Annotated in this window: 201 protein-coding genes, 3 tRNA genes, 1 other RNA gene and 2 pseudogenes (2 of these 207 running past the window's edge); 136 read left to right on the top strand and 71 right to left on the bottom strand. The window is 61.5% G+C overall.

Going from position 1 to position 230686, the window contains the following annotated elements; all coding sequences use genetic code 11:
- Positions 1-446, bottom strand: partial view of a polyamine aminopropyltransferase gene (speE, locus tag CKW09_RS20590; protein WP_061798614.1) — the 5' portion only. It extends 415 nt beyond the left edge of the window; the window shows 446 of its 861 coding nt (coding positions 1-446); the start codon lies at positions 444-446; the stop codon falls past the left edge of the window.
- A 125-nt stretch (positions 447-571) separates the two neighbouring features.
- Positions 572-919, bottom strand: coding sequence for a YacC family pilotin-like protein (locus CKW09_RS20585; RefSeq protein ID WP_061798704.1), 348 nt, complete (start codon positions 917-919; stop codon positions 572-574).
- 171 nt (positions 920-1090) lie between these two features.
- Between CKW09_RS20585 and cueO the strand changes: the two genes are divergently transcribed.
- Both cueO and hpt read left to right on the top strand, forming a co-directional pair.
- Positions 1091-2719 carry a multicopper oxidase CueO gene (gene cueO, locus CKW09_RS20580; RefSeq protein ID WP_061798616.1) on the top strand — a complete coding sequence of 543 codons (1629 nt, stop codon included), beginning with the start codon at positions 1091-1093 and terminating at the stop codon, positions 2717-2719.
- A gap of 99 nt (positions 2720-2818) precedes the next feature.
- Positions 2819-3355: a hypoxanthine phosphoribosyltransferase gene (hpt, locus tag CKW09_RS20575; RefSeq protein ID WP_071827054.1), complete on the top strand. Its 537-nt coding sequence runs from the start codon at positions 2819-2821 to the stop codon at positions 3353-3355.
- Positions 3356-3392: 37 nt separating this feature from the next.
- On the opposite strand, the gene can is transcribed toward hpt, so the two are convergent.
- Entirely contained in the window at positions 3393-4049 is a 657-nt protein-coding gene (can, locus tag CKW09_RS20570) for a carbonate dehydratase (protein ID WP_061798618.1), read from the bottom strand.
- A 190-nt stretch (positions 4050-4239) separates the two neighbouring features.
- Here can and CKW09_RS20565 point away from each other — a divergent pair, with 190 nt between their 5' ends.
- From CKW09_RS20565 to CKW09_RS20555, 3 genes are all read left to right on the top strand, one after another.
- The gene (locus CKW09_RS20565; RefSeq protein ID WP_061798620.1) at positions 4240-5163 is read left to right on the top strand and encodes an ABC transporter ATP-binding protein; all 924 of its coding nucleotides are present in this window, start codon (positions 4240-4242) and stop codon (positions 5161-5163) included.
- Complete coding sequence (locus CKW09_RS20560; RefSeq protein WP_061798622.1) at positions 5160-5930, top strand: ABC transporter permease; 771 nt, start codon at positions 5160-5162, stop codon at positions 5928-5930. Before CKW09_RS20565 ends, CKW09_RS20560 begins: the two co-directional genes overlap by 4 nt.
- 188 nt (positions 5931-6118) lie before the next feature.
- Positions 6119-7399 (top strand): polysaccharide deacetylase family protein, encoded by a 1281-nt coding sequence (locus CKW09_RS20555; RefSeq protein WP_061798624.1) that lies wholly within the window; start codon positions 6119-6121, stop codon positions 7397-7399.
- Positions 7400-7549: 150 nt separating this feature from the next.
- On the opposite strand, the gene panD is transcribed toward CKW09_RS20555, so the two are convergent.
- From panD to panB, 3 genes are all read right to left on the bottom strand, one after another.
- Positions 7550-7930 (bottom strand): aspartate 1-decarboxylase, encoded by a 381-nt coding sequence (gene panD / locus CKW09_RS20550; protein ID WP_004937544.1) that lies wholly within the window; start codon positions 7928-7930, stop codon positions 7550-7552.
- Between the two features lie 194 nt (positions 7931-8124).
- Positions 8125-8979 carry a pantoate--beta-alanine ligase gene (panC, locus tag CKW09_RS20545; protein WP_061798626.1) on the bottom strand — a complete coding sequence of 285 codons (855 nt, stop codon included), beginning with the start codon at positions 8977-8979 and terminating at the stop codon, positions 8125-8127.
- A 23-nt stretch (positions 8980-9002) separates the two neighbouring features.
- Positions 9003-9797 (bottom strand): 3-methyl-2-oxobutanoate hydroxymethyltransferase, encoded by a 795-nt coding sequence (gene panB / locus CKW09_RS20540; RefSeq protein WP_167387259.1) that lies wholly within the window; start codon positions 9795-9797, stop codon positions 9003-9005.
- 169 nt (positions 9798-9966) lie between these two features.
- Between panB and qseB the strand changes: the two genes are divergently transcribed.
- On the top strand, positions 9967-10629 hold the full coding sequence (gene qseB, locus CKW09_RS20535; RefSeq protein WP_061798629.1) for a quorum sensing response regulator transcription factor QseB: 663 nt from the start codon (positions 9967-9969) through the stop codon (positions 10627-10629).
- On the top strand, positions 10626-11984 hold the full coding sequence (qseC, locus tag CKW09_RS20530; protein ID WP_061798631.1) for a quorum sensing histidine kinase QseC: 1359 nt from the start codon (positions 10626-10628) through the stop codon (positions 11982-11984). Before qseB ends, qseC begins: the two co-directional genes overlap by 4 nt.
- A 15-nt stretch (positions 11985-11999) precedes the next feature.
- On the opposite strand, the gene folK is transcribed toward qseC, so the two are convergent.
- The 6 genes from folK to thpR form a co-directional block, all read right to left on the bottom strand.
- Complete coding sequence (gene folK / locus CKW09_RS20525) at positions 12000-12494, bottom strand: 2-amino-4-hydroxy-6-hydroxymethyldihydropteridine diphosphokinase (RefSeq protein ID WP_061798633.1); 495 nt, start codon at positions 12492-12494, stop codon at positions 12000-12002.
- Positions 12494-13933, bottom strand: coding sequence for a polynucleotide adenylyltransferase PcnB (pcnB, locus tag CKW09_RS20520; RefSeq protein ID WP_370671123.1), 1440 nt, complete (start codon positions 13931-13933; stop codon positions 12494-12496). Before pcnB ends, folK begins: the two co-directional genes overlap by 1 nt.
- 169 nt (positions 13934-14102) lie before the next feature.
- Entirely contained in the window at positions 14103-15014 is a 912-nt protein-coding gene (gluQRS, locus tag CKW09_RS20515; protein WP_061798638.1) for a tRNA glutamyl-Q(34) synthetase GluQRS, read from the bottom strand.
- A gap of 195 nt (positions 15015-15209) precedes the next feature.
- Positions 15210-15665: an RNA polymerase-binding protein DksA gene (dksA, locus tag CKW09_RS20510; RefSeq protein ID WP_061798640.1), complete on the bottom strand. Its 456-nt coding sequence runs from the start codon at positions 15663-15665 to the stop codon at positions 15210-15212.
- Between the two features lie 182 nt (positions 15666-15847).
- Complete coding sequence (gene sfsA, locus CKW09_RS20500) at positions 15848-16555, bottom strand: DNA/RNA nuclease SfsA (protein ID WP_061798641.1); 708 nt, start codon at positions 16553-16555, stop codon at positions 15848-15850.
- Positions 16552-17094, bottom strand: a complete 543-nt coding sequence (thpR, locus tag CKW09_RS20495) for an RNA 2',3'-cyclic phosphodiesterase (protein ID WP_061798642.1) — start codon at positions 17092-17094, stop codon at positions 16552-16554. The genes sfsA and thpR overlap by 4 nt, the downstream gene beginning before the upstream one ends.
- A gap of 180 nt (positions 17095-17274) precedes the next feature.
- Here thpR and hrpB point away from each other — a divergent pair, with 180 nt between their 5' ends.
- The 7 genes from hrpB (at position 17275) to CKW09_RS20460 (ending at position 28969) form a co-directional block, all read left to right on the top strand.
- Entirely contained in the window at positions 17275-19713 is a 2439-nt protein-coding gene (hrpB, locus tag CKW09_RS20490) for an ATP-dependent helicase HrpB (protein ID WP_174524367.1), read from the top strand.
- A 106-nt stretch (positions 19714-19819) separates the two neighbouring features.
- A complete protein-coding gene (mrcB, locus tag CKW09_RS20485) occupies positions 19820-22321 on the top strand; it encodes a bifunctional glycosyl transferase/transpeptidase (protein WP_095099171.1) in 2502 nt (833 codons plus the stop codon).
- Positions 22322-22571: 250 nt separating this feature from the next.
- Positions 22572-24773, top strand: a complete 2202-nt coding sequence (gene fhuA, locus CKW09_RS20480; RefSeq protein WP_061798646.1) for a ferrichrome porin FhuA — start codon at positions 22572-22574, stop codon at positions 24771-24773.
- A 47-nt stretch (positions 24774-24820) separates the two neighbouring features.
- Positions 24821-25618 (top strand): Fe3+-hydroxamate ABC transporter ATP-binding protein FhuC, encoded by a 798-nt coding sequence (gene fhuC, locus CKW09_RS20475; RefSeq protein WP_061798647.1) that lies wholly within the window; start codon positions 24821-24823, stop codon positions 25616-25618.
- Positions 25618-26526, top strand: coding sequence for a Fe(3+)-hydroxamate ABC transporter substrate-binding protein FhuD (fhuD, locus tag CKW09_RS20470; RefSeq protein ID WP_095099169.1), 909 nt, complete (start codon positions 25618-25620; stop codon positions 26524-26526). The genes fhuC and fhuD overlap by 1 nt, the downstream gene beginning before the upstream one ends.
- Complete coding sequence (gene fhuB, locus CKW09_RS20465) at positions 26523-28511, top strand: Fe(3+)-hydroxamate ABC transporter permease FhuB (protein ID WP_095099166.1); 1989 nt, start codon at positions 26523-26525, stop codon at positions 28509-28511. The genes fhuD and fhuB overlap by 4 nt, the downstream gene beginning before the upstream one ends.
- A 305-nt stretch (positions 28512-28816) precedes the next feature.
- Entirely contained in the window at positions 28817-28969 is a 153-nt protein-coding gene (locus tag CKW09_RS20460) for a Hok/Gef family protein (protein ID WP_073970326.1), read from the top strand.
- A 120-nt stretch (positions 28970-29089) separates the two neighbouring features.
- On the opposite strand, the gene metK is transcribed toward CKW09_RS20460, so the two are convergent.
- Positions 29090-30244, bottom strand: a complete 1155-nt coding sequence (gene metK, locus CKW09_RS20455) for a methionine adenosyltransferase (RefSeq protein WP_061798653.1) — start codon at positions 30242-30244, stop codon at positions 29090-29092.
- Positions 30245-31132: 888 nt separating this feature from the next.
- On the opposite strand from metK, the gene speA reads away from it, so the two are divergent.
- The 8 genes from speA to rluF all read left to right on the top strand — a co-directional run bounded on the left by speA (position 31133) and on the right by rluF (position 42015).
- Complete coding sequence (gene speA, locus CKW09_RS20450; protein ID WP_061798655.1) at positions 31133-33109, top strand: biosynthetic arginine decarboxylase; 1977 nt, start codon at positions 31133-31135, stop codon at positions 33107-33109.
- Positions 33110-33771: 662 nt separating this feature from the next.
- Positions 33772-34269, top strand: a complete 498-nt coding sequence (locus CKW09_RS20445) for a fimbrial protein (RefSeq protein ID WP_061798657.1) — start codon at positions 33772-33774, stop codon at positions 34267-34269.
- A gap of 95 nt (positions 34270-34364) precedes the next feature.
- The gene (locus tag CKW09_RS20440; RefSeq protein ID WP_061798659.1) at positions 34365-35039 is read left to right on the top strand and encodes a fimbrial biogenesis chaperone; all 675 of its coding nucleotides are present in this window, start codon (positions 34365-34367) and stop codon (positions 35037-35039) included.
- Positions 35039-37510 carry a fimbria/pilus outer membrane usher protein gene (locus CKW09_RS20435; protein ID WP_095099163.1) on the top strand — a complete coding sequence of 824 codons (2472 nt, stop codon included), beginning with the start codon at positions 35039-35041 and terminating at the stop codon, positions 37508-37510. The genes CKW09_RS20440 and CKW09_RS20435 overlap by 1 nt, the downstream gene beginning before the upstream one ends.
- Before the next feature lie 10 nt (positions 37511-37520).
- On the top strand, positions 37521-38441 hold the full coding sequence (locus CKW09_RS20430; RefSeq protein ID WP_083950379.1) for a fimbrial protein: 921 nt from the start codon (positions 37521-37523) through the stop codon (positions 38439-38441).
- A 207-nt stretch (positions 38442-38648) separates the two neighbouring features.
- On the top strand, positions 38649-39743 hold the full coding sequence (locus CKW09_RS20425; RefSeq protein ID WP_061798665.1) for a Fic family protein: 1095 nt from the start codon (positions 38649-38651) through the stop codon (positions 39741-39743).
- Positions 39744-40007: 264 nt separating this feature from the next.
- Positions 40008-40928 carry an agmatinase gene (gene speB, locus CKW09_RS20415; RefSeq protein ID WP_061798667.1) on the top strand — a complete coding sequence of 307 codons (921 nt, stop codon included), beginning with the start codon at positions 40008-40010 and terminating at the stop codon, positions 40926-40928.
- A 220-nt stretch (positions 40929-41148) separates the two neighbouring features.
- The gene (rluF, locus tag CKW09_RS20410; protein WP_061798669.1) at positions 41149-42015 is read left to right on the top strand and encodes a 23S rRNA pseudouridine(2604) synthase RluF; all 867 of its coding nucleotides are present in this window, start codon (positions 41149-41151) and stop codon (positions 42013-42015) included.
- 33 nt (positions 42016-42048) lie between these two features.
- Here the strand turns inward: rluF and CKW09_RS20405 are convergent, their stop codons facing one another.
- Positions 42049-43284 carry an MFS transporter gene (locus tag CKW09_RS20405; protein ID WP_061798708.1) on the bottom strand — a complete coding sequence of 412 codons (1236 nt, stop codon included), beginning with the start codon at positions 43282-43284 and terminating at the stop codon, positions 42049-42051.
- Positions 43285-43680: 396 nt separating this feature from the next.
- On the opposite strand from CKW09_RS20405, the gene CKW09_RS20400 reads away from it, so the two are divergent.
- From CKW09_RS20400 to CKW09_RS20335, 14 genes are all read left to right on the top strand, one after another.
- Positions 43681-43998: a non-heme iron oxygenase ferredoxin subunit gene (locus CKW09_RS20400; RefSeq protein WP_061798670.1), complete on the top strand. Its 318-nt coding sequence runs from the start codon at positions 43681-43683 to the stop codon at positions 43996-43998.
- 2 nt (positions 43999-44000) lie between these two features.
- Positions 44001-44309 carry a recombinase-like helix-turn-helix domain-containing protein gene (locus tag CKW09_RS20395; protein WP_061798671.1) on the top strand — a complete coding sequence of 103 codons (309 nt, stop codon included), beginning with the start codon at positions 44001-44003 and terminating at the stop codon, positions 44307-44309.
- Between the two features lie 19 nt (positions 44310-44328).
- Complete coding sequence (locus CKW09_RS20390) at positions 44329-45372, top strand: aromatic ring-hydroxylating oxygenase subunit alpha (RefSeq protein WP_095099160.1); 1044 nt, start codon at positions 44329-44331, stop codon at positions 45370-45372.
- Positions 45369-46124: an SDR family oxidoreductase gene (locus CKW09_RS20385; RefSeq protein ID WP_061798675.1), complete on the top strand. Its 756-nt coding sequence runs from the start codon at positions 45369-45371 to the stop codon at positions 46122-46124. The genes CKW09_RS20390 and CKW09_RS20385 overlap by 4 nt, the downstream gene beginning before the upstream one ends.
- 26 nt (positions 46125-46150) lie before the next feature.
- A complete protein-coding gene (locus tag CKW09_RS20380) occupies positions 46151-46945 on the top strand; it encodes an IclR family transcriptional regulator (protein WP_061798677.1) in 795 nt (264 codons plus the stop codon).
- A gap of 110 nt (positions 46946-47055) precedes the next feature.
- Positions 47056-47997 carry a VOC family protein gene (locus tag CKW09_RS20375; protein WP_061798679.1) on the top strand — a complete coding sequence of 314 codons (942 nt, stop codon included), beginning with the start codon at positions 47056-47058 and terminating at the stop codon, positions 47995-47997.
- On the top strand, positions 47994-49205 hold the full coding sequence (locus tag CKW09_RS20370; RefSeq protein ID WP_061798681.1) for an NAD(P)/FAD-dependent oxidoreductase: 1212 nt from the start codon (positions 47994-47996) through the stop codon (positions 49203-49205). The genes CKW09_RS20375 and CKW09_RS20370 overlap by 4 nt, the downstream gene beginning before the upstream one ends.
- A 22-nt stretch (positions 49206-49227) precedes the next feature.
- Positions 49228-50490 carry an MFS transporter gene (locus CKW09_RS20365; RefSeq protein WP_061798683.1) on the top strand — a complete coding sequence of 421 codons (1263 nt, stop codon included), beginning with the start codon at positions 49228-49230 and terminating at the stop codon, positions 50488-50490.
- Between the two features lie 30 nt (positions 50491-50520).
- Positions 50521-51045, top strand: a complete 525-nt coding sequence (locus CKW09_RS20360; RefSeq protein WP_061798684.1) for a cupin domain-containing protein — start codon at positions 50521-50523, stop codon at positions 51043-51045.
- Positions 51045-51863 carry an alpha/beta fold hydrolase gene (locus CKW09_RS20355; RefSeq protein ID WP_095099157.1) on the top strand — a complete coding sequence of 273 codons (819 nt, stop codon included), beginning with the start codon at positions 51045-51047 and terminating at the stop codon, positions 51861-51863. The genes CKW09_RS20360 and CKW09_RS20355 overlap by 1 nt, the downstream gene beginning before the upstream one ends.
- A complete protein-coding gene (locus CKW09_RS20350) occupies positions 51860-52654 on the top strand; it encodes an SDR family oxidoreductase (protein ID WP_061798687.1) in 795 nt (264 codons plus the stop codon). The genes CKW09_RS20355 and CKW09_RS20350 overlap by 4 nt, the downstream gene beginning before the upstream one ends.
- 15 nt (positions 52655-52669) lie before the next feature.
- A complete protein-coding gene (locus CKW09_RS20345) occupies positions 52670-53464 on the top strand; it encodes an aspartate dehydrogenase (protein WP_061798689.1) in 795 nt (264 codons plus the stop codon).
- A 16-nt stretch (positions 53465-53480) separates the two neighbouring features.
- Positions 53481-54950, top strand: a complete 1470-nt coding sequence (locus CKW09_RS20340) for an aldehyde dehydrogenase (RefSeq protein WP_061798690.1) — start codon at positions 53481-53483, stop codon at positions 54948-54950.
- A 50-nt stretch (positions 54951-55000) separates the two neighbouring features.
- Entirely contained in the window at positions 55001-56641 is a 1641-nt protein-coding gene (locus tag CKW09_RS20335) for a thiamine pyrophosphate-binding protein (RefSeq protein WP_061798692.1), read from the top strand.
- Positions 56642-56682: 41 nt separating this feature from the next.
- Here the strand turns inward: CKW09_RS20335 and loiP are convergent, their stop codons facing one another.
- Entirely contained in the window at positions 56683-57435 is a 753-nt protein-coding gene (loiP, locus tag CKW09_RS20330; protein WP_061798694.1) for a metalloprotease LoiP, read from the bottom strand.
- 238 nt (positions 57436-57673) lie between these two features.
- Between loiP and tkt the strand changes: the two genes are divergently transcribed.
- On the top strand, positions 57674-59668 hold the full coding sequence (gene tkt, locus CKW09_RS20325) for a transketolase (RefSeq protein ID WP_095098672.1): 1995 nt from the start codon (positions 57674-57676) through the stop codon (positions 59666-59668).
- A gap of 50 nt (positions 59669-59718) precedes the next feature.
- Here tkt and brnQ read toward each other — a convergent pair.
- From brnQ to CKW09_RS20310, 3 genes and pseudogenes are all read right to left on the bottom strand, one after another.
- A pseudogene (gene brnQ / locus CKW09_RS20320) lies at positions 59719-61022 on the bottom strand (branched-chain amino acid transport system II carrier protein).
- Between the two features lie 226 nt (positions 61023-61248).
- Entirely contained in the window at positions 61249-62130 is an 882-nt protein-coding gene (locus tag CKW09_RS20315; protein WP_095099154.1) for a 2OG-Fe dioxygenase family protein, read from the bottom strand.
- A 36-nt stretch (positions 62131-62166) separates the two neighbouring features.
- On the bottom strand, positions 62167-62499 hold the full coding sequence (locus CKW09_RS20310) for a tRNA-binding protein (protein ID WP_061800748.1): 333 nt from the start codon (positions 62497-62499) through the stop codon (positions 62167-62169).
- Between the two features lie 309 nt (positions 62500-62808).
- On the opposite strand from CKW09_RS20310, the gene CKW09_RS20305 reads away from it, so the two are divergent.
- The 7 genes from CKW09_RS20305 (at position 62809) to fbaA (ending at position 71709) form a co-directional block, all read left to right on the top strand.
- The gene (locus CKW09_RS20305; RefSeq protein ID WP_095099151.1) at positions 62809-63726 is read left to right on the top strand and encodes a DMT family transporter; all 918 of its coding nucleotides are present in this window, start codon (positions 62809-62811) and stop codon (positions 63724-63726) included.
- A 173-nt stretch (positions 63727-63899) separates the two neighbouring features.
- Positions 63900-64988 (top strand): ABC transporter substrate-binding protein, encoded by a 1089-nt coding sequence (locus CKW09_RS20300; RefSeq protein ID WP_061797009.1) that lies wholly within the window; start codon positions 63900-63902, stop codon positions 64986-64988.
- 81 nt (positions 64989-65069) lie between these two features.
- The gene (locus CKW09_RS20295; RefSeq protein WP_095099148.1) at positions 65070-66839 is read left to right on the top strand and encodes an ABC transporter permease; all 1770 of its coding nucleotides are present in this window, start codon (positions 65070-65072) and stop codon (positions 66837-66839) included.
- The gene (locus tag CKW09_RS20290; protein WP_061797007.1) at positions 66832-67902 is read left to right on the top strand and encodes an ABC transporter ATP-binding protein; all 1071 of its coding nucleotides are present in this window, start codon (positions 66832-66834) and stop codon (positions 67900-67902) included. The genes CKW09_RS20295 and CKW09_RS20290 overlap by 8 nt, the downstream gene beginning before the upstream one ends.
- Before the next feature lie 400 nt (positions 67903-68302).
- Entirely contained in the window at positions 68303-69319 is a 1017-nt protein-coding gene (gene epd, locus CKW09_RS20285) for an erythrose-4-phosphate dehydrogenase (protein ID WP_061797005.1), read from the top strand.
- Between the two features lie 31 nt (positions 69320-69350).
- Entirely contained in the window at positions 69351-70514 is a 1164-nt protein-coding gene (pgk, locus tag CKW09_RS20280) for a phosphoglycerate kinase (RefSeq protein ID WP_061797004.1), read from the top strand.
- A 115-nt stretch (positions 70515-70629) separates the two neighbouring features.
- Complete coding sequence (gene fbaA, locus CKW09_RS20275) at positions 70630-71709, top strand: class II fructose-bisphosphate aldolase (RefSeq protein ID WP_061797003.1); 1080 nt, start codon at positions 70630-70632, stop codon at positions 71707-71709.
- A 56-nt stretch (positions 71710-71765) separates the two neighbouring features.
- Here fbaA and CKW09_RS20270 read toward each other — a convergent pair whose 3' ends face one another.
- Positions 71766-72434 carry a DUF1345 domain-containing protein gene (locus CKW09_RS20270; RefSeq protein WP_095099145.1) on the bottom strand — a complete coding sequence of 223 codons (669 nt, stop codon included), beginning with the start codon at positions 72432-72434 and terminating at the stop codon, positions 71766-71768.
- A gap of 203 nt (positions 72435-72637) precedes the next feature.
- On the opposite strand from CKW09_RS20270, the gene mscS reads away from it, so the two are divergent.
- Positions 72638-73504 (top strand): small-conductance mechanosensitive channel MscS, encoded by an 867-nt coding sequence (mscS, locus tag CKW09_RS20265; RefSeq protein ID WP_061797001.1) that lies wholly within the window; start codon positions 72638-72640, stop codon positions 73502-73504.
- 26 nt (positions 73505-73530) lie between these two features.
- Here the strand turns inward: mscS and CKW09_RS20260 are convergent, their stop codons facing one another.
- Positions 73531-74910, bottom strand: a complete 1380-nt coding sequence (locus tag CKW09_RS20260) for an MFS transporter (RefSeq protein WP_095099142.1) — start codon at positions 74908-74910, stop codon at positions 73531-73533.
- Between the two features lie 293 nt (positions 74911-75203).
- Between CKW09_RS20260 and argO the strand changes: the two genes are divergently transcribed.
- Both argO and CKW09_RS20250 read left to right on the top strand, forming a co-directional pair.
- Positions 75204-75821 carry an arginine exporter ArgO gene (gene argO, locus CKW09_RS20255; protein ID WP_095099138.1) on the top strand — a complete coding sequence of 206 codons (618 nt, stop codon included), beginning with the start codon at positions 75204-75206 and terminating at the stop codon, positions 75819-75821.
- 141 nt (positions 75822-75962) lie between these two features.
- Complete coding sequence (locus tag CKW09_RS20250; protein WP_061796997.1) at positions 75963-76673, top strand: oxidative stress defense protein; 711 nt, start codon at positions 75963-75965, stop codon at positions 76671-76673.
- A gap of 49 nt (positions 76674-76722) precedes the next feature.
- On the opposite strand, the gene CKW09_RS20245 is transcribed toward CKW09_RS20250, so the two are convergent.
- The gene (locus CKW09_RS20245) at positions 76723-77616 is read right to left on the bottom strand and encodes a LysR family transcriptional regulator ArgP (protein WP_061796995.1); all 894 of its coding nucleotides are present in this window, start codon (positions 77614-77616) and stop codon (positions 76723-76725) included.
- A gap of 205 nt (positions 77617-77821) precedes the next feature.
- Between CKW09_RS20245 and rpiA the strand changes: the two genes are divergently transcribed.
- Both rpiA and serA read left to right on the top strand, forming a co-directional pair.
- Positions 77822-78478: a ribose-5-phosphate isomerase RpiA gene (gene rpiA / locus CKW09_RS20240; RefSeq protein ID WP_061796994.1), complete on the top strand. Its 657-nt coding sequence runs from the start codon at positions 77822-77824 to the stop codon at positions 78476-78478.
- A gap of 304 nt (positions 78479-78782) precedes the next feature.
- A complete protein-coding gene (gene serA, locus CKW09_RS20235) occupies positions 78783-80021 on the top strand; it encodes a phosphoglycerate dehydrogenase (RefSeq protein WP_061796993.1) in 1239 nt (412 codons plus the stop codon).
- A 52-nt stretch (positions 80022-80073) separates the two neighbouring features.
- Here serA and CKW09_RS20230 read toward each other — a convergent pair whose 3' ends face one another.
- The 3 genes from CKW09_RS20230 to zapA all read right to left on the bottom strand — a co-directional run bounded on the left by CKW09_RS20230 (position 80074) and on the right by zapA (position 81291).
- The gene (locus CKW09_RS20230; protein WP_095099135.1) at positions 80074-80682 is read right to left on the bottom strand and encodes a 5-formyltetrahydrofolate cyclo-ligase; all 609 of its coding nucleotides are present in this window, start codon (positions 80680-80682) and stop codon (positions 80074-80076) included.
- A gap of 54 nt (positions 80683-80736) precedes the next feature.
- Positions 80737-80919, bottom strand: a non-coding RNA gene (gene ssrS / locus CKW09_RS20225) — 6S RNA.
- Between the two features lie 42 nt (positions 80920-80961).
- Entirely contained in the window at positions 80962-81291 is a 330-nt protein-coding gene (zapA, locus tag CKW09_RS20220; RefSeq protein WP_061797030.1) for a cell division protein ZapA, read from the bottom strand.
- 320 nt (positions 81292-81611) lie between these two features.
- Between zapA and CKW09_RS20215 the strand changes: the two genes are divergently transcribed.
- From CKW09_RS20215 to CKW09_RS20180, 8 genes are all read left to right on the top strand, one after another.
- Positions 81612-82190, top strand: a complete 579-nt coding sequence (locus CKW09_RS20215; protein ID WP_061797028.1) for a YecA/YgfB family protein — start codon at positions 81612-81614, stop codon at positions 82188-82190.
- A 58-nt stretch (positions 82191-82248) separates the two neighbouring features.
- The gene (pepP, locus tag CKW09_RS20210; RefSeq protein WP_095099132.1) at positions 82249-83562 is read left to right on the top strand and encodes a Xaa-Pro aminopeptidase; all 1314 of its coding nucleotides are present in this window, start codon (positions 82249-82251) and stop codon (positions 83560-83562) included.
- A 4-nt stretch (positions 83563-83566) separates the two neighbouring features.
- Positions 83567-84745, top strand: coding sequence for a 2-octaprenyl-6-methoxyphenyl hydroxylase (gene ubiH, locus CKW09_RS20205; RefSeq protein ID WP_061796989.1), 1179 nt, complete (start codon positions 83567-83569; stop codon positions 84743-84745).
- Positions 84746-84825: 80 nt separating this feature from the next.
- Positions 84826-86028, top strand: a complete 1203-nt coding sequence (ubiI, locus tag CKW09_RS20200; protein ID WP_095099129.1) for an FAD-dependent 2-octaprenylphenol hydroxylase — start codon at positions 84826-84828, stop codon at positions 86026-86028.
- A gap of 493 nt (positions 86029-86521) precedes the next feature.
- Entirely contained in the window at positions 86522-87619 is a 1098-nt protein-coding gene (gcvT, locus tag CKW09_RS20195; protein ID WP_061796986.1) for a glycine cleavage system aminomethyltransferase GcvT, read from the top strand.
- Positions 87620-87713: 94 nt separating this feature from the next.
- Positions 87714-88100, top strand: a complete 387-nt coding sequence (gene gcvH, locus CKW09_RS20190; RefSeq protein WP_061796985.1) for a glycine cleavage system protein GcvH — start codon at positions 87714-87716, stop codon at positions 88098-88100.
- Positions 88101-88200: 100 nt separating this feature from the next.
- Positions 88201-91080, top strand: a complete 2880-nt coding sequence (gene gcvP / locus CKW09_RS20185) for an aminomethyl-transferring glycine dehydrogenase (protein WP_061796984.1) — start codon at positions 88201-88203, stop codon at positions 91078-91080.
- A 106-nt stretch (positions 91081-91186) separates the two neighbouring features.
- Positions 91187-92152, top strand: coding sequence for a quinone oxidoreductase family protein (locus CKW09_RS20180; RefSeq protein WP_095099126.1), 966 nt, complete (start codon positions 91187-91189; stop codon positions 92150-92152).
- Here CKW09_RS20180 and CKW09_RS20175 read toward each other — a convergent pair.
- Positions 92149-92679: a GNAT family N-acetyltransferase gene (locus CKW09_RS20175; protein ID WP_095099124.1), complete on the bottom strand. Its 531-nt coding sequence runs from the start codon at positions 92677-92679 to the stop codon at positions 92149-92151. The two genes, CKW09_RS20180 and CKW09_RS20175, sit on opposite strands and share 4 nt — an antisense overlap.
- 104 nt (positions 92680-92783) lie before the next feature.
- Here CKW09_RS20175 and CKW09_RS20170 point away from each other — a divergent pair, with 104 nt between their 5' ends.
- From CKW09_RS20170 to CKW09_RS20160, 3 genes are all read left to right on the top strand, one after another.
- A complete protein-coding gene (locus tag CKW09_RS20170; RefSeq protein ID WP_095099121.1) occupies positions 92784-93530 on the top strand; it encodes an SDR family oxidoreductase in 747 nt (248 codons plus the stop codon).
- A gap of 78 nt (positions 93531-93608) precedes the next feature.
- Positions 93609-93932 (top strand): BrnT family toxin, encoded by a 324-nt coding sequence (locus CKW09_RS20165; RefSeq protein ID WP_073970285.1) that lies wholly within the window; start codon positions 93609-93611, stop codon positions 93930-93932.
- A complete protein-coding gene (locus CKW09_RS20160; RefSeq protein WP_095099118.1) occupies positions 93895-94212 on the top strand; it encodes a BrnA antitoxin family protein in 318 nt (105 codons plus the stop codon). The genes CKW09_RS20165 and CKW09_RS20160 overlap by 38 nt, the downstream gene beginning before the upstream one ends.
- Before the next feature lie 75 nt (positions 94213-94287).
- On the opposite strand, the gene CKW09_RS20155 is transcribed toward CKW09_RS20160, so the two are convergent.
- Positions 94288-95022: a GntR family transcriptional regulator gene (locus tag CKW09_RS20155; protein WP_174524351.1), complete on the bottom strand. Its 735-nt coding sequence runs from the start codon at positions 95020-95022 to the stop codon at positions 94288-94290.
- A gap of 72 nt (positions 95023-95094) precedes the next feature.
- Here CKW09_RS20155 and CKW09_RS20150 point away from each other — a divergent pair, with 72 nt between their 5' ends.
- From CKW09_RS20150 to CKW09_RS20135, 4 genes are read left to right on the top strand one after another with little or no spacing between them, the layout of a single operon-like run.
- Entirely contained in the window at positions 95095-95808 is a 714-nt protein-coding gene (locus tag CKW09_RS20150; RefSeq protein WP_095099115.1) for a DUF2848 domain-containing protein, read from the top strand.
- Positions 95808-97157, top strand: a complete 1350-nt coding sequence (locus CKW09_RS20145) for an amidase (protein WP_095099112.1) — start codon at positions 95808-95810, stop codon at positions 97155-97157. Before CKW09_RS20150 ends, CKW09_RS20145 begins: the two co-directional genes overlap by 1 nt.
- Positions 97158-97207: 50 nt before the next feature.
- Positions 97208-97861 (top strand): DUF4286 family protein, encoded by a 654-nt coding sequence (locus CKW09_RS20140; protein ID WP_061796970.1) that lies wholly within the window; start codon positions 97208-97210, stop codon positions 97859-97861.
- Positions 97858-99180 (top strand): MFS transporter, encoded by a 1323-nt coding sequence (locus CKW09_RS20135; protein WP_061796968.1) that lies wholly within the window; start codon positions 97858-97860, stop codon positions 99178-99180. Before CKW09_RS20140 ends, CKW09_RS20135 begins: the two co-directional genes overlap by 4 nt.
- 39 nt (positions 99181-99219) lie before the next feature.
- Here CKW09_RS20135 and CKW09_RS20130 read toward each other — a convergent pair whose 3' ends face one another.
- On the bottom strand, positions 99220-99828 hold the full coding sequence (locus tag CKW09_RS20130; protein ID WP_061796951.1) for an HD domain-containing protein: 609 nt from the start codon (positions 99826-99828) through the stop codon (positions 99220-99222).
- A 183-nt stretch (positions 99829-100011) separates the two neighbouring features.
- On the opposite strand from CKW09_RS20130, the gene trhA reads away from it, so the two are divergent.
- The gene (gene trhA / locus CKW09_RS20125) at positions 100012-100686 is read left to right on the top strand and encodes a PAQR family membrane homeostasis protein TrhA (protein ID WP_061796950.1); all 675 of its coding nucleotides are present in this window, start codon (positions 100012-100014) and stop codon (positions 100684-100686) included.
- Positions 100687-100711: 25 nt separating this feature from the next.
- Positions 100712-100879, top strand: a pseudogene (locus CKW09_RS20120) (DUF2165 family protein); the annotation flags it as partial.
- Between the two features lie 36 nt (positions 100880-100915).
- On the opposite strand, the gene ygfZ reads toward CKW09_RS20120, so the two are convergent.
- Entirely contained in the window at positions 100916-101908 is a 993-nt protein-coding gene (gene ygfZ / locus CKW09_RS20115; protein ID WP_095099109.1) for a tRNA-modifying protein YgfZ, read from the bottom strand.
- A gap of 323 nt (positions 101909-102231) precedes the next feature.
- Here ygfZ and sdhE point away from each other — a divergent pair, with 323 nt between their 5' ends.
- The 5 genes from sdhE (at position 102232) to creD (ending at position 106453) form a co-directional block, all read left to right on the top strand.
- Complete coding sequence (sdhE, locus tag CKW09_RS20110) at positions 102232-102498, top strand: FAD assembly factor SdhE (protein ID WP_061796946.1); 267 nt, start codon at positions 102232-102234, stop codon at positions 102496-102498.
- A complete protein-coding gene (locus CKW09_RS20105; RefSeq protein ID WP_095099106.1) occupies positions 102479-102901 on the top strand; it encodes a protein YgfX in 423 nt (140 codons plus the stop codon). Before sdhE ends, CKW09_RS20105 begins: the two co-directional genes overlap by 20 nt.
- Entirely contained in the window at positions 102901-103596 is a 696-nt protein-coding gene (gene creB, locus CKW09_RS20100) for a two-component system response regulator CreB (RefSeq protein WP_061796942.1), read from the top strand. The genes CKW09_RS20105 and creB overlap by 1 nt, the downstream gene beginning before the upstream one ends.
- Positions 103593-105011: a two-component system sensor histidine kinase CreC gene (gene creC / locus CKW09_RS20095; RefSeq protein WP_095099103.1), complete on the top strand. Its 1419-nt coding sequence runs from the start codon at positions 103593-103595 to the stop codon at positions 105009-105011. Before creB ends, creC begins: the two co-directional genes overlap by 4 nt.
- Positions 105012-105091: 80 nt before the next feature.
- Entirely contained in the window at positions 105092-106453 is a 1362-nt protein-coding gene (gene creD, locus CKW09_RS20090; RefSeq protein WP_095099100.1) for a cell envelope integrity protein CreD, read from the top strand.
- Positions 106454-106490: 37 nt separating this feature from the next.
- Here creD and fldB read toward each other — a convergent pair whose 3' ends face one another.
- Complete coding sequence (gene fldB / locus CKW09_RS20085) at positions 106491-107009, bottom strand: flavodoxin FldB (protein ID WP_061796935.1); 519 nt, start codon at positions 107007-107009, stop codon at positions 106491-106493.
- 106 nt (positions 107010-107115) lie between these two features.
- Here fldB and xerD point away from each other — a divergent pair, with 106 nt between their 5' ends.
- From xerD to recJ, 3 genes are read left to right on the top strand one after another with little or no spacing between them, the layout of a single operon-like run.
- Positions 107116-108015, top strand: coding sequence for a site-specific tyrosine recombinase XerD (xerD, locus tag CKW09_RS20080; RefSeq protein ID WP_095100284.1), 900 nt, complete (start codon positions 107116-107118; stop codon positions 108013-108015).
- A gap of 28 nt (positions 108016-108043) precedes the next feature.
- Complete coding sequence (gene dsbC, locus CKW09_RS20075) at positions 108044-108760, top strand: bifunctional protein-disulfide isomerase/oxidoreductase DsbC (RefSeq protein ID WP_061796933.1); 717 nt, start codon at positions 108044-108046, stop codon at positions 108758-108760.
- 6 nt (positions 108761-108766) lie between these two features.
- A complete protein-coding gene (gene recJ, locus CKW09_RS20070) occupies positions 108767-110500 on the top strand; it encodes a single-stranded-DNA-specific exonuclease RecJ (RefSeq protein ID WP_095099097.1) in 1734 nt (577 codons plus the stop codon).
- 51 nt (positions 110501-110551) lie between these two features.
- Here recJ and CKW09_RS20065 read toward each other — a convergent pair whose 3' ends face one another.
- Together CKW09_RS20065 and CKW09_RS20060 are read right to left on the bottom strand one after the other, a co-directional pair.
- On the bottom strand, positions 110552-110896 hold the full coding sequence (locus CKW09_RS20065) for a helix-turn-helix domain-containing protein (protein ID WP_046899002.1): 345 nt from the start codon (positions 110894-110896) through the stop codon (positions 110552-110554).
- Positions 110889-111275 (bottom strand): type II toxin-antitoxin system RelE/ParE family toxin, encoded by a 387-nt coding sequence (locus CKW09_RS20060; RefSeq protein ID WP_095099094.1) that lies wholly within the window; start codon positions 111273-111275, stop codon positions 110889-110891. Before CKW09_RS20060 ends, CKW09_RS20065 begins: the two co-directional genes overlap by 8 nt.
- A gap of 265 nt (positions 111276-111540) precedes the next feature.
- On the opposite strand from CKW09_RS20060, the gene prfB reads away from it, so the two are divergent.
- The 3 genes from prfB (at position 111541) to CKW09_RS20045 (ending at position 114398) form a co-directional block, all read left to right on the top strand.
- Positions 111541-112639 (top strand): peptide chain release factor 2 gene (prfB, locus tag CKW09_RS20055; protein ID WP_115939790.1). Its coding sequence is split into 2 segments (ribosomal slippage): positions 111541-111615 and positions 111617-112639, totalling 1098 coding nucleotides; the frame shifts between segments, so codons are not numbered across the junction.
- A 9-nt stretch (positions 112640-112648) separates the two neighbouring features.
- Positions 112649-114166, top strand: a complete 1518-nt coding sequence (gene lysS / locus CKW09_RS20050) for a lysine--tRNA ligase (protein ID WP_061796927.1) — start codon at positions 112649-112651, stop codon at positions 114164-114166.
- Positions 114167-114324: 158 nt separating this feature from the next.
- Positions 114325-114398: transfer RNA gene (locus CKW09_RS20045), tRNA-Gly, on the top strand.
- A 20-nt stretch (positions 114399-114418) separates the two neighbouring features.
- Here CKW09_RS20045 and CKW09_RS20040 read toward each other — a convergent pair.
- The 3 genes from CKW09_RS20040 to CKW09_RS20030 form a co-directional block, all read right to left on the bottom strand.
- On the bottom strand, positions 114419-115681 hold the full coding sequence (locus CKW09_RS20040) for a cysteine desulfurase-like protein (RefSeq protein WP_095099091.1): 1263 nt from the start codon (positions 115679-115681) through the stop codon (positions 114419-114421).
- Positions 115678-116292 carry a 2OG-Fe dioxygenase family protein gene (locus CKW09_RS20035; protein WP_231922093.1) on the bottom strand — a complete coding sequence of 205 codons (615 nt, stop codon included), beginning with the start codon at positions 116290-116292 and terminating at the stop codon, positions 115678-115680. The genes CKW09_RS20040 and CKW09_RS20035 overlap by 4 nt, the downstream gene beginning before the upstream one ends.
- 272 nt (positions 116293-116564) lie before the next feature.
- Positions 116565-116969 (bottom strand): winged helix-turn-helix transcriptional regulator, encoded by a 405-nt coding sequence (locus tag CKW09_RS20030; protein ID WP_061796912.1) that lies wholly within the window; start codon positions 116967-116969, stop codon positions 116565-116567.
- Positions 116970-117055: 86 nt separating this feature from the next.
- Here CKW09_RS20030 and CKW09_RS20025 point away from each other — a divergent pair, with 86 nt between their 5' ends.
- From CKW09_RS20025 to CKW09_RS20015, 3 genes are all read left to right on the top strand, one after another.
- Positions 117056-117997: an aromatic alcohol reductase gene (locus tag CKW09_RS20025; RefSeq protein ID WP_095099085.1), complete on the top strand. Its 942-nt coding sequence runs from the start codon at positions 117056-117058 to the stop codon at positions 117995-117997.
- A 175-nt stretch (positions 117998-118172) separates the two neighbouring features.
- Complete coding sequence (locus CKW09_RS20020; RefSeq protein WP_061796907.1) at positions 118173-118643, top strand: hypothetical protein; 471 nt, start codon at positions 118173-118175, stop codon at positions 118641-118643.
- 3 nt (positions 118644-118646) lie between these two features.
- Entirely contained in the window at positions 118647-119255 is a 609-nt protein-coding gene (locus tag CKW09_RS20015; protein WP_095099082.1) for an OmpA family protein, read from the top strand.
- A 24-nt stretch (positions 119256-119279) separates the two neighbouring features.
- On the opposite strand, the gene CKW09_RS20010 is transcribed toward CKW09_RS20015, so the two are convergent.
- The gene (locus tag CKW09_RS20010) at positions 119280-119849 is read right to left on the bottom strand and encodes an HdeD family acid-resistance protein (protein ID WP_061796903.1); all 570 of its coding nucleotides are present in this window, start codon (positions 119847-119849) and stop codon (positions 119280-119282) included.
- Between the two features lie 151 nt (positions 119850-120000).
- On the opposite strand from CKW09_RS20010, the gene actS reads away from it, so the two are divergent.
- Positions 120001-120756, top strand: coding sequence for an amidase activator ActS (gene actS / locus CKW09_RS20005; protein ID WP_095099080.1), 756 nt, complete (start codon positions 120001-120003; stop codon positions 120754-120756).
- 51 nt (positions 120757-120807) lie between these two features.
- Here the strand turns inward: actS and CKW09_RS20000 are convergent, their stop codons facing one another.
- The 3 genes from CKW09_RS20000 to CKW09_RS19990 are packed head-to-tail and all read right to left on the bottom strand — an operon-like array spanning position 120808 to position 124422.
- A complete protein-coding gene (locus tag CKW09_RS20000; RefSeq protein WP_061796899.1) occupies positions 120808-122196 on the bottom strand; it encodes a c-type cytochrome in 1389 nt (462 codons plus the stop codon).
- The gene (locus CKW09_RS19995; RefSeq protein WP_095099077.1) at positions 122193-123848 is read right to left on the bottom strand and encodes a GMC family oxidoreductase; all 1656 of its coding nucleotides are present in this window, start codon (positions 123846-123848) and stop codon (positions 122193-122195) included. Before CKW09_RS19995 ends, CKW09_RS20000 begins: the two co-directional genes overlap by 4 nt.
- A 10-nt stretch (positions 123849-123858) precedes the next feature.
- A complete protein-coding gene (locus tag CKW09_RS19990; protein ID WP_095099074.1) occupies positions 123859-124422 on the bottom strand; it encodes a sorbitol dehydrogenase family protein in 564 nt (187 codons plus the stop codon).
- A 365-nt stretch (positions 124423-124787) separates the two neighbouring features.
- Here CKW09_RS19990 and CKW09_RS19985 point away from each other — a divergent pair, with 365 nt between their 5' ends.
- A complete protein-coding gene (locus tag CKW09_RS19985; protein ID WP_061796892.1) occupies positions 124788-126548 on the top strand; it encodes an ABCB family ABC transporter ATP-binding protein/permease in 1761 nt (586 codons plus the stop codon).
- 37 nt (positions 126549-126585) lie between these two features.
- On the opposite strand, the gene CKW09_RS19980 is transcribed toward CKW09_RS19985, so the two are convergent.
- Positions 126586-126975 carry a tautomerase family protein gene (locus CKW09_RS19980; RefSeq protein ID WP_061796890.1) on the bottom strand — a complete coding sequence of 130 codons (390 nt, stop codon included), beginning with the start codon at positions 126973-126975 and terminating at the stop codon, positions 126586-126588.
- A gap of 127 nt (positions 126976-127102) precedes the next feature.
- Here CKW09_RS19980 and CKW09_RS19975 point away from each other — a divergent pair, with 127 nt between their 5' ends.
- Positions 127103-128041 (top strand): LysR family transcriptional regulator, encoded by a 939-nt coding sequence (locus tag CKW09_RS19975; protein WP_095099071.1) that lies wholly within the window; start codon positions 127103-127105, stop codon positions 128039-128041.
- Here CKW09_RS19975 and betI read toward each other — a convergent pair.
- Positions 127999-128622 carry a transcriptional regulator BetI gene (betI, locus tag CKW09_RS19970; RefSeq protein WP_061796887.1) on the bottom strand — a complete coding sequence of 208 codons (624 nt, stop codon included), beginning with the start codon at positions 128620-128622 and terminating at the stop codon, positions 127999-128001. The two genes, CKW09_RS19975 and betI, sit on opposite strands and share 43 nt — an antisense overlap.
- A gap of 158 nt (positions 128623-128780) precedes the next feature.
- On the opposite strand from betI, the gene CKW09_RS19965 reads away from it, so the two are divergent.
- Positions 128781-130325 (top strand): BCCT family transporter, encoded by a 1545-nt coding sequence (locus CKW09_RS19965; RefSeq protein ID WP_095099068.1) that lies wholly within the window; start codon positions 128781-128783, stop codon positions 130323-130325.
- A gap of 6 nt (positions 130326-130331) precedes the next feature.
- Here the strand turns inward: CKW09_RS19965 and CKW09_RS19960 are convergent, their stop codons facing one another.
- Entirely contained in the window at positions 130332-130763 is a 432-nt protein-coding gene (locus CKW09_RS19960; RefSeq protein WP_061796883.1) for a VOC family protein, read from the bottom strand.
- Between the two features lie 603 nt (positions 130764-131366).
- Between CKW09_RS19960 and CKW09_RS19955 the strand changes: the two genes are divergently transcribed.
- Together CKW09_RS19955 and CKW09_RS19950 are read left to right on the top strand one after the other, a co-directional pair.
- Complete coding sequence (locus CKW09_RS19955; protein WP_061796881.1) at positions 131367-132632, top strand: MFS transporter; 1266 nt, start codon at positions 131367-131369, stop codon at positions 132630-132632.
- A 37-nt stretch (positions 132633-132669) separates the two neighbouring features.
- Positions 132670-133479, top strand: a complete 810-nt coding sequence (locus CKW09_RS19950) for a MoaF C-terminal domain-containing protein (RefSeq protein ID WP_095099065.1) — start codon at positions 132670-132672, stop codon at positions 133477-133479.
- Here CKW09_RS19950 and lldD read toward each other — a convergent pair whose 3' ends face one another.
- The 3 genes from lldD to CKW09_RS19935 form a co-directional block, all read right to left on the bottom strand.
- On the bottom strand, positions 133480-134619 hold the full coding sequence (gene lldD / locus CKW09_RS19945) for an FMN-dependent L-lactate dehydrogenase LldD (RefSeq protein WP_061796875.1): 1140 nt from the start codon (positions 134617-134619) through the stop codon (positions 133480-133482).
- A 33-nt stretch (positions 134620-134652) separates the two neighbouring features.
- Complete coding sequence (locus CKW09_RS19940) at positions 134653-136236, bottom strand: L-lactate permease (protein WP_095099062.1); 1584 nt, start codon at positions 136234-136236, stop codon at positions 134653-134655.
- A gap of 332 nt (positions 136237-136568) precedes the next feature.
- Entirely contained in the window at positions 136569-137489 is a 921-nt protein-coding gene (locus tag CKW09_RS19935; RefSeq protein WP_061797022.1) for a LysR family transcriptional regulator, read from the bottom strand.
- Between the two features lie 437 nt (positions 137490-137926).
- Here CKW09_RS19935 and CKW09_RS19930 point away from each other — a divergent pair, with 437 nt between their 5' ends.
- The 17 genes from CKW09_RS19930 to CKW09_RS19850 all read left to right on the top strand — a co-directional run bounded on the left by CKW09_RS19930 (position 137927) and on the right by CKW09_RS19850 (position 156737).
- The gene (locus CKW09_RS19930) at positions 137927-138133 is read left to right on the top strand and encodes a DUF4762 family protein (RefSeq protein ID WP_061796871.1); all 207 of its coding nucleotides are present in this window, start codon (positions 137927-137929) and stop codon (positions 138131-138133) included.
- 160 nt (positions 138134-138293) lie between these two features.
- The gene (locus CKW09_RS19925; RefSeq protein ID WP_095099059.1) at positions 138294-138959 is read left to right on the top strand and encodes a DsbA family protein; all 666 of its coding nucleotides are present in this window, start codon (positions 138294-138296) and stop codon (positions 138957-138959) included.
- Positions 138959-139915: a hypothetical protein gene (locus tag CKW09_RS19920; RefSeq protein WP_061796868.1), complete on the top strand. Its 957-nt coding sequence runs from the start codon at positions 138959-138961 to the stop codon at positions 139913-139915. The genes CKW09_RS19925 and CKW09_RS19920 overlap by 1 nt, the downstream gene beginning before the upstream one ends.
- 19 nt (positions 139916-139934) lie before the next feature.
- Entirely contained in the window at positions 139935-142067 is a 2133-nt protein-coding gene (locus tag CKW09_RS19915; protein ID WP_095099055.1) for an ATP-binding cassette domain-containing protein, read from the top strand.
- Position 142068: 1 nt separating this feature from the next.
- Complete coding sequence (locus CKW09_RS19910) at positions 142069-143235, top strand: efflux RND transporter periplasmic adaptor subunit (RefSeq protein WP_167387258.1); 1167 nt, start codon at positions 142069-142071, stop codon at positions 143233-143235.
- Entirely contained in the window at positions 143225-145180 is a 1956-nt protein-coding gene (locus CKW09_RS19905; RefSeq protein WP_061796864.1) for an ABC transporter permease, read from the top strand. Before CKW09_RS19910 ends, CKW09_RS19905 begins: the two co-directional genes overlap by 11 nt.
- Positions 145177-146571 (top strand): efflux transporter outer membrane subunit, encoded by a 1395-nt coding sequence (locus CKW09_RS19900; RefSeq protein ID WP_095099050.1) that lies wholly within the window; start codon positions 145177-145179, stop codon positions 146569-146571. The genes CKW09_RS19905 and CKW09_RS19900 overlap by 4 nt, the downstream gene beginning before the upstream one ends.
- On the top strand, positions 146564-147838 hold the full coding sequence (locus CKW09_RS19895) for a beta-ketoacyl-[acyl-carrier-protein] synthase family protein (RefSeq protein ID WP_095099047.1): 1275 nt from the start codon (positions 146564-146566) through the stop codon (positions 147836-147838). Before CKW09_RS19900 ends, CKW09_RS19895 begins: the two co-directional genes overlap by 8 nt.
- A gap of 2 nt (positions 147839-147840) precedes the next feature.
- Complete coding sequence (locus tag CKW09_RS19890) at positions 147841-148083, top strand: acyl carrier protein (protein ID WP_061796858.1); 243 nt, start codon at positions 147841-147843, stop codon at positions 148081-148083.
- A gap of 470 nt (positions 148084-148553) precedes the next feature.
- Entirely contained in the window at positions 148554-149102 is a 549-nt protein-coding gene (locus CKW09_RS19885) for a tyrosine-type DNA invertase (protein ID WP_061796856.1), read from the top strand.
- A 483-nt stretch (positions 149103-149585) separates the two neighbouring features.
- Positions 149586-150101 carry a fimbrial protein gene (locus CKW09_RS19880; RefSeq protein WP_061796854.1) on the top strand — a complete coding sequence of 172 codons (516 nt, stop codon included), beginning with the start codon at positions 149586-149588 and terminating at the stop codon, positions 150099-150101.
- Positions 150102-150195: 94 nt separating this feature from the next.
- A complete protein-coding gene (locus CKW09_RS19875) occupies positions 150196-150873 on the top strand; it encodes a fimbrial biogenesis chaperone (RefSeq protein ID WP_061796852.1) in 678 nt (225 codons plus the stop codon).
- 102 nt (positions 150874-150975) lie between these two features.
- The gene (locus tag CKW09_RS19870) at positions 150976-153525 is read left to right on the top strand and encodes a fimbria/pilus outer membrane usher protein (protein WP_061796850.1); all 2550 of its coding nucleotides are present in this window, start codon (positions 150976-150978) and stop codon (positions 153523-153525) included.
- A gap of 10 nt (positions 153526-153535) precedes the next feature.
- The gene (locus CKW09_RS19865) at positions 153536-154588 is read left to right on the top strand and encodes a fimbrial protein (protein ID WP_083950359.1); all 1053 of its coding nucleotides are present in this window, start codon (positions 153536-153538) and stop codon (positions 154586-154588) included.
- Between the two features lie 51 nt (positions 154589-154639).
- On the top strand, positions 154640-155161 hold the full coding sequence (locus tag CKW09_RS19860; protein ID WP_095099044.1) for a fimbrial protein: 522 nt from the start codon (positions 154640-154642) through the stop codon (positions 155159-155161).
- 120 nt (positions 155162-155281) lie between these two features.
- Positions 155282-155986, top strand: a complete 705-nt coding sequence (locus CKW09_RS19855) for a response regulator transcription factor (RefSeq protein ID WP_061796846.1) — start codon at positions 155282-155284, stop codon at positions 155984-155986.
- 55 nt (positions 155987-156041) lie between these two features.
- The gene (locus CKW09_RS19850) at positions 156042-156737 is read left to right on the top strand and encodes a LuxR C-terminal-related transcriptional regulator (RefSeq protein ID WP_061796844.1); all 696 of its coding nucleotides are present in this window, start codon (positions 156042-156044) and stop codon (positions 156735-156737) included.
- A 79-nt stretch (positions 156738-156816) separates the two neighbouring features.
- Here CKW09_RS19850 and CKW09_RS19845 read toward each other — a convergent pair whose 3' ends face one another.
- Positions 156817-157368: a tyrosine-type DNA invertase gene (locus tag CKW09_RS19845; RefSeq protein ID WP_061797019.1), complete on the bottom strand. Its 552-nt coding sequence runs from the start codon at positions 157366-157368 to the stop codon at positions 156817-156819.
- A 381-nt stretch (positions 157369-157749) separates the two neighbouring features.
- Here CKW09_RS19845 and CKW09_RS19840 point away from each other — a divergent pair, with 381 nt between their 5' ends.
- The 3 genes from CKW09_RS19840 to CKW09_RS24765 all read left to right on the top strand — a co-directional run bounded on the left by CKW09_RS19840 (position 157750) and on the right by CKW09_RS24765 (position 160080).
- On the top strand, positions 157750-159402 hold the full coding sequence (locus CKW09_RS19840; protein ID WP_095099041.1) for a multidrug ABC transporter permease/ATP-binding protein: 1653 nt from the start codon (positions 157750-157752) through the stop codon (positions 159400-159402).
- A 394-nt stretch (positions 159403-159796) separates the two neighbouring features.
- On the top strand, positions 159797-159913 hold the full coding sequence (locus CKW09_RS19835) for a YmiA family putative membrane protein (RefSeq protein WP_073970288.1): 117 nt from the start codon (positions 159797-159799) through the stop codon (positions 159911-159913).
- 11 nt (positions 159914-159924) lie between these two features.
- A complete protein-coding gene (locus CKW09_RS24765) occupies positions 159925-160080 on the top strand; it encodes a hypothetical protein (protein ID WP_165283077.1) in 156 nt (51 codons plus the stop codon).
- Here CKW09_RS24765 and CKW09_RS19830 read toward each other — a convergent pair.
- Together CKW09_RS19830 and CKW09_RS19825 are read right to left on the bottom strand one after the other, a co-directional pair.
- The gene (locus CKW09_RS19830) at positions 160077-161297 is read right to left on the bottom strand and encodes a CynX/NimT family MFS transporter (RefSeq protein WP_061796840.1); all 1221 of its coding nucleotides are present in this window, start codon (positions 161295-161297) and stop codon (positions 160077-160079) included. The genes CKW09_RS24765 and CKW09_RS19830 overlap by 4 nt on opposite strands.
- Before the next feature lie 356 nt (positions 161298-161653).
- Positions 161654-163387 (bottom strand): ABC transporter ATP-binding protein/permease, encoded by a 1734-nt coding sequence (locus tag CKW09_RS19825; protein WP_061796837.1) that lies wholly within the window; start codon positions 163385-163387, stop codon positions 161654-161656.
- A 172-nt stretch (positions 163388-163559) separates the two neighbouring features.
- Between CKW09_RS19825 and CKW09_RS19820 the strand changes: the two genes are divergently transcribed.
- On the top strand, positions 163560-164267 hold the full coding sequence (locus CKW09_RS19820) for a tetratricopeptide repeat protein (RefSeq protein WP_095099038.1): 708 nt from the start codon (positions 163560-163562) through the stop codon (positions 164265-164267).
- Positions 164268-164304: 37 nt separating this feature from the next.
- On the opposite strand, the gene CKW09_RS19815 is transcribed toward CKW09_RS19820, so the two are convergent.
- Positions 164305-164955, bottom strand: coding sequence for a DsbA family protein (locus CKW09_RS19815; protein ID WP_061796834.1), 651 nt, complete (start codon positions 164953-164955; stop codon positions 164305-164307).
- 77 nt (positions 164956-165032) lie between these two features.
- Entirely contained in the window at positions 165033-165917 is an 885-nt protein-coding gene (locus tag CKW09_RS19810) for an MBL fold metallo-hydrolase (RefSeq protein ID WP_061796833.1), read from the bottom strand.
- A gap of 109 nt (positions 165918-166026) precedes the next feature.
- Here CKW09_RS19810 and CKW09_RS19805 point away from each other — a divergent pair, with 109 nt between their 5' ends.
- Positions 166027-166935, top strand: a complete 909-nt coding sequence (locus tag CKW09_RS19805) for a LysR family transcriptional regulator (RefSeq protein WP_095099035.1) — start codon at positions 166027-166029, stop codon at positions 166933-166935.
- 318 nt (positions 166936-167253) lie between these two features.
- Positions 167254-168408 carry an MFS transporter gene (locus tag CKW09_RS19800; RefSeq protein WP_061796830.1) on the top strand — a complete coding sequence of 385 codons (1155 nt, stop codon included), beginning with the start codon at positions 167254-167256 and terminating at the stop codon, positions 168406-168408.
- Here the strand turns inward: CKW09_RS19800 and CKW09_RS19795 are convergent.
- The gene (locus CKW09_RS19795) at positions 168398-169321 is read right to left on the bottom strand and encodes a LysR family transcriptional regulator (protein WP_061796828.1); all 924 of its coding nucleotides are present in this window, start codon (positions 169319-169321) and stop codon (positions 168398-168400) included. The two genes, CKW09_RS19800 and CKW09_RS19795, sit on opposite strands and share 11 nt — an antisense overlap.
- A 133-nt stretch (positions 169322-169454) precedes the next feature.
- Here CKW09_RS19795 and lysA point away from each other — a divergent pair, with 133 nt between their 5' ends.
- Entirely contained in the window at positions 169455-170717 is a 1263-nt protein-coding gene (gene lysA / locus CKW09_RS19790) for a diaminopimelate decarboxylase (RefSeq protein WP_061796827.1), read from the top strand.
- A 28-nt stretch (positions 170718-170745) separates the two neighbouring features.
- Here the strand turns inward: lysA and CKW09_RS19785 are convergent, their stop codons facing one another.
- The 4 genes from CKW09_RS19785 to galR form a co-directional block, all read right to left on the bottom strand.
- Entirely contained in the window at positions 170746-171048 is a 303-nt protein-coding gene (locus tag CKW09_RS19785) for a helix-turn-helix domain-containing protein (RefSeq protein WP_095099032.1), read from the bottom strand.
- Between the two features lie 5 nt (positions 171049-171053).
- On the bottom strand, positions 171054-171398 hold the full coding sequence (locus CKW09_RS19780; protein ID WP_095099029.1) for a type II toxin-antitoxin system RelE/ParE family toxin: 345 nt from the start codon (positions 171396-171398) through the stop codon (positions 171054-171056).
- A 139-nt stretch (positions 171399-171537) separates the two neighbouring features.
- Complete coding sequence (locus CKW09_RS19775) at positions 171538-172548, bottom strand: LacI family DNA-binding transcriptional regulator (RefSeq protein ID WP_095099026.1); 1011 nt, start codon at positions 172546-172548, stop codon at positions 171538-171540.
- Positions 172549-172686: 138 nt separating this feature from the next.
- Positions 172687-173706, bottom strand: coding sequence for an HTH-type transcriptional regulator GalR (gene galR, locus CKW09_RS19770; RefSeq protein WP_061796819.1), 1020 nt, complete (start codon positions 173704-173706; stop codon positions 172687-172689).
- 221 nt (positions 173707-173927) lie between these two features.
- Between galR and CKW09_RS19765 the strand changes: the two genes are divergently transcribed.
- Positions 173928-176195 carry a molybdopterin guanine dinucleotide-containing S/N-oxide reductase gene (locus CKW09_RS19765; protein ID WP_095100278.1) on the top strand — a complete coding sequence of 756 codons (2268 nt, stop codon included), beginning with the start codon at positions 173928-173930 and terminating at the stop codon, positions 176193-176195.
- Here the strand turns inward: CKW09_RS19765 and CKW09_RS19760 are convergent.
- From CKW09_RS19760 to CKW09_RS19745, 4 genes are all read right to left on the bottom strand, one after another.
- A complete protein-coding gene (locus tag CKW09_RS19760) occupies positions 176180-176731 on the bottom strand; it encodes a hypothetical protein (RefSeq protein ID WP_061796817.1) in 552 nt (183 codons plus the stop codon). The genes CKW09_RS19765 and CKW09_RS19760 overlap by 16 nt on opposite strands.
- Positions 176728-179181: a fimbria/pilus outer membrane usher protein gene (locus CKW09_RS19755; protein WP_095099023.1), complete on the bottom strand. Its 2454-nt coding sequence runs from the start codon at positions 179179-179181 to the stop codon at positions 176728-176730. The genes CKW09_RS19760 and CKW09_RS19755 overlap by 4 nt, the downstream gene beginning before the upstream one ends.
- Positions 179182-179195: 14 nt before the next feature.
- Positions 179196-179906 (bottom strand): fimbria/pilus periplasmic chaperone, encoded by a 711-nt coding sequence (locus tag CKW09_RS19750; RefSeq protein ID WP_061796814.1) that lies wholly within the window; start codon positions 179904-179906, stop codon positions 179196-179198.
- Positions 179907-180050: 144 nt separating this feature from the next.
- A complete protein-coding gene (locus CKW09_RS19745; RefSeq protein ID WP_095099021.1) occupies positions 180051-180740 on the bottom strand; it encodes a hypothetical protein in 690 nt (229 codons plus the stop codon).
- Positions 180741-181438: 698 nt separating this feature from the next.
- Here CKW09_RS19745 and aas point away from each other — a divergent pair.
- Entirely contained in the window at positions 181439-183592 is a 2154-nt protein-coding gene (gene aas / locus CKW09_RS19740) for a bifunctional acyl-ACP--phospholipid O-acyltransferase/long-chain-fatty-acid--ACP ligase (protein WP_095099018.1), read from the top strand.
- Entirely contained in the window at positions 183592-184776 is a 1185-nt protein-coding gene (lplT, locus tag CKW09_RS19735; protein ID WP_061796809.1) for a lysophospholipid transporter LplT, read from the top strand. Before aas ends, lplT begins: the two co-directional genes overlap by 1 nt.
- Positions 184777-184809: 33 nt before the next feature.
- Here the strand turns inward: lplT and CKW09_RS19730 are convergent, their stop codons facing one another.
- From CKW09_RS19730 to mutH, 4 genes are all read right to left on the bottom strand, one after another.
- The gene (locus tag CKW09_RS19730; RefSeq protein ID WP_061796807.1) at positions 184810-185850 is read right to left on the bottom strand and encodes an NADP(H)-dependent aldo-keto reductase; all 1041 of its coding nucleotides are present in this window, start codon (positions 185848-185850) and stop codon (positions 184810-184812) included.
- Between the two features lie 207 nt (positions 185851-186057).
- Positions 186058-186276, bottom strand: coding sequence for a YgdI/YgdR family lipoprotein (locus CKW09_RS19725; RefSeq protein WP_061796804.1), 219 nt, complete (start codon positions 186274-186276; stop codon positions 186058-186060).
- A gap of 159 nt (positions 186277-186435) precedes the next feature.
- Complete coding sequence (locus CKW09_RS19720) at positions 186436-187152, bottom strand: TerC family protein (RefSeq protein ID WP_061796802.1); 717 nt, start codon at positions 187150-187152, stop codon at positions 186436-186438.
- 94 nt (positions 187153-187246) lie between these two features.
- Positions 187247-187933, bottom strand: coding sequence for a DNA mismatch repair endonuclease MutH (gene mutH, locus CKW09_RS19715; protein WP_061796800.1), 687 nt, complete (start codon positions 187931-187933; stop codon positions 187247-187249).
- Between the two features lie 696 nt (positions 187934-188629).
- Between mutH and rppH the strand changes: the two genes are divergently transcribed.
- The 12 genes from rppH (at position 188630) to recD (ending at position 207314) form a co-directional block, all read left to right on the top strand.
- Positions 188630-189157, top strand: a complete 528-nt coding sequence (gene rppH / locus CKW09_RS19705) for an RNA pyrophosphohydrolase (protein WP_061796798.1) — start codon at positions 188630-188632, stop codon at positions 189155-189157.
- Between the two features lie 12 nt (positions 189158-189169).
- Positions 189170-191416, top strand: a complete 2247-nt coding sequence (gene ptsP / locus CKW09_RS19700) for a phosphoenolpyruvate--protein phosphotransferase (RefSeq protein WP_095099013.1) — start codon at positions 189170-189172, stop codon at positions 191414-191416.
- A gap of 165 nt (positions 191417-191581) precedes the next feature.
- Positions 191582-192454, top strand: coding sequence for a prolipoprotein diacylglyceryl transferase (gene lgt, locus CKW09_RS19695; protein WP_061796794.1), 873 nt, complete (start codon positions 191582-191584; stop codon positions 192452-192454).
- A gap of 7 nt (positions 192455-192461) precedes the next feature.
- Complete coding sequence (gene thyA / locus CKW09_RS19690; protein ID WP_061796792.1) at positions 192462-193256, top strand: thymidylate synthase; 795 nt, start codon at positions 192462-192464, stop codon at positions 193254-193256.
- 178 nt (positions 193257-193434) lie between these two features.
- Positions 193435-193944, top strand: a complete 510-nt coding sequence (locus CKW09_RS19685; RefSeq protein ID WP_095099012.1) for a prepilin peptidase-dependent protein — start codon at positions 193435-193437, stop codon at positions 193942-193944.
- Positions 193932-194510, top strand: coding sequence for a prepilin peptidase-dependent protein (locus tag CKW09_RS19680; RefSeq protein ID WP_061796788.1), 579 nt, complete (start codon positions 193932-193934; stop codon positions 194508-194510). Before CKW09_RS19685 ends, CKW09_RS19680 begins: the two co-directional genes overlap by 13 nt.
- Positions 194507-194953: a YgdB family protein gene (locus CKW09_RS19675; RefSeq protein ID WP_095099011.1), complete on the top strand. Its 447-nt coding sequence runs from the start codon at positions 194507-194509 to the stop codon at positions 194951-194953. The genes CKW09_RS19680 and CKW09_RS19675 overlap by 4 nt, the downstream gene beginning before the upstream one ends.
- The gene (locus CKW09_RS19670; protein WP_061796784.1) at positions 194943-195299 is read left to right on the top strand and encodes a prepilin-type N-terminal cleavage/methylation domain-containing protein; all 357 of its coding nucleotides are present in this window, start codon (positions 194943-194945) and stop codon (positions 195297-195299) included. Before CKW09_RS19675 ends, CKW09_RS19670 begins: the two co-directional genes overlap by 11 nt.
- Before the next feature lie 32 nt (positions 195300-195331).
- Positions 195332-198703: an exodeoxyribonuclease V subunit gamma gene (gene recC / locus CKW09_RS19665; protein ID WP_095099008.1), complete on the top strand. Its 3372-nt coding sequence runs from the start codon at positions 195332-195334 to the stop codon at positions 198701-198703.
- A gap of 330 nt (positions 198704-199033) precedes the next feature.
- A complete protein-coding gene (ptrA, locus tag CKW09_RS19660) occupies positions 199034-201922 on the top strand; it encodes a pitrilysin (protein WP_095100273.1) in 2889 nt (962 codons plus the stop codon).
- Positions 201919-205467 carry an exodeoxyribonuclease V subunit beta gene (gene recB, locus CKW09_RS19655; protein WP_095099005.1) on the top strand — a complete coding sequence of 1183 codons (3549 nt, stop codon included), beginning with the start codon at positions 201919-201921 and terminating at the stop codon, positions 205465-205467. Before ptrA ends, recB begins: the two co-directional genes overlap by 4 nt.
- Positions 205464-207314, top strand: a complete 1851-nt coding sequence (gene recD / locus CKW09_RS19650) for an exodeoxyribonuclease V subunit alpha (protein ID WP_095099002.1) — start codon at positions 205464-205466, stop codon at positions 207312-207314. Before recB ends, recD begins: the two co-directional genes overlap by 4 nt.
- Before the next feature lie 37 nt (positions 207315-207351).
- Here the strand turns inward: recD and argA are convergent, their stop codons facing one another.
- Positions 207352-208677 (bottom strand): amino-acid N-acetyltransferase, encoded by a 1326-nt coding sequence (gene argA / locus CKW09_RS19645; RefSeq protein ID WP_095100268.1) that lies wholly within the window; start codon positions 208675-208677, stop codon positions 207352-207354.
- A 240-nt stretch (positions 208678-208917) separates the two neighbouring features.
- Between argA and amiC the strand changes: the two genes are divergently transcribed.
- Positions 208918-210171: an N-acetylmuramoyl-L-alanine amidase AmiC gene (gene amiC, locus CKW09_RS19640; RefSeq protein ID WP_061796771.1), complete on the top strand. Its 1254-nt coding sequence runs from the start codon at positions 208918-208920 to the stop codon at positions 210169-210171.
- 90 nt (positions 210172-210261) lie between these two features.
- Here the strand turns inward: amiC and CKW09_RS19635 are convergent.
- Together CKW09_RS19635 and CKW09_RS19630 are read right to left on the bottom strand one after the other, a co-directional pair.
- Positions 210262-210338: transfer RNA gene (locus CKW09_RS19635), tRNA-Met, on the bottom strand.
- Positions 210339-210401: 63 nt separating this feature from the next.
- A tRNA-Met gene (locus CKW09_RS19630) sits at positions 210402-210478 on the bottom strand.
- Positions 210479-210694: 216 nt separating this feature from the next.
- Here CKW09_RS19630 and mltA point away from each other — a divergent pair.
- Both mltA and tcdA read left to right on the top strand, forming a co-directional pair.
- Complete coding sequence (gene mltA, locus CKW09_RS19625; RefSeq protein WP_061796767.1) at positions 210695-211831, top strand: murein transglycosylase A; 1137 nt, start codon at positions 210695-210697, stop codon at positions 211829-211831.
- An 86-nt stretch (positions 211832-211917) separates the two neighbouring features.
- Complete coding sequence (gene tcdA / locus CKW09_RS19620) at positions 211918-212724, top strand: tRNA cyclic N6-threonylcarbamoyladenosine(37) synthase TcdA (RefSeq protein ID WP_061796765.1); 807 nt, start codon at positions 211918-211920, stop codon at positions 212722-212724.
- Here the strand turns inward: tcdA and csdE are convergent.
- Together csdE and csdA are read right to left on the bottom strand one after the other, a co-directional pair.
- A complete protein-coding gene (csdE, locus tag CKW09_RS19615; RefSeq protein ID WP_061796763.1) occupies positions 212715-213149 on the bottom strand; it encodes a cysteine desulfurase sulfur acceptor subunit CsdE in 435 nt (144 codons plus the stop codon). The two genes, tcdA and csdE, sit on opposite strands and share 10 nt — an antisense overlap.
- Positions 213150-213168: 19 nt before the next feature.
- Entirely contained in the window at positions 213169-214374 is a 1206-nt protein-coding gene (gene csdA, locus CKW09_RS19610) for a cysteine desulfurase CsdA (protein ID WP_095098999.1), read from the bottom strand.
- A gap of 195 nt (positions 214375-214569) precedes the next feature.
- Here csdA and CKW09_RS19605 point away from each other — a divergent pair, with 195 nt between their 5' ends.
- From CKW09_RS19605 to rlmM, 4 genes are all read left to right on the top strand, one after another.
- Positions 214570-214794, top strand: a complete 225-nt coding sequence (locus CKW09_RS19605; protein ID WP_061796759.1) for a YgdI/YgdR family lipoprotein — start codon at positions 214570-214572, stop codon at positions 214792-214794.
- A gap of 383 nt (positions 214795-215177) precedes the next feature.
- Positions 215178-216095, top strand: coding sequence for a transcriptional regulator GcvA (locus CKW09_RS19600; RefSeq protein WP_061796757.1), 918 nt, complete (start codon positions 215178-215180; stop codon positions 216093-216095).
- 51 nt (positions 216096-216146) lie between these two features.
- On the top strand, positions 216147-216542 hold the full coding sequence (locus CKW09_RS19595) for a DUF423 domain-containing protein (RefSeq protein ID WP_095098996.1): 396 nt from the start codon (positions 216147-216149) through the stop codon (positions 216540-216542).
- A complete protein-coding gene (rlmM, locus tag CKW09_RS19590) occupies positions 216535-217638 on the top strand; it encodes a 23S rRNA (cytidine(2498)-2'-O)-methyltransferase RlmM (RefSeq protein ID WP_095098993.1) in 1104 nt (367 codons plus the stop codon). Before CKW09_RS19595 ends, rlmM begins: the two co-directional genes overlap by 8 nt.
- A gap of 32 nt (positions 217639-217670) precedes the next feature.
- On the opposite strand, the gene xni is transcribed toward rlmM, so the two are convergent.
- The 3 genes from xni to queF form a co-directional block, all read right to left on the bottom strand.
- On the bottom strand, positions 217671-218429 hold the full coding sequence (gene xni, locus CKW09_RS19585; protein WP_061796752.1) for a flap endonuclease Xni: 759 nt from the start codon (positions 218427-218429) through the stop codon (positions 217671-217673).
- A gap of 55 nt (positions 218430-218484) precedes the next feature.
- Positions 218485-219849 carry a nucleotide 5'-monophosphate nucleosidase PpnN gene (ppnN, locus tag CKW09_RS19580; protein WP_095098991.1) on the bottom strand — a complete coding sequence of 455 codons (1365 nt, stop codon included), beginning with the start codon at positions 219847-219849 and terminating at the stop codon, positions 218485-218487.
- 182 nt (positions 219850-220031) lie between these two features.
- On the bottom strand, positions 220032-220877 hold the full coding sequence (gene queF, locus CKW09_RS19575; protein ID WP_061796749.1) for an NADPH-dependent 7-cyano-7-deazaguanine reductase QueF: 846 nt from the start codon (positions 220875-220877) through the stop codon (positions 220032-220034).
- Positions 220878-220940: 63 nt separating this feature from the next.
- Between queF and syd the strand changes: the two genes are divergently transcribed.
- Positions 220941-221492 (top strand): SecY-interacting protein, encoded by a 552-nt coding sequence (gene syd, locus CKW09_RS19570; protein ID WP_095098988.1) that lies wholly within the window; start codon positions 220941-220943, stop codon positions 221490-221492.
- Between the two features lie 595 nt (positions 221493-222087).
- On the opposite strand, the gene CKW09_RS19565 is transcribed toward syd, so the two are convergent.
- Complete coding sequence (locus CKW09_RS19565; protein WP_061796744.1) at positions 222088-223326, bottom strand: MFS transporter; 1239 nt, start codon at positions 223324-223326, stop codon at positions 222088-222090.
- A gap of 177 nt (positions 223327-223503) precedes the next feature.
- Here CKW09_RS19565 and CKW09_RS19560 point away from each other — a divergent pair, with 177 nt between their 5' ends.
- The 3 genes from CKW09_RS19560 to pbpC form a co-directional block, all read left to right on the top strand.
- Entirely contained in the window at positions 223504-223830 is a 327-nt protein-coding gene (locus CKW09_RS19560) for a YqcC family protein (RefSeq protein WP_167387257.1), read from the top strand.
- A 132-nt stretch (positions 223831-223962) separates the two neighbouring features.
- On the top strand, positions 223963-229917 hold the full coding sequence (locus CKW09_RS19555) for an alpha-2-macroglobulin family protein (protein ID WP_095098982.1): 5955 nt from the start codon (positions 223963-223965) through the stop codon (positions 229915-229917).
- Positions 229918-229966: 49 nt separating this feature from the next.
- A protein-coding gene (gene pbpC / locus CKW09_RS19550; protein WP_095098979.1) for a penicillin-binding protein 1C crosses the window boundary here: on the top strand, positions 229967-230686 show its start. 1629 nt of this gene lie beyond the right edge of the window; 720 of the gene's 2349 nt are visible here — the first part of the coding sequence; it begins with the start codon at positions 229967-229969; its stop codon lies off the right edge, out of view.

The raw sequence follows: 230686 nt of genomic DNA, 5'->3' as shown, positions 1-230686 counted from the left end.
GCGGTCTGATTGACGAAGTTGACGCCGTCGTCGATCACCAGCCTGAAGCGCGGATCCTCGTAAGAACCGGCGTTGTGATTAGGCAGATAGCGGCGGCAGAACTCCACCACGCCGGCGTCGATCTCGACCATGGTGATCTGCTCTACGCCCGGGTGGCGACTGACTTCGCGCAGCATGCCGCCGTCGCCGCCGCCGATGATCAGCACTTTTTTCGCCGCGCCGTGCGCCAGCAGCGGCACGTGGGTCATCATTTCGTGATAGATGAACTCGTCGCGCTCGGTGGTTTGCACCACGCCGTCGAGCGCCATCACGCGCCCCAGCACCGGGTTTTCGAAAATCACCAGGTCCTGATGCTCGGTCTTCTCACGATACAGCACCTTCTCCACCGAGAAGTACTGGCCGAAGTTGGCATGCAGCGTTTCATACCAAATTTCTTTCTGGGTCATGTGCGGGAAACTCCGTAATAACAGCCATGAAAAATTGGCGCAACATCATAGCTAACTCTGCCGGGTGATGCACGGTTGAATTTCAGGCAGAGGTAGCGGCAGGCGGGGGAAAGGTGACGGCCAGATTAATTGGCGTAGGCCAGCAGGCTCAGCGAATCGCGCGCCAGCGATTTGCACTTGTTGGGGGTAGGGATAGCGATGCCACTGAGATCGCGATAGCTGTCTTCGCCCAGCGCCTTCATGTTGTAGCTATTATAGTTGCTCAGATCCCAGCGGTTTTGCTGGGCGAAATAAACGATGGCGCGTTTGATCTGCGCATTCGGCAAGTCGTTGTAGCCGCAATTATTTTTCAGATAAATAAATACCGCCGTCAGATCGGCCAGATCTTCCGCCTCGGATTCATTCAGCGCCAGACTGGCGTTGGAGAACCCCAGCATAGCCAGCAACAGCATCAGTAACGTTGTTTTTTTCATCATGAAAATAGACCTGTTTATCGTCAGCAGACGTTACCACACTTGCCTGTAAAGGCACCAAATTTTATTGCTCCGGGCTAACATAACCGTCAGTTAACGCTTGACCTTCCGCTAAGGGGAGGGTTTAGGCTGGCGGCGTTGAGTTATGTCACTGAGAAAAGGGAGTCAGCGATGTTACGCCGTGATTTTATCAAATTGACCGCCGCACTGGGCGCGGCTGGCGCATTACCGTTGTGGAGCCGCTCCGTCTGGGCGGCCGATTTGCCGGCGTTGCCGATCCCGCCGCTGCTGGCGCCGGATGCGCAGGGCAAGATCGCGTTGGCGCTGCAGGCTGGCGAAACCCGCTGGCTGCCCTCCGCCGCGACCAAAACCTGGGGCGTCAATGGGGCGCTGCTCGGGCCGGCGGTGCGTTTGCAACGCGGCGAACCGGTAACGGTCGATATCAAAAACAGCCTGCCCGAGGCCAGCACCGTTCACTGGCACGGCCTGGAAATTCCCGGCGACGTCGACGGCGGCCCACAGGCGCTGATCCAACCCGGCGCTACCCGCAGCGTTAACTTCACCATTAACCAGCCGGCGGCGACCTGTTGGTTCCACCCGCATACCCACGGCAAAACCGGCCATCAGGTGATGATGGGCCTGGCGGGGCTGGTGCTGCTGGAAGACCAAGAGAGCAGCGCGCTGCCGCTGCCCAAGACCTGGGGAAAGGATGATATCCCGGTGATCCTGCAGGACAAACGCCTGGGCAAAGATGCGCAGATCGAATATCAGCTGGACGTGATGAGCGCCGCCGTGGGTTGGTTTGGCGATCGGATGTTCACCAACGGCGCGCAGTACCCACAACATCTGGCGCCGCGCGGCTGGCTGCGGCTGCGCTTCCTCAACGGCTGCAACGCCCGTACGCTGACCCTGGCGGCCAGCGATAACCGGCCGCTGTACGTCATCGCCAGCGACGGCGGCTTCCTGGCCGCGCCGGTGAAGCTGAGCGAATTGCCGATGCTGATGGGCGAACGCTTCGAAGTGCTGGTGGACGCCTCCGACGGCAAGCCGTTCGACATCGTCACGCTGCCGGTGAAGCAAATGGGCATGACGTTGGCGCCGTTTGACCAGCCGCTGCCGGTGCTGCGCATACAGCCGTCGCTGGCGCAGGGGGTTAAAACCATGCCGGACAGCCTGGTGAAGCTGCCCGCATTGCCGCCGATGGCCGGCATTCAGGAACGCTGGCTGCAGCTGATGATGGACCCGCAGCTGGACAAACTGGGGATGCAGGCGCTGATGGACCGCTATGGCCACCAGGCGATGGCCGGCATGAGCATGGACCACGGCGCGAAGGGCGGCGGCGAAATGCAGGGGATGGACCACGGCGCCATGAAAGGAATGGACCACGGCAATATGCAGGGCATGGATCACGGCGCGATGAAAGGCATGGATCATGCGGCCAAGCCGTTCGATTTCAGCCACGGCAATATGATCAACGGCAAGGCGTTTGATATGACCAAGCCGATGTTCGCCGCCAAACGCGGCCAGTATGAAAAATGGACCATCTCCGGCGAAGGCGACATGATGCTGCACCCGTTCCATATTCATGGCACCCAGTTCCGCATTCTGTCGGAAAACGGCAAACCGCCGGCCGCTCATCGCAGCGGCTGGAAAGACACCGTACGCGTGGAAGGTTGGCGCAGCGAAGTGCTGGTGCGTTTCGATCATTCCGCCAGCGCCGAACATGCCTATATGGCGCACTGTCACCTGTTGGAGCATGAAGATACCGGCATGATGCTGGGCTTTACCGTCAGCGATTGATCCTTCCCGCAGGTGATTTGTGGCGGCGCGCTCGCGTCGCCACCGGCGGCAGGCTATGCTAAACTCTGCGCCTTTCTTCCGGCAACTGACCTGAAAACTATGAAACACACTGTAGACGTAATGATTTCCGAGCAGGAAGTTAAGACCCGTATCGCCGAACTTGGCCGCCAGATCACCGAACATTACCGCGACAGCGGCAGTGACATGGTGCTGGTCGGCTTGCTGCGCGGCTCCTTCATGTTCATGGCCGATCTGTGCCGCACTATCGAAGTGCCGCATGAGGTCGACTTTATGACCGCTTCCAGCTACGGCAGCGGCATGTCCACCACCCGCGACGTTAAAATCCTCAAGGATCTGGATGAAGACATCCGCGGCAAAGACGTGCTGATCGTCGAAGACATCATCGATTCCGGCAATACGCTGAATAAAGTGCGCGAAATTCTGGCGCTGCGCGGGCCGAAGTCACTGGCGATCTGCACCCTGTTGGACAAACCCGAGCGCCGTGAAGTGGAGGTGCCGGTGGAGTACGTCGGTTTCTCGATCCCGGACGAATTCGTGGTCGGCTATGGCATTGACTACGCCCAGCGCTATCGCCATCTGCCGTACGTCGGCAAAGTGGTGCTGTTGGACGAGTAATCTGCTGAGGGCGCGGCACGCCGCGCCCATTGCGGGGTTAGAGGCCTTTATCCTGCTGCAGCGTGGCTATCGCCTTGCGGTAGCCCATCTCCAGGCTCTCGCGGCTGGTGGCGGTCACGTCCAGATCGCGCAGGCGGCCGTCCTGAATGCCGTATACCCAACCGTGGATCATCACTTTTTGCCCGCGTTTCCAGGCGGACTGCATGATGGTGGAATGACCCAGGTTATACACCTGTTCAATGACGTTGATTTCGCACAGCACGTCGAGGCGCTGTTCCGGCTCCAGCTCACCCAGCAGCGAACTGTGTTTGTACCACAGGTCGCGGATGTGCAGCAGCCAGTTGTTGATCAGCCCCAGCTCCGGGTTTTCCACCGCGGCTTCCACGCCGCCGCAGCCCAGGTGGCCGCAGATGATGATATGCTCGACTTCCAGCACATCCACCGCATACTGCACTACCGACAGGCAGTTAAGATCGGTATGGATCACCAGGTTGGCCACGTTGCGGTGGACAAACAGCTCACCCGGCTCCAGGCCGGTCAGGCGTTCCGCGGGAACGCGGCTGTCAGAGCATCCTATCCATAAAAAGCGGGGCTTTTGCGCCTGTGATAAACGTTCAAAAAAGTCCGGGTCTTCCTTGCTGATATTGGCCGACCAGGCCTGGTTATTGGCGATAAGCTTTTCGATTTCTTTCATGGAGGTTATTGACCTGTAACGAACAGATTGCGTTGGGGTAATATAGGGCAAGCGTCACAATTTGGAAATCGGAACAGTAACGCTTTTTTTTCCGCACGGATTCGACTCAGTGAAAACGCCGCCGATGATAAAATCATCCTCATTACAAGACACGACGGCATACTCATCGTCATAAGGTACTCTTTTACATATGAATTATGCACTGGAATTAGCGCAGCTGACCAAGACTTACGCCGGTGGCGTAAAGGCGTTGCGCGGAATCGACCTGAACGTCGAAGCGGGGGATTTCTATGCCCTGCTGGGGCCAAACGGCGCCGGAAAATCCACCACCATCGGCATCATCAGTTCGCTGGTCAACAAAACCGCCGGCAGCGTGCGGGTGTTCGGCTATGACATCGATAAAGACATCGTCAACGCCAAGCGCCAGCTGGGGCTGGTGCCGCAGGAGTTCAACTTCAACCCGTTCGAAACCGTGATGCAGATTGTGGTCAACCAGGCGGGTTACTACGGCGTCACGCGGCGTGAAGCGCTGGCGCGCGCGGAAAAATACCTCACCCAGCTGGATCTGTGGGGCAAGCGCAACGAACGCGCCCGCATGCTGTCCGGCGGCATGAAGCGTCGGCTGATGATCGCGCGGGCGCTGATGCATCAGCCGAAGCTGCTGATCCTCGATGAACCCACCGCCGGGGTGGATATCGAGCTGCGTCGCTCGATGTGGGGCTTCCTGAAGGAGCTGAACGCCCAGGGCACCACCATCATTCTCACCACCCACTATCTGGAGGAAGCGGAAATGCTGTGCCGCAATATCGGCATCATCCAGAACGGTGAGCTGGTGGAAAACACCTCGATGAAAGGGTTGTTGTCCAAGCTGAAGTCGGAAACCTTCATCCTCGATCTGGCGGCGAAAAGCCCGCTGCCGCAGCTGGACGGTTACCACAGCCGCCTGACCGACACCTCCACCCTGGAGGTGGAAGTGATGCGCGAGCAGGGGCTGAACGGCCTGTTCGCCCAACTGAGCGCGCAGGGCGTGCAGGTGCTGAGCATGCGCAACAAGGCAAACCGGCTGGAAGAGCTGTTCGTCACCCTGGTTAATGGCAATGGAGAAAAAGCATGACGCGTTTGTATTGGGTGGCTTTGCAGAGCATCTGGGCCAAAGAGGTCAACCGCTTCGCGCGCATCTGGATCCAAACCCTGGTGCCGCCGGTGATCACCATGACGCTGTATTTCATTATCTTCGGCAACCTGATCGGTTCGCGCATCGGGGATATGCACGGCTTCAGCTATATGCAGTTTATCGTGCCCGGTCTGATCATGATGGCGGTGATCACCAACTCGTACGCCAACGTCGCCTCGTCGTTCTTCAGCGCCAAGTTCCAGCGCAATATTGAAGAGCTGCTGGTGGCGCCGGTGCCGACCCACGTGGTGATCGCCGGCTATGTCGGCGGCGGGGTGGCGCGCGGTATCTGCGTCGGCGTGCTGGTCACCGTCATCTCGCTGTTCTTCGTGCCGCTGCAGGTGCACGCCTGGTGGGTGATCGCGCTGACGCTGCTGCTGACGGCGATCCTGTTCTCGCTGGCGGGGCTGATCAACGCGGTGTTCGCCACCACCTTCGACGACATCAGCCTGATCCCGACCTTCGTGCTGACGCCGCTGACCTATCTGGGCGGGGTGTTCTACTCGCTGACGCTGCTGCCGCCGTTCTGGCAGGCGGTCTCCAAGCTGAACCCGATCGTCTATATGATCAGCGGATTCCGCTACGGCTTCCTCGGCATCAGCGACGTGCCGCTGGCGTTCACCATGGCGGTGCTGGTGGCGTTTATCGCGGTGTTCTATCTGCTGTCCTGGTACCTGATTGAGCGTGGCCGCGGCCTGCGCAGCTGATCGTAGCGCGCCCCGCATCGGCAGCGGGGCGCTTTTATTGATTTGGCGCAGACGTCATGTCTGCCCCGGGCATAAATCACTAGAATTGCTCAAATAACCCCTTTCTCCCCGCTGTTCAAATCGTGCTATGCTGGCGCTCCACATTTTCTCCACCTTTGTTATTACGCACTCGTAAGCAGAACATAATCATGCGGCCTCAACACAAGATAGCGGCTGGGCTACTCGGCACCCTAATGGCGCTGGCCTCTCCGGCGAGCCTGGCGAATCTGCTGTCGGAAGACAGCGCTGTTCAATCTGAATACATGGAAGCGCAGCGCGACAGCGAAGTTTATTCGCTGATTGGCGAGCATGTGATCCCGGTCGGGGAAGTGAAGCGCGGGCAACTGATCCAGGTGTTCCCGGCGGATGCGGAATATTTCGAGTTCAAGTTCGGCCACGGCACCGGTTTTATCGATAAAGACGACGTGCGCGAACGGAGAAAATCACGCAAGGTTGAGGACGCCCTCGGCGAGCTGAACAAGCCGCTGACCAATCAGAACCTGATCACTCAAAAGGCGATCAACGTCTACACCGCGGCGGATAACGAGAGCGAGGTGTTCGGCACGCTCGAGGAAAACCTGCGCTATCCGATCATCGGCAAGCTGAAAGATCGGCTGAACAATACCTGGTATGAGATCAACATCGGCGATCGGCTGGGCTACGTCAGCGATCTGGACTGCGAGATAGACAACGGCATCCCGGTGCTGACCTACCATCATCTGCTGAAAAACGAAGAGAACAAGCGCTTCCGCCACACCTCGACCACCACCTCGGACGTGGCGTTCAGCAACCAGATGACCTTTCTGAAGCAGGCGGGTTATGACACCATTTCGCTGTATCAGCTGGAAGCCTATCTAAAGAACCAGATCAACCTGCCGGGCAAGGCGGTGGTGCTGACGTTCGACGACGGCTTGAAATCGGTGTATCGCTACGCTTACCCGGTGTTGAAAGACTACGGCTTCCGCGCCACGGCGTTTATCATCTCGTCGCGCATCAAACGCCATCCGCAGAAGTGGAACCCGGATTCGCTGCAGTTTATGAGCGTGGCGGAGCTCAAGCAGATCCAGGACGTGTTCGACGTGCAGTCGCACACCCATTTCCTGCATCGCACCGACGGCAACCGCCAGCCGATCCTGCTGAGCCGCTCGCTGCACAATATCGAGTTTGATTTCGAGCGTTCGCGCCGCGCGCTGTCGCAGTTCAACCCGCACGTGCTGTATGTGTCCTATCCGTTCGGCGGCTACAACCAGCGCGCGATCCAGGCGGCGCAAGACGCCGGTTTCCATCTGGCGGTGACCACGGTGCAGGGCAAGGTGAAGCCGGGGGATAACCCCTATACGCTGAAGCGGCTGTATATTCTGCGCACCGACTCCATCCAGACCATGGCGGATCGGATCGCCAACAAGCCGGGCACGGTGGTGGTGCAGTAATACTCGTCATACTTCAAGCTGCATCTTTGTCGGCTACGCTTGCTCACCCGAATCACTTGCTTCAGTAAGCTCATCGGGCCTCGCACCCTTACCGCCGCGATGCCACTCGAACTAGGGGATGACGGGCGCGCGATGCGCCCGTTTTGACTATCAGGCCACCTGAACCGGCACGGCTTTCGCCTTGCGCTGCAGGTTGTTGTCGCCTTCGAAGTAGGCGACTTTGGGATGGTGCTGGCGGGCGTCGGCGTCGGTCATCTGCACGTAAGAGCAGATGATCAACTTGTCGCCCACGCAGGCGCAGCGCGCCGCCGCACCGTTGACCGAAATGATGCGCGAACCGCGCTCGGCGGCGATGGCGTAGGTAGAGAAACGCTGACCGTTATCGACGTTATAAATATCGATCGCTTCATATTCCAGAATGCCGGCGGCCTCCAGAAAATCCTGGTCGATGGCGCAGGACCCTTCGTAATGCAAGTCAGCCTGAGTCACTTTCACCCGATGCAGCTTGCCTTGCAGCATAGTACGTATCATAGCTTTACCTAACTGAGTATCGGCCTTTACAGGCTTGAGGTGGCGTTTATCCCCTTCGTCTTTCAAGCTGCAGCCTTGTTGGCTGCTTAGGCTCGCCCTTCGGGCCGGCGCTTGCCGCCTGGCTGCAACTCGAAATCCATTGGGCAGATTTTTTATTACTTTCCCGGTAATAACGGTACCAAATATGCAAAAACCTACGGCGTCAGGTCGACCTGCTGATTGTCGATCAGGCGCGCCTTGCCCAGCCAGGCGGCCATCAACACCACGGCGCGACGGCTCTCGACCGTCAGCGGCTGCAGGCTGTCGGCGTCGCGGATAAACAGTTCGTCCGGGGTAAAGCCGGCGGCGCGCAGCTGCTCGGCGGTTTGCTCCAGCAGCTCATCGGTATGCCGCTCGCCGCCGGCCAGCCGTTGCGCCAGCGCATTCATCATCTTGCTGAGCCGAGGGGCGATTTTACGCTCCTCGGCGGTCAGGTAGCCGTTGCGCGAGCTGAGCGCCAGGCCGTCTTTGGCGCGCACCGTCGGCACGCCGACGATGTCGATATCGTAACCCATGTCCGCCACCATCTTGCGGATCAGCGCCAGCTGCTGATAATCCTTCTCGCCGAAGCAGGCCAGATCCGGCTGCACCAGGTTGAACAGCTTGCTGACGATAGTGGCGACGCCGCGGAAATGGCCCGGGCGGCTGGCGCCCTCCAGCATGGTAGAGATACCCGGCACGTCCACGTAGGTTTGCTGCTCCAGCCCCTGCGGATAGACATCGGCCGGCGCCGGCGCGAACACCAGATCCACCCCGCGGCGGGTCAGCTTCTCGCTGTCCTCCTGCAGGGTGCGCGGATAGCGCGCCAGATCGTCCGGGCGCTCGAACTGCATCGGGTTGACGAAAATGCTCACCACCACGATATCGGCGCGGGCGCGCGCTTCATCGACCAGCGTCATGTGGCCGTCGTGCAGGTTGCCCATGGTCGGCACCAGCGCGATGCGCTTGCCGTCCTGGCGCCAGCGGCGGATTTGCTGGCGCAGCAGCGGCAGGGTTTCGATAATAATCATTAGGTGACTCCTGGAACCATCGCTTAATTAAAAGAGTGTTCTTCCGCCGGATAGAGGCCCTGTTCGACTTCCTGAATGTATTGCTGCACCGCCGTACGGATATCGCCGCTCTGCGCCAGGAAGTTTTTGGCGAATTTCGGCGTATGGCCGCCGGTCACACCGAAGGCGTCGTGCATCACCAGGATTTGGCCGTCGGTGCCGTTGCCTGCGCCGATGCCGATGACCGGAATGGACAGCGCTTCGGTGATTTGGCGCGCCAGCTCGGTCGGCACGCACTCCAGCACCAGCAGCTGAATGCCGGCCAGTTCCAGATTTTGCGCATCTTCCAACAGCTGCTTGGCGGCCAGCTCATCGCGGCCCTGTACCTTGTAGCCGCCGAACAGGTTGACCGACTGCGGCGTCAGGCCCAGGTGGCCGCATACCGGCACGGCGCGTTCGGCGAGCATTTTCACCGTGTCGCACAGCCAACTGCCGCCTTCCAGCTTCACCATGTTGGCGCCGGCGCGCATCAGCTCGGCGGCGTTGGTGAAGCTCTGTTCCGGGGTGGCGTAACTCATGAACGGCAGGTCGGCCAGCAGCAGGCAGGCCGGCGCGCCGCGGCGCACGGCGCGGGTATGGTAGGCCACGTCGGCGACGGTGACCGGCAGCGTGGAGTCGTGGCCCTGCAGCGTCATGCCCAGCGAATCGCCCACCAACAGGACTTTGATGCCTTGCTCTTCAAACAGTTTGGCAAAGCTGGCATCGTAGGCGGTAAGGGTAGCAAACTTGCGTTGCTCCTGTTTCCACTGGCGCAAATGGGTCACGGTGGTGGGTTTCATCACTACGTCTCCTGAATAGGGCCGCGCGGCGCGCGCAGGGCTCTGGCTGCAAAAAAGTGCTGTCATTCTACTGTAACCCTATCGGGGTGGGTAGCGCAGATCATCATGCTTAAGAGGTTCTTAAGAACCTTATGCTGTAATAGACGGCAATGGCTAAAAAAGGACGCACATGCGAATTCTGCTGATAGAAGATGACAAATTAATTGGCGACGGCATCAAGGCCGGGCTGACCAAGCTGGGCTTCAATCTCGATTGGTTTACCGATGGGCTGGTCGGCAAAAACGCGCTGGAAAGCGCGCCTTATGATGCGGTGATCCTCGATCTCAGCCTGCCGGGCCTCGACGGTCTGGACCTGCTGCGCCAGTGGCGGCAGGCCGGGCACGACGTGCCGGTGCTGATCCTCACCGCCCGCGACGCGCTGGAGCAGCGGGTCAGCGGCCTGCAAAGCGGCGCCGACGACTACCTGTGCAAGCCGTTCGCGCTGGCGGAGGTCGCGGCGCGCCTGCAGGCGCTGATCCGCCGTCGCCACGGCCAACTGCAGCCGCAGCTGGTGCACGGCGGCGTGGTGTTTGACGCCGCCACCCGCAGCGTGAGCCGCAACGGCGAACCGGTGACGCTCACGCCGCGGGAGCTGGCGGTTCTGGAGCTGTTCCTGCATAACAAAGGCCGGGTGCTGGCGCGGCCGCTGATCCAGGAAAAGCTGTACAACTGGGACGACGAGGTGAGCAGCAACGCGGTGGAGGTGCATATTCATCACCTGCGGCGCAAACTGGGCAACGGCTTCATCCGCACCATTCACGGCGTGGGGTATACGCTGGGGGACGCGCCGTGAAGCGTCTCAGCCTGCGTCTGCGCCTGATCCTGATCTTCAGCCTGCTGGCGTTGCTGACCTGGTGTTCCGCCAGCCTGGTGGCGTGGATGATGACGCGCGACAACGTCAATGAAGTGTTCGATACGCAACAGATGCTGTTCGCCAAGCGGCTGGCGACTGCCAATCTCGGCGACCTGCTGGCCGACGAGAACGCGCGCAGCCTGCCGAAAACCAAAAGGTTGGTGCACCACGGCAAGCGCGGCGAGCAGGACGACGACGCGTTGGCCTTCGCCATCTTCGACCGCGCCGGCAGAATGTTGCTGAACGACGGCGAGAACGGCGCCGACTTTCGTTTCGACGGCGCGCGCGAAGGGTTTGCCGACGGCGAGCGCAAAGGCGATGACGACAGCTGGCGGCTGCTGTGGCTGACCAGCCCTGACGGCCGCTACCGCATCGTGGTCGGGCAGGAGTGGGATTACCGGCGCGATATGGCGCTGGGGATGGTGACGGGCCAGCTGGTGCCCTGGCTGGTGACGCTGCCGGTGCTGATGCTGCTGATTGCCTTGATGGTCGGCCGCGAGCTGCGGCCGCTGCGCGCGGTGGCGGCGGGGTTGCGCAAGCGCGCGCCGGACGACGCCACGCCGCTGGATGCGCGGCAGGTGCCCGCCGAAGTGCGGCCGCTGGTGGATGCGCTCAACGCGCTGTTCAGCCGCATCAACGCGCTGCTGGTGCGCGAGCGGCGCTTTACCTCCGATGCCGCCCATGAGCTGCGCAGCCCTTTGGCGGCGCTGCGGGTGCAAACCGAGGTGGTGCAGCTGGCCGGCGACGATGCGCAGATGCGCGAACATGCGCTGGATAACCTGACGCTCGGCATCGATCGCGCGACGCGCTTGGTGGATCAACTGCTGACGCTGTCGCGGCTGGATTCGCTGTCGGATCTGGACGCGCTGGAACCGGTAGACTGGAATAGGCTGGTGCCGATGACGCTGGCCGACCTGGACCGGCAGGCCCACGCGGCGGGCGTGACGTTGCGCTATGAGCAGCAGGGCGCGCCCAGGCCGCGCCAGGGGCAGCCGCTGCTGCTGTCGTTGCTGGTGCGCAACCTGGTGGACAACGCGGTGCGTTACGCCGCTGCGGGCGGCACGGTCAGGGTCACGCTTGGCGAAAGGTCGCTGACGGTCGAGGATGATGGGCCGGGGGTCACGGCGGAGCATTTGGCGCGGCTGGGGGAGCGTTTTTATCGGCCGCCGGGCCAGGAACAAACCGGCAGCGGTCTGGGATTATCGATTGTTCAGCGCATCGCCGGGCTGCACGCTCTGCGCGTCAACTTCGCCAATCGTCCTGAAGGGGGATTTATTGCGCGGGTGATGCTGTAGGGGCGACTGGGCCGCTCAGGATTTTGGCTGATGCCACGGCGTCATGCCGTTTTCCGGCACGCGCTTCAGACAGCTGGCCAGCGATTCGCCGTCCGGGAAGCGCAGGTCGGGGGCGATTTCAGCCAGCGGGTAGAGCATGAATTCGCGCTCTTTCAGGCCGTAATGCGGCACCGTCAGGCGATCGCTGTGGATCACCCGATCGCCGTACAGCATGATGTCCAGATCGAGAGTGCGCGGCCCCCAGCGTTCGTCCTTGCGCACGCGGCCCTGATTGCGTTCTATCGCCTGGGTGTGATCGAGCAGCTGTTCGGGCGGCAACAGGGTATCCAGCGCCACCACCGCATTGAGGAAATCCGGCTGGTTTTGCGGCCCCAGCGGTTTGGTGCGGTAAAACGACGAACAGACGATCAGCCGGGTGCGCGGGAGATGCTCCAGCGCCTCCAGCGCGGCGTTAACCTGTTGCAGCGGCTGCGCCAGGTTGCTGCCCAGCGCGATATAAACGCGGATCATCATGCCCCTTCTTTGCGCGGCGCCCGGCGGCGAGGACGGCGTTGGCGCGCGCGACGCGGCGCCGGGTCATCGCCCAGGGTGCTCAGCATGGCCTTCTGACGCGCCGGCGTCGCTTCCTGGAACTCACCCCACCATTCGGTCAGGCGCAGCATTTCCGGATTGTCTTCCACCTCGGCGCGCAGCGCCAGCAAGTCATAGGCGGCGCGGAATTTCGGATGTTCCATCAGCTTGTGCGCGCGCTTGCCCTGGCGGCGCGACAGGCGCAGCTGCAGCTGCCAGATATCGCGCACCAGCGTGGTGATGCGTTTTGGAATGGCCAGTGAACGGCACTGTTCGTCCAGCACATCGTTCATCGCCAGCGCAAAGGCGTCGTAGTAGGCCAGGCCGCTTTCCTGCGCCAGCTTCTGCGCGTGTTCCAGCAGCGGATACCACAGCATGGCGGCGAACAGGAACGCCGGATTGACGCGCATGTCGTTCTGCAGGCGGTGATCGGTATTCTTCAACACCTGCACCAGAATGCGCTCCATCGGCGTATCGTGATTTGGCGTGAAGTTGCGCGAAATCAGCGGGAACAGCGGCTGGAACAGCTGGTATTCGCACAGCTTCAGGTAGGTCGGATAACCGTAGCCCGCCTGCAGCAGCTTGAGGGACTCTTCGAACAGGCGCGCCGGCGGGATCTCGTGCAGCAGCGAGGCCAGGCGCGGGATCGGCTCGGCGGTTTCGTCGCTGATGGTCATGTCCAGCTTGGCGGCGAAGCGCACCGCGCGCAGCATGCGCACCGGATCTTCGCGGTAGCGGGTTTCCGGATCGCCGATCAGGCGGATCACGCCCTGCTTCAGATCGCGCAGGCCGTCGACGTAATCCCGCAGCGTGAAGTCCGCCACGCCGTAATACAGGCTGTTGATGGTGAAATCGCGGCGCTGGGCGTCTTCTTCGATCGAGCCGAAGATGTTGTCGCGCAGCAGCATGCCGTTTTGCGCTTGCTGCGATGAATTCTTGTCGGATTCCGGGCTTTGCTCGTGGTGGCCGCGGAAGGTGGCGACCTCGATGATTTCCGGCCCGAACATCACGTGCGCCAGACGGAAGCGGCGGCCGACCAGGCGGCAGTTGCGGAACAGCTTGCGCACCTGCTCCGGCGTGGCGTTGGTGGTGATGTCGAAATCTTTCGGTTTCTTGCCCAGCAGCAGATCACGCACGCCGCCGCCAACCAGATAGGCTTCGTAGCCGGACTTGTTCAGGCGGTAGAGCACCTTCAGCGCGTTTTCGCTGATGTCTTTGCGGGAGATCGAATGCTGTTCGCGCGGGATGACGGTCATCGGGCCATTTCCTTCAGCGGCGGGAAACGGCGGGCGTTTACGCGGCGCAGGACGGCGGGCAGGGGCGTCTCTGCCGTTGTCGGCGGAACGTTGCGGCGTCGCGGTGCGCGTTTCGGCAGCCACGCTTTCTTCGCGGACTACGTTTTTATCGCTGACCGGCGCTTCATCGCGGGGCAGCTTGTCATCGCGGATTAGTACCTTACGGCAGAAATTGGCTACTCGGGTAAAAATGGTACACCTCGATAGTGACTGATAAAAATGGAGCTAACAAAAAATAGCGGCTAATCATAGCTCACCATGGCTCCTTTGAGAATGCCGACGTGTTTTCATCCAGGGGAATCGTCTCCTGGCGCGGCACGTTTTCCAGCCGCCAGTGCGCGATCGCCCAGCTCAATAATAACGGCAGGTCAAGATCTTGCCAGCTTTCCGGCAGCGGTTGGCGCAGAAATTTCAGCGCGGCGACCAACGCCGGGCGCGGATCGCCGCCGGGCAGCGCGGGCGCATGGTTTTGCTTCGACAGCTTGATGCCGTTGGCGCCCAGCGCCAGCGGCAGATGCACGTAAGACGGCACGGGCGCCTGCAGCCGATGATACAGCGCAATCTGGCGCACCGTCGGCTCGATCAAATCGGCGCCGCGAACGATTTCGGTAACGCCCTGGAAATGATCGTCGATCACCACCGCCAGATTGTAGGCGAACAGCCCGTCGCGGCGGCGAATGATAAAGTCTTCGCCGGCCAGCGCCGGATCGGCGCGCAGCTCGCCCTGCAGACCGTCGTGAAACGCATAAACGGGTGCGGACTGGCGCAAACGGATGGCGGCGCCCTGCGGCCCGAGATGCAAATCGCGGCAGTGGCCGTCATACAGGCCGCCGATGTGCTGAATGCGGCTGCGGGTACAGGCGCAATAATAGCTGAGCCCCCGCTGTTGCAGCAGATCCAGGGCGGCGCGGTAGGCATCGTGACGTTGGGATTGATAGATAACCTGGCCGTCCCAGAGGAGACCATGGCGTTCCAGTGCGGATAAGATGCGATCGGCGGCGCCGGCGACTTCGCGCGGGGGATCGATATCTTCAATGCGAACCAGCCACTGCCCGCGTTGGGCGCGAGCCTGGAGGTAGCTTCCCAGAGCGGCAATCAGCGAACCGAAATGCAGATCTCCGGAAGGCGATGGGGCAAAGCGCCCCACATAATGACTATCTTGCATATCAGAGGGGAAGGGTTCCCTTTTCTCTGTGCGGCGTGCGTATGAACGCACACCGCAGCGGTAACATACTCGTTATGCTTGAAACTGCCTCTGCGTCGGCTGCGCCTGCTTACCCGAATCACTTACCAAAGTAAGCTCATCGGGATGCGCATTCTTGCCGCCCTGATGCAGCTCCAATCATTTAGAGTAGCGGTATTAGCCGGCCATCTGCTTTTCGCGGATCTCAGCCAGGGTCTTGCAGTCGATGCACAAATCGGCGGTCGGACGCGCTTCGAGGCGTCGAATGCCAATTTCCACGCCGCAGGATTCGCAGTAGCCGAAATCTTCGTCTTCCACTTTCTTCAGCGTTTTCTCGATCTTTTTGATCAGTTTGCGTTCACGGTCACGGTTACGCAGTTCAAGGCTGAACTCTTCTTCCTGCGCGGCACGGTCGACCGGGTCCGGGAAGTTGGCAGCTTCGTCTTGCATATGCGATACAGTACGGTCCACTTCGTCCCTGAGCTGGTTGCGCCACGCTTCAAGAATGCGCTTGAAATGCGACAGCTGGGCGTCGTTCATGTACTCTTCGCCCGGCTTCTCTTGGTACGGCTCCACCCCAGCGATGGCGAGAATGCTCAAGGACGAGGTTTTACGGTTTTGCCCTTCTTGCATGTTGCTTCTCCTACATACACACGCACTATCGAATCCCCAATGCGGGGGAAAAACAGGCCGCTATAAATAACAGAAGGAAGGTAGGTTGGCAATTATTCCTGTCGCCCGCTTGACAATGGTGTGAAGGAAGGCGTATTTGGCGATGCGCTGAGCGGTTGTCGATTTGTTCGTGTCCGATCGCGCTAATCGATAAAAAACGGTAACTTATCGCGGATAGATATACCGTCAGGTGATAATTTAGCCCCATAACAAACCACTTCTACTCCCAACTGCCGGACCTGCGCTAACAGTGCCGCATAACGCGCATCTATATGATGTGCCGGTGCGACCTGTTCAATACCGCTGTGCAACACGGCAAAGAACAACACCGCCCGCTGCCCGCTTTCAACCACGCCAAGCAACTCACGCAGGTGCTTCTGTCCTCTGAGCGTTACCGCATCAGGAAAGTAACCACGTTGTTGTTGCAGTAATGTGACTGACTTAACCTCAATATAGCAGTTAACCCGGTTTTCTGCCTGTAATAACAAATCGATACGGCTGTTTTCAGCGCCGTATTTTACTTCGCCGCCAATTTTACTGTAACCGGATAATTCATTGATTAGATTCTGTTCGATAGCTTCACGCACCAGGCCGTTGGCGCGCAGGGTATTGACGCAGATCCAGTCGCCCCGTTGGGTATGCGTCAGCTCCCAGCTGTGGGCGTATTTGCGCTTGGGATTATCCGAGGTGGAATACCAGACGGTATCGCCGGGCGTCGCGCAGCCGGTCATGGCGCCGGTATTGGCGCAGTGCAGGGTGAAGGTTTCCCCTTCGGGGGTGACCACGTCCGCCAGAAAGCGTTTGTAACGTTTTATCAGCGTGGCGGATCGCAATGCCGGGGTGAAAATCATCGGGTTTCCTGCTGGGCCAAAGGCCATTGTTCGAGCGGGTGGTAACGGGTACGGCCGTTTTCAAATACCGACTGGTAGAGCGAAAACGCCTCGACGCTGAAGGTCCAGCCCGGCGTTGCCGGCGGTATCGCCACCGGCTGGGTGGCGGCGCGCAGCAGGGTGATGTGCGGATGAAACGGCATCGGGCTCTGATAACAGCCGCTGCGGGCGGCCTGCGAGCGCAGCAGTTCGGCCAGTTGCAGCAGCCCGCGCGGCGCGCGGCGGGTGCCGAGCCACACCACCCCCGGGCGCGGCCAGTGGCCGAGGTCGTCGAGCCGCAGGCTGAACCCCGGCTGAACAATGCGCCCGGCCAGCCGGGTCAGCGCCAGCGCTTTCTGCGGGGTGACGTCACCGAGAAACGCCAGCGTCAGGTGCAAATTGGCCGCCGCAACCGGCCGCCCGGCTTCCGGCGTAAAGGCGTCGGCGCGCCAGCGGATCACCTGCTGCTGCAACGCATCAGGCAAGGGCAAAGCGAAAAACAGGCGACGCGAACTGGACATGGCTACCCGGTAAATGAATGACAAATCCGTCGGGAACGCGGCTTGCCGCGGCCCCGCGAAGGGCGGGGGCTAATGGATTAACCCGCAATATAACTAACGACGCGGCAGTTTGAAAGGTTGCGGGTATAAACCTGATGCTACAATGTACGCCGTTTAACGTTAACCACCACGGAGAGTTCTGTGTCTTCACTGCCCGTCAGCGCGGTACTTGATGAGTTGCTCACTGCGCTGCAGTCCGCCCCGCAGGTACTGCTGCACGCCCCGACCGGCGCCGGCAAGTCCACCTGGCTGCCGTTGCAGATCCTGGCCAACGCCGGCTTGCCCGGCCGCATCATCATGCTGGAGCCGCGGCGGCTGGCGGCGAAAAACGTCGCTTACCGGCTGGCGCAACAGCTGGGTGAAGAGCCCGGCCAGACCGTCGGCTACCGCATGCGCGCCGAAAGCAAAAGCGGCCCGCATACCCGGCTGGAGGTGGTGACCGAAGGCATCCTCACCCGCATGCTGCAGCAGGACGCCGAGCTGCAGGGCGTTTCGCTGGTGATCCTCGACGAATTCCACGAACGCAGCCTGCAGGCCGATCTGGCGCTGGCGCTGCTGCTCGACGTGCAGCAAGGGCTGCGCGACGATTTGAAGCTGTTGATCATGTCGGCGACGCTGGACAACGCCCGGCTGTCGCAGCGGCTGCCGCAGGCCCCGGTGGTGATTTCCGAGGGGCGCAGCTTCCCGGTCGAACGCCGGTATCAGCCGCTGGCCAGCCACCAACGGCTGGAAGACGGCGTAGCGGCGGCGGTGAAACGTCTGCTGGGCGAACAGCCGGGATCGCTGCTGCTGTTTTTACCCGGCGCAGCGGAAATCAACCGGGTGCTGGAGCGCCTGAATGGCGAAGTGCCCGGCGATACCGATCTGTGCCCACTGTATGGCGCCTTGCCGCTGGCGCAGCAGCAGAAAGCGATCCAACCGGCCCCGGCCGGGCGGCGCAAGGTGGTGCTGGCGACCAATATCGCCGAAACCAGCCTGACGATTGAAGGGATCCGCCTGGTGGTCGACAGCGGTTTGGAACGGGTGGCGCGCTATGACGTTCGCAACGGCCTGACGCGGCTGGTGACGCAGCGCATCAGCCAGGCCTCGATGGTGCAGCGCGCCGGCCGCGCCGGGCGTCTGGAGCCGGGCATCTGCTGGCATCTGTTCGCCAGGGAGCAGGCGGAGCGCGCCGCGGAACACGCCGAACCGGAGATCCTGCAGAGCGATCTCGCCGGTTTCTGGCTTGAGCTGCTGCAATGGGGCTGCCACGATGCGGGCCAGCTGAGCTGGCTCGACAGGCCGCCGGTGAGCGCGCTGGCGGCGGCCAAAGGGCTGCTGCGCCGGCTTGGCGCCACGGACGACCACGATAAATTGACCGCCCGGGGCCGGCAGATGGCCGCGCTGGGGTGCGAGCCGCGTCTGGCGGCGATGCTGAGCGCAGGAGCCGCGTTGGGGGCAGACGGGCTGACGACGGCGGCGATGCTGGCCGCGCTGCTGGAAGAGCCGCCGCGCGGCGGGCTGATGGACATCGGCTATTGGCTGACTCGCCCGCAACCGAACTGGCAGCGCCGCGCCGGCCAACTGAGCAGGCGTCTGGCGCAACGGCCCGGGCAGATAGACGCCGATCTGGCGCCGCGCCTGCTGGCGCTGGCGTTTACCGATCGCATCGCCCAGCGGCGCGGGCAGGATGGCCGCTATCTGCTGGCCAACGGCCTGGGCGCGGCGATGAATCAGGATGAGGCGCTGTCGCGTGCGCCCTGGCTGATTATCCCCAGCCTGTTGCAGGGCCATAACAGCCCGGACGCGCGTATTCTGCTGGCGCTGCCGGTGGACATTGAAGGGCTGGCGGCGCAGTTGCCCGCCATAGTGTCGCAGCAAACGGCGGTGGAGTGGGATGAAGAAAAGGGCACGCTGCGCGCCTGGCAGCGCCAGCAGATTGGCCGCCTGACGCTGCGCGCCCAGCCGCTGGCCAAGCCGGCGGATGAGGACCTGCAGCAGGCGCTGATCGGCTGGGTGCGGTCCCAGGGGCTGGCGGTGCTCAACTGGGACACCGCCGCCGAACAGCTGCGGGTGCGGCTGCAGTGCGCGCAGCGCTGGCTGCCGGAGGCCGCCTGGCCGCAGGTCGACGACCCGTCCCTGCTGGATGCGCTGGATCGCTGGCTGTTGCCGTCGCTGAGCGGCGTGCGCGATCTGCGCGGCCTGAAGCAGGTCAATATCGCCGACGCCCTGGCGCGCCTGCTGGATTGGCAACAAAAGCAGCGGCTGGATAATGCGTTACCCACTCATTACACTGTGCCGACCGGCAGCCGGCTGCCGATCCGCTACGAGGCCGGCAAACCGCCGGCGCTGGCGGTGCGTTTACAGGAAGTGTTCGGCGAACGGCGCAGCCCGATGTTGGCGGAGGGTCGCATCCCGGTGGTGCTTGAGTTACTCTCTCCGGCGCATCGGCCGCTGCAGATCACCGGCGATCTGGCCGCGTTCTGGCAGGGCGCTTACCGCGAGGTGCAAAAAGAGATGAAGGGGCGCTATCCGAAGCACGTATGGCCCGATGACCCGGCCAATACCGCCCCGACGCGCCGGACGAAAAAGTATCAGTGAACGCGTATCGAATTCAGATGTTTCTTCTGTTCAGCGGCCTGGCGCCGGGACAGATTAAGCGACTAATAATGGCCGGCAGTGCCGCCAAGCTCGGAGAACAACAGCAATGGCTGGGGATGACCGCGAGCCCATCGGGCGCAAAGGAAAACAACCAAAACGCACCGCGTCGCGCAAGCCGCCGCGCCGTCGCCGAGACGACGATTACGATGATTACGAAGAAGACGAATATGACGATGATGAGTACCAAGAGGAGGAGGAACGCATGCCGCGTAAGGTAAAAGCGACTCCGCCGCGCAAAAAACGCCGTTGGCTCGGCCTGATGATCAAACTGATCCTGGTGATCGCCGTGCTGATGGCTATCTACGGCGTTTACCTGGATTCCCAGATCCGCAGCCGCATCGACGGCAAGGTCTGGCAGCTGCCTGCGGCGGTGTATGGCCGCATGGTCAACCTGGAACCGGGCATGCCGTACAGCAAAAAGGAAATGATCGACCTGCTGGAAGGCATGCAGTACCGCCAGGTCAGCCGCATGACCCGCCCGGGCGAGTTTACCGTACAGGCCAACAGCATCGAGATGCTGCGTCGCCCGTTTGATTTCCCCGACGGCAAGGAAGGGCAGATCCACGCCCGCCTGGATTTCCAGAACAACCGCCTGGCGAAGATCGAGAACATGGAGAACCGGCGCAGCTTCGGGTTCTTCCGCCTCGATCCGCGCCTGATCACCATGCTGCAGTCGCCGAACGGCGAACAGCGGCTGTTCGTGCCGCGCGCCGGTTTCCCGGATCTGCTGGTGGATACGCTGATCGCTACCGAAGACCGTCATTTCTACGAGCATGACGGCATCAGCCCGTACTCCATCGGCCGTGCGGTGCTGGCCAACCTGACCGCCGGCCGCGCGGTGCAGGGCGGCAGCACCCTGACGCAGCAGCTGGTGAAAAACCTGTTCCTGACCAACGAGCGTTCGCTGTGGCGCAAGGCCAACGAGGCCTATATGGCGCTGCTGGTGGATTACCGCTACAGCAAGGACCGCATTCTTGAGCTGTACCTGAACGAGGTTTACCTCGGCCAGAGCGGCAACGATCAGATCCGCGGTTTCCCGCTGGCCAGCCTGTATTACTTCGGCCGCCCGGTGGACGAACTGAGCCTCGATCAGCAGGCGCTGTTGGTCGGCATGGTCAAGGGCGCTTCGCTGTACAACCCGTGGCGTAACCCTAAGCTGGCGCTGGAGCGCCGCAATCTGGTGCTCAAGCTGCTGCAGAATCAGGGCGTAATCGACGCCGAGCTGTATAACATGCTGAGCGCGCGTCCGCTGGGCGTGCAGCCGAAAGGCGGGGTGATCACCCCGCAACCGGCGTTTATGCAGATGGTGCGTCAGGAGCTGCAGACCCGGCTGGGCGATAAGGTCAACGATCTGTCCGGCGTGAAAATCTTCACCACCCTGGATCCGGTGTCGCAGGACGCGGCGGAAAAGGCGGTTGAGGACGGCATTCCGGCGCTGCGCGCCGCGCGCCACGTGAAAGATCTGGAAGCGGCGATGGTGATCGTCGACCGGTTCAGCGGTGAAGTGCGCGCCATGGTGGGCGGCGCCAACCCGCAATTCGCCGGCTTTAACCGCGCCATCCAGGCGCGCCGCCTGGTCGGTTCATTGGCCAAGCCGCCGACGTACCTGACCGCGCTCTCCGAGCCGGACAAATACCGGCTCAATACCTGGCTGGCGGATGCGCCGCTGTCGCTGAAGCAGCCGAACGGCACGGTCTGGCAGCCGAACAACTACGATCGCAGATTCCGCGGCCAGGTGATGCTGGTGGATGCGTTGGCCAACTCCTTGAACGTGCCGACGGTCAATCTCGGCCTGTCGGTGGGGCTGGATCAGATCAGCGCCACGCTGCAGCGCCTGGGCATTCCGAAAGCGGAAATCAATCCGGTGCCTTCGATGTTGCTGGGGGCCATTGGCCTGACGCCGATGGAAGTGGCGCAGGAGTATCAGACTATCGCCAGCGGCGGCAACCGTGCGCCGCTGTCGGCGGTGCGTTCGGTGATCGCCGAGGACGGCTCGGTGCTGTACCAGAGCTTCCCGCAGGCGGAGCGCGTGGTGCCGGCCCAGGCCGCTTACCTGACGCTGTATGCCATGCAGCAGGGCGTGGCGCGCGGGACCTCCCGTTCGCTGTCGGTGAAGTTCCCGAACTACCACCTGGCGGCGAAAACCGGTACCACCAACGACCTGCGTGACAGCTGGTTTGCCGGCATCGACGGCAAGGAAGTGGCGATCGCCTGGGTCGGCCGCGACAACAACGGCCCGGCCAAGCTGACCGGCGCCAACGGCGCGCTGACGCTGTACCGCCGCTATCTGGAAAACCAGACGCCGCTGCCGCTGATGCTGCAGCCGCCGGAAGGCATTAACCAGATGGGCATCGATTCGGCGGGCAACTTCACCTGCGGGGGCGGCGGGCGCACCATTCCGGTGTGGACCGACAATCCGCAGGGGCTGTGCCAGTCCAGCCAGGCGGCCATTCAGCAACAGCAGGAACAGCAGCCGCAACAGGCTGCGGGTGAGCAGAAGGATAGCGACGGCGTCGCCGGCTGGATCAAGGACATGTTCGGCCAGTAAAGGCGCCGGGCAACCGGCTTGCGAGCAAAGTTTTTCTTTATTATTAAGCCCGTAACTTTTGTTGCGGGCTTTTTTGTTTTTTCGAATATTTTATTTCCTCGTCGTTAACAAGGCTAAGCGGTTAATCCCTAACCTATTTGCTATGTGAATTCGGCTTGCAGTTTAATTTAGCTTCTGCATAAAATGCCGCGATTATAATAATTATTATCGTTTACATTCGTCATTGAATTATCCATCAGAGAAACCAACTATGCCGACCAAGCGTCTTTCACCTTCCGCGGCCAAGCAGGGCCGTTCACCCGTCAGCGCATTGGCGATGACCATCGCCGCGGCGCTGGGCACGCTGGCGATGCCGGCATTTTCCGCCGACGCCGCGCCGGCCGCCAAGGAAGACACCCTGACCGTGGTGGGCAGCAGCCAATCACAGCAAGAAAGCGCCTGGGGGCCGGTCGGCACCTACGTTGCGAAACAGAGCGCCACCGGCACCAAAACCGATACGCCATTGGTAAAAACGCCGCAGTCGGTATCGGTAGTGACGCGTGAACAGATGGACATCATGCAGTCATCCACCGTCAAAGAGGCTTTGGGCTATACGCCTGGGGTGATGGTGGGAAACCGCGGCGCGTCTACCGCCTATGACGCGGTGAACATTCGCGGCTTCAGCTCTGTCGGCACCAACATGTATCTGGATGGGTTGAAACTGCAGGACGACAACTATTCGATTTATCAGATTGACCCTTACTTCCTCGAGCGCGCTGAAGTGCTGCGCGGCCCCTCGTCGGTGCTGTATGGCAAAAGCAACCCCGGCGGCGTAGTGGCCTTGGTCAGCAAACGCCCGACGACGGAAGATATCAAGGAAGTGCAGTTCAAAATGGGGACGGATAACCTGTTCCAGACCGGGTTCGACTTCGGCGGTGGGCTGGATGACGCGGGCGTCTATTCTTATCGTTTGGTCGGCCTGGCGCGTGACGAAGATCAGCAGCAGGTCGGTGAAAAAAGCAAGCGCTATGCCATTGCGCCTTCATTCAGCTGGCGGCCGGACGATCGCACCTCGTTGACCTTCCTCAGCAGTTTCCAGGATGATCCAAGCGTAGGGTTTTATGGTTGGCTGCCGAAAGAAGGCACGGTGCAAAACGGCATCAACGGCAAGTTGCCGACCAGTTTCAACGACGGCGAACCGGGTTATAACAACATCTCCCGTAAGCAACAGATGGTGGGCTACGCCTTTGAACATGGTTTTGACGACGTCTGGACCCTGCGCCAAAACCTGCGTTACTCCAAGATGGATGTCGACTACCGTTCTATCTACGGCCAAGGGATAAGCGCGACCAATCCGGCGGAATTGACGCGCGGCGTAATGAACTCCAAAGAGCACCTGTCCAGTTTTGCGGTAGATACCCAGGCGCAGGCTAAGTTCGGCACGGGGCAGGTTGACCACACCTTGCTGATGGGGGTGGATTACATGCGTATGCGCAATGACGTGGTTTATCAGTACGGCAGCGCATCCAACCTGAATGTTATCGCACCGCAGTACGGCAATCAGAGCTATACCATCACCGGCGGCGCCAGCCAGGTCAACCGCCAGGAGCAAACGGGCCTTTACGTACAGGATCAGGCCGAGTGGAACAACTGGGTGCTGACTATGGGGGGGCGCTACGACTGGAGCGACACCAACAGCACCAACCGCCTGGCTCAGGATTCGGTTTCCAAGCAGCGGGACAATGAGTTTACCGGTCGCGCGGGGTTGAATTACCTGTTCGAAAACGGTATCGCGCCTTATATCAGCTACAGCGAATCCTTCGAGCCAACCTCAGGTACCGACTTCGCGGGGAATACCTTCGCCGCGTCCAAGGGGAAACAGTACGAGGCCGGCGTGAAGTATGCGCCGAAGGATCGCCCCATTACCGCGAGTATGGCGCTCTATCAGTTGACCAAAACCAACAACAAGGTGGCCGATCCCGATCCGGACCACCCCTTCGCCAGCGTACAGGGCGGCGAGATCCGCTCTCGCGGGGTGGAGTTGGAAGCCAAAGCCGCGTTGACGGCGAACGTCAACCTGCTGGGTTCCTATACCTACACCGACGCCGAATACAGCAAAGACACCACGCTGCAGGGCAACACGCCGGCGGCTATTCCCAAGCATATGGCTTCGCTGTGGGCTGATTACACCTTCCACGAGACCGCGCTCAGCGGTTTGACGCTGGGCTCGGGGGTTCGCTATGTGGGTTCTACCTACGGTGACGAAGCCAACACCTTCAAAGTGAAGGATTACACCGTCGTTGACGCCGTGGTGAAATATGATCTGGCCCGTTTCAATTTGCCGGGCTCTTCGATCGGCATTAATGTGAACAACCTGTTTGATAAAGAATACGTTTCCAGCTGCTTCGCGACCTATGGCTGCTACTGGGGCGCAGAACGCCAGGTGGTCGCCACCGCAACCTTCCGCTTCTAATCGGTTAGCCGGGGCGGCGCCGCGCCGCCCCGGACAAAGTAGGATCTATGCAGGATAAACACCTCGACCGCAACGCCACCTTCGCGCTGGATAACGCCAGCTTCGCCGTGCCCGGCCGCGTGCTGCTGCAGCCGCTGTCGCTGACCTTTCCCGAGGGTAAGGTCTGCGGATTGATCGGCCATAACGGCTCGGGTAAATCCACGCTGCTGAAAATTCTCGGCCGCCATCATAATCCCACGGCCGGCCGCGCCTTGCTCAATCAGCAACCGCTGGCGCAGTGGGACGGCAAAGCCTTTGCCCGCCAGGTCGCCTATCTGCCGCAGCAGTTGCCCGCGGCGGAAGGCATGACGGTGCGCGAGCTGGTGGCCGTTGGCCGCTACCCTTGGCACGGCGCGCTGGGCCGCTTCGGCGCCAATGATCGTCAGTTGGTGGAAGAAGCCATCGCGCTGGTGGGCCTGAAGCCGTTCGCCAACCGGCTGGTGGACAGCCTGTCCGGCGGCGAGCGCCAACGGGCCTGGCTGGCGATGATGGTGGCGCAGGACAGCCGCTGCCTGCTGCTGGATGAGCCGACCTCTGCGCTGGACATCGCGCATCAGGTCGAGGTGCTGGCGCTGATCCAGCGCCTGAGCCGTGAGCGCGGCCTGACGGTGATCGCGGTGTTGCACGACATCAACATGGCCGCGCGCTACTGCGACCATCTGGTGGCGCTGCGCGGCGGTGAAATGATTGCCCAGGGGGCCCCGCTGGAGCTGATGCAGGGGCCGGTGCTGGAACAAATTTACGGTATTCCTATGGGTACGTTGCCGCATCCGAGCGGCGGCGCGCCGGTGAGCTTTGTCTACTGATGTCCGCTTCTAACCTTTCTTCGCCCGATCCGCTGCGCCGCCGACTGCTGGCGGCGATGGCGCTGTCGCCGTTGCTGTTTTCGCTGCCCGGCAGAGCGGCCGATGCGCCGCCCGATATCGCCCGCATTGCGGCGCTGGAGTGGCTGCCTGTCGAACTGCTGCTGGCGCTGGGCGTCATGCCGCTGGCGGTGGCCGATATCCACAACTACAACCTGTGGGTGGAGGAGCCGAAGCTGCCTGCGTCGGTTGTCGACGTTGGCCAACGCACCGAACCCAATCTGGAGCTGCTGCAACAGTTGAAACCTTCTCTGGTGCTGCTGTCGCAGGGCTATGGCCCGACGCCGCAAAAGCTGCAGCCGATCGCCCCGACCATGAGCTTCGGTTTCAACGACGGCAGCGGCAAGCCGCTGACGGTCGCCAGGCAGTCGCTGCAGGCGCTGGCACAGCGGTTGGGGCTGGAAACCCGCGCGGTGCAGCACCTGGCGCAGTTCGACCGTTTTATTCAGGACGCGCGTCGGCGGCTGCAGGCTTATACCCGCCAGCCACTGCTGATGTTTTCGCTGATCGATAGCCGCCATGCGCTGGTTATCGGCCAGAAAAGCCTGTTCCAGGAGGTGATGGACCGGTTGGGCATCAAGAACGCCTGGGAAGGGGAAACCAACTTTTGGGGCACTGCGGTCGTGGGGATTGAACGCCTGATGTCGGTGAGCCATGCGCGGGCGATTTATCTCGATCACGGCAACCAGGCGATGCTGGACAAGGTCAGCGCGACGCCGCTGTGGCGGGCACTGCCTTTCGTGCGGCAAAACCAGCTGCGGCAGGTGCCGGCGGTATGGTTCTACGGCGCCACGCTGTCGGCGATGCGATTCTGTCGCGTGCTGGAGCAGGCGCAGGAGCGTAATTCATGAGCGCGCGCAATCGGGCATTACCCCTGGCGCTGATCCTGCTGCTGTTGGCGGCGGCCGGCGGCCTGACTCTCTACAACCTGCTGCAGCAGCTGCCGCTGGCGCAGTGGGGGCAGGCGCTGAGCGCCCCCGGCATCGACGACGTGAACCAAATGCTGTTCCATTACAGCCTGCTGCCGCGGCTGTCGGTGTCTTTGCTGGCCGGCGCCGGGCTGGGGCTGGTCGGCGTGCTGTTCCAACAGGTGTTGCGCAATCCGCTGGCGGAGCCGGCGACGCTGGGCGTATCCGCCGGTGCGCAGCTGGGCCTGACCATCGCCACGCTCTGGATGCTGCCGGGGGGAGAGTTCACCCGCCAATTGGCCGCCATGACCGGCGCCATCGTGGTGGGCGGGTTGGTGTTCGGCGTGGCCTGGGGCAAGCGCATGTCGCCGGTGACGCTGATCCTGGCCGGACTGGTGCTGGGGCTGTATTGCGGTGCGGTCAACAGCCTGCTGGCGCTGTTCAATTACGATCAGCTGCAGGGACTGTTCCTGTGGAGCACCGGCGCGCTGAACCAACAGGACTGGAGCGCCGTGCAGTTTATCCTGCCGCGGTTGCTGGTGGCCGGCGCGCTGGCGGCGCTGCTGTTGCGCCCGCTGACGTTGCTGGGGCTGGATGACGGCGTGGCGCGCAACCTCGGGCTGGGGTTGTCGATGGCGCGCTTTTGCGCGTTGGCGCTGGCGATCGTCTTCAGCGCCATGCTGGTGAACGCGGTGGGGGTGATTGGCTTTATCGGGCTGTTCGCGCCGCTGATGGCGAAAATGCTGGGCGCGCGCCGGCTGGCGCATCGCATGCTGCTGGCGCCGCTGCTGGGCGCATTGCTGCTGTGGCTGACCGACCAGGTGATGATCTGGCTGACGCAGGTGTGGCGCGAGGTCCCGACCGGGGCGGCGACCGCGCTGTTTGGCGCGCCGTTGCTGCTGTGGCTGCTGCCGCATCTGCGCAGCGCCGCCACGCCGCCGCCGATGAACCTGGGCGATAAGGTGCCGGCGGAACGCGGGCATCTGCCGGGCTGGCTGGCGCTGGCCGGGGCGGTGCTGTTGGCCGGCCTGACGGTGGCGCTGATGTTCGGCAAGAACGCCCACGGCTGGCACTGGAGCCTGGGGCCGGAACTGGAGTCTCTGTTGCCGTGGCGTTGGCCGCGGGTGCTGTCGGCGTTGGCGGCGGGCATGATGCTGGCGGTGGCCGGGACGCTGATCCAAAAGCTGACCGGCAACCCGATGTCCAGCCCGGAAGTGCTGGGCATCAGCTCAGGCGCGGCCTTCGGCGTAGTGGTGATGCTGTTTGTCGTGCCGGGCGATGCGTTCGCCTGGCTGCTGCCGGCGGGCAGCCTCGGGGCGGCCGGCACGCTGTTGGTGATCATGATCGCCGCCGGGCGCGGCGGGTTCTCCACCGAGCGGATGCTGCTGGCGGGCATCGCGCTCAGCACCGCCTTCACCACCACCATTTTCCTGCTGCTGGCCAGCGGCGACCCGCGCATGGGCGGCCTGCTGACCTGGATCTCCGGTTCGACCTACTCGGTGGATGCCGCTCAGGCGGTGCGCACCGCGCTGATCGCCGCCGGGCTGATGGCGTTGGCGCCGCTGTGCCGCCGCTGGCTGACCATTCTGCCGCTTGGCGGCGCTACCGCCCGTTCGGTGGGCATTGCGCTGACGCCGGTGCGGCTGACCATTTTGCTGCTGGCCGCCACCCTGACCGCCATGGCGACGCTGACCGTGGGGCCGCTGAGCTTTATCGGCCTGATGGCGCCGCATATGGCGCGCATGCTGGGGTTCCGCCGCGCGCTGCCGCAGATGCTGATCTCGGCGCTGCTGGGCGGCCTGCTGATGGTGTTCGCCGACTGGTGCGGGCGGATGGTGATGTTCCCGTATCAGATCCCCGCCGGGCTGCTGGCGACCTTTATCGGCGCGCCGTACTTCGTTTACCTGCTGCGCAAGCAGACGTCGTAATCGGGCGCCAGGTTCGCCATCCGGGGCTCAGCATGGCTGGGCCCTGGTCTTTTCTGCTTTCAGGCCGTTGCAAGGCGTTGCGCATCAGTACGCAGAAACGGCATTGAGTGCGAAAAGGGGAACGGGGATGTGCGGGGAGATGAATATACTGCGCGCGGGTGCTCTGGATCTTTCGTCCTGAGCATATGCCAGGGACAGAAAGAGAAAAGCCCCGAGTCGATGTACATCAACCCGAGGCCCACTCTAACGCCTGACAACGTTAAGTTAGCCTCTTACCCGCCGCGAGGCAAGGAGAAGAAGGCATGATGCCTGACAAACGGAGCGTATTAAAACTGATCGTTATTTGTGCCACGGTTATATCATTGGCATGGATAACACGCAGCCAGCTTTGCGAGCTGCGCATCCGATCGGGCAACACGGAGGTTGCGGCTATTCTGGCTTACGAATCCGAACGGTAAGGCAACCCGGCGGCGGGGGCTTTGCCTCCGCCCGCTGATTGTCGGCGCGTTGATCCACTAGCACCCACCCAACAAAAACGGCGAGCCCTGGGCTCGCCGTTTTCATGTCGATGCGCAGGCTTATTTCAGGCCGGCGGCCTCGCGCAGCAGCGCTGCCTTGTCGGTCGCTTCCCAAGGGAAGTGCTCGCGGCCGAAGTGGCCGTAGGCGGCGGTTTCGCGGTAGATCGGCTGCAGCAGATCCATCATCTGGATCAGGCCGTATGGGCGCAGGTCGAAGAACTCGCGCACCAGCAGCGTCAGCTGTTCGGTAGGGACTTTCTCGGTGCCGAAGGTTTCCACCATGATGGAGGTCGGTTCCGCCACGCCGATGGCGTAAGAAACCTGGATCTCGCAGCGGTCGGCCAGGCCGGCGGCGACGATGTTTTTCGCCACGTAGCGCGCGGCGTAAGCGGCGGAACGGTCAACCTTGGACGGATCCTTGCCGGAGAACGCGCCGCCGCCGTGGCGGGCCATACCGCCGTAGGTGTCGACGATGATCTTGCGGCCGGTCAGGCCACAGTCGCCCATCGGGCCGCCGATAACGAAGCGGCCGGTCGGGTTGATGTGGTATTTGGTGCTGGCGCTCAGCCATTCCGCCGGCAGCACCGGCTTGATGATCTCTTCCATCACCGCTTCTTGCAGATCTTTCAGCGCGATGTCTTCGGAATGTTGGGTAGACAGCACCACGGCGTCGATGCCGACGATTTTGCCGTCGTCATACTGGAAGGTGACCTGGCTCTTGGCGTCCGGACGCAGCCACGGCAGGGTGCCGTTTTTGCGCACTTCGGACTGACGCTGCACCAGACGGTGCGCGTAGGTCACCGGCGCCGGCATCAGCACGTCGGTTTCGTTGGTGGCATAGCCAAACATCAGGCCCTGGTCGCCCGCACCCTGTTCCAGCGGATCGGTACGGTCGACGCCCTGGTTGATGTCCGGAGACTGCTTGCCGATGGCGCTCAGCACCGCACAGGAGTTGGCGTCAAAACCCATATCCGAATGAACGTAGCCGATTTCGCGCACGGTTTTACGGGTGATCTCTTCGATATCGACCCAGGCGCTGGTGGTGATTTCACCGCCGACCAATACCATGCCGGTTTTCACGTAGGTTTCGCAGGCGACGCGCGCTTTAGGATCTTGCTCCAGGATGGCGTCGAGCACGGCATCGGAAATCTGATCGGCGATTTTGTCAGGATGTCCTTCGGAGACGGATTCGGACGTGAATAGGTGTTTAGCCATTGTATTCTTTACCTTGCATAAGACGGGTTAGAAATTACTGCACAGCGCTGGAGATCCGGCATCGAAGCGAAGGGTCTTCCGCTGATGGCGCGAGATGCATCCTGCAACGCCCCTCAGGCAAAGCCGTTAAGCAGTTTTATCAGTTAACCAGTATAGATGGATTAACATCTGGACGTCTATTTTAGGTCAGGCTTTAGCCGGATTGCCAGTAATTTTTTGCGCTTCCGCTCTTTTGCGCACCTGCGCCGGCGCCATTTTCATCGCTTGAAACAGTTTCCGGCGAATTTTCATTTTGCTTTTTACCTGGGTTACCGGTATAAACTGCGCGCGCGGCTCATTTGCTGCACAGCGCCGGGCCGGGGGGAGCAAACTTCCGGGGATCTGTCGCCGATGCGCTATCATCCGCCGCTTCATCGAACGGTCACGTTCTTACATTACATTTAGCCAAATGGCTATGAGGCTTGGTCGTTCACTCTCTGGACGGCGCGCGTGGAGGTGGTTGGATTAATGATCCGTTGTCTACCGGTTGTTGGTTCTCAACAGCAGTGCCGTTCTGGCGCAGATTCTTCTGCTATTTCCCGTCTTGTCTCTACACCACTTTCCCGGTGCGATAAACACCTGGGCGCTACTCAGGATCCTCGGGCCGGCTAACGGTCGCCTGAAGAACTGAACAAGGGTAGCCTGCAGCCTTCCTGTGGGATGTTTCTTGACCCGATTCACGAGGTTTGAACAGGGTGTCTTACAATAATTCTTTTGGGCATAAACCGCTCGCTGACCGCGAACGGCAGTCTTATTCGCTGCCGCAAGGGCGGTTTGCTGGGTTGTTCTCGCGGGTTGTAGCTGCGATAGTGGCTGACTGTGTCGTCAGTACGCGATGTGAGGCGAGTAATGTCTGATGATCTGTTGATTCACCGTCCGTCAGCTGCGGGCGAATCTATATCTTTGCGCTCCATGCAGGAGGTTGCCATGAATGATCGTAATGCCAGCAAGATGCTGCGCACCTATAACGTCGCCTACTGGGGCAACAATTATTATGACGTCAACGAGCTGGGCCACATCAGCGTGTGCCCGGATCCGGACGTCCCGCAGGCGCGCGTCGATCTGGCAGAACTGGTCAAAGAGCGCCAGAAAGACGGCCAGCGTCTGCCTGCGCTGTTCTGTTTCCCGCAGATCCTGCAGCACCGCCTGCGTTCGATTAACGCCGCTTTCAAGCGCGCGCGCGAATCCTTCGGCTATGAAGGCGGCTATTTCCTGGTTTACCCGATCAAGGTTAACCAGCATCGCCGGGTGATCGAATCGCTGGTGAACTCCGGCGAACCGCTGGGGCTGGAAGCCGGCTCCAAGGCCGAGCTGATGGCGGTGCTGGCGCATGCCGGCATGACCCGCTCGGTGATCGTCTGCAACGGCTATAAAGACCGTGAATATATCCGCCTGGCGCTGATCGGCGAGAAGCTGGGGCACAAGGTGTACCTGGTGATCGAAAAGATGTCCGAGATCAACATGGTGCTGGAAGAGGCCGAGCGGCTGAACGTGGTGCCGCGCCTGGGCGTGCGTGCGCGCCTGGCGTCGCAGGGCTCCGGTAAGTGGCAGTCGAGCGGCGGCGAGAAGTCCAAGTTCGGCCTGGCCGCGATACAGGTGCTGAAGCTGGTGGAGACCCTGCGCGAAGCGGGCCGCCTCGACAGCCTGCAGCTGCTGCACTTCCACCTGGGTTCCCAGTTGGCCAACATTCGCGACATCGCCACCGGCGTGCGGGAATCGGCGCGTTTCTACGTCGAACTGCACAAGCTGGGCGTTAACATCCAGTGCTTCGACGTGGGCGGCGGTTTGGGCGTTGACTATGAAGGCACCCGTTCGCAGTCCGACTGCTCGGTGAACTACGGCCTGAACGAATACGCCAACAACGTGATTTGGGGCATCGGCGACGCCTGTAACGAGCACGGCCTGCCGCACCCGACGGTGATCACCGAATCCGGCCGCGCGGTGACCGCGCACCACACGGTGCTGGTGTCCAACGTGATCGGCGTTGAACGCAACGAATTCAGCGAACCGCTGCCGCCGGCGGAAGACGCGCCGCGCGCGCTGGAAAGCATGTGGGAAACCTGGCTGGAGATGAACGAGCCGGAAAACCGCCGCTCGCTGCGCGAATGGCTGCACGACAGCCAGATGGACCTGCACGACGTGCACACCCAGTACGCGCACGGCATGCTGGACCTGACCAAGCGCGCCTGGGCCGAGCAGCTGTATCTGAACATCTGCAACAAGATCCAGCAGCAGCTCGATCCGAGCAACCGCGCGCACCGTCCGATCATCGACGAGCTACAGGAACGCATGGCGGACAAGTTCTACGTCAACTTCTCGCTGTTCCAATCCATGCCGGACGCCTGGGGCATCGATCAGCTGTTCCCGGTATTGCCGCTGGAAGGGCTGGATCAACCGCCTGAAGGGCGTGCGGTGCTGCTCGACATCACCTGCGACTCCGACGGCACCATCGATCATTACATCGACGGCGACGGCGTCGCCACCACCATGCCGATGCCGCCGTACGATCCGGAGAACCCGCCGGCGCTGGGCTTCTTCATGGTCGGCGCGTACCAGGAAATCCTCGGCAACATGCACAACCTGTTCGGCGACACCGCGTCGGTCGACGTGTTCGTGTTCCCGGACGGCAGCGTGGAAACCGAACTGTCGGACGAAGGCGACACCGTGGCCGACATGCTGGAATACGTGCAGCTGGATCCGACCGCGTTGCTGGCCAAGTTCCGCGACCAGGTAAAAGAAACCGACCTGGACGACGCGCTGCAGGCGCAGTTCCTGGAAGAGTTCGAAGCCGGCCTGTACGGCTATACCTACCTGGAAGACGAGTAATTTCTTCCTGAAAGGCCGGGCGCCTCGTCGGCGCCCGGCCTTTTTCGTGTTACCCCACCGAATTTAGCTCATCCGTTTACAGGTAACGTTCTCTCGCTTGTAGATAAGAATTAACTTACTTTAGTTATATATATTCATGCGAGAAATATTTAAAAGCGGATGCATTATAATTATTGTTTTTTTTCGTGAACTATAAATCCCATAACCATTCATATTTTCTTTATTTTACACTTTGCTTCCTATTGTTGATTGATGATTTATTCATACTGCATTTTATTGCTGGTTTGATTTAACTGATTTATTTTTAATGGATTTAACGGCTTTTAGCTCTATTTCTGTGAGGGCGGCATAGGGTGAACCCTGGTTTTACATAAAAACAAATCATTAACGGATATGTTATTAGCCTTGTTCGGTAATATTTTGGGTTTATGGTTGAATTGATCTTTTTAAATGCCTTATTATCTTTTTCGGGTTTTAATTTGTCCTCTCCCCATCAGCAACGTATGCCAAGAAGTGGTTCGTACGGCCGGTTATCTCGTATCTCGCATAAGGTATCCGTATCAGTAATATCGATACAAAAAGAAGTGGCGCCAGCGCCACTGTGAGTCGATGTATTAACGTCGAAATATGAATGGGTTGTTTAAACTATATAAGGGATTTATATGAAAAACTATCTGGTTGCTTCCGCACTGGCCTGTGCGGTGCTCTCATCTTCCGCGTTTGCCGCCGACGGCGTGATTAACTTCACCGGTAAAATTATCAATAACGCCTGCGTGGTTAACCCGACGCTTAACGTGCAAATGGGCGATGTCGCGGCCACCGATTTTAAAAAAGTGGGTGATGAATCGGGTTCTCGTGCCTTCGATCTGGAACTGAAAGACTGTCCGGTGAACCTGAAGAATGCCAAAGTGACCCTGGACGGCGCGGCGGATGCCAACAACGCCGAGCTGTTCAAGTTGAATGACGCCGGCGCCACCGGCCTGGCGCTGCGCATTGAAAGGCCAGGCAATAAAGCCGTAATTCCGGGCAGCAGCACGGCAGATATCCCATTATCTGAGGGAAATAATTTACTGCCATTCGTTGCGGCCTATAAATCGACGGATAAAGTCACCGCCGGCGACGCCAATGCCACCCTTCAATTCAGCATTTCATATAATTAATTTATATATCTTAGCTGTTATCCGCCGGTGAGTTATATTTCGCCGGCGATTTTTTCAGCGCGTTTCAGTCAATCACCTCAATGGAATGAACCCTAATGAAGCCAGTCTATATTGCGCTTTGCGCCGCGTTGTTAATCAATAGTTTTCAGGTTGCCGCCGGCGTGGTGATTGGCGGCACCCGGCTGGTGTATTCCGGCGCGAAAAAAGAAGCGACCATCAGGGTGAAGAACCCGGACGACATGCCCTATCTGGTGCAATCCTGGGTTAACGCCGACCTGGAAGGCAACGTCAAGGCGCCGTTCATGGTGACGCCGCCGCTGTTTCGCCTGAACGGCGGAAGGGAAAATACCCTGCGGGTGATGAAGACCGCGCAGGCGCTGCCGGAAGACCGCGAATCGGTATTCTGGCTCAGCGTCAAGAGCGTACCGCCAGAGGCTGAAGGCACAGGCAACCATCTGCAGATTGCGGTACGCACCCGCATCAAACTGTTCTACCGCCCGGCGTCGCTGAGCGGCTCGCTGGAAGAAGCGGCCAAAAAAATGCGCTGGGAGCGCAGCGGCGACACGCTGAAGGCGATAAATGACTCCCCTTACTTCTTAAGCTTCTCCACGGTTTCCATCGCCGGCGACAAAATCAAGGAACCGCAGATGGTGGCGCCGTTCGCCACGCTGAGTTACCCCCTGCCGGCCTCGGCCAGCGGCAAGCAGGTCAGTTGGCAGGTGATCAACGACTACGGCGGCCTGAGCGAGCGGCACCAGCAGGCGTTGTGATGGCGCGGTTGGCCTGGCAGATCGCCGGCCTGCTGATGTGCGGTGGCGTGGCGCAGGCGGAATACCGCTTCAGCTCGTCGTTGCTGCAGGTAGGCAATACGCCGCAAAGCGAAGTGGATCTGGCGTTGTTTTCCGACGGCGACAAACAGCCGCCGGGGGAATACCGCGTCGATGTGTTTCTCAATGAACAGCGGCTGGATACCCGCATGCTGGCCTTCTCGTTGCAGCCGGATGCTCAGGGCCAGGAACGTTTGCAGCCTTGTCTGAAGCTGGAAGACCTGGCCGGGTTTGATGTCGATCTCGCCGGGTTTCCCACGCTGCAGCAAACCGGCGAGTGCATCAACCTGCCGCAGGCGATCCCCGGCGCCAGGGCGGAACTGCAGTTCGAGCAGCAGCAACTCAGGCTGAGCATTCCGCAGGCGGCGTTAAAGCGCCAGGCCCGCGGCTATGTGCCGCCGGAGCGGTGGGACAGCGGCATCCCGGCGGCGTTAAGCAACTATACCCTGCGCGGTGCGAACGATCGCAGCCGCCAGGGTGGCGGTAATGAAAGCAGCTATTTCGTTAACCTGCGCAACGGCGCCAACTGGGGCGCCTGGCGGCTACGCCATGACGGGGTGTGGAATCGCGATAACCAAGGCGTAGCGCATTGGCGCACGCTGAACAGCTATGTGCAACGGGATATCAGCGCATTGAACGGGTTGCTGACGCTGGGCGACGCCACCACGCCGGGCGATATCTTCGACTCCTTGCCGCTGCGCGGCATGCAGCTGGCCTCGGTGGAGGAGATGTACCCGGACAGCCTGCGCGGCTATTCGCCGGTGGTGCGCGGCATCGCCAAAAGCAATGCCGAAGTGATCATCCGCCAGAACGGCGTGGTGATCGATCAACGTTACCTCCCGCCGGGCGCGTTTGAAATCAGCGACCTGTATGCGGTTTCCGGCAGCGGCGATCTGGACGTCACCATCAAGGAAAGCGACGGCGCGGAACAGCGCCTGCTGGTGCCGTTCGCCTCGCTGCCGGTGCTGCAGCGCGAAGGGCGCCTGAGCTACGGCCTGGCCGCCGGGCAATACCGTGCGCAGGACGCGAGCGCCGATGACGAAAAGTTCATGCAGGGCACCTTAATTTACGGCCTGCCGTTCGGCACCATTTACGGCGGCGGCCAGTGGGCCGACCGCTACCGTTCGTTGGCGCTGGGCGTGGGGCAAAACCTTGGCCGCGCGGGGGCGCTGTCGTTGGATATGACTCAAAGCTGGGCCCGGCGGCGCGAAGACAACCCCCAGGGCGACAATCGGCAGGGCCAAATGTGGCGGCTGCGCTATGAGAAAAGCTTTCCGTTCACCGGCACCCAACTGAGCATGGCCGGTTATCGCCACGCCAGCGAAGGTTATACCACGCTGCAGCAGGCGATGAAGACCAAAGGTTCTGCCGACAATCACGTCACCCGCAGCCGCAAGGAGCTTTCGCTGCAGCAGGGTCTGGGGCCGCTGCCCGGCTCGCTGTTCCTGAGCCTGACGGAAGATCAACGCTGGGGTGAGCAGGGCAAACGCCGCTCGGTCAGCCTGGGCTACAACGGCAGCGCCAAAGGGGTGAGCTATGGCCTCAACTACAGCCAGAACCAGAACCGCGGGGCAACAACCGATAGGTTGGTGGCGCTGAATCTCAGCGTTCCGCTGAACCTGTGGGCGCACAGCACCTGGGTCAGTTACGGCATCAGCAACGGCAACAACGGACAGACCACGCAAACTCTGGGAATAAACGGCACTGCGCTGGAAGGCGACAACCTGAACTGGGGGCTGAACGGCGGCTACAGCAACCGGGGCGAAGGGGAAAACGGCAATCTTTCGCTCGGCTATCGCGGCAGCAAGGCGCTGCTCAGCGTCGGTCTCAGCCAAAACGGCCAGCACCAGCGGCTGAACTACGACATGCAGGGCGGCATCCTGCTGCATGCCGGCGGGTTGACGCTGTCGCAGCCGCTGAACGACACGGTGGCGCTGGTGCACGCGCCGGCGGCCGGCGGGGTGAGCGTGGTCAACCAGGTGGGGGTAAAAACCGACGGCCGCGGCTATGCGGTGGTGCCTTACCTCTCCGCCTATCGGCAGAACCAGATTGCGCTGGACCCGACCACCCTGGCGGACGACGTGGAGCTGGAGCTGACCGGCCAGACGGTGATCCCAACCCGGGGTGCGGTGGTGCTGGCGGACTACCGGACCAAGGTGGGCGCGCGGCTGATGATGACGCTGACGCGCACCGATGGGCGCCCGGTACCGTTCGGCGCTATTGCCGGTCTGGCAGGCGGCGACAACAGCAGCATTGTCGGCGACGGCGGCCAGCTGTTCCTGGCGGGCATGCCGGCCAGCGGTACGCTGCAGGTGCAGTGGGGTAAACAGCCGGATCAGCAGTGCCAGGTTAACTACAGCCTGCCGGAAACGACCGGCCCGGATATTCCGGAAATGGCGGCCCAGTGTCGTTAAGGAGCGCGAGATGAAGACTGGAATACGGATGCTCGGCCTGTGCGGGCTATGGGCGGCGAGCTGCGCCTGGGGGGGCGGATGCCCGCAGGTGGAAACTCCGGAGCGGCTGTGGTTCGACATCCCCGCGCAGACCCTGCAGCGTGATCTGCCGGTGGGCAGCGTGGTGTGGCAAGGGGCGCGTCAGGTGCAGCAACCTGCATCGCTGGCGCCCTGTGACAGCGTTAGCGATGCTCGCCTCAATCTGTTGGGGAGTGACAGCGGGCTGAAGAGCGGCGCCAGCCCGGTCTACGGTACCAGCGTCAATGGTCTGGGCTATGCGTTGAGCACCGACGGCGGCTTCAAGGAAGGCTGGCCGGCCGATGGCATTATTGCCGCCGGCAAGCAGCAGGTCAGCCTGCGGCTGGTGGTGATCGGGCCGTTATCTTCCGGCGTATTGACGGCGGAAACGCTGGCGCGCCGCACCCTAAACGGCCGGCCGGTACTGGATATTGCGTTGCAAAAGCCGGCTGCCATCACCCGGCTGGCCTGTGAACTGCAGGGCAATCGCAACCGCACGGTGGCGCTGGGCGAAGTGGCGCGCAGCGATTTTCGCGGCCAGGGCAGCACGCGCGGCGAACGGCCGTTCCAGCTGGATCTGGCCTGCGACGCCGGCGCCCAGGTCAATATTCAGTTCGACGGCGTCGCCGTCGGCAGCGGTGCGCCCGGCGTGCTGGCGCTGGTTAATCCCGATGCGTCAACCAGCGCGCGCGGCGTAGGGGTACAGCTGCTGTACCGCGGCATACCCTTGGCGCTGGGTGAACGGCTGGCGCTGGAAGCCGCCCCGCAGGGGCTGCGCAGCTATCCGTTCGGCGCCCGTTATTACCAAACGCAACCGCAGATCGCCGCCGGCGACGCCAACGCGGTGGCGACCTTTAGCCTCACCTATCAATAAGGGCGAAGATAATGGTGAGAAAACTAGCTCTTCCCTGGCGCTGCAGGCCGCCGCAACGCTGGGCACATCGTAAACAATAGCGGTAGAAAATTGCCGTTTCTCTGATTCTTGACGTTTTAAAATGAAAAATGAGTCAATTGCCTTATTATTCGCCTCATTTTATGGGTAGAATAAGGGGCGCATTTGACTCACTCGAGAGGGGGAAGCATGTGGATCTGGGAAAACGTCTCTTGGCCTGAATTTACCTATGATATGCAGCAGTTGCAGCCTTTACTGAGAGAAGTCATTTTTCTGCAGGGTAAGCTGAGTGGCAGAAGTGACACTATGGATACCCAACATCAGGCTCTTGCGAGTGTCTTGGCTAACATCATTTATTCCAGTGATATTGAAGGTGAAAAACTGGATGCGCGTTCTGTCCGGTCGTCGTTGGCGAACCATCTAGGCATTTCCGATGAGACCCCATTCCCTACGGACAAACACACTGAAGGGCTGGTTGAATCAGCTCTGGATGCTATCAATAATCTGGATGAACCTCTTTCAATCGAGCGGTTGCTTAAATGGCACATGCTATTGTTTCCGGCAGGTAGCGGCATGCTTGATAACATCGATGCAGGTCGTTTTAGGCAGGGTTCCGTACAGGTTGTTTCCGGGCGGTTAGATAAGCCGGTTATTCACTTCGAAGCACCTGACGGCGCTAAAGTGGTGCCTGAAATGGAAGCCTTTGTCGCCTGGTTTAATGCCAGCCGGGCCAATACCTCACTGGATCTCATGTTACGAGCCGGTATTGCGCATCTATGGTTTCTGACCATTCACCCATTTGAGGATGGGAACGGCAGGATAGGTCGCCTGATCATCGATCTGGCGTTGGCTCAGGCCGAAAGAAGCACGGTGCGGTTATATGCCATGTCGCAGATAATTAATGAAAAAAGAACAGATTATTACGATGAGCTTGAGCGCACTCAGCGCGGAGGGCTGGATATAACAGGATGGCTGTTCTGGTTTATGCATACGTTACAAAGTGCTATCAATGAGGCTCTGTTTCAGGTGCAAATGACCATCGACAAAACTAAATATTGGAGCCGTTTTGATCAAGGCGTGTTAAGACCCGAACAGGTAAAGGTTCTAAACCGTATGCTGGATGGCGACTTTGCCGATGGCATCAATAACAGGCAATACATGGCCGTTGGGAAGGTCAGTCGTTCCAGCGCCACGCGCCATTTATCTGAGCTGGTAGAGCATGGATTTTTGGTTGAGGGTGATGGGGGAGGTCGAAGCTCTCGTTATCAATTAAATCAAGGATAAATCCCTTGCCGTAGGGAGAAGATCAAGCCAGTAACGGGGTGAAAAATTCGCTGGGGCGAAACGTGATTTGTCTGCCGTCAGGCAACACGGAGCGCGCCCGCTTGAAGCGCGAACAAAATGCGGCCATAATCTTCTTCATCGGTAGCACCGAAACAAACATCAGATCAATCCCTTTCTCGTCGGGCTAACGACGCGGGAGGGATTTTTTTTTGTCACCGCCCGGCACCGGAGTCTGGGCAACTTGTTGAACTACGAGGGTTTACTATGAGCACCTTAGGCCATCAGTCCGATAATTCGTTAGTGTCCAACGCCTTTGGTTTCCTGCGCTTTCCGCTGAACTTCATGCCTTACGACAGCGATGCAGAGTGGGTCATCACCGGCATTCCGTTTGATATGGCAACCTCCGGCCGCGCCGGCGGCCGCCATGGCCCTGCGGCGATCCGTCAGGTTTCCACCAACCTGGCCTGGGAAGGCAACCGCTGGCCGTGGAGCTTCGATCTGCGCGATCGCCTGAACGTGGTTGACTGCGGCGATATCGTGTTCAACTTCGGCGACGCCCAGGACATGAGCGACAAGCTGCAGGCGCACGCGGAAAAACTGCTGAAGGCCGGCAAGCGCATGCTCTCTTTCGGCGGCGATCACTTCGTCACGTTGCCGCTGCTGCGCGCCCACGCCAAGCATTTCGGCAAGCTGGCGCTGGTGCACTTCGACGCCCACACCGATACCTACGCCAACGGCAGCAAGTACGACCACGGCACCATGTTCTTCCATGCGCCGAACGAAGGCCTGATCGATCCGCATCACTCGGTGCAGATCGGCATCCGCACCGAATTCGACCATGACAACGGTTTCACCGTACTGGACGCCGCGCAGGTCAACGACCGCAGCGTGGACGACCTGCTGACCCAGATCAAACAGATCGTCGGCGACATGCCGGTATACTTGACCTTCGACATCGACTGCCTGGATCCGGCGTTCGCGCCGGGCACCGGCACGCCGGTGATCGGCGGCCTGACCTCCGATCGCGCGCTGAAGCTGGTGCGCGGCATGCAGTCGCTGAACATCGTCGGCATGGACGTGGTGGAAGTGGCGCCGGCCTACGACCAGTCGGAAATCACCGCGCTGGCCGCGGCGACCCTAGGCCTGGAAATGCTGTACCTGCAGGCGGCTAAAAAAACCAAATAAGTACCTAATAGTATTGACAGGCGGTTATGGGCTGTAAACCGAGTCGCTTGTAACGGTACCATAGAGAAACACACACAACCGGTATCTATATACCCTATGGATTTCAAGTCGCAGCTAGGCGCCCAGCTCGCTCATCCCCAGGAACTTACTTTTGTAAGTGACTGGGGTGGGGGGCAGGTAACAACGCTGTGGCTTGAAAGACGACGGGTATGGAGAAAACATGCTGACCAAGCCTTCAACACGTCTTAACAAATATATTAGCGAGAGCGGTATCTGCTCCCGCCGCGATGCCGATCGTTACATCGAACAAGGCAACGTTTTTATCAACGGCAAGCGCGTGGCGCTTGGCGATCGGGTCTTTCCAGGGGACGTCGTCAAGGTCAACGGTCAGCTGATCGAACCCCGCAACGAAGACGATCTGGTCTTTATCGCGTTGAACAAGCCGGTGGGCATCGTCAGCACCACCGAAGACGGCGAGAAAGACAACATCGTCGATTTCGTTAACCACAGCACGCGCATTTTCCCGATCGGCCGGTTGGATAAAGACTCGCAGGGGCTGATTTTCCTGACCAATCACGGCGACCTGGTGAACAAGATCCTGCGTGCGGGCAACGACCACGAGAAAGAATATCGGGTCACGGTCAACAAGCCGGTGACCGACGAGTTTATTCGCGGCTTGGGCGCCGGCGTGCCGATGCTGGGCACCGTGACCAAAAAATGCAAGGTGAAGAAAGAAGCGCCTTTTGTGTTCCGCATCGTGCTGGTTCAGGGCCTCAACCGCCAGATCCGCCGCATGTGCGAGCATTTTGGCTATGAGGTCACCAAGCTGGAGCGCACCCGCATCATGAACGTCAGCCTCACCGGGCTGCCGCCGGGCGAGTGGCGCGATTTAACCGACGACGAGCTTATCGAACTGTTTAAATCGATCGAGGATTCCTCCTCGGAAGCCAAGCCCGCGAAGAAAGCCCAGCCTGCGGCCAGGAAAAAACCTGCCGGCAGCGGGCCGAAAAGCGCCGAGAAGCCCGGCGGCGCCCCCGCGGGCCGCAAGCGTTTCGCGCAGCCTGGCCGCAAAAAGAAAGGGCGTTAAGCCGCCCATCGGCGAGGCTGGCGTTGCGCCAGCCTATGCCCGCCGCGCCGCGCGCGTCATCCGCATCCGGCTGAACAGCACGCCGCCCGCCAACAGCGTCACCAGCTGCGACGCCACCAACACCGCGAACCCCGAAGACACCTTGCCCTGGCTGGCCATTACCATCCCCATGATCATCGGCACGAATGCCGAAAACAGATTGCCGACGCCGTTGATCAGCCCATAGGCGCTGCCCACCGCCTGCGGCTGCGCGTAGTGTTGCAGCAGGGTGGGGATAGCCGCGCCCTGCGCGCCCCAGCAGGCATTGGCCGCCAGCAGGAAGAAGGCTAGCCAGCCGAGTTGCTGGCTGTGCATCAGGCCGTAGATGCACAGCGCCGTCGCCGCGCCGCCGCAGGCGAAAATCAGCGGCGCCTGATAGGGCCGAATGCGGTCGAGCAGCACGCCACCGAGGTATTTCGATCCGATGCTGACGATGAACGGCAGCGCCGCCATCCAGCCCATCTGTTTGATGGAAAAACCTTTTTCGTCGATCAAATAGGCCGGCAGCCAGGAGCTGGAACCCCACAGGTAGCTGAGGGTGGCGATCTCGATCAGCATGATCCAGCCGAGCATCGGCGTGCGCCAGGCCTGCGCGAAGGTCTCCCAGACGCGGCGCAGCACCGGCCGCCGGTCCACGGCGCGCGGCGGCCGCGAAGCCGGATGAATGAACCGCCGTACCAGCGCCAACCCCAGCAGCAGGTTGATCAACGCCAGCAGATAAAACGACATCGCCCAGCCGAAGTGCGCCATCAGGAAACTCACCAGCGGAAAGCCGATCGCCAGCCCCAGCGAAACGCCCAGGGCGCTGACCGCATTGGGTTTGCCGCGCTCGTCGGCGGCGAAATGGTCGCCGATGTACATGGTTTTCAGCGAGAACAGCGGCCCCTCGCTGACGCCCAACAGCGCGCGCACCGCCAGCAGCAGTAGCATCGAGCCCGCCAGCGGCGAGGCGGCGGTGAGCAGCGCCCACAGCAGGATGCTCAGCGTCAGCGCGCGGCGGTAACCCATCAAGGTTTCCAGGAACGGCGTCAGCAGCATGGCGGAAAGTCCGTAACCGAGCAGAAACACCGTCATCAGCACGCCCTGATGTGCGCGGTTGCCGCCGAGCTGGAAGTGCTGCAGGAACTCGGGGTTGACCAGCATCACGGCGATATTGACCCGATCCACGTAGGCGATGACGATCAAAAACAGCAGGGCGACGACCCCGAACCAGCGTTGACGTTGTTGCACGATGCGCTCCTTTTGGCGGGCGATGGTCAAATTCAGGCGACAAGAAACTAACCCGCTGATTTCATGGCGCAGAAAGGCAGGTTCAATCGATTAAATGTAAATTAATTGTTATTTAAAATGATGTTTCGACCCGTGAGGGAAAACTTTTACCCGCATAACACCGGCCAGATCAACGTTTTTTTCGCGATAAATTCCTTATGGAACGCAGAAGGTTCATCAGTTTTTCATATCGGTGCATTTTTTCGTGATCCTCTCCGCATTTGTCATTTTTAAACAACCTTTCATTAACAATTGCCGTCTTGCTCCCTTGACGAAAGATTCACCAGACATATAGTGGCTGTATTAAATAAGAAACTGAGTTTCATATATGAAACAATCAGATAGAGGACAAAAGCAATGAGCTGGAAGAACGTGTGTGAAGTGTCTCAGGTGAAAGAAGATTTTCCTTTCTCCGCCAAAGTGGAAGGGAAAGAGGTCGGGGTTTACCTGATCGACGGCAACTACTACGCGCTGGAAGACGTTTGCCCACATGCTTATGCCTTGCTCAGCCAGGGGTTTGTTGACGACGGCAAGGTTGAATGCCCGCTGCACGAAGCGCTGTTTGACGTGCGCACCGGGCAATGCCTGCGCGAGCCGGGCGGCCGCGATCTGCAAACCTATGCCACCCGGGTGATCGACAACCAAATTCAGATCACCTTTATCGCGGAGGAGTAACCATGCAGCACATCACCGATTTCAATCCCTGGCTGCCGGACACCCAACAGGTGATCCCGGCCCGTGAAGGCGGCAACGGCCAGATCCATCAGCCGGGCCAGTATCAGAACGTGATTTGGCAAAACCGCGCCCGGCTGCCGGACGGTTTTGAAACCGCGCTGGTTGCGGCGTTGGAAGAGATCTTCGAACAGGGTGCGGAAGAGCTGGAACAGATAGTCAGCGCGTTGAATCAGCGCCGCCTGTTCGATCGCAGCGGCCAGCCGTGGAATGAGGCGACGTTCCGCGAATTCCTTCACGTTAACGGTTTCTGAGCACCTCCGGGAGAAGACAATGACGGCAAACACAACATCCTCCGCACAGAATTTGCAAGACTATCTCGACCAGGGGCTGCGCGGCCTGTGGTACCCGGTGCTGGCCAGCTGGGAAGTGGGCAACAACCCGGTCGGCATCACCCGTCTGGAGCAGCAGATCGTGGTATGGCGCGACGCTGAAGGCGCCATCCACGCGCTGGAAGATCGCTGCCCGCACCGCGGTGCGCGGCTTTCCATGGGGTGGAACCTCGGCGATCGCATCGCCTGCTGGTATCACGGCGTGGAGGTGGGCGGCGACGGTACGGTCAAAGACGTGCCGGCGGTAGACAAGTGCCCGCTGGTGGGGCAGAAATGCCTGCGATCCTACCCGGCGAAAGAGGCCTACGGCGCGGTGTTCCTTTATTTCGGCGTCACCGCGGAAGAAGAGCCGGCGGAGCTGACCTTCCCGCAGGAGCTGGCGGACGACGTCTCGTACAGCAACTTCCTGTGCACCGCCAGCTGGGACTGCAACTACCAGTACGCGCTGGAAAACGTCATGGATCCCATGCACGGCACCTACCTGCACTCTTCTTCGCACTCGATGGCGGAAGGAGATCGCAAGGCGGATATGGCGCTGGAGCCCACCGACTGCGGCTTTATCTTCAAGAAAAACGGCCAGATCGGCGTCAACTTTGATTGGGTGGAGTTCGGCAGCAGCGGCGCCTACTGGATGCGCCTGTCGATCCCGTACAAAAAGCGCTTCGGGCCGGGCGGCCACTTCTGGATCATCGGCATGGTGGTGCCGGAAGACAAGGATCATTGCCGGGTATTCTTCTGGCGCATCCGCAGGGTGAAAGACTGGCAGCGTGATATCTGGCGCTTTATGTACCGCAACCGTCTCGAGTCGCTGCACTGGGACGTGCTGGAGCAGGATCGCATCGTGTTGGAAAACATGGCGCCTAACGCCCGCGGCCGCGAATATCTTTACCAGCACGACGTCGGCCTTTCCCGCCTGCGCCGCATGATGCAAAAAGAAGCGCAAAAGCAGCTGGCGATGCTCGGCGAGCGGGAGGCGGCGCAGTGAACGGCCTGCTGACCGGCAAGCGCATCCTGGTTACCGGCGCGGCGCGCGGCCTGGGGCGCAGCTTCGCCGCCGCCATCGCCGCCGCCGGCGCCAGGGTGGTGATGTGCGATATTCTGGCGGACGAGCTGGCGGACAGCGCCGCCGGTCTGCGTGAACAGGGCGCTCTGGTGGAAACCCAGACCATCGATCTGGCGTCGCCGGCGTCGATCACCGCCGCGTTCGACGCGATCGCCGCCGGCGGCGCGATCGACGGGCTGGTGAACAACGCGGCGTTGGCCACCGGCGTCGGCGGCAAAACCATGATGGAATACGATATCGATCTGTGGGATCGGGTGATGCAGGTCAACGTGCGCGGCACCTGGCTGGTGAGCCAGGCGGCGGTGCCGCTGCTGGCGCAGAACCCGCACGCCAAGATAGTCAACGTCGCCTCGGATACCGCGCTGTGGGGCGCGCCGCGCCTGATGGCCTACGTGGCCAGCAAAGGGGCGATTATCGCGATGACCCGATCGATGGCGCGCGAGCTGGGCCCGCAGGGAATTTGCGTCAACGCCATCGCGCCGGGCCTGACGCGGGTGGAGGCCACCGAATACGTGCCCGCCGAGCGTCATCAGCTGTATGAACAGGGAAGGGCGCTGGCCGGGGCGCAGCACCCGGACGATGTGAACGGCACGGTGCTTTACCTGCTGTCGCCGCTGGCGGATTTCGTCACCGGTCAACTGTTGCCGGTCAACGGCGGCTTCGTCTTCAACTAACTCAACACTTTAGCCAGGAGCAGCACATGGCGGACGATCACGCATGTAAGTATTTGATCCCGGGACTGGATCGCGGGCTGCAGCTGCTGCTGGCGTTTGGCGAGCAGCACAAGGAAATGACCTTTGCCGAGTTGCATCGCCTGGTCGACATGCCAAAGGCCACCGCCTACCGGGTGGTGCAAACGCTGGAACATCTGGGTTTTTTGGAGCGCAATCCGCGCACCAACACCTTCGCGTTGGGCATCAAGGTGCTGCGCCTCGGCTTCGAATATATCGCCTCGCTGGACGTGGCGCAGGCCGGGCAGCCGGTGATTGAACAGCTGCGCGATCGCAGCCAGTGCAGCAGCCATTTGGCGATCCGCGACGAACGCGACGTGATCTACATCGCTCGCGTCAGCGCCGCCGGTTCGCAAATCAATCAGGTCAGCGTCGGCACCCGTCTGCCGGTGCACCAGACCTCGCTTGGCCGCATGTTGCTGACCAGCGCCACCCGCGACGAGTTCGAACAGCTGTACCCGCAGGCGCAGCTGCCGGGCAATGCGCCGGGCACCCCGGCGGATCGCGAGGCGCTGTGGCAGATGGTGCAGCAGGACAAAGCGCGCGGTTATGTGATCGGCGAGTCCTTCTTCCGCCACGGCATCTCCTCGATCGTGTACCCGATCTTCAACCGCGAACGGCGGGTCGAGGCGGTGGTCAGCATCATGGTGCCGTTCGATGAGATCCCGAAAGCGGATCGCGAACGGCTGCGCATGGAAGTGCGGGACGCCGCGGAAAAAATCTCCGGCTTCCTCGGGGCGCCGCCGCAGGCAAAAGTCGGCTAGCCGACCGGATTTACTCTTTTACTCAGGCAGGGATAAGGCCCATGAAAAACGGGGGCCGGGGTTCGATCATGCCTGAAAACCGCATTCAGCGAGAACGTGAGGCACAACCAATGAGCGTAATCGGAATCGAAAAGCTGGAGTTTGGCGTCGAAGATCTGTCTACCTGCGAGAAATTCATGCAGGATTTCGGCCTGCAGTCTGTGACGCAGCACTGGGGCGAACCCCAGCGCGAATTCGCTACCCTGAGCGGGGCGCGCGTGGTGCTGCATCCGCAGCAAAGCGAAGCGCTGCCGGCGGCGTTCGAGGGCGGCTCCACCCTGCGCCGCATGACCTGGGGCGTGGCTTCCCCGGCCGAACTGGCGGCGCTGCAGCCGCTGTTGGCGCAGATGCCGGGCTTCCGTCAGGTTGGCGAAGAGCTGGAGTGCGTCGATCCCAACGGCATGACGCTGCGGTTTGGCGTCAGCCGTCAGCGGCAAGTTGATGTGCCCGTCACGCCGATCAACCAATGGGGCGACGTGCGCCGCATCGATCAGCCCAGCCCGGTGTATTCGCAGGCGCAGCCGATCAACATCGGCCACGTGGTGTTCTTCGTCGAAGATCTGGCGGCCACCGAACGCTTCTACCGGGAGGTGCTGGGTTTCCAGGTATCGGATCGTTATATCGACCGCGCGGTATTCCTGCGCACCCAGGCGCGCGGCGGCCACCATAACCTGTTCCTGCTGAAGCTGCCCAACCGCCCGCGCGGCCTGAACCACGTGGCGTTCACCGTGCGCGACATCCATGAGGTGATCGGCGGCGGCATCGCCATGAACAAGGAAAAATGGAGCACCTTCATCGGCCCCGGTCGCCACCCGATTTCCTCGGCCTATTTCTGGTACGTCAACAGCCCGACCGGCGGCGCGTTCGAGTACTACACCAACGACGATTTCCTGACGGAGAACTGGCGGCCGCGCGAGCTGGAACATTCGCTGGTGTCGTTCACCGAATGGGCGGTGGAAGGCGGTATCGATCACGACACCCGTCGCCAGCAGAAAAAGGCGGAGGCGCTATGAGCCAGCCAGAACCGGCGGGCATCCTGATCATCGGCGGCGGCCAGGCCGGCGGCTGGGCGGCGAAAACGCTGCGCGACCGCGGCTACGCCGGCCGGCTGACGGTGGTCGGCGACGAGCCCTACGACTTTTATGAGCGTCCGCCGCTGTCCAAGGCGGCGCTGCTGGACGGTGCCGCACCGCTCAGCCGGCTGTTCAGCGAACAGACGGTGGCGGCGCTGAATATCGACTGGCGCCGCCCGCTGCGCGCCGAAGCGATCGATGCCCAGCGGCAGATAGTCACCCTCAGCGACGGCCAACGGCTGCGGTTCGATCAACTGCTGATCGCCACCGGCGGCCGGCCGCGCTTGCCCGATGCCGCCTGGGCCCGCCACCCGCGGGTGATGACGCTGCGCTCCTGGGACGATGCGGCCCGGCTGCGCCAGGCGCTGCAGGGCTGCCGCCAGCTGGCGATCGTCGGCGGCGGTTGGATCGGGCTGGAGATCGCCGCTTCGGCGCGCCGCCTCGGCGCCGAAGTGACGGTGTTTGAACGCCAGCCTGCGCTGTGCATGCGCAGCGTCGGCGCCGGGGTATCCCAGGCGCTGCTCGAACTGCATCAACAGCAGGGTGTGAAAGTGCTGTGCGGCTGCGGCGAGATCTCGCTGGAAGACCGCGACGGCGTGGCCTGGATCGGCAGCGAAATCAGCGATCCTCAGGCGTTCGATCTGGTGGTAGTGGGGATCGGCGTAGAACTTAACCTCGAGTTGGCGCACAGCGCCGGGCTGAAAGTCGACGCCGGCATCGTGGTCGACGGCCAGGGGCGCACCAGCCACCCGGCGATCTTCGCCGCCGGCGACGTGGCGCGCCACCCGACGCTCGGCCTGTGCCTGCAGTCCTGGGCCTATGCGCAGAACCAGGCCATCAGCACCGCCTGCGCCATGCTCGACGCCTTCGCCGCCCCTTACGACGACGTGGCCTGGCTGTGGTCGGATCAATACGACGTCAATATTCAGATCCTCGGCGTGCCGATCGGCGGGGTGCACCACATCGTGCGGCGCACGCCGCAGTCGCGGGTGTTCTTCACGCTGAACGCCGACCGGCAACTGGTGCAGATGGTGGCCTTCAACGACGCGCGCACCATCAAGCTCGGCAAACGCTGGCTGGCCAGCGGAAGGGTACTGGAACCGCAGCAGTTGGCGGACGTGGAGTTTTCTCTGATGGCGTTGAAATAACGTCCGATTTCGGGAGCGTTTCATGACTACGCAAGACATTGACGCCCGCGCTGGACGGGTGGGGGAAGCCGTTGCCGAAAATCCGCAGCAGCGGGTGCGCTGGTCGGTGCCGATCGCGCTGTTTGCCTGCGTGCTGCTGGCGTTTTTCGACAAGATCAGCATCGCGGCGCTGTTTTCCGACGGCGAATTCCAGCAGGCGCTGGGCATCAGCTTTGATCCGGCGCGGCTGGGGCTGTTGATGAGCGCGTTTCTGTTTTCTTACGGCATCTCCTCGATGCTGCTCAGCGGCATCGGCGACCGGCTGAACCCGGTCAAGGTGTTGATCGGCATGATGGTGGTGTGGGGCGTGCTGATGGTGCTGATGGGCATGGCCCGCTCCTATCACGCCATGATGACGCTGCGCATTCTGCTCGGCATCGCCGAAGGCCCGCTGCTGCCGATGGCCTACGCCATTATCCGCCAGGCTTTTCCGCAGCGGCTGCAGGCGCGCGCCACCATGCTGTGGCTGCTGGGCACGCCGCTGGGCGCCGCGCTCGGTTTCCCGGTCACGCTGTACATCCTCAATACCTTCGACTGGCAGACCACCTTCTTCTTTATGGCGTTTCTGACGCTGCCGGTGATGCTGCTGGTGCTGTTCGGCATGCGGCATCTGAACGTGGCGCGTCCGGCGGCGGCCACGGTTTCCCAACCGGCGATCGCCGAACGCAAACAGCATCGCCGTGAGCTGCTGCGCAGCCCGCACTTTTGGATGATCTGCCTGTTCAACATCGCCTTCCTCACCTACCTGTGGGGGATGAACGGCTGGCTGCCGAGCTACCTGATCAAGGGCAAGGGCATCCACCTGGAGCACGCCGGCTACCTGTCTTCGCTGCCGTTCATCGCCATGCTGCTCGGCGAAGTGCTGGGCGCCTGGCTGTCGGACAAGCTGGATCGCCGCGCGCTGGCCTGCTTCCTATCGCTGTGCGGCGCCGGCGCGGGGCTGGCGCTGGTGCTGCATCTGCAGGGCACCTACGGCGTGATCGCCGCCATGGCCTTCAGCACCTTCATGTGGGGCGCCGGGGCGCCGAATATCTTCGCGCTGCTGGCGAAAGCCACCAGCAGCAAGGTCAGCGCCACCGCCGGCGGCATTTTCAACGGACTGGGCAATTTTGCCGGCGCGCTGGCGCCGGTGCTGATGGGGGCGCTGATCGCCGCCACCGGCAACATGGATAACGGCCTGCTGTTCCTGGTGGTGATGGCCTTCATCGGCTGCATCATTCTGCTGCCGTTGCTGAAAAAGTACTGATAATCGTCTGACGTAATGAGGAGTGACAACATGTCTCAGGTTGATAACAAAGCCGGCGTCAAGCCGCAGGAACTGTCGATGGAAAACTGGGTGGAATCGCGCATCGCCCGCTTCGAAGGCCGCAAATACGACTGGAACGCGCTGAAGTTCCAGGCCGACTTCGACCCGAAATACCGCCGCGCGCAGATGCGCTATATCGGCACCGGCGCCACCGGCGTGGCCAGCGACACCAACACCATTCCGGCGGGCAATTTCACCTTCTCCACCATGGTGCTGCCGTCGAAGTGCGAAGGCCCGCTGCATCTGCACGACGACGTGGAAGAGGTGTTCTTCATGCTCAAGGGCAGCATCACGCTGATGATTCAGGACGGCGAAGACTATTACGAGACCAAGCTCAAGGAACGCGACCTGATCTCGGTGCCGGCCGGCGTTTATCGCGGATTGTTCAACCACGGCGAGGAAGAGGCGCTGATGTGCGTAATGCTCGGCACCGCCAAGCCGGAAACCCCGACCTACCCGGCGGATCATCCGTTATCCCAAGTGAAGCGCAACTGATGAACCGCCTGCCGCAACGTCAGCAGGTGCGCCGCGGGGAATATGTCCTCGGCTGGCGCGAGGCCGGGCGCGGGCGACCGGTGGTGCTGTTGCACGGCATCAGCTCGAGCTCCGCTTCGTGGATCAGGCAGTTCAACGACCGCGGCTTGCTCGACGGGCACCGTCTGCTGGCCTGGGATGCGCCGGGCTACGGCGGCAGCCTGCCGCTGGCGGAGCCGAACGCCACTGCGGCGGCCTATGCCGCGGCGCTGGCGGCGCTGGTGGCCGAGCTGCGGCTGGAGCAGCCGTTGATCGTCGGCCATTCGCTCGGCGCGTTGATCGGCAGCGCCTATGCCGCCGGCTACCCCGACGGGCTGTGCGGGCTGGCGCTGGCGAGCCCGGCGCAGGGCTACGCCACCGCGCCGGAAGAAAAGCGGCGGCAGGTGTATGGCCAGCGCAAACAGATGATGGAAACGCTGGGGCCGCAGGGCTATGGCGAGCAACGGGCGGCGGCGCTGCTGCGTGCGGGGGCGGATCCGCAAAATATCGCCTGGGTGCGCAACGGCATGCAGCAGCTCGATCCCGACGGCTTTCTCAGCGCCGCCTGGATGCTGGCCAACGACGACATCGGCGGCTATCTGGCGCGTTATCGCGGCCCGCTGGAGGTGTGGTGCGGCGATGAAGACCGCATTACGCCGCCGGAGGGCGCGGGCCGCCTGGCGCGGGAGCAGGACGCGCCGCTGCGGCTGATCGAAGGCGCCGGCCACGCCAGCTACCTCGACGCGCCGGCCTGTTTTAACCGCTATGTGCAGGATTTTACGGGAGCGATTCAACCATGAATTTTCAGCTTGAAAAACGGGTGGCGGTGGTGACCGGCGGCTCGTCGGGCATCGGTTTTGAAACCCTGCGGCTGCTGCTGGCGGAAGGGGCAAGGGTGGCGTTCTGCGGCCGCGATCGGGAGAAGCTGGCCGGCGCGGAAGCCCGCCTGCGCGATGAATTTCCCCAGGCCGACATATTGGCGCTGCGCTGCGACGTGCTGGACGCGCAGCAGGTGGCGCAGTTCGCCGCCCAGGTGACGGCGCATTTCGGCGGTGCGGATCTGCTGATCAACAACGCCGGCCAGGGCTTTGTCGCCCATTTCGATCAGACGCCGCGCGAGGCCTGGCTGCATGAGGCCGAGCTGAAGCTGTTCGGCGTCATCAACCCGGTGCAGGCGTTCCTGCCGGCGCTGGAGCGTTCGGACATCGCCTCGATCACCTGCGTGAATTCGCTGCTGGCGCTGCAGCCGGAGGAGCACATGATCGCCACCTCGGCGGCGCGTGCGGCGCTGCTCAATATGACGCTGACGCTGTCGAAAGAGCTGGTGGAGAAGGGCATCCGCGTCAACTCGATCCTGCTGGGCATGGTGGAATCCGGCCAGTGGCGCCGCCGTTTCGAGGCGCGCGGCGACAAGGAGCAAACCTGGGAACAGTGGACGGCGGCGATCGCCGAACGGCGGGGCATTCCGATGAAACGCCTCGGCAAGCCGCAGGAACCGGCGCGCGCGCTGCTGTTCCTCGCTTCGCCGCTGGCTTCCTTTACCACCGGTGCGGCGCTGGACGTCTCCGGCGGCTTTAACCGCCATCTGTAATCGCAGGGGATAACGATGAAGAAGATCATGATGATTGGCTACGGCGCGATGGCGAAGGAAGTGCTGGCCCGGCTGCCGGACGGCGTATCGGCAGGCTGGATCCTGGCGCGCGCAGCCCATCATGCGGCGATCGACAGCGCCTTCGGCGGGCGGGTGCAGGCGCTGACCCATCCGGACCAGTGCGCCGAACGGCCGGATTTGGTGCTGGAGTGCGCCAGCCAGCAGGCGGTGGCGGAATTCGGCGAAGCGGTGCTGCAACGCGGTTGGCCGCTGGCGGTGATCTCCACCGGCGCGCTGGCGGACGCGGCGCTGCAGCAGCGGCTGCAACAGGCCTGCCGGCAACACCGGGGGCAGGTGATCGTGCTGTCCGGCGCGGTGGCGGGCATGGATGGGCTGGCGTCGGCGCGCGAGGGCGGGCTGGACAGCGTCACCTACCAGGCCTGCAAAAGCCCGGCCAGCTGGCGCGGCAGCAAGGCGGAGCAGCTGATCGACCTCGATGCGGTGAGCGAGGCGCAGGTATTTTTTGAAGGTTCGGCGCGTGAGGCGGCGCGGCTGTTCCCGGCCAACGCCAACGTGGCGGCGACCATCGCCCTCAACGGACTGGGGATGGACGCCACCCGGGTGCGGCTGCTGGTCGACCCGACTACCCGACGCAACACCCATCGGCTGCAGGTATGCGGCGACTTCGGCGAATTTCATATCGAGCTGAGCGGCAATCCGCTGGCGAGCAATCCCAAAACATCAACCCTGGCGGCGCTGAGCGCGGTGCAGGCCTGCCGTCGTCTGGTCGACGGCGGTTTTATTGCCTGAGAGGCAGGAGCGAAGCATGGAACGGTTAACTATTTTTGTCGGCGGGCGCTGGCGCGAAGGCCGCGGCGAAGAGATGGCCTCGGTGTTTCCGGCCGACGGCAGCGTCAATGCGCGGCTGCGCGCCGCCGGCATCGAAGATGTGAACGAGGCGGTGGAGGCGGCGGAGCGCGCCTGGCGCGAGCCGGAGTGGCGCGGTCTGATGCCGCATCAGCGCGCTTCGATCCTTTATCGCGTCAGCAATCTGATCCTGGCGCAGCAGGAGCAATTGGCCGAACTGCAGACCCGCGACAACGGCAAGCCGCTGGCGGAAACCCGTGGCCTGGTGGCCAGCGCGGCGGCTACCGCACGCTATTTCGCCGCCGCCTGCGAGGTGCTGGAAGGGGAACTGCCGACCCAGCGCAGCGCCGAGGTGATGACGCTCAGCCAGTATCAGCCGCTGGGGGTGATCGCCGCCATTACGCCGTGGAACTCGCCGATCGCCAGCGAGATGCAGAAGGTGGCGCCGGCGCTGGCGGCGGGCAATGCGGTGATCCTCAAGCCGGCCGAGGCCACGCCGCTGATGGCGCTGAAGCTGGCGGAGCTGTTCGAACAGGCCGGTCTGCCCGCCGGGCTGCTGAGCGTGCTGCCGGGCAAAGGCTCGGTGATCGGCGAAGCGTTGGCGCGTCACCCGTTAGTGAAAAAGATCTCCTTTACCGGCGGCACCGGCACCGGGCGCCATTTGGCGCACATCGCCGCCGACAAACTGATCCCGACCTCGCTGGAGTTGGGCGGCAAATCGCCGACCATCGTGCTGGAAGACGCCGATCTGGAGCAGGCGGCGCGCGGCATCTGCTACGGCATCTTCAGCTCGGCCGGGCAGGCGTGCATCGCCGGTTCGCGGCTGTTCGTCCATCGCTCTGTTTATCAGCCGCTGCTGGCGCGCCTGACGGCGCTGGCGGGCGGATTGCGCGTCGGCAATCCGCTGGTGCCGGGGGTGCATCTCGGCCCATTGATCAGCGAAAAACACCGCCAGAGCGTGGCGGATTACGTGGCGCTGGCGCGCGAGGAAGGCGGACAGGTGACGATCGGCGGCGAGGCGCCGGCGGATCCGCTGCTGGCGGGCGGCAGCTACTACCTGCCGACCATTATCGAAGGTTTGAACAACGACGCCCGCGTCTGCCAGGAAGAGATTTTCGGCCCGGTGCTGGTGGCGCTGCCGTTCGACGACGAACGCCAGCTGATTGAACAGGCCAACGACTCGGTGTATGGGCTGGCGGCCGGCATTTGGACCCGCGACTTCCCGCGCGCCATGGCGCTGGCGGGCAGCCTGGAAACCGGCACCGTGTGGATCAACACCTACAAGACATTCTCGATTTCCACGCCGTTCGGCGGATTTAAAGAAAGCGGTCTGGGCCGCGAAAAGGGCCTGCACGGCATCAAAGCCTACATGCAGCAGAAAAGCCTGTACCTGGCGCTGAGCCATCAGGTGAATCGCTGGAGCGATTAGGCGCGATCTCCCGTACGTAACCCTACAACGAACATACAAGAAGGCTGATGATGAGCGATAAAATGACGGTTGGCGAGGCGATAGCCCGGACTCTGGAGCAGTATGAGGTGTCGGCGATGTACGGCATCATTTCGATTCATAATCTGCCGATTGCCGATGCGGTGGGGCAACGCGGCCAGATCCGCTTCGTGCCGGCGCGCGGCGAAGCGGGGGCGGTTACCATGGCCGACGCCCACGGACGCTTCTCCGGCCTCGGCGTGGCGTTGACCAGCACCGGCGCCGGCGCGGGCAACGCGGTCGGCGCGATGATTGAGGCGCTGAACGCCAATACGCCGCTGCTGCACATCACCGGTCAGGTGGAAAAGGCTTACCTGGACGCCGACGCCGGCTTCATTCACGAAACCCGCGATCAGCTCGGTTTCCTCGGCGCCTGTTCCAAGCGCGCTTACCGGGTCAATTCCCCGGAGCAGGCGGTGGCGGTGATCCAACGGGCGATCCAGGACGCGCAGACGGTGCCCTGCGGTCCGGTGGCGGTGGAGATCCCGATCGATATTCAAAGCAGCCTGGTGTCCAGCGCGGTGCTGAGCCGGCCGCCGGCGCCGGCTGCGCTGCCGGCGGCGGACCCGCAGGCGGTGGAGCGCCTGTATCAGCGGCTGAAACAGGCCAGGCGGCCGCTGCTGTGGCTGGGCGGCGGCGCGCTGGCCTGCGGCGAAGCGGTGCGCAAGCTGGCGGACGCCGGGGTGGCGGTGATCTCCAGCACCCACGGGCGCGGCATCCTGCCGGATAGCCATCCGCGCAGCCTGCGGGCGTTCCACAACTCGCCGAGCATCGAGGCGATTTTGGCCCAATGCGACCTGACGCTGGTGGCCGGTTCGCGCCTGCGCAGCAACGAAACCCGCACCTGGACGCTGCCGCTGCCGCGCCCGCTGGTGCAGATAGACATCGACCCGGCGGCGGCCAACCGCAATTATCTGGCCGACGAGCAGGTCAACGGCGACTGCGCGGCGCTGCTTAATGCGCTGGCGGCGCGGCTGAGCCCGGCCGAAAAGGTTAACGCCGACTGGGATGCAGACATTGCCCGCGCGGTGCAGCAGGCGGAGAGCGCGCTGCGCCAGCAGTCCGGCGAGTACGTCAGGCTCAACGACGCCATCGACGCCGCGCTGCCGCAGGACGGGTTGCTGGTGCGCGACATCACCGTCTCCGGCAGCGTATGGGGCAGCCGCCTGTTCCGGGCCATTTCTCCGCTGTGCAATATCCACTCGCTGGCGGGCGCCATCGGCATGGGGCTGCCGATGGCGATCGGCACCGCGATCGCCAACCCGCAACGCAAGGTGGTGGGGTTGGTGGGCGACGGCGGATTGGCGCTGGGGCTGGGCGAGCTGGCGACCATGGCGCAGGAGCAGGTCAATATCACGCTCTTGATCATGAACGACGGCGGTTACGGCGTGATGCGCGGCATTCAGGACAAGTATTTCGCCGGCCGTCAGTACTACAACGAGTTGCACACGCCGGCCTTTACCCAGGTCGCCGAGGCGATGGGGCTGAAAGCCTGGAAGGTGGACGATGCGGCGCAGTTCAACGGCGTGCTGGCGGAGGCGATCAACTATCCGGGGCCGTCGGTGGTCGAGGTGGACATGAAGCGCGTCGGGCCGCTGACCTTTGCCGGGCCGCCGCAGAAGACCTTGTACTGAGGCAATGAAAAACGCCCGGCGCTTGCCGGGCGTTTTGGTTGTTACTTGCCTGCCGCGATGCGTTCGCGAATGTGCTGCGCGCGCGCTTCGGAAGACGGGTGATCGTCGAACATGCTGCTTTGACGGCCGGCCTCCATTTTCGCCAGTTTTTCAAAGCTGGTGACCAGGCCGTTCGGATCGATGCCGCGTTTTTTCATCAGGTCGAACGAGTAGTCATCCGCTTCGCTTTCCTGCTTCTGGGAGAACTGGGCGCTCACCAGTTTTTCGCCGATGTCCGCCAGCTGCGACTGCGACAGCGAGCCGATGATGCCGCCGGCGGAAGAGGCCGCGGTGCGCAGCGCCACGGTGCCGTAGGCGACCTGCATCGCCTTGCGGGTATGGCCCAGCGCCACGTGGCCCATTTCATGGCCCAGCACGCCTTCCACTTCGTTGTCGGTCATCATGTCCATCAGGCCGCTGTATACGCGGATACAGCCGTTGGCCATCGCCCAGGCGTTGACGTCTTTGGTCACGTAGACCTTATAGTTGGCCGGCGTGCCGTTGATGTTATCCCCGAGCGCCGCGGCGATTTTGTTCAGGCGTTTGGCGTAGGTGCTGTCGGCCGGCGCGATTTGTGCCTTGCTGTCCATCTCTGCGCAGGATTTATCACTCAGGGTTTTCACGTCGTCATTGCTCAGCGTTGCCGCCTGGAACGCCTGCGCTCCGGACTGCATCAGCGTGCTGGTATTCAGGTTTTGACAGCCGCTTACCAAGGTGGCAATGCTTAATGCAATCAAAGAGGTACGAATTTTCATAAGGCCATCTTCCTGTGATAGTAACAAGGGAACGGTGCAATTTTGCTTTTGGGAAATCTTGCCGCATGAGACTAGTGTACGTCAGGCGTAGCGAGAATAGTGTTATTCCGAAAAACCGTCCAATCGTGCTAATAAGTTGTGAACTCGCTCTCATTTGGCATTAGGGATTGCCGTTTTAATGCGGAGTCTGAGAAAATAGAGAACTTGACCGCTTTTTTAATCCGACCTGGAGTAAAACATGTCCTCTCGTAAAGAGCTTGCCAACGCCATCCGCGCACTCAGCATGGACGCCGTACAAAAAGCGAATTCCGGCCACCCGGGCGCACCTATGGGCATGGCGGACATCGCCGAAGTCCTGTGGCGCGACTACCTGAACCACAACCCGACCAACCCGCACTGGGCTGACCGCGACCGTTTCGTGCTCTCCAACGGCCACGGCTCCATGTTGATTTACAGCCTGCTGCACCTCACCGGCTATGACCTGCCGATGAGCGAGCTGGAAAACTTCCGTCAGCTCCACTCCAAAACGCCGGGCCACCCGGAATACGGCTATACCCCAGGCGTGGAAACCACCACCGGCCCGCTCGGCCAGGGCATCGCCAACGCCGTCGGCTTCGCCATCGCCGAACGCACCCTGGCCGCGCAGTTCAACCGCCCGGGCCATGACGTCGTCGACCACCACACCTACGCCTTTATGGGCGACGGCTGCATGATGGAAGGCATCTCTCACGAAGTCTGTTCGCTGGCCGGCACCCTCAAGCTCGGCAAGCTGACCGCCTTCTACGATGACAACGGCATCTCCATCGACGGCCACGTCGACGGCTGGTTCACCGACGACACCGCCGAGCGCTTCGAAGCCTACGGCTGGCACGTGGTGCGCCACGTCGACGGCCACAACCCGGACGCCATCAAGGCGGCGATTGAGGAAGCCCGCAAGGTGGCCGACAAGCCGTCCCTGCTGATGTGCAAGACCGTCATCGGTTTCGGCTCACCGAACAAGGCCGGCACCCACGACGTGCACGGCGCCGCGCTGGGCGCCGCCGAAGTGGCCGCCACCCGCGAAGCCCTGGGCTGGAAATACGCCGCCTTCGAAATCCCGCAGGACATCTATGCCCAGTGGGACGCCAAAGAAGCCGGCCAGGCCAAAGAAGCGGCCTGGAACGACAGGTTCGCCGCCTACGCCCAGGCTTTCCCTGAGCTGGCCGCCGAGTTCAAGCGCCGCATGAACGGCGAACTGCCGGCGAACTGGAAAGCCGACGCGCAGAAATTCGTCGAGCAGCTGCAGGCCAACCCGGCCAACATCGCCAGCCGCAAGGCGTCGCAGAACGCGCTGGAAGCGTTCGGCAAGGTACTGCCCGAGTTCCTCGGCGGCTCCGCCGACCTGGCGCCGAGCAACCTGACCCTATGGTCCGGTTCGAAAGCGCTGAACGTCGACCCGGCGGGCAACTACATCCACTACGGCGTGCGCGAGTTCGGCATGACCGCCATCACCAACGGCATCGCGCTGCACGGCGGCTTCCTGCCGTACTCGGCGACCTTCCTGATGTTCGTGGAATACGCCCGCAACGCGGTGCGCATGGCGGCGCTGATGAAGCTGCGCAACGTGTTCGTCTACACCCACGACTCCATCGGTCTGGGCGAAGACGGCCCGACCCACCAGCCGGTGGAGCAGATTGCCAGCCTGCGGGTGACCCCGAACATGAGCACCTGGCGCCCGTGCGACCAGGTGGAATCGGCGATTGCCTGGCAGTACGGCATCGAGCGCAACGACGGCCCGACCACGCTGATTTTCTCGCGTCAGAACCTGACCCAGCAGCCGCGCAGCGCGGAGCAGCTGGCGAACGTGTACCGCGGCGGCTACGTGCTGAAAGACTGCGCCGGCACGCCGGAGGTCATCCTGATTGCCACCGGTTCGGAAGTGGGTATCACGGTGGAAGCGGCGGACCAACTGACTGCTGCGGGCCGTAAGGTACGCGTGGTGTCGATGCCGTCTACCGACGCGTTCGACAAGCAGGATGCGGCGTACCGCGAATCGGTGCTGCCGGCGGCGGTGAGCGCGCGCGTGGCGGTGGAAGCGGGTATCGCGGACTACTGGTACAAGTACGTGGGGCTGAACGGCGCCATCGTGGGCATGACCACCTTTGGCGAGTCGGCGCCGGCGGAGCAGCTGTTCAAGGAGTTCGGCTTCACCGTGGACAATGTGGTGGCCAAGGCGCAGGCGCTGCTGAAGTAAGCGGCCCCTGGCGTTAGCCAATAAAAAGCCCGGCAACGCCGGGCTTTTTTTTATGTCGGGACCTTGTCCCGGCGGGGCGCGCGCAGCCGATCGTAAATCGCCGCCAGCAACAGCGCCAGCAGCGTGGGCAGCAGCCATACCAGCCCCTGATCCGCCAGCGGCAGGCGTTCGAACCCGGCGGGCAGCAGGCCGCCGAAGCTGGAGGCCCTGATGCCGTCGGCGAGGCCAAACAGCAGGCTGGTGGCGATCACCGGCGCGAACACGCGGTTGGCGCTGCGCCAGCGGCTCTGGCTGAAGCTGAGCAACACCAGGGCGATGCACGGGGGATAGATGGCCGTCAGCACCGGGATCGACACGCGGATCAGCGTGGCCAGCCCGAGGTTGGACACCAGCATGGCGAATGCGGCGAGAATAGCCACCAGCGTGCGGTAAGACAGCGGCACATGGCGGGAAAAGAAATCGGCGCAGGCGCAGGTCATGCCCACCGCGGTCACCAGACAGGCGATGAACATCAGGATGGCCATAAACAGGCTGCCCCCCTCGCCGAAGGTGTGCTGCACATAGGCATGCAGGATCGCCGCGCCGTCTTGCCGTTCGGCGACCAGGCCGCCGCTGCCGGCACCCAGTTTGAACATGCAGATATACACCAGCGTCAGGCCGATGCCGGCAATCAGGCTGGCCCACAGGGTGTAGCGCATCAGCAAACCAGGATCGTCGACGCCGCGCGATCGGGCGGCGGTAACGATAATCGAGCCGAACATCAGCGCCGACAGCGTGTCCATGGTCAGATACCCCTGCACGAACCCGGTGGAGAACGCTGCGTTCTGATAGCTGCCGCTGGCGGGGATCGGCGCGCCGGCGGGCCAAACCAGCGCGGCAATGCCGAGCGCGGCCAGCGCGAGGATCTTCAGCGGCGCCAGAATATGGCCGACGTTATCCAGCAGCCGTCCGGGGTACAGCGAGATAACCATCGCCAGCGTGAAGAACAGCAGGCTGTAGATGAACTGCGGCAGGGCGCCGTCGCCGGTAAAAGGCGCGATGCCCAAAGCGAAAGAGACGTTGGCGGTGCGCGGCGTGGCGAACAGCGGGCCGAGCGCCAGATAACAGACGATAGCCAGCAGCAGGCCGGCCCGGCGGCCGAGCGGGCCGGTCAACAGGCCGATGCTGCCGCCGACGCGCGCCAGCGCGATCACGGCGATCACCGGCAGGGCGACGGCGGTGACCATAAAGCCCGCGGCGGCCGGCCACAGGTGCTCGCCGGACTGCAGGCAATGATATTGCCGGCGCCGACAAACAGGGCGAAGGTCATAAAGCCCAGGGCGATGATGTCTTTGGGGGATAAGCGTGTCGTCATAAGGGGATTGCATTGCCTGTGTACGATAAGAACAACCTGGCGCCGGTAAAAATCAGGGGCAGGCGCGATGGGCTATCGGGCGCCCATAAAAATTTCGGCGTGCAGGATATAATATTTTGCCGACAAAAGCCTGATTTACGCCGCGATGAATCAGCCTGACGCAGGGAATGAACCGGTCGCCGGATAGCAGGAAATAAACGGCAACCGGTGGCAATGACAAAGGGCGTCAGCCGGCTTTGGCCAGCATGTCTATAGCAAGCGGTATTTCGGCGTGTGGGTTGAAGGAGTCATATTTAAAAGAAACATGGCCATCTTCAACCGGTTTTCGGGTGAAGAAAATCAGCATGTCTCGGGTCGAGTCTTTGGCTTTATCCTGAGCGACCACCGGCGACAGGCTGTGCTTCCTTTCATGGTCGACCACCAGCAGAGTATCGAGAAACGTCTTGTGCTGTATTTCACCGAGGATCAGCGCCTTGTTGGCCTGATGATATTTGATCCCGCTGGTTTCCTGCATGTCGTGGATGAAGGTTTTGGCGCTGTCAGCGGTCATGTTCTCGCTGCCCAGGAAGGTGGTCATGGTGTGGTCGACCCCGTCGCTGTGTACGCCTTCCAGAGCCGGCTCACCGAGCACGCGTGGCGTCGTGAGGGTGCGCAGATTGAAAACGGTGCAGACAAACTTATTGATGTCCTGATTCAGCCTGGCGCGCGGGGCCACGCTGACGCCGTCGATGATGTAGGCTTTGAAGCGCATTATCGCCTGAAATACCGTGTTCAACTGCAGGTCATCGTTGATGCCGCGGAAGTGGCGAATCTTCCCCGAGTCATGGCGGATAAAGTCTTCCTCCACCGACAACACAAAAGGCTGGAATTCCAGTCGTTCTATGCGGCCATCATCAAAGTTAAAGCAGAAGCGGCCATTTCTCGATTTGCGGAAGGGCAACGTGGGATCGTCCGCCAGATGATTGCTGACCTGCGCCAGTTTGGCAAAGTCTTCGGGCAGTGCGCCAAGAGCCAACAAGATGTCCTTCATGGTATCACCGGGAATAAAAGCCGCGCGCTTTTCCTGGTATTCCTTCTTTATGGCGTCAAGCAGGGATAGCTGTTGCATTTCTCTATTGCCTCTCGGGTGAGGGTAAACTGACGGTTATAAGATCTTGCTGCCGATCTCAACGTCGAAGTCGGGCTTCAGCAAGACGGTTCCTTTATCCCTGGTGACAGCAGCAAGCACCAATACCTCGGATTTAAATCCGGCAACCCGTTTGGCGGGGAAATTAACCACAGAGATAACTTTCCGACCAAGCAGTTCATCTTCTTTATAATTTTCACATAATTGCGCCGAGCTGTTTTTTACGCCGATCTCTTCACCGAAATCGATCTGCAGCTTATATGCCGGCTTTAACGCTTTATCGTTATATTCCACAGAGATGATTGCGCCGATGCGCATATCCAGCTTCATAAAATCGGTTATTTCGGCCATGGTTTCCGCCTGATAAATAAATGCCCCTCAGAAGGCTAGCAAAGGGGTGAAAGGCCGACAACGTGAGGAAAGGGAAAAATAATCGAAAGTTAAACCCGGGTTCGTAACACTAAATTTACAACGATGTAATAAATTAAAATGAATTATAAGGCGGGTGAATTATATTATTTCAGCTTTATTAACTAACCTGTTGGCCAGATGTTATTTTTACCAAGGGCAAGACTTCTTGCGGTAAAGCCTGTTAAGGCAATGTTAAATTCGGTAGTATGCTGCGCAGTGAGCCACAAACGGCATTATTCAGGTATCTCTATGGCAATTACCCACGAGGAAAGTTTTTATCGGCGCAAATCCGTTATCGCGCCGTTTTTCCTGATATTGATCTGGTCGACCGGATTTATCGCCGCTCGCGCGGTGGCGGAGCATGCGGATCCCAATCTCTTTCTGACTTTCCGCTTCCTGGCAGCCGCCGCGGTGTTTGCCTTGCTGGCCGCCAACTGCGCCTGGCCTAAAGGGGGGCAGTTCATCATGCACCTGCTTACCGGCATGCTGATGAACGGCGTGTATCTCGCCGCCAGCTGGTGGGCGGTGGCGAACGGTCTTGCCGCCGGCGTCATGTCGTTGATCGGTGGCCTGCAGCCGTTGTTCACGGCGCTGATCTTTGCATTGGTGTTGCGCAAACCGATAGGCCTGCGCTCCTGGGCGGGGCTGGCGATCGGTTTTATCGGCGTGGCGTTGGTGCTGTCGCCGCGGCTGACCGGCATCGACATCGGCAATATGGCGCTGCTGCCGATCCTGTTGGGTTTTGGCAGTATCGTCGCGTTGACGATTGGCATCATGGTGCAGAAGTCTTCGCTGGCGGCGGCGGATCTGCGGGCCGCCGGCGCTATCCAGCATCTTGGCGCGGCGTTGGTTACCGGCGCGTTGGCGGCGGTGATGGGCTCGGGACAGTGGGATAATTCGCCCACGCTGTGGTTCTCGCTGCTGTGGTCGGCCGGGGTGCTTTCGCTGGGCGGCACCGCGTTGTTTATCTGGATGGTGCGTCATGGCGATCTGACGCGGATTACCGCGCTGATGCTGTTGGTGCCGCCGGCCGCCGCGCTGCAGGCCTATCTCTTGTTTAGCGAGGCGCTCTCGCCGGTGCAGCTGGCCGGGTTTGTCCTGACGCTGCTCGGGGTGGCCATCGTGCAGAAAATTCGCCTGCTGCGGCGTTCCAGGCTGCGGGCATAGCGGCCTGGAACGCCCGTTATATGAATAAAGCCCGGTGAAATCGGGCTTTTTTATTGGCTGAAAAACGCCCAACCTCACAAAACCGAAAGATAACAAACCAACGCCGTTGCCTCGGCGGTCTCATTAACTATATGTTAATTTTTAGTTTCTTAAATGTAACCAGGGGTTGGACTATGTTGACAAGAATCAGTGCGTCTGTGGTCGCCATGGCCATATTGGGTTCCGTTCCCGCTTATGCCGCCTTCCCGGCGGGCTACCCCGCCGACTACCAGAAGCTGGTCGACGGCGCGAAAAAAGAAGGCAAGGTGGTGATCTATTCCACCACCGACACCAAGGCGGCGGGGCCGCTGATTCAGGGATTCGAAGCGCTGTATCCGGGCGTGAAGGTCGAATACAACGACATGAACAGCACCGAGCTGTACAACCGCTTTATCAGCGAACAGGCGGCGGGCGGCACCAGCGGCGACGTGGTGTGGAGCTCGTCGATGGACACCGCGCTGAAGCTGGCGAGCGATTATGCGCAGGAGTACGCCTCTCCCGAGCTGGGTCAACTGCCGAAATGGGCGGTATGGCAACAAAAAGCCTACGGCACCACCTACGAGCCGGTGGTGTTCATCTATAACAAACGCCTGATCCCGCAAAACGAAGCGCCGGATTCCCATGCCGCGCTGGCCAAGCTGATCGCCGGCCAGACCGACAAGTTCAAGAAGAAAGTCACCACTTACGACATCGAAAAGTCCGGTCTGGGCTTCATGCTGTCGGTGCAGGACTTCAAGGCCGATCCTGATTACTTCAAGACGTTGGCCGACGTGGCCAAGGGCGGGTTGGCGGTGCAGTCCTCCACCGGCACCATGATGGAGCGCGTCTCTTCCGGCGAGAACCTGATCGGTTTCAACATCCTCGGATCTTATGCCGAAGCCCGCGCCAAGAGCGACCCGTCGCTCGGCATCGCCTATCCGAAGGACTATACCCTGGTGCTGTCGCGCGTGAGCTTTATCAGCAAGGAGGCGACCAACGCCAATGCCGCCAGGCTGTGGTTCGACTATGTCCTGTCGGAAAAAGGGCAAAGCATTCTCGCCAACCAGGCGGATATCCCGTCGATTCGCAACGATATTGAAGGCAAGAACGATATCGACGGCATGACCAAGCTGCTGGGGAAAGCGCTGAAGCCGATCCCGGTGGATGAGAGCCTGCTGGAATACCTGCAGCCGGCCAAGCGTCTGGACTATATCAAGCAGTGGCGCACCGCCGCGGCAAAATAACAGGGACAGCATTCGGACGCGCGTCAGCCTGAGGGGCGCGCGCCCTTTGGTCGTCGTCGTTTACAACCATTGGGATAATTTATGAAAGCATGGCGCAGAAAATGGCAGAGCCTGCCGCGCGGCGCGGTGGTGCTGATAACCGCGCTGGTTATCTACGTTCCGCTGTCGTTCATCATCATTCAAAGTTTCCTCTCCGCGCCCTTTTTTTCCCCTTCGAAGGTGTTCAGCCTCGAAGCCTTCGAGTTTATCTTTACCGACCCGGATTTCTACAAAGCGCTGAAAAGCGGTTTTATTCTGGCCTTCGGGCTGGTGGTGATCGCCATTCCGCTGGGCGGCATCCTGGCCTTTCTGATGGTCAGGACCGACTTGCCCGGCCGCCGGCTGATTGAGCCGCTGATCCTGGTGCCGATCTTCGTGTCGCCGATGGTGCTGGGCTTCGGCTATGTGGTGGCCGCCGGGCCGGTCGGTTTCTTTTCGCTGTGGGCGGAGGCGCTGCTGGGCTTTGTGCCGTGGAACATCTACTCGATGGCCAGCATCGTGGCGATCGCCGGGCTGACGCACGTTCCCCACGCCTATCTGTACATTTCCTCGGCGCTGCGCAGCGTGGGTTCCGACGTGGAGGAAGCGGCGCGCACCGCCGGGGCGACGCCGCTGCAGGTGATGACCGCGGTCAGCCTGCCGATGGTGCGACCGTCGATCCTGTACGCCGGCGTGCTGCTGTTCTTCCTCGGGCTGGAGGTGTTCGGCCTGATGCTGGTGCTGGGCGATCCGGAAGGCAACCTGGTGCTGGCGACCTATCTGTATCAGCTGACCAACAAGCTGGGCACGCCGTCTTATCACCTGATGGCGGCGGTGGCGGTGGTGCTTATCTGCATCACCATTCCGCTGGTGATGCTGCAACGCCGGCTGATGCGCACCGCCAACCGTTTCGTTACCGTCAAGGGCAAGGCGTCGCAGGCCCGCGCGCTGCCGCTGGGCAAATGGCGCTGGGTGGCCGGCGCGGTGGTGGTGTTCTGGCTGACCGTCACCATCGGCGTGCCGCTGGTGGGCGTGGTGCTGCGCGCCTTTATCTCCAACTGGGGGGTAGGGGTGTCGATTTGGGACGAGCTGTCGCTCAATACCTTCCGCACCATCTGGCAGCAGCCCAACCTGTTGCGCGCCATCGTCAACTCGATGGCCATAGGGGTGATCGGCGGGGCGCTGGCGGTGGTCTGTTATCTGTTTATCGGCATCGCCATGCACCGCAAGCCGGACGGCGCGACCCGCTTTCTCGATTACAGCGTGCTGGTGCCGCGCGCGGTGCCGGGGCTGTTGGCCGGCCTGGCGTTCCTGTGGGTGTTCCTGTTCCTGCCGATGTGGCTGGACAAGTCGCTGAAAGAGGGCTGGCTGTCGGCGCTGCCGGTGGCCGAATGGCTGCGGGAAAACCTGATCGTCTGGCTGCGTTCGCTGCGCAGCACCATCTTCAGCGTTTGGCTGGCGTACACCGTGGTGTGGATGGCCTATGGCCTGCGGCTGATCTCCTCGACGCTGCTGCAGGTGGGGCCCGAACTGGAGGAGGCCGCGCGCAGCACCGGCGCGACCCGCGGCCAGATCACCCGCCACGTGACCATTCCGCTGTCGCGTTACGGCCTGATCGGCTCCTGGCTGCTGATGTTCCTGATCTTCGAACGAGAATATTCCACCGGGGTGTATCTGCTTTCCCCGGGCACGGAGACCATCGGCTCGATGCTGGTTTCCCTGTGGGCGGCGGGGGCGATCGACATCGTCGCCGCGCTATCGTTCATTAACATCCTGCTGGTGGTGTTGGGGTTGGGGATCGCCCTGCGCTTCGGAGTGAAATTACATGATTGAACTTTCGGTAGAAGACCTGCATTTGACCTACGGCGACAACCCGGTGTTGAAAGGGGTGTCGATGGAGCTGAAACGCGGCGAGGTGGTCTCCCTGCTGGGGCCGTCGGGCAGCGGCAAAACCACCCTGCTGCGCGCGGTGGCCGGGCTGGAAAAACCGAGCCAGGGGCGCATCGTCATCGGCAGCAATGCGGTGTACGACGGCAGCGCGCGCAGCGAAATTCCCGCCGAGGAGCGCAACCTGGGGCTGGTATTCCAGTCCTACGCCCTGTGGCCGCATAAAACGGTGTTTGAAAACGTCGCTTATCCGCTGAAGCTGCGTAAAATCGCCGCGGCGGAAATCACCCGGCGGGTGCAGGCGGTGCTCGAGCAGCTGGGGTTGGGGCACCTGGGCCAGCGCCACCCGCATCAGCTGTCCGGCGGCCAGCAGCAGCGGGTGGCGATAGGGCGCGCGCTGGTGTACAACCCGCCGGTGATCCTGCTGGACGAACCGCTGTCGAACCTGGACGCCAAGCTGCGCGAAGAGGCGCGGGTGTTCCTGCGCGAACTGATCATCAAGCTCGGGCTGTCGGCGCTGATGGTGACCCACGATCAGAACGAAGCGATGGCCATCTCCGATCGCATTCTGCTGCTCAACAACGGCAAAATCGAGCAGCAGGGCACGCCGCAGGAAATGTACGGTTCGCCGTCCACGCTGTTTACCGCCGAGTTTATGGGCAGCAACAACCGCCTGCCCGGCAAGGTTGTGACGCTGGAGGGCGACAGGGCGCGCATCGAAGGCAAGGACTGGGCGCTGTGGGGGCTGGCGGGCGCCGGACTGCAGGTCGGCCAGGAGGGCATTGCGGTGATCCGCGTGGAGCGCGTGCGGCTGGGGGAGGATCCGCAGGGCAACCAGCTCGAACTGCCGCTGCTGACCAGCATGTACCTCGGCGATCGCTGGGAATACCTGTTCCGTACGGTGGCCGAAGACCTCGTGGTGCGCGCCTACGGCGGCGAGGTGCGCGAGCAGGCGCTGTGCCGGCTGTCCCTGCCGGCAGAACAGGTATGGATTTTCCCCAAAGGCTAGCGGCGGCAGAGCCGGGGCCCGAGGCGAGGGGCCCGGCCAGTCGGCGATAATTGCAGCGCTGCGTCGCCCGTCTCTGGCGCAGCCCTCCGGCAAAAGTGTGCGCTAGATCATCTTATTCTCGCAAAACTCCTTCCTGTTGCTCGCCGGTTCGCTGCATCTGTTCCTTTTGCCAAAACTTTGGTTTATGCTCGGCTGAAGCGTTTCAGTTGGTGCGGTATTCAGCAGAAACGCCGGAGTGAGGGCGGCGGCATGGCGCCGGCGCCGAGGAATAATGCAACGCGGCGATTCACAGCGGGCGGTGCGATACACTACTCTATGCGGGTTAGTCAGATAACCAGTCAGCGCCGGTCCGGCGCCGGTGAGTTCGCCCCGGCGGGAAAGGCCCTTTTTCAGGAGCAGCATGACCATCCGCATAGCGATAAACGGCTTTGGCCGCATTGGCCGCAGCGTGTTACGCGCACTGTATGAATCGGGACGACGAGCGGAAATTTCCGTGGTGGCGATCAACGAGCTGGCGAACGCCGAGGGGATGGCCCATCTGCTGAAATACGATTCCAGCCACGGCCGCTTCGCCTGGGACGTGCGCCAGGAGTGCGATACGCTGAGCGTCGGGGACGATGCGATCCGTTTGCTGCATCAACCGGCGGTGGAGCGGCTGCCCTGGGGCGAGCTGGGCGTCGACGTGGTGCTGGATTGCAGCGGCGTGTACGGCAGCCGGGCGGATGGCGAGGCCCATCTGGCGGCGGGGGCGAAGAAGGTGCTGTTCGCTCACCCGGGCGGCAACGATCTGGACGCCACCGTGGTGTTTGGCGTCAACCACCAGACGCTGCGGGCGGAACATCGCATCGTGTCCAACGCCTCATGCACCACCAACTGCATTATTCCGGTGATCAAGCTGCTGGACGATGCCTACAGCATCGAATCCGGCACCGTGACCACCATCCACTCCGCCATGAACGATCAGCCGGTGATAGACGCTTATCACCCGGATTTGCGGCGCACCCGCGCGGCGAGCCAGTCGATTATTCCGGTCGACACCAAGCTGGCCGCGGGCATCACCCGCATCTTCCCGCAGTTTTGCGATCGGTTTGAGGCGATTTCCGTGCGCGTGCCGACCATCAACGTGACGGCCATCGATCTCAGCGTCAGCGTGAGCTCGGCGGTGAAGGTGACAGAGGTCAACCAGCTGTTGCAAAAGGCCGCACGGGGATCATTTCGTGGTATAGTTGACTATACGGAACTACCATTAGTCTCGATTGATTTTAACCACGACCCGCACAGCGCTATCGTCGACGGTACACAGACGCGGGTCAGCGGGCAGCACCTGATTAAGACCTTGGTTTGGTGCGACAATGAATGGGGCTTTGCCAACCGGATGTTGGATACAACACGGGCAATGGCCGCCAGCGGTTTCTAGTTTTATAGAGATTCAACTAAGAGGGTTCACCATGTCTGTAATTAAGATGTCCGATCTGGATCTGGCGGGTAAACGCGTACTGATCCGTTCCGATTTGAACGTGCCAGTGAAAGACGGTAAAGTGACTTCCGATGCGCGTATCCGCGCCTCCCTGCCGACTATCGAAGCTGCGCTGAAACAAGGCGCCCGCGTCATGGTAACCTCCCACCTGGGGCGTCCTACCGAAGGCGAGTACAACGAAGAATTCTCCCTGCTGCCAGTAGTTAACTACCTGAAAGATCATCTGAAATCCCCAGTTCGTCTGGCGAAGGATTATCTGGATGGCGTGGACGTCGCCGAAGGCGAACTGGTGGTGCTGGAAAACGTCCGCTTCAACAAGGGCGAGAAGAAAGACGACGAAACCTTGTCCAAGAAATACGCGGCGCTGTGCGACGTGTACGTGATGGACGCCTTCGGCACCGCGCACCGCGCGCAGGCCTCTACCCACGGCGTAGGCAAATTCGCCCCGGTAGCCTGTGCCGGCCCGCTGCTGTCTGCCGAGCTGGAAGCCCTGGGCAAGGCGCTGGGCAACCCGGCGCGTCCGATGGTCGCCATCGTCGGCGGTTCTAAAGTGTCCACCAAACTGACCGTTCTGGACTCGCTGTCCAAAATCGCCGATCAGCTGATCGTCGGCGGCGGCATCGCCAACACCTTCGTGGCGGCGCAGGGCAACAACGTGGGCCAGTCGCTGTACGAACCGGATCTGATCCCGAACGCGCAGAAACTGTTGGAAACCTGCGACATTCCGGTGCCGACCGACGTGCGCGTAGCGACCGAGTTCTCTGAAGAGGCGGTGGCCACCGTGAAGCAGGCCAACGAGATCCAGGACAACGAGCAAATTCTGGATATGGGCGACGTCTCTGCCGAGCGTCTGGCCGTTATCCTGAAGAACGCCAAAACCATTCTGTGGAATGGCCCGGTTGGCGTATTCGAGTTCCCTAACTTCCGTAAGGGCACCGAAATTGTCGCCCGCGCGATCGCCGATAGCGAAGCTTTCTCCATCGCAGGCGGCGGCGACACTCTGGCAGCAATCGACCTGTTCGGTATCGCTGACAAAATTTCCTACATCTCCACCGGCGGCGGCGCTTTCCTGGAATTCGTTGAAGGGAAACCACTGCCGGCAGTCGTGATGCTGGAAGAGCGCGCTAAGCAGTAATTCAGACAACGGGAGGCGAAAGCCGCCCGTTTGTTTTATACCGCGCGGCAACGGCGGCGCGGCATGAAAAATCGATTTACATCCATCTACGGCCGACGAAACAGGACAAAGTAACATGTCTAAAATTTTTGATTTCGTAAAACCGGGTGTCATCACGGGTGATGACGTTCAGAAAGTATTCGCAGTAGCTAAAGAGAACAACTTTGCGCTGCCGGCAGTAAACTGCGTAGGCACCGACTCCATCAACGCCGTGCTGGAAACAGCGGCGAAGGTGCGTGCTCCGGTGATCGTACAGTTCTCTAACGGCGGCGCGGCGTTTATCGCCGGCAAAGGCGTGAAGACTGACGTTCCGCAGGGCGCAGCGATTCTGGGCGCCATCTCCGGTGCACACCATGTTCACCAGATGGCTGAGCATTACGGCGTGCCGGTTATTCTGCACACCGACCACTGCGCGAAGAAACTGCTGCCATGGCTGGACGGCCTGCTGGACGCCGGCGAGAAACATTTCGCCGCCACCGGCAAACCGCTGTTCTCTTCCCACATGATCGACCTGTCCGAAGAGTCTCTGGAAGAAAACATCGAGATCTGCAGCAAGTATCTGACCCGTATGGCTAAGATCGGCATGACGCTGGAAATCGAACTGGGCTGCACCGGCGGTGAAGAAGATGGCGTAGACAACAGCCATATGGACGCATCCGCGCTGTACACCCAGCCGGAAGACGTGGCTTACGCCTACGAAAAACTGCACGCCATCAGCCCGCGCTTCACTATTGCGGCTTCATTCGGTAACGTGCACGGCGTGTACAAACCGGGCAACGTCAAGCTGACCCCGACCATCCTGCGTGATTCTCAGGACTACGTGTCCAAGAAATACAACCTGCCGCACAACAGCCTGGACTTCGTGTTCCACGGCGGCTCCGGCTCTACCGACGCAGAGATCAAAGAGTCCGTAGGCTACGGCGTGATCAAGATGAACATCGACACCGACACCCAATGGGCGACCTGGGACGGCATCCTGCAGTACTACAAAGCGAACGAAGCTTACCTGCAGGGCCAGCTGGGCAACCCGAAAGGCGCCGATCAGCCGAACAAGAAATACTACGATCCACGCGTATGGCTGCGCGCCGCGCAGACCAGCATGGTGACCCGTCTGGAACAGGCCTTCAAAGATCTGAACGCGGTAGACGTTCTGTAATCTTCGGCATCGGTTGCAAGACAGGCAAGGCTCCCTTCGGGGAGCCTTTTTCGTTTTCAGCCCAGCAGGCTGGCGCCGACGTTGATCGACAAGCCGAGGATCACCATGTTGAACACGAAAGAGATAACCGACTGCAGCAGGGTAATCTTGCGCACCTCGGCCGCGCCGACCGCCACGTCGGCGGTTTGCGACGCCACCGCGATGGTGAACGAGAAGTAAGCGAAATCCAGATAGGTCGGTTCGGCCAGGTTGCCGGGAAACAGCAGCGGCAGCGGATCCCGCTGCGCGCCCTGGCGGTAGAACTGGTGGGCGTAATGCATGGTGAAGGCGGTCGGCAACAGCAACCAGGACACCGCCAGCGTGGCGCCGGTCAGCGCCAGATGCAGGGTCTTCAACGAGTCGCTGGCCTGTTTGGCGCTGCTCAGCTCAAACAGAATGGCCAGAATGCTCACCAGACAGCCGATGCTGACCAGCGCCAGCACCGTGCTGGCGCTCTCGTCCTGCGCGCGGGCGATTTGGCGGATATGTTTGGGCGTGCTCACCAGCATCAGCCGCCAAAGAAACAGCAGGTACAGCCAGGCCAACAGGTTCCAGCCGATCATCAGCCGCTGCAGCAGCGAAAACTGGGCGGGCAGCAGTAAAAAGCACAGCCCCCCGGCACTGACCGAGAACAGCAGCCTGGGCCGGACCTGCCAATAATGCCGGAGTGAGGAGCGAATATGCATGGCGGCCGGATCCCTTGTCGTGAAAAAGTAAAGGCGCTGTTCTCAGCATAGAAGACGCGGGCAGGGTTTCGGCTATTTTTAGCGCTTACGGTTGGCATGCGGCTTTAATGTTGGTTACCCTTAGGCGGTGGTTTCCGACTGGCCGAGACGTCAGTGTATTTTTGCGAGTTTATCCCTTTAGGGGCAAAGTTAGGACGACACGAATGAAAGATTTGAATGTAGTAGACGGCATCAACGGCGCCGGCAACTGGCTGGTGAAGAATCAGGATCTGTTGATCCAGTACGCGGTGAACATCGTCGCCGCCATCGTTATCCTGATCATCGGTTCGATCGTCGCCCGCCTGGTCGGCAATGCGCTGAACCGCGTGATGAAGCTGCGCGGCATCGACGCCACGGTAGCGGACTTCCTGTCGGCGATCGTGCGTTACGGCGTGCTGGCGTTCACCTTTATCGCGGTGCTGGGGCGCGTCGGCGTGCAGACCACCTCGGTGATCGCCGTACTGGGCGCCGCCGGTTTGGCCGTTGGCCTGGCGCTGCAGGGCTCGCTGTCCAACTTTGCCGCCGGCGTGCTGCTGGTGATCTTCCGCCCGCTGCGCGTGGGTGAGTATGTCGATCTGGGCGGCGTGGCCGGTACCGTCGATCAGGTGCAGATTTTCTCCACCACCCTGCGCACCGTCGACAACAAAACCATCGTGGTGCCGAACGGCAAAATTATCGCCGGCAACATCATCAACTACTCCCGCGAGCCGAACCGCCGTGTGGATATCGTGGTAGGCGTGGCCTACAACGCCGATATCGACGTGGTGAAAAAGGTGCTGGGCGATGTGATCGCCGCCGACAAGCGCATCATGCACGCCAAAGGCGTGACCGTACGCCTGAACGAAATGGCGCCGTCCTCGCTGAACTTCGTTACCCGTTCCTGGACCACCAACGCGGAATACTGGAACGTGTACTTCGATCTGATGGAGAACTTCAAGCGCGCGCTGGATGCCAACAATATCGGCATTCCGTTCCCGCAGATGGACGTTCACCTGTATCGTACCGAAGACGCATCCGCCAAGGCGGAATAAGCGAAAGGGGGCCTTGGCCCCCTTTTTTATTGCCGGCCGAGACGTCCTTGATGGCGTCTCGGCCCGTTATTTTCCCCGGGGTCAGGCGCCTGACGGCTTCGGCTGAGCCGGTAGAGCAGGAAGATGGCGGCGGAACCCACCAATACCGGCAGCGCCAGCCAGATGAAGAACACCTCGGCGCTGCCCGCCGCGCTAATCATCCAGGCGCCGAGCATCGCGCCGACGATGGAGCCGAAGCGGCCATTCGCCATGGCCCAGCTCACCCCGGTGACGCGGGCGGCGGTGGGGTAGAGGGTGGTCGAAACCAGGTTCAGGCCGTTTTGCGCGCCCGCCACGCCGAAACCGATAAGAAAGACGGCGGCGGCCAGCGTATAGACGTCGCCCATCAGGTAACCGGTGGCGCCAACCACCAGCGCGGCGCCCAAATAGGACAGCGCCAGCACTTTGTAAGGTCCGACCCTATCCATCAACAGCGCCATGAGGATGGCGCCGAGGGTGCCGCCCAGGGGCACCATCGCCCCAATGCGCGATGCGTGCGCGATATCGTAACCGGCGTCCTTGAGAATGCTCGGCAGCCAGCTGGTGAGCAGGTAGAACACGAACAGCGAACAGAAGAAGGCCAGCCACAGCAGCAGGGTGCGCAGCGCGCGGCCTTCGGTGAACAGGTGCGAAATCGGCGACCTGGCCCGCTCGGAACGTTCGTCATCGACAATCGTCACCCCCGCCCAGCTTTTGCCGGTGATGCGCCCGACCACCCGGCGCAGGCTGTCGGCGTATTTGGGGTGGGACGTCATAAAGCGCGCCGACTCGGGCATTTGCCAGGCCAGCAACGGCAGCAGCAGCAGGGGGACGATGCCGCCGGCCATCAGCACGCCGCGCCAGCCGAAGGCGGGAATGATCTGCCCGGCAAGAATGCCGCCCAGGGCCAGCCCTGCGGTAAAGCCGCTCCAGCTCAGGGTGACCATCAGCATCCGTCGGCGGGCCGGCGAGTACTCTGAACTGAGGGTGATGCAGGTGGGCATGGCGCCCCCCAGGCCGATGCCGGTGATCAAACGCAGCAGGGTCAGCGACGCGATCGAATCCGTATAGGCGCAGGCCAGGGTGCCGCCGCCAAAAATCAGTATCGAGGCGAGCAACACGCGCTTGCGGCCGATGGCATCGGCGACCGGGCCGAAGATCAAACTGCCGAGCAGCAGGCCGAACAAGCCCGCGCCGAAGGCGGGCGACAGCTGTGCGGGCTGCAGGTCCCATTCTTCACGCAGGGCGGGGGCGATATAACCGATGACGGCGGTATCAAAACCGTCCAGCAGGACGATCAGGAAACACAGGCTGAGGATCAGGATCTGGTAGGGAGATATCTTCGCGCGGTCGATGATCTCACTGATACGAGCGGGGTTTTGGCTCATGGCGATTCCACTGTTATTAGACTGGTGCGGTGTGGGGCTGGCTGGAGGGCAGCGCAGGCGTCCAGTTCCTTCTGAAACGGGCCTGATCGAAAGCCGCTTTGGCTGGCATGGCGCAGAAAACCCGAGTATACACCAGAGCCGGGGCGCCGGGAGCCGTTACTCCAGCCTGGTTATTAGCTATTATGATAGTTGATTAGAAATATCAATTTCACCTAATAATCTCTTCCTCGTATGATGCGCGAGTTGACCGACACGCGCCTCTGTACGGCGCCTTTACTGTTTCGAGGAATACCATGCTAGCCGTCTTCTTGCAGGGCTTTGCCCTCAGCGCCGCAATGATCCTGCCGCTGGGGCCCCAGAACGTTTTCGTGATGAACCAGGGCATCCGCCGTCAGTACCATCTGATGATTGCCGCGCTGTGCGCGCTGAGCGATATCCTGCTGATCTGCGCCGGCATCTTTGGCGGCAGCGCGCTGCTGACCCGCTCACCGCTGCTGCTGGCCGTGGTGACCTGGGGCGGCGTGGCGTTTCTGCTGTGGTACGGCTGGGGGGCGTTTCGCACCGCCCTCAGCCCGCAGCCGGCGCTGGCGGTCGCGCAAGAGCTGGCGCAGAGCCGCTGGCGCATCGTGGTCACCATGCTGGCGGTCACCTGGCTGAACCCGCACGTTTATCTGGACACCTTCGTGGTGTTGGGCAGCTTGGGCGGCCAGCTGACGGCGGACGTGCGCTCCTGGTTCGCCCTGGGCGCGGTCAGCGCCTCGGCGGTGTGGTTCTTCGGGCTGGCGCTGCTGGCCTCCTGGCTGGCGCCCTGGCTGAATACCCGGCTGGCGCAGCGCATCATCAATGGCCTGGTGGGGCTGGTGATGTGGGGCATCGCGTTGCAATTGGCCTGGCAGGGGGCAAGTTTATAAGAATTTGTCACTAATCCGAATTTAAAACCCCGCGCGATATGCTACGTTTTATGCCAAGGAACCGGCTGTTCTCACAGGAAAAGGCCGGTAATCAGAGACAGCCTGTCATAAGGAGACACTGTGAAGCTTAAAGCATTGGCTATGGCCGCAATGGTTGGATTAGGGACGTTACCGCTGGCGCTGCAGGCGGCCGAAGTGCCGGAAGGGCCGCACGTGGTTACCTCGGGCACTTCCAGCGTCGACGCTACGCCGGACATCGCCACCCTGGCGATCGAAGTCAGCGTCTCCTCCAAAGACGCCGCGCAGGCGAAGAAGCAGGTGGATGAGCGCGTGGCGCAATACTTCGATTTCCTGCAGAAAAACAACATCGAGAAGAAAGACATCAGCGCCGCCAACCTGCGCACCCAGCCGGAGTACGATTACCTGAAAACCGGCGAGTCGGTGCTGAAGGGTTACCGCGCGGTGCGTCAGGTGCAGGTGACGCTGCGTCAGCTGGACAAGCTGAACGGGTTGCTGGACGGCGCGTTGAAATCCGGCCTGAACGAGATCCGCGCGGTTGAGCTGGGCGTGGCCAAGCCGGACGTCTATCGCGAGCAGGCGCGTCAGAAAGCCATCGAAAACGCCACCCAGCAGGCCGCTTCACTGGCGAAGGGCTTTAACGCCAAGCTGGGCCCGGTTTACAGCATCCGTTACCACGTGGCCAACTACCAGCCGATGCCGGTAGCGCGCATGTACAAGGCCGCGGGCGCGGCGGCGGAGAACGATGCGGCGCAAACCTACGAGCAGCAAAGCATTCACTTCGACGATCAGGTGGATGTGGTGTTTGAACTGCAGCGCAACGCCGCGCAGTAACGCCGGGCTGCGGCGATAAAAAAGGTTCGCTGCGGCGAACCTTTTTCGTTTAATCCTGGCGCAGTACCTGGCGGCCGTAGTCCAGCAGCGCGTCGGTCACCTTGCGCATCATGCGGCTTTCCGGCGCAAAGCGGTGCCAGAACAACATGCGGCGCTGGTAGAGCCCCGGCGTCAGATCGATAAGCTCACCCGACTCCAGCTCTTTCTCAATCTGCAGATGCGGGATCATGCAGCAGGTGGTGCCCTGGCGCGCCAGCTGCACGAAGGCTTCGGACGAGTTCACGATGTGGCAGGGTACGCTGCCCGGCGACAGATCGAAATTCTGCTGCAGGAAGGCCTGATGCATATCGTCGAGGTGGTCGAACGCCACCGCCGGCGCCTTCAGCAGCGCGGAGCGGGTGACGCCGTTCGGGAAGTAGCGCTCGGCGAAGCCCTTGGAGGCGACAAACAGATAGTCCAGCGCGCCGAGTTGGTCCACCAGGCAGCTCGGCAGCGGCTGCGGCTGAATACTCACCGCCCCCACCACTTCGCCGCGGCGCAGGCGTTCCTGGGTGCGGGTTTCATCTTCCACCTGCAGATTCAGGCGCACCGGGGAGTCCGCCAGCACCGGCTTCAGCGCCGGCAGCAGCCAGGTGGCCAGACTGTCGGCGTTGACCGCCAGCGACAGCAGCAGCGGCGTGTCGATGCCGGTGTCGTTGCCCAGCCACTCTTCTTCCAGCAGCTCAACCTGATGCAGCAGCGCCAGCAGTTTCTGCCCCTGTTCGGTCGGGCGCGGCGGCACGGTGCGCACCAGCAGCGGTTGGCCGAACAGGTTTTCCAGCTGTTTAATGCGTTGGGATACCGCCGATTGCGTGATGCAGAGTTTTTGTGCGGCGCGCTCAAAGCCGCGCTCACGGATCACCGCGTCCAGCGCTTGCAGCGTTCGATAGTCTGGGCGTTTCATCGGAAAAGATATCCCTTAAATAAAATTGATATCGGCACTATGCCACATTTTGGCCGTTGCGCAGGTGTAAAAATCACGCGGTCATCTCGCCGCCGCGCGGCTAAAAATGCGGCTCAGGGTGAAGAAGTGTGATCCTGCCTGAGTGAAAAATAACGTTTTACCCTATAATACGCACAGGTTTTCGTACATAGGCAATGGACATATTATGACGCAGGATGAACTGAAAAAAGCGGTGGGTTGGGCGGCGCTGGACTACGTGACGCCGGGTACCATCGTCGGGGTCGGCACCGGTTCGACCGCCGCCCATTTTATTGATGCGCTGGGCTCCATCAAGCACCAGATCGAAGGCGCGGTGTCCAGTTCCGATGCCTCAACCGCCAAGCTGAAAAGCCTCGGCATTCACGTGTTCGACAGCAACGAAGTGGACTCGCTGGATATCTACGTCGACGGTGCGGACGAAATCAACGCCCATATGCAGATGATCAAGGGCGGCGGCGCGGCGCTGACGCGTGAAAAGATCATCGCCGCCATCGCGCGCAAATTCATCTGCATCGTCGACGCTACCAAGCAGGTGGACGTGCTGGGCAAGTTCCCGCTGCCGGTGGAAGTGATCCCGATGGCGCGCTCTTACGTGGCGCGCGAGCTGGTGAAGCTCGGCGGGCTGCCGGAATATCGCCAGAACGTGCTGACCGACAACGGCAACGTGATCCTCGACGTGCATAACCTGAGCATCACCGACGCGGTGGCGCTGGAGAACAAAATCAACGGCATCGCCGGCGTGGTCACCGTCGGCCTGTTCGCCAACCGCGGCGCGGACGTGGCGCTGGTCGGCACGCCGAACGGCGTCAAGGTCGTCGAATAAAACGCTGCGCTCACCGCGGCTATGCGGCCTGGCGATCCCCCCGGCCGCATAATTCACTGGTTAAAATATCTTTTCTTAAAATCGCCAAATTTGGTGACTTATGTCACATTTCTGGTGATGGCTCCATAAAGCTTCTGTCTAAATCTTTCCCTATGGCATTTTCTGCCAGAAACCGCCGGCCGGGCTGAGCCTTGTACTGGCGGGCAGGCAATCGTTTGTATTGCCGCCCGCGTTATTTTTGTTATGTTGGATGGGTGCTGTTTCACAACAGCCGCTTCTGAAGTCTGAACATAGGGTCGGGTAAATGGCAAAAGTATCATTGGAGAAAGACAGGATTAAATTCCTGTTGGTAGAAGGGGTTCATCAGAGCACGGTAGATAATCTGCGCGCCGCCGGTTATACCAACATTGAATATCATAAAGGTGCGTTAGACACCGAATCGCTTAAGGCATCCATCCGCGATGCTCACTTCGTCGGCATCCGATCGCGTACGCATCTGACCGAAGAGGTTTTCGCCGCCGCCGAGAAGCTGGTCGCGGTAGGCTGTTTTTGCATCGGCACCAACCAGGTTGAATTGAAAGCGGCGACCAAGCGCGGCATTCCGGTGTTTAACGCGCCATTCTCCAATACCCGATCCGTGGCCGAAATGGTGCTGGGCGAGCTGTTGCTGATGCTGCGCGGCATCCCGGCCGCCAACGCCAAGGCGCACCGCGGCGTATGGCACAAGCTGGCCGTCGGCTCGTATGAAGCGCGCGGCAAGAAGCTGGGCATCATCGGTTACGGCCACATCGGCACCCAGCTGGGCATTCTGGCGGAAGGCCTGGGCATGAAGGTGTTCTTCTACGACATCGAGAACAAGCTGCCGCTGGGCAACGCTCAGCAGGTGCGCCATCTGTCCGATCTGCTCAACATGAGCGACGTGGTGACGCTGCACGTGCCGGAAACCCTGTCGACCAAGAATATGATGGGGGCGGAAGAGCTGGCGCTGATGAAGCCGGGCGCGATCCTGATCAACGCCTCGCGCGGCACCGTGGTGGATATCCCGGCGCTGTGCAACGCGCTGGCCAGCAATCACCTGGCCGGGGCGGCGATCGATGTGTTCCCGGAAGAGCCGGCGACCAACAGCGATCCGTTCAACTCGCCGCTGTGCGAGTTCGACAACGTGCTGCTGACGCCGCACATCGGCGGCTCCACGCAGGAAGCGCAGGAGAACATCGGCGACGAAGTGGCGGGCAAGCTGGCGAAATACTCCGACAACGGCTCGACCCTGTCGGCGGTCAACTTCCCGGAAGTCTCGTTGCCGGCGCATGGCCCGAACGCCAGCCGTCTGCTGCACATCCATGAAAACCGCCCGGGCGTGCTGACGCAGATTAACCAGATCTTCGCCGAAGAAGGGGTGAACATCGCCGCGCAGTACCTGCAAACCGGTCCGGAAATCGGCTACGTGGTGATCGACATCGAAGCGGAAACCGCACGCGCCGATGCTGCGCTGCAGCGCATGAAGGCTATCGACGGCACCATTCGCGCCCGTTTGCTGCTCTGATTGCGCCAGCGCGATCGCGATAATGAAAAAGGCCGGGATTATCCGGCCTTTTCTATTTGTCGTCCGGCCACGCCCAGCGGCGCGACGGGGTGATAATTTCCGGCAGCGGAATATCCCAATGTTCGGTCGGCAGCAGCGCCACCCGCTGGCAGTCGTGGGCCAGCCCGATGGGGTAAGGGCCGCCGCGCCGCCAGTTCTGCAAGGTACGGTCGTAAAAGCCGCCGCCCATGCCCAGCCTTTGGCCGGCATCGTCGAATGCCACCAGCGGCGTCAGCACCACCTCCAGCGCGCCTGCCGGCAGCACCGCGCGCACGTCGAGCCGCGGTTCCAGAATATTGAAACGGTTGCGCGCCAGCGGCGTATCAGGCGCATAGCGCAGGAACAGCAGATTGCCCGGGCTGAACGGATGCAGTACCGGCAGATAAACGCGCTTGCCCGACTGCCACAGCCGTTCGATCAGCGGAGCGGTATCGAGCTCGCCGTCGAACGAAAAAAACGCCGCTACGCTTTGCGCCGCCATAATTCGCGGGTGCGTGGCGACGCGCTCGGCTATTTGTTGAGCGGCGAGCTGCTGTTGTTCGGGCGTGAGTTCGCGCCGACGTTGGCGAATTTGCTGGCGAACGTGTTGGCGTTGCCGGGAAAATAGAGGTTGAAAAGGCATGGCGTCAGGCTTGCTCAGTGTGGGTGTTCAGCACACATAACCCGCTGAGAAAGGGGAATCTCCGAGATGCCGTCGCAGGCTGTAACCCTTGAACCCATGGTTCAAGGTGAACGTGCTGTCGCAATCTTAAGGCTTCTCGGCGGGCCGAGCATGCACACCGATCGCGGATCATCACATTCTGTTGGTACTAAATATCGGCTCAGGGGACTGGCCCGCTGGCGAACATCTCAGAGAAATTTTGTACTCGCTGCCGAAAACCTCGGTTTTCAACAGCTTAAGTTATTCGAATTGTGCATCCTGACGTTCAGAGATGCGACCCTGTTCAAGCAGTGCCTGTTCAATGGTCTGTTGCAGCATACGAATGCGTTGTTCCATATTGGACGCATAATCACGGGTTTTCAACCGTTCTTGAGCAAGTTCGTGACAAACGTTCAATGCCGCGATAAAAACCAGTTGCTCAGTATTTGTGACTCTAGTGCGAACTTTAAGATCTTGCAACCGTTGGTTAAGATCGTCCGCCGCCATGTTCAACGCATCTTGTTGTTCTGGCGGGCAATTGACTCTTAACGAGCGGCCAAAAATTTGAATATCTACCGGTTGTGCAGACATGCCACCTTCCTGCCTAAATTTCGCGCCAGCCCCGGTCTGCCCTTGCCGGGCCTCCAAAGCGGGCGCCACTATATATACCTCGGTACCAAGATACAACCCCTTTTTCAGTACCTGGTTGTAATCTACTGTGACAGACATTACCAGTCAAAAAAGGGTTTCAAAATGCGTATTTACCGCCATCTTGCCCCCTGCCGGCGCAGTGTAAAACCTGCCACATCACGATTATAACTAGCCACTGAGGTGTCGCGCTTATCTGGTATAGCGACGGACCTTGGTGGTAGCATAACACGAACTTATCCTGCCAACGATGACGAATGCGCATGTCTATACAGAATACATTTCCAAGTTACCAATCTTTGACCGTTGCCCTCAATCAGCAGGCGGTCGCGCTGACTGCGGCAGAAATGCACGGTTTGATCAGCGGCCTGCTGTGCGGCGGCAGCCGTGACGCCGGCTGGCAGGCGCTGGTGCACGATCTGACCAACGAAGGCGTGGCCTTCCCGCAGACGCTGAGCCAGCCGCTGCAGCAACTGTATGAAATGACAAAAGAAACGCTGGACGATGACGAGTTCATGTTCCAGTTGCTGTTGCCGGAAGGCGAGACGGTCAGCGTGTTTGACCGCGCCGACGCGCTGGCCGGCTGGGTGAACCATTTCCTGCTCGGGCTGGGCATGATGCAGCCGAAGCTGGCCCAGGTGAAAGACGAAGTGGGCGAAGCCATCGACGATCTGCGCAACATCGCCCAGCTGGGCTATGACGAAGACGAAGATCAGGAAGAGCTGGAGCAGTCGCTGGAAGAGGTCGTGGAGTATGTGCGGGTCGCCGCCATTCTGTGCCACGGCGAATTCACGCGCCAGAAACCGACGGCGCCGGAAAACATCAAACCGACGCTGCACTAAACCTATATTGCCGGTCCGCCAACGGTGAGTGCGGATGGATTGATTTCAGGAGAAGGTAATGACTCAGCAGGAATTCAACAACCGCCGTCAGGCGCTGTTGGCGAAAATGGCTCCGGCCAGCGCGGCGGTTATTTTCTCTGCGCCGGAAGCGACGCGCAGTGCAGATTCGGAATATCCTTACCGTCAGAACAGCGACTTTGGGTATCTGACCGGTTTCAACGAGCCGGAGGCGGTGCTGGTGCTGATCAAGAGCGACGAGACGCACAACCACAGCGTATTGTTCAACCGGGTGCGCGACCTGACGGCGGAAATCTGGTTTGGCCGCCGCCTGGGGCAAGAGGCCGCGCCGGCGAAGCTGGGGGTGGATCGCGCGCTGCCGTTCGATGAAATCGACGAGCACCTGCACCTGCTGCTCAACGGCCTGGACGTGGTCTACCACGCGCAGGGCGAGTATGGGTATGCCGACCGGATCCTGTTCGGCGCGCTGGACAAGCTGCGCAAGGGATCCCGCCAAAGCCTGCAGGCGCCGGCGACGCTGACCGACTGGCGGCCGTGGCTGCACGATATGCGCCTGTTCAAATCGCCGGAAGAGCTGGCGGTCATGCGCCGCGCCGGCGAGATCAGCGCCCTGGCGCATACCCGCGCGATGGAAAAATGCCGTCCCGGCATGTTCGAATACCAGCTGGAGGCGGAGATCCATCACGAATTCACCCGCCTCGGCGCTCGCTATCCGTCTTACAACACCATCGTCGGCGGCGGTGAAAACGCCTGCATCCTGCATTACACCGAGAACGAAAGCGAATTGCGCGACGGCGATCTGGTGCTGATCGACGCCGGTTGCGAATATCAGGGCTATGCCGGCGACATCACCCGCACCTTCCCGGTCAACGGCACCTTCAGCCAGCCGCAGCGCGCGGTATACGACATCGTGCTGGCGTCGCTGCTGCGCGCGCTGGAGCTGTTCAAACCGGGCACCAGCATTCGCGAGGTCAACGACGAAGTGGTGCGCATCATGGTTACCGGGCTGGTGGAGCTGGGGGTGATGAAGGGTGAAGTGGATCAGTTAATCGCCGAACAGGCGCACCGGCAGTTCTTTATGCATGGGCTGAGCCACTGGCTGGGTCTGGATGTGCACGACGTCGGCCATTACGGCACGCCGAGCCGCGACCGGCTGCTGGAGCCAGGCATGGTGCTGACCGTCGAGCCGGGACTGTATATCGCGCCGGACGCGGACGTGCCGGAAGCCTATCGCGGCATCGGCATCCGCATTGAGGACGATATCGTGATCACCGCCGAGGGCAATGAAAACCTGACCGCCAGCGTAGTGAAAGACGCTGACGCCATCGAAGCCTTGATGGCGGCGGCAAGGTAAGCGGATGAGCGTAATCATTGTCGGCGGCGGCATGGCGGGCGCGACGTTGGCGCTGGCTATCTCGTCGCTCACCCAGGGCCGGATGGCGGTGGATTTGATCGAGGCGACTCGCCCGGACGACCGCCGCCACCCGGGGTTCGACGCCCGCGCCATCGCTTTGGCGCAGGGCACCTGCCAGCAGTTGACGCGCATCGGCGTGTGGCCGGCGCTGCGTGACTGCGCCACGCCGATCACCCAGGTGCACGTCAGCGATCGCGGCCATGCCGGTTTTGTTAACCTGCATGCGCAGGATTATCAGGTCGAAGCGCTCGGCCAGGTGATCGAACTGCACGACGCCGGGCAGCGGCTGTTTGCGCTGCTGGCGAAGGCACCCGGCGTAACGCTGCACTGCCCGGCGCGGGTGGTCGACGTGCTGCGCAGCGCCGAACGGGCGGAAGTGCTGCTGGACAACGGGCAACGCATCGGCGGGCAACTGCTGGTGGCGGCCGACGGTTCGCGCTCGGCGCTGGCGCAGGCCTGCAACGTGCAGTGGCAGCAGAGCGACTACCCGCAGTTTGCCACCATCGCCAACGTCACCACCGCGGTAGATCCGCAGGGGCGCGCCTTTGAGCGCTTTACCCGCCACGGGCCGCTGGCGCTGCTGCCGATGTCGCAGGGCCGCAGCTCGCTGGTGTGGTGCCATGCGCGGGAAGATCGCGAGCGGGTCGATGCCTGGGACGATGCGCGCTTTATCAGCGAACTGCAGCAGGCCTTCGGCTGGCGATTGGGGCGCATCCTCAAGGCCGGCAAACGCCACAGCTACCCGCTTGGCCTGCTGACCGCCAACCGGCACGTCAGCCATCGGCTGGCGCTGGTGGGCAATGCCGCGCAGACGCTGCATCCGATCGCCGGCCAGGGGTTCAACCTCGGTTTGCGCGACGTGATGTCGCTGGCGGAAACCCTGGCGGAAGCCGCACACAGCGGGGAAGACGCCGGCGGTTATGCGCTGCTGAGCCGCTATCAACAACGGCGACAGGGCGATCAGCAGGCGACGGTCGGCGTGACCGACGGCCTGATCCGGCTGTTCGCCAACCGCTACGGCCCGCTGGTGGTCGGCCGCAATCTGGGGCTGATGGCGATGGAGCGGCTGCCGCCGGTGCGCGACGCCTTCGCCAAACGCACCTTGGGTTGGGTGGAACGCTAGACTTACATTCGGGTGCAGCTCGCTGCGCCCACGGCGCCGCGCATCCCTGTGCGGCGCGCTATTTAAGGAAATCGAGCAGCATGCAATCATTTGACGTGGTTATCGCCGGTGGCGGTATGGTGGGGCTGGCGTTGGCCTGCGGCCTGCAGGGCAGCGGGCTGCGCGTTGCGGTGCTGGAGCGCCAACCGCCGGACATGACGCCGCCGCAGGAGCAACCGGCGCTGCGCGTCTCCGCCATCAATGCCGCCAGCGAACGTCTGCTGCAGCATATCGGCGTCTGGGAGGATATCCTCCAGCTGCGCGCCAGCGCTTACAACGCGATGGAAGTCTGGGATCGCGACAGCTTCGGCAAAATCGCCTTCCGCGGCGACGAATGCGGCTTCAGCCATCTCGGCCATATCATTGAAAACTCGGTGATCCAGCAGGCGCTATGGAAGCGCGCCGAAAGCCTGTCCGACATTACGCTGCTCGTTCCTGCGGCGCTCAAGCAGGTGGCCTGGGGGGAAAACGACGCCTTCATCACGCTGGAAGACGGCCGTATGCTGACCGCCCGGCTGGTGATCGGCGCCGACGGCGCCCAATCGTGGCTGCGTGAGCACGCCGATATTCCGCTGACCTTCTGGGATTACCGCCACCATGCGCTGGTCGCCACCGTTCGCAGCGAAGAGCCGCACCTGGCGACGGCGCGGCAGGTGTTCCACGGCGACGGCATTCTGGCGTTCCTGCCGTTCAGCGATCCGCATTTGAGTTCGATCGTCTGGTCGGTCACGCCGGAAGAGGCCGAACGGCTGAAACGGCTGGCGCCGGAGCCATTCAACCGCGAGCTGGCGATGACCTTCGACATGCGGCTGGGCAACTGCAGCCTGGAAAGCGAACGGCTGACGTTCCCGCTGACCGGGCGCTATGCGCGCAGCTTCGCCGCGCATCGTCTGGCCCTGGTCGGCGATGCGGCGCACACCGTACACCCGCTGGCCGGGCAGGGGGTCAACCTGGGCTTTATGGACGCCGCCGAGCTTATCTCCGAACTGCGCCGCCTGCAGCGCCAGGGCAAGGATATCGGTCAGCACCTGTATCTGCGCCGCTACGAGCGCCGCCGCAAACATGGCGCGGCGGTGATGCTGGCCAGCATGCAGGGCTTCCGCGAGCTGTTCGACGGCAGTCATCCGGCCAAAAAGCTGCTGCGCGACGTCGGCCTGCGGCTGGCGGACAACCTGCCGGGCGTCAAACCCAAGCTGGTGCGCCAGGCGATGGGCCTGAACTCACTGCCGGATTGGCTGGCTTAATCGGCTCAAGCGGGCCCCGACGGCGGGCCCGTAAAACCCCCTTATGCCGATAACTTTTCCTTATATAACCCTTCATTTGAAATAATCTAATTCCAGCCTGTTTTTAGCATTACTTTTTCTAATTCACCGATCGGTTATCAAAAGTCGATATTCCGCGGGCGGCCGCCGTTTTGTTATATAACTTCGGAGTTATGCCGCTTTAATTGTTAATTTTGTGCCTTAAAGCGCATTTTTCCAGTGAAAAACTCTGCACACTAGCCCGGCAATTTGCTGCCCCTGAACGGCGCTGAGCCTATTTTAACTTATGGTTAATGTGGTCGTTCGGTGATAACTTCGGGGGAAAGGTATCGTTTGCGTCACGGCGATTTACGCCGTTTCGGCGCACGTTTCCGTTGAGCAGTCAGTGCGCCATGCAAGCAGGCCGCGAGCCTTTTCCAGACGCATTGCGTGGCAGCACCCTAACTTCTAGCGACCGAGTGGAAAGAGGGAAAAGATGGCAAAGCAAACCCCACTGTACGACCAGCACGTGGCGTGCGGTGCGCGCATGGTAGACTTTCACGGCTGGATGATGCCGCTGCACTATGGCTCGCAGATCGATGAGCACCACGCCGTGCGTCAGGATGCCGGCATGTTCGATGTCTCCCATATGACCATTGTGGATCTGCACGGCGCCCGCACCCGTGAGTTCCTGCGTTACCTGCTGGCGAACGACGTCGCCAAGCTCACTCAACCCGGCAAGGCGCTGTATACCGGCATGCTGAATGCCTCCGGCGGCGTGATCGACGACCTGATCGTTTATTTCCTCACTGAAGACTATTTCCGCCTGGTGGTGAACTCCGCCACGCGCGACAAAGACCTGGCCTGGATCGAAGAACACGCCGCGCCGTACGGCGTCGCGCTGACGGTGCGCGACGATCTGGCGCTGATCGCGGTGCAGGGCCCGCAGGCCAAAGAGCGCGCCGCCACCCTGTTTGCCCCGGAGCAAAAAAGCGCGGTCGAAGGCATGAAGCCGTTCTTCGGCGTACAGGCCGGGGATCTGTTCATCGCCACCACCGGCTACACCGGTGAAGCCGGCTATGAAATCGCCCTGCCGAAAGAGCAGGCGGCTGATTTCTGGCAAAAGCTGCTGGCGGCGGGCGTTAAGCCGGCCGGTCTGGGCGCGCGCGATACCCTGCGCCTGGAAGCGGGCATGAACCTGTACGGTCAGGAGATGGACGAAGGCGTTTCGCCGCTGGCCGCCAACATGGGCTGGACCATCGCCTGGCAGCCGGAAGACCGCCAATTTATCGGCCGCGACGTGCTGGAACAGCAGCGCGAGCAGGGTACCGAACAGCTGGTCGGCTTGATCATGACCGAAAAAGGCGTATTACGTAATGAGCTGCCGGTGCGTTTCACCGACGAAGCGGGGCAGACGCACGAAGGCGTGATCACCAGCGGGTCGTTTTCGCCGACCCTGGGCTTCAGCATCGCGCTGGCGCGGGTGCCGGCCGGTATCGGCGAGCAGGCCATCGTGCAGATCCGCAATCGCGAGATGCCGGTCAAGGTGACCAAACCGGGCTTTGTCCGCGCCGGAAAGCCATTAACAAATTGATTTTTTGATTATTCCCAATGGGATTCGCATGCGGCCAACCCGGCTGCGCTGTGAAAGACACAGGGAAATTATTTCTTCGAAGGAGTAACCGGCTATGAGCAATGTGCCAACAGAATTGAAATACGCATCCTCCCACGAGTGGGTTCGTTCAGAAGGTAACGGCGTTTACACCGTGGGCATCACCGAACACGCGCAGGAACTGTTGGGCGATATGGTGTTTGTCGATCTGCCGGAAGTGGGCCGCACCGTTGCCGCCGGCGAAGATTGCGCCGTGGCGGAGTCCGTCAAGGCGGCCTCAGACATTTACGCGCCAATCAGCGGCGAAATCGTGGCGGTAAACGGCGAGCTGGAAAGCTCTCCGGAGCTGGTGAACAGCGAGCCGTACGGCGAAGGTTTCCTGTTCCGGATTAAAGCCTCAGACGAAGGCGAGCTGGCGAACCTGCTGGACGCCGCGGCTTATCAAGCCTCGATCGACGAGTAATGCGTACCGCGCCCCAGGCCCTTCGGCCGGGGCGTTTTAGTGATAGATCACGCTATATCCCGTACTCCCGTACCACGCAAGAATTCAGGAATTTGTAGCAATGACTCAGACACTCAGCCAACTTGAACACAGCGAAGCGTTCATCGAACGCCACATCGGCTCTTCTGCGGAACAACAGCAGGAGTTGCTGGCAGCGGTGGGCGCCCGCTCGCTCAACGCGCTGATCCAACAGATCGTGCCGGCGGACATTCAGCTGCCGGGGCCGCCGCCGGTGGGCGACGCGGCGACGGAACATCAGGCGCTGGCTGAGCTGAAGGCGATTGCCTCGCAGAATCAGCGTTACAAATCCTATATCGGCATGGGCTACAGCGCGGTGCTGACGCCGCCGGTGATCCTGCGCAACATGCTGGAAAACCCGGGCTGGTACACCGCCTATACCCCTTATCAGCCGGAGGTGTCGCAGGGCCGCCTGGAGGCGCTGCTGAACTTCCAGACCGTCACGCTCGATCTGACCGGCCTGGATCTGGCCTCCGCCTCGTTGCTGGATGAAGCCACCGCCGCCGCCGAAGCCATGGCGCTGGCCAAACGCGCCAGCAAGCTGAAGGACGCCAACCGCTTCTTCGTGGCCGACGACGTGCACCCGCAGACGCTGGACGTGGTGCGCACCCGCGCCGAAACCTTCGGCTTCGACGTGATCGTCGATAAAGCGGAAAAGGTGCTGGAGCTGGAAGGCGTGTTCGGCGTGCTGCTGCAGCAGGTGGGCACCACCGGCGAACTGCACGACTACAGCGCGCTGCTGGCCGAGCTGAAATCCCGCAAGATCGTCACCAGCGTGGCCGCCGACATCATGGCGCTGGTGCTGCTGACCGCGCCGGGCAAGCAGGGCGCCGACGTGGTGTTCGGCTCCGCGCAGCGCTTCGGCGTGCCGATGGGCTACGGCGGCCCGCACGCCGCCTTCTTCGCCTGCCGCGACGAGTTCAAGCGCTCGATGCCGGGCCGCATCATCGGCGTATCCCGCGATGCCGCCGGCAACACCGCGCTGCGCATGGCGATGCAAACCCGCGAACAGCACATCCGCCGCGAGAAGGCCAACTCGAATATCTGTACCTCGCAGGTGCTGCTGGCCAACATCGCCAGCCTGTACGCGGTGTACCATGGCCCGCAGGGCCTGCAGCGCATCGCCGGGCGCATCCACCGCCTGACCGACATCCTGGCCGCAGGGCTGCAACAGGCCGGCCTGACGCTGCGTCATAAAACCTGGTTCGACACCCTGACGGTAGAGGTGAAAGACAAGGCCGCGGTGCTGGAACGCGCGCTGAGCTTCGGCGTCAACCTGCGCACCGACATTCACGGCGCCGTGGGCATCACGCTGGACGAAGCCACCTCGCGCGAAGACGTGCAGACGCTGTTCGCGCTGCTGGCGGGCGATAACCACGGGCTGGATATCGACGCGCTGGACGCGGCGGCAAGCAAAGACAGCGTCTCGATCCCGGTCGCCATGCTGCGCAAGGATCCGATCCTGACCCACCCGGTGTTCAACCGCTACCACAGCGAAACCGAGATGATGCGCTATATGCACCGTCTGGAGCGCAAGGATCTGGCGCTGAACCAGGCGATGATCCCATTGGGTTCCTGCACCATGAAGCTGAACGCCGCGGCGGAAATGATCCCGATCACCTGGCCTGAATTCGCCGAGCTGCACCCGTTCTGCCCGCCGGAACAGGCGGCGGGCTATCAGCAAATGATCGGCCAGCTCTCGCAGTGGCTGGTGCAGCTGACCGGCTATGACGCGGTCTGCATGCAGCCGAACTCCGGCGCGCAGGGCGAATACGCCGGCCTGCTGGCGATCCGCCGCTACCACGAAAGCCGCAACGAAGCGGGTCGCCACGTTTGCCTGATCCCAAGCTCCGCGCACGGTACCAACCCGGCTTCCGCCCAGATGGCGGGCATGAGCGTGGTGGTGGTGGCCTGCGACAAGAACGGCAACATCGATTTGCACGATCTGCGCGTCAAGGCGGAGCAGGCGGGCGAAGCGCTGTCGTGCATCATGGTGACCTACCCGTCTACCCACGGCGTGTATGAAGAAACCATCCGTGAAGTGTGCCAGATCGTCCATCAGTTCGGCGGCCAGGTGTATCTGGACGGCGCCAACATGAACGCCCAGGTGGGCATCACCACGCCGGGTTACATCGGCGCGGACGTTTCGCACCTCAATCTGCACAAAACCTTCTGCATTCCGCACGGCGGCGGCGGCCCGGGCATGGGCCCCATCGGCGTGAAAGCGCACCTGGCGCCGTTCGTGCCGGGCCACAGCGTAGTGCAGATCGACGGCGTGACCACCCAACAGGGCGCGGTATCCGCCGCACCGTTCGGCAGCGCGTCAATCCTGCCGATCAGCTGGATGTACATTCGCATGATGGGCGCGGAAGGCCTGAAGCAGGCCAGCCAGGTGGCGATCCTTAACGCCAACTATATCGCTACCCGCCTGAAGGACGCCTATCCGGTGCTGTACACCGGCCGCGATCACCGCGTGGCGCACGAATGCATTCTCGATATTCGCCCGCTGAAGGAAGAGACCGGCATCAGCGAAATGGACATCGCCAAGCGCCTGATCGACTACGGTTTCCACGCGCCGACCATGTCGTTCCCGGTGGCGGGCACGCTGATGGTCGAGCCGACCGAATCGGAAAGCAAGGTGGAGCTGGATCGGTTTATCGATGCGATGCTGGCCATCCGCAGCGAAATTGACCGCGTCGCCAAGGGCGAATGGCCGCTGGAAGACAACCCGCTGGTGAACGCGCCGCACGTGCAGGCGGAGCTGGTCAGCGACTGGCAGCACGCCTACAGCCGCGAGCTGGCGGTGTTCCCGATCGCCGGCGTGCGCGAGAACAAGTACTGGCCGAGCGTTAAGCGTCTGGATGACGTGTACGGCGATCGCAACCTGTTTTGTTCCTGCGTGCCGATGAGCGAATACGAATAACACGTTCGGCAAAGTTTGCGTTCGGGGGACACCGCATCATGCGGTGTCCCTTTTTTATTGCCGCTCGCAACCCTGACGAGCCGGCATCCCGATCCGAGGAGTCATTATGCAAGCGGCAATAGTCACAGCGCTGGGGCAAGCCCCGGTTTTCGGCACCTTTGCGGAACCGCAGGTGCAGGCTGGCGAAGTGTTGATTGAAGTGCTGGCGGCGGGCATCAAGCAGTTGGATCGCGCCACCGTGGCGGGCAGCCATTATTCCAGCCCCAAACAGCTGCCGATCGTGCCCGGCACCGACGGCGTCGGGCGCACGCCGGACGGCCGGCGGGTGTACTTCGCTTCCTTCCGCCGCCCCTACGGCGCGATGGCGCAGCGCAGCGTCGCGTCCTGGACGGTGCCGGTGCCCGCGGCGGTAGACGACGCCACCGCCGCGGCGCTGATCAACCCGGCCTTCGCCGCCTGGCTGCCGCTGCGTTGGCGTGCGGACCTTCAGCCCGGTGAAACCGTGCTGATCGTCGGCGCCACCGGCACCTCGGGCAAGCTGGCGGTCGCCGCCGCGCGCCAGGCGGGGGCGGGGCGCATCGTCGCCGCCGGCCGTCGGCAGCCGGTGCTGGACGCGTTGGGCGTTGACGCCACGGTGGATCTGACTCTGGCAGGCGAGGCGCTGGCGCGGGCCTTCGCGGCGGCGGCGGGCCCGAACGGCTATCAGGCGATCGTCGATTATATCTGGGGGGCGCCGACCGAAGCGCTGCTCGCCACGCTGAACAATCACGATCTCTCTTCGTACGCCGGCGGGCGCGGCATTCGGCTGGTCAACGTCGGATCGATGGCCGGGCCGGACATTCGGCTGCCGGCGGCGGTGCTGCGCAGCAATCAGCTGCAGATTATGGGCAGCGGCACCGGCAACTTCCCGCCGGTAGCGGAAATGCAGCGCTACGCGAGCGAGATCCTGGCGCTGGCCGCCGCAGGCGAAATCGCGCTGGAGACGCAGGAGCACGCGCTGGCGGAGATCGCCGAAGTCTGGGATCTGAACAAGAAAAGCGACGTGCGTTCGGTGATGCGCATTTCCCGCTAGCGGCAACAGCAGGCCAGATGGATATCCTCCGGCTCACGGGCGAACAGCTCGGCGTCGGGAACCGCCAACAGCCGGCAGCCCTGCGCCAGATAGAAATCCACGGTGCGCTTATTGGGAATGGACGAAACGTACAGCCCGGCGGCGCCGTCCTGCCGGGCCTGCCGCAGGCAGTGGCCAAACAGTGTTTTCCCCAGCCCCTGGCCGCGCCGGCGGGCGCTGACGTAAAAGAACAGCAGCTGGCGCAGATCCCGATCCGGGCCGCGCAGTTCGGTATCGACAGCCGCCGCCGCCACAATCTCCTCGCCTTCGAACAGCGCGAAGAAGACGCCGCCGCGGTCGAAACATGCTTCGTGAATGGGGGTGTAGGTGTCCTTATCGTGCGGATCCCAGCCGCGCACGTCGTAATAGTCGGCGTAAGGCTGCAGTTCGCCGTCCTGCAGGCGATACAGGGTATCGATAATCTCGCTGCGGTCGATCTGCCACAGCAAATCAAGCTGCTGCCGCTGCAGCAGAACGGGGGCGCTCATAGTCATTCGCTCTCAGGTTTTCCTGGCCATAATATAGCAGGCCGGCACGGCTTTTTTGAGCGCCGGCCGCCGATGTCGCTTCGCCAATCAGAGAAAGGAATAACATGACGAAAATTGCACTGGTCACCGGCGCCAGCCGGGGCATTGGCCGCGCGACCGCATTGTTGCTGGCCCGGCAGGGCTATGCGGTGGGCGTTAACTATTTGCAGGATGCCGCCGCCGCGCGCCAGGTGGTGGCGGAGATTGAATCCCTGGGCGGCAGAGCCCTGGCGCTGCAGGCGGATATCGCAGACGAGGCGCAGGTAATGGCGATGTTCAGCGCGCTGGACGCCGGGTTGGGCACGCTCTGCGCGCTGGTCAACAACGCCGGCATCCTGTTCCAACAGGGAAACATCGAACAACTGACCGCCGAGCGCATTAATAAGGTGTTGAGCACCAATGTCACCGGTTACTTCCTGTGCTGCCGCGAGGCGGTGAAGCGCATGGCGCAGCGCCACGGCGGGCGGGGCGGCGCGATCGTGAATGTTTCCTCCGCCGCCTCCCGATTGGGCGCGCCGGGGGAGTACGTGGATTACGCCGCCTCGAAGGGCGCGGTCGACACGCTGACCACCGGCCTGGCGCTGGAGGTGGCGGCGCAGGGCATTCGCGTCAACGCCGTGCGGCCGGGGTTAATCTATACCGAGATGCACGCCAGCGGCGGCGAACCCGGCCGGGTGGATCGCGTGAAGGACAGCCTGCCGATGCGGCGCGGCGGCCAACCGCAGGAGGTGGCGGACATCATCGCCTGGCTGCTGTCCGACGCCGCCTCTTACGTGACCGGCAGTTTTATCGACGCGGCCGGCGGGCGCTGAGGGGGCTCAATTGTTTTGACATCGCCGGCGTTGGGGGGGTATCTTTGCTTAAATAACAATCAAATTGTAGTTACAAAAATGTATGTTTATTTTGAATGGAATCAAGATAAAAATCAAAACAACCTGAGGAAGCATCACGTCAGTTTTGAAGTGGCGCGACACGTTTTTTCGGATCCGAACCACCTGGCGGTGCTGGAACGAATCGAAGGAGGGGAAGAACGTTGGCAAACTATCGGCATGGTTGGCGGTTCTTTGCTGCTGTTGGTCGCGCATACCCTCTCCGAAACTGATTCTGCCGGTGACAGCATCGAGATAGTACGTATCATTTCAGCGCGTAAGGCCGATGCAAAAGAGAGAGGGAGATATGAAGCGCAAAAATTCAGTCAGAAATCTGCAACATAGCGTGCTTCCACCGCTGTCGGAAGAACAAAAAGCGCAGATAGCTTCCCTGAGCTCTCTGCCGGACGTGGAGATTGACCATGCTGATGCGCCATCGCTCGGCGATGAAAAGTGGAGTGCGGCGGTTCAGGGGCGGTTTTACAAACCGGTGAAAGTGTCAAAAACGATCAGAATTGATGCGGACGTTTTGGCATGGCTGCAAAGGCCGGGCAAGGGCTATCAGAAACGTTTGAATGCCCTGCTGCGTGAGGCGATGCTGAAAGATTACGAACGCGAAGAATGAAGGGCCGCGCCACGGGGTAAACATCCGCTGACTCAGCGTCGGCGGATTTTTTATGTCTGACATTCCCCTGAAATGTTAACCCTCGTGCAGCAAGGCGCTGCGGAACGACAGGATATGCGCCTGCGCCGCATCGGCCGCCGCGTCGCTGTCCTGTGCGGCCAGCGCGGCGATGATCGCCCGGTGCTCCTCGATCACTTCCCGCATATGCCCTTCGCGCGACAGCGTGCTGGCCCAGAAGCGCTGCGCCCTGGCGTGCAGCACGCTCAGGATGTCCGCCAGCATGTTGTTGCCGGCGATCTGCGCCAGCTCCTGATGGAATTCATGATCCAGCGTCATCATCAGCACCCGATCACGCCGCAGGCTGGCGGCCTCTATTTGCTGATTGAGCGCGCTCAGGGCGGCGATTTGCCGCTCGGTGATCTTCTTGCTCGCCAGCCGCATGCACAGCATTTCGTTGGCCAACCGCACCTCTATCAGCTCCAGCGCATCGTCGATCGACAGCGGCGCCACCATCACTCCCTTGCGTGGGATCACCTGCAGCAGGCCTTCGTTGGCCAGGCGGTGGATCGCCTGATTGATCGGGGTTCTGCCCATTTCCAGCTCCGCCATCACCTGCGCGGTATTGAGATATTCGCCCGGCTTGTAGCTCAGCGTCACCAGCGCCTGTTTGAAGCGGCGGTAGGCCAGTTCGTTCAGTGACAGCCCGGCTTCCTCTGCCGTCGGGAGTTGTGGGCTCTCTGCGTCAACGGTCTTCACGTTCTGCTCCTGCAAGAAGAAAGTTTTTAGACATAGTACACAAAAACATGGCATGGAAATCGCTTATTTGGTAACTAAAGATATAGTGAAATTTCACAGTATTTTAACCAAAGAGGCGATACGGCCATGAGACTGACCTTTACTTTACCCGGATCCCGCGGCGCTGCGGCGCTGAATGTCGAGATCGACCAGCTGGTGATCGCCGGCTGGACCGGGCGCGATCGCGAGGCGATCTTGCACCATATCAGGGAGCTGGCCGAGCTGGGCGTGCCCCAGCCCAGTGCAATTCCGCTGTTCTATCGCGTGGCGGCCAACCAGCTTAGCCAAAGCGACTGCATTGAGGTGATCGGCAGCGCCACCTCCGGCGAAGCGGAACCTTTTATCTTCACTCAGGGCGGCGAGCTGTTCGTTTCGCTGGCGTCGGATCATACCGATCGCCAGCTGGAGGCCCACAGCGTGGCGCTGTCGAAACAGATCTGCGTCAAGCCGGTGGCGCGCGCCGCCTGGCCGCTGTGCGAGGTGCTGGATCATTGGGATTCGCTGGTCCTGCGCTCGTGGATCAAGGAAGACGGCGAGTTTCGGCTGTATCAGCAAGGCACTCTCGCCAGCCTGCGTGCGCCCGGCGATCTGCTGGAGCGTTATCTCGGCGGCTCGCAGCTGCCGGAATGCGGGCTGGCGCTGCCGCAGGCGCCCGATGGCCTGGCGATGACCTGCGGCACGCTGGCGGCGATCGGCGGCATTCGCCCGGCGCTGGAGTTCCGCATGGAGTTGGCGGACGCAGTGCTGGGAAGGGCCATCAGCCACAGCTATCGCAGCATTGAGCTGCCGGTGGTGGCCTGATGAATAAACTCACGCTGGAGCAGGCCGCCGCCGCGCTGGCCAAGGGTGAACTGACGGCGGTGCAGTTGACGGCCGCCGCGTTGGCGCAGATTGCCGATGAGCGGGGCGAAGGCGCGCGCGCTTTCACTCAGGTTTATGGCGAGTGGGCGCAGCGCCAGGCGCAGGCGGCCGATCGGCGGCGCGCCGAGGGCAAACCGCTGTCGGCGCTGGACGGCGTACCGGTGTCGGTCAAAGACCTGTTCGACGTCGCCGGGCAAACCACCGCCGCCGGCTCGCGGGTATTGGCCGCCGCGCCGAAGGCGGAGCGCCACGCGGCAATAGTGGAACGGCTGTTGCAAGCGGGAGCGGTGGTGATCGGCAAGACCGGCATGACCGAATTCGCCTATTCCGGGCTGGGCATCAACCCGCATTACGGCACCCCGGCTAATCCCTGGGATCGCGCTGCGCGCCGCATTCCGGGCGGCTCGTCCTCCGGCGCGGCGGTGGCGGTGGCCGACGGCATGTGTTTGGGCGCCATCGGCAGCGATACCGGCGGTTCGGTGCGCATCCCGGCCGCCTTCTGCGGGCTGACCGGCTTCAAACCCACCGCCCGGCGCATCAACGACGGCGGCCTGCTGCCGCTGTCGCCGTCGCTGGATTCGATCGGCGTGATCGCCCACCGCGTCGCCGACTGCATTGCGCTGGACGCGCTGATAGCCGGAGGCCCGCTGCGGCCGCAGCCGAAAACGCTGGAACAGGCGCGCTTTGCGGTGCCGCAGACGCTGGTGCTGGATGAATTGCAGCCGCAGGTCGCCGAGGCATTCCAGCAGGCTTTGCGGCGGCTGGCGCAGGCCGGCGCGCAGATTGAACCGATCCCTTTGGCGGAGCTGGCCGAACTGGCGGCGATCAACGCCGCCGGCGGTTTCACCGCGCTGGAGTCCTGGCGCTGGCATCGGGCGCTGATTGCCGAGCGGGCCGATGACTACGATCCGCGCGTGTTGTCGCGCATTCGCCGCGGCCAGCCGCTGGGTGAACAGGATCTGCAGCAGCTGCGACAGCAGCGCGCCGATTGGCAGCAACGGGTGGCGGCGGCGGTGCAGGGATTCGACGCCCTGCTGATGCCGACAGCGCCGCTTGTTGCGCCGACCGTCGCCGAGCTGGAGGCGAGCGAAGAAGCCTATTTCCGCTGCAACGCGCTGGCGCTGCGCAATCCTTCAATCATTAACTTCCTCGACGGCTGCGCGCTGTCTCTGCCGTGCCAACGGCCGGGCGCGGCGCCGATCGGCCTGATGCTGGCCGGGTTGCCGATGCGGGACGAGGCGTTGCTGGGCTGGGCGCTGGCTGCCGAACGCTGCCTGGCCGGCGCGTAATGATACGGCAGGGCGTTGCCCGCCTTACTTGAGTTAACAGGAGAGTCCCCATGACCGGTTCCCCGAACGGAATGCTGTTTGTCGCAACAGATGTCGCCGCGCAGGACGAGGCGGATTTCAATCAGTGGTACGACCGTGAGCACGTCGAAGAGCGGGTGCGGGTGCCCGGCTTTTTATCCGGTACTCGCTATCAGGCGCTGCAGGGCGGGCGTAAATATCTGGGGCTGTATAAAACCGAATCGCTGGCCAGCTTCACCACCGCAGCCTACCGCGCCGCTTTCCAACACCAGACGCCGTGGTCGGTGGCCAGCCTGGACAAGATGCGCAACCCGATGCGCCGGGTGTGTGCGGTTGAGGCCGTAACCGGCCAGGGCTGCGGCAGCCATCTGGGCGTCATCACCCTGGCGCCGGCGGCGCCGGAGGCATTGCGCGCCAGCGTCGCCGCGCTGGGCGCGCAGTTGGCCGAACAGCCCGGCTTTGTGCGCAGCAGCCTGTTGACGCCGGACGCCGAGCTCAGCTCGCCGCTGCCGAAAGAATCCCGCGAGAACCGCCGGCTGCTGCCGATGCTGCTGATCGAAAGCAGCGGCGCCGAGGCCGGCCAGCGCCTGACCGAGCAGGCCTGCCTCACGTTGAAAATCCCCGCCGGCGACGCCTGGCATTACGCCCTTGGCTGGCAACTGACCGTACAGGAGCTGACATCATGAGCGCATCCACCACAGAAACGCCAATGGCCTCGTCGGCCAAAGCGCAGGCCGCCAACCCGCCGAATACCGGCAAACTGGCGGCGGCCAGCTCGATCGGCACCGCGCTGGAATGGTATGACTTCACCGTTTACAACATCATGGCGGCGTTGATCTTCAACCACGTGTTCTTCCCGTCGTTCGATCCGCTGGTGGGCACCATTCTGGCGTTCTCCACCTATGCGGTCGGCTATGTTTCCCGGCCGATCGGCGGCATCGTGTTCGGCCACCTCGGCGACGTGCTGGGGCGGCGCTTCGTGCTGGTCACCACCCTGGTGATAATGGGGGTGACCACCGCGCTGATGGGGCTGCTGCCGGGTTACGCCAGCTGGGGCATCTGGAGCCCGCTGCTGCTGGTGACGCTGCGCTTTATCCAGGGCATCGCGCTGGGCGGCGAGTGGGCGGGGGCGGTGCTGCTGTCGATGGAGCACGGCAAACCGCATCAGCGCGGGCGCAACGCCTCCTTTGCGCAGGTGGGGCCTTCCTGCGGCACGCTGATAGGCACCGGTTTGATCACGCTGGTGACGGTGGCGATGTCGGCGGATGATTTCCAGCTGTGGGGCTGGCGCATTCCGTTCCTGCTCAGCCTGGTGCTGGTGATCTTCGGCCTGTGGCTGCGCCGCGGGGTGGGCGAGACGCCGGCGTTTCTGCAGCTGGAGGCGTCGAAAGACGTTACCCAGGCGCCGATCCGCGAGGTGTTCAGCCAGCATATGCGCCCGCTGCTGATCGCCGGCGGCTCGCGCATCGGTTCCGACGTGCTCTATGCGCTGGTGGTGGTATTTACCCTGACCTACGTCACCACCGTACTGAATCTGCCGCGCCCGCTGGCGCTGGCCGCCACCATGCTGGGGGCGATCGGCAACGCCATTACCGTGCCGATGTTCGGCGCGCTGTCGGATCGCTTCGGCCGCCGTCCGGTATACATCGGCGGGGCGCTGGCGGCGATGGCGTGGGCGTTTGTCTTCTTCGTGCTGCTCGACAGCACGCAGCCGGTGCTGATCTGCACGGCGGTGGTGGTCGGCCTGCTGATCCACGCGGCGATGTACGGCCCGCAGGCGGCGTTTATCACCGAGCAGTTCCCGACCCGGGTGCGCTATGCCGGGTCATCGCTGGCCTATACGCTGGCGGGGATCCTGGGCGGCGGTTTCGCCCCGCTGATCATCGCGTCGCTGTTCAAGTCCTATAACAGCACGCTGGCGATCTCGGCCTACGTGGTGGTGGCGCTGCTGATTACGCTGTGGGCGGTGCTGGCCGCGCGGGAAACGGCGCATAAGCCGTTGTAAGCAAGAAGGCTGCAGCCGCGGCGCTGCAGCCCGATGCGCTTACTTCAGCCAGCCTTTGCGCTGCGCATCCTGCAGGTGCTGCAGCAGATGGTGCCACAGTTCGGGATAGATCTCGGCGATCAGGGTGTTGCGCGACAGCACCTGCTCCAGGCTGATGCCGTTTTCTACCCAGCTCTGGCCTTCATTGTGCAGGTTCATCAGCATCGGCATGGTGCGGTCCAGCACCAGCGCAAAGCGCGCATCGGCGCTCTCGCCGTCTTCATATTCCTGCCATAAAGCGGTGAAATACTCGCGTTGAGCGTCCGGCAACATGCCGAACAGCCGCCGCGCCGCCGCCACTTCCTGATCGTGGATCGCCGCGCGGGCCGCCAGATCGTAAACCAGCACGTCGCCGGCGTCGATTTCCACGATGTCGTGCAGCAGCGCCATCTGGATCACCCGCTGAATGTCCACGCCTTCACCGGCATAGGGCGCCAGGCTGAGCGCGGCGACGGCGAAGTGCCAGCTGTGCTCGGCGGAGTTTTCCTGACGCTGGGTGCCCAGCACCTTGGTGCGGCGTTGCACGCTTTTCAACTTGTCGATTTCCATCAGGAACTGAATGACCTGGGTCATGGAGCCGAAATCTAACGCGGGTACAGCGGATGACATGGTGTAAACCTCGTGGTGGGTGGGTTGAAGCCTGACGATTGTAGACCAGTGGGCGGGGGATTTCGATGGTTACACGCGTTCACAGTTTTATTTTAGCGTACACGTGTACACTGGAATTATTCTCAGTTAAGCTGTTTTGCGTTAATTTCGAACAATGCAGGGCGTTTTGAGGGTTTGTGTTTTATGGGAAAAACGGGCGTAGTGAAAGCCGGGAGCGAAAAGAGTGCCGCCGCAGCCTATCCGTGGGCGGAGGAAATAGCCAACAGCATCAGCCACGGCATCGGGCTGGTATTCGGCATCGTCGGGCTGGTATTGCTGCTGGTGCAGGCGGTGGACACCGGTGCCGATATGACGGCCATCACCAGTTACAGCCTGTACGGCGGCAGCATGATCCTGCTGTATCTCGCTTCCACGCTGTACCACGCCATCCCGCATCAGAAAGCCAAGCACTGGCTGAAAAAGTTTGACCACTGCGCCATTTATCTACTGATTGCCGGCACTTACACGCCATTTTTGCTGGTGGGGCTGAACTCGCCGCTGGCCAAGGGCCTGATGGCGGTAATCTGGGGATTGGCGCTGCTGGGGGTGTTGTTCAAGCTGGCTTTTGCCCACCGTTTTGAAGCGCTGTCGCTGGTGACCTATCTGACCATGGGCTGGCTGTCGCTGATCGTGATTTATCAGCTGGCGACGCGGCTGGACATCGGCGGCGTCACCCTGCTGGCGGTTGGCGGGTTGGTTTATACCCTGGGGGTGATTTTCTACGCCTCCAAACGCTTCCGCTTCGGCCACGCCATCTGGCACGGCTTCGTGCTCGGCGGCAGCGTCTGCCACTTCATGGCGATTTATCTGTACGTCTGATCCCGCCGCAATCCCATCTTATACAGGATTCATCAATACCTGGCAGGTCGGGTTTACGTCGATCGGCGGGGAGTGGCTCGGCATGTGGATGTCGCCGCAATGGAACGGCGTGCCCAGCGCGTTTCGCTTCTTTGTCACCATTATTCTGGTGCTGATCTATCTGGTGCAGCGCGACGGAGAATTGGACGAGTAAAAAGCGGCAGCGGGCGGGCGCCTGCTGCCGGGGGGATTATTTTTCTTCGGCCAGCGAATAGGGCAGCGGCTTGATCGCCAGCTGGCTGGCGGCGTCATCGCGCACCCGCAGCTTGCTGTCGGCTGCCAGATCGTTGTTCATCACCACCTGTACCCACAGCGTGCCGTCGGCCAGTTGGCTGGCGGCCAGCACGGTGCCGGTGCGGCGCCAATTCTCACCCAGCTGCAGTTCCAGATCTTCCGCCGGCTGCGGCGTGCGCCCGGCCTTGCCTTCCAGCCAGTACAGCGCGCGTTTGTTGGCGCCGCGGAACTTGGCGCGCGCCACCATTTCCTGACCGGTATAGCAACCCTTGCTGAAGCTGATGCCCTGCAGCGCCTGCAGGTTGGTGGCCTGCGGTATCAGCTGCGCGCTGTTGGTGCTGTCGATAATCGGGTAACCGGCTTCGATATCCAGCGCCAACCATTGGCCGCTGTCGTTCAGCTCGGCCTGTTCATGCAGTTTGGCCACCAGCCGTTCGGCAACGGCGGCGGTGGTCGCCAGCAGGAAACGCTCCGCCGGCAGGGAGAAGTGCAGCAGGGTGGTGTCGCCGTCCTGCACTACCTGATGATCGGCATCCGGCAGGGCGTTGAACAGGCCCGCCAGCGCCGCGCGCGCCTGGAAACCGGCCACGCCGAGCAGTACCGCGTCGTTGTCGGCGGCGATGGTGATTTTGGAAAACACCGCGTATTTCTTGATTTCCGCCAGCTGGCTGTCCAGCACGCTGCGGCGCTCCAGATAGGCGAAGCCCTCGCCGCGGTGGAACAGGCGCAGGTTGCTCCACATTTTGCCCTTGGCGTCGCAGTGGCCGCACAGCACGTGCTGGTCCGCCGCCAGCGCGTCGATATCCGCCGTCACCTGGCCCTGAAGGTATTTAACCGTATCTGGCCCATTCAGCGTCACCAGCGCCCAGTCTTCCAGCGAGATCAGGGTCAGGGGCAGATGGGTGGAGGCGGAAGGCTGACGGGGTGGGAATGGAATGTTATACGCCATAGTAAGATCCTGCTTAACGTTTAGCTTACCTGAGGGTGTGTTAAGCCCATGGTAAAAGAGGCGGCGGGCTTTGCAAACTGTTATTCGCGCCGCGGCGCCCGGCAGCGCTTTTTTTGACATTTCACGCTTTATTGCGTTTACGCACAGAACGTCCTTCCCGGCGAGTATGTCAAATTGTTACTCTATAGGCTTGCGGCCAAGGGCGACCCCTTGCAGACAGATCCCTGGCCGATGGAATTATATCGCGACGGCGTTGCCATACAGTGTGTCCTTTGAACCCTGCGCTGGCGAGGCCGCGCTGAAAAGAGGTTAGTCATAACAACATGGATATTAATAACAAAGCACGTATTCACTGGGCCTGCCGCCGCGGCATGCGCGAGTTGGACATCTCCATCATGCCGTTCTTCGAATACGAGTACGACCAGCTGAATGATACCGACAAGGCGCTGTTTATCCGCCTGCTGGAGTGTGACGATCCCGATCTGTTCAACTGGCTGATGAATCATGGCGCGCCGCAGGACAGCGAGCTGCAGAGAATGGTGACCCTGATCCAAACGCGAAATAAAGACCGTGGCCCAGTGGCGATGTGACGTCCGCATTTCCTGGCGCACCCAGTTATTTTCGCTGCTGACGCACGGCATTCTGATACTGCTGATCCTGATTTCGCCATGGCCGGAAGGCTACGGGCCGATCTGGCTGGTGCTGTTGACGCTGGTGGTGTTTCAATGCATCCGCAGCCAGAAGCGCATCGCCGCGGCGCAGGGAGAACTGCGCCTGCTGGCGGACCGGCGTTTCAGCTGGCACGGCCGCGAATGGCGGTTGGCGAAAAAGCCCTGGATGCTCGGCTACGGCATGCTGCTGACGCTGCAGCCGCTGGCGGGCAAAAAGCGCCGCCGGCTGTGGCTGGCCTCGGACAGCATGGGTAAGGAAGAGTGGCGGCATCTGCGCCAGCTGTTGCTGTATCCGCCGGCCGACGATGACGAGGACGCCTGATGAAACCCCTGCTCTGGCTGGTGGAAGATGAGCCCAGTATCGCCGATACGCTGATTTACACCCTGGAGAGCGAAGGCTTTCAGGTGCGCTGGTTCGAACGCGGAGAACCGGCGCTGCAGGCGTTGGCGCAGGGGGCACCGGCGCTGGCGATCCTCGACGTCGGCTTGCCGGACATCAACGGATTCGAACTGTGCCGCCGCCTGCTGGCTCAAGCGGCGGAGTTGCCGGTGCTGTTCCTGACCGCCCGCAGCGATGAGGTAGACCGGCTGATCGGGCTGGAGATCGGCGCCGACGACTACGTCGCCAAACCCTTTTCCCCGCGCGAAGTCAGCGCCCGGGTGCGCACCATTCTGCGCCGTCTGCACAAGCAGCAGCGCCTGCAGCAGGCCGCGCCGTATCATTTCGGCCCCTTCATGCTCGACGAACAGGCGGCGACCATCAGTTACCATCAGCGGCCGCTGTCGCTGACCCGCTACGAATTTTTACTGCTGAAAACCTTGCTGCTGGCGCCCGGGCGGGTGTTCTCGCGCCAGCAGTTGATGGACTGCGTCTGGGCGCAGGCGGAAGAGAGCCTGGATCGCACCGTCGATACCCACATCAAAACGCTGCGCGCCAAGCTGCGCGCGGTGGATCCCGGCGAACCGCCGATTCATACCCATCGCGGACTGGGCTACAGCGTGAGCCGCCAGCCATGAAAATTGGCCTGCGGCTGCTGCTGGGATACTTCCTGATCGTGGCGGTGGCGGGCTATTTCGTACTGAGCATCTTTGTGCAGGAGGTGAAGCCCGGCGTGCGCCGCGCCACCGAAGGCACCTTGGTCGACACCGCCAACCTGCTGGCGCAGATCGCGCGGCAGGACATGCGGCGGGGCGATGCGTCGCACGGCCAGCTGGCGCAGGCTTTCTCCCAATTGAACCAGCGGCCGATCGGCGCCAATATCGCCGGCATTCGCAAGGATCGCAGCGAATATCACGCGTATCTCACCGATGCGCGCGGCAGGGTGATTTTCGATTCCGCCGGCCGGGCGCAGGGGCAGGACTACTCGCGCTGGAACGACGTTCACCTGACGCTGCGCGGCCAGTACGGCGCCCGCAGCACGCGCAGCGATCCGCAGGACGAGAACAGCTCGGTGATGTACGTGGCCGCGCCGGTGATCGAACAGGGTAAAATCATCGGCGTGCTCAGCGTCGGCAAGCCCAACAGCACCATGGCGCCGGTGATCAAGCGCAGCGAACGGCGCATTCTGTGGGCCGGTGCGCTGCTGTTGGGGATTGCCTTGCTGATAGGCCTGGCCTTCGTCTGGTGGATCAACCGTTCGATTGGCCGGCTGGTGCGCTACGCCGACGGCGTGGCGCAGGGCGAAGACGCGCCGCTGCCCAACATGGGCGGCCGCGAGCTGGCGCAGCTGGCGCAGGCGCTGGAAAGCATGCGGCTGAAGCTGGAGGGCAAAGCCTACATCGAACAATACGTGCATACCCTGACCCACGAACTGAAAAGCCCGCTGGCGGCGATACGCGGCGCGGCGGAACTGCTGCAGGAGCTGCCGCCGCCGGCGACCGCCCGGCGTTTTCTGACCAATATCGAACAGCAGAGCGCGCGCATTCAGCAACTGGTGGACAAACTGCTGGTGCAGGCGCGGCTGGAGAGCCGGCCGGAGCTGGATCTGGCGCCGGTGGCGATCGCGGCGCTGGTGCGCCAGGCGGCGGCCGGCAAGGAAGCGCAGGCGGCGCAGCGCCAGGTGCGGTTGCAGGTAGAGGCGCTGGCCGAGGCGACGCTGAACGGCGATGCGCTGCTGCTCAGCCAGGCGCTGACCAACCTGCTGGATAACGCGCTCGACTTCACGCCGCCGGGCGGTACGATCCGCGTGCGCGGCGAACGGCGGGAGCAGCGCTATCGAATCATGGTTTGCGACGACGGCAGCGGCATTCCTGACTACGCGATCGGTAAGGTGTTCGAACGCTTCTATTCGCTGGCGCGCGCCGATCGGCCGAAAAGCAGCGGTCTGGGGCTGAATTTCGTGCAGGAAGTGGCGCGCCTGCATCGCGGCGGCATCAGCCTGCATAATCGCCGGCCGCACGGCGTAGAGGCCATCTTCACTTTATCGCTGTGACTTCACCGTCCCTTCACACAACCACATCCTGATTTCACCGGCGGGTTTTATCGTGGCGCTATTACCTACAAGGAGCGCACATGATGAAATCGGTATTGTTTTGGAAAATAGCCACCCTGCTGGGCCTGATGATCCTGATGATTATCCCCATCAGCCAGTTGATGAACGTGATTGAAGAACGCAGCGGCTATCGCCAAAGCGTGGTCGGCCAGGTGAGCGAAAGCACCAGCCGGGCGCAGCGCATTCTCGGCCCGCTGATCGTCATCCCCTATACCGAACGGGAAGAGAAACAGGACGACCAAGGGCAAAAGGTGGTGCAGCGGGTGCGGCATCATCGCTATTTGCTGCCGGAAACCCTGCAGGTCGTCGGCACGCCGAACGTAGAGGCGCGCAGGCTGGGCATCTATCAGACTCAGGTTTATCAGGGGCCGCTGAACTTCAAGGTGCAGTTCGGTCAGCCCGATCTGGCGGACCTGCAGCGCAGCAACGTCACCGTCGGCCGGCCGTTCCTGCTGGTGGCGCTGAGCGATTCGCGCGGCATCAAGAGCATTTCCCCGCTGGGCGGGCCGCAGCCGGTGGCGTTTGAGCCCGGTACCGGCGTCAACGGCTTGCCGCAGGGCATTCATGCGCCCTTGACGCTGGCGATGCTGCAAAAAGAGGGGCTGAGCGCCGACTTCACCCTGACGCTGGCGGGCACCAGCAGCCTGTCGCTGGTGCCGCTGGGCCGCAGCAGCGAGCTGCGGCTGCAGAGCAACTGGCCGCACCCGAACTTCCTCGGCAATTTCCTGCCGGATGAGCGCAAGATCACGGAGCGGGGCTTCAGCGCCCGCTGGCGCAGCACCTGGTTCGCCAACAATATCAACAGCGCTTTCCATTACGACGATGGCATCCTCGATGAGGACAAACTGCCGGCGTTCAGCGCCAGCCTGATCGAACCGGTCGATCATTACCAACTGACCGAGCGCGCGGTGAAGTACGCGGTGCTGTTCATCGGCCTGACGTTTATGGCGTTCTTCCTGTTCGAAACCCTGACCGGCCTGCGGGTGCACCCGATCCAGTATCTGCTGGTCGGTGCGGCGCTGGTGCTGTTTTACCTGATCTTGCTGGCTTTTTCCGAGCATCTCGGCTTTGCCGTCGCCTATCTGTTGGCCGGCATCGCCTGCAGCGGACTGATCGCCTTCTATCTGAGCGCGGTGTTGCGCGGCAAGCTGCGCGGCGCGCTGTTCGCCGCCAGCCTGTTGCTGTTGTATGGCGTGCTGTATCTGCTGCTGCAGTCGGAAGATAACGCGCTGGCGCTGGGGGCCGGGCTGTTGTTCGCTATTCTGGCGGGGATCATGCTGTTGACGCGCAAGCTGGACTGGTATCGGGTGGCCGATCCGGCGCGCCTGGCGGGGGACGCGGCGACCGGCGGCGGCGAACAGCGTTTCCGGCTGTGGAAGTAAGCCGGGGGTTCGGGCGCGCCGAACGCGCCCGGGGCCGCTACAGCAGCGGCTCCATCTCCAGCAGGATCTGTTCGCACCATTGCTGCAGGCGGTCTTCGCTCATGTCGTACTGATTGACCTCGTCGAGCGCCAGGCCGACAAAGTGTTTGCCGTCGGCGCTCAGCGGTTTGGGGCTGGTGAACTCAAAGCCGTCGATTGGCCAGAAGCCGATAAACTGTACGCCCAGCGGCGCGATCTGATCGTGCAGCATGCCCAGCGCATCCAGGAACCATTCCCCGTAGCCCAGTTGATCGCCCATGCCGTACATGGCGACGATCTTGCCTTTCAGATCCAGCGCCGCCAGCTGCGGCCAAATCGCCTCCCAGTCTTCCTGCAGCTCGCCGAAATCCCAGGTCGGGATACCGAGGATCAGGATGGAATAGTCTTCCATCAACTGGGGGGAGACGTCTTTCAGGTTGTGCAGGTCGACCAGGTCTTCACCCAGAATCTCACGGATTTTTTCTGCCGCCATCTCGGTGTAGCAGGTGCTGGAGCCGTAAAACAGACCAATCTTCATGTTTAAACCGTTATGTTGCCGTTCATAGAATTACCGCGAGTGTACCAGATTTGCGCCGGCTTAAGGCATAATGGCGCGGGTGGAAACGCAACAAAGAGAGGACCGCGTGCAACAGCAAGACCATACGCTGATTGAACAATTCCTGGATGCGCTGTGGCTCGAGCGCAATCTGGCGGAAAATACGCTGGCCTCCTATCGGCTGGATTTGCAGGCGCTGGTCGCCTGGCTTAACCATCACCAGACCCCGCTGCTGCAGGCGGAAGCGCTGGATCTGCAGGCGTTCCTCGCCGAACGGGTGGACGGCGGCTACAAGGCCACCAGCTCCGCGCGCCTGCTGAGCGCCATGCGCCGCCTGTTCCAGTATCTGTACCGCGAGAAGCTGCGCGAAGACGACCCGACCGCGCTGCTGGCTTCGCCGAAGCTGCCGCAGCGGTTGCCGAAGGATCTGAGCGAAGCGCAGGTCGACGCCCTGCTGCAGGCTCCCTGCGTCGATCAGCCGCTGGAGCTGCGCGACAAGGCGATGCTCGAAGTGCTCTACGCCACCGGCCTGCGGGTTTCCGAACTGGTCGGGCTGACCCTCAGCGACGTCAGCCTGCGGCAGGGCGTGGTGCGGGTGATCGGCAAGGGCAACAAGGAGCGGCTGGTGCCGCTGGGCGAAGAGGCGGTGTACTGGATCGAAAACTATCTGGAACACGGCCGCCCCTGGCTGGTCAACGGGCAGACGCTGGACGTGCTGTTCCCCAGCAACCGCTGCCAGCAAATGACCCGACAGACGTTCTGGCATCGCATCAAACACTATGCGATCCTTGCCGGCATCGACAGCGAACGTTTGTCGCCGCACGTGTTGCGCCACGCGTTCGCCACCCATTTGCTGAACCATGGGGCCGATCTCCGTGTCGTACAGATGTTATTGGGGCACAGCGATCTCTCCACTACGCAAATTTATACTCATGTAGCGACCGAACGACTGAAACAGCTACATCAACAGCATCACCCGCGCGCCTAGACGCGCCGGGTTCGAAAGGATTGGAACAATGAAAAAAGGTTTAATGCTGCTCTCCCTGCTGGTGGCTTCGGTATCCGGCGCGGCACACGCCGATGACGCGGCCATCAAAAAAGCCCTCGGCAGCCTGGGCATTCAGCAGGCGGACGTGCAGCCTTCACCGGTCAGCGGCCTGAAAACCGTGCTGACCGACAGCGGCGTGCTGTACGTATCCGAAGACGGCAAACATATTCTGCAGGGCCCGCTGTACGACGTCAGCGGCAAAGAGCCGGTGAACGTGACCAATCAGCTGCTGGGCACCAAGCTGGATGCGCTGAAAGATCAGATGATCGTCTACAAGGCGCCGAAGGAAAAACACGTGATCACCGTGTTTACCGACATTACCTGCGGCTATTGCCACAAGCTGCATCAGCAGATGAAAGAGTATAACGATCTGGGCATTACCGTGCGTTATCTGGCGTTCCCGCGCCAGGGGCTGGAGTCTCAGGCCGAGAAAGACATGCAGTCGATCTGGTGCACCGCCGACAAGGCCAAGGCGTTTGACGCCGCCATGAAGGGCGACGCGGTGTCTCCGGCGACCTGCAAAACCGACATCGGCAAACACTACGCGCTGGGCGTGCAGTTCGGCATTCAGGGCACTCCGGCGATCATTCTGGAGAACGGCATGATGATCCCCGGCTATCAGGGGCCGAAAGAGCTGGCCGCCATGCTGGATGCGCATCAGGCCGCCACCAAAGCCGGTGGTTAATCGCCGGTGAGCATGAAAACGCAACTACGCCGCCGACCGGCGGCGGACGAAAGCCACCTGCCAGCCAGCCTGCCTCCGCTGCTGCGCCGTTTATACGCGCTGCGCGGCGTGCAGGGCGAACAGGAACTGGAGCGCAGCGTCAAGGGCATGCTGCCCTGGCAGCAGCTGGACGGCATCGACGACGCCGTCGGCATTCTGCAGCAGGCGCTGGCCGACCGGCGGCGCATCATGGTGGTGGGCGACTTCGACGCCGACGGCGCCACCAGCACCGCGCTGACGGTGCTGGCGCTGCGCAGCATGGGCGGCGGCGACGTCGATTATCTGGTGCCGAACCGCTTCGAAGACGGCTACGGCCTGAGCCCCGAAGTGGTGGAACAGGCGGCGGCGCGCGGCGCGCAACTGATCCTGACCGTCGATAACGGCATCTCTTCGCACGCCGGGGTCGACGTGGCGCACGCCAAGGGCATGCAGGTGCTGGTGACCGATCACCACCTGCCGGGCGACACCCTGCCGGCGGCCGAGGCGATCGTGAACCCCAACCTGCGCGGCTGTGAGTTCCCGTCCAAATCGCTGGCCGGGGTGGGCGTCGCCTTTTATCTGATGCTGGCGCTGCGCGCCCGGCTGCGCGACGGCGGTTGGTTCGAGCAGCGCGCCCTGGCGATGCCCAATCTGGCTGAACTGCTGGATCTGGTGGCGCTGGGTACGGTTGCCGACGTGGTGCCGCTGGACGCCAACAACCGCATTCTGGTGTATCAGGGGCTAAACCGCATCCGCGCCGGCAAATGCCGGCCGGGCATCCGCGCGCTGCTGGAGGTCGCCAACCGCGACGCGCGCCAGCTGGCGGCCAACGATCTCGGCTTTGCGCTCGGCCCGCGGCTCAACGCCGCCGGACGGCTGGACGACATGTCGGTGGGGGTGGCGCTGCTGCTGAGCGACGACATCGCGCAGGCGCGCATGCTGGCCAACGATCTTGACGCGTTGAATCAAACGCGGCGCGAGATTGAGCAGGGCATGCAGGTGGAAGCGCTGCAGCTGTGCGACCAGCTGGAGCGCACCAGCACCGAACTGCCTTACGGCCTGGCGATGTACCATCCGGAATGGCATCAGGGCGTGGTGGGCATTCTGGCTTCGCGCATCAAAGAACGTTTTCACCGCCCGGTGATCGCCTTCGCTCCGGCGGGGGACGGCATTTTGAAGGGCTCCGGCCGTTCGGTGGCCGGCCTGCACATGCGCGACGCGCTGGAGCGGCTGGATACGCTGAATCCCGGCCTGATGATGAAATTCGGCGGCCATGCGATGGCGGCCGGGCTATCGCTGGAAGAGGCCAAATTCGACGAGTTTCGCCAGCGCTTCGGCGAGCTGGTGGGCGAGTGGCTCGATCCGGCGATGCTGGAAGGGGTAATTTGGTCCGACGGCGAGCTGGCGATGCAGGAGCTGTCGTTGACCACGGCGGAGCTGCTGCGCGAGGGCGGCCCCTGGGGCCAGGCGTTCCCGGAGCCGACCTTCGACGGCAGGTTCCGCATCCTGCAGCAGCGGCTGGTGGGCGAGAAGCACCTGAAGCTGATGGTGGAGCCGCTCGGCGGCGGCCCGCTGCTCGACGGCATCGCCTTCAACGTGGACACCGCGCTGTGGCCGGACAGCAGCGTGCGCGAGGTGGAGCTGGCCTACAAGCTCGACGTCAACGAGTTCCGCGGCAACCGCAACGTGCAATTGCTGATCCAGCATCTTTGGCCGCGCTGAAGTGAAATGGGCGTTCGTGCAGCGGTAAGTGACCGGTGTACGAACGCTCCATCAGTTTCGTGGCGGAATAATCAGGCTGGCGACGCCTTTCTGCTCGATAATTTCCAGCATTCTGAGCGCGGAACCCTGGGGTTTCACCGCATTACGTTCCCATTTCTGTACGCTGGTGGTCGACATATTGACCACGGCCGCCAGATCGGCCTGACTTAAGCCAAGCCGTTTGCGTAGCATTTTGATGCGTGCGCCGTCCATTTGCTCACGCTGTTCATGCTGGGCATTTTGCTCTTGCGCCTGAACGCGCGCATCGATGCTGCGCATGGTGTCGTCTGACACTGCGCCAATTTCATTGAATCGTTGCGCCATTTTTTGCAGTCTGAGTAGGCGATTATCAGTCATCGCATTTCACCTCTCGCAGGTAACCGCTATCGATGGCTCGTTTGATAATTTCTGGCGGCATGGCAAGAAAGTCTTTCGCGAGCTCGCGATAGGTTGCTAATTCATCATCGTTAATTTCTTTTGCACCGTTCTGTTTTACGGTGTTTTTTAGCCATCCATCAACAAAATACTGATGGCGTCCGTGTTTAAATGCCACGATGGATCGGGCGCCGCCCCGTTTACCCCGATTGAGCGGGAGGCGTTTCTTGTAGACGCCGCCCCCCAGATCGCCGTCATGGTTGCCATGTTCGAGTTCGTGAGCAGCCGTGCAAATTTTTTGATCGACGATGCGATTTTTCTTCATAAATTTGTCGAAATCATCCGTAACGAAAATGTCCATGTTGGCACCGCCTATCCCTGTTGAGTCATCGTCGTGACTATAGTCTTAATGACTACACTGCTCAATACTTGAACAGCTTAGCGGCTTGGTTGGCGCCGACAAGAAAACACGGACGAAACACCAGCTCTCCCCGCTACACGCTTTGGCGCCCGATCGCCACAAAAACTGAGCAACTCGCTATAAACTGCCGCCCGGATCCGTTAGAATTACCGGTTCCAATGGCATTTCGCCATCGACGACATCAACGTAAAAGAACGCAAAAACCATGTTTGAAATTAATCCGGTAAAAAACCGAATTCAGGACCTGTCCGAGCGGACTGCCGTTCTTAGGGGGTATCTTTGACTATGATGCCAAGAAAGAACGCCTAGAAGAAGTCAACGCCGAGCTGGAACAGCCTGACGTCTGGAACGAACCCGAGCGCGCACAGGCGCTGGGCAAAGAGCGCGCGGCGCTGGAAGCCATCGTTGAAACCATCGACCAACTGGAGCAGGGCGGCGAAGACGTCAGCGGCCTGCTGGAACTGGCGGTGGAAGCCGACGATGAAGAAACCTTCAACGAAGCGGGCGCCGAGCTCGATCTGCTGATGGCCAAGCTGGATCAGCTGGAATTCCGCCGCATGTTCTCCGGCGAATACGACAGCGCCGACTGCTACCTGGATATCCAGGCCGGTTCCGGCGGCACCGAAGCGCAGGACTGGGCCAGCATGCTGCTGCGCATGTATCTGCGCTGGGCCGAGGCCAAAGGCTTCAAGACCGAAGTGATCGAAGAGTCCGACGGCGACGTGGCGGGCCTGAAATCCGCCACCATCAAGATTATCGGCGACTACGCGTTCGGCTGGTTGCGCACTGAAACCGGCGTGCACCGCCTGGTGCGCAAGAGCCCGTTCGATTCCGGCGGCCGTCGTCATACCTCGTTCAGCTCGGTGTTCATCTACCCGGAAGTGGACGACGATATCGATATCGAAATCAACCCGGCGGACCTGCGTATCGACGTTTACCGCGCCTCCGGTGCGGGCGGCCAGCACGTAAACAAAACCGAATCCGCGGTGCGTATTACCCACCTGCCAACCAATATCGTGGTGCAGTGCCAGAACGACCGTTCTCAGCATAAGAACAAGGATCAAGCGTTTAAACAGCTGCGAGCCAAGCTGTACGAGTTTGAGATGCAAAAGAAAAATGCTGATAAACAGACGATGGAAGACAACAAGTCCGACATCGGCTGGGGCAGCCAGATCCGCTCTTACGTGCTGGACGACTCCCGCATCAAGGATTTGCGCACCAACGTTGAAACGCGTAACACGCAGGCCGTACTGGATGGCGACCTGGACAAATTCATTGAGGCAAGTTTGAAAGCCGGGTTATGAGGAACAGAAATGTCTGAGCAACAACCACAGGGCGCCGATCAGGCGCTGGATCTCAATAACGAGCTGCAGTCCCGCCGCGAGAAGCTGGCCGGCCTGCGCGACAACGGCATTGCGTTCCCGAACGATTTCCGTCGCGACGCCACGTCTGACAAGCTGCACGCCGCTTATGACGACAAAGAAAACGAAGAGCTGGAAGCGCTGGGCGTAGAAGTCACCGTGGCGGGCCGCATGATGACCCGCCGCATCATGGGCAAGGCATCGTTCGTCACCCTGCAGGACGTGGGCGGCCGCATTCAGCTGTATGTGGCGCGCGACGATCTGGCCGAAGGCGTCTACAACGAGCAGTTCAAGAAGTGGGACCTGGGCGATATCCTCGGCGCGCGCGGCAAGCTGTTCAAAACCAAGACCGGCGAACTGTCGATCCATTGTACCGAACTGCGCCTGCTGACCAAGGCCCTGCGCCCGCTGCCGGACAAGTTTCACGGCCTGGCCGATCAGGAAACCCGTTATCGCCAGCGTTACCTGGACCTGATCGCCAACGAAGAATCGCGCAACACCTTCAAGGTGCGTTCTCAGGTGATGGCGGCGATCCGCAACTTCATGGTGGAACGCGGCTTCATGGAGGTCGAAACCCCCATGATGCAGGTGATCCCGGGTGGCGCCTCCGCGCGTCCGTTCATCACCCACCACAATGCGCTGGACATCGACATGTACCTGCGCATCGCGCCGGAACTGTATCTGAAGCGCCTGGTGGTCGGCGGCTTTGAGCGGGTGTTCGAAATCAACCGCAACTTCCGCAACGAAGGCGTTTCCCCGCGCCATAACCCAGAGTTCACCATGATGGAACTCTATATGGCCTACGCGGATTACAAAGACCTGATCGAGCTGACCGAATCGCTGTTCCGCACCCTGACCGAGAAAGTGCTGGGCAACAGCCAGGTGCAGTACGGCGACGAAGTGTTCGACTTCGGCAAGCCGTTTGAAAAGCTGACCATGACCGAGGCCATCAAGAAATACCGTCCGGAAACCGATCTGGCAGACCTGGCCGACATGGGTAAAGCGGTGGCCATCGCCGAATCCATCGGCATCAAGGTTGAGAAGAGCTGGGGTCTGGGCCGCGTAGTGACCGAGATCTTCGAAGAGGTGGCGGAAAGCCATCTGATTCAGCCGACCTTCATCACCGAGTACCCGGCGGAAGTGTCTCCGCTGGCGCGCCGTAACGACGTGAACCCGGAAATCACCGACCGCTTCGAGTTCTTCATCGGCGGCCGTGAAATCGGCAACGGCTTCTCCGAGCTGAACGACGCCGAAGATCAGGCGCAGCGCTTCGCCGACCAGGTGAACGCCAAAGACGCCGGCGACGACGAAGCGATGTTCTACGACGAAGACTACGTGACCGCGCTGGAGCACGGCCTGCCGCCTACCGCAGGTCTGGGCATCGGTATCGACCGCATGGTGATGCTGTTCACCAACAGCCACACCATCCGCGACGTGATTCTGTTCCCGGCGATGCGCCCGCAGAAGTAACCTCGCTTAGCGTGAAAAAACCGGCACGGGCGACTGTGCCGGTTTTTTTTCGCTGCGATAACGGGCCGGCACGCTAACTGCTTAAAACATCGGCAGTTACGCGCCATCTTCGCTTGCCCGGTGCCGATAACCGGTTATAATGCCAGTCGCACACCGATGCGGGTGTAGTTCAATGGTAGAACGGCAGCTTCCCAAGCTGCATACGAGGGTTCGATTCCCTTCACCCGCTCCATTACCGTTTTTCCCCACTATCTATCCCAATCCGATCGCGGTTTGTTTCCCCGTTACCGCCAGTTCGTCGGCAAGCACCTCGAACAGCACGTCGATTTCCTGCTGGGTGTTGTAATGCATCATGCCGATGCGCAATACGCCACCGTCTTGCAAACCCAACTGCTGAATCAATCCCAGCGCATAGAAATGTCCGCTGCCGACGCAGATATTGTGCTGGCCTAGCCGACGGGCGATCGCTTCAGGCGCATGGCCGCTAAAGGTCAGGGCAAAGGTCGGCGTGCGGCGGTGGCTATCCGCCTGCGGGCAGCCGTAGAGCCGCACGCCGCCGAGTTGCCGCAGGCGCTGTAAAAAATGGCGGCACAGCCGTTCTTCATGCCGGTGATAGTCGACGAAGCTTTCCTGCAACCGCTGCCTTAGCGGTGCGCCCGGCGTGCCCCACTGCGCCAGATAGTCGATGGCGGCGGTGACGCCGGCGAGCCCTTCAAAGCTCTGGGTGCCGGTTTCAAAACGCCCGGGGCCAAGGTCGGTGGCCGGCTCCACTTTGTAGGGCTGCAATCGCTGCAGCCACTGCGGGGCGATATAGGCCATGCCGATATGCGGGCCGAAGAATTTATACGCGGAACACACCAGGAAATCGCAACCCAGCGCCTGCACGTCGATCAGGTTGTGCGGGGCGTAGTGCACCGCATCGACATAAACCTGCGCGCCCACCCGGTGGGCCGCTTCGGTGATGGCTTTGATATCGACGATGCTGCCGGTGACGTTAGAGGCGTAGCTGACCGCCACCAGCCGGGTTTTGGCGGTGATCCTGGCGCACAGCCGGGCTGCGTCCAAAGAGCAGTCCGCGGGCTCCAGCGGTATTTGGTGCACGGTGACCTGCTTATCGGCGGCGGCCTGCTGCCAGCTGGAAACGTTGGCGTAGTGATCCAGCGCGGTAACGATGATTTCATCGCCGGCCTGCCAGCTGCGGCTGATGATGCGGCTGAGGTGGAACGTCAACGAGGTCATGTTCATGCCAAAAACGATGTTATCGGGCGTTGGCGCATTTAATAAGGCGCGCACCGATTCCCGCGCATGGTCCATCACCTCGGTCGTCCTGTGGCTGGAAAAATAGTGTCCGCCCAGGTTGGCGTTATATTTCCCCAGATAATCGGTCATTTTTTCCAGTACGCCTTGTGAAACCTGAGAGCCGCCCGGGCCATCGAAAAAGATAACGGGTCGATCGTCATGGCGTTGGCGCAGCGCGCTGAACTGGGCTCGGGCGAGTTCGGGAGCGAAGGTCATGCTTTCGCTCCCCGCGCGGTCAGGACAAAGAGATCCAGATAGCCTGCTTCTTCCGGCTCGACGGCGCTGATCGGCGTGGCGTTATGCCAGAGTTTGCTGTCCGCCAGCAGCACGGCCTCGCCGTCCGCCAGCGCTTTTTTAAAGAAGGGATCATGGTGGCTGTCGTCGTACAGCATGATTTCGCCGCCGACGATATTGTGCCGGTGAATGGCGATCATCGCGATATGGTCGAAGCCGTCCTGATGAATGCCTTCCGGCGCTACCTGAGTGTCTTTCTGTACGGCGACGACGCGCATCTGGTGAATTTCTATCTCCGCCCCGTCAGGCAGATCGTTGCTTTCGGCGAACAGGCTGCACATTTCCTCCATGCCGACGCTTTGCAGCACCGCGCTGTCAATCGGCTCGAAGCGGCGCACCACGTTGCCCTGAAAGTGATTGATCTCGTCAGATTGCACGAAATTGCGCGGCCCCGCTTCGACGACGCGGCCGCCGAGGTGTTTGACTACCGAATAGCGGCGCAGGCGGTATTTGCCGTCGGCGTGCTGCGTATGGGGCAGTGAGGAAAACGAGGGCATTAGTTGTTGGGTGGCCTGATGGCTAAGTACAGTCATACTTATTACGTTTTCGTGTTTCTGTAACATAATCACCTCTGGTTTTAATAAATTATGATGTTGTAGGGAGGTATTTCGATTGAATTGTAGTCGACACTATAATCGGCGCAATTTTTAGCCGGCGTTGGCCGTCGCCACGCCAGCGCCGCTGTAAACGAGGATGAACGCAGCGGGGGGAAATGACGGGGGATGCGGCGGCGCGCCGTAATGACTGAAAATGGCGGAGTTAACGCTTTTTATGGCTTAACTTCGCGAAAAATGGAGTAAATTCGTCAATCGTTGCCAAATCGCTCGCGGGAATCGCGGATAGCGGCGGCATTCGACAAAATCCACTCCCACATCGGCAGCATGTTGAGCAGAATGCCTTCCCCAATGGGCGTTAATTGATACTCCACATGGGGATGCGGATATTTTTGCTGGTAATCATGCCGGCTGATCAAGCCGTCGCGTTCCAAATGGCGCAGCGTTCTCGTCAGCATGCGCTGCGTCACGCCGGCCAATGCCCGCCCAAGTTCCGCATGGCGCAGCGGGCCGCGCGTACCCAGGGCGTAAATGATGCTCAGGGACCAACGGTTGCCGGTATGCGTCAGCACTTCACGCTTTAGGCCGTCATCTTCATCGCTGAGCGCGCTGCATATCGCGGCGAATTTTTCTTTCTGTTCATCGCTGAGTTCCATTTCTTCCTCCGGTATCAACGCTGTACCTGATTGCCGCCCGATGGGCAGGCTGACAGGATAGGCCGACCAATACAGCAGGAGAGAGTATGAGCATCTCAAATCATCGTCAAACATCAGACATCCTCATTTTGGGGGCCGGTGAGCTCGGCATGGCCATGCTGCGGGGATTTGTCGGGGAGCGCCTACGGCAGCCAGGCGTGCGGCTGAGCGTGCTGCTGCGGCCCGCGTCGCCCGGCAACGCCGCGCCGGAAAATCAGGCGCGGCTGCAGCAGCTTGCCGCATGGGGCATCGCGGTGATTACCGCCGATTTCAGCCGCCAATCGGCGGCGGAGTTGGCGGCAATCTTCGCCCGCTATGATGCGGTGATAAACTGCAGCGGATTCGTGGGCGGCAAAGGCACGCAGCTTAAAATTACCCGCGCGGTGCTGATGGCCGGGGTCGCCCGTTATGTTCCCTGGCAGTTCGGCGTGGATTACGATCGGATCGGCGGCGGCAGCGGCCAACCGGTGTGGGATGAGCAGCTTGCGGTGCGGGCATTGCTGCGCGAGCAGAGTGAAACGCAGTGGCTCATCGTCTCTACCGGCATGTTCACCAGTTACCTCTTCGAGCCGGGCTTCGGCGTGGTGGACTTCGAAACCCGCCGCGTTAACGCCCCCGGCAGCGCGGATTTCGCCGTCAGCCTGACCACGCCCGAAGATATCGGCCGTTTGACGGCGAGGATTTTTTTCCACCGGCCGGCTTTCGGTAACGACGTCGTTTTTATCGCCGGCGACACGCTCACCTACCGCCGGCTGGCGGATTTGCTGAGTGAACATGAGCGGCGGCCTTATCAGCTGGCGGTTGAAGAGATGCCGCAGCTGCGCGCCGCGGCGCAGGCGGATCCCGCCAGCCTGACGGCGGCCTATCGGTTGGCCTTTGCCCGCGCCGAGGGCGTCGCCTGGGATAAAGCCATCACCTACAACGCCCGCCACGGCATCGCGGTGACGGATGTCAGGGGATGGCTGCGGGACCATCGGCCCGCGGGGTGAGGCTTATTGTCGGCCTGGGCGCATAACGTGACCCAGGTTAGGTTTTGGGGGATAACCCTTATGGATGTTGCGCGTTTTACTATAATTCCGAAGCGTAGCTATCCCCGAGGCCTTGTGATGTTGTTGAAAATAAACGCAACAAAAACAATCCTCTTCCCCAATAAGGATACTCATCATGAAGCATGTCAGAAATTTCGCCGCCGCCTGCCTGTTTGCCGCGTGGATAGTGCCGGGGGCCGCTGCGGCCGCCGATGCGGCCCCGCTGGCGACCGGCATTGTCAGCAGCGGCGTGGCCGAGGCGCAGGTGACCGAGGCGCTGCGCCACGGCGAAATCCTGACTATCAAGGTGCGCTTTAAAGGCCTGAAGGACAACCTCAACGGCCAGGCCCTGTATAGCAGCCTGGATAAAGACGCGCTGGAAAAGTCGTTCTATATTCTGGTCGGCAACAAAAAGTATCTGCTGCTGACCGACAGCAATAATGTCCCGCTGGCCTCACCCAGCGTGCCATACCGTTCGAGCCAGGGCGTTCCCTATGTCGCCACCTGGTTCGGCAGCTTCCCCGCGCCGCCGGCGGACGTGAAAGAAGTTTACCTGACCCTGGAAGGGGTCGAGCCGCTTGGCCCGATCGCCATCACGGATCGCTGAGCGATGAACGGCTTAGGGAAACTAACCCGTGCGGGGTGGCTGGCCGCTTTCGGGCTGGCCGCCTTCGGCGCAGGCGCAGCGGATGGGGAGGGCGTCTCGGTGGGGAAACCGGTGATCCTGGATCTCAAGGCGACCCGGCTGGATTTGCAAGGCCTGCCCTCGGGGCTGAATGCCGGCGTGCTCGATCTGCAGAGCAAGGCGGAGGATCTGGCCAGGAAGTCCGCCGACATCTCGGTCCGCAACAGCAAGACCGCCGTGACGCTGTCGATACGCAGCGACGTGCTGTTCGCCTTCGACAGCGATGCGATAGCCGATAAAGCGGAGCCGGCGCTGCGGCAGGTGGCCGAATTTATCGCCGCCGATCCGGCCGCCAGGGTGAAGATCGAAGGGCATACCGATGCGGTGGGCAGCGAAAAGTACAATCAGGATCTGTCGCGACGTCGCGCCCGGTCAGTGGCGGCCTGGCTGACTGCACATGGCGTTGAGCCGTCTCGCCTGAGCGAACGGGGCAAAGGTGAAAGCCAACCGGTTGCCGGCAATGACACCGAAGAGGGGCGGGCTAAAAATCGCCGGGTCGATTTTATATTGCCGAAACCCGCCGGCGGCGGCTGAGCCGCACCGCCGGCGGTCCTCTGCTTAGCTGCGCTTAAACAGCTGCGCCGCCTGGAACAGCCCGAAGGAGCTGACCAGCATCTCAATCCCGACAATCGCCGTCACCAGCGTGACCGAAGCCTCCGGCCCCGAACCGATCAGCATCCAGGCGATGATCAGATCCAGCACCCCGATAACGAACTGCAGCCCGTTGCCCGGCTGCCCGCGGCGCATATAGCCCGCCGCCAGCCGCGCAATGCCGCCGAGCGCGAACAGCACCGCCAGATACACCGCCAGCGCCAACACGCCGGCCATCGGGCTGGTAACGAAGACGTAGCCGATAATCAGATAGGCCACCCCCAACAGGATGCCGCCGATCATCGGCCAGGTGTTTTGCGCCCGGTTGGCCAGCATGCCGACGATCAGCGCCGCGCCGCTCAGCAACAGCAATATGCCGACCACCATGCTCAGCGCCGCGCCGGAGGCGAAGGGGTTAATCAGGCACAGGATGCCGCCCGCCAGTAGCAGGAAAGCGATGATCAGCAGGGTGGTTCGTTGCTTTTTGAGCAGTTCCTGGCTCAGCGGGGGCAGGTTGTTGCGGTCGAGATTTAACATGACAGTACTCCATTTCGTCGTGTGGTAATCAATCAGTCATCCTTACCTGTTCAGCATAGACCTTTTAGGGGTTTTTGACTGGTCTGACGCAGATGTTACTATGGGCGGCTGACGCGTATCGGAACCCCGGAAAGCATACAGAGGACTGGATTTGAGCACAGGAAGCAAATTTGCATGGTGGCGCCGCGCCGCGGTGTGTCTGGCATTGGGCCTGCTGTTGGCCGGTTGTTCGGGCAAAAACAGCTACCACCGCGACTACGACAAACTGCCGAAGGGCAGCTACAGCGGCAAATCCTACACCGTCAAACGGGGCGATACGCTGTATTACATCGCCTGGATCACCGACAGCGAAGTCAGCGATCTGGCCAGAATCAACAAGATACGCCCGCCATACAGTTTGGAAGTGGGGCAAAAGCTGCGCCTGAGCGGCAGCGCGCCGACCCGAACCGCCTCAAACCGTCGCAAAAACGCCGCCTCCGCCAAGGTGCTGGCCAAGCAGACGCCGCCGCCGGGCGCTTCCCGCTGTTGGCGCTGGCCCGCCAGCGGGCGGATCGTGCAGGCCTATTCCACCGCCGACGGCGGCAATAAGGGCATCGATATCGCCGGCAAGCGCGGCCAGCCGATTTACGCCTCCGCCAAGGGCAAGGTGGTGTACGTCGGCAACCAGCTGCGCGGCTACGGCAACCTGATCATGATTAAGCACGGCGAAGACTTCATCACCGCCTATGCGCACAACGACAGCACGCTGGTGCGCAACGGCCAGGACGTGAAGGCCGGGCAGAAGATCGGCACCATGGGCAGCACCGGCACCGATTCGGTGTTCCTGCACTTCCAGATCCGCTACCGCGCTACCGCGCTGGATCCGCAGCGCTATCTGCCGCCGCAGGGCTCGTCACCGTCCTGCTAATCTTGACACCCAGGCCCGCTCCCCTTCAGGAGGCGCGGGCCTGAGGGCGGATTATCTCCGCTTCCTGCCGCACAGCCAGATCAACGCCAGCAACAGCACTGCCGCCGCGCCGATGCCCGGCGCCATATAGGGCTGCAGCCTGGCCAGCAGCGGCACCGGGCCGCCGTTGCGCAGTTCCGCCACGTCCGCCTCGCTCACCTTCACCGCCGGATTGCCGTAATGCTGCAGCACGTAGTTGCTGACGGCGGCGATTTGCTTATCGCTCAGCGGGTTCACGTAAGACTGCGGGCCGAAGTTCGGCATCAGCACGTCCTCGCCGCCGGCCTTGCGCTGCACGCCGAACAGAATGGCGGAGATCAGGTTGGCCGGGTTGCCTGAGCCGGTGGCGGTGTTGTTGAACAGCGAAGGATAAGCCTGATTTTTGCTGCCGCTGCCGTCCGGCTGATGGCAGCTGGCGCAGTTGCCGCTGAACAGGGCCGCGCCGTCGGCGACGGTATTGTTGGCGTTGGCGGCGTGCAGGCCGCGCAATGCCGGCTCGACGTTGAACGCCTGGCCAAAGCCGTCGGCGGCTCGCGTATCCTGCGGGTCGCGCACCGGCGCGGTGCTTTTCAGGTAGACGGCGATGGCCTGCAGATCCTGCTCCGGCAAGTATTGCAGGCTGTTCTCCACCGCTTCGGCCATACCGCCCGCCGCCTGGTTTTTACCGGCGACGCGGCCGGTTTTAAGGTACTGCACCAGCTGTTCATTGCTCCAGCCGCCGATGCCGCTGACGGCGTCCGAGGTGATGTTCGGCGCATACCAGCTGCCCACCATGCCGCCCGCCAGCGGCCGGCCGGCGTCTTCCGCCATCAACAGGTTGCGCGGCGTATGGCAGGTATCGCAATGCCCCGGGCCGTTGACCAGGTAAGCGCCGCGGTTCCATTGCTCGCTTTGGCCTGCGTCGGGCTGGAAGCGGCCCTTGTCCATGAACAGCAGGTTCCAGCCGGCCATGCTGAAGCGCAGGTTGAACGGGAAGGGCAGTTCGGTCGGCGTGTTTTTCTGCTCCGCCGGTTTCACCGCATGCATAAAGTAGGCGTAGAGCGCGTGGATGTCTTCATCGCTCAATTTGGTGTAGGAGGTGTAAGGCATCGCCGGGTAGAGGTAGCTGCCGTCGGCGCGCACCCCTTCGCGCACCGCGCGGGCGAACTGCCGTTCGCTATAGCCGCCGATGCCGTCCTTCGTCGACGGCGTGATGTTGGTGGAGTAGATGACCCCCATCGGCGAGTCGATGCCATAGCCGCCGGCGAAGGGAGTACCGCCCCCCGGCTGGGTATGGCAGGCCTGGCAGTCCGAGGCGATGGCGAGCCGTTCACCCTGTTTGATCAACGCGCCCTGGTCGGCGGCGCAGGCGCCGCCGCTGAGGCCGAGCAGCGTCAGGGCCAGTCCAAGCTGTTTCTTCATGATTTCACCGCCAGCGCCCGGGCGATATCGTCGGCGGCCTTGATGCCCAGCGCCGCCATGGTCAGCGTGCTGTTGACCACGCTGGCGGAAGGAATGGCGCCGCCGCCCGGCAGCCACAGATTGGCGTGATCGTGGGTGCGGCAGTTGCCGTCAACCACCGAGTCCTGCGGATCTTTGCCCATGATGGTGCCGCCCATGATGTGGTTGTTGGCGTTCAGGCTGGTGGTGATCTTGAATTCATCGGCATCGAACAGCTGCCCGATGTGCGCCAGCTGCTTATGCGCGGCTTCCGCGCCTTTGCGCACATAGTCGCCGACGTCGTAATGGATATCCGGGCACGGCAGGCCGTGGGCGTCCTTGCGGGTGGCGCTGAGCGTCAGTCGGTTGTTCGGGTCTGGTAACGGTTCCAGACTGATCGACAAATCGACCCCGTAGGCCGCGCGCCGGCGGATTTCTTCGTCCAGCACCTGCCCCACCAGGCCCTGCTCCAGCGCTTTTTGCGTGGCGGGGACTATCTGGTTGATATTGTTGAGTATCATCTTATTGGCGGAATAGTCTTTACGGAACTCGCCGTCGCGCGGCCCCACCAGGCAGCTGCTCTGCGCCGGTCCGCGGCCGAGCCACAGCGGTTCCTTCGCCAGGAAGGTACAGTGGAAACCGGAATGGTCCATCATATTGCGCCCGACCTGATCGGACGAGTTGGCGATGCCGTTGGGGTTTTGCTTATTGGCGGCGATCAGCAGCAGACGCGGCGTTTCTATGCCGTTGCAGGCCAGCGCGAAGGCGTTGGCGGTGGCTTTGTGCGAGCGCTTTTGGTTGTCCAGCCAGTGCACCGCGGTGACGCGGTTCCGAGCGTCGGTATCGATTTTATAGACCACCGATTCCGCCAGCACCACCGCGCCTTTCATCTCTGCGCGTTCGACATGATGGATGCCGTTGTACATGGCGCCGATCGGGCAAATGGGTTGGCAGTTGTTGTTGCCGCAGCAGGTTGGGCGGCCTTTCCACGGGCGAATGCTGCGCCCCTGCGGGATGGGTACCGAGCGATAGCCGTGCGGGTTGACCACCTCGGCGAAGCGGGTGTCGCCATAGGCCCAGGGCACCATGTCCATCGGGTAAGGTTTGCTGCGCTCGACCGGCGACTGTTGGGCCGGGTCGTTGGGGCCGGCGACGCCGATTTCTTCTTCCGCGCGGCAGTAGTAGGGTTCGAGATCGTCATACGAAATAGGCCAGTCGCGGCCGACGCCGTACAGGGTTTTCATCTGGAAATCGCTCGGCAGGTGGCGCCAGCAGGAGGCCGCCCAGTGCCAGGTGGTGCCGCCGACGGTGCGCAGATAGCCTTGTTTGAAGCTGCCGGCGCTGGGGCCGCTCAGGGCCACGTAGTTGTTTTCCGGGAAGTAGAGCGGGGCGGTGGCGTATTCCGACTGCGGGTACAGCCCCTGGAAATCCGAACCGGCCCGGTTATCGAACGGCATGTTGCGCCAGTTTTCCACCGCCTGGGCGCGATCGATGCGCAGGCCCGCTTCCAGCACCAGTACGGAATAGCCCTGGCTGACCAGTTGATCGGCCATGATGCCGCCGACGATGCCGGAGCCGACGATCACGATATCGGCCGATACGTCGCCATCGGCGGTAAATTCAGGTTTTTTCATCAGTTTAATCTCAGCGTGCGGGAGTCATGGTCATCGGCGGCGCGGCGGTCCACCACAGCGGGCCGTTGCCGCAATAGGTCGGCACGATCAGCGCATCGCTGGCGGGGCGATACATCAACGCATCTTTGTAGGCGATCAGCACCGCCTGCTGGCCGTGGCCGACGGTGCCGGTGTACCAGGCGCTGACGATGGCGGTGATCACCTCCTGCAGGCCGGCCTGCACCGCGAGCGTTTGCAGCTGAGCGGCGCTTTGTTCCGGCCGCAGCAGGGCGCTCAGGCGCTCAATGCGCGCGGAGAAATCCGGCGTGGCGTTGCTCAGGGCGGTGAAAATGCGCGCCGACATGCCCTGGTCGATATCGCGGTGTTCGGTAAGGGTTTGGGACAGAGTGAAGAAACGCGAGAAGATCAACGGGTTACCCGCTGCGGTTTGCTGCTCTGCCTGGGTCAGGAACGGGTAGCCGAGCAGGGAGGTGGCGACAAGGGCGGAAGCCATGCCGATCAACAGGTCCCTTCTGCTGAAACCGGTTCCATTTTTGGATGAACTGACGTCATCGCTGGGTAACGCTGTGCTCATGGTGAGTTTCTCGCAACTGGTGTTAAAGCCTTGGTAGGCGAAAAGCGGATGGGCTTCGGGTACAAAGTAATGAAATAGAACAACTTTATGGTTATTGATTAACCACTAATTATTTAGTGTCTAATAATTTTTGTGGATATTAACTTGCTGATAACTTCTCAACAACAAAATTCACGGCGGCGCCGGGGAAGATCGCACTTTAAGGATAAATAGCGGCGGCGGGCGGGCGCTGAAGATCAAAAACTCGGCGTTTCACGCCCCCGGTCGGCGCGTGGCGGCGGATTGCCAAGGCTTTTGTCGCCATACATGCCAGAATGGAGTAAAGCCGATGCCGCAATTCTGACTGAGAAGATAATTATTACATTATGGATCGTTCCCGTTTATTGAAGTTCCTGCTGCCCTATCTGTGGCCGAAAGACAACCCCAGACTGCGTTGGTATCTGCTGGTGGCCTTTATCTTCATGGTGATCGCCAAGGTCAGCACCACTCTGGTACCGCTGGCTTACAAAGCGATGGTCGATGCGCTGAGCGGCGACACCGCCAAAATGCTGGCCATTCCGCTGGGGCTGATCGTCGCCTATGGCGCGGCGCGGGTGGGCGGCGCGCTGTTTGAAGAGCTGCGCAACGTGATGTTTATCCACGTCAGCCAAAATGCCACCCGGCTGCTGGGGCTGCGGGTGTTCAGGCAGCTGCATGCGCTGAGCCTGCGCTTTCATCTGGAACGGCAAACCGGCGGGCTGTCGTTGTCGATTGAGCGCGGCACTCAGGCGGTGGCCACCGTGCTGTCGCGGCTGCTGTTTTCCATCGTGCCGATCCTGTTCGAACTGACGCTGGTGTCGGTGATCATGTGGCATATGCTGAACGGCTGGTTCGCGCTGGCGATCCTGGCCACGGTCTGCTGCTATATCCTGTTTACCGTGACGGCGGTCAGCTGGCGCACCCGTTTCCGGCGCGAGCTCAACAAGGCCAACGCCGACGCCAACAGCAAATCCATCGACAGCCTGCTGAATTACGAAACCGTGAAGTATTTCGGCAACGAGGAGTTTGAGGCCGAGCGCTTCAATATGTCGCGCCGGCTGTATGAATACGCCGCCATCAAGAATCAGTTCAGCTTTACCGCCTTGAACCTCGGCCAGACGGCGGTGATCTCGGTCGGCCTGATCGTCATGATGAGCATGGCGGCGCAGGGCATCGTGCAGGGGCGAATGAGCATCGGTGATTTTGTGCTGGTGAATGCCTATTTGCTGCAGCTCTACCAGCCGCTGAACTTCTTCGGCTTTATTTACGCCGAAGTGCGGCAGGCGCTGATCGACATGGAGAACATGTTCGATCTGCTGCAGGAAGAGCAGGAGATTGTCGACGGCCCGAATGCGCAGGATCTGCGTCTCGGCCAGGGCGAGGTGCGTTTTGATGCGGTCAGCTTCGGTTACGATCCGCGGCGGCCGATCCTCAAGCAGGTGAGCTTCACCATCCCGGCGGGAAAAACCGTGGCGGTGGTGGGCGCTTCCGGCGCCGGCAAATCGACGCTTTCACGCCTGCTGTTCCGCTTCTATGACGTGAACGGCGGCGCGGTTGCCATCGACGGCCAGGATATTCGCCAACTGACCCAGACCAGCCTGCGACGGGCTATCGGCATCGTGCCGCAGGATACCGTGCTGTTTAACGATACGCTGCGCTACAACATCGGCTACGGCAAAACCGGCTCCAGCGATGAAGAGATCGAACGGGCGGCCCGGCTGGCGCATATCCATGATTTCATCGTCAGCCTGCCCGACGGCTATGACACCCGGGTGGGGGAGCGCGGCCTCAAGCTGTCCGGCGGCGAGAAGCAGCGGGTGGCGATCGCCCGTACCATCCTGAAAAACCCGGCGATTTTGGTGTTCGACGAAGCGACCAGCGCGCTGGATACCCAAACCGAACGCGAGATCCAGGGGCACCTGCGCGAAGTCAGCCGCAACCACACCACGCTGGTGATCGCCCATCGCCTCTCTACGGTGGTGGATGCCGATGAAATCATCGTGCTGGAGGCGGGCGAGATCGTTGAGCGCGGCGGCCATGAAGCGTTGTTGCAACGCAATGGCCGCTATGCGGCGATGTGGCAAAACCAGTACAGCGAAGAACCCTGACCCAGCGGCAGGGCGGCCGGCGCGCCGCCTTTGCCCGTCAGAGCTCGCCGGTCAGATACTGCGCCACGCCATTGCCGAAGCTCCAGTCCCCTTTCGCGTTGGTGACTATCGACACCATCAGATCGCCGCCTTCGATGCCGCAGCTTTCTTTCAACTCGCGCTGCAGCTCGGCGTAAAACCGCTGCTTCTGCTGCTCGCTGCGCGGGCTGGTGAACACCCTCACCACCACCAGATTGCGACTGCGCGTCAGGCCCAGGCCGGTATCCTCGATCACCATCTGATGGGCCTTGTTTTCATGAACAATCTGGTAGCGATCGCGCTCGGGCACCGCAAAGGCGCTCAGCACCGCGCGGTGGGCGGCGTCGAGCAGGGTTTGCAGTTCAGCTGGGCTGCGGCCCTCGATGACGTCAAAGGTAAGCAATGGCATTTTATAATCCTGTCAGTGGGTTGGCTTGTTTGCGGCAGGCGGGCTGCCGGGGCCATAGTAAGGCGATTTTTTACGCGGAAGAAGCGCTATACTTGAACTCATTGTTTACTTAAATGAACAGTCGGCGATGAAAAATCCGAAGATTGAAACCCTGTGGACCCATTTGCATTGGCTTACCGTGCTGGCGGAGCAGGGCAGTTTCACCCGCGCGGCCGAGCGGCTGGCGGTCAGCAAGGCGGCGATGAGCCAAAAGATCAAAGAGATTGAAACCCTGGCCGGGGTGCCCCTGGTGCAACGCACCACGCGCAGCGTCCGGCTGACCGAGGCCGGGCTGCGGCTGGTGGAGGAGCTGCGGCAGCCGTTTGCCCAGATCAAACAGAGTTTTTCCGGCGTGTGCGATTCGGTCGGGCCGCTGCGCGGAGCGATACGGGTGACTGCGCCGGTGGCGTTTGCCCGCCAGCAGATGGTGCCGCGCATCACCGGTTTTCTGCGCGCCAATCCGCAGGTGCGGGTGCAGTTGGAGGTGTCCGATCGGCTGGTGTCGTTAACCCGCGAAGGCTTCGATCTGGCGATCCGTCACAGCGACAGCCTGCCGGACACGCACGTCGCCTGGCGGCTGTGCCCGACGAAAACGCTGGCGGTGGCGGCCGTCGATTATATCCGCCGGCACGGCATGCCGGCGTCTCCCGCCGAGCTTGAACAGCATCAGTGTCTGTACTATCCGCGCGGCGGCGAACAGCCGGGCTGGCGTTTTGTCGCCGACAACCCGGCGATGGGCGGGGAGGTGCGGGTGCCGGTCAGCGGTCCTTTCGCCACCAACAATAGCGAATCGATACGCGACGCCGCACTGGACGGGCTGGGGATTGCGCTGCTGCCCGATTTCAGCGCACAGCAGGCGCTGGCGAGCGGCCGATTGATCGAGGTGCTGCCGGGGTGGCGCCCGGCAGGCGCCTTCGCCGATGCGCTTTACGTGGTGCGCCCTTACGCATCGCCGGTGCCGCGAACGGTTGCGGCGTTCGGCAGTTATCTGCGCGGCGCTTTCGCCGACGGATTCGCCGCCGATTGAGCGGCGCCTAAAATCTGTACCACATAGTCGCAGGCGATGCGGCAGTCCAGCTTCAGATCCGTTTCGCTGCCCGCCAGGCTGCCGCGCAGCCACAGGCCATCGATCATCGCCGCCAGCCCGCGCGCCGCGACGCGCGCCTGCCGCTGCGGCAGTTCACGGCGAAACTGGCTGCAGATATTGGAATAGAGACGGCGATCGTTGGCGCGCTGCAGGCGGCGCAGCGCCGGTTGATGCATGCTGGCGGCCCAGAAGTCGAGCCAGGCGCGCATGGAAGCGGCGTTGGTCTGGCTGGGGTGAAAGTTGCCCTGAATGATGGCAAACAGCTGTGACTGGCTGTCGCCCGCCGCGCGGGCGCGGCACTCGGCGACCGCGTCGCGCAGATCGCGCAAGATCCTGCGCATGGTGGCGTTCATCAATCCTTCCTTGTCGCCAAAGTAATGGCTGACGATGCCGGTCGAAAGACCGGCCTCTTTCGCCACCTGCGACAGGGTGACGCCGGCCAGCCCGACCACGTTGATGGCCTCGAAGGCGGCGTTAATCAGCTGCTCCTTGCGCTGCTCCGGAATGTCTCTGCGGTACATATTTTCCCCGATTGATAGGCAAATCACAGTTTGAGTTTGATTGATTGAACGTTCAATCAATACGCTATATGCTGCAAAAATGTCAAATAAATGGCGATGCAATGTTAACAGTAAGTTGCATTCAAATCGTCTGCCGTTCGCACCCTGGAATCCTGCCCATGACAGCAAAAAGTCCCTCATCGCTCGGTGAAGAACCGATTAGGTTAAATGCTCCGGTGTTTTTCGGTTCGGCGGCGGTGATCCTGCTGCTGGGCCTGTTGATCGTGCTGTTCCCCGCCGGCAGCAAGCAGTGGCTGAATCAGGCCCAGAGCTGGGTCGCCGACGTGTTCGGCTGGTACTACATGCTGCTGATGGTGGTCTGCATGGCGTTCGTCTTCTGGCTGGCGCTGTCGCGCTTCGGCCATATCCGCCTCGGGCAGGATGACGAACTGCCGCAGTTCAGCTACCCCTCGTGGGTGGCGATGCTGTTTTCCTCGGGCATCGGCATTGCGTTGGTTTACTACGGCGCCTACGAGCCGCTGGATCACTTCCTGTCGCCGCCGGAAGGCAGCGGCGGCAGCGTGCAGGCGGCGCGCCAGGCGATGGCGCTGACCTTCCTGCACTGGGGGCTGCACGGCTGGGCGCTGTATGCGCTGATCGCCACCGCGCTGGCCTATTTCGCCTACTGCCGCGGCCTGCCGCTGGCGCTGCGTTCGGCGCTGTATCCGATCTTCGGCGAACGCACCCACGGCTGCGTCGGCCACCTGGTGGACAGCTTCGGCATACTGGTCACGGTGATCTCCATGGTGACCAACCTGGGGATCGGTGCGCTGCTGGTCAACTCCGGTCTGTTCTACCTGTTCGATATCCCGCAAAGCACCGGCGTGCTGCTGGCGCTGATCGTGGTGATGATGGCGGTGGCCACGCTGGCGGCGGTGACCGGCGTCGAAAAAGGCATCGCGATGCTGTCCAACGTCAACGTCGGCTTCCTGTGCCTGCTGCTGCTGTTCGTGTTTCTGGCCGGGCCGACGCTGAACCTGGTCAACGGCATGCTGCAAAACGTCGGGGATTACCTGACCTCGATCGTCAGCAGAAGCTTCGACATGTATCTGTACGGCAAGGCGCGCCAATGGCAGGGCGCCTGGACGCTGTTCTACTGGGCCTGGTGGGTGGCGTGGGCGCCGTTTGTCGGCCTGTTTATCGCGCGCATTTCAAAAGGGCGCACCATCCGCGAGCTGATCTTCGGCGTGTTGTTGATTCCGCTGGGGTTCACGCTGGCGTGGCTGTCGATCTTCGGCAACACCGCCATCAGCCTGGTGCTGGAAGGCGGTCAGGCGATCCTCGGCCAGGTGGCGGTGGCCGATCCGCCGATGGCGGTGTTCAAGCTGTTCGAATACCTGCCTTACACCCAGCTGACCGCCGGCTTTACCGTGGTGATCAGTTTCGTGCTGTTCCTGACGCCGGTCGATTCCGGCACGCTGATGATTGCCAATCTCTCGTGCCAGGGCGGCTCCGCCCAGGACGATGCGCCGGCCTGGCTGCGCATCTTCTGGGCTGCGGTAACCACCGTGGTGTGCGTCGGCCTGCTGTACGCCGGCAGCTTCAGCGCGATGCAAACCGCCGTGGTGCTGTGCGGGCTGCCGTTCTCCGCGGTGATCGTGCTGTATATGGTCAGCCTGCATAGGGATCTGCACCGTTACGCCCTGCGGCCGGTGGCGTCCTGAACCGGCTTACTCCCCGTCGCGCGGCCGGTGATGAACGTATTCGATCTGGGTGCCGTCCGGCAGGCGGGCGTTGAAACAGGCGCCGGTGGGCACCTCCACCGGGCCGAAAAATATCTCGGCGCCGGCTGCCAGCAGGCGCTGGTGATAGGGGTAGATATCATCCACCAGCAGCGTGCCCAGGGTGCTGCGGAAGGGGCGAAGGTTTTCTTCCGAACCCTCCAGGATCAGAAACGGCCCGACGGCCGCCAGCACCAGCCGGTGCTCGGGAAAGTCAAAGCGCATGTCCGCGGTGACGCCGTGCAGCTGTTGGTAGAAAGCGATGGCGCGGTCAATTTCCCCTTCGCCGACATATACCCGGATCAGCACGCGCGGCTCGCGCAGCGCCGAAGAGTCGGCGGTCTTGCGCCAGAAACCCGCCTTGGTCAGTGTTGCCGTCATGATGGTTCTCCTGAGTCACTCTTGCCAACCAGCATAATGCGGCCATTTTACCGGCGCGATTAGAACGAATTGGCATGAGCTAGCGGCGGCGGCCATAACGGCCCGGGGTCAGTGCGCGGTTCAGCGGAAAAGTGACGTTTGCTGTGATTCGCATCACGCTCTGCAGCTTTGCCATCGTTAAGCTAATTTCGCGTTAGCCAGCGGCGCGGCTTTCCCTCATTAGAGTTAGCTCGGTGCGCGGAGAATAAATAAGTCGCAATAATTCAAATAATAAACCTGCTGCTGCGGCCAGCGGAACAGGGCTAGCCGAAGAGATATCAATAACAGCCGCTTAAGTTTGATTGGTTAATTTATTCATGAATTTCCGGTTGGCCTGCGGTTTATTGTTTTGAAAAGTACCTGGAAATAAATCTTAGCCGATTAAAAACAAGTAACTATAAATTAATCGGGTGATTTTTATGGCGTTTTAATATGCCGATGGCGGCGTGTGTTTTATCCCAGGGCGGCCGGCTTGACAGCGCCGTTAGCTGGGATAAGTTTATCTCATTAACATGTTAATAATTTAGCGTCGTATTTATAAGTTAATCAGGGATAAATGACTCTATGAATAAATCGTCTGGGCAGCGTTCGACATTGCGCGAAGAAAACCGTTTGCTGGTGATCCTGTTTTTCGTATTTGGCTGCGTGTTTGTCGATCGTCTCACCATTTCATTTCTGTTTCCGATGATTGCCGCCGATCTGCAGCTGAGCAACGTGCACCTGGGCACCCTGTCGGCGGTACTGGCGTTGACCTGGGCGCTGTCCGGCGCCGGCCTGGGGGCGATTGCCGATCGCTTCGATATTCGCAAGCCGATGCTGATCGTCTCGATCCTGGTGTTTTCCCTGTTCTCCGCGCTGTCGGGGCTGGTGAGCGGTTTCGCCATGTTGCTGATCTTCCGCGCCCTGATGGGGATCGCCGAAGGGCCGGTCCTGCCGATTGCGCAATCGCTGATGGTGGAGAAATCGCAACCGCAGCGGCGCGGTTTCAATATGGGCATGATCCAGGGCGCGGCGCCGGGATTATTAGGCGGAATTATCGCGCCGCCGCTGATTATTTATCTGGCGCAGACCTGGGGTTGGAGCATGGCGTTTCATTTGACCGCCGTGCCGGGCGTTATTTTAGCCTGGCTGATTTATAAAAATGTTAACGGCAAAAAAGATCCCGCTTTTATCGCCGTGCCGGCCGCCAAGGCCCCGGCGGAAAAGGGCGCTTATCGCCAGCTGTTCAACATTAAGAATGTGGTGTTGTGCATTCTGATTTCCTGCGTTTTCGTCACCTGGTTTATGGTGATCATTACCTTTACCCCCAGTTTTCTAGTGACGGATCGCGGCTTCGGCGAGGGCGCCATGGGCGGGGTCATGAGCGCCATCGGCGCCGCCTGGGTGTTCTGGGGCGTCGCGGTGCCGGCCATCTCCGATCGCCTCGGGCGCAAGCCGACGCTGATTTTCTTTTCGCTGCTGGCGATCTGTTGCCCGCTGTTTCTGAGCTACGTCGACAACCTGTGGCTGCTGGGCGGGCTGGTGTTCCTGTCTTATACCGGCCTCGGCTGCTTTACCCTGTTTATGGCCACCATCCCGTCCGAAACGGTATCGCCGGCCCGCATCGCCACCGCGCTGGGGTTGGTGATGGGCATTGGCGAAGTGATCGGCGGCTGTTTGGCGCCCTTTATCGCCGGCCTGCTCGCCGACCGCTACGGCCTGGTCAGCGTGATGTGGCTGGCGGCCATCGGCGCCGCCTGCGCCGGCGTATTGAGCTGTTTTCTCGATGAAACCGCCCCTGCGGTGCTAAGCCGCAGAGCGTTGAAAACCGAAGGCGTCGCCGATGCCTGAGCCGGTTTTTCCCCCTAATCAATCAAGGAGAGCGAACATGTCTGCAGAACAATCAGTATTGAATCAGAATGCCGAGCCGGATTGGAAAAACTACGACGACTTCGCCCGCGGCATCGATACCAACCGTCTGCCGGCCAGCCACGACTGGCGGGGGAAAACCTTGAGGATGGTCTTCGAAGGGGGGGAAGAGATGACGCTGCGTTTCAGCGCCGATCGGCAACGGCTGCTTTGGGCGCTGCAGGGCGAAAGCGGCGAAGAGGTGTATGAAGAGGTGCGCACCTCGCCCGCGCGCTATTTCTTCAATATTCCGCTGCAGTCGCCGGGCAACGCATGCCTGACGCTGGTGCTCAATGCCGAAAGCGGCAGGGTGCTGATGGTGCGCAGCACCCTGTTGCCGGAGCAGGAGGTGGAGAAAGGCTCGCGGCTGAGCCAGGCGTTTAGGGTTGGCCAGATCGCGGAGGTCGCGCCGGGCGGGATCGTCCCTCATCTCACCCGCGAGCTGCTCGGTTACCGCACGCTGAACATTTACAGCCCTAACCATTATTACGAGCATTTTTACGTCAATACCGAACGCTACGCCTGGCAAAATCTGCGCGGTGAGCAGTTCGGCCACGGCGATATGGACTACGCCACCTACTACAAGTTTGAAGATGACATGTACCTGTTCACCTTCCGGGAGAAGATCATCCCGGTGTGCTCGGTGTTCTTTTTCGACTTTATTTCGGGGCGCTGCACCGGCACCTTCCTTGGGCTGGACGCCGCCGGCCAGGTGCGGGTAACGCCGGCCGGCGCCTTTATCCACAAAATGAGTTACAACGCCTATCCCGACGGGGTGCAGCCGCTGTAATCAGCGCGGGGCTACCAGCGATCCGGCGCCGATCTCCGCAATGGTTTTCGCGCCGGTGAGCGTCATGGCGACGCGCATTTCCTTGTCGATCAGCTCCAGCAGGTTGCTGACGCCGGCGCCGCCGGCCGCGGCCAGCGCATAGACGAAGGCGCGCCCCAGCAGCACGCTGTCGGCGCCCAGGGCTATCATGCGCACTACGTCCAAACCGCTGCGGATGCCGGAGTCGGCCAGCAGGGTAATATCCCCCTTCACCGCGTCGGCGATCGCCGGCAGAGCGCGGGCGGTCGACAGCACGCCGTCGAGCTGGCGGCCGCCGTGGTTGGAAACGATGATGCCGTCGGCGCCGAAGCGCACCGCATCCCGGGCGTCTTCAGGATCCAGAATGCCCTTGATGATCATCGGCCCGTCCCAGAACTCGCGGATCCATTCCAGATCTTTCCAGCAGATGGACGGATCGAAGTTGGCCCCCAGCCAGCCGATGTAATCCTCCAGGCTGGTAGGTTTGCCGCGATAGGCCGAAACGTTGCCCAGATCGTGCGGCTTGCCGAGCAGGCCGACGTCCCAGGCCCATTGCGGGTGGGTAAACGCCTGCAGCATGCGGCGCATGGCGGCGTGTGGGCCGCTCATGCCGGAGTGGGCGTCGCGATAGCGGGCGCCGGGCACTGGCATGTCGACGGTGAACACCAGCGTTTTCACCCCGGCGGCCCTGGCGCGCTCGAGGGCATTGCGCATAAATCCGCGATCTTTTAGTACGTACAGCTGGAACCACATCGGGCGATCGATCGCCGGCGCCACCTCTTCAATCGGGCAGACCGATACGGTGGAAAGGGTGAAAGGAATGCCTTTCTGCGCCGCGGCGCGCGCGGCCTGCACTTCGCCGCGGCGCGCATACATGCCGGTCAGCCCGACCGGCCCCAGCGCCACCGGCATCGCCAGCGTCTCGCCAAACAGCGTGGTTTCCAGGCTCAGCTCGGACATATTGCGCAGCACGCGCTGGCGCAGGGCGATATCGGCCAGGTCTGCGGTATTGCGCTTCAGCGTGTGTTCCGCGTAGGCTCCGCCGTCAATGTAGTGGAACAGAAAGGGCGGAAGCTTGGCCTGCGCGGCGGCCCGATAGTCGGTCGAGGCGGAGATAATCATGTTTTTTCCTTCTTTCGATAACGTGCATTTCGGTCAGAAAGCCAGGATTTGCGCCATGACGGCGGCGATCCCGCCGTACGCCAGCATCGGCAGCACGGTTTTTCTGATGATTTTGCCTTCGGCGTTGCCGATCCCGAGGATCGAGCACACGGCGATGATATTGTTCAGGCACACCATGTTGCCCATGGCGCCGCCAACCGACTGCAGCGCCAGCGTCAGGTTGACGTTCAGGCCGCCGCTCAGGGCGATCGACTGCTGGATGCCGCCGAACGTCAGGTTGGAGACGGTGTTGGAGCCGGAGAAGAACGAGCCCAGCGCGCCAAGGAAGGAAGAGAACAGCAGCCAGCTCTCTCCGGTCAGCGCGGCCAGCGCCTTGCCGATCAGGATCACCGGCGCGCTGTCTCCTCCCTGCATCATCAGGTTGACCATCACCAGCGCGCCGAACAGGGCGACAAAGGGCTTGCCGATGCGTCCGCCGGTTTCGCTGAACAGCTGTTTGACCTGGCCGCGGTTCAGCCGGAACAGCGGGATGCACAGCAGCACCACCAGCAGGAACGGGATCAGCGCCGGAACGTACAGCGTTTTGTAGCTGGCGGCGGCGGAGGTGCCCAACACCTGCTGCAGCTCAACGATCAGGGCGTCGCTGACGCGCAGTTCGCCCAGCCAGCCGAGCTTTCCCTGCCACAGCGGCGCGGTGCTGTTGAGCAGCGCCTTGATGCCCAGTTGGTGGATGCGGGTCACTATCAGGATAGCAATCAGCAGCAGGGTGGGGGTCATCGCCTTGACCACCTGCAGCAGAGGCACCGGCTGGCCGCGCGCTGCGCCGTTCTCGCCGCGCGCCAGGCCAATTCGGGCGCGGGCCAGCAATACCGACAGCGTCAGGCCGATGGCGCCGCCGACCAGCGCCGGGAACTCATAGTTGACCTGCGCCAGCAGCAGATAAGGGGCGGTGCAGCTCAGCACGCTGAGCAGAATAAACGCCAGATTGCGGCGAATATCCTGCCAGGAAACGATAAAGCGCAGCGCCAGCAGCGGAATGATAAACCCGGCGACGAAGTGGATCAGCGCGGTCTGGCGGCCAATCTCCAGCAGGCTGGCGTCCGGCAGGCCGAGGTTGGCGAAGCCGAACCAGGTGGGGGTGCCCACCGCGCCGAAGGAGACGGGAACCGAATTCATCACCAGCGTCAGCAGGGCGACGCGCAGCGGGTTAAAGCCCAGCCCGACCAAAATAGGCGCGGCGATGGCGGCCGGGGTGCCGAAGCCGCTGGCGCCCTCGATCATAAAGGCGAAGGCCCAGCCGATAATCATCAGCTGGGCCACAGGATTGGGGCTGATATTCTCCAGCCAGCGGCGCACCACGTTTTCCGCCCCGCTGATCTGCATCAGCTTGTTCAGCAAGATGGCGCCGGCGATGATGGTGATCGGCGTAAACACCGACACCAGCGCGGTGATGATATTGGCGTGCAGCAGGCGCGGCAGGCTGTCGAACCACAGCAGCTGTACGGCGTACACCGCCGCGGCCGTCAGCGGCAGGGCGAGGTAAGAGGGAACGCCGTTCCTTTTGGTCATCATCCAAATCAGCAGGACAATGGGCGCAATACTGAAGAACAGGGACATAAGAGCCTCAGGTTATTATTGTTTTTTGCAGGGATATGTAGCCGAAAGGTTAATTGCCGCAACATTTTCATTCTAATCACAACCCTGCGGGTTATTCCATGAGGTAATTTTTCAATGTCGGCAAACGGGGACGGGATTATTACTTTACGTAATTATTCACAAGTTGGCGGTGCGGTTAATCTTTTTAAAAATCAACTGGATGAAATGCGTTATTGTATGACGAATGCGCGACGTCACATTAATTAGGCGTTAATGCCCAATAGATTATGTCCAAAAGTGCAGTAATCCCCACGGCTATCATGCTCGCCGCGGGAATAAACTTGTGATCTGCTTCAAAAATAATGGCTGATGCTTTGGTAGGAGCGGATGATATGTTCGATCAGCAGACGGGTTTTCAGCGGTAAATTGCGGGTATAGGGATAAACGGCGTAAATGCCCAAGACCTTGCCGCAGTGGCCGGACAGAATTTCCGTCAGTTTGCCGTCCTGCAAATCTTCATACACCATGCAGCGCGGCACCATGGCGATGCCGTGGCCGCCGATCACCGCTTTGCGGATCGCCCTGGCGTTGTTGGCGGACAGGTTGCCGTTCACCTGCAGCTCGTAGATCTCGTTGCCGCCCGGCGCTTTCATCAGCCAGTTGGCGGTGCCGCTTTCCTGATAGGTATAGGTCAGGCAGTTATGGCCGAGCAGGTGATCGGCGCTGCGGGGTTCCGGATGGCTTTCAAGGTAGCCGGGCGAGCAGACGATCACCCAGCGGGAATCGAGGATCGGGCGGGCGATCAGGCTGGAATCGGGCATGGTGCCGGTGCGTATCGCCAGATCTATGCCTTCCTCGACCAGATCGACAAAGCGGTTCTCCAGCCGCATTTCTACCTTCAGGCTGGGGTGAAGCGCGCAAAACTCCGCCACGCTTTCGCTCAACAGCAGCTCGCCGGAAATGGTCGGCACCGACATGCGAATGGTGCCGGTCAACTGTTCGCTTTTTTCACTGACGGCGTAGAGCGCGTCCTGCACCTTTGCGCTGATGTCCTTGGCCTGCTGATACAGCGCCTGGCCGCTTTCCGTCAGCCTCAGGCTGCGGGTAGTGCGGTACAACAGGCGCGCGCCGAGGGATTTCTCCAGGCGGCCGATGCGCTTGCTGACCACGGAACTGGTGACGCCGGCGGTTTCGGCGGCTTTGCTGAATGAGCCGCAGTCAACAATCAGGGCAAACAGAATCAGGTCGTTGGCATATTCATGTGTGGCGAGCATGGGCATCCTGTCGTTGCGGCGGCCGGGTTGGTTCACCAGTGTAAATCCGGCGGGCCAGGAAGCAATCTTTTCATTGCCGAACGGCGGTCATCAAGACTGGTCAGATCTGATTGTTTCTCATTTTAAATGCTCATTTTTTGAGAAATATCCGTTGGCATAAATTGCGGCTATGAGTTGATGTTTATTTTTATTCTTAATTTACACCCTTATTTTAATGGAAATATCCGAGTTTTATTTATGCCAGGGTCAACTGACGTTATGCGTTGATGTAAATAATTGTATTGATCTGCCCTGGTGAGCTGGTTATTCTTTTTCAGGCATTTTCGTTGTTATTGATTCCTCGCTGTCATCCCTCTGGATTAGCGTTTTAGAATTGCTCCGCCTTTAATCGGGAGCATGTGGTGTGTTTTTTAATTTTAATATATAAGGACATTGTAATGAAAAAGATCAACCTCTCCGAAGCGGAAAAAATCGTTGGCGGTACCTATGTTAAAACCCGCGAGTATGAGTGGGTCGGCACCGGCGCGGCGAAAAGCTGCATGCTGGTGACAACCTGCTCAGACAAATACGGCTGGGTGAAGAAAACCTATCGCCCGGTCGCCGCTTCCAACTGCCCGGGCGGGCCGGTTACGCCTAACCGATAAGCGTTGAACGCCTGCGCTTAGGCCGGCTTTCATCGGTGGGGCGAGGTTATTCGCCCCACTTTTTATCCCGAGCGCGAGAACCCGGGCACAGTACCGAGCCGCCCCGGCAACCCGTTGCCGGAAGGGATGAATATTAATCTGTTCGCAGGATGCGCGCGCTATGTATCAACGTTATTTGTTATTCTTTGGCTATACCGTTTTCATTATTTTCGCTTCCTCTTTTATCACTTCGGCCTATTTCCATCACTACGTGATAAATCAACCCGCGCCGGAAAGTCTGATTTTCGTTTCCGCAGATAAAGTAAAAAACAGCCCGATAAAAGACGACGACGCGATTATCGAGCTGTTCTCCTATGCCTGCCATTATTGCGAGGCGAACGAGGATCAGGTTGCTGAACTGGAAAAAAACTTGCCCGTCGGCGCCAGGCTGGTACGGCTGCATGTCAACGGCGACGAAAAATCCCCCATGACGGCATTTGCACCGCTGTTCGCCACCCTGACCGTCATGGGCATCGAAGCGCAGCATCGTTCCGCCGCCTACCAGGCGGCCATCAAAGACAACCTGGATCTGACGGATGAAAGGCGCCTCCGCGGTTGGCTGAAGGCCAACGGCATCGACGAGGCGGAATATGCGCAAGCCCGCGGTTCGGCGCCGGTGCAACAGCTATTGGCATATATGACCGCCGTGAGCCGTCATTACCCGATCGGCGCGGCGCCGAGCTTTATCGTCAACAAAAAGTGGCTGGCGGTGCAGGACCGTGAGTTCCCGGCCTTCAGCGAGCAGCTGCTGTCTTTGCTGCAGCACGATAAACCGCTGGAGCCCTGATGCGACTGTTTACGGTGTGGGTTTTTCTGGCGTGGAAAAACGTTCTCGACCACCTGGCTCGCGTGGCCGGGGCCATTCGCCGGCTGGGCGACAGGCTCAGCGGCAGCCTGTTGCGGCATGTCGATTTCCGCCTCTGGCTGGGCGTGCGGCGGCGGCTGCACGCGGCTTGGCCGCTGTCGCGCCGCGCGCGCAACCGCCGTGCGGTGGCCGCGGCGAATCGCCATAGCCTGTTAGGGGAAGAGGATAGCCGCCCGGTAGACTTCGCCTGGCTGATGCAGCGGCGGCGGCTGCTGGATCTGGCGGCGGTTTATGCGCACAACGGCCCGCTGTTGGAGCAGCTCGCACGGTGCTCCGCACGGCTCAACCGGGTGGTGGAGCCGCTGCATCGGGCGGGCGTTCCGGTGATCCTGGCGCCGATGCATACGGTGTCCGACGTGCTGGCCGCGCTGGTGGGGGCCGACGTGTATCCGGGGCGGGCCACGGTGATCGTCTCGGGCGATGTGCAGCAGCACTTCCAGCGGGCGCCGGCCCACGGGTGGCGGCAGCGCCTCGACTGTTGCTCGATTCATGACGACCAACGGCGGGTTGCCGGCAAGCTGGCGCAGGCCGTGCTGGAGGCGGCGGATCATCGGCGCAACATCATCCTGTTTCCGGACATCACGCCGGATTACACCCTGCACGGCAATAGCGGGCCGACGGCCAAGCTGGCGTGTCGCCTGTTTCACCGTCCGGCGCAGTTGCACAGCGGCATCGTTCGCCTGTCGCGCGCGCTGCGCGCCCAGATGGTGTGCTACTCGCTTTATTACGATCGCGGGATCCATATTCGCATCGATGAACCGGTCGCGGCGGAAAATATCCGTCTCGCGCTGCCGGGGTTGGTCGAACAGGCCATGGTTCGGCACGCGGACGACTGGCTGTTATGGCACTCGCACTCATTGTTTTTTATTAATGAATAAGTCAGGAACCTGGAAACACATGGGAAATATCATTCCAACGCCGGTCTTTCAGAGTGAAATCAACGAGTGCGGCCTGGCCTGCGTTGCGATGCTGGCGGAAACGCAAGGGATCGCCACCTCGCTCCTGGCGCTGCGCGACCGTTATCCGGCTTCGCAGCACGGCACTTCGCTGGCCACGCTGTGTGAAATTCTGACTGAGCTGGCGGTGCCGGCCTACCCGGTGGCGTTCGAACATCAGGATCTGGCCGCGCTGCCTTTGCCGGCGATCCTGCATTACGGCGCCGGCCATTATGTTCTGCTGGCTTACCGAAAGGGCGACCACGTCTGCGTAATGAACCCGGCGCTGGGCCAGCAGCTGTTGCCGATCGGCGCCTTGAAAGCGGAAATCAGCGGCTATGCGCTGGTGCTGGATCGCGATAGCGCGCCGGCGGCAAATAGCGCCGCCCGGGCTGAGCGCGCCGGGCGCGGGCGGAGGTTCGCCGGCCTGAGCATGAAGGACACCGCCGCCATCGCCGGCGTTTATCGGCTGGCGGCGATGACGTTTGTTATCTCGCTGACGTTGTTCATCATGCCGTTGATGGTGGGGAATGCGATCAATCAGGTGTTTTCCACCGCCGGGGAAGTGGACTTCCCTTATTTCTACTATTTGTTGGCGTTCGTGATCTCCACCGCACTGGCGTTGGTCGCCCGCACGATTACCGAACGTTTCATCAAGCGTTTCGTGCTGCTGCACAGCGCCGCCGGCTTTGCCCGGCTGCTGGATAATTCGCTGAATTTCTTTAATAAACGCGCGCCCGGCGAGATCTTCAGCCGCTTTACCAGCTGGCAAATGGCCGCCGCACAAAAGATAGAGCTGGATAATGGCCTGCGTACCGACTGGATTATCGGCGCGATCGCGCTGGTGGCGATGTGTTGCCTGAGCCCGATATTGGCGCTGGTGCCGGTGATCGGCATGCTGTTCATGGGGGCGGTCAGCCTGTGGGCCATTTACCGCGACCGTTACTTTACCCAGCAGCTGCAGGTGAAGGGCGCCGCGCAAAACGACTTTATCCTGGAAACCATTCAGGGGTTTTCGACCATAAAATCCGCCGGGCTGGCCAGCCAGCGGCAGGCGGGGTTTGCCGCTCAGGCCCTTGCGCTGTTCACCTGTTTGCAGCAGCAAAAAGTCTATGAACAGGTGAAAGGCAGCGTTTACCAGCTGATCGGCAGCCTGGAAATGGTGCTTTTCATGTTGCTGGCGTTGCCGTTGCTGAAAAGCGGCGCGCTTAGCCTGGGGGCGTTCTTCGCTTACAGTTTCCTGCGCGAAATTTTCGCCGCCAACACCAGCAAGATTTTTTTCGCCATTTTGCATAAGAACCAACTGCATGTAATCGATGAACGCGCTCGCGATCTGTTTCCCGCCGTTCCCGTCGGCGGCTCGCCCGGCGCCCCGCGGGTGAGCGGTTTCGCCACCCGGCTGGATTACCGCGCGGTGACGTTTGCCTATGATGCCGGCCTGCCGGTGCTGCGCGATATGTCGCTGACGCTGGCGCGCGGGGAGTGTCTCGCCATTACCGGCGGCTCCGGCGCCGGCAAGAGCACGCTGCTAAAGGTGATCGCCTGTCTGTTGACGCCCCAGCGGGGGGCGCTGGAGCGGGATGGCCGGCCGATTGAGGGCGCAGCGGCGCAGCGGCTATTTTTCCTGCAGAGTCAGGAAGACATCTTGTTCAACGCCTCGGTGCTGCAGAACATTACGCTGTTTGCTCCCCCGGCGCCGGGGCAGGTGGCGCAGGTGGAAAGGATCCTGCTCGGTCTGGATTTGGCCGAGGCGGTGGCCAAGCTGCCCGGCGGGGTGAATGCGCCGGTGCGCGAAAGCCACGCCGGCCTGTCGTTGGGGCAACGGCAGCGGCTGTTGCTGGCGCGCGCGATGTACAGCAACAGCCCGGTGCTGGTGCTGGACGAACCTACGGCCAATCTGGACGAGCAGACAGCCGGTCGGGTGGTGGCGACGCTGCTGGCCCACTGCCGGGAACGGCGCAAGACGCTGATCGCCGTGACCCACAATCAGCGTCTGTTGCCGCTGTTTGACCGCGCCCTGCACATGGCGGATGGCCGCCTGAAAACCCTGGCCCTTGCCGCGGCAGGGGGGAAGCCTGATGCGACGGTGGCGTGACATGCCGGGAAAAAAAACGGCCAGGCTGCTGCTGCCGGCACTCGCCATTTTGGCGGCGATTGCCGGGGGGGCGGCGTTGCTGAACCGGCCGGCGGCGGTCGCGGCGCCTGCCGTGGCGCGCATCGATCGCGGCGACATCGAGAGAAACGTGCTGGCCACCGGCATTCTGAAACCGGCCCAGCAGGTTAACGTGGGGGCGCAGGTTAACGGGCAGTTGAAGAAACTGTATGTCAAACAGGGCGACCGGGTGGTTCAGGGGCAGCTGCTGGCCGAGATAGATCCGACCTTGCAGCACAACGAACTGCGCAAATCGCAGGCCGAGCTGAAGAGTGCACAGGCGCAGAAACTGGCGAGTGAGGCGCAGCTGACGCAGTACCGGCTGGAGCTGAAACGCCAGCTTGCGCTGCAGCGCGATCGCGCCGGCGTGCCCAGCGATCTGGAGAAAGCCCGGGCGCAGCGGGATGCGCAACGGGCTCTGCTGAAGATGAATGAAGCGCAGATTGTCCAGGCTGAAATGGCGCTGGAAACCGCCCGGGCCAACCTGGCTTTCACCCGCATCGTGGCGCCGATCGACGGTGAAGTTCTGGGCATCGTCACTCAGGAAGGGCAAACCATCGTGTCCTCGCAGAGCGCGCCGACCATTATGGTGCTGGCTAACCTGGATACCATGATGGTGCATACCCGCATATCGGAAACCGACATTCTCAGGGTGCGGACAGGGCAGCCGCTGTGGTTTTACGCCGCGGCCGATCCCCGGCGGCGCTATGACAGCGCCATGGGCTCCATACAGCAGGCGCCGGCCGAGGCGCTGGAGGCGGATCCGCTCGGCAGAAGCCTCAACCAGCAGGCGTCGGCGGTGTATTACAACGGCGTTTTTGCCATCGCCAACGGCGAGCGTCGGTTGCGCACCGCCATGACGGCGCAGGTGTTCATCACTACCGATCGCGCTACCGGCGCGGTGCGCGTGCCGATGGCCGCGTTAGGCGCATCGCCGGCAGCCGACCGGTATGAAGTGCAGGTGCGGCAGGGGGAGCGGATCGTCCCGCGCCGGGTCCGCATCGGCATTAGCGATCGCCGCTATGCCGAAGTGCTGCAGGGGCTGAGCGAAGGAGAGTGGGTGCTGCTGGCGCCGCAGCCGGATGATAAGGAGCAGGAAGATGACCGTTAACGCCGCGGCGATGATTGCTCTGGATAACGTCTCCCGCGACTTTATCGCCGGTGAGCAAAAAGTGCGGGTATTGAAGCAGGTTTCTCTGCGCATCGGCCGGGGGGAAATGGTGGCGATCGTCGGCGCGTCCGGTTCCGGCAAGTCGACGCTGATGAATATCATCGGCTGCCTGGACCAGCCGAGCGAGGGGAGCGTGCACATCAACGATGTGGCGATTCATCGCGCCGACGGCGATCGGCTGGCGCGGTTGCGCAGCCGCCATATCGGTTTTATTTTTCAGCGTTATCAGCTGGTGCCGTATCTGACCGCCAGCGAGAACGTGGCCATCCCGGCGCGGTATACCGCCATGCCGGCCGCTGAGCGCCGGCGGCGAGCGCAGTATCTGCTGACCCGTCTGGGGCTGTCTTCGCGAACGGAGCACCGCCCGGCGCAGCTCTCCGGCGGGCAGCAGCAACGCGTGAGCATTGCGCGCGCGCTGATGAACGGCGCCGAAATCATATTGGCTGATGAACCCACCGGCGCATTGGACAGCGCCAGCGGCCAGGATCTGATGAGCATTTTGCATGCGCTGCACGCCGCCGGGCATACCATTGTGGTGGTGACCCACGATCGGCGGATTGCCGAACAGGCGCAGCGGATCATTGAGATCGGCGACGGGCGGATCGTCGCCGATCGCCGCAGGCAGGCCCGGCCGGCTCCGCCGGGCGAATCGCCGCCGCCGCTGTCCAGCTCGCCCGACAGGGCGCATTTTTGGCCGGCGCTGAACGCGGCCCTCGGCATGGCGTGGCGTTCCCTGCTGGGGCACCGGGTTCGGGCCCTGCTGTCGATGCTCGGCATTATCATCGGCATCGCCGCGGTGGTTTCGTCGATCGCGATCGGTGAGGGGGCCAGGCAAAATATTATCAATGAAATCAGCCAGCTTGGGACCAGCACGCTGGAAATACGCCCGGGGCTGGGTTGGGATAAATCCCGCCCGGATTTTGCCCGCTCGCTGAGCCTGCGGGACGTTTCGCTGTTATCGGCCCTGCCCGACGTCGACAGCGTATCTCCGGTCGCCAGCGCGCAGGTGCTGGCCGTGCGGGCGGGGAAGCAGGTACCGCTGCCGGTGATGGGCGTCGGCGGCGATTATTTCCGCACGCAAGGCATCCGTCTGCTCGCCGGCAGCGGCTTTACCCGGCAGGATCTGGACGATCGCGAGCCGGTGGCGGTGATCGACACCCGGCTCAGGCAGGCGCTGTTTGCCGCCCGGCAGGATCCCATCGGGGAGATCCTGCAGCTGGCGGGCGTCCCGCATCGGGTGATCGGCGTGGCGCAGCGCCGCGGGGCCGGCTATGCCGGCGCTCAGCCGCTGGCCTGGCTGCCTTATGGCTCGCTAAGCGCCCGCATCGCGGGCGACGCGCCGCTGGAGTCGATCGTGCTGCGGGTAAGCGCAGGGGCTTCCCTGGCCGATGCCCAACGCGCCGCAACGCAACGGCTGATGCTGGAACACGGCCGGCGGGATTTCTTCATCCTGACCGACGACCAGATGACCCAGGCGATACAACGCGCTTCAGATTCCATGACCTGGCTGATCACCGCGATTGCAGGCATTTCCCTGCTGGTCGGCGGGGTCGGCGTCATGAACATCATGCTGGTTTCGGTGACCGAACGCACCCATGAGATAGGCATCCGGCTGGCGGCCGGCGCCAGAGAACGCGACATCATGCGCCAGTTTCTGATCGAAGCGGTGGTGATCTGCTGCCTGGGCGGCGCGCTGGGCATTGCCTGTTCCGCCTTGGTCAGCCTGGCATTGGCCTGGCTGGCGCCGCAAATGGTGATGGTGTTCACCTGGCCGCCCCTGCTGCTGGCCTGCGGTTTCTCGGCGCTGATTGGCATCGGGTTTGGTTTTTTTCCGGCGCGCACCGCAGCGCGCCTGCAGCCGGTGGAGGCGCTGGCGCGCGAATGAACAGAGGCTTAATTTTGCTGCTGGCCATAGTGATGCTCGGCGGCTGCGGCGGGCGCTCGCATCCAGGGGCGGCGCAATCGCAGGCGGCGTTGCCGCAGCATTGGCGACTCGCCGACCAGGCCGGCGGCGTGCCGCGCAGCGGGGCCGCATGGTGGGACAATTTCAACGATCCTCAGCTGTCGGCCTTGATTGGCGGCGTGCTGGCGAACAATCAGGATCTGGCGCTGGCCGGGCTGCAGCTGCGCATGGCCCTGCTGGATGCCGGATTAGTGAACGGCAACGTGACGCCGGACGCCACGGCGAGCCTGAGCGGCAGCAACAGCCGGACGTTACGCCGCGCCGGGCGCTCGCAGGAGAGCTATCGGGGCTCGCTGTCCCTGAGCTATGAGCTGGATCTGTGGGGCAAGCTGGCGCGCGCCCGTGAACAGGCCGCATGGCTGGCCGCGGCGTCGGCACTGGATCGGCAAAACACCGCGCTGGTGTTGATCGGCACCGGCGCCCGGCTTTATTGGCAGCTGGCGGACTTCAATCAGCGAATCGACAATCTGCAGGCGGCGCTGACGATCGCGCAAGGCACGTTGCAATTGGCGAGCGCGCGCCATGCCGCCGGCGATGTCGGCCAGTTTGAGCTGCTGCAGGCCCGGCAGCGGCTGCTGGAGCGAGAAAATCAGCTGTCCGATCTGCGGCAGCAGCGGGAGGCCGCGCGCAACGCTTTGGCGCTGCTATTCGGGCAGTCGCCGTTGGCGCGGCGTTGGGAGCGCCGTTCATTGGTTATCGAAAGCGTGGCGATCGTTCAACGTCAACCGGTGGCGGTGATTGCGCAGCGGCCGGACGTGCAGGCGGCAGAGCGCCGATTGCGCGCCGCGCTGGCGGGCGCCGAGCTGGCCAGCCTGAGTTTTTATCCGACGCTGAGTTTGAATGCCGTTCTTGATGCCGGCAGCCAGGCGTTCCGGCAATGGTTCGGCGACCCGACGCGCTCGCTGGGGGTGGCGCTGGCGCTGCCGTTTATCGAGTGGCGCAAGGCGCAGCTGACCGGTGAAAAAGCGTTGCTGCAGGCGCAGCAGGCGGAAATCCAGTTTCGCGATGCGGTCTATCGCGCCCTGGCGGACGTGGATAACGCCATGGCGCAGCGCCTGGACGCACAGCGGCAAATCGGCAATCAGCGGCAGCTGCTGGCGATGAGTCGGCAGGCGGTGTTTTTAGCCCAGCGCCAGTATCGCGCCGGCGCCGTGTCGCTGCAGACGCTGCTGGATGCCCAGGACAGCCTGCTGCTGAGCGAAAACGCGCTGTCGCAGCTGCAGTACCGCTATCTGAACGCCACCATGCAGCTTTGGCTGGCGCTGGGCGGCGCTGCCCCGGGCGATCGAGAAACAAGGGAGGATCATGAATAAGCAAATGCAGCCGAAACGGGTGGTGGTGACCGGCTACGGCGCGGTCACGGCCCTGGGCATGAATGTGCAGCAAAACTGGCAGGCGATGATGGAATATCGTCTGGCGTACCGTTATCACGATAAATCGGCGGCGGGGATCCGCGCGCGTTTTTTTGCGCTGATGGATCAGGAACCGCCCCTGGAGGGGGTTGCGCAATCCCTCCGCCGCCGGCTGCCGCGCTTTGCCCGATTGGCGTTGGCCGCGGCGAGCGAGGCAGTCGAGATGGCGTTTCCCCCGACGGCGGTTGGGCCGACCGAGGTTTACCCTGCGCTGGAGTGCGGCGTCATTATCGGCAGCGGGTGGGGGGGGCAGGACGAAGCGTCGCTCAATAATGCGGATTACCTGCAATCCGGATTGGGTCGCCTGTTTGGCGCTTTCCACTCGATGCCCAATATTGCGACGGCGATCTGCAGCCAGCGCTGGTGTTTACGCGGATACCAGAATTCGCCGGCGGCGGCCTGCGCGAGCGGCAGTATCGCCATTGGCGACGCGTTCGAGATTATCCGCTGGGGGCGGGCCTCGATGATGCTGGCCGGCGGCGCAGAGTCGCTGAGCGGTAATGGCGCCATCTGGAATATTGACGTGTTGCGCATGCTGACCCATGAGCAACAGGACATCACGAAAGCCAGCTGCCCGTTCAGCCGCGATCGCAATGGCTTCGTGCTGGCGGAAGGCGCAGCGGTGCTGTGCCTGGAAGAACGTGAGGCCGCTGTGGCGCGCGGCGCGACAATACTGGGCGAAATCAAAGGCTACGGCAGCTGTTCGGATGCCTTTGATCTTACCGCGCCGGCGGAGGATAAACAGGCCAGGGTGCACAGCATACGGCGGGCGCTGAGACAGGCCGGGCTGCGCAGCCACCAGATTGACTATATCAATGCGCACGGCACTTCAACGCCGCTCAATGACCTGAACGAAACCGAGGCCATCAAGCTGGCGCTGGGCCGGGATGCCTACCGCACGCCGCTCTCCAGCACCAAATCCTTTACCGGCCATCTGATCGGCGCCTCCGGCAGCTTTGAGTCCATCATCTGCCTGTTGGCGCTGCAGCAGCAAATAATGCCGGCCACCTGCCATCTGCATGAGGCCGATCCGGCCTGCGATCTCGACTATATCAGCCAGGGGCACCGCCCCGGCCGCCTGCGGAACGTCATGAACCTCAGCTTTGGTTTTGGCGGGGCGAACGCGGCGCTGGTCTTCGGCAAACATGAGATTGATAACCAGGAGTGATAATGGAAAAGTATCGAATGCTGTATGAAAAAGTTTGCGCGCTGCTGTATGAGGCCAGAGAACTGGAGCCGGCCTCGCTGTCGGCGGATATATCGCTGCTGCAGCTGGGTCTGGATAGCCTGGATTATGTGGAGCTGATGTTATTGGCCAAACGAGAGTTTGGCATTGCGTTAAACGCCGAGCTGTTTCTCGAGCAGCCGGATATGACATTGGGCGAACTGTGCCGTTACATGGCCCTGCAATAATGTATTGATGCCAGGCTCCGGGCGTTTTATCCCGGCGCCGGCAAACGCGATGTGAAATCCCTTCCTGAAATGGCCCCTTCATTTTATCTAAACGCGTTAATGCCAAAGGCTGCCTGCGGCCTTATAGCATCGGCACAGCGATTAAGATTATTCTTTTTTTTGTGGTTTAAATGGCCGCGGTGAGGGCGAATAACCCGTCAGGCGGAGCGCTGATATTAACTTTTTCGAAGCGATTACCCGCGCGTTCATTTTGAAAACGTTAGCGTTGCGCCATTTTCATTACCGGCAAACGGCTTGATTTCAGGCGGGGAATAGCGCCGCAGCCGGGCTGTTCACCTCCGGCAATTCCGCTATACTCCGCGCAGGATGCAGGAACCCGTCCGTAAACCGGAGCGCGCTCCGGGTATCCATTGTGGTGATGTAAAAGGAAAATGACAGCCACATTTTTCTGATCAAGTTATCGAGGTAGCATGTCCAATCGTAAACATCTGACGCCTTCCGAAGTGGAGCGGCTGCTTGAGGTTACGCTGCAAGGAAAGAATCCAGAACGCGATTATTGTTTGATTTACATGTGTTTTATTCATGGCTGCCGCGCAAGTGAGATCGGCGGATGGCGTTTGTCGGATATCGATCTTGAAGGCGGCAATATTTATGTTCACCGCTTGAAAAACGGTTTTTCCACCGTGCATCCGTTATATCTGCGCGAAAGGCAGTGCCTGCGGCGTTGGCTGGATAAACGTAAACAGCATCGTGGGGCCGATGGGGAATGGTTATTCCTCTCAAACCGCGGCGGACGTTTGTCGCGGCAGCGCATTTACTGGCTGATTCGCAATTACAGCAAGGAAGCCGGGCTGGAGGTCAATGCGCATCCGCATATGCTGCGCCACGGCTGTGGGTTCGCCCTGGCGGACAAAGGCATTGATACGCGGTTGATTCAGGATTATCTGGGGCATAGGAATATTCAGAATACCGTTATTTATACCGCCAGCAACGCTCAGAGGTTTAAGGAAATCTGGTAAGTAAACTTTAAGTTAATAACCTGAAGGAGTCACTTTGAGCTAAACTGAAACATACTCTAAGGATGAGTAAAACCAATGTCAATAGTCGTATCAGCGCTTTCTTAATCATTCATTATTTTTCATTTAAATCAAGTGGGTAGCGGTGTTTTTTTCAATGACAGCCCCGTTGGCTCTAAGTATTATCTTATTCCATTTCCGTCCGCCAATAACTCCCGCGCCGAAACTCCGGTTTTTTTAAACGCTAATCAAGCTTAATAATTGCCATCCTGAGAATTAAATTCTAAAAACTAGCTGTGCGTTGGTTTAAAAAACCAAAGGAGTCACTTTAGCTCAAAATGAATCGTTTGGATGAATGAACTCACGGCAATTAATAATTATTGTCGAAGAGGGTGTCCTGACTGTCGAGCTAAATAAAAGGAGTGACATAGGGTTATGTCGGAAATAAACCAATGCATATTTGCATACCTTTTAAAGGAAAGTAGGATGAAAAAGAATTTATTGGCCCTGGCCGTATTGAGCGCATCTGCATTTACCCCTGCCGTATTCGCCGCCGATGGCGCCCTGAATATTACGGGTTCTATTACTGAAGAATCTTGTACCGTAGACGCCGATTCGCAGAACAAGCAGATTGTGCTGGGCAAAATCGCCAAAGATGCCTTTACCGCGTCCAAAACCGCGGGCGCCAAAGCCTTCAACCTGGTGCTGAAAAACTGCCCTAACACCGTTTCCGGCGCCATCGTCCGTTTTGACGGCACCCAGATCCAGGGGCAATCAGGACTGCTGGCCTTGACCGCTGACGCGGATAAAGCAAAAGGCATCGGCGTACAGCTTCTGGACGATGCCAGCAACGTGATCAACATCGGTAACGATTCCCGTCAGTATTCACTGGCAGAAAATCAAGACAACGTCCTGGGCTTCGTTGCCCGCTACTACGCCTATGACACCGTCAGCGCCGGTAGCGCCAACGCCACCGCCAACTTCACGATCGTTTATCAGTAAGGCCGTCAGGTCATCGTAACAAGGTAATTGGCTAACGGAGCCAGAGAGGCATGTCTCTGGCTCTTTACGCATAGACGATGGGGCAGAAAACAAAATGAAAGCAGGATATTTCACGCTGGCCGCAGCGTTGATGATGATGTGCTGGAGCCAGGTACAGGCTGGCGTGGTGGTGGGGGGCACTCGCCTGATTTATGACGGCGCCAAGAAAGAGTCGGCGCTGAGCATCAATAACCCGGACGCCGTGCCTTATCTGATTCAGTCCTGGGTGGATGCGCAAGAGGGCGACAGCGCCAAGGCGCCTTTCATCATCACCCCGCCGCTGTTTAGATTGGATGGCGGGCAAAACAATCTGCTGCGGGTAGTGCGTGCGGGCGGCAATTTGCCGGCGGACAAAGAATCGCTGTATTGGCTGAACGTAAAGGCCATTCCTTCCGTGGAGAAAAAAGACAATACGCTGCAGATCGCCATCAAGACGCGCATCAAACTGATTTATCGCCCTCAGGGGCTGTCCGGCAATCTGGAAGAGGCGGTCGGCAAGCTGGCCTGGCGGCGCAGCGGCAATCGCCTGCAGGTGAGCAATCCGTCACCTTATTACCTCACCTTCTTTAATTTGAAACTCAACGGCAGCGCCGTTGCCGGCAGCACCATGGTCGCGCCGCAGGCCACCGCCAGCTTTCCCCTGCCGGCCGGCAGCGGCGCGGGCGGAAGCCTGAGCTGGCAAATCATCAACGATTACGGCGGTACCGGCCAAACCTTTACCAGCACTCTATAAGCGGGCGTTGCCAGGATGTTGTAGCTCCGTTTGATGGCGGAGCAGGGATACGGCTTGCCGACGTTTAGGCGGGCGACACGATCGGGACAGGGAGTTAAAAGGATGAATAACCCGGATTGTATTGGTCTGCGGAAACCGAGGCCGTTTTTGCTATACCTGATATCTTGCCAGGCGTTGTTGCTGCTGAATGTCGTCAGTACGGCGCATGCGAGCGATTATTTTAACCCGGCGCTGCTGGAAATTGACAACCCGGCATTGCGCGGCGCCGATCTTTCCGTTTTTGAAGGGAACAGCAGCCAGGCTCCGGGCACCTACCGGGTCGATCTTTATCTCAACGGTCAGCCGATAGACACCCTGGACATTGATTTCAGGCTGTTGCGGGACGCGGCAGGAAAACAGACGCTGCAACCTTGCCTGAGCGCCGCGAAGCTGGCCGAGCTGGGGGTAAGGATCGCGTCATTCCCCGCCATCGACGGCGCGGATACCTGCGTCAATCTGGCGCAGAGCATCCCGCAGGCATCCGCCATCTTTCAGTTCAACCAGCTGCGGCTCAACCTGAGCATTCCCCAGGCCGCGCTGAAAACCAATGCGCGCGACTATGTCCCGCCCGAGCAGTGGGACGCCGGCGTGCCGGCGTTGCTGGTCAACTATAACTTCACCGGCGCCAACAGCCAGGTGCGCGAAAGCAAAGGGCAGGACAATAACAACTATTACCTTAACCTGCGTTCGGGCATTAACTGGGGCGCCTGGCGTCTGCGCAATTATTCGGTATGGAATCAATATAGTGGCGGTAATTCATCATGGCGTTCGATTAATACCTACCTGCAGCGCGATATCGTTGCGTTGCAAAGCCGCCTGACCCTGGGCGACAGCGCCACCGCCAGCGACGTATTCGACAGCGTGCAGTTCCGCGGCGGCCAGCTGGCTTCGGAAGATGAGATCCTGCCGGACAGCATGAAAGGATATTCGCCGGTGGTGCGCGGGATCGCGCGCAGCAACGCCCAGATCGTCATTCGCCAGAACGGCTACGTTATCTATCAAAGCTATGTGCCGCCAGGGGCGTTTGAAATCACCGACCTTTACCCCACCGGCGGCAGCGGCGACCTGAACGTTAGCGTGCGCGAAGCCGACGGCCAGGAGCAAAACTTTGTGGTGCCTTACGCCGTGGTGCCGGTATTGCAGCGCGAGGGCCGTTTCAAATACAGCCTGACCAGCGGGAAATACCGTTCCTACGGCGGAGGCGTCGACGAGCATCCCTTTAGCCAGGCCACGGGCATCTATGGCCTGCCGTGGGGCGCGACGGTATATGGCGGCGTACAGGCCGCCAGCAAATATCAGGCCTTGGCGCTGGGCTGGGGGCAAAACCTGGGTGCGTTCGGGGCGATGTCCAGCGACGTTACCCAGGCCTGGACCAAACCGGAAACCCAGCCCAAGGAGCAGGGGCAGTCATGGCGCCTGCGTTACGGCAAAAACTTTATCGAAACCGGCACTAACTTCAGCCTGGCGAGCTACCGCTATTCCACGCGCGGCTTCTATACCCTGCAAGAGGCGCTGGAAAGCTACGGCGGCAACGCCGTCTATAACGATCACAAGAAAAGCCGCGCCGAACTTACCCTGAGCCAGGGCCTGTGGGAGGCCGGCGGCACGCTGTCGCTCAGCCTGTTTAACGAAGACTACTGGAATGACAACCGCCGTTCCCAGTCGGCGAGCGTCAGCTACAACAACAATTGGGAAAGCATCAGCTACGGCCTGAATTACACCTTCAGCCAAAACGGCTATGACAACAACGGCGATCGCAACCACGTCCGCGACCATATTGTGGCGTTCAACGTCAGCGTGCCGCTGAGCAAATGGCTGCCGGGCAGTTACGCCACCTACAACATGAACAGCAGCCGCAACGGCGCCACCAGCAATAACCTCGGTTTGAGCGGCAGCGCGCTGGCAGGCAACAACCTGAACTACAGCATCAGCCAGGGCTATACCGGCAAAGGGCAGGGGGCCAACGGCAGCATTCAGACCGATTACAAGGGGCCCCTGGCTGAGCTGAACCTGGGTTACGGCTACGACCGCCATCGCCAGCAGGTGAACTACGGCATTCAGGGCGGGGTGCTGGTGCATGAAAACGGCGTCACGCTGTCGCAGTCGCTGGGCGATACGGTGGCGCTGGTTCAGGCGCCGGGCGCCGCCGGGGTCAGCGTGTTGAACCAGACCGGCGTGAGTACCGACTGGCGCGGTTATGCGGTGGTGCCTTATCTGACGCCTTACCGCCGCAACGTCGTAGGGCTGGACGGAGAATCCTTCGCCGACGATGTGGATATGACGCTCAGCAGCCAAACGGTGATCCCCACCCGCGGGGCGGTGGTGCGCGCCAGTTTCAACCCTAACGTCGGCCAGCGCGTATTGATGACGCTGCTGACGCGCAGCGGCAGCCCGGTGCCTTTTGGCGCCACGGTCAGCGTTCTCAATGCCTCTGGCGACAGTGCGGGCATCGTCGGCGACGGCGGGCAGGTTTACCTGTCGGGAATGGCCGAAAGCGGTCAGCTGCAGGTTAAGTGGGGCAATGACGCGGCTCGGCAGTGTCAGGTCGGCTATCAATTGGCCAATCAGCCCGAGAGCGGCGGCATTCGCCTGCTCAACGGACAGTGTTTATAAGGGGCATGTGATGACAATAGGGAAATTAACTCAACGGGCCGCGCTGGCCAGCGGCGTGCTGTTCACCGCAATCCTGAGCGCTCCGCAGGTGCAGGCGGCGCCTGGCCAATGCTGGCCGACGGCGGGGACGCATCCGTTTTCATTCGTGTTCGCCCCGAGGCTGGAAGATCCGGCGCAGAACGTGACCGGCATAGTGATCCCCGACGCCGCCGGCAATAACTGGAACATGACCGAAAACTATGATGTGCAGTGTGAATGCCGCAGCCGCACGGCCTCCTACGTTTCCGCCAAGCCAAGCCTGGGAGGGGGCGGCCTGCCGATCGGGCCGCTGACGTACTATGCGTTGAACGAGTATCTGGCGGTGGCCAGCGAGGTTTATGTTGGCGGCAACCTGCGGCAATACATCCCGACCCCGTTCAGCAACGTGTCAAACCGGAAAACAGAACTGCAGCCCGGCGAGAGCTGTGCCAGCGCGCCCTATAGCAGCGGCGCCAGGGGGCGGATCCATCTGTATTTCCGCAAGCCTTTCGTCGGCCAGACCATCATTCCCAACACCAGGCTGGTGGAGAGCTACGTCTCGGTCATCAATGGGGTCAGCAGCACGATCCCGGTTTCCGTGGTCACCATGAGCGGCATAGTGACGGTGCCGCAAAGCTGTGAAATCAGCCCGCAGACGGTGGTGGTGGACTTTGGCGATATTCTCGCCACCGGCTTCAAGACCAAGGGGCAGATGCCGCCTGGATTCACACCGCATCAAAAAGAATTGACCCTGGCCTGCCGCAACATTTCCGCCGGCGTCAGGGTGAGCCTGTCCTTCCGCGGCGAGGCCGACGCCAACATGCCGGTGGCGTTAAAGACCAGCAACGGCAGCATCGGGGTGATGATTGAAGATCGGCTTGGCAAGGCCGTTTCGCCGCAAAGCGGGCGCCTGCCGGTCGATTTTAACTACCCGGGCCAAACCGGCAGCACGCGCATCAGCCTGTACCCCATCAACACCACCGGCCAGGCGCCGGCCGTGGGCACATTCAATGCCACGGCGACTATTCAGGCGGAAATCGAATAACCGGGTTTTGATGGCGACGAGTCAATTTATCCTCATGGAAAGGAGAGCGATATGTTTAATGGATGTAGCGGAATAAGCCGGGTGCTGGTGCTGGCCGGGCTATTGCAGGCGGGGTTGCCGGCGTTGGCGGCAAAGCTGCAGATAAGCGGCAACATCAAAGCGGGAGCCTGCGAGGTGGATGCGGCAAACAGCAATATACAGGTCAACCTGGGCGACAATATTTCCGCCGCCACTTTGGCGACCTCCGGCTCCGCCAGCGGCTGGATTGAGTTTCCGCTGACGCTGAAAAACTGCCCGGCCACCACCACCTCGGCGAAGGCGACCTTTAGCGGCACGGCGGCCGATGAAAACGCCGGCTTATATAAAAGCGTCGGCACCTCGGTCAGGGTGCAGATCGAATTGCAAAACCAAAATGGGGACAATCTGGGCAACGGCAAGAGCATGGTTCAATCCGTCGATCGCCCGTCGCACGAGGCCAAATTCAACCTGCGGGCCCGCGCATACAGCACTCACGGCGGCGCTACGCCCGGCACGATAGAGGGCGCGATGCAAATTACCTTCGTCTATGAATAGCGAGCTTTGACGCTTTGTTCTCTCAACGGCCGGCGCTGAAAGCCGGCATGCCCCGATCATGCTTTTTCTGGCGTCAATACTTTTCCTGAGGAGGCATGCTGCCGGCATCAAGGTGATGATATGAACATCAATGATCAACACGGCACTATCACAGATTCAGTCCCTGTATATGAAAAGAAAAATAGAACCGCAATTATTATGGAACCCTGCCCAATCACCGCGTTGGGGATAAACAATCGGTTGGTAGAATCCTGCGGCTATCGCCGGGATGGCATCCAGCAGGCAGGAAGTCTTGCCGAGCTGAGGCTGGCGTTAGCCAAATATCAGCCTCAGCTGCTGATCATGGAGCTGTGCGGCAAGTCGGAGTCGGTGCTGGATGGCTTGCGCCTGATCGCTGAGGTGCAGGCGGGGTCGCCCCATACCGCATTGCTGGTTTGCACGGCGCTGGATGAACCCAGAGTGCTGAGGCAGCTCATCGCCTCCGGCATTCGCGGGCTGATGCTAAAACAAGAGCCGGCTATCGCTCTGGTGCACTGCGTGCAGCAGGTATTGACCGGAAAGCGCAGCTTTAGCCACCGGATCCGCCAGCGTCACCTGCACGACGCCGCCGCAAGCAAGCCCCTGACGGCGCGGGAGCTGGACGTGTTGACCCAGCTGTTTTCCGGCAAGAGTGTGACCAACGTGGCCCTGACGCTGTGTCGCGATATCCGCACCGTCAGCACGCATAAGCGTAACGCCATGTTGAAACTGGGTTTTCGCAATGATGGCGAGCTGTATCTTCAGGGAAAATGGATGGCCATGAATGGCCCGTCCTTTGTTCGTTAAGCACGCCTGCGGGCGTGCCTAAGGTATCGGGAGAGAAGGAATACAGGAGCAGCACATGCATTTTTTACGTCATCAGCGGTTAAATATAGCATTGATGGATCGTTGCCCATTAACGCTGGATGGGTTGGCGAGCTTTATGGGGACGCTCTCTACCCCGGGCCGGATCGTGGTGCAGGAAACCAGCATGGGGGAGGTCGCTGAAGGGATCATTTACCAACGGGCCGAGGTGCTGATAGCCGAGCTGTGCGGCGTGGATGAGACCGCCGCCCAGGGGCGAGACATTTTGCTTAACCTGTGCGCTCAGTTGCCGGCGCTCAGCGCGGTGGTTTATACCCGCAGCCAAAGCGCCGAAACGCTGGGGCCGCTATTGAGCCAGCCCAGGATCAGCATTGTCGCGCGAGATGATCCCTTGCCGCTGGTGGCCGAGTTTTTCAATCGGGTGTTGAGCGGTGAACGGGTATTGAGCCCACAAATCGGCGCCTGTCTCGCCCGCACCGCCGGCGGTGAAACCGCCTTTATGCGCGAGCTGACCCGTTGTGAAAGCGATGTCCTGGTTTCTCTGTTCAACGGCATGAGCCTGCGGCAAATCGCCGAGCTGCAGCGCCGCAGCATCAAAACGATCAGTGCGCATAAATGCAGCGCCATGCGCAAACTTCAAGTGACCAACGATAGCGAACTGTTTTCTCTGCACGGCAAGATTGCCCGGCAGTTTGCCGGGGAGTGGCCGCAAGGCTCCCGGCGCCATGAATAACGCATAAAATAGGCCGGATCTGAAGGCGGTTAATTCGCCTTCAGCCGTATTTAATCGATATGAATTAATTTGAAGGCGATTAAATATTGATAATGCGGAAACGTTCCACGTTGGCGGCGGTATAAATAACCGTATTCTGAATGTTTTTGTGCCCCAGATAATCCTGAATCAAACGGGTATCGACGCCCCCGTCCGCGAGGGCATAACCGCAAGAGTGGCGTAACATATGAGGATGCACCTGAACGCTGATACCGGCCATTTCTCCATACATTCTCATTAACCGATACAGCTGCTGCCGTGATATTTTCCCGCCGTGGCGGGATAGAAACAGCCATTGGCTGTCGGCTTCCCGATAACCGGGGCGTTGGCCGAGCCACTGCTGCAGCGCCTGGCGCTCCCGGGGTTGTATCGGATGTTGAACGGAGAAACCATTTTTCAGGCGGGATATATGCACCCGATTGGTGGTCAGATCAATATCCTGCAAACGCAATGAGCGCAGCTCGCTGACCCGCAGGCCATGAATAAAACACATCAGTAACAGGCAGCGGTCGCGAATACTGTTTTTACCCTCATGAACCGCTGAGATAAGCTGTTCAATTTCAATCGGGCTGAGAAATTTCCTTTTCTTCATGTTAAACACCTGGATATTGAAGGCGGGCTGGTTGCACGGGTGGGGTTTATTAAAGCATTGAATGATTAGGCGCGGCAAAGAAAATGAAACCGCTCCGTTTTTAAATCACTGAGGTATTTATATACTTTGTGATTTTTCATTTTCATAGTGAATACTTTATGATTGATTTTGGGATCTTTAATTAATTCATTATTCCCCTGTATTATTTGGCTGTGACCTATTTAAATTAACCTTAATACCAGCCGGCCGGCCGCGGTTTCCGTGGCGTGCCGTTCTGGCCTGCGCGCTTCCCGCAGAGCGGCGGCAAAATGAGAATTACTGTTGATATCGATCTCGCGCCGCTTACAATGCCAGCCATCTCAAGATTTCAGGGGGTTTTTCATGGAGCTGTTACGGGTGGTGTATCGCCAGTATCGCTGGCCGTTTTTGGCGGTAATGGCGTTGACCATGGTCAGTGCCGCGCTGGGCATCGGCATCATCGCGTTTATCAATCTGCGGTTGATGGCGGTGGCCGGCAACCCGCTCACCGTGCTGCCTGAGTTTCTGGCGCTGCTGGCGCTGTTGATGGCGGTGACGCTGGGATCACAGCTGGCGTTAACCACGCTGGGCCACCATTTTGTCTTTCGCCTGCGCGGGCAATTGGTGAAGCAGATCCTGGATACCGACATCGAGCGCATCGAGCGGTTGGGCAGCGCTTCGCTGCTGGCCAGCCTGTCCAGCGATATTCGCAATATCACCATCGCCTTCGTGCGCCTGCCTGAGCTGGTGCAGGGCGTGATACTGACGCTGGGCTCGGCGATGTATCTGGGCTGGCTGTCACCGCAAATGCTGGCGGTGACGGCGGTTTGGGTGGCGGTGACGATTTTTGGCAGCGGGTTTCTGGTGGCGCGGGTCTATCGCCACCTGACCAGCGTGCGCGAGGCGGAAGAGCGTCTGTACCAGCACTATGAATCGGCGATCGACGGCCGCAAAGAGCTGGCGTTGAACCGCAGCCGCGCCCAGGCGCTGTATCAGCGGGCCTATCGACCCGATGCCGAAGACTATCGCTACCACATCATTCGCGCCGACACTTTCCATCTCAGCGCGGTGAACTGGTCAAATATCATGATGCTGGGCGCCATTGGCCTGGTTTTCTACATGGCCAACAGCCTGGGGTGGGCAGATACCGCGGTGGCCGCCACCTACTCGCTGACGTTGCTGTTCCTGCGCACGCCGCTGCTGCAGGCGGTGGGCGCATTCCCGACGCTGGTCAGCGCCGAGGTGGCTTTCAATAAGGTCAAGGCTCTGCGGCTGGCCGACTATCAACCGGAATTTCCCGTGGCGGTCGCCAAACCCTGGCAAACGCTGGAGCTGCGTGAGGTTTCCTTCCGCTATGGCGAGACGGAGCAGCAGCCGGGGTTTGCCGTGGGGCCGATTAACCTGCGGCTGCAGCGTGGGGAACTGGTCTTTCTGATCGGCGGCAACGGCAGTGGGAAGTCGACGCTGGCGATGCTGTTGACCGGTTTGTATCAGCCGGTCGGCGGCCAGATTTTGCTGGATGGCGTGCCGCAGGCGCCGGCCGACATGCATGATTATCGCCGCCTTTTCTCCGCAATATTTACCGATTTCCATCAGTTTCATCATGTATTGGGCCCGGAGGGCGAAGCGCCGGATGCCGCGTTGGTCTCTCTTTGGCTCGAGCGGCTCAAGATGAAAAGCAAACTGGAATTTGCGGGCGATCGGGTTACCAACCCGCAGCTTTCGCAGGGGCAGCGCAAGCGTCTGGCGCTGCTGCTGGCGGTAGCGGAACAGCGCGACATTTTGCTGTTGGATGAATGGGCCGCGGATCAGGACCCGCAGTTCCGGCGTATTTTCTATCGCGAATTATTGCCGCTGCTGCGCGAGCTGGGCAAAACGGTATTGGCCATCAGCCACGACGATCACTACTTCGAGCATGCCGATCGGTTGCTGGAGATGCGCGCCGGCCACCTGAGCGAGTTGACCGGCAGTGACCGCGAACGCGCCAGCCGGGACTCCATTAAGCAAATCGATTAATTCGCGGCCTGCGGGCGGCATCAGCGGCCCGCAAATCGCGGGCTGGTTTCGCCGTTCCCGTTACCGGAATATAACGCTGAAATAACTGAGAGAATAGGATCGGGGTTCTGCCGATTTGCCTTAACATTGATAAACTTGTTGAATGTTTATTATTTACCAATGGTTTAATTTTATCCCCTCCAGCTGTGGCACACTGCTCATCTGTCCATCAATTCACGCATCATTCCGGCTAATAACATCACCTTTCTTGACGTTTTTACCCTTGCGCATTCGATAGCAGGCGCATGAGTAGCATGATCTTTTTTAAATGCCATAGGAATAAACTACTTTATTGATCGTTTAAATAGATCAATAATCATATTTCAATCAGTTTAATCTATTGGTGGTAAGCGACGTGGTAAGCAAGGATCAGGCAAACATCAAGCGTAAGGCGTGGTTGTGCGTCTTCATCGGCTGTGGGGTGTTCTGGCTTATGGTCGCCGCGGTGATTTATTGGATGCTGACTGGGTAGGTAATTGACGTATGGATAAAAAACAGGTTAAGGATCGCGAAGAGGTACCGCGCTGTACCCCGCCGAAAATCCCGCCGTCCTGGCAATTGAGCAGCGCGCAGCGCGCCTTCATTGAGGATCTCTGGCAGGATGAGAGATCGCCGCTGCCGGAAGACCCGCAACCTTAACGGATAACGCGGTTGCGTCCGGCGAGCACGCCGAACAGCATTTGCAATAGTGTCAGACACAGCAGCACCGCCAGCGGCAAGCGCCAGCCTTGGGTAAGGTCGTGCAGCAGGCCGAACAGCGTCGGCCCCAGCGCCGCCAGCAGATAACCGACCGACTGCGCCATGCCCGACAGCAGGGTAGCCTGCTGATGATGTTGGCTACGCAGGCCAAAGAACGACAGCGCGAGCACCAGCGAGCTTCCCGCACCCAAACCGGCGAAAATCAGCCACGCCAGCGAATGGCCAGGAAACAGCAACAATCCCCCGACGCCGATAAAAATCAGCAGCGAGCTGCACAAGGCTATCGCGCGCTGATCGCGTGCGCGCGGCAGAAGAAATACCATCACGAAGTTGGCGGCGATGGCGACCACCTGATAGACAAACAGCTCGAACCCCGCCTGCTGCGGCGAGGTGCCGTGGCTGGCGGCAAAGGCGCTGAACCAGCCGATGATGGTGTAAAAGGTGATCGACTGCAGCCCCATAAACATCGCCACCTGCCAGCCCAGCGCGCTGCCCCAAGGGGAGCGAAGGCGTATCGGCCGATCGGTTTGCGCGTCATTGGCGACGGGGACCGCTGGCCGGCGCAGCTGCGGCAGCCAGGCAGCCAGCGCCAGAAGCGCCGGCAGGCCCCAGCACAGCAGTGAAAATCGCCACCCCAGATCCTGCAGCGTCGCCAGCGGCACCGCCAGCCCGGAGGCGGTCGCGGCGACCAGTGACATCACCGCCGCATAGGCGGCGATCATCGCCGCGGCGCGCTGCGGAAAATCCCGCTTCACCAGGGTGGGCAGCACGACGTTGGCAAAGGCTATCGCGGCGCCGATCAGCACGGTGCCAAGCCACAGCATGACGCTTTGCGGCAAAGAACGCAGCAGGATACCGGCCACCAACAGCGCCAGGGCGATGCCGAGGGTGCGTTCGATGCCCACGCGTTTCGCCAGGCTGGGCGTCAGCGGGGACAGCACGGCGAACAGGATCAGCGGCAGCGAATTGAGCAGGCCGGCGGCGGTGGCCGACAGCGCAAGTTGGCGTTGAATTTGTTCCAGCAGCGGGCCGACGCTGGTCAATGCGGCGCGCAGATTGGCGGCTATCAACATGATGCCGACGATCGGCAACCAAGGGTGCCGTAAACGGCTGCGTTTTTGGGCCGCGGAAATAGGGGGCAAAGCGGATTGGGGCATGAGTTCCTCGCACCAGGGCATGCAGTCAATCAGTGCTGCATGGCGTGATGCGTTGATTGACGTTAACGCTTACGTAGCGGCAGAGATACCGATATCTGCGCGCAAGTGTAGGGAAGAAGCCGATGACTGGCAAGAGCGGGCCCGGTCGGCGGGCGGGGCATCGCGGCGTGTCTGAGGAAGAATTCGCATTATGTGATCCTGGTCGCTTTATGAACTAAAAGTCACCGCGCCCGGCGGCGGCGCTTTCGTTTCCGATTTGCGCCGGCATCGGCGCTTCGCTGGCGCCGGGTGAAGTGTGAAGACGCGCAGGCCGACGGCATCTGGGGCGCATCGGGCGCGGAGCGCGCCCGATAAGATCAGGACAGGGCGGGCAGCGGGCTCTGCGCCAGGCGCGCCGGTTGATCCTCGCCGCGGCTGAAACGCCAACAGGTCTGGTGGTATTTGGCGACGCTGTTGCGGTGCGCTACGCTGATCAGCGTCACCTGCGGCAGCTCGTCCACCAACAGGCAGTACATCAGCTGTTCGGTTTCATCGTCCAGCGCGCTGGTGGCTTCGTCGAGGAACAGCATGTCCGGGCGGATCAGCAGCGCGCGGGCAAACGCCAGCCGCTGCTGTTCGCCCGGCGACAGGCGGTGGCTCCAGTTGGCGTGCGTATCCAGCCAGGGCTGCAGATGCTTCAGCCGGCAATTTTCCAGAACTTTCATCAGCTGCGCGTCGGGGTATTCCGCCGCCAGATGCGGGTAGCTCAGCGCCTCGCGCAGCGTGCCGATCGGAATATAGCTGCGCTGCGGCAGGAACAGCGCGGTGACGCCATCGTCCAGCCCGATGGCGCCGGAACCGTAGGGCCAGATGCCGGCGATGGCGCGCAGCAACGTCGACTTTCCGCAGCCGGAAGGGCCGACAATCAGCAGGCGATCGCCGCGCTGCAGCTCGATGCTGGCGGCGGCCAGCAAGGGTTGGCCGTCGGGCAGGCGCAGGCTGAGATTATCCAGCACCAGGGCGTGCTCCGTCTCCGGCTGCAGTTGAATGCCGCGCTCCTGATGGTGTACCCGGTCGACGGCGGCGTTGAACCCCGCCAGACGGTTGACGCAGGCTTTCCAGGTCGCCAGATCGTTGAATGCGTCGATAAACCACGACAGCGCGCCCTGCACCTGGCCAAAGGCCGAGGCGATCTGCATCAGCCCGCCCATCTGAATGGCGCCGGAAAAATAGCGCGGAGCCGCCACCAGCAAAGGGAACACGATGGCGAACTGGCTGTAGAAGTTGCTGGCGATGTTCAGCCTTCGGGTAATGCGCATGATAGCCCACCAGTTGCTGCGGATGGCTTCAAAGCGGCCGCCGAGCTGCTGGGCCTCGCTCGGTTCGCCGTGATACAGCGCGATGGCGTCGTTGTTTTCGCGGATGCGGATCAGGCCGAAACGGAAGTTCGCCTCATAACGCTCCTGATTGAACCCCAGCATGACCAGCGGTTTGCCGACCCACCAAATCAGCAGCGAGCCGAGCGCCGCGTACAGCAAGGCGAACCACACCATATAGCCGGGCAGGGTGACGGCGTGCCGGCTGATGACGAAGGTCATCGGGCCGCTGACGTGCCATAAAATATCGACGAAGGAAAACAGCGTCACCAGGCTGGAAAGCAGGCCAAGCGACAGCGACAGCGTGTATTGGGTCAGCACGTTGAGGTCTTCGGCGATGCGTTGGTCGGGGTTATCGACGATTTGCTGCTGCTCGGTATGGTAATAAGCCTGGTGCGCCAGCCACTTGCCCATGAACCTTTCGGTCATCCAGCGCCGCCAGTGCATTTGCAGCCCCTGCGTCAGGTAAACCTTGTAGACCGCCAGCACGATGAAGATCAGCGCCAGATAGGTAAAGCGCCACAGCTGCGCCTTGAACACCGGGTAGTTCTTGTTCTGCAGCGCATCATAGAACACCTGGTTCCATTGGTTGATCAGCACGCTGATATACACCAGCCCGAGCGACAGCGCGACGATGGCGATGAGCATCGTCCAGGCGCGTTTTTTCTCTTCCGACACCCAAAAGGGTTTAATCAGTTGCCAGACGGCATGTTTTTGCAGCGGGGTCGCGTTCATAAGGTTCCAGGAAAGCGCAATATTCTCTTCAGCATGGGCCGCGGGCCAGTAACAAACAAACCGCGTCTGTAAGCAGTTTTAACCTCGCTAACCGTTTGAAATATCGCTGAGGGATGAAGCCGGAGGGCTTGGCGGTTATACTGGCGCCGAATTTTTGCGGAAAGGACAAGTGATGAAGGCTTTGGTTTCCCTGTTGCTGACCTGCGGCGCACTCGCCAGCGCCCAGGCCAGCGCGCACATCGATGAGCCGGACATCGCCGCCGACTGCCAAAAAGTGGCGGGCTACGCCGCGCTGGGAAAAAGCGCCTATCAGCGGCAGGACTATGCCAAAGCCGCGGACATCTTTCGCGATCAGGCCGCCTGGAGCGAGTTTTGCGGCCTGAGCGCACAGGCGACCGCCACCGCCTACAACAACGTGGCGCTGGCGCTGATGCACGCCGGCGAGCTGCTCAAGGCGCAGGCTTATCTGGGGCTGGCGCCGCAGGACAGCAAATCGCAACATAATCTGGGGCCGCTGCGGCAGCGCCTGGCGCAGCGGCCCCAGCCCGCCGGCCCGGCGGGGATTTACTGGCAATACGCCGGGCGCGGCGTATGGAGTGAGGTGGCGGTTAAGCCCTTGGGCAGGCGTTGGCAGATCGACTTTTCCGGCTACTTCATGCCGAAGATGGGGCTGTATTACGGCCCGAACATGGGGGATTTCAGCGCTGCGCTGCCGATCGAGCGCGGCAGAGCGGTCTACCGCCGGCGCGAACCGGCCGAGGCGATGGTCTGCGATGTCACCATGAGGTTCAGCGAAGCGGCGCTAGACCTGCACACCGAGGGCGATTGCGGGTTCGGGTTCAACGTGCGCGCGGAAGGGCGGTTCGTACGGGTGGAATAACCGGCTCCGGGGCTAGCGCTCCGGAGCCGATGCGCGCTCAGGCCCAGGCGACCGCGCCGCCCAGCAGCTCCTTCCAGGCGGCGACGTTGCCCAGATAGTTGCCGGCCGGGAGCTGGCGCAGCTGCCCGTCGCTGCCCTGCAGGGCAAAGGTCGGGAATCCCTGGCCCTGCACTCTGGCGAGCAACGCCCGGCTTTCCGCGATGTGTTGCGCCGTCGGTGCGCCGCTGTTGAAGCGCATTTCGGCGATGAACGGCGCGGAGGGCAGGCCCAGCTCTTTGGCCAGCGATTCCAGCACCGGGGTGTCGGCAATGCGCCGCCCTTCCTGATAATGCGCCTGCTGAATGCGGTGCAGCATGTCCAGCCCGCGCCCCGCCAGCTTTTCCGCCGCCAGAATGGCGGTGATCGGCGGCTCGGAGTCCATCACTGCGGTGGTATCGCGCAGCAAACCGTTGAAATAGGCTTCGCCAAAGGATTGACCGGTCAGCTCGGCAATACGTTTATCGTGCGGGATCACGTAGTTGCGCCATTCGTCGGTGATTTGACGGCGGTTGTTGCCGGTCATCATGCCGCCGGCGTGCAGGGCCAGGGTCAGCCCGGGAATGGTTTGGGCCGCTTTCACCAGCGGCGCCGCGCCGTAACACCAGCCGCACAGCGGATCGAAAATGTAATGCAGAGTGGTTTCGGTCATCTTTATACCTCTTGATGCGCCGCCGCCATCAGGCCGCGGCGCATGTACATCGTTTATTCGATAAGGTCAGGGCGCGCTTATTGCGGCCACTTCATTTCGCCTTTCAGCACTTTCGCGCTCAGCTCCAGGCTCGACTCATCCTTGAGGTTCGGGTAGTGTTTTTTCATCGCGGCGATCAGCGCGGCGGAATCCTTGGCTTTCGGCAGCTCGCCTTCCAGCGCGGTCAGGTATTGCTGCGTGAAGCTGACCGATTCCAGCGTCTGGGCTGCGCCCGGCAGGAAGTGGCCAGGCACGACGACCTGCGGCTTCAGCGCCTGGATGCTTGCCAGCGTTTGTTGCCAGTGCAGACGTGACTCAGCGGTTTGGTTGTCTGCGACCCAAGGGTGAATGTTGTCGCCGGCCACCGCCACGCCGCCCACCACCGCTTTCAGCGACGGGATCCACACGAAGGTGCGATCCGGCGTCGGGCCGGTCAGGCCTTTCACTTCCACTTTCTGGCCGTCGATGCTGAAGCTGTCGCCCTGCAGCGGCTGCGGCACCACCACCGCCGTTGGCGCGTTGTTTTTCAGGATCGGGCCCCAGTAGGCGACTTTGCCGTCTTTGGTGGCGTTGATGTCCTTGATGGTGCCCGGGGAGGCGATGATTTTCGCGTCCGGGAAGGCGGCCTTAATCACGTCCAGCCCGAAGTAGAAATCCGGATCTGAATGGCTGATGTAGACCGTGGTCAGTTTTTTGCCGGTGGCCCTGATTTTTTTCACCAGTTCTTCGGCGTCGTTGCGCTGGAACTGGGCGTCGATCAGCGCCACTTCGTGTTTGCCGCTGATGATTTCGGAAGAGACCGGGAAGACGCTTTTCTCGCCCGGGTTATAAACTTCCAGGGTCAGGGCGTCGGCCGCGGTGGCGTAAGCGCTCAGGGTGGCGAAGCCGGTGAAGGCCAGGGTCAGTAATGATTTCTTAAACATGGGCAGGGGTCCTTTGGCGGTCAATTGATGTTGTAGAGATGTTAGGTTGCATAAAGCGATAGAAAAACCGGATAATGAGCAATTATTCATTGCGTAAATCGGACGAATCATGGATCGCATTACCGCAGCTGAGGTTTTTATCACCATCGTCGATCGCGGCAGCATGATTGCCGCCGCCGAGACGCTGGAGATGTCGCGCGCGATGGTGACCCGCTATCTGGCGCAGATGGAACAATGGGCCGGGGCGCGTTTATTGCACCGCACTACCCGTAAGCTTAGCCTGACCGACGCCGGGGAGCGCACGCTGGAGCGCTGCCGCCAGATGTTGGCGCTGGCGGGCGAGATTGACCTGGTGGAGGGGGAACCGAGCGACGAACTGCGCGGTCTGCTGCGCATCACCTGTTCGCAGTCGCTGGGCCAGACGGCATTGGTCGGGGCGGTCACCCAGTATCTGAAGCTGCACCCGCAGGTGGCGGTCGATTTGCAAATGAATAACCGGGCGGTAAACCTGGTGGAGGAACGTATCGATCTGGCGCTGCGTATCACCAACGAACTGGATCCGAATCTGATCGCCCGGCCATTATCCACCTGCGCTTCGGTGGTTTGCGCCTCTCCGGCTTACCTGGCGGCGCACGGCACCCCGCGGCATCCGCAGGATTTGGCGCTGCACAATTGCCTGACCTACTCGTACTTCGGCAAAAGCCTGTGGCACTTCGATTCCCAGGGCGTCAAGTCGGCGGTGGCGGTCAGCGGCAACCTGAGCGCCAATGAGTCGGTGGTGCTGATGGCCGGCACGGTGCAGGGGGCGGGCATTTCCCTGCAGCCTTACTATTCGGCGGCCCCGTTGCTGGCCAGCGGTGAGCTGATCGAACTGCTGCCGGATTATCGGCCGCAGTCGATGGGCATTTACGGCATCTATACCTCGCGCCGCCAGATGTCGGCCACGCTGCGCACCATGCTGGACTTTTTGGTGGCGTGGTTCGCCGACAATCCGGGCTGGCGGGCGACGCTGCGCTGATAGCGTTAACACCGCGGCAACATTTTCACACATTTATCATCGTTAACGCATTCAAGCGCTTAGCGCGCCAACCTGAATTTTTTGTGCGCTATCACAGATTTGTCACTGGTTTTCATTCCTGCCACCATGCTATTTCTGTAGCGTGAAAAGCGCGAATAAGACTTAATAATTATAGGGTTAACCGGATGCCCCGCCGCTTGAAACACCCAATCTGACCCTTCTTTTTCGGGTAGCCCTGGCGGCTGCCCGGGATTACCTTTGTTTATTATCGGCCCCGCGCGCCTGACGCCGGGGCCTTGTTGACTGGGAGCGTTACGCATGCCTGTTTCTCTGCTCGCACTGGCATTAAGTGCATTTGCCATCGGCACCACCGAATTCGTCATCATGGGGTTGTTGCCCGAGGTGGCGGGAGATCTGCAGGTGTCCATCCCCTCGGCCGGCTGGCTGATCAGCGGCTATGCGCTGGGCGTGGCGATCGGCGCGCCGATCATGGCGCTGCTGACCGCCAGGCTGCCGCGCAAAAATACGCTGCTGCTGCTGATGGGGATCTTCATCATCGGCAACATCATGTGCGCGCTGGGTTACAGCTATGACTTCCTGATGCTGGCCCGCATCATCACCGCGCTCTGCCACGGGGCGTTCTTCGGCATCGGCGCGGTGGTGGCCGCCAATCTGGTGGCGCCAAATCGCCGCGCCTCCGCCGTGGCGTTGATGTTTACCGGCCTGACGCTGGCCAACGTGCTGGGGGTGCCGCTCGGCACCGCGCTGGGCCAGGCGCTGGGCTGGCGTTCCACCTTCTGGGCGGTGGCGGTGATTGGCGTGCTGTCGCTGCTGGCGCTCTACAGCAAGCTGCCTTCGCTGAAGGATGAGGCCCCGACCGATCTGAAAAAAGAGCTGGCGGCGCTGCGCGGCGGCGGCATCTGGCTGTCGCTGCTGATGACGGTGGCGTTCGCCGCCTCGATGTTTACGCTGTTCACCTACATTGCGCCGCTGCTGACCGACGTGACCGGCGTGTCGGCGCACGGCGTGAGCTGGACGCTGCTGCTGATGGGCGTTGGGCTGACGCTGGGCAATATTGTCGGCGGGCGCCTGGCGGACTGGCGGCTGGCGCTGACGCTCAGCTGCACTTTCCTGACGATCGCGCTGTTCGCCGCGCTGTTCAGCTGGACCAGCCACTCGCTGGTGCCGGCGGAAATGACCCTGTTCCTGTGGGCCGCCGCCGCGTTTGCCGCGGTGCCGGCGCTGCAGATCAACGTAGTGACCTATGGCAAGAAAGCGCCGAATCTGGTCTCGACGCTGAACATTGCGGCGTTTAACGTCGGCAACGCCATCGGTGCCTGGGTGGGCGGCGTGGTGATCGCCCAGGGGCTGGGGCTGACCAGCGTACCGCTGGCGGCCGCGGGCATCGCTCTGCTGGGGCTGCTGCTGTGTCTGGTGACCTTCAGCCGCGCCAAGCGCCCGGTCAGCGTGTGATGACCGCCGCCAGGCGGGCGGGGAGCGTCTCCGCCTGGCGGCGCAAATGTTCGATAAAGGCCGTGACCAGCGCCGACGAAGGGCGATGCAGCGGCCGGATCAGGCTGACGGTGAACGGCACCTCGACGCTGAACGGCCGCACGTGTACGCCGTTGCCGGCGTAGTCGAGCGCCGTCAGCGGGTTGACGATCGACAGCCCGACCCCTTCTCTCACCATCGCGCAGACTGACGCCGCGCTGTGGGTTTCCATCACCAGGCGGCGATCGACCCTCTGCTCATTGAACAAGGCATCGAATAGCTGCCGGTAGCTGTCGGTGCTGGACAGGCTGATAAAGTTCTGGCCGGCGAAGTCCTGCGGCGTCAGCCTGGCTTTCGCCAGCAGCGGGTGGCCGGCCGGCAAGACGCACACTTCGTTCAACGTCATTAACGTCATCCGTTCGGTGCCCGCCGGCGTCAGGGTATTTTCGGTCATCCCCAGATCGTGACGCTGCGCCGACAGCCACTCTTCCAGCAGCGGCGATTCCTGCGGGATCACGCTAAAGCTGACCTCCGGATAGCGCTCGATAAAGGGTTTGCACACCGCCGGCAGCAGCGATTGGGAGAAAACCGGCAGGCAGGCGATAGACAGCTGCGCCTGCTGAAACTGGCGGATGCCGGCGGCGGCGTTGACGATGCGATCGAGGCCGTAATAGGAGCGCTGCACCTCTTCAAACAGCCGCAGCCCCTGCACCGTGGGGGATAAACGGCCGCGCACCCGATCGAACAGCTGCAGCTGGATTAGTTTTTCGAAGCGCGCCAGTTCGCGGCTGACGGTCGGCTGCGAGGTTTGCAACAGCGCGGCCGCCTCGGTCAGGTTGCCGGTGGTCATGACCGCCTGGAAAATTTCAATCTGGCGCAGGGTTATCGCATGCATGGGACGGCTCGATAAAAGGAGAATGCTATATCATAAATGAATAGACTTCGGCTAAATAGATATTTTTCAACCGACCAAGAGTGCGGCACTATGACGGCATATCAACCGCCACTTTCGCTTTGGGAACACCATCATGCCTCGCCCGTTGAACGACAGCTCCACCGCCCTGAACGCCGCTAACCTGCTGGATTTGCCGCAGCGCTTTGGCTGCCCGGTTTGGGCCTATGACGCGGATATCATCAGCCGGCGCATCGCTCAGCTGCGCCGTTTCGACGTGATCCGCTTTGCCCAGAAGGCCTGTTCGAACATTCATATTCTGCGCCTGATGCGCGAACAGGGGGTGAAGGTGGACTCGGTATCGCTGGGGGAGATTGAACGCGCGCTGCAGGCCGGTTTCCAGCCCGGCGGCGAGCCGAGCGAGATCGTGTTTACCGCCGACGTGCTGGATCAGGCTACGCTGGCGCGCGTCAGCGAGCTGAAGATCCCGGTTAACGCCGGGTCCATCGACATGCTGGAGCAGCTTGGCCAGGCATCTGCGGGGCATCCGGTGTGGCTGCGCATCAACCCGGGTTTCGGCCATGGGCACAGCCAGAAAACCAATACCGGCGGCGAAAACAGCAAGCACGGCATTTGGCATGCCGATTTGCCGCAGGCGGTGGAAAAAATTCAACGGTATGGGCTGAAGCTGATCGGCGTGCATATGCATATAGGTTCCGGCGTCGACTACCAGCATCTGGAGCGCGTCTGCGATGCGATGGTGCAGCAGGTGATCGCGCTCGGTCAGGACATCAGCGCCATTTCCGCCGGCGGCGGTTTGTCGATCCCTTACCTGTCTGGCGAAGAGGCGATTGATACCGAACACTATTTTGGCCTGTGGAACAGCGCGCGCGAACGCATCGCCGCCCATCTGGGCCATCCGGTGCACCTGGAGATCGAACCGGGGCGCTTCCTGATGGCGGAGGCCGGGGTGCTGGTGGCCGAAGTGCGCGCGGTGAAAGACATGGGCAGCCGCCATTTCGTGCTGGTGGACGCCGGTTTCAACGACTTGATGCGGCCGGCGATGTACGGCAGCTATCACCATATTTCGCTGCTGCCGGCGGATGGCCGCGATACGGCGCAGCAGCCGCTGCGAGAGACGGTGATCGCCGGGCCGCTGTGCGAATCCGGTGACGTCTTTACCCAACAGGCGGGCGGCGGGGTGGAAACTCGCGAGCTGCCGCCGGTGAAGGTCGGCGATTATCTGGTGTTCCACGACACCGGCGCTTACGGTTCGTCGATGTCTTCCAACTACAACAGCCGCCCGCTGCTGCCGGAAGTGCTGTTCGAAAACGGCGAGCCGCGCTTGATCCGCCGCCGCCAGACCATCGAAGAGTTGATCGCGCTGGAACTGATCTGACGGCTTATCGGGCGGCCCGCTCGCCCTGTCACAGCGTCATGCGGCGGTGCTGGCCGTTGGGCAGTCGGACATCCAGCGACAGCGTACCGCCCATGGCTTCTATATAGCGTTTAAGCGAAGACAGTTTTATCTCGCTGCCGCGTTTTTCCAGGTTGGCGACTGAGGGTTGGCTGATGCCAAGCCGCTTCGCCAGCTCGACCTGCGAAACCGCCAACTCTTCCCGCAGCATCGCCAGCCGCAGTTCAAAAATTTCTTGGTCCGCTTTTTGCCTGGCCGCCGCAACGACGGCGGGATCGAGCTTATCGATCCGATGGGATAAAGGTTTGGCCATTTGCGTTACCTCTGGGTTGCCAGATAATGTGAGAACTCCCTGGCGGCGATGGGCAACAGGCGCTGGCAGAAACGCTTGTCGCCGGTTTTGTCGCCACCGCACAACAGCACCGCCTGCCGTTGTGGATCGAAGGCGAAAAAAAACCGAAACGGGTGGCCGCGGTGTTGAATGCGCAGCTCTTTCATGCGGTGTATTGAACCGGGAAAATGCAGCGTGTCGGCATATGGCCTTGCCAGCTGGGGGCCGAATTCCTGCAGTTTGAAAATCCCCGCCAGGATGCTTTTTTGCTGGTCGCCACTCAGCGATAAAAACCAGGCGTCGAATATTTCGACGGTCGCGACCTGCCACATGACGCGCTCCGAATATAGTCTATATGCTATATAGTGTAAGGGTTATTGTTTGTACAATATGCACCAAGACAGCGGAGGGATAACATCACAGTGAGGGAAATGCGGCGCACTACGCAATCAGCGTCCGCGCCAGCGGCAATTAACCGGCGTAGGGGCCGGGCGCTACCGAGTCGCGCAGTTTCAGTTCGCCGGTGAACGGCGCCAACGGCTGCACTTTGTCACCGTTGATCAAGCGGAACGCCTGGCTGATGGCGGCTTCAATCATGCTGTCGATCGGCAGGTAAACGGTGGAGAGGGCGGGTTGCAGGTAGGCGGCGCTGGGTTCGTCGTCGAAGCCGAACAGCGAAACGTCCTGCGGCAGGCGTTTGCCGCCCTCATGCAGCGCCTTCATCGCGCCGACCGCCATGTCGTCATTGCAGGCGAACAGCGCGCTGAAGGCGGTTCCGCTGGCCAGCAAGCGGCGGGCGCCCTGATAACCGCTCTCCACGCGATTGTCGCCATAAGCGACGCGGGCGTCGTCGAAAGCGATGCGATGGTGCGCCAGTGCCTGTTGATAACCCGCCAGCCGCGCCTGCGCGGTCGGCGTGGCGATCGGGCCGGTAATGCAGGCGATATCGCGATGCCCCTGGCGAACCAGATAATCCACCGCATGGAAGGCCGCCTGTTGCTGCTCGAAGAACACGCAGCGCGCGCGCGCCTGCGGCAGATCGCGATTGATCACCATCACCGGTACCGGCAGCTTTTCCAGCAGGTTCATCAGCGCGTCTTCGGACATGAAGCGGGTATAGAGCACGATGGCGTCGCAGCGGCGATCGGCCAACAGCTGCACCGCCTGCAGTTCATCCTCCGGCGTATCGTGGCCGTCGGTGACGATCAGGTGTTTGCCGCTGGCTTCAATTTGCTTGGCGGCCTGGCGCAGCAGGCGGCCAAAGTAGGGGCCGTCGAAATTGGAGACCACCAGGCCGATGCTGTTGGAGCTCCTGTTCGCCAGCGACTGCGCCAAAAAATTCGGCCGATAGCCCAGCTCATCCATCGCCCTGAACACCGCCTCGCGGGTGCTTTTTTTCACCTGGCCGGTGCCATTCAGCACGCGCGAAACCGTGGCTTTGGACACCCCCGCGCGAATGGAAACATCCAGCATGGTGATCATCAGCGGCTAACCCCTTTCAACGTCCGATGTGGCGAATAATGCTCAGTCTAGCATAGGGTTAGCCCAAGGCTGCGCGGCTTTTTCACCCGGGATTTTCGCCGGCGCGGCGGCTATGCGGAGCCGTATCCTTACGCCGAATTAACTCTGTTCGTAAACGTTGTTGATGCTGGCGACCGAATGGCGCCGCACCAGCGTAGGGCTGAACATGTTGGTGATTTCCGGCAGCGGCTGGCGGTTGGCCAGCGCCAGCGCCAGCTCCGCCGCCTGGGTCGCCATCGCCACGATCGGGTAGCGGATGGTGGTCAGGCGCGGCCGCAGGTAGCGTGAAATCAGCACGTCATCAAAACCAATCAGTGAAATTTGCCCCGGCACGTCAACGCTGTTGTCGCTCAGCACCGAGAGTGCGCCGGCGGCCATCGGGTCGTTGTAACAGGTGACGGCGGTGAAGTTTTTTCCGCGGCCAAGCAGTTCGGTCATCGCCTGCTCGCCGCCGACTTCATCCGGCTCGCCATAGGCAATCAGCTTCTCGTCCACCGCGATGCCGTGCTCCTGCAGCGCGTCGAGATACCCCTGCAGACGATCGGTGGCGTCGGAAATCTGGTGGGTGGAACAGATAATGGCGATGCGCTGATGGCCCTGCTGGATCAGGTGGCGGGTCGCCAGCCAGGCGCCATAGCGGTCGTCCAGCGCTACGCAGCGCGTCTCGAAGCCCGGCAGCGTGCGGTTGATCAGCACCATGCCCGGGATCTGCTGCATCCAACCGCTGAGCTCCTGATCGGTCAGCCGCTTGGCGTGCACCACCAGCGCGGCGCAGCGGTGCCGCACCAGCTGTTCGATCGCCTGGCGCTCTTTCTCGGCCTCATGGTAACCGTTGCCAATCAGCAGGAAATTGTGGGTGGCGTAGGCCACCTGTTCGACCGCTTTCACCATCGCGCCGAAGAAGGGGTCGGAAACGTCGGAGACGATCAGGCCGAGCGTCTCGGTCGATTGCTGCGCCAGCGCGCGGGCGTTGGCGTTGGGGTGATACTGCAGCTGCGCCATGGCGGCCTGCACCGCAGCGCGCGAGCCTTCGCTGGCCTTGGGGGAATTGTTTATCACGCGGGATACCGTGGCCACGGAAACACCCGCCAGCCTGGCAACATCCTTTATCGTAGCCATATCTGTCAACACATCCTGGGTAATCGCTTACATTCCTCAGTCTTGCGGAAAAAACCGGGGGCTGCAAGCGCTGTCGTGCGTAACTTGTGGCCGCCGTTGCAGATATGGGCTTTTTGTCGTGGCGGGAAGCGCAGGCGACGCGCCGTTAGCGCATTTTGTGCTTGGGATCCGCCCTCCGGCTGAGGTAACTTTTGCACTCTCTGTCGTTGCCCGAGATCGCCATGTCCATAAAACGTTATCCGCAGCTCGCTCATTGGGGAGCCTATACCGCCGTCGTGGAAGACGGCAGGCTCATCCGCTGTGAACCCTTCGCCGCAGATCCCGATCCTTCCCCGCTGCTCGGCTCCATCGCGCCGATGGTCTATTCCGACAAGCGCATCCGCAAGCCGGCGGTGCGCCGTTCCTGGCTGCAAAAGCGCGAGGGCAGCGATCGCACGCTGCGCGGCCGGGAAGACTTCGTCGAAGTGGACTGGGAGCTGGCGCTCGATCTGGTGGCCGAGGAAAACCGCCGGGTGCGCGACCGTTACGGCCCTTCGGGCCTGTTCACCGGCTCTTACGGCTGGTCGTCCGCCGGGCGTTTGCACCATGCGCGCTCGCTGGTGCGGCGCTTTTACTTCAGCGGCGGCGGCGGCGTAGATCAGCTGGGCAACTACAGCTGGGGGTCCGCGCAGTTCTTTTTGCCGTACGTCATCGGCACGTTTTCGCCGCTGACCGGGCGCGTCACCAGTTGGCCGAGCGTGGTGGAGCATTGCGAGCTGTTTATCGCCTTCGGCGGGCTGGCGCTGAAGAATGCCCAGGTTTCGTCCGGCGGCGCGGCGGAACATGCGCTCAAACCCTGGCTGCAGAAGCTGGTGGCCAAGGGCACGCCGGTGATCAACATCAGCCCGCTGCGCGACGACTGCCCCGACTTCGTCAACGCCGAGTGGATCCCCATTCGGCCCAATACCGACGTGGCGCTGATGCTGGCGCTGGCGTATGAAATCCAGCGCCGGGGCGCACAGGACGAGGGCTTCCTGAACAGCCACTGCGCCGGCTACCCGCAGTTGGCGGCTTACCTTAACGGCGCAACCGACGGCGTGGCGAAAACCCCCGCCTGGGCCGCCGCCATCACCGGCATTCCGGCGGCGCGCATCGCGCGGCTGGCGCAGCAGCTGATCGGCGTGCGCAGCTTTATCACCTGCGCCTATTCGGTGCAGCGGGCTCACCGCGGCGAGCAGCCGTACTGGATGATGATCGCGCTGTCGGCGATGCTCGGCCAGGTCGGGCTGCCGGGCGGCGGCTTCTCGTTTGGCCACGGTTCGATGAACGGCGTCGGCAACCCGCGGGTAGATACGCCCGCGCCGACCCTGCCGGTGGGCGACAATCCCGCCGGGCTGGCGATCCCGGTGGCGCGCATCTGCGACATGCTGCTGCAGCCGGGTGAAAGCTATCAGTTCCGCGGTGAGACGCTGCGCTATCCGGATATTCACCTGGTGCACTGGGCCGGCGGCAACCCTTTCCATCATCATCAGCAATTGAACCGGCTGGTGGAGGGCTGGCAAAAGCCGGACACGGTGATAGTGCAGGATATTTGGTGGACGCCGGCGGCCAAAATGGCGGACATCGTGCTGCCGGTCACCAGTTCGCTGGAGCGCAACGATATCGGCGGATCCTCGCGCGATCGCTACGTGCTGGCGATGCACCGGGCGATCGACCCCCGGCATCAGGCGCGCAACGATTTTGACATTTTCGCCGATCTGGCGGAGCGGCTGGGTTATCGCCAACGTTTTACCGAGGATCGCGACGAGCGCGCCTGGATCGAGCATATCTATCGCCAGTGCGGCAAAGCCCAGCAGAGCGCCGGCGTCGCCTGGCCGGAGTTCGAGGAATTTTGGCGCAGGGGGTATGTCGAGCTGCCGGCGCCGGCGAAAGAATTCGTGTTCTTCGATGCGTTCCGCCAGGATCCGCAGGCTAACCCGCTGCAGACCCCGAGCGGCAAGATAGAGCTGTTCAGCGAACGGATCGCCGGCTACCGCTATGCGGATTTTGCGCCGCATCCGCAGTGGCAGCCGCCGGTGGAGTGGCTGGGCGCGCCGCAGGCCAAAACCTGGCCGCTGCATCTGATCACCATCCAGCCGGCCGATCGTTTGCACAGCCAGCTGGATCCGGCGCCGCTGGCGCAGGGCAACAAGACCGCCGGGCGCGAGACGCTGTACATGCATCCGGACGATGCGGCATCGCGTGGCATTGAGCAGGGCGCGGAAGTTCAGGTCAGCAATGCGCGTGGCCGCTGCCTGGCGGGGGTGTCGATTACCGACGGCGTGACCCGCGGGGTAGTGCTGATGGCCACCGGCGCCTGGTTCGATCCCGGCTTTGGCGCGCAGCGCCTGCCGGTCGAACAGTCCGGCAACCCGAACGTGCTGACGCTGGATATCGGCACCTCGCCCCTGACCCAGGGGCCGAACGCCATGAGCTGCCTGGTGGAAGTGAGCCTTTATGGCTCGGCATAATTTGCCGTGGCCCGCAATTGCCCCGACAGCGAAATGTGGTCCTGCTGCAGCCGCCGCAGCTGCGTGGCGGAAGCGGCATAGCTGGACAGGGTTAACGACAGGGTGAAGGTGTGCCCTGTCGCTTCGCCGGCAATGACGAGCGGCAAACTGCCCGCGTTATCCGGCAGGCGCTGCGCCTGAGAGCGGGTTTGCGCCGGGCCGTCGGCGCCGAGGAAAAACGGGATAGCTTCGCCGGCCTCGTCGCGCAATTCATGGATGGTGACGCTTTGATAACCCAGCGGCCCCCGATCCGGGGCCTGGCCTGTGGCGAAGCCCAGCCAGTCGGCCCGCAGGCTAAACCCCTGCAGCTGCACCCGGCTGTCGCAGCTCAGCTGATATTGCAGCGGAACGGCGTGCAGCAGCGTGTTCTGCCGTGACAGCATGCCCACGTCGTGTTCGCCCAGCGCCACGCTATGCTGCGAGGACGTCAGGGAGCAGTCTGCGCCGGCTGCTGCGCTGAACAGCATGGCGAATAATCCGCGGTATAAGGTTTTCATTCTTGTCTCCTGTGGGTTCCGGCGGCCATTTCGCGGCACACCGCGCTGCGCTGGGCAATCCCGGCCCGGTTGACGGGACCTGTGGCCGACGACAGCTCGAAATGGCACTGCCGGCCTGATGGCGCGGTCATGCTGAAACGCTGTGAGGCCGTCTGGTCATTGGCGTTATGCGCCTGCTGCCGTTCGATAAGGGCGTTGCCTTGCCCGTCGGTAAAGGCTGCCACGCGCTGCTGCTCGTCGCGCACCGCGCTCCCTAAGGCAGGCAGGCTGCCATCGGCGTAGGTGATCCGCGCCATGACTCTCAGCGTATTGATGGCGTTGACCTTGATGTGATTGACGCTGCCGCGCGCCAGGGTCATTTTGTGCGCGCCGTTATCGATATCCGCGCCTGCGGGCAGGGTGCCGGTGTCGATCTTGACCAGGCTGGGTTGATATTGGCGCAGCTGCGGGATCACCGCCTTGCCTTGTTTGCCGTAGGTTTTTACCGTTCCGCCCGGCGTGGATACCCGGGTGCCGGAGAGGCCAGGCGCCGAGAGCACGCCGAAGGTATCGCCGACCTGCTGCGGCGAGAGGGTCAAACCGCTGCGGTCTGCGACCAACGAACCGCTGGCGCCATAGTAAAAGGCGTGCTGGCTGTCTGGCATCTGGCTATAGCCGCCGGCAAGGGTGGTGAATGGGCTCAGGTAGCGCAGGTTGCCGGAGTAGGTATTGCCGCTGGCCGCGCCGGCCTGGGTGGCGTTCAGCCCGTAGGACAGGTCGTTATCCAGCGCCTGGCCGGAAAGCGTATGGCCGATGCTGCGGTACTTGCCGTTATTCGAGGCATTGGCGGTATAGCGCAGGGTTTTGCCCAGCGGCAACGACAGGGTGGCGTAGACCCGGGTATCGTGGTCGCGCGAAAGGTTATTGCGCTCTCTTTCCACCCCGATCCCGAGTGACCACCGGTCGAATTGCCTGTTCCAATAACCGTACAGGCGCTGGCTGGAGCCGGCCTGAGCGTAATCCGCGCGAGTGACGCCCAGAGAAAGGTTGCCGGCCAATGCGTGGTGCAATCCGAGCCCCGCGCTGTAGCTTTGTCGCTGACGTTGCGGTTTGTCGTCGGCATGAAACCTTTCGCCCGGCCCCTGGCCGAATGAATCAACCTTACGATGGCGCAACGCCTCCGCCGGGTCGCGGTAGCGCGCGGATTGCACGCTGTACCCGCCGTTGAGCGTCACGCTCTTCGCCAGCGGCAAGGCGCCGTTGAGCTGCAGCTTCACGCCGTTTTTCGCCTGCCGGGTATGAGAGACCTGGCTTTGCGCGGCAAGCCGATAACGCCGGTCGCTCAGGCTATAGCCGGCCGCCGCGCCCTGATAATGCCGGCTGAGAAAGCTGCCGCCGCGCAGCTGTTTGTTTTTATGCCGCGGCAGGAAGAGCGAGCCGGTGACAAAAGGCGTTTCCAGAGCCTTGTCGTCATGCCGCGTGCGCCCGATCGCCAATGAATAAGCGCTTCGAGCCGCGTTCTGACTCATGGCGGCGTTCAGATAAGGGACGGTAAATCTTTTGCGGTTACCGTTGCTTTCCGTTACGGAAACGTCCAGATCGACGGCGTCGAATTGTAGCGGAATATCGGTCAGTCGAAACGGACCGGGTTGCACCACGGTGGCGTAGACCAGCCGGCCATGCTGGAAAACCTCTACTTTTGCCTGGCTTTCGGCGATGCCTTCGATCGGCGGAACATCGCTGTTCCGGCTGGCCGACAGCGCGGAATCGGGCAGCCATTGCAGGCCGTCGAGGGTGAAACCGCTGTAGAGCGAGTCCGTCAGCGTGCTTCGCCCCAGGCGCAGCATGGCCTCTTTGTCGGTTAAGGTTTTTTGCAGATAGCTGTTATAGGGGGTGTAGCTTTTTCGCTCACCGTATTTGCTGTAGGTGCCGTTGTGGCGAAATAGCCAGTTATGGCTATTAAAACCGGTTTCCAAGGCGGCGTAGTCGCTGCTGTAGCGCTGATTGTCGAAGCGGTTGGCGGTGTAATTCAGCATCAGGGCCTGCCCGCCAAATTGATATTCATCCGGTTGCCGCAGGATATAGCGCTGCGGCATTAACAGTTCCAGCTGATTGTTGCCGGTATCCGCCTCGATGCGCCCTTCGGGGTAGCAGTGTTTAAACAGCAGGCTGTGCGGCTGTTTGATGGCGCAGGCCCGCAGCCCCAGCGTTTCCGCCAGGTCCGCGTCGTACAGCCAATCGCCGCCGCCGTCGATACCGACCTCATGCAGCCCGCGGCTTTGTCCATTGATAACCACCTCCAGGCGGTGTTTGCCCGCGGGGAATTTTACGCCCGCGGCGAAATATTCGGCCAATTCGCCGGGCAGGCCGAGGGCGCGCATCATGTCTGTGTCGTAGTCAGCCTGGCTGGGCATGGCGTAAGCTAAAACCAGGCCGCTCGCCAGCAGGTTCAGGGGGGCATGCAGTTTCACGGGGCCTCACTCGTTCAGCGTGGGGAGAGCGGGGCGACGACGGCCGGCACCGCGCGGCCGGTGCTGCTGATGGGCGTGAATTGAATTTGTGTCGTGCCGCGGGCCAGGCGCTCGCCTTGACGCGTGGTGATGGTTTGCCCAGGCAGCAGGTAAGGTTGCTCAAGGATGAGCGGCTGATTGCCGGGCAATTGCCTGATGCTGGGGACCAACCGCACCACGTAGGGGCCGGTATTTTTGAGCTGCAGCCGGTCTTGCTGCGGCTGCCAGACCAGATCCCGCCAGGGGGTTTTGTTTTCCTTCAGCGCCTCGGGGCTGGCGACGGCGACCACCCGATGGCGGGCGTTAACCTTGAGCAGGTTATCGCCTTTGCCCATATCCGGAATTTCCTGGAAATAAAGATGGCGCATTTGTTGGCGCGTGGGGTCGAGCTGCGCGGGATCGTTGAGCATGATACGCACTAACTGAGATTTACCGGGATCGATGCGCGCGACGGGGGGCGACAAAATAAACAGGGGATCCTTGCCGCGTTGGCTCAGCGCATTGTCGGCGACGGAAGAGAACAGCAGCACGGAATAATTGCCGATATTATCGACCCTCAGCGTGCTTTCGCCCTTTTTCTGATCCACCAGAATGCTGATTTTTTCCAGTTTGATCGTCGCATGGGCGCTGACGGCGGTAATCAGCAGGGTGGCGGTGACGCCAAAGGACTGAAGAAATCTTTTCATCGGTATTTCCTGAACGGCAAATGACGATTACCGATCCTCCAGGCGTGAGACAGCGGCCCAACGGATCGTGACCATTGCGGTATTGCAGCGTTTTCGCTGATTTAAGAAGGGTGGGGGCAGGAACCCTGTCCCCACATGAACGGCTTACAGGTAGTGGACTGAGAAGTTCACCGAGGCTTGCAGCGGGATGCTGTCCTGCATTTGAATGCTTTTATCGCCGATGTAGCTCAGCGGGGTCAGGAACGAGCGGTAGTTGAAGGTGCCGTTGAGGTTTTGCCCGACGGCCAGCTGGTCATATTTGGCATCTGTGGTTACGGCGAAGCGGTTGCCGGCGGCCTGGGTGAAGATGGCCTGCCCTTTATCCGCGCCCTGGGTAGCATTATTCAGATCATGAATATCATTGCCCTCGGGGATCATGACCGCGCTGACGGCTTCGCCGTCCATGGCGACGTCATTCAACACCAGGCCCAGTACGGCGATGTCCTTGCCTTCGGCGCTTTTAGCCAGTGAAGCGGTAAAGTTGCCGTCCATCATCTGGAAGTCGGAATCGCCGCTCGCGCTGACGACTTCAATGCCCATGTTGGTTGGCGCGCTGCAGTTTACCGCGAAAGGAATGCTGCCCGCGCCGCCGCCTTCAAGCTCCGTTGGCATTTCTTTTTGGAAGATCTCGCTGGAGTGGCGGCCGAGTTCCACGTTGTTGGCGGTGGTGGTAATGCTGCAGCTGGTATTGTTATATATTTCCCCGGAAAAATTAACGTCGGTGCTCGCGGTCTTCGCCGCCAGAGCCGTTGAACATGCCAGCGGCAATAAGGACAACAGTAAATATTTTTTCATCTAAATTTCCTTATAGGAATGGAGTCTTCCCATTTAAATTAAAACGTCGGTTTCTTAAGCCGAAAATGAATGCCCGCGATAGTGCTTTTTCCAGGCGATTATCTGGAGAGCCTGAGACGCAGCGCGGCTGTTCCAGATGACGCTATTTTATGTGCCTGGCGCCTTTGACGCATTATTATGCTTTGTTTTAATATAAAAATAGGTTTTATGTCTGCTGTTGGTTTATTTGTGGCGTGATTGCTCTGATGGCGGGAGGGTTTATATAAAGAGATAGGTTTTGCGTTTTCGCTAAGTAGCGCGCTTTTGGGTTATTAATAGAATTTAGCTCGCCCGCCATAAGGAAATCACGAGGTTATTCTGCTTTTTTTGCCCGCCGGGCCGCTTTTCATCGCCGTTATTTTTCTTTTCGCCGCCACTATCGTTGAAGTTTCATTGAGTTATTTCAGAAGAACGCGGGAAATTTACAGCTGGTTGCATTTAGAGCAGAACTCTTGCGATTCGCCGGTAGTTTCCTGAGCGCCATCTCTCTAGAGTAGGTGATCCCAGAGGTATTGATTGGTGAGAAATCAGCATACTCTGTATGTTGAAGCCATTTTCAATTGCACCAACCTACGCGGATGCGTAGGTTTTTTTTTGCCCGCCATATAGTATTCTTTTCCCTACAACGATTTACGCCTCCATGGCCAAGGGAGAAGGGCATGATCTTTTCACTGCTGCGCGCGCTGTTTCGCCTGTTGTTTCGGGTACGGGTCGAAGGGGACGTCCAGCACTTCGAACGGCAAAAATTACTGATTACGCCGAACCACGTCTCTTTCCTCGACGGCGTACTGCTGGCGCTGTTCCTGCCGATAAAACCGGTGTTTGCGGTCTATGCCAGCATCGGCGAGAGCTGGTTTATGCGCTGGCTGCGGCCTTACATCGATTTTGTCTCGCTCGATCCCACCAAGCCGATGGCCATCAAGCAACTGGTGCGCATGGTCGAGCAGGGACGGCCGATCGTGGTGTTCCCTGAAGGGCGCATCACCGTGACCGGCACGCTGATGAAAATTTACGACGGAGCGGCGTTTATCGCCGCCAAATCGGGCGCCACCGTGGTGCCGGTGCGGATCGACGGCCCGGAGTTCAGCCCGTTTGGCCGCATGGCCGGGGTGTTCAAGATCCGCTGGTTCCCGCAAATCATCATCCGCATCTTGCCGCCGACCACGCTGCCGATGCCGGAAGCGCCGCGCGCGCGTGAACGCCGGGCGCTGGCGGGCGATCGGCTGATGCAGATCATGATGAAAGCGCGAATGGACACCCGCGAACCGCAGACCCTGTTCAGCGCCCTGTTGGCGGCCGGGCATCGTTACGGGCGCCGCAAACCCTGCATTGAAGACATTTCGTTCAAGGAAGACAGCTATCAGACGCTGCTTAAAAAGTGTCTGGGCGTCAGCCGCATCCTGCAGCGCTTTACCGCCGAGGGGGAGCATGTTGGGCTGCTGTTGCCCAACGCCACCATTACCGCGGCGGCGATCTTCGGCGCATCGCTGCGCAACCGCATCCCGGCGATGCTCAACTACACCGCCGGCGCCAACGGCCTGAACAGCGCGATGACGGCCGCCGGCATCAAGACCATCGTCACCTCGCGCCAGTTTCTGGAGAAGGGCAAGCTGACCCACCTGCCGGAACAGGTGCCGCAGGCTAACTGGGTGTATCTGGAAGATCTGAAAGATACGGTCACGCTGGCGGATAAGCTGTGGATCCTGCGTCACTTGCTGCAGCCGCAGCGCGCGGCGTTGCCGCAACGTCCGGAGGACCCGGCGCTGATCCTGTTCACGTCCGGATCCGAAGGCCATCCCAAGGGCGTGGTGCATTCGCACGCCAGCCTGCTGGCCAACGTAGAACAAATCCGCACCATCGCCGATTTCACGCCGCGCGACCGCTTCATGTCGTCGCTGCCGCTGTTCCACTCGTTCGGCCTGACGGTGGGGCTGCTCACGCCGCTGATCACCGGCAGCCGCATTTTCCTCTACCCCAGCCCGCTGCACTATCGCGTGGTACCGGAGCTGGTGTATGACCGTAACTGCACGGTGCTGTTCGGCACGGCGACCTTCCTTAACAACTATGCGCGCTTCGCGCATCCGTATGATTTTGCCCGCTTGCGCTATGTCGTGGCCGGCGCGGAGAAACTGGCGGACAGCACTAAACAGATCTATCAGGACAAATACGGCATCCGCATTCTGGAAGGCTATGGCGTGACCGAGTGCGCGCCGGTGGTGTCGATCAACGTGCCGCTGGCGACCAAGGTGGGCACCGTCGGCCGCATCATGCCGCAGATGAAGGCGCGCCTGATCGCGGTGCCGGGTATTGATAACGGCGGCCGTCTGCAGCTGAAGGGGCCGAATATCATGAAAGGCTATCTGCGCGTCGAGCGCCCCGGGGAACTGGAGCCGCCGGCGGCGGAAGATGCGAACGGCGTGCTGCAGCCGGGCTGGTATGACACCGGCGATATCGTCAGCCTGGATGAGCAGGGTTACTGCACCATTCGCGGGCGCGTGAAGCGCTTCGCCAAGCTGGCGGGCGAGATGGTGTCGCTGGAGAGCGTCGAATTGCTGGCGCAACGGCTGTCGCCGGAAAAACTGCATGCCGCCACTGTCAAAAGCGACAGCAGCAAAGGGGAGGCGTTGGTGCTGTTCACCACCGATCCCGCCATTACCCGCGAGGCATTGCTGCGGGTGGCGCGCGAACTGGGCAGCCCGGAGCTGGCGGTGCCGCGCGATATTCGCCTGTTGAAAACGCTGCCGGTGCTCGGCAGCGGCAAACCCGATTTCGTCACCCTGCGTCATATGGCCGAACAGCCGGAGAGTGCCTGATGAATCCTTCGACCGAATCCCCTTTGTTGTCACGCGGCATGATCGCGGTGATCGGCGCGCAGTTCCTCTCGGCGTTCGGCGACAATGCGTTGCTGTTCGCCACGCTGGCGCTGATCAAGCAGCAGCTGTATCCGGACTGGAGCCAGCCGATCCTGCAGATGGCCTTTGTCGCCACCTACATCGTTTTGGCGCCCTTTGTCGGCCAGGTCGCCGACAGCTTTGCCAAAGGGCGGGTGATGATGTTCGCCAACGCCCTGAAATTGGCGGGGGCATTGGTGATCTGTTTTGGGGGTAACCCGTTTCTGGGTTACAGCCTGGTCGGCGTGGGAGCCGCTGCGTATTCACCGGCCAAATACGGCATTCTGGGCGAGATCACCAGCGGCGAGAAACTGGTCAAGGCTAACGGCCTGATCGAGGCTTCGACCATTGCGGCCATTCTGACCGGTTCGGTGGCCGGCGGTATTCTGGCGGACTGGCACGTGGCGGTGGCGCTGGCTGCCTGTGCGTTGGTTTACGCGGGGGCGGTGGTCGCCAACCTGTATATTCCGCGTTTGGCGGCGGCGCGTCCTGGCGCTTCGTGGCGTCCTCAGGCCATGACGCACAGCTTCTTTGCTGCCTGCGTTATGCTGTGGCGCGATGGACAGACGCGTTTCTCATTGATTGGCACCAGCCTGTTTTGGGGGGCCGGCGTGACGCTGCGTTTTCTGCTGGTGCTGTGGGTGCCGGTGGCGCTCGGCATCGCCGATAACGCCACGCCGACGCTGCTGAACGCCATGGTGGCCGTCGGCATCGTGGTGGGCGCGGGGGCCGCCGCGCGCTTCGTCACGCTTAAAACGGTGAAACGCTGTATGCCGGCCGGCATGCTGATCGGCGTCGCGGTCGCGGTGTTTGCGCTGCAAACGACCATGCTCAATGCCTACGTCTTGCTGGCGCTTATCGGCATGCTGGGGGGCTTCTTCGTCGTGCCGCTCAATGCGTTGCTGCAGGAGCGGGGCAAACATTCGGTCGGCGCCGGCAATGCGATCGCAGTGCAAAACCTGGGTGAAAACGCCGCCATGTTGCTGATGCTCGGCCTGTATTCTTTGGTGGTGAAGCTGGGCGTGCCGGTGGTGGGCGTCGGCGTAGGGTTTGGCGTGGTGTTTGCGCTGGCGATTAGCGCGTTGTGGTGGTCGCAGCGGCGGTGAAACGGGGCGCAGCCAGGCTGCGCCCTCAGGCTATCAAGGCGCCGGAATGGTATAACGGCTGTGAATTTCTTCGAGCGCCTGCAGCACCTCTTCATCCAACACCACATCGAAGCTGTCGATGTTGGTTTTCAACTGCTCCAGCGTGGTGGCGCCCAACAGGGTGCTGGCGACGAACGGCTGCTGGCGCACAAAGGCCAACGCCATCTGCGAAGGATCCAACCCCTGTTTCCTGGCTAACGCCACGTATTCGGCAATCGCCAGCTGGGTTTGCTGCCCGGAGTAGCGGTTGAAGCGGGTGAACAGCGTATTGCGCGCGCCGGCCGGCTTGGCGCCGTTGAGGTATTTGCCGCTCAGGGTGCCGAACGCCAGGCTGGAATAGGCCAGCAGCTCCACGCCTTCGTGCTGGCTGATTTCCGCCAGGCCAATCTCAAAGCTGCGGTTCAGCAGGCTGTACGGGTTCTGGATCGACACGATGCGCGGCAGCTCGTGTTTCTCGGCCAATTGCAGATAGCGCATCACGCCCCATGGCGTTTCGTTGGATACCCCGATATAGCGGATTTTACCGGCGCGCACCTGCTCGGTCAGCGCTTCCAGCGTTTCCAGCAGCGTTACCGTGGCCATTTCGTCGGTGTACTGATAGTTGAGCTTGCCGAAGCAGTTGGTGGCGCGCTGCGGCCAGTGCAGCTGGTAGAGATCGAGGTAATCGGTGTTCAGGCGTTTCAGGCTGGCGTCCAGCGCGGCGCGGATATTTTTGCGATCCAGCGCCTGCTGTGGGCGGATGCTGCTGTCGTTGCCGCGCACCGGCCCGGAGACTTTGCTCGCCAGCACGATTTTCTCGCGGCTGCCGCGCGCCTTGATCCAGCTGCCGATATATTGCTCGGTCAGCCCCTGGGTTTCCGGGCGGGGCGGCACTGGGTACAGCTCGGCGGTGTCTATCAGGTTGATGCCTGCGGCTAATGCATAGTCCAGCTGTGCGTGGGCATCGGCTTCAGTATTTTGCTCGCCAAAGGTCATGGTGCCCAGTCCCAGCACGCTCACTTCTAAAGAACTGTGGGGAATACGGTGGTATTGCATTAACGGCCTTCCTTTCTTGTTAGCGCTTACGGGCCGCGGAGCCCGGTGAAACAGGAGCCAGGTATCAGGTTACGGCAGATAACCCGTCAGGCGTTGATATCGCCTTTTCCGACTATAACCAAGCCGCGAAGATGGGGGAAGTGGATTCCGTGCGGAGGAGGGGCTGAGGCTATCGCGCCGGGGATGTGCGATAGCCGGCTGGGCGGATCAGCGTTCGATAACCTGCGAAACCTGATCGCCATTGATTTGGCGCGAGTTGCCTTTTTCATCCTTGTAGCTGATCAGACCGGTATCCTGGTCGATCTCAGGTTTGCCCTGGGTCAGGATCATGTTGCCGTCTTTGGTCGCCATCACGTAATCACTGGAGCAACCCGCCAGCCCGGCGGCCATTACCAGTGCAGAAACTGCCATTACCCACTTTTTCATCCTGCGGATCCTCAGTTATGCAGAAAAGAACGTTCTTTCAAGATTAGCAAACTATCGATAGCCGATGCCTCAGATAAGTCTTTATCTTGGTCATTAAACGTGACAAATGTGAACAAAGAAGGGTAACGGGAACCGCAGAACGCGGCTCCCGCCGGAGCATTATTCGGAGACGCTGCTCTTTTTGCCGCGCATCAGGTTGAGCGCTTCGACCGACATCGAGAAGAACATGGCGAAGTAGATATAGCCTTTTGGCACATGCACCTGGAAACTTTCCAGCATCAGGGTGAAGCCCACCAGAATCAAGAACGCCAGCGCCAGCATTTTCACCGACGGGTGACGGTTGACGAACTCGCCGATCGGCCGGGCGGCGAACATCATCACGCCGACGGCGATCACCACCGCGGCCATCATGATGAACAGGTGATCGGACAGGCCGACGGCGGTAATCACCGAATCCAGGCTGAAGATGATGTCCAGCAGCATGATCTGCACGATGGCGCCGAAGAAGCTGTGCACCTTGGTATGGTGTTCTTCTTCCGATCCTTCGATGGTTTCGTGGATCTCCTTGCTGGCTTTCCAAATCAGGAACAAGCCGCCCAGCAGCAGGATCAGATCGCGAGCGGAGATGCTGTGGTCCATCACGGTGAACAGCGGATGGGTCAGGCGGATCACCCAGGCGATGGAGGCCAGCAGCGCCAGCCGCATCAGCATGGCGGCGGCCAGGCCTATGCGGCGCGCCTTGTTCTGCTGCGCTTTAGGCAGCTTGGCCACCACCAGCGACAGGAAAATAATGTTATCAATACCCAGTACGATCTCAAGAATGGTCAGCGTACCTAACGCTAACCAGGCATTGGGATCCATAATCCATTCGAACATTGCCCAGCACACCTTAATAAAATGCAAAGCGTGAATTATACGCGTTTATCGTGGCACTGACAGGGTTACCTAAACGCGAACTAAACAAAGTGCTTTAGATTAAGAAATGTCTTGCCAACAGAGCGCCGGTAAAACTCTTTTTCAGGTAGAAACCGCGCGGCAGCGTCATGATCGGCTGCCCCTGTTCGCCGATGGCCTCGGTCAGCGCCTTGCTGTTGGCCGCCTTGGGCCGCAGCTGCAGCACCTCGCCGTGGCGGGCGGTGATGCGTTCGACGTGGCCGAGCACGATCAGATCCATCAGCTCCTCCCAGTCGCGCCGCAGCATCTCTTCCTCTGCGGCGTTCGGGCTCCACAGCAGCGGCGAGCCGATGCGCCGCTGCGCCAGCGGGATGTGCCGTTCGCCCTCAACCGGGATCCACAGCACCCGCGCCAGCTTGTGGCGCACATGGCTGCTGGCCCAGGTGACGCCGCTGTTGCCGCTCAGCGGCGCGACGCAGACGAAGGTGGTTTCCAGCGGTTTGCCGGCGGCGTCGATCGGGATGGTTTTCAACTCAATGCCCAGCTCCGGGAAATCCTGTTCGGGCTTGCTGCCCGCCATGGCGCCGAGATATTGCTCCAGCAGCATGCCGACCCAGCCTTTATCGCGCTTCAGGTCTTTGGGGATCGGCAGCTGCGCGCGTGCGGCCAGCTCGCCCAGGCTGAAACCGGCCAGCGCCTGCGCGCGCTCGAACAGCTGTCGTTCGTTTTCCGGCGGAGGGGGCAATGGGGATAAAAACGCCATAAATCATGCCTGTCAGATTTGGTTGAAAAACGTACTGCATTTACGCACAGCCGATAGCGGCCGCATCTGCCTGGGGAAAAGAATAATAGTAGCATGATTTTTCATGACTTTTTTTCCTCCTCCCGGCAAGAGGGAAATTCCTGCCGGCGCTTGTGCACCTGAAGCCACCGACAATAAACAGGATCTTACACCTATTTATCCACAGATTTATGGGATAACCCAAATTTTTAGCGATCACTGGTTCGATTTACAGCCTTGACGCGGGCGGTTTTTTACGAATTTGTCCGTTTTGTGCGTAACTTACCCGGATAATCTGTGGATAAAAACGACGTTGGTGGATCTTTCGCCAGCACAGGATCCCGACCGTGCACAGATCACATTTTTACCCTGTTCATAACTGGTTTTTGTTATTTAATTTATTGTATTTAAAGTAATAATACAAAATTGGTTTTTGCCGGTTTTCTTGCGGTCCGAGAGTTTTACCGGCTTATCCCTCGAGTTCTTCACACACCTATCCACAGAAAAAGTGAATAAAACCGGCCGAAAAAGCGGGGGTATGTTTATAACTTTGCCATTATCTGTGAGTTATCCCAATGTTATCCGGCCCACGACGCTGCAAAGCAGTGGTTTACCGCCTGTAGCTTGTGTGAAACAATCAGGACATCTATGCGAATTTAAGCTTATCGAGGTAGTCCGGTGATCGATGATGATGGCTACCGCCCGAATGTTGGTATCGTAATCTGTAATCGTCAGGGGCAGGTCCTGTGGGCCCGCCGTTACGGTCAGCACTCCTGGCAGTTTCCCCAAGGTGGGATTAACCCTGGCGAAACCGCGGAACAGGCGATGTACCGTGAGCTGTTCGAAGAAGTGGGGCTGAGCAAGAAGGATGTGCGTATCCTGGCCTCAACCCGCAACTGGTTGCGCTATAAATTGCCAAAACGTTTGGTGCGTTGGGACACAAAGCCGGTATGTATCGGCCAGAAGCAGAAATGGTTTTTGTTGCAGTTAATGTGCAACGACGCCGATATCAACATGCAGCGCAGCAGCACGCCGGAGTTCGACGGCTGGCGCTGGGTCAGCTTTTGGTATCCGGTGCGCCAGGTGGTGTCGTTCAAGCGTGACGTCTATCGCCGGGTGATGAAAGAATTCGCCGTGACCGTGATGCCCATGCAGGAGCAGGCAACGCAGCGGCAGGCCCCCGCTTACCGCCGAAAGAGAGGTTAAGTTAAGCAGACTATGCTCACGCGCTTGCGAGAAATTGTTGAGAAGGTGGCCGCGGCGGCCAGTCTGACGGATGCGCTGGATCTTTTGGTCAACGAAACCTGCCTGGCGATGGATACGGAAGTCTGTTCCATTTATCTGGCAGACAACGACCGCCGCTGTTATTACCTGATGGCGACACGCGGGTTGAAAAAACCGCGTGGGCGCACCATCGCGCTGGCCTTCGACGAAGGCGTCGTGGGCCTGGTCGGGCGGCGGGCGGAGCCGATTAACCTGGCGGATGCGCAAAGCCACCCCAGCTTTAAATACGTTCCTCAGGTGAAGGAGGATCGCTTCCGATCCTTCCTCGGCGTGCCGATCATCCACCGTCGCCAACTGCTGGGCGTGCTGGTGGTGCAGCAGCGTGAGCTGCGCCAGTTCGATGAAAGCGAAGAATCCTTCATGGTGACCCTGGCCACGCAGATGGCCGGGATCCTCTCGCAGTCGCAGCTCAACGCCATTTTCGGTCAGTATCGGCAGACGCGCATTCGCGCGCTGGCGGCGTCGCCCGGCGTGGCGGTGGCGGAAGGCTGGCAAGACAGCAGCCAGCCTTCGCTCGATCAGGTGTACCGCGCCTCGACGCTGGACACCGCCAGCGAGCGCGAACGCCTGACCCAGGCGCTGGAAGAGGCCGGCGCGGAGTTCCGCCGCTTCAGCAAGCGTTTTGCCGCCAGCTCGCAAAAAGAGAGCGCGGCGATCTTCGATCTCTATTCCCACCTGTTGAACGACGCCCGCCTCAAGCGCGAGCTGTTCGCCGAAATCGACAGCGGTTCGGTGGCCGAATGGGCGGTAAAGCAGGTGATAGAAGCCTTCGCCGAACAGTTCGCCAGCCTGCAGGACACCTACATGCGCGAGCGCGCCAGCGACCTGCGCGCGCTCGGCCAACGCCTGCTGTTCCACCTCGATGACACCACCCAGGGCGCCACCCAATGGCCGGCGCGCTTCGTGCTGGTGGCCGACGAACTGACCGCCACCCTGCTGGCCGAGGTGCCGCAGGATCGCCTGGTCGGCGTAGTGGTGCGCGACGGCGCGGCCAACTCGCACGCGGCTATTTTGGTGCGGGCGATGGGCGTGCCGACGGTGATGGGCGCCGATATCCAGCCTTCGCTGCTCAGCCAGCGGCTGCTGATTGTCGACGGTTACCGTGGCGAACTGCTGGTCGACCCGGAACCGGTGCTGGTGCAGGAGTACCAGCGGCTGATCAGCGAAGAGCTGGAGCTGAGCAAGCTGGCGGAAGACGACGTTGAGCAGCCGGCGCAGCTGAAAAGCGGCGAGCGCATACAGGTGATGCTGAACGCCGGCCTCAGCCCGGAACACGAGCAGCTGCTGGGCGGCCGGGTGGATGGCGTCGGCCTGTACCGCACCGAAATCCCCTTCATGCTGCAGAGCGGTTTCCCCTCGGAAGAGGAGCAGGTTGGGCAATATCAGGGCATGCTGCAGCTCTACCCAACCAAGCCGGTCACCCTGCGCACGCTGGACATCGGCGCCGACAAACAGCTGCCCTACATGCCGATCAGCGAGGAAAACCCTTGCCTCGGCTGGCGCGGCATTCGCATCACGCTGGACCAGCCGGAAATTTTCCTGATCCAGGTGCGCGCCATGCTGCGCGCCAATGCCGGCACCGGCAACCTGGGCATCTTGCTGCCGATGATCACCAGCCTCGAAGAGATCGACGAGGCCAGGCGCCTGATCGATCGCGCCGGTCGGGAGGTGGAAGAGGTGCTGGGCTATGCGATCCCGAAACCGAAGATCGGCGCGATGCTCGAAGTGCCGTCGATGATTTTCCTGATCCCGTATCTGGCCGGACGCGTTGATTTCATCTCGGTCGGCACCAACGATCTGACCCAATATTTGCTGGCGGTGGATCGCAACAACACCCGGGTGGCGTCGCTGTACGACAGCCTGCATCCGGCCATGCTGCAGGTGCTTAAACTGATCGTCGAGCAGGGCAAGGCGGCCGGGCTGCAGGTCAGCCTGTGCGGCGAACTGGCGGGCGATCCCATGGGGGCGCTGCTGCTGGTGGGCATGGGCTACCGCAATCTGAGCATGAACGGCCGCAGCGTGGCGCGCATCAAATACCTGCTGCGGCACATTGAGTTATCCGACGCCGAAGTGCTGGCGCAGAGGGTGCTTAGCGCCCAGATGACCACGGAAGTGCGCCACCTGGTGGCGGCGTTTATGGAGCGGCGCGGCATGGGCGGGTTGATCCGCGGCGGCAGATAAACGCGGCGGCGGACCGATTTTTTTACAGAACTTTTCCCTGCCCGCCACCCCGGACGCCGTTAAGCCTATGTTATGATGCGCAACCTCAGCGCGGCGTAACCTCGTCGCCGCTTGGCACCTGCCGCCCCCGGATGGGGAAGAATAACAGACATGTTGTGGTGATAGATGAGCAATAGCTATCTGGCGTTTCCTAAATTTGATCCGGTCATTTTCTCTGTCGGCCCGGTTTCCCTGCACTGGTATGGTCTGATGTACCTGGTCGGCTTCGTTTTTGCCATGTGGCTGGCGGTGCGTCGCGCCAACAAGCCGGGCAGCGGCTGGACCAGGGATGAGGTGGAGAACCTGCTGTACGCCGGTTTCCTGGGGGTGTTCATCGGCGGCCGCGTAGGTTACGTGCTGTTCTACAACCTGCCGCTGTTCCTGGATAACCCGCTGTACCTGTTCAAAGTGTGGGATGGCGGCATGTCGTTCCACGGCGGCCTGATGGGCGTGATCCTGGTGATGTTCTGGTTTGCCCGTCGCACCAAGCGCACCTTCTTCCAGGTCTCTGATTTTATTGCCCCGTTGATCCCGTTTGGCCTCGGCGCCGGCCGCCTCGGCAACTTTATCAACGGCGAACTCTGGGGCCGCGTAACCACCGACACCCCCTGGGCGATGCTGTTTCCGAGCTCGCGCAGCGAAGACGTGGCCATCGCCGCCGCCGATCCTTCGCTGCTGCCGCTGCTGAATCAGTATGGCGTGCTGCCGCGCCACCCGTCGCAGCTGTATGAACTGCTGCTGGAAGGCGTGGTGCTGTTTATCATTCTGAACCTGTTTATTCGCAAGCCGCGCCCAATGGGGGCGGTATCCGGCCTGTTCCTGATCGGCTATGGCGCTTTCCGCATTATCGTTGAGGCTTTCCGCCAGCCGGATGCCCAGCTCGGCCTGTTCGACGGCGTGATCAGCATGGGGCAGATCCTGTCCGTTCCTATGGTCGTGGCCGGTATTATTATGATGATTTGGGCGTACCGTCGTCGCCCGCAGCAACAACTGTCGTGAGGAACAAATGAAACAGTATCTGGATTTGATGAACAAGGTGCTCGCCGAGGGCACCCCCAAAGCCGACCGCACCGGCACTGGCACGCTGTCGATTTTCGGCCACCAGATGCGTTTCAACCTGCAGGAAGGCTTCCCGCTGGTGACCACCAAAAAATGTCACCTGCGGTCGATCATCCACGAGCTGTTGTGGTTCCTGAACGGCGACACCAACGTCGCCTACCTGCGTGAAAACAACGTCACCATCTGGGACGAATGGGCCGATGAAAACGGCGATCTCGGCCCGGTTTACGGCAAGCAATGGCGCGCCTGGGGCGCGGCGGACGGCCGCCAGATCGATCAACTGAGCAACGTGCTCGAACAGCTGAAACAGGATCCGGACTCGCGCCGCATCATCGTTTCCGCCTGGAACGTCGGCGAACTGGAGCAGATGGCGCTGGCGCCGTGCCATGCGTTCTTCCAGTTCTACGTGGCGGACGGCAAGCTGTCTTGTCAGCTGTATCAGCGTTCGTGCGACGTGTTCCTCGGCCTGCCGTTCAATATCGCCAGCTATGCGCTGCTGGTGCATATGATGGCGCAGCAGTGCGATCTGGAAGTGGGCGATTTCGTCTGGACCGGCGGCGATACGCACCTGTACAGCAACCATATGGAACAGACGCGGCTGCAGCTAACCCGGGAGCCGCGCCCGCTGCCGAAGCTGGTGATCAAGCGCAAGCCGGATTCGCTGTTCGACTACCGTTTCGAAGACTTCGAAATCGAAGGTTACGATCCGCACCCGCCAATCAAGGCGCCGGTCGCTATCTGACACTCGCGGCATAGCACTCAGGGGCGCACCGGTTGCGCTCCTTTTTTTTGCCTGAAATTGCGCGCTGCGCCGCATTTTATTGCTTTCATCTGTATCGACAGGGAAAAGATTGCGCAGCGCGCTTCAACCCCGTCGATCACCGCTTTATCCCTGCATTGCCGCCATTACACTGGCCGCCATGAACGCTAATTCCGATTTTTTCTTCGATGCCCGCCAACGCGGCATGACGCTGATCGAGCTGCTGGCGGTGATCCTGATCGCCGGCATGCTTACCGGTTGGGGCGTCAGCCACTGGCGCCATTATCAACAGGCGCTGCGGCTTGAGCATACCGCTCAGCAGCTGTTGGCGTTTCTGGTCCGGCTGCAGGCGGACGCCAACTGGCGCAACCGCCCGGCGCTGCTGTGGTTCAAAGCCGGAGAACCCTGGTGCATCGGCAGCGGCGAACCGCCGCCGGACTGCGTTTCGCCGCCCGGCGAGTTTTATCTTCCGCGCTACCGCGACGTGCTGTTGAGTGCCCATACCGGCAAGGATTTTGGTTTTTACGGCCTGCGCAACAATGCGCAGGGCGGGCATATCGTCCTCAGCAACGGCGCGGGTAGCCTGCGGTTGGTGTTGTCCGCAAGAGGGCGGCTGAGGCTGTGCAGCGAGCGGCTGAGCGTGCGGGGGATAGCCCTATGCCAACCTTAGCGCGCGGATTTACCCTGCCGGAGGTGCTGCTGGCGCTATCGTTTGGCAGCCTGATTGCGCTGGCTGCGGCCAAAACTTACCCGCTGTTGCGCCAGCAAAGCGTGGCGCTCGGCCAGCACTATCGCCTGGAGCTGGCGCTGCGGCAGCTGGCGTTCGGCATAGAAAAAGACCTGCGCCGCGCGGGATTCTGCGCCGGGCGCTGTCCGGGGAGGGCGCTACTGCTCGACCGCGCGCCGGGCGAAGCCGCGGGCAGCTGCGTGATCGTCGCCTATGACATCACCCGCAGCGGCCAATGGGCCGGTACGGGCGAGGACGCCGGTTATTTCGGCTATCGGCTGCGGCTGGGGGCCATCGAGGCGCAGCGCGGCGTCAGCGACTGCCGCGGCACCGGTTGGGAAAGGCTGCTGGATCAGGATGAGGTGCGCATAGAGTCGTTCAGCGTGGCGCTCACCCCGGGCGATGGCGGCAAAACGCTGGCCCGCCTGACGCTGGCGGGGCGTTCGGCCCGCGACGGCGGCATCAGGCGCAGCCTCAGCTGGGCCATCGGCCTGGCCGCGTTGCCATGAGCGCGCCTGCCCAGCGGGGCGGCAGCACGCTGGCGGCGGTGATGCTGCTGTTGGTCATGGGGCTGATGCTGCTGAATGCCCAGCATCGCCAATTAGACCAGGCGCTGCTGTTGGCGAGCGATCAGCGGCGCTACCTGCTGGCCTATAATCAGGCCGCTTCGGCGCTGAGCTGGGGCATGGCCCAGCGCTGGCCGCTCGAACGGCTGAGCGGCCAGCGCTGGCTGTGCCGCCCAGGCTTCGGCTTTAGCGCCTGCGTCAGGCTTTCCGCCCGGCAGGGCGTCGTGCTGGTACGCGGCGAGGGAGAAATGCGCGGCGGCGAGCCGCTGAGGCTGTATCAGCTGGCCAGGGCCGGGGGGGATGCCGCGGATGTGGAACTGATGGCCGAACCGGGCGGCTGGCTGGATTTCTGCCCGGAGAAGGGGCCGGCCGGCTGTGCGGACTAACCGGCGGCGGGGCGGCGGAGGCCGGAACGGCTTCAGCCTGCCGGAGGTGCTGGTGGCCGCGTTGCTGTTCGCGGTGTCGCTGCTGGGATTGTTACAGTATCATCAGGTGCTGTTGCAGTCGTTCCAGCGCCAGTGGCAGTATCGCCAGGCCTGGTCGCTGGCGCATCAGCAGTTGGAGGTCTTCGCCGCGACCGGGCGAACCGATGCCGAACCGCCGCCCTCCGGCTGGCGGCGCGAGCTGCAGCTCGACAGCGCAGACGCCGGTTGCCGGCGGCTGGTGGTGAAGATACAGACTCCGCAGCGGCAATGGGCGGAACTGAGCCGTTGGTATTGCACCCGCCGCTAATCTGGCGCGTATTTTGTTTTAAAGGAGCCCCAATGTTTACGGTTTATCATTCCAATCAGTTGGATTTATTGAAAACGCTGACCAGTGCGTTGATAGCCAGAGATCCGTTGGCCGATCCTTTTCAACAGGAAGTGGTGCTGGTGCAAAGCCCTGGCATGGCGCAGTGGCTGCAAATGCAGCTGGCGGAGCAATTCGGCATCGCCGCCAACATCGCCTTTCCCCTGCCGGCGACTTTTATCTGGGACATGTTTACCCGGGTGCTGCCGGATATTCCGAAGGAAAGCGCCTTCAGCAAGGACGCCATGACCTGGAAGCTGATGTGGCTGCTGCCGGAACTGCTGACCCAGCCGGCGTTTGCCGCGCTGCAGCACTACCTCACCGACGACGGCGACAAACGTAAAATTCATCAGCTGGCCGGCAGGGTGGCCGACCTGTTTGACCAATATCTGGTGTATCGCCCGCAGTGGCTGGAAAGCTGGCAGCGCGGCGAGCGCATCGACGGCCTGGCGGAAGCCCAGCAGTGGCAGGCCCCGCTGTGGGCCCGTTTGGTGGAATACACGCGTGAGTTGGGGCAGCCGGAATGGCACCGCGCCAACTTGTACAGCCGCTTTATCAACGCGCTGGATAACGCGGAGCACTGCCCGCCGGGTCTGCCGCCGCGGGTGTTTATCTGCGGCATTTCGGCGCTGCCGCCGGTGTATCTGGAAGCGCTGCAGGCGCTGGGCCGCCATATCGACATTCATCTGATGTTCACCAACCCCTGCCGCTATTACTGGGGCGATATTCAGGACTACGCGTTTCTCGCCCGCCTGCAAAGCCGCAAGCGCCGCCACTATCATCAGGCGCGGGAGCAGGGGTTATTCCGCGAACCCGGCGCGGCGGCGCAGCTGTTTGACGCCGAAGGGCAACAGCAGCTCAGCAACCCGCTGCTGGCCTCCTGGGGCAAGCTGGGGCGCGATCATCTCTACCTGCTGTCGCAGATGGACAGGGTGCAGGAGGTCGATGCCTTCGTTGATATTCCCGCCGACAATATGCTGCACGCCATTCAGCGCGACATGCTGGAGCTGGAGGATCACGCGGTGATCGGCAGCACGCCGGAAACGCTGGAGAGCAGCGCGGCCAAACGCCGGCTGGAGCGGGAGGACCGTTCACTCAGCCTGCACGCCTGCCACAGCCCGCAGCGCGAAGTGGAGGTGCTGCACGATCAACTGCTGACCATGCTGGCGGAAGATCCGGCGCTGACGCCGCGCGATATTATCGTGATGGTGGCGGACATCGACAGCTATACCCCCTACATTCAGGCGGTGTTCGGCAATGCCTCCGCCGAGCGATACCTGCCGTTTGCGATCTCCGACCGCAAAGCGCGCCAGGCGCATCCGGCGCTGCAGGCGTTTATTTCGCTGCTCGATCTGCCGCAGAGCCGCTTTACCTCGGAACAGGTGCTGGCGCTATTGGAGGTGCCGGCGTTGGCGGCGCGTTTCGCCATCCGCGAGGAAGGGCTGCGCCTGCTGCGCCATTGGGTTGGCGAATCAGGCGTGCGCTGGGGGCTGGACGACGACAACGTGCGCGAGCTGGATTTGCCGGCGACCGGCCAGCATACCTGGCGGTTTGGCATCACGCGCATGCTGCTTGGCTATGCGATGGACAGCAAAGCCGGCGATTGGCAGGGCATTCTGCCCTATGACGAATCGAGCGGGCTGGTGGCCGAACTGGCCGGGCAGCTGGCGGAGCTGTTGGCCAGCCTGAGCCGCTGGCGGCAACTGCTGAGCGAAGCGCGCCCGCTGGAGGCGTGGCTGCCGCTGTGCCGCCAGCTGCTGGACACCTTCTTCGAACCGGATGGCGAAACCGAAGTGGTGCTGGCGCTGATCGAGCAGCAGTGGCAGCAGGCCATCGGCTTCGGGCTGGCGGCTCGTTATCCGGATGCGGTGCCGTTGAGCATCCTGCGCGACGATCTGGCGGCGCGTCTCGATCAGGAACGCATCAGCCAGCGTTTCCTCGCCGGGCAAATCAACTTCTGCACCCTGATGCCGATGCGTTCGATCCCGTTCAAGGTGGTTTGCCTGCTGGGCATGAACGACGGGGTGTATCCGCGCACGCTGCCGCCGCTCGGCTTTGACCTGATGGCGCAGCAGGTCAAACGCGGCGACCGCAGCCGCCGCGACGACGACCGCTACCTGTTCCTCGAGGCGATCCTGTCGGCGCAGCAGCGGCTGTATATCAGCTTTATCGGCCGCTCCATACAGGATAACGGCCTGCGCTATCCTTCGGTGCTGGTTACCGAGCTGCTGGAGTATCTGGAGCAGAGCTATTGCCTGCCGGGGGATGAAACGCTGGACGCCGACGGCAGCGCCCAGCGCGTCGGCGAACACCTGCTGAAGTGGCATGCGCGCATGCCGTTCGCCGCCGAGAATTTCCTGCCCGGCAGCGAGGAGCAAAGCTACGCGGCCGAATGGCTGCCCGCCGCCGACCGGCGCGGCGCGGCGCACCCGGCCTTCAATCAGCCGTTGCTCCCTGACGGCGAACAGCAAATCTCACTGGACGACCTGCTGCGGTTCTATCGTCACCCGGTCCGTGCCTTCTTCCAGCTGCGCCTCGGCGTCAGTTTTATCCTGGAGGAGACCGAGCTGCCGGACGAAGAACCCTTCACGCTGGATAACCTCAGCCGCTACCAGTTCAACAGCCAGCTGTTAAACACCCTGATAGACGGTGAAGATCCGACCCGCCTGTTCCAACGGGTGCGCGCCGCCGGCGGTTTGCCGTTTGGCGCCTTCGGCGAGATTTACTGGCAGAAACAGCAGGAGGAGATGATCGAGTTGGCCGAACAGGTGCGCGCGGAACGCCGCGAGGGCCACAGCCTGGAGCTGGATATCGACATCGACGGCGTGCGTATCAGCGGCTGGCTGCATCAGGTGCAGGACGATGGCCTGCTGCGCTGGCGGCCCGCCACCCTGTCGGCGGTGGACGGCATCCTGCTATGGCTGGAGCACCTGGCGTACTGCTGTGCCGGCGGCGCGGGTGAGAGCCGTATGTATGGGCGCAAAAATTCCGCCTGGCGCTTTGCGGCGCTGGCGCCGGAAGAGGCGCGCAAACAGCTGGCGACGTTGCTGGCGGGGTACCGGCGCGGCCTGTGCCAACCGCTGCTGCTGTTGAACAAAAGCGGGTGGGCCTGGTTGAGCCAATGCTACCAGCCGGAAACGCAGCAGATTGACTGGGAAGAAGAGGCGCAGGTCAAAGCGCGCGCCAAGCTGCTGCAGGCCTGGCAGGGCGATCAGCGCATCCCGGGCGAGGGCGAGGATCCTTATGTCCAACGGGTGTTCCGTCAGTTGGACAACGACTGCCTGGCGCAAATTCTGGCCGAAACAGAACGTTACCTGTTGCCGGTGGCGCGACATAATTTAGGGTAACTCCGTGGCCTTACCCAAGGTAACCATCCCCCGGTGGTACTGCGTGTCGGGAGGTGGTAAAAATAACACAGGTTATATTCAACCATTGGGGTAATTCCCGGTCTTACATAACGTACAGGCATATAGATTTATTCCCAAAATGCCGGGGGCCGCATCAAACGGCAAGTAAACCCATCCCGCAGGGCCAACATGGGCCCATAAGCCGGGTGAGTGAGCGTAGCCAATACGAAGGCGGCTTTATGCATGAGGGAAAAAGTTGCGTGATTTTTATGAACACCGTCGCGTCAGGGAATGGGCGGGACGGTGTCAGAATAGGGGTTCATTTTGGATATGCGCAGACAGTTGGCCCGCCTCACCGGGTTGGTATTATTGGCAATGTGTTGGGCGCCGTTAAGCTGGGCCGCACAGGGATGGCAACCGCTGGCGGAAAAGATCAATAAAAGCGAGCAGGATCCGCGGCATTATCAGGCGATCAAGCTGGCGAACGGCATGACGGTGCTGCTGGTGTCCGACGCCCTGGCGCCGAAATCGCTGGCGGCACTGGCGCTGCCGGTCGGTTCGCTGGAGGATCCGAACAGCCAGCTTGGGCTGGCTCACTATCTGGAACACATGGTGCTGATGGGTTCCAAGCGCTATCCGCAGCCGGAAAATCTGTCGGAATTCCTGAAAAAGCACGGCGGCAGCCACAACGCCAGCACCGCTTCCTACCGCACCGCTTTCTATCTGGAAGTGGAAAACGACGCGCTGGAACCGGCGGTCGATCGCATGGCGGATGCCATTGCGGAACCGCTGCTGGAGCCGGGCAATGCCGATCGTGAACGCAATGCGGTCAATGCCGAACTGACGATGGCGCGTTCGCGCGATGGCATGCGCATGGCGCAGGTCGGGGCGGAAACGCTGAACCCGGCGCACCCGAGCGCGCGCTTCTCCGGCGGCAACCTCGATACCCTGAAGGACAAACCGGGCAGCAAGCTGCACGACGAACTGACCGATTTCTACAAGCGCTATTACTCGGCCAATCTGATGATGGGCGTGCTGTACGGCAACCAGTCGTTGCCGCAGCTGGCGGAAATTGCGGCCAAAACCTTTGGCCGGGTGGCGAATCATGACGCCAGCGTGCCGCCGATCACCGTGCCGGCCGTAACGCCGGAGCAGCAGGGCATCATTATTCACTACGTGCCGGCTCAGCCGCGCAAACAGCTGAAGGTCGAGTTCCGCATCGACAACAACAGCGCGGCATTCCGCAGTAAAACGGATACCTACATCGGCTACCTGATTGGCAACCGCAGTAAAAACACGCTGTCCGACTGGCTGCAGCAGCAGGGCCTGGCGGATGCGATCAACGCCGGCGCCGATCCCATGGTCGACCGCAACGGCGGCGTGTTCTCGATCAGCGTGTCGCTGACCGACAAAGGCCTGGCCAGGCGTGACGACGTGGTAGCCGCCATTTTCAACTACCTGAAAATGCTGCGCAGCGAAGGCATCAAACAAAGCTACTTTGACGAGATCTCGCACGTCCTGAACCTGGATTTCCGCTATCCGTCGATCACGCGCGACATGGATTACATCGAATGGCTGGTGGACACCATGCTGCGCGTGCCGGTCGAGCACACGCTGGACGCACCTTATCTGGCGGATCGCTATGACGCCAAGGCGATCGCCGAGCGTCTTGACGCCATGACGCCGCAAAATGCGCGCGTCTGGTTTGTCAGCCCGAATGAGCCGCACAACAAGATGGCCTACTTCGTCAACGCGCCTTATCAGGTGGATAAAATCACGCCGCAGCGCTTTGAGCAGTGGCAGCAGTTGGGCAAGGGCATTTCCCTGTCGTTGCCGACGCTGAATCCGTATATTCCGGATGATTTTACCCTGACCAAGCCGTCTCACGCGTTCAAGAAGCCGGAAATGGTGGTGGATCAGCCGGGCCTGCGCGTGCTGTACATGCCGAGCCGATACTTTGCCGATGAGCCTAAGGCGGACGTTACCGTCGCCTTCCGCAACGCCAAAACCATGGACTCCGCCCGCAATCAGGTGCTGTTCTCTTTGACCGACTATCTGGCCGGCATTGCGCTCGATCAGCTGAGCTATCAGGCATCGGTAGGCGGTTTAAGCTTCTCCACCTCGCCGAACAACGGCCTGATGTTTAACGCCAACGGTTTTACCCAGCGCCTGCCGCAGCTGCTGACCTCGCTGATTGAAGGCTACTCCAGCTTCACCCCGACCGAAGATCAGCTGGCGCAGGCCAAGTCCTGGTATCTGGAGCAGCTGGATGCGGCCGAGAAGGGCAAGGCGTTTGAACTGGCGATCCAGCCGGTGCAGATGATTTCGCGCGTGCCTTATTCGGAGCGCAGTGAGCGCCGCGAGGTGCTGAAAACCCTGACGCTGAAAGACGTGCTGGCTTACCGCGACAGCCTGCTGGCCGAAGCGACGCCGGAGCTGCTGGTGGTGGGCAACATGAGCAAGCAGCAGGTTGACACCCTGGCCTCGACGCTGAAGCATCGCCTGGGCTGCACCGGCGTTGAGTGGTGGCACGGCGAAGACGTGGTGGTGGACAAAAAACGGCTGGCCAACCTGCAGCGCGCGGGCAGCAGCACCGACTCGGCGCTGGCGGCGGTCTATGTGCCGACCGGCTACGATGAAGTGGCCGGCATGGCCTACAGCTCGCTGCTGGGGCAGATTATCCAGCCGTGGTTCTACAGCCAGCTGCGCACCGAAGAACAGCTGGGCTATGCGGTATTCGCCTTCCCGATGTCGGTAGGCCGCCAGTGGGGCGTAGGCTTCCTGCTGCAGAGCAACAGCAAGCAGCCGGGCTATCTGTACCAGCGCTATCAGGACTTCTACCCGAAAACGGAGCAACGCCTGCGCGCGATGAGCGAGGCGGACTTTGAGCAATACAAACAGGCGCTGATCAACGAACTGAAGCAGCGGCCGCAAACCCTGAGCGAAGAAGCCAGCCGCTTCGCCAACGACTTCGACCGCGGCAATTTCGCCTTTGATACCCGCCAGAAGCTGATCGCGCAGGTCAAGCAGCTGACGCCGGCCAAACTGGCGGACTTCTTCCATCAGGCGGTGATCGCGCCGCAGGGGCTGGCGGTGCTGTCGCAGGTTAGCGGCAGCGGCCAGGACAAGGCGGACTATGCCGAGCAGAAGGGCTGGGTCACTTATTCTGACGCCTCCGCATTGCAGCACGTTCTGCCGCGCAAGGTGGCGACGCCATGACAGACACGGCCCCGCAGAGGCTTGATCCGCAGACGCTGCCGCTGTTTGGCGAGCGGCTGATAGAAGCGTCGGCGGGGACCGGCAAAACCTTCACCATCGGCGCGCTGTATCTGCGCCTGTTATTGGGGTTGGGGCGGGAGGCGGCATTCCCCCGGCCGCTGACGGTCGAAGAGATCCTGGTGGTGACCTTTACCGAGGCCGCCACCGAGGAGCTGCGCGGGCGCATACGCGCCAATATCCACGGGCTGCGCATCGCCTGCGTGCGCGGTAAAAGCGATAACCCCTTGTTTACCGCGCTGATGGCTGAAATCGACGATCGGGCCGACGCCGCCGCGCAGCTGCTGGCGGCCGAACGGCAGATGGACGAAGCGGCGATTTACACCATTCACGGCTTCTGCCAGCGTATGCTGACCCACAACGCCTTCGAATCCGGCATGCTGTTTGAGCAAACGCTGGTGCAGGATGAGTTGCCGCTGCGTCGGCAGGCCTGCGCGGACTTCTGGCGCCGCCACTGCTACCCGCTGCCGCTGGGCGTCGCCCGTGCGGTCAGTCAGGAGTGGAGCGGCCCGGAAGCGCTGCTGGCCGATCTTTCCGGCTACCTGCACGGTGAGGCGCCCACGCTGCGCCAGCCGCCGAAAGACGGCGAAACGGTGCTGATGCGCCACGAACAAATCGTGGCGCGCATCGACGCCATCAAGGCGCAATGGCGGGCGGCGGGCTCCCTGGAGGCGTTGATCGGCCAGTCCGGCGTCGACAAGCGCAGCTACAGCAGCAAGCACCTGCCGAACTGGCTGACCAAGGTCGGCGAGTGGGCCGCACAGGAAACCCAGGACTACCAGCTGCCGAAGGAGCTGGATAAATTCCGCCAGTCGGTGCTGCTGGAAAAAACCAAAAAGGGCGAACCGCCGCGTCACCCGCTGTTCAGCGCGATCGATGAACTGTTTGCCGAGCCCCTGACGCTGCGTGACCTGATCATGGCGCGCGCGCTCAGTGAAATTCGCACCTCCATTCAGCAGGAAAAGCGCCAGCGCGCCGAGCTGGGCTTTGACGACCTGCTGAGCCGGTTGGACAGCGCCTTGCAGAGCGGCGGCGGCGAGCAACTGGCGCAGGCGATCCGTCAACGTTATCCGGTGGCGATGATCGACGAATTTCAGGATACCGACCCGCAGCAATATCGCATCTTCCAAAAGATTTATGTCGGCCGGCCGGACTGCGGCCTGCTGCTGATCGGCGATCCGAAGCAGGCGATATACGCCTTCCGCGGCGCCGACATCTTCACCTATATGCGCGCCCGTTCCGATGTGAACGCCCACTACACGCTTGACACCAACTGGCGCTCGTCTCCGATGATGATCGCCAGCGTCAACCAGCTGTTTTCTCAGGTGGATAAGCCGTTCCTGTTCGACCAAATTCCCTTTATCGAAGTCAGTGCGGCGGAAAAGAACCAAGGGCTGGCGTTTGAACTGCATAACAAGCCGCAGCCGGCGATGCAGTTTTGGCTGCAGCAGGGCGAGGGCGTGGGGGTAAGTGATTACCAACAAATGATGGCGCGCCTGTGCGCCGCGCAAATCCGCGACTGGCTCGGCGCCGGGCAGCGGGAACAAGCCTGGCTGAACGACGGTAAAAACCGGCGACCGGTGCAGGCCTCGGACATCACGGTGCTGGTGCGCAGCCGCAACGAGGCGGCGCTGGTGCGCGATGCGCTCAGCGCGCTGTCCATTCCGTCTGTCTATCTCTCCAACCGCGACAGCGTTTTCGACACGCCGGAAGCCAAGGACCTGCTGTGGCTGTTGCAGGCGGTGCTGGCGCCGGAGCAGGAGCGCACGCTGCGCAGCGCCATGGCCACCGGCCTGATGGGGCTGGATGCGCCTACGCTGGACGGCCTGAGCCGCGACGAACGGGCCTGGGACGCGCTGGTGGTCGAGTTTGACCAATACCGTACCCAGTGGCTGCGCCGCGGCGTGTTGCCGATGCTGAGCGAGGTGATGAAGCGCCGCCAGCTGGCGGAGAACCTGTTGGCCAGCCCCGGCGGCGAACGGCGCCTGACCGACGTGCTGCATCTGGGCGAGCTGTTGCAGGAGGCCGCCGCGCAGCTCGACAGCGAACACGCGCTGGTGCGCTGGCTGGCGCAGCAAATTGCCCAGCCCAACCGCCAGTCCGATAACCAGCAACTGCGGCTGGAAAGCGATCGCCATCTGGTGCAGGTGATCACCATCCACAAATCCAAAGGCCTGGAGTTCGATCTGGTGTGGCTGCCGTTCGTCGGCAATTTCCGCCAGCAGCAGCAGGCGCTGTATCACGATCGCCACAGCTTCCAGGCGCTGCTGGACCTCAACGCCAACGAAGAGAGCCAGGCCTGGGCGGAAGAAGAACGGCTGGCGGAAGATTTGCGCTTGCTGTACGTGGCGCTGACCCGCTCGGTGTACCACTGCAGCATCGGCATTGCGCCGCTGATCCAGGGCACCCGCAAGAAGCAGGGCGACACCGATCTGCACCGCAGCGCGCTGGGTTATCTGGTGCAGGCCGGGCAAGCCGGCGATGCGCTTTATCTGCATGAGCGCCTGCAGCGGCTGGCTGGCGACGGCGTGGCGCTGGCGGTGGTCGAGACGCCGGATGAACACCCCTGGCAGCCGAACACGGCAGCCGCTGAAACGCTGGCGGCAAAACATTTCACCCGTCAAATCCAGGATTTCTGGCGGGTGACCAGCTATACCGGGCTGCAGCAGCACGGCGCCTGCCTGATGCAGGACCTGCTGCCGCGGCTGGATATCGATGCCGCGGGCGAGCAGGCCGAAGACAGTGAGCCAGCGCTCACACCGCATACCTTCCCGCGCGGCGCGGCGCCCGGCACTTTCCTGCACAGCCTGTTTGAAACCCTGGACTTCACCCAGCCGCTGGACGCAGAGTGGCTGTTGGCGCAGCTGCAGCAACAGGGCTTCGCCGACCATTGGCAGCCGGTGCTGCTGGCGTGGATGCAGGTCTTGCTCACCACGCCGCTGAACGACAGCGGCGTGACGCTGTCTGCGCTGACGCCGCAGCACAAGCAGGCCGAGCTGCAGTTTTATCTGCCGATCAACCGACCGTTGCAGGCCCCCGCGCTGGATGCGCTGGTGAAGCGTCACGATCCGCTGTCGGCCCGTTGTCCGGCGCTGGATTTCCACAAGGTGCAGGGCATGCTCAAAGGTTTTATCGATTTGGTGTTCTGCTGGCAGGGCAAATACTATCTGCTGGATTACAAATCCAACTGGCTGGGGGAGGACAGCAGCGCCTACACCCGGCCGGCGATGGAGCAGGCGATGGCGGAGCATCGCTATGACCTGCAGTACCAGCTGTATACCCTGGCGCTGCACCGTTATTTGCGCCACCGGCTGCCGGACTACGATTATCAGCGCCACTTTGGCGGGGTGATTTATCTGTTCCTGCGCGGGGTGGATGCACAACACCCGGGCAACGGCATCTTCGCCTGCCGCCCGGAACAGTCCCTGGTGGAAGGCATGGATCGGTTGTTCAGCGGCGAGACCGCCGCGTCGGAGGAGGGATCATGATCGCGCTGCTGGAGCAGGCGGTGGCGCTCGGCGTACTGCGGCCGCTGGATGTGCAATTCGCCCGCGTGGTGGCGACCGAAGACCAACCCGATATTCTGCTGGCCGCCGCCTGCCTGAGCGCCGAGGCGGGGGCCGGGCATGTCTGCCTGATGCTGGAGCAGCTGCAGGCGGACCAGCTGTTTGAAGGGCGGCAGCCGGAACTGGCGCAGGCCGCCTGGCTGGCGGCCGGGCAACCGGACACCGCCCGCTGGCGGCAGCGCCTGACGGAAAGCGCGGCGGTGGGCGACGGCAGCGGCGCCACGCCGATGGTGCTGCAGAATCAGCGTTTGTATCTGCAGCGCATGTGGCAGAACGAAGGCGAGGTGGTGGCGTTTATCAGTGGCGACAGCGAGCATCAGGCGGTGGAGGAAGCGCAGCTGCGCGCCATTCTCGACCGGCTGTTCGGCGCCGCGGCCGATGAGCCGGACTGGCAGAAAATCGCCGCCGCGGTGGCCGCGACCCGGCGCATTGCGGTGATCTCCGGCGGGCCGGGCACCGGCAAGACCACCACCGTCGCCAAACTGCTGGCGGCGCTGGTGCAGCTTGGCGAAGGCGAACGGCTGCGCATTCAGTTGGCGGCGCCGACCGGCAAGGCGGCGGCGCGGTTGACCGAATCACTGGGCAGCGCCAGCCGAAAACTGGCGTTGACGCCGGCGCAGCAGGCGCTGTTCCCGACGGAGGCGGCGACGCTGCACCGGCTGCTGGGCGCACAGGCGAACAGCCAGCGCATGCGCTACCATCGCGGCAATCCGCTGCATCTGGACGTGCTGGTGGTGGATGAGGCCTCGATGGTCGATCTGCCGATGATGGCGCGCCTGATCGCCGCCTTGCCGAAGCAGGCGCGGGTGATTTTCCTCGGCGACCGCGATCAGCTGGCCTCGGTGGAGGCCGGTGCGGTGCTGGGCGATATTTGCCGTTTCGCCGAGCAAGGGTACAGCGACGCACGCGCGGCGGAGCTTACCCGGTTGACCGGCTATCGGTTACAGGGGCGGCCGGCGCAGGCGGAAGCGGCGGTGCGCGACAGCCTGTGCCTGCTGCGCAGGAGCTATCGTTTTGACGCCAATTCCGGCATCGGCCAGCTGGCGCAGGCGGTTAACACCGGCGATGGCGAGCGGGCACGGGCGGCGATCGGCGGGCGTTTCAGCGACGTCGCCGGTTATCCGCTGGCGACCACCGAAGAATATCAGGCGCTGCTGGATATGTGCGTGGCGGGCTATCGCGATTACCTGAAGCGGGTGGTCGGGGGGGCCGATGCCGTGGAGGTGCTGGCGGCGTTTGGTCATTTCCAGGTGCTGTGCGCGCTGCGCGAGGGGCCGTTCGGCGTCGCCGGGCTGAACGAACGCATCGAGGTCGGGCTGCAGCGCGCCGGGTTAATCCAGCGCCCGCCGGCGGCGTTAGGGCGCTGGTATCCGGGGCGGCCGGTGATGATCGGGCGCAACGACAGCGCGCTGGGATTATTCAACGGCGATATCGGCATCGCCTTGCGCGATGAGAGCGGCGATCTGCGCGTGCATTTTCAATTGCCCGACGGCAGCATCAAGTCGGTGCAGCCCAGCCGCCTGCCGGCGCATGAAACAGCCTATGCGATGACGGTGCACAAGTCTCAGGGCTCGGAGTTCGATCATACGGTGCTGGTGCTGCCCAATCATTTCCTGCCGGTATTGACCCGTGAGCTGGTGTATACCGCGATCACCCGGGCGCGCAGGCAGCTTTCGCTGTACGCCGCCGATGGGGTGCTGATGAAAGCGATCCGCACGCCAACCCAGCGGCGCAGCGGGTTGGCCGAGCGTTTGCAGCGCGCCGACTAAACGGCGGAAGGGCGCAGCGCCGCCGCGCCCGCAGAAATTACAGGTCCGCCAGCAGAATTTTGGAGCGGCGCTGGTAGTTGTACAGCGCTTGTTTTTGCATCGGCAGCACGTCGACCTCCGCCGGCGTGAAGCCGCGCTCCTGGAACCAGTGGATGCTGCGGGTCGTCAGTACGAACAGCTTCTGCAGGCCCATTTGCCGCGCCTGATTTTCCACCCGCTGCAGCAGCATTTCACCGCGCGATGAGCTGCGGTAGTCCGGGTGCACCGCCACGCAGGCCATCTCGCCGATTTTTTCTTCCGGGAACGGGTACAGCGCCGCGCAGGCGATGGTCAGGTTGTCGCGCTCGATAATGGTGAACTTGTCGATTTCCATCTCCAGCTGCTCACGCGAGCGGCGCACCAGTATGCCTTGTTGCTCGAGCGGACGAATAAGCTCGAGGATGCCGCCGATGTCGTTAATCGTCGCCCGGCGCACCTGTTCGGCGCTCTCCATCACGATTTGGGTGCCGATACCGTCGCGCGAGAACAGTTCCTGCACCAGCGCGCCGTCTTCCTGATAGCTGATCAGGTGGCTGCGGCGCACGCCGCTGCGGCAGGCCTTAACCGCGCCGCGCAGGAAGCGCACGGTGCCGGAGTGATAGTCGCCGCTCTCTTCCAGCGCTTCGATGCGTTTTTGCGCGTCGTTGGGGAACAGTTCGGAAATGATATCACCTGCCTGATCGGTGACCCCCTGCGACGAACAGAAGCCGATCATTTTTTCCGCCTTCAGCTTGATCGCCAGCTGGGTGGCGACCTCTTCCGAGGTGAGGTTAAAGCTTTCACCGGTCACCGACACCGCTACCGGGCCGATCAGCACGATGGTGTTGCTGTCGAGCTGGCGGTGGATGGCTTCTTCGTCGATGCGGCGAATGCGCCCGCTGTGGCAGTAATCCACGCCGTCATCGATGCCCAGCGGTTGGGCGATGATAAAGTTGCCGCTGACCACGTTGATGTGCGCGCCCTGCAGCGGGGTATTGTTGAGGCTCATCGACAGCCGGGCGGTGATGTCCAGCTGCAGCAGCCCGGCGGCCTGCTTGACCAGCTCGAGCGTCGGGGCGTCGGTAACCCGGGTATGCTTGTGATAAATCGGTTCGAGGTTATGCTGCGCCAGATTGCTGTCGATCTGCGGCCGCGCGCCATAAACCACCACCAGACGAATGCCCAGGCTATGCAGCAGCCCGATATCGTTGACGATGTTGGAGAAATTCTCATGTTCGATGGCTTCCCCGCCGAGCATGACGACGAACGTCTTGCCGCGGTGGGCGTTGATATAGGGAACTGAGTGACGGAATCCTTGAACCAGCTCTGTACTACGTTCCTTCACGGCCAAACCTCTTTTGCATATTTATACGATATTTTTGTATTTTTATTCTTTTCTTGGCCCAATGGCAAGCGGGAAATTATCTCAATTCTCTCACTAAGGGCGCTGAATCGTTAATAAATTGAAAAACCATAAAAAGATTTTCTGGTGACAGGGCTGGCATGATTGGTTAAAGTTTTCGGCATTCCCGTTTGACCGGTGTTTTTTTCATCTGTTGTAATCTGTTATCACTGCCGGAGTCGCATGCCAAACTCAAATCACAATCTGGGCCGCCGTCGTTTATTGCAGGGGGTTGCCGCCAGCTGGTTGCTGAGTGTGAGTCGCGTAGGCTTCGCCGCATCGTCACACGTGATCGCCGTGCGCGTCTGGCCTTCTTCTACCTATACCCGCGTCACGCTCGAATCTAACGTTGAACTGAAATACAAACAGTTTGCGTTGACCAATCCCGACCGCGTGGTGGTGGATATCGAAGGCGTGCACCTCAACAGCGTGCTCAAGGGCATTGTCGGCCAGGTTCGCGCCGACGATCCCTATCTCAAACAGGCGCGGGTTGGCCAGTTCGATCAAAACACCGTGCGGCTGGTGCTGGAGCTTAAGCAAAGCGTCAGTCCGCATATGTTCTCGCTGGCGCCGGTACCGGAGTATCGCAACCGCCTGGTGATGGACCTCTATCCCACCAAGGGCGGCGGCGGCGGCGAGGAGTATGATCCGCTATTGGCGTTACTGGAAGATTACAACAAGGGCGATCTGGAGCGCACGCTGCCGGCGGAAGCGCCGCAGGCCGGCAAGGCGGGGCGCGACCGGCCGATCGTCATCATGCTGGATCCCGGCCACGGCGGTGAAGATCCCGGCGCCATCGGCAAGTTTAAAACGCGCGAGAAGGACATCGTGCTGCAGATTGCCCGCAAGCTGAGCGCGTTGATCAAGCGCGAACCGAATATGAAGGTATTCATGACCCGCAACGACGACGTGTTCATTCCGCTCAAGGTGCGCGTCGCCAAGGCGCGCAAGCAGCGCGCCGACCTGTTCGTTTCCATTCACGCCGACGCCTTCACCAGCCGGGCGGCGCGCGGCTCCTCGGTGTTTGCGCTGTCGACCAAGGGCGCCACCAGCTCGGCGGCCAAGTTCCTGGCGCAGACCCAGAACGCCTCGGACCAGATCGGCGGCGTCAGCAAGAGCGGCGATCGCTATCTCGATCACACCATGTTCGATCTGATCCAGACCGCCACCATTAACGACAGCCTGAAATTCGGCAAGGAAGTGCTGAACCGGATGGGCAAAATTAACCGTTTGCATAAGAATCGCGTCGATCAGGCCGGTTTTGCGGTGTTGAAAGCGCCGGACATCCCGTCGATTCTGGTCGAGACGGCGTTCATCAGCAACATAGAAGAAGAGCGCAAGCTGCGCACCAGCCATTTTCAGCAGCAGGTGGCGGAGTCGATTCTGGCGGGGATCAAGGCGTATTTCGCCAACGGCGGCGCGCTGGCGAGCAGATAACCTTGGGGCCAGGTGCAGGCCTGGCCGGCTTCGGCGGATTTCAGATACAAAAAAACACCCTTGAGGGTGCTTATCTGTTGTTATCAAGATTGGTTGCGGAGGCCGGATTTGAACCGACGACCTTCGGGTTATGAGCCCGACGAGCTACCAGGCTGCTCCACCCCGCGTCCGTCTTGATACCGTATTATCGAAACCCACCTTTCATGTGATACCGCTGGTACGGTATCGGTTGGTTGCGGGGGCCGGATTTGAACCGACGACCTTCGGGTTATGAGCCCGACGAGCTACCAGGCTGCTCCACCCCGCGTCCGATGGATGCGCACTATACTCTCCGTGCATTTTGTTGCAAACCCTTTTTGCTATTTATTGGGTTAAACCCGTTTTTCTGCTGAAATTGCCCGCAATTTGCGTTCTTTTTCATCATTATTCTCTGGGCGGTTTTTTTTATTTGCAGCGATTCCTTTATCAAGGAGCCTTTGTTATCGTTCAGCCGGTTGATCATATTAGTTTGAGAGCGTGCGCGATGAAAGGACGTTGGGGCAAATACCTGCTGGGCGGGTTAATGGTGGCGGTGCTGGCGGGGTGTTCGTCCAAGCCGACCGATCGTGGGCAGCAATATAAGGACGGCCGGCTGGAGCAGTCGCTGGAGTTGGTCAATCAGCCCAACGCCAAAGGCGTGCCGGTTAACGCCAGGGATTACTCGAGTCAGCTGATGGAGATCAAGTACGCCTCTCCTTCGCTCTTCAACCGCAATACCACCACCTTCCAGGCGGTGCAAAACTGGATGGCCGCGGGCGCTGATACCCGGCAACTGAGCCAGTACGGCCTCAGCGCTTACCAGATGGAAGGGGTGGACAACTACGGCAACGTGCAGTTTACCGGCTACTACACGCCGGTGGTGCAGGCGCGCTACACCCAACAGGGCGAGTTCCGTTATCCGCTGTACCGCATGCCGCCGAAGGGCCGGGGCCGCCTGCCGGATCGCGCGGGCATTTATTCCGGCGCGCTGGACGACCGCTATATCATCGCTTACACCAACTCGCTGATGGACAACTTTATGATGGAAGTCCAGGGCAGCGGCTACGTGGACTACGGCAACGGTCAGCCGTTGGTGTTCTTCGGCTACGGCGGCAAGAACGGCCACGCTTACCGCAGCATCGGCAAGGTGTTGATCGACCGCGGCGAAGTGGCCAAGGCGGATATGTCGATGCAGGCGATCCGCCAGTGGGCCGATAGCCACAGCGCGGCGGAAGTGCGCGAGCTGCTGGAGCAGAATCCGTCCTTCGTGTTCTTCAGGCCGGAATCTTTCGCGCCGGTGAAAGGCGCCAGCGCGGTGCCATTGATCGCCAAGGCCTCGGTGGCCTCCGACCGTTCGCTGATCCCGGCGGGCACCACGCTGCTGGCCGAAGTGCCGCTGCTGGACAACAAGGGCAAATTCACGGGAAAATATGAAATGCGCCTGATGGTCGCGCTGGACGTCGGCGGCGCCATCAAGGGCCAGCACTTTGACATGTACCAGGGCATCGGGCCGGACGCCGGCCACTCGGCGGGTTACTATAACCACTATGGCCGCGTCTGGGTGCTGAAAGGCTCCGGTGGCGCGCAGCTGTTCAGCGCCAAGCCGCAGAACAACGGCGGTTCGTTGCTGGTTACCCGCTAACGGTGAAGTCGCCGCAACGATATTGACCCGCAAGGGCCGGATCTTCCGGCCCTTATCATTTGCACTACGAAGGTAATTAACGCGTTATGAGCACAGCTTATTCAGAAGCCTATCTGCAGCGGTTTGGCGGCACGGCACGGTTGTACGGTCAGCAGGCGTTGGCGCTGTTCGCCCAGGCTCACGTCTGCGTGATCGGCATCGGCGGCGTGGGCTCCTGGGCGGCCGAGGCGTTGGCGCGCACCGGCATCGGCGCCATTACCCTGATCGACATGGATGACGTCTGCGTCACCAACACCAACCGCCAGATCCATGCGCTGCGCCAGCACGTCGGCCAGTCGAAAACCGAGGTGATGGCCGAGCGCATTCTGACGATAAATCCGGAATGCCGCGTGACCTGCGTCGACGATTTCATCACCCCGGACAACGTCGCCGAGCTGCTGGACCATAACTTCAGCTATGTCATCGACGCGATCGACAGCGTACGGCCGAAGGCGGCGCTGCTGTCTTATTGCCGGCGCTACAAGATACCGGTGGTGACCACCGGCGGCGCCGGCGGGCAGATTGACCCGACCAAAATCGAGGTGGCCGATCTGGCGAAAACCGTCCAGGATCCGCTGGCGGCCAAGCTGCGCGAGCGGTTGAAGCATGACTTCAACGTGGTGAAAAACGGCAAGGGCAAACTGGGCATCGACTGCGTATTTTCCAGCGAACCGCTGGTTTATCCGCAGCCGGACGGTTCGGTGTGCGCCTCGCGCAGCACGGCGGAGGGGCCGAAACGCATGGACTGCAGCGCGGGATTTGGCGCGGCGACCATGGTCACCGCCACCTTTGGCTTTGTCGCGGTGTCCCATGCGTTGAAGAAGATGGTGGCCAAGGCGGCGCGTCAGGCGTAGCGGGCGGCGATCGTCTGCACGCCGGCGGCCAGCGCCGCCAGCCCGCTGGCGCGGGTGGCGCTGAGCTGGTTGCGCAAGTTCAATTGCTCGAACAGCGCCAGCGGATCCAGCGCCGTAATCTGCTGCGGCGTTTTGCCTTCCACCGCGGTCAGCAATACCGCCAGCAGGCCGCGCACGATGCGGCCTTCGCTGTCGCCGTAGAAGTGCAGCGTGCCGTCGGCCAGCCGCTGATGCCCCAGCCACACCCGGTTCTCACAGCCGCTCAGCTCTATTTCCGTATCCCGCAGCGCCTCCGGCAGCGGCGGCAGCCGCTTCGCCAGCATAATCAGTTGGCGATAGCGATCTTCCCACTGCTTTTGCGCGGTAAAGGCGGCGATCAGCGCCTCGGCGGTGATTTCACGGCCAAAGGGGTGGGGGGCTATCATGGCGTCTCCGGTCATCGGTTCAGTCGGCCAGCAGGTCGATGGCGTTGACCAGTGCGGCCACCAGCGCGTCGACGTCCTGCCGAGAATTATAGGGCGCAAAGGAGGCGCGCAGGGTGCCGCTGACGCCCAACGCGGTCATCAGCGGCTGGGCGCAGTGCTGGCCCGCGCGCAGCGCGATGCCCTGTTCCGCCAGCAGCGTGACGATATCGCTGTGGTGGACGCCGGCGATATCGAACGCCAGCAGGCTGGAGCCTGAACAGCGGAAGCTGCGAAAGCCAGGCAGCCGCGCCAGCCGCTGTTCGGCCTGGTCCGCCAGGCCGCGGCTGTAGGCCTCGGCAGCCGCCAGATCCTGGCCGCCCAACCAGCTCAGCGCGGCGGCCAACCCCAGCACGCCGGCGATGTTCGGCGTGCCGGCTTCGAAGCGGTGCGGGGGTTTTTGCGGCGTAAAGCCGTCAAACGACGCCTGGAGCAGCATTTTGCCGCCGCCCTGCCAGGGCGCCATCTGCGCCAGCAGGTCACTTTTGCCATACAGCGCGCCGATGCCGGTCGGGCCATAGAGTTTGTGGCCGGAGAAGGCGTAGAAATCGATATCGAGCCGCTGAACGTCGGCCGGGCAGTGCACGATGCCCTGGGCGCCGTCGATCATCACGCGCGCGCCTGCGTCGTGGGCCAGAGAGATGGCCTGCGCCAGCGCCGGGCAGCCGCCGGTGACGTTGGACATCTGCCCCAGCGCCAGCAGGCGCGTGTTGTCGGTGAGCAAGGCGGGCAGCAGGCTCAGGTCCGGCAGGCGATCGGCGCCGATCGGCAGCTTCACCACCCGGGCGCCGGTTTGTTCCGCCACCATCAGCCAGGGGATCAGGTTGGCGTGGTGCTCGGCTTCGCTCACCAGAATTTCGTCGCCCGGCTGCAGACGCGGGCGCGCATAGCTCTGCGCCACCAGGTTGATCGCCTCGGTGGTGCCGCGCGTCCAGACAATGTCATCGGCCGAAGGCGCATTGATCAGTGCGGCCACCTGGCTGCGCGCGTGCTCAAAACGGGCGGTCAGATCTTGCGCCGCCCGGTGCTGGCTGCGGTGCACGGTCGCGGCGTCGTCGCGGTAAAATTGCTGCGTGGCGTCGATCACCGCCTGCGGTTTTAACGCGGTGGCGGCGCTGTCCAGGTAGATCCCGTCCTGCGCGAGGGCGGGAAACTGCTGGCGAAAAATGCTGGGGTTAAAAGGCGTCATACCCTGATTGTCACTGGCTTGAGTCGATGGCTGATCCTGTCCTATTTTGCCGCCGGAGACAAGTTATCCCGCTCATTAGGACTTATCGCCTGGCAATCTCCGTAAGGTTTGTTATGCTGTTGATTGCGCGCTAAATGATAGCGTTGAATAACATAAAGGGTTTTTCACAGCATTTAAAACTACAAGGAGTCCACAATGAAGAAAACAGCCGCAGTTATCTCTGCCCTGATGCTTACGTTCACTCTGGCAGCCTGCTCCAGCAACTACGTGATGCATACCAATGACGGCCGCACCATTGTCGCTGACGGCAAACCTAAAGTGGACAACGACACCGGCATGATCAGCTATCAGGACGCCAACGGCGTTGAGCAGCAGATCAACCGTGCCGACGTGAAAGAAATGGTCGAAAGCGACCAGTAAACGTCAGGCAAAAAAAAGCACCGCAAATCTTGCGGTGCTGCATAAAATCACTATGGACAGACAGGGTAAATGTACAGGAAGTGAAAAAACAGTAGCTTAGCTACCACGTCCGGATTGCCGGACAATTTGCAAACACAACATCACAACCACAAGCCAAAAGTTCATCGGCGTCCTCGACACCCAATCCCTTTTCGTTCCGGCCCGGGAAGTGCCGCCACTATAGGTATTTGCTGGCGCATCCTCAACGGACAAATTATAATGGCTCGGATTAAAAAAACTAATGGCAATAGTTTGTTATACTCAACCCATGGCGTGCCACACAACGCCGCCTGATTTTTGACGCCGAATCATTCGGATTATTGTTACACAAAAGTAGCTAATTAATGTCTAAACGCTTACCCCCCCTTAATGCGCTGCGCGTTTTCGATGCGGCCGCCCGTCATCTGAGCTTTACCAAAGCGGCTGAGGAGCTGTTTGTGACCCAGGCCGCGGTGAGCCACCAGATCAAGTCGCTGGAGGATTTTCTCGGCCTGAAGCTGTTCCGGCGCCGCAACCGTTCGCTGTTGCTGACGGAGGAAGGGCAAAGCTACTACCTCGACATCAAGGAAATCTTTTCCTCGATCAACGAGGCGACGCGCAAGCTGCAGGCGCGCAGCGCCAAAGGGGCGCTGACCGTCAGTTTGCCGCCCAGTTTCGCCATTCAGTGGCTGGTGCCGAGACTCTCCGGCTTTAACTCAGCTTATCCGGGCATCGACGTGCGCATCCAGGCGGTGGACCGCGAAGAAGACAAGCTGGCGGACGACGTCGACGTGGCGATTTTCTATGGCCGCGGCAACTGGCCGGGGTTGCGCGCCGAGCGTCTGTATGCGGAATATCTGCTGCCGGTGTGTTCGCCGAGCCTGTTGGCCGGCGATCATCCGTTAAAAGTGACGGACGATCTGGCTTATCATACGCTGCTGCATGATACTTCCCGCCGCGACTGGCTGGCCTATACCCGCCAACTGGGGCTGCAGCACATCAACGTGCAGCAGGGGCCGATCTTCAGCCACAGCGCCATGGTGGTGCAGGCGGCGGTGCATGGCCAGGGCGTGGCGCTGGTGAATAACGTGATGGCGCAAACCGAAATCGAGGCCGGGCGCCTGGTGTGTCCCTTCAATGATGTGCTGGTCAGTAAAAATGCTTTTTATCTGGTATGTCATGACAGCCAGGCAGAACTGGGTAAAATAGCCGCCTTCCGCCAGTGGATCCTGGCGCGGGCAGCCAGCGAGCAGGAGAAATTCCGCTTTCGCTACGAACAATAAGGCAGGTTGCCGGCAGGCAGCCGCCGATTTTCTTTTATAGGGTAAATAACGATGAGCAGCCGTTCCATGCTGATTTTTGCCGCCATCAGCGGCTTTGTGTTTGTCGCGCTGGGCGCGTTCGGCGCGCACGTATTAAGCGGTACGCTCGGCGCCAATGAAATGGCCTGGATCCGCACCGGCCTGGAATATCAGGGCTTTCATACCCTGACCATCCTGGCGTTGGCGGTGGCGATGCAGCGCCGCGTGAGCCTGTGGTTCTACTGGAGCGGGGCGCTGTTGGCGCTCGGCACCGTTTTGTTCAGCGGCAGTCTGTACTGTCTGGCGCTGTCGCACCTGAAGGTCTGGGTCTATATCACGCCGGTTGGCGGCGTATGTTTCCTGATTGGCTGGGTATTGATGTTGATTGGCGCTTTGCGTCTGAGGAAAAAGGCCGAGCGCCATGAATAAGATTGCGTTGTACTGCCGCCCCGGCTTTGAGAAAGAGTGCGCGGCGGAAATTACCGACAAGGCAGCCCAGCTGGAAGTTTTCGGCTTTGCCCGAGTGAAAGACAACAGCGGCTACGTGCTGTTTGAATGTTATCAGCCGGATGACGCCGACCGTCTGGCGCGGGAAATCCCGTTCCGCGAGCTGATTTTCGCCCGCCAGATGCTGGTGGTGGGGGAGCTGCTGCGTGACCTGCCGCCGGAAGATCGGGTATCGCCGATCGTCGGCATGCTGATCGGCGTGGTCGATCGCGGCGGCGAGCTGCGGGTGGAAGTGCCGGACACCAACGAAAGCAAAGAGCTGATGAAGTTCTGCCGCAAGCTGACGGTGCCGCTGCGCGCCGCGATGCGCGAACAGAAAGTGCTGATGGCGCGTGAGAACCCGACGCGCCCGGTGGTGCACGTGTTCTTTATCGCCCCGGGGTGCTGCTACGTCGGCTATTCCTTCAGCAACAACAACTCGCCGTTCTATATGGGCATTCCGCGCCTGCGCTTCCCGTCGGATGCGCCGAGCCGCTCCACCCTGAAGCTGGAAGAGGCGTTTCACGTCTTCATTCCCGCCGACGAGTGGGACGAACGCCTGGCCAGCGGCATGCACGCGGTCGATCTGGGCGCCTGCCCGGGCGGCTGGACCTATCAGCTGGTGAAGCGCAGCATGATGGTGCACTCGGTGGATAACGGCCCGATGGCGCCGAGCCTGATGGAGACCGGACAGGTCACCCACCACCGCGCCGACGGTTTTAAATTCGAACCGACCAGCAGCAAAATTTACTGGCTGGTGTGCGACATGGTGGAAAAACCGGCCAAGGTGACCAGCCTGATGATCCAGTGGCTGGTGAAAGGCTGGTGCCGTGAAGCCATCTTCAACCTGAAGCTGCCGATGAAAAAGCGTTACGAGGAAGTGTCGCAGAACCTGCAGAGCATCCGCGAAGCGCTGGCGGCGGCGGGCATCAGCGCCGAGGTGCATGCCAAGCAGCTGTATCACGATCGCGAAGAGATCACCGTGCACGTGCGCCGCATGTGGTCGGCCGTTCCCGGCCGGCGCGACGAGCGCGACTGATTTATCGCCAAGGGGCGCTGCGTGCAGCGCCCTTAGTTTATCGGCAAACGCAGCTGCTGCAGGTTGCCGTCCAGCGTCAGGTCGGTACGCAACGTGGCGACCCGTTTGCTGATATAAGCCAGCTCGCGGTGTTTTTGCAGTTTGCCGCGCCACTTCTCCGGCACCTGCTCCAGTTCCTGGTACAGCCCATCCAGACTTCCCCGCTGTTGCAACAACAACACCGCCGTTTTGGGGCCGATGCCGGCTACGCCGGGGATCTTGCTGCTGCCGATACCCGCCAGCCCCCAATAATCCGGCAGCTGCTGCGGTGAAACGCCGAATTCCTGTTGGACAAACGGCAGGTCCAGCCAGCGTTTCTGAAAGTAATCGCGGATCTGCACCTGCGGCGCCAGCAGTTGGCAGTAGCCTTTGTCGGTGGAAACGATGGTGACCTGATGGCCGCCGCCGGCGATTTTCGCCGTCAGCGTGGCCGCCAGATCGTCCGCTTCGTTGCCCGGCGAATGCCAGCTGGCGACGCCCAGTTCGGCGAACGCCCGGCGCAGCTGCGGCATTTCCTGCTGCAGGTTCTCCGGCATCGGCGAGCGGCCGGCCTTGTAGTCGGGCAGGATTTGGTGGCGCCAGCTCTCGCTGCGGTCGTCTTCGTCGAACACCGCCACCGCGTGCGTCGGCCGGCTGTGCTGAATCAGCTGCGCGAGCGCATGCCGGCAGGCGTTCACGCAGGGGGAACCCTGCACCGCGTGGATGCGGCGGATGAGGTTCAGGGCGTCGACAATCAGTAGATGTATCATCATGGGCTGCAAGGTCAGAAAAAAGAAGGGCGGCCGTCGCGCCGCCCGGGATTGAGAGTCAGGCTACGATTTCATAGCAGGGCACGTAGGCGCTGCCCGGCAGCTTCATGCGGTGCTGGGCGACGAAGCCCTGCAGCAGGCTGTCCATTTGCTTCATCATCTGCGGTTCGCCGTGCAGCTTGTAAGGGCCGAACTGCTCGATGGCGTGAATGCCGTTTTCCTTCACGTTGCCGGCCACGATGCCGGAGAACGCGCGCCGCAGCGCAGCGGCCAGCTGCTCCGCCGGTTGATCCGGGTACAGGTTGAGATTGGCCATGTTTTCATGGGTCGGCTCGAATGGCAGCTGCAGATCCGGCGCGATGCGGATCGACCAGTTGAAGCTGTAGGCGTCGCCGGTGTTGCGGCGGTTTTCCTTCACCAACGGCATGGCTTTTTTCATCTGACGCGCCACCTCCGCCGGGTCATCGATGATGATGCTGTAGTGGCGGCGTGCCTCGTCGCCCAGCGTATTCATGATGAACTCATCCAGCACGCGGAAGTAATCGGCGCTCTCTTTCGGCCCGGTCAGGATCAGCGGCAGCACCTGCTCGCTGTTCTCCGGATTCATCAGGATGCCCAGCAGGTACAGCAACTCTTCCGCCGTGCCGACGCCGCCCGGGAAGATGATGATGCCGTGGGCGATGCGCACGAAGGCCTCCAGGCGCTTTTCGATGTCCGGCATGATCACCAGCTCGTTGACCAGCGGGTTAGGCGGCTCGGCGGCGATGATCGAAGGTTCGGTCATGCCGATAAAGCGGCTGTTGTGGTAGCGCTGCTGCGCATGGCCGACCGCCGCGCCCTTCATCGGCGCTTCCATCGCGCCCGGCCCGCAGCCGGTGCAGATGTTCAGCTCGCGCAGGCCCAGCTGGCTGCCGACCTTGCGCGCATAGAGGTATTCGTTTTCGTTGATCGAGTGGCCGCCCCAGCACACCACCATGTTGGGATCTTCGTCCAGATGCAGCGCGCGGGCATTGCGCAGGATGGAGAACACCAGGTTGGTGATATGGGCCGAGTTTTCCAGGTTCAGGTGCTGGAAACTGCCGGCGCTGTCGATCTGGCCGTGCACGAACAGGATGTCGCGCAGCACGGCGAACAGGTTGGCCTGCAGCGAGCGGATAATGCGGCCGTCGACGAAAGCGTCTTCCGGCGGGTTGACCAGCTCCAGCTTCACCCCGCGCTCGCGGCGCAGCACGTTGATATCAAAGGTTTCATAGCGGGACAACAGCTGTTTGCTGTTGTCGGTCTGGCTGCCGGAGTTCAACACGGCCAGCGAACAGTTGCGGAACAGGCGGTACAGGTCGCTGCTGGCGGTGCGCTTCAGCATGTCTACTTCCAGCTGCGACAACAAATCCATAGAGCCAAGCGGGCTGATGTGTGTAATCAAGGTAACTCCTTCGCTCCCGATGCGGGGCAGTAGTAATCCATACGCAGCAAAACAGCATCTCGTTATGGGCGGCGCGCGGCGGCAAGCGCCTGATGGCGCACCTGATTTAACCTTACCGCCGTCACCTGACTTTTACCAATACAAACCGCTCGTTAGCTCAGTTGTTGAGCAGCGTTGCGCACTTATTGGCGCGCCAGGCGGCCGTGCGCGGGCGAGAAGTCGACGTTGCTGCGCCACGGATTGATGTCCAGCCCGCCGCGGCGGGTGTAGCGGGCGTACACCGTCAGGCTCTGCGGGCGGCAATAGCGCATCAGATCGTTGAAGATGCGTTCGACGCACTGTTCGTGGAATTCATTGTGATGGCGGAAGGACACCAGATAGCGCAGCAGCGCCTCGCGGTCGAGTTTCCCGCCGCGATAATGGATTTGCACCGAACCCCAGTCCGGCTGATGGGTGATCAGGCAGTTGGATTTCAGCAGATGGCTGACCAGCCGTTCTTCCACCACCTCGGCGCCCGCGGCGTTCTGCAGGTAGTCGGCGTTGAACTCATAGTTATCGATGCGAATGTCCTGGTGGTCGATGCATTCTCCCTCCAGGCGGGCGATAGCGCTGCCTTCGAGCTGTTCGACGCTGAACAGGGTGACGCTCACCTCTCCCTGGGCGCAGGCGGACAAATCGCGCTGCAGCGTGGCGCGCACGCTTTCCCGGTCGGCAAACGGCGTTTGGTTGAAGCTGTTGAGATACAGCTTGAAGCTCTTGGATTCGATCAGGTTGAGGCTGTCGGCGTTGAGGCTGATTTCGCCCACCGCCACCTGCGGCAGCCCGTTGGCGTTCAGCCAGGAGAGCTCATACAGCGTCCAGATGTCCGCGCCGTGGAACGGCAGGCTGTCGGCGGACAAACCCAGCGGCTCGCGGTTCATGCTGCGCGGCACCGCCTGCAGCAGAGCGGCGTCGTAGCTGTCGCGATAGGCGGTGGGTTTGCCCAGCGTCAGTTCCGACAGGGCCTGGTGGTCTTGATATGAGGACATCTGCTGTCACCTTGGTAATAGATAGGTACAATGGCCCCCAGTTTAACGTATGCGAGAATAAATATGGATCACGATGTCACCCACGCCCTGCGTGAATTCACCCAGCGCTATGTCGAGCTGTGGCGGCAGGAACGCGGCCATGCGCCGGCCAGCCAGGCGCTGTATGGCGTGCCGTCGCCCTGCATCGTGGAAAATCGCGCTGACGAGGTGTGGTGGCTGCCGCAGCCTTTCACCCCCGCCGCGACGCTGGAAAAGGTGGAGACCGCGCTGGAACTGAGGCTGCAGCCGGATGCGCACCTTTTTTACACCCAGCAGTATGCGGGCGACATGGACGCCCGGTTCGGCGAGCACCGCCTGAGCCTGCTGCAGGTTTGGAGCGAGGACGACTTCATTCGCCTGCAGGAAAACCTGATCGGCCATCTGGTGACCCAGAAACGCCTGAAGCTGTCGCCGACCCTGTTCCTGGCCACCACCGAATCCGAAATGACCATGGTGTCGCTGTGCAACGTCAGCGGCAACGTGGTGCTGGAGCAGTTCGGCAGCGATAAGCGCACGCTGCTGGCGGCGACGCTGGGGAATTTCCTCGACGCATTGCGCCCGACGCTGGCGGCCTGAGGCCGAAATCGGTCGTTTCCTTGTGAGAGATCTCTCACACGGGCTGTGAGAGATCGCTTTTAATTTTCCCTGCCCGCCGCGGCCGGTTGGGCTTATTGTTATCCAGATCAATTGGTTAGAAATTCTTTAGGATAACTCTTAGGGGAAAATTAACCTGCGCTACCGGCCAAGCCCTTGTGATCGCGGGGGAATTGGGCGATCTTATGCCTACCGGAAGGGAACCGGCGGAGCGGGAAAGCATCAGGACGATGCAGCTTCAGGATGAAGAAAGGGATGCGCTCAACGAAGAGCGAAGGATGGCGTCAGGAGATGCCCAGGATGTTTCAGGATTGAAACCAGGGACACCTCCAGGACGGAGATTGAGAGCCGACACAGGACCGTCGGCGGGTCAGGAAGACTGAGGAACCGCGTCAGGACGGCGCTGCAGGATGATGCATGGAGCTTTTGGTCCGGATGACCGCAGGAAAAGTTTTCAAGGATTGAGCAGGGAGCACACTGTGTAGCGGGACAGCTATAAAACGAACCGGGGGCACTGTTAACGCAGTGCCCCCAACTTTTTTGTCGCCGGCCGTTCCCGTCCGACCTATCGCCATCGTTAACCAATCGCGCCCAGCGTATCGCCGGAGACCTGCTTTTTCGGCAGCAGGAACAGCGTGGCGTAAATATCCAGCAGATAGATAGCCGCCAGCAGGCTGATTGCCGCCGTGAAAGAAACCTGCGTCACCAGCGCGCCGATCACCAATGGCCCCAAGCCGCCAACGCCGCGCCCCAGGTTGAACAGGATGTTTTGCGCGGTGGCGCGGGCCTGTACCGGGTAGGTATCGGAAATCAGCGCGCCATAGCCGCCGATCATGCCGTTGACGAACATCCCCATCAGCGCGCCGGCGAACAGCATCAGCGTCGGATCACTCAGCTGCGCATAGCCGATCACCATCACCACGGCGCCAACCTGATAAACGATAAAAATCTTCCAGCGGGCGAAGCGATCGGCCAACAGGCCGAACAGCCAGATGCCGAAGGTCATGCCAATCACCGTCACCGCCGTCCACAGGCCGGATTTAGTCAGCGAGAAACCGAAGTTTTTCGCCAGGTAGGTCGGCATCCAGATCATCAATCCGTAATAACCGAAGTTCTGCACCGAGCACAAAATGAAGATGCCGACGCTGGCCTTGCTGGTGGCGCGATCCTTAAACAGCAGGCGCAGGCGTTGGCCGAACGACAGCGACGACCCGAGATCTTTCTGCCGCGTGAAGGCTTCCGGCTCCCCCATGGTGCGGCGGATCAGGAACGACACCAGCGCCGGCAGCAGCCCGACCAGGAACATGCCGCGCCAGCCGATATGGGGCAGCAGCAGCGGCGTGAGGAAGGCGGCGGCCAGCACGCCCAGCTGCCAGCCCATGCCGACGTAGGCCGAGGCGCGGTTGCGCTTCTCCGCCGGCCAGGCTTCGGCGATCAGGGCCATGCCGATGCCGAATTCGCCGCCCAGCCCGATGCCGGCCAGCGTGCGGTAAGCCAGCAGATCCCAGTAGCCCTGCGCCACGGCGCACAAGCCGGTAAACAGCGAGAACATCAGGATGGTGATGGTGAGCACCCGGATGCGGCCGAAACGGTCGCTGAGGTGGCCGAAAATCACGCCGCCCAGCACCGCGCCGATCAGCGTCCAGGTGACCAGCGAACCGGCGGCCGATGAGGTTAACCCCAGTTCAATGCTGATGGCCGGCAGCATAAAGCCGAGGATCAGCAGGTCGAAACCGTCCATGGCGTAGCCGGTGACCGAGGCCAGCATGGCCTTGCCGGGCGTGGCGTGATTTGTTGTCTGTGTGGTGGCTGACATCTGTCTAATCTGTATGGAGTATTCGGTGGGCTTATTGTGCCGTGGGTCGGCGGGCGCCACCAGATAAAAACCGCCGCGAGCGTCACGTCAGCCGAATTTAGGCTATAAAAATGCTATGCTTTGCCGCCTTTCAGCCATGCGGCTGAACATCATGATGAAAATAGATCGGGAATGCAGATGAGTATACATAATCAGGTTCGCCACAGTTTGCAGGCGATTGAACAATCCATGCGTGATTTGGGCCTGTGGCAGGCCGCGTCGCCTGAGCCTGAGGCGCTCGCCAGCCCCGAACCCTTCTGCGTCGACACCATGCCGGCCGAAGCCTGGCTGCAGTGGGTGTTTTTGCCGCGCATGCACGCGCTGCTGGATGCCGAGGCGCCGTTGCCGACGCGTTTCGCCCTCACGCCGTATTTTGAACTGGCGCTGAAGGACAACGATCCGAACTGCCTGCCGCTGTTGGTGCTGCTGCAGCGGCTGGACCTGATGTTGAATAAAGACGCCTGATCCGGCGGGCAGTCGCGTTTTTTCACCAGCCGGCATAGTAATGTAGTACGCAGACGCCAGGACAGGCATTCGGCGGCGTCTTTCGGACCCGATGGCTCGGGGATCTGTAAAGGATGATAAGGTGCTGCAATAATGGATTTATTAAGGTTTGTCCTTCGTCTGCCTTTTACTCTGGTAAAAGCCGCGTTTCGCCTGTTGGCGCTGGCGTTGGCGCTGCTGGGGCGGCTGTTGCGGCCCTTGGTCGGCAATATCGACTGGCGCGCGCCGGCCTGGTGGGGGGCGCTGCCGCGGGCCTTTGCGCGGCTGGAAAGCGGGGTGGACCAACACCCGAAGGCCATCAGCCTGGCGTTGCTGCTGTTGCTGTGCGCCGCGGGCGGCGCCTTTTACGGCTGGCACTGGTGGCAGAATCGGCCGCAGCCGATCGAGCCGGCGCCGCTGGCGTATCAGCAAACCAGCGTGCAGGTTGCCAATCCCGAGCCGGTTGATTACGCCGCGCAGACGCTGTCGCCGCAGGCGATGAGCCTGGCGTTCAGCAACTCGGCGGCGCCGCTGACCGGGGTGGGCAAGGCGGTCAGCCAGGGGATCCGGCTCAAGCCGGCCGCTGAAGGCCAGTGGCGCTGGAGCAACGGCTGGACCCTGGTCTTCACGCCGAAAAAACCGTTGCCGATGGGCGCGCAATACGAAGTCAACCTCGATCCCGCCACGTTGCTGGCGCCGCAGATCAAACTCGCCACGACCCGTTATACCTTCAAGGTGCCGGCCTTCGACTACCGCCTGGGGCAGGCCGAGTATTACCGTGATCCGCAGGATCCGCAAAAGCGCAGCGCCATCTTCAACCTGAAGTTCAATGCGCCGGTGGATGTCGCCAGCTTTGAAAAACAGGTCTCGCTGGGGCTGAAAGAAGGCAACGCCGCGTCGGAGAAAAAGCTCAATTTCTCGCTGGTTTACGATGAGAAAAAATTGAATGCCTGGGTCCACTCCGAACCGCTGCAGGCGCTGGATCAGGGCGGGGCGGTGCATCTGACCGTCGGCCAGGGCGTCAAAGCGACGGTGCCCGCCAACGCCGTCGGCGAAGCGAAGAGCAACTGGGTGGCGGTGCCGAACCTGTACAGCCTGGCGCTGAACGACGTCAGCGCTCAGGTGGTGGATGCCGATGGCGCCAAAGGGCAACGCGCCCTGATCCTCGTTTTCAGCGATGCGGTGAAGGATAAGGCGCTGGCGCGCGGCGTCAAAGCCTGGCTGCTGCCGCAGCACGATCCCAACGATCCCGCGGCGGCCGGGGATGCGGATGATTTCCATCAGTGGGATACCGACAGCGTCGCCAAAAACGTGCTGGCGCAGTCGACGCCGCTGCCCCTGACGCTTAACGAGGCGGAAGAGGCCTATCAGCCGCAGTTCAGCTTCAGGTTCGACGCGCCGGCGCACCGCTTTATGCTGATCGAGATCGACAATCAGCTGGTCTCTTCGGGCGGCTACAAAATGCCGAAAAAGGCCTATCGCGTGGTCGAGGTGCCGGAATTCCCGAAATCGCTGCGGTTCATGTCGCAGGGCTCGCTGCTGTCGGTTAACGGCGACAAGCAAATCAGCGTGGCGGCGCGCAACGTGGCCGGGCTGCGGCTGGACATCAAGCGGGTGATCCCGAGCCAGCTGCAGCACATCGTTTCCTTGAAAAGCCGCGAATACTCCTCCGCGGAATTTAACCGGCTCAATGACCAATACTTCACCGAGCATTTCAAATACCAGACGGCGCTCAATAACGATCGCCCGGGCGAGGCGAATTACCGGGGCATCGACCTCTCGCGCTATCTGTCCACCAACCCGGATTCCCACCGCGGCGTGTTCCTGCTGACGCTGTCCGAATGGCAGCCGAACCAGAAGCCGGAGGCGGAAGAAGACGCCGAACGGCAGGAAGAGGGCGACGACGCGGCCCCGGTGGGCGATTCGCGTTTTGTGGTGGTGACCGATTTGGGCATCGTCGCCAAACGTTCGCAGGATAAAACGCACGATGTATTCGTACAGTCGATCCACAGCGGCGCGCCGGTCGGCAACGCGAAGGTGTCGGTGATCGCCAAAAACGGCGTCGCTTTGCTCAACCGGACGACCGACGCCAATGGCCACGTGCGTTTCCCGGCGCTGGATGTCTATACCCATGAGCGCCAGCCGGTGATGTTCCTGGTGGAGAAAGAGGGGGATGTCTCCTTCCTGCCGACCGGCGGTTATCACGATCGCGGGCTGGACTTCTCGCGTTTCGACGTTGCCGGCGAAGAAACGCCGACCGATCCGCGCGCGCTCGGCAGCTACCTGTTCTCCGATCGGGGCGTTTACCGCCCGGGCGATACCTTCAATATCGGTTTGATCACCCGCGCCGCCGACTGGAGCCTGGGGCTGGCCGGCGTGCCGGTGCGCGCCGAGGTGCGCGATCCGCGCGACAAGCTGATGGCCACGCTGCCGTTGACCCTCGGCGCCAGCGGGTTCAATGAGCTGAGCTATGCCACCGATGAAAATTCGCCGACCGGCGAGTGGAACGTCTATCTGTACCTGATCGGCAAGAACAACGACACCTCGACGCTGCTGGGCCATACCTCAGTCAACGTGAAAGAGTTCGAACCGGATCAACTGAAGGTGAAGCTGGAACTGACGCCGGATCGCCGGCAGGGCTGGGTGAAACCTTCGGAGCTGCAGGCCGGCATCGACGTGCAGAACCTGTTCGGCACCCCGGCGCAGGATCGTCGGGTGACCTCGAAGCTGACGCTGCGGCCGACGTACCCGAGCTTCGATCGCTACCCTGATTACGCCTTCTACGAAAACCGCCGCAACAACGACGGCTTCGAAACCGAGCTGGAAGACCGCACCACCGATGAGCGGGGAACGGCCAATATTCCGCTGGACCTGAAGTCCTATGGCGACGCCACTTACCAGCTGCAGCTGCTGTCGGAAGCCTTTGTCGCCGGCGGCGGGCGCTCGGTGGCGGCCACCGCCCGGACGCTGGTCTCCCCTTATGATTATCTGGTGGGCGTGAAGGCCGACGGCGATTTGGGCTACATCAACCGCGATGCGGTGCGCCACCTGAACGTGATCGCCATAGATCCGACGCTGAAACAGATCGCCTTGCCGGGCCTGAAGCGGGTGCTGATCGAACAGAAGTACATTTCCGTGCTGACCAGGCAGGATTCGGGCGTTTACAAATACCAGTCGAAGATGAAGGAAATTCCGCTGTCGGAGCAGCCGCTGGCGCTGAGCGAACGGGGCAACGACCTGCGGCTCGCCACCGATAAGCCGGGCGATTTCGTGTTGGCGGTCGAGGATGCGCAGGGCAAGACGCTGAACCGCGTCGCCTACAGCGTGGCCGGCAACGCCAACCTCAGCCGCTCGCTGGACCGCAACGCCGAACTGAAGCTGAAGCTGAACCGGGCGGAATACCAGCCCGGTGACGAGATAGAGGTGGCGATCACCGCCCCTTATACCGGCAGCGGCCTGATCACCATCGAAAAGGATCGGGTTTACGCCTGGCAGTGGTTCCACACCGACACCACCAGCTCGGTGCAGAAAATTCGCCTGCCGGCCGGCATGGAGGGCAACGGTTACGTTAACGTGCAGTTCGTGCGCGACGTCAACTCCAGAGAGATCTTCATGAGCCCGCTGAGCTACGGCGTCATGCCGTTCAAAATCAGCACCCGCGCGCGGCAGAACGGGCTGGAGATAACGGCGCCGGCGGTGATCAAACCGGGTGAAAACCTGACGATGACGGTGAAAACCGACGGCCCGCAGCAGGTGGCGCTGTTCGCCGTCGACGAGGGCATCCTGCAGGTTGCCCGCTACCGGCTGAAAGATCCGCTGGAGTTCTTCTTCAGCAAACGCGAACTGAGCGTGAGCAGCTCGCAGATCCTCGACCTGATCCTGCCGGAGTTCAGCAAGCTGATGGCGCTGACGGCGGCGCCGGGCGGCGATGGCGGCGAAGGGCTGGATCTCAACCTGAACCCGTTCAAACGCAAGCGCGACAAGCCGGTGGCCTACTGGTCCGGCATCGGCGAAGTGAACGGCGAGAAACAGTTCGTGTATCCGGTGCCGGATTACTTCAACGGTAAAATCCGCGTGATGGCGATCTCGGCGACGCCGGACAAAATCGGCAAGGCGCAAACCGCGGCGACGGTGCGCGATAATTTCATCATGACGCCAAACGTGCCGGCGATGGTCGCGCCCGGCGATGAGTTCGACGTCAGCGTGGGCGTCAGCAACAACCTTGAAGGGCTGAATGGCCAATCGGTCGCGGTGAACCTTCAGCTGACGCCGCCGCCGCAGCTGGAGGTGGTGGGCAACGCCGCGCAAAGCCTGACGCTGGCGGAAAAACGCGAGGGGGTGGTCAACTTCCGCCTGCGCGCCAGGGCCGCACTGGGGGACGCGCCCCTGGTGTTCGACGCGCGCTACGGCGACAAAGCCAGCCGCCGCACCATCAGCACCTCGGTGCGCCCGGCGATGCCGTATCGCACCCAGTCGGTGATGGGACGGATGAGCGGCGCCAGCCAGAAGGTCGACGGCCTGCGCCAGATGTTCGACGCCTATGCGCAGCGCCGGGCGGCGGTATCCCATTCGCCGCTGGTGCTGACCCGCGGGCTGGCGCAGTACCTGGCGGATTACCCCTATTATTGCTCGGAACAGATCGTCAGCCGCGCCATCCCGCTGATGCTGCAGAGCCGCCATCCGGAAATGCAGAGCGGGCTGAGCCAGGCGGAGGTCGGCAAACAGCTGAATACTCTGCTTGGCGTGCTGCGCTCGCGCCAGAATGACAGCGGGGCGATCGGCGCCTGGCGGTCATCGCCGGACGCCGATCCTTTCGTCACGCCTTATGTGGTGCAGTACCTGCTGGAGGCGAAAGAGGCCGGCTATGCGCTGCCGGAGGGCATGCTCGACGAAGCCAACGGCGCGCTGCGCGAGCTGGCGGCCAGCGGCTTTGACGATCTGTACCTGCTGCGTCTGCGCAGCTGGGCTGTCTATCTGCTGACGCGCCAGGGGGAAGTGACCACCAACTCGCTGGCCGCGGTGCAGGATACGCTGCAAAAACGCTATCCGGACCACTGGAAAACCGACCTGAGCGCGCTGTATCTGGCGTCATCCTATCGGTTGCTGAAGATGGATGACGAGGCGGCCGCGTTGCTGCAGCCGAGCTGGCAGCAGCTGAGCAAGGCCTATGACCAGGCCTGGTGGACGCAGAACTATTTCGATCCGCTGGTGCAGGATGCGACGCGGCTCTATTTGATTACCCGCCACTTCCCGGAGAAGGTGGCGTCGATCCCGCCGCAGGTGTTGGAGAACATGGTGCGGGCGTTGAAAGAAGAGCGCTACACCACCTATTCCTCGGCGATGAGCATCCTGGCGCTGGAGAGCTATTCGGCCCAGGTGACGGCGCAGCCTGCCGCCGGAGGCGCGCTGGGCATCGCCCAACTCGATCGGGGCGGCCAGCCGCGGGGCATTGCGGCGCTGCAGGGGCTGTTCGCTCAGGGGCGGTTTACCGCTGACGCCGCCGCGCTGCGCTTCAGCAACGAGGGCGATGCGCCGGCCTGGTACGTGGTGACGCAGTCGGGTTATGACCTGGCGGCACCGCAGAAGGCGCTGTCGCGCGGCCTGGAGATCACCCGAGATTACACCGATGAGCAGGGCAAACCCTTGGCGCAGGTCCGGCTGGGGCAGAAGGTCAACGTGCATCTGAAAATCCGCGCCAATGCCAAAGAGGGGCAGAGCAATCTGGCGATCGTGGATCTGCTGCCGGGCGGGTTCGAAGTGGTGCAGCAAACGCCGCCGGAGGCGGGCGGCGAAGAGGGCGAAGGCGACGCGGCCGGCGGCTGGCGGTCGCCGTTGGCCGCCGCGGGCTCCAGCTGGGCGCCGGACTACAGCGATATCCGCGAAGACCGGGTGATCATTTACGGCAGCGCCGGCACCGAGGTGCAGGAGTTCGTTTATCAGATCAAGGCCACCAATACCGGCAGCTTTGTTATTCCGCCGGCCTACGGCGAAGCCATGTACGATCGTGAAGTGCAGGCCATGTCGGTCGGCAGCGGTAAGCTGGTGGTGGTGCCGGCTGACAACCCCTAGGCGGCGATCGGCGCCAGGCAAGCGTCTGGCGCCGGGGCAGTGAGAACGCATGAAAATCCTGAAAACACCCTGGCTGCAAAACGGCCTGATGGCGGTATTTTTGTTGGCGCTGACGCTGGCCGCCATTCGGCTATGGCCGCATCCGCCGCTGTCTCGGGGCCTGCCCCTGTCATCCGTTTATTACGATCGTCACGGCGCCCTGCTGCGCATCACCCTGGCCAACGACGAACGCTATCGTCTGTGGACGCCGCTCGACGCGGTGTCACCGCTGGCGGTGCGCGGGCTGTTGCTGCACGAAGACCGCTGGTTCTACTACAACCCCGGATTCAACCCGATCGGCCTGATGCGCGGCTTTTGGCGCAGCTACGTCGCCGGCGGCAAGATGCAGGGCGGTTCGACCATCAGCATGCAGCTGGCGCGCATGCGCTGGCATCTCAACACCCGCACGCCGGGGGGCAAACTGCTGCAGGTGCTGCGCGCCATACAGCTGGAGCTGAGCTATTCCAAACGCGACATTCTGGAAGCCTATCTGAATTACGCCCCCTACGGCCGCAATATCGAAAGCATCGGCGCCGCCAGCCTGATCTATTTCGGCAAGGCGCCGCGGGATCTGACCCTGCCCGAGGCGCTGACGCTGGCCGTCCTGCCGCAGTCGCCAAGCTACCGCCTGGCGCCGAAAACCGGCGTGCTGGGGATTGCGCTGACGCAGGCGCGCAGCCGCCTGTTCCAGCGCTGGCAGAACGTCTACGCCACCGACGGCAGCCAGCGG

This window comes from Serratia ficaria (assembly GCF_900187015.1).
Classification (GTDB): domain Bacteria; phylum Pseudomonadota; class Gammaproteobacteria; order Enterobacterales; family Enterobacteriaceae; genus Serratia; species Serratia ficaria.
This window is presented reverse-complemented; position numbering and strand designations above follow the sequence as displayed.

Bases quoted from the DNA above. Each gene is read 5' to 3' on its own strand.
- amiC (WP_061796771.1), top strand. From the start codon at position 208,918: ATGCCAAACTCAAATCACAATCTGGGCCGCCGTCGTTTATTGCAGGGG.
- CKW09_RS19600 (WP_061796757.1), top strand. From the start codon at position 215,178: ATGTCTAAACGCTTACCCCCCCTTAATGCGCTGCGCGTTTTCGATGCG.
- CKW09_RS20270 (WP_095099145.1), bottom strand. From the start codon at position 72,434: ATGCATATTCGCTCCTCACTCCGGCATTATTGGCAGGTCCGGCCCAGG.
- rpiA (WP_061796994.1), top strand. From the start codon at position 77,822: ATGACGCAGGATGAACTGAAAAAAGCGGTGGGTTGGGCGGCGCTGGAC.
- CKW09_RS19905 (WP_061796864.1), top strand. From the start codon at position 143,225: ATGACCGTTAACGCCGCGGCGATGATTGCTCTGGATAACGTCTCCCGC.
- CKW09_RS19975 (WP_095099071.1), top strand. From the start codon at position 127,103: ATGAAAAATCCGAAGATTGAAACCCTGTGGACCCATTTGCATTGGCTT.
- mscS (WP_061797001.1), top strand. From the start codon at position 72,638: ATGAAAGATTTGAATGTAGTAGACGGCATCAACGGCGCCGGCAACTGG.
- sfsA (WP_061798641.1), bottom strand. From the start codon at position 16,555: ATGATTTTCACCCCGGCATTGCGATCCGCCACGCTGATAAAACGTTAC.
- CKW09_RS19920 (WP_061796868.1), top strand. From the start codon at position 138,959: ATGCGACTGTTTACGGTGTGGGTTTTTCTGGCGTGGAAAAACGTTCTC.
- tkt (WP_095098672.1), top strand. From the start codon at position 57,674: ATGTCCTCTCGTAAAGAGCTTGCCAACGCCATCCGCGCACTCAGCATG.
- CKW09_RS20315 (WP_095099154.1), bottom strand. From the start codon at position 62,130: ATGCAACAGCTATCCCTGCTTGACGCCATAAAGAAGGAATACCAGGAA.
- CKW09_RS19765 (WP_095100278.1), top strand. From the start codon at position 173,928: ATGTCCATAAAACGTTATCCGCAGCTCGCTCATTGGGGAGCCTATACC.
- CKW09_RS20335 (WP_061798692.1), top strand. From the start codon at position 55,001: ATGAGCGATAAAATGACGGTTGGCGAGGCGATAGCCCGGACTCTGGAG.
- CKW09_RS19880 (WP_061796854.1), top strand. From the start codon at position 149,586: ATGAAAAAGAATTTATTGGCCCTGGCCGTATTGAGCGCATCTGCATTT.
- mrcB (WP_095099171.1), top strand. From the start codon at position 19,820: ATGGCTGGGGATGACCGCGAGCCCATCGGGCGCAAAGGAAAACAACCA.
- CKW09_RS19800 (WP_061796830.1), top strand. From the start codon at position 167,254: ATGCCTGTTTCTCTGCTCGCACTGGCATTAAGTGCATTTGCCATCGGC.
- csdE (WP_061796763.1), bottom strand. From the start codon at position 213,149: ATGATAGCCCCCCACCCCTTTGGCCGTGAAATCACCGCCGAGGCGCTG.
- lldD (WP_061796875.1), bottom strand. From the start codon at position 134,619: ATGATTATCTCCGCCTCGACCGACTATCGGGCCGCCGCGCAGGCCAAG.
- CKW09_RS20260 (WP_095099142.1), bottom strand. From the start codon at position 74,910: ATGAGCCAAAACCCCGCTCGTATCAGTGAGATCATCGACCGCGCGAAG.
- CKW09_RS19820 (WP_095099038.1), top strand. From the start codon at position 163,560: ATGAAGGCTTTGGTTTCCCTGTTGCTGACCTGCGGCGCACTCGCCAGC.
- CKW09_RS19895 (WP_095099047.1), top strand. From the start codon at position 146,564: ATGAATAAGCAAATGCAGCCGAAACGGGTGGTGGTGACCGGCTACGGC.
- CKW09_RS19980 (WP_061796890.1), bottom strand. From the start codon at position 126,975: ATGCCATTGCTTACCTTTGACGTCATCGAGGGCCGCAGCCCAGCTGAA.
- creB (WP_061796942.1), top strand. From the start codon at position 102,901: ATGAAACCCCTGCTCTGGCTGGTGGAAGATGAGCCCAGTATCGCCGAT.
- CKW09_RS20060 (WP_095099094.1), bottom strand. From the start codon at position 111,275: ATGGACATTTTCGTTACGGATGATTTCGACAAATTTATGAAGAAAAAT.
- CKW09_RS20040 (WP_095099091.1), bottom strand. From the start codon at position 115,681: ATGACCTTCGCTCCCGAACTCGCCCGAGCCCAGTTCAGCGCGCTGCGC.
- CKW09_RS19730 (WP_061796807.1), bottom strand. From the start codon at position 185,850: ATGCAATACCACCGTATTCCCCACAGTTCTTTAGAAGTGAGCGTGCTG.
- CKW09_RS19775 (WP_095099026.1), bottom strand. From the start codon at position 172,548: ATGATCACCATGCTGGATGTTTCCATTCGCGCGGGGGTGTCCAAAGCC.
- fldB (WP_061796935.1), bottom strand. From the start codon at position 107,009: ATGAAGATTGGTCTGTTTTACGGCTCCAGCACCTGCTACACCGAGATG.
- CKW09_RS20370 (WP_061798681.1), top strand. From the start codon at position 47,994: ATGAGCCAGCCAGAACCGGCGGGCATCCTGATCATCGGCGGCGGCCAG.
- CKW09_RS20585 (WP_061798704.1), bottom strand. From the start codon at position 919: ATGAAAAAAACAACGTTACTGATGCTGTTGCTGGCTATGCTGGGGTTC.
- csdA (WP_095098999.1), bottom strand. From the start codon at position 214,374: ATGACGCCTTTTAACCCCAGCATTTTTCGCCAGCAGTTTCCCGCCCTC.
- CKW09_RS20350 (WP_061798687.1), top strand. From the start codon at position 51,860: ATGAATTTTCAGCTTGAAAAACGGGTGGCGGTGGTGACCGGCGGCTCG.
- gcvH (WP_061796985.1), top strand. From the start codon at position 87,714: ATGAGCAATGTGCCAACAGAATTGAAATACGCATCCTCCCACGAGTGG.
- fhuA (WP_061798646.1), top strand. From the start codon at position 22,572: ATGCCGACCAAGCGTCTTTCACCTTCCGCGGCCAAGCAGGGCCGTTCA.
- CKW09_RS20560 (WP_061798622.1), top strand. From the start codon at position 5,160: ATGACGCGTTTGTATTGGGTGGCTTTGCAGAGCATCTGGGCCAAAGAG.
- CKW09_RS20290 (WP_061797007.1), top strand. From the start codon at position 66,832: ATGATTGAACTTTCGGTAGAAGACCTGCATTTGACCTACGGCGACAAC.
- ygfZ (WP_095099109.1), bottom strand. From the start codon at position 101,908: ATGGCGTATAACATTCCATTCCCACCCCGTCAGCCTTCCGCCTCCACC.
- ubiI (WP_095099129.1), top strand. From the start codon at position 84,826: ATGCAATCATTTGACGTGGTTATCGCCGGTGGCGGTATGGTGGGGCTG.
- xni (WP_061796752.1), bottom strand. From the start codon at position 218,429: ATGATGATACATCTACTGATTGTCGACGCCCTGAACCTCATCCGCCGC.
- CKW09_RS19760 (WP_061796817.1), bottom strand. From the start codon at position 176,731: ATGAAAACCTTATACCGCGGATTATTCGCCATGCTGTTCAGCGCAGCA.
- CKW09_RS19960 (WP_061796883.1), bottom strand. From the start codon at position 130,763: ATGACGGCAACACTGACCAAGGCGGGTTTCTGGCGCAAGACCGCCGAC.
- CKW09_RS20555 (WP_061798624.1), top strand. From the start codon at position 6,119: ATGCGGCCTCAACACAAGATAGCGGCTGGGCTACTCGGCACCCTAATG.
- CKW09_RS19605 (WP_061796759.1), top strand. From the start codon at position 214,570: ATGAAGAAAACAGCCGCAGTTATCTCTGCCCTGATGCTTACGTTCACT.
- CKW09_RS19795 (WP_061796828.1), bottom strand. From the start codon at position 169,321: ATGCATGCGATAACCCTGCGCCAGATTGAAATTTTCCAGGCGGTCATG.
- argO (WP_095099138.1), top strand. From the start codon at position 75,204: ATGCTAGCCGTCTTCTTGCAGGGCTTTGCCCTCAGCGCCGCAATGATC.
- CKW09_RS19885 (WP_061796856.1), top strand. From the start codon at position 148,554: ATGTCCAATCGTAAACATCTGACGCCTTCCGAAGTGGAGCGGCTGCTT.
- metK (WP_061798653.1), bottom strand. From the start codon at position 30,244: ATGGCTAAACACCTATTCACGTCCGAATCCGTCTCCGAAGGACATCCT.
- panB (WP_167387259.1), bottom strand. From the start codon at position 9,797: ATGAAACCCACCACCGTGACCCATTTGCGCCAGTGGAAACAGGAGCAA.
- CKW09_RS20375 (WP_061798679.1), top strand. From the start codon at position 47,056: ATGAGCGTAATCGGAATCGAAAAGCTGGAGTTTGGCGTCGAAGATCTG.
- CKW09_RS20150 (WP_095099115.1), top strand. From the start codon at position 95,095: ATGAGACTGACCTTTACTTTACCCGGATCCCGCGGCGCTGCGGCGCTG.
- dsbC (WP_061796933.1), top strand. From the start codon at position 108,044: ATGAAAAAAGGTTTAATGCTGCTCTCCCTGCTGGTGGCTTCGGTATCC.
- CKW09_RS19785 (WP_095099032.1), bottom strand. From the start codon at position 171,048: ATGGCCAAACCTTTATCCCATCGGATCGATAAGCTCGATCCCGCCGTC.
- mltA (WP_061796767.1), top strand. From the start codon at position 210,695: ATGAAAGGACGTTGGGGCAAATACCTGCTGGGCGGGTTAATGGTGGCG.
- thpR (WP_061798642.1), bottom strand. From the start codon at position 17,094: ATGTCCAGTTCGCGTCGCCTGTTTTTCGCTTTGCCCTTGCCTGATGCG.
- CKW09_RS19890 (WP_061796858.1), top strand. From the start codon at position 147,841: ATGGAAAAGTATCGAATGCTGTATGAAAAAGTTTGCGCGCTGCTGTAT.
- CKW09_RS19810 (WP_061796833.1), bottom strand. From the start codon at position 165,917: ATGTTTAAGAAATCATTACTGACCCTGGCCTTCACCGGCTTCGCCACC.
- ubiH (WP_061796989.1), top strand. From the start codon at position 83,567: ATGAGCGTAATCATTGTCGGCGGCGGCATGGCGGGCGCGACGTTGGCG.
- folK (WP_061798633.1), bottom strand. From the start codon at position 12,494: ATGATCCGCGTTTATATCGCGCTGGGCAGCAACCTGGCGCAGCCGCTG.
- CKW09_RS19850 (WP_061796844.1), top strand. From the start codon at position 156,042: ATGCATTTTTTACGTCATCAGCGGTTAAATATAGCATTGATGGATCGT.
- CKW09_RS20145 (WP_095099112.1), top strand. From the start codon at position 95,808: ATGAATAAACTCACGCTGGAGCAGGCCGCCGCCGCGCTGGCCAAGGGT.
- lysA (WP_061796827.1), top strand. From the start codon at position 169,455: ATGCCTCGCCCGTTGAACGACAGCTCCACCGCCCTGAACGCCGCTAAC.
- galR (WP_061796819.1), bottom strand. From the start codon at position 173,706: ATGGCTACGATAAAGGATGTTGCCAGGCTGGCGGGTGTTTCCGTGGCC.
- CKW09_RS24765 (WP_165283077.1), top strand. From the start codon at position 159,925: ATGGATAAAAAACAGGTTAAGGATCGCGAAGAGGTACCGCGCTGTACC.
- CKW09_RS20425 (WP_061798665.1), top strand. From the start codon at position 38,649: ATGTGGATCTGGGAAAACGTCTCTTGGCCTGAATTTACCTATGATATG.
- CKW09_RS20310 (WP_061800748.1), bottom strand. From the start codon at position 62,499: ATGGCCGAAATAACCGATTTTATGAAGCTGGATATGCGCATCGGCGCA.
- CKW09_RS20395 (WP_061798671.1), top strand. From the start codon at position 44,001: ATGCAGCACATCACCGATTTCAATCCCTGGCTGCCGGACACCCAACAG.
- CKW09_RS19860 (WP_095099044.1), top strand. From the start codon at position 154,640: ATGTTTAATGGATGTAGCGGAATAAGCCGGGTGCTGGTGCTGGCCGGG.
- CKW09_RS20300 (WP_061797009.1), top strand. From the start codon at position 63,900: ATGTTGACAAGAATCAGTGCGTCTGTGGTCGCCATGGCCATATTGGGT.
- CKW09_RS20030 (WP_061796912.1), bottom strand. From the start codon at position 116,969: ATGGAACTCAGCGATGAACAGAAAGAAAAATTCGCCGCGATATGCAGC.
- CKW09_RS20565 (WP_061798620.1), top strand. From the start codon at position 4,240: ATGAATTATGCACTGGAATTAGCGCAGCTGACCAAGACTTACGCCGGT.
- mutH (WP_061796800.1), bottom strand. From the start codon at position 187,933: ATGGCGTTTTTATCCCCATTGCCCCCTCCGCCGGAAAACGAACGACAG.
- CKW09_RS19950 (WP_095099065.1), top strand. From the start codon at position 132,670: ATGTCTGCAGAACAATCAGTATTGAATCAGAATGCCGAGCCGGATTGG.
- CKW09_RS19985 (WP_061796892.1), top strand. From the start codon at position 124,788: ATGGATCGTTCCCGTTTATTGAAGTTCCTGCTGCCCTATCTGTGGCCG.
- CKW09_RS19855 (WP_061796846.1), top strand. From the start codon at position 155,282: ATGAACATCAATGATCAACACGGCACTATCACAGATTCAGTCCCTGTA.
- CKW09_RS20355 (WP_095099157.1), top strand. From the start codon at position 51,045: ATGAACCGCCTGCCGCAACGTCAGCAGGTGCGCCGCGGGGAATATGTC.
- CKW09_RS19995 (WP_095099077.1), bottom strand. From the start codon at position 123,848: ATGAAAAAACCTGAATTTACCGCCGATGGCGACGTATCGGCCGATATC.
- CKW09_RS20460 (WP_073970326.1), top strand. From the start codon at position 28,817: ATGCCTGACAAACGGAGCGTATTAAAACTGATCGTTATTTGTGCCACG.
- CKW09_RS20135 (WP_061796968.1), top strand. From the start codon at position 97,858: ATGAGCGCATCCACCACAGAAACGCCAATGGCCTCGTCGGCCAAAGCG.
- CKW09_RS20445 (WP_061798657.1), top strand. From the start codon at position 33,772: ATGAAAAACTATCTGGTTGCTTCCGCACTGGCCTGTGCGGTGCTCTCA.
- CKW09_RS19830 (WP_061796840.1), bottom strand. From the start codon at position 161,297: ATGCCCCAATCCGCTTTGCCCCCTATTTCCGCGGCCCAAAAACGCAGC.
- CKW09_RS19930 (WP_061796871.1), top strand. From the start codon at position 137,927: ATGAAAAAGATCAACCTCTCCGAAGCGGAAAAAATCGTTGGCGGTACC.
- gcvP (WP_061796984.1), top strand. From the start codon at position 88,201: ATGACTCAGACACTCAGCCAACTTGAACACAGCGAAGCGTTCATCGAA.
- CKW09_RS20440 (WP_061798659.1), top strand. From the start codon at position 34,365: ATGAAGCCAGTCTATATTGCGCTTTGCGCCGCGTTGTTAATCAATAGT.
- CKW09_RS20160 (WP_095099118.1), top strand. From the start codon at position 93,895: ATGAAGCGCAAAAATTCAGTCAGAAATCTGCAACATAGCGTGCTTCCA.
- serA (WP_061796993.1), top strand. From the start codon at position 78,783: ATGGCAAAAGTATCATTGGAGAAAGACAGGATTAAATTCCTGTTGGTA.
- CKW09_RS19560 (WP_167387257.1), top strand. From the start codon at position 223,504: ATGAGTATACATAATCAGGTTCGCCACAGTTTGCAGGCGATTGAACAA.
- CKW09_RS20435 (WP_095099163.1), top strand. From the start codon at position 35,039: ATGGCGCGGTTGGCCTGGCAGATCGCCGGCCTGCTGATGTGCGGTGGC.
- rlmM (WP_095098993.1), top strand. From the start codon at position 216,535: ATGAATAAGATTGCGTTGTACTGCCGCCCCGGCTTTGAGAAAGAGTGC.
- CKW09_RS20165 (WP_073970285.1), top strand. From the start codon at position 93,609: ATGTATGTTTATTTTGAATGGAATCAAGATAAAAATCAAAACAACCTG.
- thyA (WP_061796792.1), top strand. From the start codon at position 192,462: ATGAAACAGTATCTGGATTTGATGAACAAGGTGCTCGCCGAGGGCACC.
- CKW09_RS19805 (WP_095099035.1), top strand. From the start codon at position 166,027: ATGGATCGCATTACCGCAGCTGAGGTTTTTATCACCATCGTCGATCGC.
- CKW09_RS20295 (WP_095099148.1), top strand. From the start codon at position 65,070: ATGAAAGCATGGCGCAGAAAATGGCAGAGCCTGCCGCGCGGCGCGGTG.
- ptsP (WP_095099013.1), top strand. From the start codon at position 189,170: ATGCTCACGCGCTTGCGAGAAATTGTTGAGAAGGTGGCCGCGGCGGCC.
- CKW09_RS20250 (WP_061796997.1), top strand. From the start codon at position 75,963: ATGGCCGCAATGGTTGGATTAGGGACGTTACCGCTGGCGCTGCAGGCG.
- fbaA (WP_061797003.1), top strand. From the start codon at position 70,630: ATGTCTAAAATTTTTGATTTCGTAAAACCGGGTGTCATCACGGGTGAT.
- CKW09_RS19595 (WP_095098996.1), top strand. From the start codon at position 216,147: ATGAGCAGCCGTTCCATGCTGATTTTTGCCGCCATCAGCGGCTTTGTG.
- loiP (WP_061798694.1), bottom strand. From the start codon at position 57,435: ATGAAAATTCGTACCTCTTTGATTGCATTAAGCATTGCCACCTTGGTA.
- CKW09_RS20010 (WP_061796903.1), bottom strand. From the start codon at position 119,849: ATGTTAAATCTCGACCGCAACAACCTGCCCCCGCTGAGCCAGGAACTG.
- panD (WP_004937544.1), bottom strand. From the start codon at position 7,930: ATGATACGTACTATGCTGCAAGGCAAGCTGCATCGGGTGAAAGTGACT.
- lplT (WP_061796809.1), top strand. From the start codon at position 183,592: ATGAATCCTTCGACCGAATCCCCTTTGTTGTCACGCGGCATGATCGCG.
- CKW09_RS20340 (WP_061798690.1), top strand. From the start codon at position 53,481: ATGGAACGGTTAACTATTTTTGTCGGCGGGCGCTGGCGCGAAGGCCGC.
- CKW09_RS19675 (WP_095099011.1), top strand. From the start codon at position 194,507: ATGAGCGCGCCTGCCCAGCGGGGCGGCAGCACGCTGGCGGCGGTGATG.
- CKW09_RS20020 (WP_061796907.1), top strand. From the start codon at position 118,173: ATGAAGCATGTCAGAAATTTCGCCGCCGCCTGCCTGTTTGCCGCGTGG.
- CKW09_RS19565 (WP_061796744.1), bottom strand. From the start codon at position 223,326: ATGTCAGCCACCACACAGACAACAAATCACGCCACGCCCGGCAAGGCC.
- aas (WP_095099018.1), top strand. From the start codon at position 181,439: ATGATCTTTTCACTGCTGCGCGCGCTGTTTCGCCTGTTGTTTCGGGTA.
- queF (WP_061796749.1), bottom strand. From the start codon at position 220,877: ATGTCCTCATATCAAGACCACCAGGCCCTGTCGGAACTGACGCTGGGC.
- CKW09_RS20000 (WP_061796899.1), bottom strand. From the start codon at position 122,196: ATGAAGAAACAGCTTGGACTGGCCCTGACGCTGCTCGGCCTCAGCGGC.
- CKW09_RS19940 (WP_095099062.1), bottom strand. From the start codon at position 136,236: ATGTCCCTGTTCTTCAGTATTGCGCCCATTGTCCTGCTGATTTGGATG.
- CKW09_RS20015 (WP_095099082.1), top strand. From the start codon at position 118,647: ATGAACGGCTTAGGGAAACTAACCCGTGCGGGGTGGCTGGCCGCTTTC.
- fhuD (WP_095099169.1), top strand. From the start codon at position 25,618: ATGTCCGCTTCTAACCTTTCTTCGCCCGATCCGCTGCGCCGCCGACTG.
- CKW09_RS19815 (WP_061796834.1), bottom strand. From the start codon at position 164,955: ATGACCGAAACCACTCTGCATTACATTTTCGATCCGCTGTGCGGCTGG.
- CKW09_RS19900 (WP_095099050.1), top strand. From the start codon at position 145,177: ATGAACAGAGGCTTAATTTTGCTGCTGGCCATAGTGATGCTCGGCGGC.
- hpt (WP_071827054.1), top strand. From the start codon at position 2,819: ATGAAACACACTGTAGACGTAATGATTTCCGAGCAGGAAGTTAAGACC.
- CKW09_RS19840 (WP_095099041.1), top strand. From the start codon at position 157,750: ATGGAGCTGTTACGGGTGGTGTATCGCCAGTATCGCTGGCCGTTTTTG.
- lgt (WP_061796794.1), top strand. From the start codon at position 191,582: ATGAGCAATAGCTATCTGGCGTTTCCTAAATTTGATCCGGTCATTTTC.
- CKW09_RS19720 (WP_061796802.1), bottom strand. From the start codon at position 187,152: ATGTTCGAATGGATTATGGATCCCAATGCCTGGTTAGCGTTAGGTACG.
- epd (WP_061797005.1), top strand. From the start codon at position 68,303: ATGACCATCCGCATAGCGATAAACGGCTTTGGCCGCATTGGCCGCAGC.
- sdhE (WP_061796946.1), top strand. From the start codon at position 102,232: ATGGATATTAATAACAAAGCACGTATTCACTGGGCCTGCCGCCGCGGC.
- recD (WP_095099002.1), top strand. From the start codon at position 205,464: ATGATCGCGCTGCTGGAGCAGGCGGTGGCGCTCGGCGTACTGCGGCCG.
- CKW09_RS20390 (WP_095099160.1), top strand. From the start codon at position 44,329: ATGACGGCAAACACAACATCCTCCGCACAGAATTTGCAAGACTATCTC.
- speB (WP_061798667.1), top strand. From the start codon at position 40,008: ATGAGCACCTTAGGCCATCAGTCCGATAATTCGTTAGTGTCCAACGCC.
- CKW09_RS19955 (WP_061796881.1), top strand. From the start codon at position 131,367: ATGAATAAATCGTCTGGGCAGCGTTCGACATTGCGCGAAGAAAACCGT.
- CKW09_RS20360 (WP_061798684.1), top strand. From the start codon at position 50,521: ATGTCTCAGGTTGATAACAAAGCCGGCGTCAAGCCGCAGGAACTGTCG.
- CKW09_RS20130 (WP_061796951.1), bottom strand. From the start codon at position 99,828: ATGTCATCCGCTGTACCCGCGTTAGATTTCGGCTCCATGACCCAGGTC.
- gcvT (WP_061796986.1), top strand. From the start codon at position 86,522: ATGGCAAAGCAAACCCCACTGTACGACCAGCACGTGGCGTGCGGTGCG.
- gluQRS (WP_061798638.1), bottom strand. From the start codon at position 15,014: ATGCAAGATAGTCATTATGTGGGGCGCTTTGCCCCATCGCCTTCCGGA.
- CKW09_RS20430 (WP_083950379.1), top strand. From the start codon at position 37,521: ATGAAGACTGGAATACGGATGCTCGGCCTGTGCGGGCTATGGGCGGCG.
- recC (WP_095099008.1), top strand. From the start codon at position 195,332: ATGTTTACGGTTTATCATTCCAATCAGTTGGATTTATTGAAAACGCTG.
- syd (WP_095098988.1), top strand. From the start codon at position 220,941: ATGGATCACGATGTCACCCACGCCCTGCGTGAATTCACCCAGCGCTAT.
- CKW09_RS19685 (WP_095099012.1), top strand. From the start codon at position 193,435: ATGAACGCTAATTCCGATTTTTTCTTCGATGCCCGCCAACGCGGCATG.
- tcdA (WP_061796765.1), top strand. From the start codon at position 211,918: ATGAGCACAGCTTATTCAGAAGCCTATCTGCAGCGGTTTGGCGGCACG.
- CKW09_RS20345 (WP_061798689.1), top strand. From the start codon at position 52,670: ATGAAGAAGATCATGATGATTGGCTACGGCGCGATGGCGAAGGAAGTG.
- pepP (WP_095099132.1), top strand. From the start codon at position 82,249: ATGACTCAGCAGGAATTCAACAACCGCCGTCAGGCGCTGTTGGCGAAA.
- ptrA (WP_095100273.1), top strand. From the start codon at position 199,034: ATGCGCAGACAGTTGGCCCGCCTCACCGGGTTGGTATTATTGGCAATG.
- CKW09_RS19750 (WP_061796814.1), bottom strand. From the start codon at position 179,906: ATGAAAAGATTTCTTCAGTCCTTTGGCGTCACCGCCACCCTGCTGATT.
- CKW09_RS19910 (WP_167387258.1), top strand. From the start codon at position 142,069: ATGCCGGGAAAAAAAACGGCCAGGCTGCTGCTGCCGGCACTCGCCATT.
- recB (WP_095099005.1), top strand. From the start codon at position 201,919: ATGACAGACACGGCCCCGCAGAGGCTTGATCCGCAGACGCTGCCGCTG.
- CKW09_RS19680 (WP_061796788.1), top strand. From the start codon at position 193,932: ATGCCAACCTTAGCGCGCGGATTTACCCTGCCGGAGGTGCTGCTGGCG.
- speA (WP_061798655.1), top strand. From the start codon at position 31,133: ATGTCTGATGATCTGTTGATTCACCGTCCGTCAGCTGCGGGCGAATCT.
- dksA (WP_061798640.1), bottom strand. From the start codon at position 15,665: ATGCAAGAAGGGCAAAACCGTAAAACCTCGTCCTTGAGCATTCTCGCC.
- CKW09_RS20065 (WP_046899002.1), bottom strand. From the start codon at position 110,896: ATGACTGATAATCGCCTACTCAGACTGCAAAAAATGGCGCAACGATTC.
- CKW09_RS20025 (WP_095099085.1), top strand. From the start codon at position 117,056: ATGAGCATCTCAAATCATCGTCAAACATCAGACATCCTCATTTTGGGG.
- pgk (WP_061797004.1), top strand. From the start codon at position 69,351: ATGTCTGTAATTAAGATGTCCGATCTGGATCTGGCGGGTAAACGCGTA.
- zapA (WP_061797030.1), bottom strand. From the start codon at position 81,291: ATGTCTGCACAACCGGTAGATATTCAAATTTTTGGCCGCTCGTTAAGA.
- creC (WP_095099103.1), top strand. From the start codon at position 103,593: ATGAAAATTGGCCTGCGGCTGCTGCTGGGATACTTCCTGATCGTGGCG.
- CKW09_RS19990 (WP_095099074.1), bottom strand. From the start codon at position 124,422: ATGAGCACAGCGTTACCCAGCGATGACGTCAGTTCATCCAAAAATGGA.
- rluF (WP_061798669.1), top strand. From the start codon at position 41,149: ATGCTGACCAAGCCTTCAACACGTCTTAACAAATATATTAGCGAGAGC.
- CKW09_RS20175 (WP_095099124.1), bottom strand. From the start codon at position 92,679: ATGAGCGCCCCCGTTCTGCTGCAGCGGCAGCAGCTTGATTTGCTGTGG.
- CKW09_RS19865 (WP_083950359.1), top strand. From the start codon at position 153,536: ATGACAATAGGGAAATTAACTCAACGGGCCGCGCTGGCCAGCGGCGTG.
- can (WP_061798618.1), bottom strand. From the start codon at position 4,049: ATGAAAGAAATCGAAAAGCTTATCGCCAATAACCAGGCCTGGTCGGCC.
- CKW09_RS19875 (WP_061796852.1), top strand. From the start codon at position 150,196: ATGAAAGCAGGATATTTCACGCTGGCCGCAGCGTTGATGATGATGTGC.
- lysS (WP_061796927.1), top strand. From the start codon at position 112,649: ATGTCTGAGCAACAACCACAGGGCGCCGATCAGGCGCTGGATCTCAAT.
- CKW09_RS20365 (WP_061798683.1), top strand. From the start codon at position 49,228: ATGACTACGCAAGACATTGACGCCCGCGCTGGACGGGTGGGGGAAGCC.
- trhA (WP_061796950.1), top strand. From the start codon at position 100,012: ATGGGAAAAACGGGCGTAGTGAAAGCCGGGAGCGAAAAGAGTGCCGCC.
- cueO (WP_061798616.1), top strand. From the start codon at position 1,091: ATGTTACGCCGTGATTTTATCAAATTGACCGCCGCACTGGGCGCGGCT.
- CKW09_RS19935 (WP_061797022.1), bottom strand. From the start codon at position 137,489: ATGCTCGCCACACATGAATATGCCAACGACCTGATTCTGTTTGCCCTG.
- CKW09_RS19965 (WP_095099068.1), top strand. From the start codon at position 128,781: ATGACAGCAAAAAGTCCCTCATCGCTCGGTGAAGAACCGATTAGGTTA.
- CKW09_RS19780 (WP_095099029.1), bottom strand. From the start codon at position 171,398: ATGTGGCAGGTCGCGACCGTCGAAATATTCGACGCCTGGTTTTTATCG.
- CKW09_RS19870 (WP_061796850.1), top strand. From the start codon at position 150,976: ATGAATAACCCGGATTGTATTGGTCTGCGGAAACCGAGGCCGTTTTTG.
- CKW09_RS20230 (WP_095099135.1), bottom strand. From the start codon at position 80,682: ATGCCTTTTCAACCTCTATTTTCCCGGCAACGCCAACACGTTCGCCAG.
- CKW09_RS19725 (WP_061796804.1), bottom strand. From the start codon at position 186,276: ATGAAAAAGTGGGTAATGGCAGTTTCTGCACTGGTAATGGCCGCCGGG.
- fhuB (WP_095099166.1), top strand. From the start codon at position 26,523: ATGAGCGCGCGCAATCGGGCATTACCCCTGGCGCTGATCCTGCTGCTG.
- CKW09_RS20215 (WP_061797028.1), top strand. From the start codon at position 81,612: ATGTCTATACAGAATACATTTCCAAGTTACCAATCTTTGACCGTTGCC.
- CKW09_RS20035 (WP_231922093.1), bottom strand. From the start codon at position 116,292: ATGACTGTACTTAGCCATCAGGCCACCCAACAACTAATGCCCTCGTTT.
- CKW09_RS20400 (WP_061798670.1), top strand. From the start codon at position 43,681: ATGAGCTGGAAGAACGTGTGTGAAGTGTCTCAGGTGAAAGAAGATTTT.
- betI (WP_061796887.1), bottom strand. From the start codon at position 128,622: ATGTACCGCAGAGACATTCCGGAGCAGCGCAAGGAGCAGCTGATTAAC.
- CKW09_RS19555 (WP_095098982.1), top strand. From the start codon at position 223,963: ATGGATTTATTAAGGTTTGTCCTTCGTCTGCCTTTTACTCTGGTAAAA.
- CKW09_RS19845 (WP_061797019.1), bottom strand. From the start codon at position 157,368: ATGAAGAAAAGGAAATTTCTCAGCCCGATTGAAATTGAACAGCTTATC.
- CKW09_RS19825 (WP_061796837.1), bottom strand. From the start codon at position 163,387: ATGAACGCGACCCCGCTGCAAAAACATGCCGTCTGGCAACTGATTAAA.
- CKW09_RS20245 (WP_061796995.1), bottom strand. From the start codon at position 77,616: ATGAAACGCCCAGACTATCGAACGCTGCAAGCGCTGGACGCGGTGATC.
- CKW09_RS20305 (WP_095099151.1), top strand. From the start codon at position 62,809: ATGGCAATTACCCACGAGGAAAGTTTTTATCGGCGCAAATCCGTTATC.
- CKW09_RS20380 (WP_061798677.1), top strand. From the start codon at position 46,151: ATGGCGGACGATCACGCATGTAAGTATTTGATCCCGGGACTGGATCGC.
- CKW09_RS20180 (WP_095099126.1), top strand. From the start codon at position 91,187: ATGCAAGCGGCAATAGTCACAGCGCTGGGGCAAGCCCCGGTTTTCGGC.
- CKW09_RS19745 (WP_095099021.1), bottom strand. From the start codon at position 180,740: ATGAAAAAATATTTACTGTTGTCCTTATTGCCGCTGGCATGTTCAACG.
- CKW09_RS20140 (WP_061796970.1), top strand. From the start codon at position 97,208: ATGACCGGTTCCCCGAACGGAATGCTGTTTGTCGCAACAGATGTCGCC.
- creD (WP_095099100.1), top strand. From the start codon at position 105,092: ATGATGAAATCGGTATTGTTTTGGAAAATAGCCACCCTGCTGGGCCTG.
- panC (WP_061798626.1), bottom strand. From the start codon at position 8,979: ATGATTATTATCGAAACCCTGCCGCTGCTGCGCCAGCAAATCCGCCGC.
- CKW09_RS19925 (WP_095099059.1), top strand. From the start codon at position 138,294: ATGTATCAACGTTATTTGTTATTCTTTGGCTATACCGTTTTCATTATT.
- CKW09_RS20170 (WP_095099121.1), top strand. From the start codon at position 92,784: ATGACGAAAATTGCACTGGTCACCGGCGCCAGCCGGGGCATTGGCCGC.
- qseB (WP_061798629.1), top strand. From the start codon at position 9,967: ATGCGAATTCTGCTGATAGAAGATGACAAATTAATTGGCGACGGCATC.
- CKW09_RS20155 (WP_174524351.1), bottom strand. From the start codon at position 95,022: ATGCCATGTTTTTGTGTACTATGTCTAAAAACTTTCTTCTTGCAGGAG.
- fhuC (WP_061798647.1), top strand. From the start codon at position 24,821: ATGCAGGATAAACACCTCGACCGCAACGCCACCTTCGCGCTGGATAAC.
- CKW09_RS19915 (WP_095099055.1), top strand. From the start codon at position 139,935: ATGGGAAATATCATTCCAACGCCGGTCTTTCAGAGTGAAATCAACGAG.